We start from the raw sequence: 230686 nt of genomic DNA, 5'->3' as shown, positions 1-230686 counted from the left end.
AGGGGTGAACATTTCCGGCGCAACACTGATACGTGAATCGATGTTTTCTTGCGCTAAAATAGGGTAACCTGCTGCTACTCGACCAATGATGGGCAATGTTCCATTTTCATCGTTTGCACTGACAGGTTCAGGATCGACAAGACGAATGCCTCGCGATGCACCAGAAAGCATTTCAATAGCGCCTTTCTTGCACAGAGCCTTTAAGTGTTCTTCTGCAGCGTTTGGGGATCTAAAGCCTAGGCGCGCAGCAATCTCGGCACGAGTCGGTGGAAACCCCGTTTCGATAATGAATTCGCGTATAGTCTCTAGTACATCAGACTGTCTTTTCGTTAATTTAATCATATGGCATCTGTTTGTTTATACAGTTACTGTTATTATATACAGCTATCAATTAATTGCTCAACTAAATTCAATGCTTTCAGACTCAATTAAACAAAATATTCAAACGGCTTACCGCGCTTACCTTGAAGCAAAAGGCCATAAAGCACGTGTTGGGCAGCGACAAATGATCGCTACCATTGCGCGGACCCTTGGTGCCATTAAACAAGGCGCAGAAGGCGAACGCCTAGGTGAAAAGCACGTTGCTGTGGTAGAGGCGGGGACCGGTACGGGCAAAACCCTATCGTACTGCTTGTCTGCTATTCCGATTGCTAAAGAGAAAGGCGTCAAGCTGGTGATTTCCACGGCTACAGTGGCTCTACAAGAACAAATTCTTCATAAAGAGCTTCCTAGTCTACTAGAGCTAACCGATTACAGTTTTCGCTATACCTTGGCGAAAGGTCGTGGGCGTTATATGTGTCTGAATAACTTGGAAGGTTTTTTAGGTGCTGAAGAACAAGCCACGGATGATATGTTTGCTGGATTATTCGAACAGCACCTTGCTGCCGACGACATCAATACAGCGCTTTATCAAGAAATGGATGAAGCATTAGAAAGTGGCAAATGGGACGGCGATAAAGACAACTGGGAAGGCATCATCCGTGAACAAGATTGGCGTCGACTCACCACTGATCACCAACAGTGTACAAATCGTAACTGTGCTAACTTTTCAGTCTGTCCATTTTTTAAAGCCCGCGCAGAGTTAGAAACCGCCGATGTGATCGTTGCCAATCATGATTTGGTCCTAGCAGATTTATCGTTGGGCGGCGGTGCTATATTGTCTGATCCCAAAGAAACCATATATGTATTCGACGAAGGTCATCACCTACCAGACAAAGCCATCAGCCACTTTCGCCATGAAGTTAGATTACAGCAGAGCATTAGCTGGCTAAAACAGTTAGATAAAAACTTGATCAACTTACGTCAAGAGCTAACCAATGAGGTAAGTTTAACGGGTCAGATCTTATTAAAAATACCACAGCAGATCCAAAGCACTATTAACTTTATTCAATACGTTCAGCAGGGACTGGCTCCATTTATTCAAGAGTTAGGCTTAGATCAAGATTCTCGTCAGCATCGTTTTGAATTTGGTGTCATTCCAGATGAACTACGTCAACTGGCGTACAGTTTGGCTATGTCTTATCAAAAGCTGTTTAAGCAGATTGAAAACATTCAGGATGAATGTAAAAAAGTGAAGCAGAATGAAGGGATGGGCATTAAAGAAGATACCGCAGAAAGCTGGCTGCCTATCTTAGGTGTCATTTTAGGGCGCCTAGAAACCTGCACCGAACTGTGGAAGCTTTATTCAGCGCTGGATGACCAACAATACCCACCTAATGCCCGCTGGTTGCTTGTCGTGGGTCAGGGCATGGATCAAGACATTGAATTGGGTGGTTCACCTATTTTGGCAGCTCATACGCTGCGTATGCAGCTGTGGGACAAATGCTTTGGTGCAGTCGTCACCTCCGCCACATTGACGGCATTAAACGAATTTCACCGCTTTAATATGCGCTCTGGCGTGCCCAGAGAAAGTGAATACCTTCGTGTTATCAGCCCATTTGATTTCGCCAATAAAGGCACCCTTATTGTGCCGGACATGGAGGTTGAACCGAATCAAGCCGATGCACACAGTAAAGAACTGATTCGATATTTGAATGACAAAGTAGATCCATTGTTAGGTTCATTGGTTCTATTTTCATCACGTCGTCAAATGGAAGAAGTCGCCGCAGGCTTAAAAGACACACTTAAAGATATTTTGTTGATACAAGGCGAGCAGTCAAAACGCATTATTTTAGAAACCCACAAAGAGGCGATTGACGCTAAAAAAGGCAGTTTGTTATTTGGCTTGGCCAGTTTTGCAGAAGGTGTCGATTTACCTGGTGACTATCTCACGCGCGTATACATTGCTAAAATTCCATTTGCGGTGCCAGACGATCCGGTTGAAGCGACTTTGGCGGAGTGGATTCAAAGGCGTGGAGGTAACCCTTTTATGGAAATAACGATTCCTGATGCGTCTCTGCGCCTTGTTCAAGCCACTGGACGTTTACTTCGTAGTGAGAATGACAGTGGCGAAATTCACATTCTCGATAAGCGTCTTCGCACCAAACGCTATGGCTCACAGCTGATCAATAGCTTACCGCCTTATAAACAGATTTAACAAACTAAAGGTGATAACTGAGTGCCATTTAGGTACACTCGGAGCCCTGTTAACAAACATTCATTTAAAAGAGATTAAAGACTCTCACATGGAAAAACAGCAAGAAGCCGCGCGCCCAGCCTCTAAAGGGCCAAAGCGCCAGCGCAGACCCCGTCGTAAACACAACAAAAGCAGTGCTAACGCCACGGGAGCTAACGCTCCGGCTGCTGAAAAGGAAACTAATGTGCTTTGGTCTATTGATGACTTTAACGTTCCAGAAGTAGAAGGCAAAACTCGTTTCCACGATCTAAATCTTCCAGATCGCGTACTTCGCGCAATTCAAACCATGGGCTTTGAATACTGCAGCGAAATTCAAGCAGCAACGCTACCCGCTACATTACAAGGTTATGACCTGATCGGCCAAGCTCAAACTGGCACAGGTAAAACTGCCGCCTTTCTGATTGCTATGATCAGTGACTTTTTGGATTACCCTGAAAAGCAAGAACGCCAAAACCATTTTCCACGTGGTCTAATCATTGCGCCGACACGTGAATTGGCTCTTCAAATTGCTGATGAGGCAGAGAAGCTCACTAAGTTTACAAACTTAAATGTTGTGTCTCTAGTCGGCGGCATGGATTACGACAAACAACGTAAACAACTTGAATCTCTGCATGTTGATCTAGTTGTTGCAACACCTGGTCGTTTGCTCGACTTCGCGCGCAACAAGAAAGTGATGCTCAACAAAGTAGAATGCGTCGTGCTGGATGAAGCAGATCGAATGCTATCTATGGGCTTTATCCCAGACGTTAAAAGTATCATTCGTATGACCCCTCATAAAGAGCGTCGTCAGACCATGCTGTTCAGTGCTACGTTCCCAAAAGATGTTCAAGCACTGGCGCGACAGTGGACGTATCATCCGCAAGACGTATCAGTTGTACCGAAAGAGACGACGAACAAGAATATCGATCAGGTGATTTATACGGTTTCGGCTGGTCAAAAATGGCCTATCCTTAAAAAGTTGATCGAAGATAATGGCAACCAACGTACCATTATTTTTGCTAACCGCCGTGACGAAACACGTGAACTTAATGAAAAGCTAAAAAAAGCGAACATTAACTGCGCGATGTTATCGGGAGAAGTGTCTCAAGAAAAACGAGTTAAAACGCTTGAGAAGTTCAAAGACGGTAGTCTTCAAGTCCTTGTTGCGACCGATGTCGCCGGCCGTGGTATTCATGTTGACAACATCGAGCTCGTGGTTAACTACACGTTGCCAGATGATCCTGAAGACTATGTTCACCGTATTGGTCGTACAGGCCGAGGTGGCGAAATGGGTAAATCCGTCAGCTTTGCAACGGAAGATGATTCGTTCATGATTCCTGAAATTGAAGCGACAATCGGCGCCTCTATCCGTTGTGAATACATGCGCGACCAAGACTAAAGAGGGTTCATGAAGCTACACCATCATTTTGCTCAGCTGGGCAATGAGTTTTGTGCTCATACCCGTATTCAACCCTTAGCTGAGCAGCGATTGGTAGAGTATAACAAAACTCTAGCAAGCGAATTAGGTATCGACTTTTCGGATGAAAAGGTTCAAAAGATCTTAAGTGGTCAAGAGCCAATCGATGAGTCCCTTAGTATGGTGTATGCTGGCCACCAGTTTGGAGGTTTCAGTCCTCGACTAGGTGATGGCCGAGGTGTTTTGCTCGGTGAGGTAAAAGATCAGCATGGTGTATTACATGATCTTCATGTTAAAGGTGCAGGGCAAACCCCCTTTAGTCGTCAAGGTGATGGAAGAGCTGTGCTGCGCTCCAGCATTCGAGAATACCTCTCAAGCGAAGCGATGCATGCTCTAGGCATCCCGACCTCTAGAGCACTAGCACTGTACGATAGCAAGCAAGCGGTTTATCGAGAGCGCCCTGAGTCGGGCGCTTTATTAATCCGTACTGCGCAATCACATGTTCGATTTGGTCACTTTGAGTACTTTTTCGCGCATAAAATGTATGACCAACTGCAAGAGCTCATCGATTTCACACTCGACACTTATTTCTCACATCACAAAGACAAACCAGAACCGCTAAAAGCTATGTTAATCGAGGTTGTTCAAAGAACAGCTCGCATGATCGCAAAATGGCAGTCAGTCGGCTTTCAACATGGTGTGATGAATACAGACAACTTTTCAATTCTGGGTGAAACCATCGACTACGGCCCATTCGGCTTCATGGAAAACTTCGATGATAAGTGGGTATGTAATCACTCTGATCATGAAGGACGATATGCCTATTACCGACAACCGGGCATTGGTCTTTGGAACCTGAATTGTTTGATGTTTGCTTTCTCAAAACATTTCTCACGTGATGAATTGATTGAAGTGCTAAAACATTATGAGCCTACACTGCAAACCCATTATGATGAACTAATGATGGCAAAGTTAGGCATAGCAAGTACTTCTGAGTTAGAACCTATGCTGGAAAAGTTGTTTGTTGTGCTCAGAAAAGAGCATTTTGATTTCACGATTTTCTTTCGTTTGTTGAGTCAGGTCGATACAGATCAGCCGGAATTACTCATGGATGAAGTCGTAGATAGAAAAGCAATGGCAGATTGGTTGGATTACTATTGGTCAATTAGAAATGACGGACGAGATCAACAGGCCGTCAGTCAACAGATGCAAAAAGTGAATCCAAAATTTGTTCTAAGAAATTACCTTGCGCATGAAGTTATTGAAGCAGCAGAATCGGGTAATTACTTGCCGTTTAGACAGTTGCTTAACGTACTCAACAGTCCATTTGAAGAGCATGAAGAAAGTAATGCTTTGGCGATGCGAGCCCCTGATTGGGCTCGTCACCTAGAAGTAAGCTGCTCTTCATAACGATAAGGTATTAGTGTAACCATGGATAAACAATCGGTTTGTGTTTTAGGTGGCGGAAGTTTTGGCACCGCTTTGGCGAATATCATGGCCAACAATGGTCATCAGGTTAGCCAGTGGATGCGAAACGAAGAGCAGGTCGAGGAAATCAACCTGACAGGTTTGAACAGTCGTTATCTACCTAACGCACCTTTGCATCGTGAGCTTTTAGCGACTAATAACCTAGAAGAAGCGATTCGTGCGAGTGATACCATTTTTGTATCCATTCCATCAAAGTCCTTCGAACAGGTTGTTGAACGCATTAAGCCGTTGCTGACACCAGAAAAAATTCTAATCAGCACCACGAAGGGTTTTAACCCAAGTCGATTTGAGCTGATGAGCGACATTTTACGTCGCAATGGTATTTCGGATCGAATTGGGGTTCTCAGTGGACCAAACTTGGCGAAGGAAATTGCTGCTGGTCAGCTGACGGGGTCAGTCATTGCCAGTGAAGACGATGACTTGCGTGAAACCGTGATCGAATTATTGAAATCTCGCACGTTTCGAGTTTACGAAAACCATGACAGTAAAGGCGTAGAACTGGCGGGCGCTTTGAAAAATATCTACGCAATTGTCTGTGGTTTAGCAAAAGCTAAAAAGGTCGGTGAAAACACCATGGCCATGATTATGACTCGAAGTTTGGCTGAAATGAGCCGCTTCGCTGTGCACTTCGGAGCAAATCCAATGACATTTCTTGGTTTAGCTGGCATGGGGGATTTGATCGCTACCTGTACGTCGCCTTTAAGCCGCAACTATCGGGTCGGTTTTGCACTGGGCTCTGGAGAAGAGCTAGAAAAAGCAATCGGAGCGATCGGTGAGGTGGCAGAAGGTGTGAATACTTTGCGCATGGTTGTAGAAGAGGCTGATAAACACGGTCTTTACATGCCACTCGCGTCGGGGTTGTACAAATTGATTTTTGACAATGCGAGTTTAGACTCCTTGATTGGAACCCTGATGACAGGTGAACAAAAATGGGATGTTGAGTTCGCGACAGCTGGAGTAAATAGAAATGAATAAACCTGGTTACGCTAATCAAGACTTTTGGATCAGAATGTTGTTTATGCTGATTTATTGGGGGCTTCTAAACATTGCATTAACTGTGTTTGGCTTCCTTGTGATCATTACAACACTGGTTCGCTTTGGCTCTAAAACGGAACTTACTTCGTTGAACTACTGGTTATCTTCAACGGGTGTATTTATTAAGCAAACTATTTCTTTCTTGTCGTTCTCGAAAGAAGAGAAACCTTTCCCGTTCCAGTCTTGGCCTGAAAAAGATAGCCGTGAAGACTAAGCGTCTCTATATATTGCGTCATGGTAACGCTGAGCCTTATTGCTTTGAGCAAGATGCTCAGCGTGCGTTAACCAAGCAAGGGATTGAAGAAGTGCGCAGCACTGCTCAACAATTCTCAGTCCTTGGTGAAAAACTTGATGCTGTGTTTGTGAGCCCGTATCTACGGGCTCAACAAACCGCAAACGAATTTTTAAGAGTATCAGGGTCTCAAGCTACTCCTGAAACCCTAGACTCAATTACCCCCAGTGGTAAAGAACTTGATGTAGCGCTTTGGCTGCATGACCTTCCTTATGAGTCCATCCTGTTAGTGACCCATCAACCCTTTGCATTTGAATTAGTTGAAATGCTTGCTGATGCGCCTTTGCCATACAGTTTTCAAATGACGACAGCGACAATGGCGTCTTTAGAAGGGGAACTATTTGCTACGGCATGCTGTCAATTTAGATGGGCAATTTCACCTAATTACTAAATAAGCAACGTTACAATGTCCAACGACACAGTATTCCAGCTTGGCCATACAACCATTACAGCAACCCAATGGCTCTCTGTTAACCCAGATGCTACGCATATCGTGATGTTACACGGCTGGCTGGATAATGCGGCGTCATTCGCAACTTTAGCGCCTGAACTTTCTAATTTTAGTATCACCGCATTAGATTTAGCCGGACACGGGAAGTCTCAACATCGTCCTGATGGCTGCTTTTATCATTTATGGGACTATGTGCTAGATGTCATTGCGGTGCTTAAAACGTCGACTCAAAACGTTTGGCTTCTTGGACACAGCATGGGAGGAGCAGTCGCCATGTTGGTAGCAGCGATGGTGCCAGACAAAGTCCGTGGTCTTGTTATATTGGATAGCATGGGCCCAGCAACGGCGACTCCAGATCAACGTGTAACGACAATGCAGCGCTCAATGCAAAAAATGCTTAAGAAGAGAACGATTAGATCGTCTCGTTACCAATCAAAAGAAGCTCTTGTTCATGCTCGGATGCATGGATTTACTGAACTTTCCTATGAAGCCGCTAAGCCACTTGTTGAGCGCGGTGCTACCTTTGAAAATGGTGAGTGGAAATGGCGAACAGATCATAAGCTGTCCTTCCCATCCCCCTTTCGTATGGATGAAGCTTCAGTTGAAGCTTACATTCAGGCAATAAAATGCCCAACTTTAGCCCTTGTTGCCAATCAAGGGATCTTTGCACGACAACAAGAACTGGTAGAAAAACGAGCAAAAGCATTTCCTTGGATTAAACTTAAACGATTAGAAGGCAACCACCATTTCCATTTGGAACCTTCAACGTCGGTTTGCGTCGCTCAGGAAATTCATCGATTTATCGACCAAAATTAGATTATTACAATCTAAGGAGTAGTGGTTATGTTTCGAGTTATTGGGGCAATGATGTCTTCCTTGCTATTAACCAGTGCCAGTACGGTATTGTTTGCGCAGGACACAGAAATCCCTGTTTATCGAGGGGCGAACATCGTCAAAAGCAAACCGGTAGAAAAGAGCTACATTGAAATACCTTTAGCAAAAATCTATCGCTCTGGAAGAGGTTGGGAGCCTGAAAAGATCGAATTAGTAGAAGGTACAGCTGTTCAAACCTTGTATAAAATTGGGCGCAATGTACCAATGGAAACCGTAGAACAATTTTATCAAGAGGCCATCCAGAATTTATCTGACGTCGAAATGCTGTTCACTTGTCAAAGTCGATCTTGCGGCAGCTCTAATGCGTGGGCAAATAATTTCTTTAACGATTATCTGTTGTACGGATCCGATTCCAGTCAGTCACTTTGGGTACTTAGAGACCAAAGCATGCACTATTGGGTGGTGTATCTAAACCGCCGAGGTGCAGGCGACATCATGGTTCGAATTGATGAAGTTGTTCCAAGCGGCAACGATCTGGGGATTAATATTCTGGCTCAACTTAACGCGACAGATGTTCCTCGAATTCGCCGCTTTTTATCTGATTTAGAGACATTAGATGGCCTGGTCGCGTTTGTGACCAGTGAAGCGGACAATCGTAGTGCGATTCGCGTAGGTGATGCTTACATTGAAGAAATTCGGCGCACCTTAAACTCTAGTGAACTATCCAGTATCCGGTTTATTAATTTAGCCAACATGGGTGACTCCACTTACGGGTCACATCGTGTTATTTTTGTGCGTGATTCCAACTAGCTAGGAAAGCGTACATACATGTCTCAAAAAACGGTCTCTTTAGTGCTTGGCAGTGGTGCTGCTCGTGGCCATGCTCATATTGGCGTTATTAATGCGATAGAGGAGCAAGGCTTTAAGGTGGTATCTGTGTCCGGCTGTTCAATCGGTGCCATCGTCGGTGGTATATATTTGTGTGGTAAATTAGCAGAATATCAGAAATGGGCCGAGTCATTGGATCGATTTCATGTCTTAAAGCTACTGGATATGGCCGTTTTAATGGGGGGCTATGTCCGGGGAGATCGCTATTTCCAAGTTATTGAAAACCTGATTGGCAATAAAGTCAGTATTGAATCACTCCCTTTACCTTTTACTGCGATAGGCGTCGACATTTTAAGCCAAAAAGAATTTTGGTTTCAAAGGGGCAGTTTGTTACAAGCTATGCGTGCCTCATCCGCTGTACCTTCAGTAGTCAGCCCTGTTCAAGTAGGCAGTCGCGTCTATGTTGATGGCGGCGTGCTTAACCCTCTTCCTATTATACCAACCGTTTCAGCTGGTGCAGACTATATCATTGCCGTGGACCTAAATGGCCCAGCTCAGCATCCTGCAAACCCTCCCTTTGTTGTACCGGAAAAAGAGTCAGAATGGTGGCACAACATCAAAGATTTTTTCAGCAAAGCGAAAGAAGAAAGTGGTGGTGGAGAGGTTATGGAGCCTGAAAAACGCTACGACACCCAAAGTTGGGGCCGCATTCAAACCATTAACATGATGTTTGAAACGATGCAGGAGTCTCTAACCCAATATAAAGTGGCAGGCTACCCACCGGATCTTTTAATTTCCATTCCTAAGGACGCATGTAGTTTCTATGAGTTCTGGCGATCGAAAGAGCTAATCAAACTTGGTTATGATGTTGCCGCAGAGGCGCTATCTCAATTAACCAACCGAGAACGACGACATTACTCTTTTCCGAGTGGTGGCTAACCCACTGGATATTAATGGTAAATAAAGTAAAATACCTATCTATATTTTACTTTATTTAACGGCTCCGAGCGTATACACATGGCAAGAAAAGCAAACATCGCGAAAGAAGAAATCATCGAAGCGTGTTGGCGTTTAATTGAAACCAATACTTTTCCAAATATTCCGCGCTTAAGCGAATACTTTAAAGAGCTTGATGGTCGTGGATGTTCTAACACAACGTTGTTAAATGCCATTAACGACTGGGAAGAAGATTACCGCGAGCATCAAGAAACAGAGTTAAAAGACATTACTGAACAATTGACGCCAACGTTTAAACGTTTTGAACGAGATGTCATTCAGCAGCTGTCGGTTCTCCTTGATGAAAAAATACAAGCTAATGAACATCAGCTGGCGTTAAAAAAAGATGCGATAGAAGGGCGCGATAACTCTTTGGCAGATGCCTATATTCGATCTGAACAACAGTTAGAGGAAACGCAAACACTGCTCGATTCTGTTCAGCAATCAGAACAAGACTTATTACACCAGAATCAACAGATAACGCAGCGTTATGAAGATACACTTTCACGAACGCGCGTTTTGGAGTCGGAACTTGACGACAATAAGCGTCAACTACGTGAGGCAGATACCAAACTCAATCAAGCGCAAGTGGATTTGGCCAAGCAAGATCAGCAGATCAAGATGCTGACTGAAACACTTAAAACCACTCAACAACAGTTAGCGAATTTGGCACATCAGACCCAAAGCCAACACGAACAAATGTTGAGCAATGCATTGGCTGAAATAAAAGAATTAAGCAAATCACTTAAGCCCAATAAACCTGACGCATAGAGTCTCACGGTTATTACCGTTATAATGTGTCACTTTGCTATAAGACTGAGTTTCATGAGCCGACATCAATCCGCAGTACGTGATTTACAATCGATCCAAGACTTTATTCGTTGGACCTATTCACGCTTCCTACAATCTGACATTTTCTTTGGTCATGGTACTGACAATGCTTGGGATGAAGCGATACAGCTTGTCTTAGGCTCTTTGTCGTTGCCACTGGATTTCCCCAAGGAATATTTAGACAGCCGACTCACTGCAAATGAGAAAAAACGTATTTTAAAGTACGTTGATCGTCGAATTAAACAGCGCGAACCCTTGCCTTATATCCTTGGTGAAGCTTGGTTTATGGGTCTACCATTTAAAGTTACTAAAGATACTTTGATCCCAAGATCGCCGATTATGGCATTAATAGAAGGGGAGTTTCAGCCCTGGTTGCAACAGTACCCACTTAACATTTTAGATATGTGCACGGGATCAGGCTGTTTAGGCATAGCGGCGGCATTAACCTTTGAAGATGCAAGCGTAGACATTACGGATATCAGTGAAGCCGCTCTAGACGTTGCTGCAGAAAACATCACTATGCACGATGTGAATGATCGCGTTACCGCCATTCACTCTGATATGTTTACCTCATTGGCTGGTAAGCAATACGATTTAATTATATGTAATCCACCCTATGTGGACGCCAATGATTACGAAACAGCACCTAAAGAATTCCATAATGAGCCGCAGCTGGCGTTAACGTCAGGCGATGATGGTTTAGATTTTACCCGCGCATTTCTTGCGCAAGCAGCGAATTACTTACAAGACAATGGTATTGTTGTTTACGAAGTAGGCAATTCTGAAGTCGCACTCCAAGACGCTTACCCAGACACTCCATTTATGTGGGTAGACCTAGAGCATGGCGGCAATGGCGTTTTTGTCCTGACAAAAGACGAATTAAAGACATTACAACAAGAGTAATCTAACACAATGGCTGGCAATACATTTGGTACATTATTCACAGTCACCACTTTTGGTGAAAGTCACGGCCTAGCATTAGGAGCAATCGTAGACGGTTGTCCGCCAGGGCTTGAATTGACAGAAGCAGACATTCAACGTGATCTGGATTTACGTAAACCAGGTACGTCTAAACATACCACTCAACGCCGCGAACCCGATGAAGTTGAAATTTTATCGGGTGTGTTCGAAGGCAAGACAACAGGCACGCCGATCGGCCTATTGATCCGTAACACTGACCAACGTTCAAAAGATTACGGTAATATCAAAGATACATTCCGTCCGGCGCACGCCGATTACGTTTATGATCAGAAATTTGGTTTCCGTGATTACCGTGGTGGTGGCCGTTCATCAGCACGCGAAACAGCAATGCGTGTGGCTGCCGGTGCGATTGCAAAGAAATGGCTTAAGCAACGATATGGTATTGAAATACAAGGCTTCTTGTCGCAACTTGGCCCTATCAAGCTTGATGTAAAAGATTTAAGTCAAGTGTACGATAATTCCTTTTTCAGCCCAGACCCAGATGCCATTCCGGAGCTAGAAGAATACATGACGAACCTGCGCCGAGAGGGGGATTCAGTCGGTGCTAAGATTACCGTGGTTGCCAAAAATGTCACACCTGGACTTGGCGAACCTGTATTTGATCGTTTAGATGCAGACATTGCTAAAGCAATGATGGGCATTAACGCGGTAAAAGGCGTTGAAATCGGTGATGGTTTTGCGGTTATTGAACAAAAAGGCAGCGAGCATCGCGATGAAATGACCCCCGAAGGTTTCTTAAGTAACCATGCCGGTGGCGTTATTGGTGGCTTGTCTTCCGGCCAAGACATTGTTGTTCATATGGCCCTTAAACCAACATCAAGTATCACGGTGCCAGGCAAGAGTATTGATCGTCAAGGTAGCCAAATTGACGTCATCACAAAAGGTCGTCATGACCCATGTGTTGGTATTCGTGCGACCCCCATTGCTGAAGCAATGTTGGCTTTGACGTTGATTGACCATGTATTGCGTAACCGCGGCCAAAATGCGGATGTACACTGTGAAACCCCAGTGATCAAAGCAAACGCGGAATAATGTAGTTTGTGATTTCAAAAGGTCGCCTTGGCGGCCTTTTTCTGTTTAAAAGGATTACCTATGTCTAATGCTGTCATCCGAGTACTAGTTGGTTCAAACAACCCAGTTAAAAAGGGCGCTGCAATGAAGGCTTTTGCTAAAGCGTTCCCAACTCGCGCTATCCACTGTGAAGAGATATCGGCACCATCTAACGTTGCCGACCAACCCATGAATGAAGCGGATACTAAACTAGGCTCACAAAATAGAGCCACATTCTGTGCTCACAGCGATAGCAAACAACAATTTGATTATTATGTTGCCATGGAAGGTGGCGTGGATTCATTCAGTGAAGGTCCTGCAACATTTGCATACGTCACCATACGTGATCAACAAGGCCGTATTGTCACGGGACGCAGCGCAAATTTACCCTTACCACGTAAGGTGTACAGCAGATTAGAGCAGGGTGAAGAGCTCGCTCATGTAATGGATGATCTATTCAATGATCAAAATATTCGCCAAAAAGGCGGTGCCATTGGCATTTTCACCAATCAGATTGAAACTCGAGAAAGAGTCTACATGCAGGCGTTGATATTGGCATTGGCACCATATTTACATGAAGAGATTTATCAATGATCAATCGTTACAGTCATTTTCTATTTGACGCAGATGAAACACTTTTCAAATTTGATGCGTTTGCAGGGCTGCAACATATGTTTCAGCAATTTGACGTGTACTTTGATATGGCACATTTTGAGGAGTATCAGAAACTTAATAAGCCGCTTTGGGTGCAATATCAGAACGGAGATATCAGCGCAGAAACACTGCAAATTACCAGATTTGAATACTGGGCCAATACGTTAAATGTTTCAGCTAAGCATCTAAATGAGGGTTTCTTGAACAGCATGGCGTTAATCTGTGAGCCATTAGCGGGTGCAAAAGAACTTATTGAGCATTTGTTAGCACAACAGAAATCCTTAACCATTGTGACGAATGGATTTACCGCATTACAACAAAAGCGCCTTAAAGCAACGGGCTTAGAGTCAGCGTTTGAACACATCGTTATTTCTGAGCAGATTGGTTGGGCGAAACCAAACGTAAAAGTATTTGAACATGCGTTAGATTTACTAGGATTAGGCAGCGACGATAAAGCAAAGGTTCTGATGATCGGCGATACGCTCGAGTCAGATATTCAAGGCGGAATTAATGCTGGCATCGATACGTGCTGGCTAAACCATAACAACGCCAGCCATCAGGGCATTAAACCAACATACAGCGTGACAAATCTGAATCAGTTACTAGACATGCTTAAACAAAAAATCCCACAAGATTAGATTAAGACAACACGGAAAGACACCTACTATTTCCGATAAATGTTATTATCGGAAATAGTGTAATATTAGGAAATACGGCCTTTTTGGCTCTAATTACGCTTTTTATTTAAGCTTATGCATAACTTTGATCTAAGCATCATTTTCCTTAGTGACTCAAGAACTGCACTTGTTCAGTCCTAATGCTTGACGCTATCTACGACGGTTATAGCCGTTATCGCACATTTAGACATCAAGCTATGCACCACATCTTTTTTGTTGAAAAGTATGTTCTTGCCAATATGGCGGCTCACCATAAACTTCTGAAAAATAATCAATCACAGCCCGTACATTCGTTGATGGGTGCCGCGTATTGGTACGGCGGTCGCTGTCATTTTCGGACAATTAGCCATGAGCATGTTGGTTGATCACTTTGGTTGGTTAGGAAATGAAGTCATTCCCATTTCAGGAACTAGAATGGCAGCGGTCATTTGTTTAGGCGCAGCACTGTATTTCATTTACTCAAGTAATAAAGCGACAGAATAGTTAAAACTATGACTTACCAGTTATGGTTGATATGCATATTTTTTAAACAATTGACTCATTGACTTAGATCTCTATTTAAACGTTAATAGAACTGTCTTTTAGACAATTTTATTCTATACACATAACGCGAATTTAGGAGGCAGTTATGGAGCATTTTCATTGCGTGGCGTCATCAATTGCTAAACCTAATCTCTATGCCCGAAATGTCATCCGAACATTTGGACTTAGTCGCGTTTAGTGTTTGATTACAACATTGACCGCGGAACTTACGCGGCCAATTAAGTTTTCCTTTCTTCGTAAGTTCTATCGGTCTCATACTTTTGGAGACTTACCATGAGCTTAATCGCCTTAATGAACTACCTTAAAGATTCACTTGAGCAACGTCGTACTAACGCAACGTTCAAACACTTAGACGATCACGTATTGCGTGATATCGGCTTTATTCGTGACCAAGGTAACATTCGCCCTCTTTCTGGCACTCAAAAAGAGCGCAGTAGACCACCCGAAAAAAGGTTAAGTGATAGTTGATGAACAACTTAGGAATTAGCTAATAAGCAGACAATATCCACTATATATTAGCTAATTCCTGATATTTTCGATTTTCTTGTGCTGCTACAGCTGTGCCTAGTAACGAGAAGTATTGTCGAAACATTTCATTAATCATCTGCCTTTGTACACCTTTAGGATATAACCCTCGCTCTGCCTCCTCTGAATAACGGCTACCACGAACTAAAAATCGACTGTTAGGAGCGCAATCTTCTATAAAGGCTTCAAACGCGCGGGCGCACATTTCTTCTGGCCTTGAGTAATACAGTACGCCTAAACGATCATCCGTTTCCTGCGACGCAATAAACATGTCACTGGCTTGCTTGGCATCTTGTGACAATAAGATCACTTCAAAACATTGAGCCAGTAAATCATTTAAAGCATGTGGGCCATATGGGTATTCATGTAACCAAAGTTTAGAGGCAAATTGCATGCGATCGGCGATGGGAAACATCTTTTGTCCCATATAATGATCAAACGCATGAAACCATTCGTGTGCGAGACTCCCTGCACCAGCGTTTTTGGCTAATGAAAGCTTACGTATTGCAGGCACATAATGTGCTGAAACACCTGGCTGCCCTCCTTTGCCGTATTGCAACCCTAACGAATGACGTAGAGAAATCACCGACTCCGGAACACTTAATACGTTCATAAGATCCATTAGAGCATAATAAAAATTGCTCGCAGCTCGATCACGCTCTTTCGGTTTAACCCACTGTCCGATCTCAATACTCTTAAAATTGAATTGCTGGCGAATCGTGACGAAATTGATTTGATGGCTCATGGGATGTCTATAGCAACTAACAGTATTTCGGGAACTTTATCACACCCATGATGAGTCATATACAAACAAGCGACACTAGAAAGCCCTTAAGCGATCTTTCATCGCTGCTAATACATGTTAGATTCTCATTTATGGCTTTATCTTATCGCTATAAAATGAAAAATATACAGGTTCTAATACGCCTAAATAAGCCCTTGGTATTCATATGACACAGCTTGCCCCAGCAGAAAACACACCTCGCCGCATACAATATTTACGCGTATTCGCGCTTGGCTTTTGTGCTTTCATTTTTAATACCTCAGAATTTGTACCTGTAGGGCTACTGTCTGACATCTCTAACGATTTCGGTATTGCACCGTCACAGACAGGCTGGATGCTTACCATTTACGCATGGATTGTGGGCGTTATGTCATTGCCCATGATGCTGATTACCAGCCGAATGGAACGTAAATTACTGCTGCTAGTAACCTGTACGGTTTTCATTATTAGCCATGGATTATCAACCATTGCTTGGGACTTCCAGAGCCTGATGATCAGTCGAATTGGTGTGGCGTTCGCCCATGCTGTGTTTTGGTCCATCACGGCATCTATCGCCATTCGTGTTGCTCCCCCAGGAAAAATGAACTTCGCTTTGAGTGTGCTTGCAACCGGTACCGGCATGGCCATGGTTCTAGGCGTTCCGTTAGGTCGTATGATTGGACAAGCAATGGGTTGGCGGATGGCTTTTGAGGTGATTGGACTCGCTGCATTAGTGATTACATTTCTAGTCTTTCGTTTATTACCTAAGCTTCCGAGTTTGACTCGTGGCGATTTGAAAAACAAAGTCCAGTCTGTGTTTAAGAATAAACCGTTATTTGTGATGTACTTCGCTGTATTTCTCGCCTTTACCGCTCACTACGGCTCATACAGTTACATTGAGCCTTTCTTGATGGATTTTGGCGGTATCTCAAGTAGTTTCACCACGGTTATTCTGCTGACTTTTGGTCTCGCAGGTATCATCGGCAGTACACTATTTAGTTATCTTGGCGAGAAGTTTGGAAAGCAGCTAATGATTGGTAGCGCGGCTGGTATGACCATTTGCATGTTCTTTTTAGCCTATGCTTTGTCTTCCACAACGGCCTTGATGATTATTACAGTGGTTTGGGGAGCGGCATTGTTATTAACGTGTTTAGCTATGCAGGCGCGGGTACTGAGTGTCGATAGCAATGCTTCGGACATCATCATGTCTCTGTTTTCCGGCATCATCAATTTAGGAATTGGTGCTGGGGCGTTAGTTGGCTCTATTTCTATCGAACAATTGGGATTGGGAAGTATTGGTTACGTGGCTTCTGCCATTGCCTTTATTGGTATCTTTGTCGCGATTTACATTGCTCGTATGGGGATTACCCCAGTCGCCACTAACGGCGCAAGCCATTAGGTGGCTTGCCGCAGCAATGCGGTACATGCCTAGCATTTGAGCGAATGTTACGCTCTAGATAATAGACGAAAGCCAGTTTGCAACGCCACCAATAGGAGTCTCGATAAAGACGAATGCCTAATGCATCAAGAACGTCAATAACGATGTCTAATTCGAGCTGAGAAGCATCATATCGAAACGATATGATGCTTTTTTTTGATTCAAAGTGTATTCGATCCACATATTCAAGTTGGCCTAAACACGCCATTACTAGCGATTCATCTACTGACGAAATTTGTTTAAACTTTAGACGAACGGTGTGACAAAAAGCCAAATTCATATACACCTCAAACGGGCTAAACACGCAATGATTAAGCGTCTTTGTTGAACCAAAACCACCAAACAATAAATACAATCGCCGCAAAGCCCAACACATTAATAAACAATGACATTATTTAATTCCTATTTCACAAGTGGCTTAAACAAACGTAACCGATTTGCATTCAATACGACCGTAACGGATGAAAGCGACATCGCGGCCCCAGCAACTACTGGACTCAGTAGCCACCCCGTAAATGGAAACAATAACCCCGCCGCGATTGGAATACCCAAGGCATTGTAGCCAAAAGCTCCCCAAAGATTTTGTTTGATGTTACTGAGGGTCGCTTTACTGATGGCGATCACACTGGCGATATTATTTAAATCATTACCAATCAGCGTGATGTCGGCACTTTCCATCGCCACATCTGTTCCACCTCCCATGGCAAAGCCAACGTCCGCTTGAGCCAGTGCCGGAGCATCATTAATACCATCGCCAATCATGCCAACCACTTCGCCTTTGGCTTGTAATTGTTTCACATAATCCAGCTTATCTTGTGGACGCATGTTCGCTTTGTAATGATCAATCGATACATCCTGAGCGACCGCTTTAGCAGTCGCTTCATTATCACCAGTGAGCATGATCACTGTGATATTCTCTTTGTGCAGATGTGTGATTGCTTCACGAGCCGTTGACTTGATTTCATCTTCTATCAAAAACACAGCCTGAATAGTCTGTTCATTAGCCAAGTAAACTTTAGAACCCACTATTGCATCATTTTTGTCTTCAATAACAAGGTTATGACTTTTCATCAGTGCTTCATTACCGAGAAGATAAAGCTTATTTTCAATCTTTGCTTTGACCCCTTGTCCAGTTACAGACTCAAACTCTGTGACTTGCAAAGAATCCGATTGGTTAGAGTGCTCTGCGTATTCTAGGAGCGCCTGCGCAAGCGGATGATTGGCCCCAGACTCTAAAGCATAAACAATCGCTTTCACTTTATCTTCGTCGTGATGCAGTGTTACGTCCGTGACTTTAGGCTTACCTTCAGTGATGGTGCCCGTTTTGTCCAAAACGATAGTGGTGATTTCACTGGCTTTTTGTAAGGCGTCTCCATTGCGAATCAAGCCCCCATACTCAGCGGCTTTGCCGACTCCGATCATAGTAGAGATAGGCGTTGCCAAACCTAACGCGCATGGACAAGCAATAATCAGTACGGATACAGCGGCAACCAACATGTTAACGGCGACAGGTTGAGGGCCAAAGTTAAACCAAGCCAGCGCTGAACAAATTGCGATAATCATAACGCTTGGCACAAATACCGCCGACACTTTGTCGGCTAAGCGACTAATTGGTGGCTTTGAGTTTTGAGCTTTGCCTACCATGCTGATGATCTGTGCTAATAACGTATCGCCACCCACTTTCGTTGCACGATACACAATGCTCCCATTACCATTTACCGTCCCTGCTGAAACCGCATCTCCCTTAGATTTCTCCACTGGGATAGGTTCTCCAGTGAGCATGGACTCATTAATCGATGAACTTCCCTCAGTGACTAAACCATCTACTGGAATTTTCTCACCGGCTTTGACTCGAATAAAATCGTCTATAGCGATGTCAGATACTCCTATTTCGTAGGTTTTGTCGTTACGAATGACGGTTGCCTTACTTGGACGAAGGTCTAGTAAGCGCTTTAATGCCGCGCTGGTTTTGCCGCGCGCACGTACTTCAAGTGCTTGACCTAAGTTGATCAAACCTAGAATCATCGTACTGGCTTCAAAATATAAATGCCGCGCATTGCTTGGCAGCCATTCAGGGTTCAAGACGACGGCCATTGAATACAGCCATGCAGACCCAGTACCAATAGCGATTAAGGTGTCCATATTGCTATGGCGATGTTTGAAAGCTCGCCAAGCACTGCTGTAATAATGACGCCCTGCGTACACCATTACTAACAAGGAAATAAGACCAACAGCTCCCCATATCATTTGATCGTGCGTGGTTTCAACATGCATGGAGCCACCAAGCAAGCCCCAAAGCATGAGCGGCCCCCCTACAACCAACCCCGCAACAGAGTAGCGAACTTTCCTCAGGTACTCTTTTTTCTCTTGTTGAGCGCGATCATCTTGAGCTTTTGCAGGATCAACAATTTGTTCCGCACCATAACCCGCATCTTGTATCGCTTTAATCAGCTCATCTGTACTGGCATTCCCTGATACCTGAGCAGTTCGACTCGCAAAATTAACATCCGCATGCGTTACAGTTGGTAAAGCGTCGAGCGCTTTTTGAATCGTGTTAACACAACCCGCACAGGTGATTCCTGACAAGGATAATTGTATGCCTTCATCGACGTTTTTATTTGACTGAGCGTGATCATCATCACTAGGTTTGGAACTGAATGCCTCATCCAGATGAGCATTCGATTGTGTGTTGTTATCTAGATGAGCAGGTTCATTAAAAGCCCCTTGATAGTGAAACCCTGAAGACTCAATAACAGTCACAATCTGCTCTGAATCTAATATACTTTCAACAACTAAGCGATTCTCCTTTGGGTACCCTGTCACGTCAGCATGAGGATCATGGTGCTCTATGGCTTTGCGCACCTTACTCACACATCCCTGGCAGGACATACCAGATACATTAAGCTCCAAAGTGCGTGCTGTATTCTTCTCTGTCATGCTCATGCTTGATCTCCTTTCGAACAACATTCAGGGTTTTCCCATTCCTCAATAAGACAACATATAGAGTGCCCATTTGGCACACCGTCGGCCATCTCTTCCCAAGCTGCTAAGGCGGTTTCCATTTTTGCTAGATGAGATTGCAACTGAGCAATCTGCTGTCGAATCTCAGGGACTTTTTGACTCAACAAATCTCTAACAAGAGGACATGGCGAATCACCAGAATCGGCTTGATCTAAAATTTCTTTTATTTGCTTAACGCTAAAACCAAGTTCTCTAGCTTGCTGTATAAAACGCAGTCGTCTACGGGCTTCGATACTGTATTCTTGATAACCATTATTGGGGTTACGACTCGCAATAATGAGACCTTCGCGGGTGTAATAACGAACGGTTTCACTTGTCACATCTGCAAATTTAGCTAATTCACTGACTTTCATAACTGACTCCAATGATTGAATACTTTCAGTTTAAAACCTATGTGTAACACATAGGTCAAATGCATTTTCAAAATTAACTCAATAACGAAGCAGACAGCGGCAAATCGACTGGGTAAAGTAGAGCTCTTTTATCTTCTACCTATTTGACCTTTTATGATGACAGCATTTATCACGGCATTAACACCCGTTATATTATTAGCAAGCCTTGGTTTTTTATTGGCAAAAAGTACACCGTATTTAGACAATCCGCAGCTGAGTAGCCTAGTTTCTAATATCGGCCTGCCGGCTCTTTTACTAACAGCCGTTTTAAAAATGAATATGGATTTTGGAGGAATGCTTTTAATTGTAGCGGCCACCCTTTCCTGTTTAGCCGGCATGGCCGCAGTCTCGTTTGTTTTTTTGAAAACGGTGAGGCTTTCCACTCAATTCTATTTAGCACCGCTGGTTAACCCAAATACAGGCAACCTTGGCATTCCAATCGCTTACGCATTATTTGGTACAGAAGGACTCGCTACAGCCGTGGTCGTCAGCTCCGTAGTCCAAGTTAGTCACTTTACATTAGGTGTAGGCTTTATGTCCGGCGATTACCAACCGAAGCAACTATTAAAGAATGGGCCTGTGGTCGCTTTATTGTTAGGTTTATTGTCACTGGGATTAGGGGTTTCACTGCCAACGCCCCTAATGAGCACGCTAGAAATGTTAAGCGCAATAACTCTACCGATTATGTTGATGCTACTTGGCAAGTCGTTAGCGAACTTAAACTTTAGCGATTCAACCAAACTGTATCGTAGCATTGGATTGGCCTGTTTTAGACCAATCGTTGGGGTTTTGATAGCGTCATTAATAGTACCGTGGTTTGGTTTTAACTCTGCTCAAGAAGCGACCATCATTGCTTTACAAGGCATGTCTGTCGCCGTCATTAGCTATATGCTAGCAACTAAGTTCGCGGGCCCTAAAGATGAAATAGCCTTAATGATCCTGATTTCATTACCTATTTCATTAATCTCAGCTGCAACTGTGTGGTGGCTATACCAATAAAAAACGGCCAGGTGCCATGAAGCACTCTGGCCTATCTGATTAGTATTGGTCTTCAGGCTGATTAATTTCTGCGTACGGTGAAACAGAGCCGTCATCATTTAACAACAATACTGAGTACGACATAAATTGATTGTTGTACTCCATGCCCGGTGAGCCAATTGGCATGGCAGGGACAATCAACCCAAGAGCACCTTCAGGTGGGTTTGCTAAGAACTGAGTGACAAATTTAGCCGGTATATGACCTTCAAAGATAAACCCTTCTTTTGAAATGGCAGTATGACAAGAACGAGCATTGGCTGGTACACCGGACCGATTCTTAAGCTCCGTAAGGTTCGAGGCGTGATGTAATAGGGTTTTATAACCGTTTTCCTTCATATGCTCTACCCAACCGGTACAGCAACCGCATGTTGGGCTTTTGTGTACATCAATAACTTTCTGAACCACGCTGGTATCGCTGGCAGCAATTGCTCCACCGGCGAAAAGAGAGACATTTAAACTCAATAAAGTGGTAAAAATGGACGTTCTGTTTATCATGGTATGACTCCAAAATGCATACGTGTTAAAGCGACTTTAATTACAGTTGAATTTAAGCGTTTGCTTTTTTGGAGGGCGCTCAAATGGCTCAGAAAACCACAGAGGTTTTGCGTTAGGATACCTTTCAGGCTTGATAATATTGGCTCTACGGCCGGTAAGGTTCTGGGGCTGCATTGCGTAAATCGCATGACATATAAAACAGCAGGATACTTTTATACAGTTTTCATCAATGTAATGATGCGATGCTGGCGCGCGCGTCATTACGCCCACAATGCGTGTTGTCTCATAAGTGCTGGCATTAAGTGAACTAGAAAAGCTGAACATGCTCAGTAAAATACAGCTAATCACGAATAGTAATCTCATAGGCGATAAAAATTGATGCACCGTAAAAGTCGGTACTAATCTTATCAGCTCGGACATGAATTAAATCTGACTCAAGTTCTAAATCCCATGATTTACCTTAATTATGCGTCAAGTTTACATGATTTGAATAAAGTACATATCTGTTTACAGAGCTTAGGTATAGGCGAAAAAAAGAGGCTCAAAGCCTCTTTCTTGTACATCGTATACTGTCTTGTACTTTGACTACGCTTTTAATCGCCAGCCAACCGTTTTACCCGCATAAAATGGTACGATCGGCTCATCAGATGGAAGCATAATCGAATCAGGTACCACCCACTCATCACGTACAAGCGTAATGGTATCCGCATTATGAGGCAAACCGTAGAAATCTGCACCATGTAGACTTGCAAAGCCTTCTAATTTATCTAATGCATCCAGTTCATCAAACACTTGCGTGTAGAGCTCTATCGCAGACCACGCACTGTAACAACCGGCACAACCACAGCTTGATTCTTTACGATGTTGGGCATGCGGCGCAGAGTCTGTGCCTAAAAAGAACTTTGATGAGCCTGATTTCACCGCAGCTCGAAGTGCTTCTTGGTGTGTAGAACGCTTCAACACAGGTAGGCAATAGTTATGTGGACGTATACCGCCATCTAGCATGTCATTACGATTTAGCAATAAATGCTGTGGTGTGATCGTTGCGGCAACACCGTCACGTGCAGACATGACAAAATCTGCTGCGTCTTTGGTGGTGATGTGCTCAAACACAACTTTTAATGTTGGAATACGCTCAACGATTTTAATTAAATGCTGATCAATAAACTCTTTTTCACGGTCAAAAATGTCAATATGTTTCTGCGTCACTTCACCATGAACCAGCAATAACATACCTTCATCAGCAAGTGTTTCAAACACAGGATACAAAGAATCCAATGAACTAACACCCGAATCAGAATTTGTCGTTGCACCTGCGGGATACATCTTAGCAGCGACAACACCTGCCGCTTTCGCAGCACGGATATCTTCTACCGACGTTTTATCTGTCAAATAAATAGTCATTAATGGCGTGAAATCTGAACCGACAGGAATGGCTGCTTCAATACGGCTACGATAAGCCACAGCAAGTTCAGCATTTATAACAGGGGGAACAAGGTTTGGCATGACAATCGCACGAGCAAAACAGCGTGCTGTTGCTGCTACAGTTTCCTTAAGCATATCCCCATCACGAAAGTGTAAATGCCAATCATCGGGACGAATAATCGTAATTTGATCCATCACTAAACCTGCCTATCTCTATTTTTTTACCGTTATCGCACGAGTCTATTAAAAACACCATGCGTAAATATTGTTCATTAAAAAGCCGAGCTAGGCTCGGCTTTTTGCAATTAACTGTCGTTCGAACGAGGAGGACGCGGTTTGCGTTCCTTACCACTCGGTGTACCACTACGTGGCGGCTTGCGGTCGTTACTTGGACGACGGCGAGCATTACCTGCAGGACGCTCAGCACGTGGTTCGAAAGCTTTCTCACCAGCATCTTCTAGTGCAGTTAGATCACAGCGTTGACCACAAACACGCGTCTTAGCCAATTTGCTAAGTGCTTGCTTGTCCATTTTCGCTGGAAGATCAACCGTTGCAAAATCTTCAAAGATTTCGATGTGACCGATTAAACGGCTATCTAGATCAGCTTCATTTGCAATCGCACCCACGATGTTGCCTGGCTTAACACCATCACGATAACCGACTTTCAGGATGAAACGTTTCATTTCAACTGATGGGTCATCTTTAAGTGGCATTGCTTCTTTAGTAACATTACGCGGCTTATTGTTACGTGGTGCGCGTTCGCGTTCACCACGATCTGGTCGATCGCCACGCTCAGAACGTTCACGAGGAGCTCTAACTTCAGCCTCTTTCAACACTAATGGCGTTTTCTCTTGAGCCATGAATGCTAGTGCTGCAGCAATTTTGGTTGGGTCAACTTCGTTATCTTTCTGATAGCCTTCCATCAGTTCAATAAAGAAGTCTAGATCGGTATTATCAATTGTATCTGTAATACGGTCTTTAAAACGAGTGATACGCTGCTCATTGATATCGGACGCAGTTGGAAGCTGCATACGCTCAATTACTTGGCGAGTAGCACGTTCAATTTGTTGCAACATACGACGTTCGCGATGACCAACGAATAGAATCGCAGTACCTGAACGACCTGCACGACCAGTACGACCGATACGGTGAACGTAAGACTCAGTATCGTAAGGAATGTCATAGTTTACAACATGGCTTACACGTTCAACGTCAAGACCACGAGCTACAACATCTGTCGCAACCAAGATGTCAATTTGACCTTTCTTGATACGGTCAACAGTACGCTCACGAAGGTTCTGGCTGATATCACCATTCAACGCTTCACACGCATGGCCACGAGCCGTTAGCTTTTCAGCCAGTTCAACGGTTGCTGCTTTGGTACGTACGAAAATGATCATACCGTCGTGTTCATTCATTTCTAGGATACGAGTTAACGCATCTAGCTTATGAAGACCACTTACTTGCCAGTATTTCTGGGTAATCGTCATAGCTGTAGACGTTTTAGTCTGAATCTTAACTTCTTTAGGATTGTTAAGATGCTGGTTAGCTACTTTACGAATAACCGAAGGCATTGTTGCAGAGAACAAAGCAATTTGGCGTGTTTTAGGCGTGTGCTCAAGAATCCACTCAACATCGTCGATGAATCCCATGCGAAGCATTTCATCGGCTTCATCAAGTACTAGCGCTTGTAAGCCATCCAGTACAAGCGTCTTACGACGAATGTGATCCATTACACGGCCAGGTGTGCCGACTACAACTTGCGCACCACGTTTAAGTTGACGTAATTGCGAGTCATATGACATACCACCGTAAATCGGTAATACATGGAAATTAGGAATGTGGCGAGCGTAGCTCTGAAACGCTTCAGAAACTTGAATAGCCAACTCACGAGTTGGCGCCAACACCAATAACTGTGGAAATTTGTTTGCTACATCAATGCGAGATAGCAATGGCAGTGCGAAAGCCGCCGTCTTACCCGTACCTGTCTGCGCTTGTCCTAGAAGGTCATGCCCTTCTAACAAAAATGGGATACTTTGCGCCTGAATGGCAGAGGGTTGTTCGTAACCTAGTTCGTTTACCGCTTTAAGAATTGGGGCGGCCAGACCCAGAGAATCAAAAGTAGGCTGAATATCAGCGTCAGACATGTAGATTGTAACCTTTAAATAGGATAAGAGACGTGCGAGTGTTCGCACCGAAAAAATCAATCGCGTATTCTAATGTAAAAACATAGATTATGCTAGCTCTTATACCTAGCCACTCAAAACATTCTAAATGTTATGTATTTTACGACTGATTAAGGATGTGCTTTTGAATCTAGCAGAATTGCCAACCAACGCATCTTAGGGTTGGTTTCAAAAGCAAACTTTAAAATGATTGTTAATGGGATAGATAATAGCATACCTACGGGACCAAATACCCATCCCCATAGCATTAATGACAAAAATACTACTAATGGTGACAAACCGACACCTTTACCCATAAATCTAGGCTCGATGAAATTCCCCATCACTAAATTGACCAGTATGAACCCTAATCCCGTTAGCAATGCGTCAAACGTGCCCAATTGAACAAAGGCTAGGAACATCGCCGGAATCGCCGCAATAATAGAACCAATGTTGGGTATGAAGTTTAGCAAGAAAGCGCAGACCCCCCACAGGATAGGAAAATCCACACCTAGTACAGACACCCAAATACCGATAAACAATCCCGTCGCGATACTGATCAGTGTTTTAATCATTAAGTATCGATTCACTGTTGTGATAAATCGCTCAATCTTTTCCATTGATGAATCAGCATCATCCAATGCATAACTGAGTTTTTTTGGTATCTCAGCCGCTTCCAGCAAGATAAACACAACGATCATCACTACTAGAAAGACATTGGTTAACACGCTACCCAAGCTTGTTAATGTATTCGTGAATAAATTCATCAGAGACGAAGGATCGACATAGCTTTTGATTTGCTGATAAGAAATGTTAATCCCAACACCATTTAATTGGGTAAACACTGTCGACATTTCTTGTCCAAAGCGTTCACGATAGGTTGGCAATTGTTGCGAGAAATTATCGAGCGAAGCGGCCACTAGTAATCCAATCGACCCTAAACAAGCCAAGATGATCAGCACAATGATGATAATCGATATCCAAATGGGCACATTGTAGCGTCTGAGGGTGTTTTGCAATGGTGAACAAATAATCGCAATAAACACCGATAGCATGAAAGGAACAACAATCTGTGATGCTTCCTTTAACCCTGCAATGATCAAGATAAAAGCCGCTATTGCTAATAGCCATTGTGTTGTACCTCGAGAATCGCTCATTCGCCCTACTCCTTTGTGTCCCATTAAAAGGGATAAATACCTTGGGCGTAATCCGCCAAGTCCTGCAACATAATGCGCTTACTATCCGATATTGACTCATCCATTGCCAGTTCATTTAGCCTTTTAAAATATTGATCCATAGTTAGGCTGCCGGCCCCATCTTCTTGCAACAACTTTACTCGGCGATATTCTTCCCACTCTTCGCGTTGCTCGTGATTGAGCTGATCAGGATAGTTACGTGCAAGATAGCGGGTAAACATTTCAGGCAAACGACGATCATCAAATCTCATTTCAAGTTCACCTAAGATATCACTTGGGGTATTTCTGATTTCTTCCATACGCGTTTTGTCATCACGCGAAAAGAATCCACCACTGTATAGCATCAGATCAGGGTCTTTATCGATTCGCTCAAAAGTTTGCATAAACACTTGCGACAACTTGGCTGCTAATCCGGGGGCGTCGCGCAACAACGCTAGATTTTTACGGCATATATCGCCATTCAAACCAAGCCGAGTAACCACTTGCTGGTCTTTTAGAAACGTCGCTGGCGCCACAGCAGGACACTTATTTAGATGAATGGTTTTCAAAGGTAAGCGCTCAGTATCACCAAGCTCTTCCTTTGTACTAAAGACGCGCTTCTGTATTTCCTCAATAGACAAGTCTATTAGCGGTTGCGCATCCGCCATTAAATCATAAACGATCACACCATTTTTATTGGTCGGGTGTGGGGCTAAAGGCGCCACAAAGGCTGAAAACTTTTTTTCTTGGCCAAACATACCTGAGATGTGTAAAAACGGCTTCATACGAACGGGGTCTACAAACTGCTGTAATGACCCTTTATCACGCATAGAGTAATAGTAATCAAACAACTTTGGTTGCTTGTCTTTAATAAGCTTAGCGATTGCAATCGTTCCGTGCACGTCGGATAGAGCATCGTGCGCCTGTTCATGTGCAATGTCATTTTCTTTGGTTAAGTCTTCTAACTTAAAAGAAAACGTCCCATCTTCTTTTTTAGGCCACTTAATACCCTCTGGGCGCATGGCGTAAGCCATACGTACAAGATCAATGACATCCCATCGAGAGCACGCGTTTTGCCACTCACGAGCGTAAGGATCAATGAAATTGCGATAAAAACCGTACCGAACCACTTCATCATCAAATCGCAGAGTGTTGTAACCTAAAGAACACGTGCCGGGATACGAAAGTTCTTTTTCGATTTGAGCCATAAACTCAGCTTCTGTTAATCCCTCACGGATTGCATCTTGTGGCGTAATACCGGTCAGTAAGCACGCATCTGGATGAGGCAGCACGTCATCAGCGATTTTGCAGTACAGCATAATTGGCTCGCCAATGGGATTAAAATCTAAGTCCGTGCGCAAGCCAGCAAATTGCATTGGTCTGTCTTTTGCCGGGTCGACACCGGTAGTCTCAAAGTCGTACCAAAAAAACGAAGTGGTCGCACTATTACTCACAAATTAGTCCTGTTCGGTTTTATTAAAACGGGTATTATACGCATCTAAACAAGAACTTGGCGATGAAGGATTGGATATGTCTACCCCTGCTCAATGTCCTTGCGGCTCAAAAGCGCACTACGAAATCTGTTGTGGAATGTATCACAACAATCCAGGAACTGCCCCAACTGCAGAAGCTTTGATGCGTTCGCGCTACAGTGCGTTTGCGTTACAGAAGTTTGATTACATTGCTGCAACCCAGAAATTGACTGAAGATCCCGAGCAATCTGCTCAGGATGTTGAAGGCAGTAACGCTGAAACACAATGGGTTACGCTAGCCATATTGGACACTCAAGACGGCGGAGCAGATGATAAAACCGGCATGGTGTCATTCGAGGCCCATTTTAAGGAAGGCAGTAATACGGGTAAGTTAAGCGAGCGATCATTGTTTGAGAAAATTGATGGGGCTTGGTTCTACGTATCAGGTGAGCATGAGGTACAAGGTCATACACCGTATGTTGCGCCCGACGCTGAACGCACCGGGCGTAATGACCCCTGTATTTGCGGCTCTGGTAAAAAATTCAAAAAATGCTGCGGATAATCACTTCCCCGCAGCATGCCACTTTTGCTTAACAGCTTTTATTTCTTCATCCTGAGAAATAAACCGCTCTACTAGTTCTGGGTCGAAGTGTATTCCCGCATTTTCGCGCATGAATTGATAGGCTTCTTCAATCGTCCAGGCTTTCTTGTAAGGACGCTCCATCGTCAGGGCATCAAATACGTCGGCGATGGCGACAATACGAGCAGACAGAGGTATTTCATCCCCTTTTAATTCATTTGGGTAGCCGCTGCCATTCCACTTCTCATGATGACCCAATGATATCTCAGCCGCCAATTGAAATAGTGGGGCTTGGCTTTTACCTAAAATATTAGCGCCGATAATAGGATGCTGTTTCATCAACTCCCACTCTTCCGTCGTTAACTTACGCGGGGCTTTTAAAATGCTGTCCGGTATACCGATTTTGCCTGTATCATGCATAGGCGCAGCAAGCCGAAGCGTTTCCACCTTTTCTTCTGACCAACCAACCGCGCGTGCGAGTACAGCACTGTAATCCGCCATGCGCCACATATGTTCACCCGTGACTTCATCATTGTACGTCCCAGCTTCACTGATCATATTGACGGCTGATATTAACGACTCATTCAACTGAGCAGTTCGTTTCGCTATGATGCGTCGATTTTGCTTATCTTGATTTGCTAATGCTAAGTGATTGGCGACACGCGCAAGTGTGGTCAAAGGGGTGATGGGTTTTGTTATATAATCGACAGCTCCCGCCGCAAAAGCTTTTTGCTCATCTTCAATCGTCGTCATGGCTGTAATGAAAATGACAGGAATATGCTTTGTGACAGAACTCCCTTTGATCTGCTGACAGACTTCGTAACCATTGATATCCGGCATCATAATATCTAACAGCACAATATCTGGCATCTGTGAATCAATAATTTTAAGCGCCATTTTGCCATTTTTAGCGATTAAAACATCATAATGATCTTTTAAAATTTCTTTTAAGATGTCGATATTGTCTACTAAATCATCTACCACCAAAACACGGCTTTTAATTGCTTCCATATGACTTCCTGGCATTTTCTTGCTATGAGGCATGCTTTACTAAAATTTTGTTCTCAATTGTTTTAGTTGATCAATAGCCAAATCATAGTCGTAGTTATTAATCTTATCTTGAACATTTTTCAGGTCTTTTTGGTGTTTCAGATCAGATTGCGCGATCAGACTATCAAGCGTTTCCGAAACATCAGCGACCCCCATATCCAAAACATCAATCAGTTGATCGATACGTTGAAGGCTCTCACTTTTACTTAACGAAGCGCCCTCACCTTCACTCTTCGTAGCGCGTTGAGGTGCTATGTCCTTTTCCATGTAAAGAGCAATTAATTTACTAAGCTCATCAGCCGCTTCTTGCACTCTAACAAGTTGTACCGTGTGCTCTTTATCTCCACTGTTTCCTCCTTGTGATAAATCTAGCTCAAGTTGAGCGACTTCAGCAGCAAAACGTTCACCGCCAATATTGGCGGCACCCCCTTTAATGCTATGAAGCTCATAACTGGTTTTAGGCGTACTGGCTTTTGACTGACTCGTATAAGGAAGCAATAGTGTGACAAAACGCTCAAGCATAAGCCGATAACGTGATTGGTCGCCACCGATGCGATACAAGCCTAATTCAGGGGCAAATACACGCTTTGAGTCTATTGGTCCTTCATTGATGAACTCTGCACTGTTCCCAACCAACCATTCCTCGAGCTTATTCAACAATAACAAAGGGTCTAACGGCTTCGTAAGGAAGTCGCTCATCCCTGCACTGTAAGCATATTCACGATCCGAATCTAACGCACCAGCCGTTAATGCAAGAATGGGTGGGTGTTTATCACCAAGCTTTTGAATGATCTGTTCTGTTGCTTGATAGCCGTCCATGATGGGCATCTGCACATCCATCAACACAAGATCAAATGATTCTTTGCCTGCAGCGTCAACTGCTTCTTGACCGTTCTGTGCAACGACCACTATTACGCCAAGTTTCTCGAGTAACGCACTGGCGATCTCTGCGTTCACGGGATTGTCTTCCGCAAGTAAGATTTTGCGCCCTAAAAGGCTGTCACATTCATGGTATCGGTTTAAAGGCTCAAGATCAGAGTTCGTTTCCTCTGGCTGATGAGAAGAAAGATAGCTGTTCAATTTCGTTTTCGTGATTAGCGATAGTTTGCGCCAAGGGTATAAACTGTCATGGCTAACCGATCGACCGACTATAATCACTCTACCGGTAAAAGAACTTTGAAACAGTCTTTCTTCATCGATACTGAGCTCTGAATACTTGCTATCGCTAATTAGAAGAAATTGATCAGAATGCGGACAATATTTTTCATCAATAACATCATGTGGAATATGAAATGCCCTCAGCTTTTCTAAAGCCAAAGTGTCATACATCAGAGCGCATAACTGAGCTCTTAAGGGCGTTGGTTTTGAATCATTTGCAGGAACTAGAGGAACCTCTACACAAAAACATGAACCCTTTCCGACTTCACTGTCATAAGAAATACTGCCGCCCATAAGCTCAAGAAGGCGTTTAGAAATACCAAGACCTAGCCCAGTACCACCATATAAACGTGTGGTACTGGTATCCGCCTGGCTAAACCCTTCAAAAATATCGTTACCAGAAGCAATCCCAATACCTGTATCGGTAATCGTAAACACAATACACTGACGCCTACGTTCAACGTATAACGTCACCTTCCCTTCATGGGTAAACTTCACCGCATTACCCAGAATATTCACTAATACTTGTTTTAATCGAGTGGCGTCGCCGACTAGACCATCTGGTATGTCAAAATCGCGTGCTACGATGAATTTAAGATCTTTTTCTTCGGCGGTGTTGCGACATACTTGATATACATATTCAAGCACTTCATCTAAAGAATATAGCGTGTCTTCAAGGTGAAGTTTACCTGCTTCTACTTTGGAAAAATCTAAAATATCATTAATGATCAGCAACAGGTTGTTAGCAGAACTTTGAATTTTGGTAACGTAATTACGCTGTTTGGGTTGCAAATCTGAATCAAGCACAAGGTGGGACATACCAAGAATAGCGTTCATCGGAGTCCGTATCTCGTGACTCATTGTGGCTAAAAAGTCTGACTTTGCACGGGTTGCAGCTTGAGCGGCGACTGCTGTTTGCTGCAACTCGTTCGCCAGTTTCTTGGTTTTGTTATAGGACACGATACTCATGCGAACTTGACGGACCAAAATACCAATGATGACTAACATGACAAGCGTTAAGGCACTCACCAATAGGCCGAGATATCGGTAGAGCGTGGCCATACTGTTTCGTTCAGTTACTTTATCAAGTGATCGGCGTTCCAATGCATTAAATACAATGGATTCTGTTGTCTTGAGTAGATCTTCTACCTGCTTAGAAATGTAAGTCTTATCAATTATATTTGGATCATCGACAAACAGTACCCGATCAATTAAATCTAAGCGCTTCCTAAGATCTGCTCGATACCGATCTGCGTTTGGTAACTTGTTAAACAGGATCTTCAACTGTCCAGCTGAAATAATATTTACACGGCTGTATAAGATATCAAACCTAAGTTGCGCTTCATCCAGTCTGTCTAGGCTCTCTGGGGTATTGCGAGAATCAATGAGAAGGCGCACGGCATTGCGGAGCTGAAGAGCCTCTCTATCCAATTGATAGGAAGCCCACAAGGCATCTTCTTCAGCCGCAGACAGTAGCGCCTCTTGTCGTTCTAAAAGTTGCACATAAAGAAGCACAACGACAACTAAAAAAATTGACGCCGTACCGACCAATACTCCGATAAACGTGCCGAATTTGTACTTCAGAACAGACTTCATTAATGTCCCTAAATTACTTTACGGTGATCGCTTTCACTTGCCACACCGAGCGATTATGGATGACCTCATTATTTAAAGATGGATCATCAGCAAATGGGTAAAGTACAAAGATAGGTCCTTTATCACGAACCGACATCTTTTTTCCATTTACATCCATGGCTAACATAATGTTATGGTCATACGCATCTTGGACGGGGAGATTTGCACTGTAATTATTTAACGCAGTGACTGAAAGGCTTTCTCCCTTAGCGCCTACCGTATCAAGCAGCGCCGCTAGACGTGGACCAGAGAACGTATTCACCCCTTCCGTCCACGGCGTGCCTGTGTCCATAGAATCAACCCCCAGTTCAAGCAACATCTCACGGTCAAAGAGTGCACCTTGATCACTGTTTGTTTCTGTAATATTGCCAGATACGGTTAAGATTACTCGCCCCTTTGGTGCTTCTAATGCCATCGCTGTTTGACAAACTAGCATTGAACCGATCGCTAGCGAGCATATTTTTATATTGAGTCGTTGCTTCATGGCCAGTCTCCACTTCATAGCATAAATATGTAGGCCAGTAATAAGTAGGATTCTAGCCCAAGGTGATAAGCCTAAATATTACTCGCATAGCCTAGAAATAGTCTGCGCCTAATTACTAAACGTTACGCAAACCCAACTTATGTAAACGCAGCACTCAACTTAAGCTTACATTTGTAAGGTGTTAAAGCACTTCAGTATGCAAAACTATTGCAGTTAGCTATGAGTAAACGTATCGTACGGATACTTGTAATAAAATAACGAAACTAACGCTTCTTTGCGTGAGTTAGCATACGGAAAAATCCATGAATTCCATTACTTTAGGCCCACTTAACAGCGCCAACGGCGAGATTCAAATTCCAGGATCAAAAAGCTTATCTAATCGTATTTTGCTTTTAGCAACACTTGCCCAAGGCACCACTAAAATCACCAACCTTTTAGACAGTGATGACATCCGTCACATGCTCAATGCTCTTAAGACAATGGGTGTTCGTTATCAACTAGAAGATGAAGGACGTACCTGTATTCTTGAAGGATTAGGCGGCCCTATTAATGTTGACCATGCCGATCTTTTCTTAGGCAACGCTGGCACAGCCATGCGCCCTCTTACAGCAGCATTGTGCTTGGGTACAGGTGAATACCGTCTACACGGTGAGCCGCGCATGCACGAGCGTCCAATTGGCGACCTTGTCGATGCCCTGCAATCGTTAGGCGTAGACGTTCAATACGAAGGCACCAAGGACTACCCACCGCTAACAATTAAAGCGAATGGCATTGCCGGTGGCGAAGTATCAATCAAAGGCAATATTTCAAGTCAGTTCCTAACTGCTTTGTTAATGAGCGCCCCTCTCGCGAAAGGTGACTTAACCATCAAAGTTGACGGTGAACTGGTGTCTAAACCGTACATCGATATTACCTTGCACGTCATGAAGCAATTTGGTGTCGACGTTGACAACCAAGATTACAAAGCATTTGTCATCAAAGGTAACCAGACCTACCAAAGCCCTGGCGAGATTATGGTAGAAGGCGATGCATCATCCGCGTCTTACTTCTTAGCCGCTGCGGCAATTGCCGGTGGTAAAATAAAAGTACACGGTGTTGGTAGCGACAGTGTTCAAGGGGACGTGAAATTTGCGGAAGCACTAAAAGCGATGGGAGCTAACATCACCTATGGTCCGACTTGGATTGAAGCGGAGCGTGGTGAACTCAATGGCATTGATATGGATATGAACCACATTCCCGATGCCGCTATGACGATTGCCACCACAGCATTGTTCGCAACCGGCCCAACGACCATTCGTAATATCTACAACTGGCGGGTGAAAGAGACCGATCGTCTTTATGCCATGGCCACAGAGCTGAAAAAGCTCGGCGCCGATGTGGTTGAAGGCGAGGACTACATTACGGTTCAGCCATTGAAAGACGTGCAACACGCTGCGATTGATACGTACAACGACCATCGTATTGCTATGTGTTTCTCACTCGTAGCTTTCTCCAACTCTGCCGTCACAATCAACGATCCGGGTTGTACCTCTAAAACCTTTCCGACCTATTTTGAGCTGTTCCAACAAGTGACTCAGTAACGTCAAATAACGGTTCGCCAGTATTTCTGGCGAACCGCTTTAAGTGCACTAAGGCTTCTGCTGAGCTAACAGTGACATGGCCTGTTGCAGCAAAGCCTCCGCCGCTATTTTGCTACCTGACTCACAGTAACAGCGTAATTCTGGCGCATTTCCCGACGCTCGAACATGAATAATATCACCATTAGTAAAGGTCATCCGTAAGCCATCAGTGGTATTCACGTGGCACACTTCATCCGTTCGCCCCAGTTGTCGCACCACCTCTTCAAGGTCGTCCTGCCAACGGCGCAGCAGCGTTTGACTAAACGCCCAACTAACGTCAGTGATCCGAGAGCTCGAGGTCACCCGATGGGTTACCTGTTGAACCAGTGCGGACAAACTCACGCGCTGTTTATTAATTTCCTGCAACACCATTAACATTGGCAGCAGCGCATCTCGAGTGGGCAGCGCTGCCAAAAGGGTCTCCTGCACAGGAATCGCAGTCGCCGTCAGAAACCCACCATTGGCCTCAAACCCAACGACTTGAGGATAGGTTTGAGCAAGCGTCGCCATCGCTTCAATGACATAAGGCGACCCAATCTTTGTTCGTACCACAGGAATATTTAGATAAGACTCGATGCCACTGTTACAACTAATGGGGACTACCAACGCCGCCGGTTGCAATAGGCGTGTACACAACATGCCGATCACATCACCCGCTAACCAACGCCCTTCGTCATCAGCCATCATGACTCGGTCACCGTCTCCATCGGTGGTCACAATCGCGTCTAAGTCGTATGCGGTACACCATTGTCGCGCTAAATACTGATCACGCTCACTGATTGCTTCCGTATCCAACGCCACAAACTGGTTGGTTTTCCCTAAGCTTACCACCTCGGCACCGAGCTTCTTTAAGATGGTACATGTAAGGTCACGCCCCGCCGCGGAATGCTCGTACACCCCAACCGTGAGGTTAGACAAAGCATGGCTGGCAAAGGCGTCTAGGTAGCGCGCCTGATAGTCTTCTCGGGCATGATCGGAGGGTAAAGGTAAGTGAGGTGACCAAGTCGGTAGCGCTTGACGCTGGCGAAGGATAGCTGCTTCATCTGGCTTATTGATCTCGCCATCAGGCCGGTAAAACTTAATACCATTGCGCTCAAACGGAATATGGCTGCCAGTCACCATAAGGCTAGGGATAGATTGCGAAAATGATTGTAGCGCTAAGGCTGGGGTCGGCAGGATGCCATAGTACTTCACCTCACACCCCACCGCCTTCAAAGCGGCGTAGATAGACGCAGCGATCGCAGGGCTCGAGGGGCGCCGATCAATCGCCAAGGCGATCACTGAGACGTCGTAGCCTTGATCGGCTAAGGCTTGGCGAAACGCCAACGCAAAGGCTCCCGCCACTGGGTCGCTGAATTGTGACACAAGACCTCGCGCACCACTGGTACCAAAAGCCACCCCACTGTCAGCAATGATTTGGCCGATGCATATATCAGTCATCAACCTGTCCGTTAGCGTTGTTGCCAGCGCACACGAAAGTGCCACACCAACCAAATAAAACACCACAGCAGCACCAAGGACAGCCCGACAAAGGTAGCTATCCGAACGCCATCCTGCTCAATCAAGGGCGCGCGAGTGGCCAACACAAACGCCGTTAGCAGTGACAATGGACGCAATAACCAAAGTGATGGCGCGCGATCGCCAAATTTCAACATAGTAAGCCATTTGGGCATAACACAATTCCTATGAACGTTTATGAGTTAGTTGGGTAAGAAGTTGTCCTAGTGCGGGTTGTGCATCTTTATGAGCGATGAGCAGTGCCTCGTCGGTATTCACAATGATCAAATCTTTCACCCCTACCGCGGCGGTCAGCGCATTAGGGCTATGGATGAAGGTATTGTGCGTATCGAGGAGCTGCACTTGCCCATGTACCTGATTGCCCTGCGCATCCGCTTCCCATAAATTTGCCCAGGCCTGCCAAGTACCGATGTCACGCCACCCCAAGTCACAGGGCACTACACACGATTTATCGGTGTGCTCAAACAGGGCATGGTCAATAGAGATCGAAGGTACCTGGGTAAAGGCGCCAGCATCGAGCTCTAAGCAACTGCCTGTAGCACTGTGGCCACTTTCACCTTGCCGAACAGCACATTGCACAGCTTCGACCAACTCAGGCGCATACCGTTGCATTTCACTGAGCAGCGTACTGGGCGTTAAGCAAAAAATACCGGCATTCCATAAATACTCCCCACTGGCAACGTAAGCTTGTGCGGTAGGTAAATCCGGTTTTTCAACAAAGCGCTCAACGGCACTAAAAGGACTTCCAGTAGCTACAGCCGCTTTAATATAGCCAAACCCAACTTCGGCAGATTTGGGAGGGATGCCAAACGCTACCAATTGGCCTTCAGTCGCCAAATCGTAAGCGATGCGTACGGCCTCAGAAAAAGACGCCTCATGCTCAATCAAGTGATCCGAGGGCATCACCAGCATCACAGCTTGGTCAGAATACAAGGCCTGAACGCGTAAGGCAGAGGCCACGATGGCCGCCGCTGTGTTACGAGCACAGGGCTCTAGCACATAGTGTTGTTGTCCATCTGTGTCAGGCACCACATCAACGACTTTGCGTACCGTATCTTTCGTTTGAAAATACAGCTCACGATTGGTCACATTCATTAAATGCGCATTAGGTTGAATCAATAACGCTCGTTGCAGTGTTTTGACCAACAGCGAGTCGCCATCTGGCAACGTGAGAAACGGTTTAGGGTGTGCAGGACAAGACAGGGGCCAAAGTCGACTACCGACACCACCGCTTAGCAGCACGGGGATTATAGGTTGGTCTGGGGCATTCATTACCGTTGCTCTAGATAGGGTTAACGAGAGGCGACGTATATAGGACGACAAGCCGAGGAGCGAGATGATAACTGAAATCTGCGATTGAACCTAATACTGGATAGGGCTAACCTATGATTTTATTTCACTCTAAGTATCGACTGAATAAGGCGTTTTTGCTGGTTATGAACTCTCCCCTGCCGTTAATTGACAATCTAGAGCACCTTCCCAATCCCTTTACTCAGTTTCATGGGATACTTGAGCCACTCAAAGCTGATATTCCGCAACTCCAAAAAATGGATTATCAAAGGGACTTACAGCTCGCGCTTTGCTTTATCTACAGCTACAACGGTTCTCAAGCGACATTCAACTCTTATCGTCGTGAAGTAGAACGCCTACTGTTATGGTCATGGAGTACACAGGACTCACCAGCTTTATCTTTACGCCGTGATCAGATCGAAGAATTCATTCATTTTTGTAACACCCCTCCTGAAGACTGGATCGGTACAAAAAATGTGGCGCGTTTTAAGAATAAAATGGGCGAACGCGTGCCAAATGAAGAATGGCGCCCGTTTGTTGCGCACGTCTCTAAGATGGAGTTTCGCAACGGACAAGTGCCACTTTCACAACATTACAATTTATCTCAAGCAGCTATTCGCGCTACTTTTTCTATTCTGTCCTCTTATTATGGATTTTTAATGCAAGAAGAAGCAGTTCAACAAAATCCCGTTGCGTTGATTCGTCAAAAAAGTAAATTTGTTAAAAAAGAAGTGACGAGACGCCAAGTGCGTCGTATTTCAAACTTACAGTGGGACTATGTGATCGAAACCGCAGAGTTGCTTGCTGAAGAAGACCCAGCGACCCATGAGCGCACTCTGTTCATCATGAATGCATTACTTGGCATGTACTTGCGAATATCGGAATTGGTCGCTGACGAACGTTCCGCACCCATTATGGGCGACTTTATTAAAGATTCAGACGGTCATTGGTGGTTTAAGGTCTTATCGAAAGGCAATAAAGAACGCCTTGTAAGCGTGTCTGATGAAATGCTAAATGCCCTAGCGCGCTACCGACGCTTTCGACAACTACCAGATTTACCAACCGTTGCAGAGCAAACCGCATTAATCCCCAAAACTCGTGGACAAGGCGCCATGACCAGTTCAAGGCAAGTACGCAATATCGTGCAAAACTGCTTCGACCAAGCCTATTACCGTATGTGCGATGATGGACTAAAAAGCGATGCCGACGACCTACGTGTCGCCACTGTCCACTGGCTACGCCATACGGGTATTTCAGAAGACGTAAAAGTTCGACCTAAAGAACATGTGAGAGAAGACGCAGGCCACGCCAGCATGGCCACCACCGACCGATATATTGATACCGAATACCGTGAACGTCATGCCAGCGGGCGTAAAAAAACATTAAAGCCGCATTAATAAACTTTTAACGCTTGTTAAGCCTATCTTTTAAATGCCATAACAGCCAAATAAAACTCCATAATAGAATGACGGATAGGCCAACATAAGCAATGGTTCGTTGTGTTGAATCTTGCAGTTCAGGCGCTTTCGTTGCGAGTAAAAAAGCAGTGATAAGCGATAAAGGTCGGAGTAACCAAAGCGAAGGTACTCGACCCCGGAGCATTAAAAAACGTAACCAGTTAGGCACCGTAAACCTCAATAATTTTTTTGATTTCAATACGCCATTACTTCCAGCGCTTTAAGCTTGCCTCATCGCTCTGTTTCGCTTCGACCCATTCTTCTTTTTCAGGCGTGATTTCTTTTTTCCAGAATGCGGCGCGGCTTTTTAGGTAATCCATGATGAAATCACATGCAGCGAATGCTTCAGCACGATGTGCGGATGAAACGCCTACAAAGACGATTTGGTCATCGACTGATAGTTTCCCGACACGGTGTACCACTTTTACATCCAAAAGAGTCCAACGCTGCTTCGCTTCTTCAACAATTTTCACTAGATTATGCTCAGTCATGCCTGGGTAATGCTCTAGCATGAAACTCGATTGTGCTGGATCGTCGCTAAAATCACGGACACGGCCAACAAACATCGCAACGGCACCGGTTTTGTGGGCGACACAGAGGGAGTCGTAGAGAGTTTGAACATGAAAGTCGGCTTCTTGAACACTGATCATACTAACCTCCAGTCACTGGCGGAAAGAAAGCCACTTCTTTCACGGTGAGAACATCAATAAGGTCTTCGTCACGGGCGAAATCAAAGTCGATCGCGGCTTTCACTTTTTCCGTCAATAAAGAAGGTTGATTAAGCTCTGACGCCAGTTGCTCCTTTAACTGACGGACCGTTAACGGTGCATCGAAACTTCTTTCTAATTCGTCACACTGCATGTTTTCTCGCAATGAAGCAAAAAATACAATTTTTACATTAGCCATTGTTTGCGCTCCATGAACCGCTTTTGCCACCGTGCTTTTCTAACAAAGCCGTTTCACAAATAACAATGCCTTTGTCAACGGCCTTGCACATATCATAAAGCGTTAAAGCCGCGACGCTCGCGCCAGTCAACGCTTCCATCTCAACACCCGTTTTACCGCTTAGCGAGCACGTACACAGGATCTCGATGTGTTGATCATCGAGTACATTAATGTCTACGTTTACTTTAGTTAGCATCAATGGATGACACAATGGAATTAAGTCTGGGGTCTTTTTCGCTGCTTGAATGCCCGCGATACGCGCTGTCGCCAACACATCCCCTTTCGGCAAACCACCTTCAATGACTTTTTTCAATGTGGTTGGTAGCATTTTAACTACAGAGCGAGCCGTGGCTGTTCTCTTGGTAATTTCTTTGTCACTTACGTCAACCATGTGTGCGTTGCCGTTCGCATCTAGATGGGTCAATGTGTCGCTCATATCACTACTGCCGTCAAAAAATGCCTATAGTGGCAAATCTTCAGGACAAATCAAGCCCTGAACAGACTACGTCTTTGTACTCAGACGTTATTAAGGCATAATGCATGCAAATTGACGTAAGTTGAACCTATGAGCCTAATCGACGATTTTAATCTTCTTGAATTGCCCACCAATGCAACGGAGCAGGAAGCCAAAGCCGCCTACCGTCGCTTAGCGCGTCGCTTTCATCCTGATAAGAACCCAGGACAAGACACAACCGAACACTTCCAACGTATTCATGACGCGTATCAAAATGTTTTATCCGCTATTAAGCGAAGTCAGGGACAAAGTTGGGAGCCTTACTCGTTTACTGAACGTGCAACTCGTTCGAATAAGTCGGATTTTACACGCCATGAATTTGAAAGCGATGTAAAACAAAAGGAATACGTTAAAGAGCAACAACGCGCCTACGAGGAAATGAAACGTGGCAATGCTGGGCAAGAAAGAGCGCGTGAAGAAGCGCTAAAAGCAGCCCGTAGCACCTTGCACCAACGCAGAATGAATGCGCTCTATGAAGAAATGCGTAAAACGGACAATACGCAAACAACTGAGCAAGGCTATGCTGAGTACGAGTCCTCCGCGGATCAACCACAAAGCCAAGCGCATTCAGACCCCTCTTTCACGACTCACCAAGACGCTAATACGCGCTCTAAACCAGTCAAAAAATCCATTCGTCTTAATGCAGCAAAATCCGCTTTTGTTGCATGCACCTACATTGCAACGTTTACAATGGGGCTTTACAGTGCCGCTTTTTTTGATGAATTACTCGACACAGACCAAGATAATACCGGAGCAGCGTACATCAGCGGTTTGTATCCCCAATATCAATTGGGGGAGCACTATACGCTACGAGACACCCGCTTATTTACTGAGCCCAGTGTCGCCTCCTCTATTAAGACGGCAATCCCGAGTATGAAAGATGTAAAAGTTTTAAAAGCAGACAGTGATTGGCTGACCCTGAGCTACAATGGTTCGACTGGGTGGGCGAAAGCCGAAAACTTTGCATTTGGAAGCGCTGCAAATGCGTTGCAAACTGGTTGCATTGGCCATCCAGGTATCGCCCCAAGTCATGGTCAAGTAATAGGTGATGCGTCCGGTAACAGCCGTTTGCGTATCTTGAACCAACTGCCTACTTCTAGCCTACTAACCTTTCAGTCATTAGAGGGACAACCCCCCTTTTCTGTCTACCTACATGCCAATCAACCCTTTGCCGCCAACTTTATACCGAAAGGTAACTACCGGTTGGTGTTGGAGACAGGTTCGCTGTATCATCAGGCTTGCCAGCGTTTTCTCTTTGATGAGCAACAACGTGTCGTGTTGGATCAGGTGACTTTCGCCAGCACTGAACAATCGCTCACACTTAGAAATCTCACTTCGCCGTAATCCGATAACGTAAACGAGTTACCATTTTCATGCTCAGCAATATTCGCATTGTCCTAATCAACACATTCCACCCAGGTAATATTGGCGCTATCGCTCGCGCCATGAAGAACATGGGGCTTTCTAATTTATATTTAGTAGACCCAAATGATTACCCTTCTGAAGAAGCAACGAGCCGTGCAGCCGGTGCCGTCGATTTACTCGAAAATGCAACGGTCGTTAATACGCTTGAAGAAGCCATTTCTGATTGCAGCCTTGTCATCGGAACCAGTGCCCGTCATCGTACTTTCCAGCTGCCAATTATGAATGCGCGCGAGTGTGCAGAAGCGGTTATTCCAGAAGCGAAAGATCATAACATTGCGATTTTGTTTGGCCGCGAGACAATGGGCCTATTAAACGATGAAATTGCTCAGTGTCACCGCCAAGTGTACATTGACGCAAACGATGAATACCCTGTGCTTAATATCTCTCAAGCTGTACAAATCGTCTCCTACGAAATTTGGATGGCACACCAAAATGAAACCATGCACGAGAAGTCTGTTCCTGAGTATCCGCGCAAAAAGGAAATGGACTTATTCTACGAGCACCTAGAAGAAACTCTGTATGGCATTAACTTTGTCGTACGCAATCACCCAGGCAAGGTATTGGATAAGCTCAAGCGCTTCTTCAACCGTTCTCGCCCAGAGAAACAAGAACTGGGGATCTTACGAGGCATGCTAGCTGCCGTCGATCGCGAAGCAGGCTTAAACGAAGGCATGAGCCACGAAGTAAAGAAAGCCAAACAAGAACAAGAACAAGAACAAGAACAAGAACAAGAACAAGAACAAGAATAAACTAAATGTACGACCCGATTCTATCGGGGATCTACAGATTCTAAATCGCCGTCGGGAGACGGCTCGTACGACCTGATTTCATCTGGGATATAACTCCAAATCGCCGTCGGAGAGACGGCTGATAGGCTTATTTTTTATGTTCGTTTTGCACAGCAAGCTTAGCCTGAATAAATTCAGAATGCTGCATAAACAAAAGTTCACTGATTTTACGAATTCGTTGATCTTCGTACGCGTCTAGATTGCCATCTGCGTAGGCCACTCGCCATAAGCATTTTAACAGCTCAAATTTTTGCTCTAGTGTGGCTTGTTCATTAACAACTTTGGTAAATTGATAGGCGTCGTTTGCATCTTCAATGGTACTCTTAACCTCATCAAAAAGACGGTCTACGTCGTCGCCTAGATCACTAACGGCTTTAATGGCGTCCTTTGCTGCCTGCTCTTCATATGGGTGAATTTCATTATCGGCAATTATCACTTCAAGTAGCAACGCCGTCACGGCACGTTGATAGCTTATGGGGTCTTCCGCTTCTTGAGCTGAGCTAAACAGACTTTTAATGGCGTTAATCATAATATTCATCTCGATAAATTTGGTGGCGGAGCGTGTCAATTAGGGCATTGGGAAACTGCCGATAATCCAAATATGGCACCCAATAAGTCGCCCCTTTTTTGATTGCATGATGTTTCTCATCCCCCAAATACGTACCATCAAATGGAATGGCGTACTCTTTCTCAAAAGTTTTACCGACAATAAAAAGATATTGCTCAGTATTTGGTAGGTCGTTAAAACAAAAATACAAACGTACACGCTGCCAAATGTATTGATCTCTAACTATACGCCAATCTTCATCAGGCTTAGCGCTCAATTTTGCAATGATTGTGAGAATTTTGCGCCAATGATTGCCATTGATCGAAATGAGATCAACGGGACTGCAGTGAAGGTAGTTCGCGCAGCCATCCGGTAATATAGGTGGGTTAGGTAATAGGAAATTCATAGACGGATAATAAGCTTATTTTTAACAAAACGACAGATGCTAGCTTCCTTGTCAATTTCCTTAATCGGCACTACACACAATAAATATATTAGATTATACTTATATTAAGTTCACTTTTTGAGACTAAACCTATATGGATGCTTACATTTACCCTCTTATGGGGGGCCTATTAATAGGGCTTTCAACCGCTGCATATTTACTACTCACCGGCAAGGTGGTTGGCATCAGTAGCATATTGGCACAAGCACTTTTTAGTAAAGAGCGTCTGTTACCAGTTTTATTTATCGCTGGGCTTATTATCGGAGGCAGTGCATACGGTGTATTGATCGAACCGTCTGTACCTTTTCCTGAGCTGCGTAACCCCTTGCTATTGATTGTTTCGGGGTTATTGGTCGGTTATGGCACCAGGATGGGCAGTGGCTGCACCAGTGGACACGGTGTGTGCGGCCTATCAAGGCTTTCGCCTCGTTCTCTTGTTGCGACAGTCATCTTTATGGCGACCGCTATTTTGACTGTGTTCCTAACTAAATAGGAGTTTGTGTATGATCGCACTTGTAACGTTTTTAACGGGTCTTTTATTTGGCTTAGGGCTTGCTGTTTCTGAGATGACAAATCCTGCAATTGTACTTGGATTCTTAGACATCTTTGGCAACTGGAACCCATCCTTAGTATTTGTTATGGGGGGGGCTGTAGCAATAGGTATGCTAGGGTATCTCATTCGTAACCGCCGCACGAAACCTTGGTTAGCCGATAAATGGTATGTGCCAACGCGCCGGGATATAGATAAAAACCTGATTATTGGCTCCGCTATGTTTGGTATAGGTTGGGGGTTAAGTGGCTACTGCCCTGGACCAGGCTTAACGGCACTTACCAATAACCCAACCGAAGCGGTTTACTTTGTCGGAGCATTAATTGCAGGGGCTGGATTATTTCACTTTCAAAACCATCGAAAAAATAGTTAGAACACTATACAATCAGAGGCTCTTCGGGGCCTTTTTTATATCTTTAAAAAAGTACAAAAAATTCTTGACGCAGCGCACTTTGCATCATAAATTTCGCCTCGCGTCGTTGCTGAACATTTTCCGCACCGCTTCAACTGCTGCGCTCGTCGCTTAAGGCCAAATTGGCCGGATAAGTAACAGCCAAAAGTAGGATGGAGGGAGGTAAAGGCGTATTTTCGGATTATGTTTTTTCAAGATGAGGAGCAATGCGCCATGTCAATTGACGTTCATTCTTTTTACACACCAGAGCAATTCAACCGTATCAAAGCGGTTGCTGATACCAAAGAAACCCCCTTTGTTGTCATCGACACACAGATGATTGACGAGGCTTATACTGAGCTAACAAAAGGCTTCCCTACAGCCGATGTGTTTTACGCCATCAAAGCTAACCCAGCACCAGAGATTTTACGTCTCCTTCGGGATCGCGGCTCAAACTTTGATGTCGCTTCACGCTACGAATTAGACAAGCTGTTTGCTATTGGCGGTATATCTCCTGACCAAGTCAGTTACGGTAACACGATTAAAAAAGCGGCGGATGTTCGTTACTTTTATGAGCAAGGTGTGCGTATGTTCGCGACTGACTCAGAAGCGGACCTTCGCAACATTGCAAAAGCCGCACCTGGTTCACGCATTTACGTACGCATTTTAACGGAAGGCACTGTATCCGCTGACTGGCCTTTGTCTCGTAAGTTTGGTTGTCGCCCAGACATGGCCATGGATCTGTTGATTCTTGCTAAAGAGCTTGGCTTAGAACCCTACGGTGTGTCATTCCACGTAGGCTCCCAGCAACGTGATATCGGCGCATGGGATGCCGCAATCGCGAGTGTTCGCTTTATCTTCGAACGTCTTAGAAAAGAAGACGGTATCGAATTACAAATGATTAATATGGGTGGCGGTTTCCCTGCTAACTACATTAGTCGAACAAATGACTTAGCAACGTATGCTGAAGAGATCACGCGCTTTCTTGAAGAAGACTTCGGCGCAAAAATGCCACGCATTGTTCTTGAGCCAGGCCGCTCACTGATTTCTAATGCCGGCATTTTGGTCAGTGAAGTGGTCTTGATTTCACGTAAATCGCATACAGCATTGAACCGCTGGATTTTTACCGATGTCGGTAAATTCTCTGGCTTGATTGAAACACTGGATGAATCCATTAAGTACCCTATTCATGTTGAGAAAACGGGGGAACTTGAGGAAGTTATTATCGCAGGGCCCACCTGTGACAGTGCAGACATCATGTACGAACATTACAAGTATGGACTGCCACTAAACCTAGCTATTGGCGATCGGTTGTACTGGCTATCCACAGGCGCTTACACAACCACTTACAGCGCGATTGAATTCAACGGTTTCCCACCATTGAAGTCGTACTGCATCTAATTTAGTGCCCTACTTCACTAAAGTAATACCAAAAGCCCCTCTGGTTTTTACCTGAGGGGCTTTTTTGTCTTCATTCGGTATTTTTATCCTTTTTTGAACGTAGTAATCTAATGACTACCCATTCAATGCAGCAAGGATTCGTCGTGTCCCTTATCGTTTCAGGCCTCTATATTTACCCCGTTAAATCTTGCCAAGCTGCTCCGCTTCAAGCATCTCCAGTCACTCAAAGCGGCTTGCTATTTGACCGACGCTTTATGGTTATCAATAAAGAAGGTCTATTCCTAACCGCACGAGAATACCCACAATTAACGCTGATTGATGCCAAATCGGTGCAACATGGCCTAGTATTAACGCACCCGAGCATGAGCAATCCTCTACCTTTAGAGATTGAGACGTTTACAAATGAATATCGAGAGACCGAAATATGGGAAAAGCCTGTTTCAGCGAACATTACCCATCCTTCAGCAAATGCTTGGTTTAGCGAATTACTGAATCAACCGGTTGAACTTGTGTATTTTGGTGAGCATTCGACACGCTTTACCAGCCGCAGACCTGATCAGCCAGTTGCCTTTGCCGACGGCTATCCGTTTCTGTTGACTACCCAAGCCTCATTAGATGATCTAAATAAAAGCGGCCCCCAAATAAACGAGATGGAACGCTTTCGGCCCAATATTGTTATCTCCGGCAACGAAGCCTTTAACGAAGACACATGGAAACGCATACGTATTGGTGATGTCATTTTTGAAAATGTGAAACCCTGCGTAAGGTGCCTTTTCATAACATTAGATCCTGATACTGCTGAACGTAGCCCAAAAGGTGAACCACTTCGAACTTTAGCAAAATATCGCTTATTTGATAAAGAAGGCGTTACTTTTGGGGTCAATCTTGTGACTGAAAACGAGGGAGTAATCGCGGTTGGTGATGAGGTCGAAATACTTGAATATCAAACACCATACGCTTACACAGATAAGCGTTAATGAGATGTTGCTTACGCAGTTTATACATTTAAATTGAACAATGAATTAGTTTGATTACGGTTTGAAACGAAACTCTATGGAAAGTATATGGTTAATTGCTGGGTTCAAGCATAAGCTTAATTCATAGGGAGGTGATTGTTATGAATACAGTCAACGCTAAAAACTGCCCTTACGATCTCAGCCCAGAGACGTTAAAGACAGGATCAATATTTGGTGCGCTTAGTACTTCTTCTATTGAATATTTAGTTCATAGAGGAGACCTAATAGAGCTTAAAGCTGGGGAGCAGCTTTTCAAAGATGATGACAAAGGCGACAACTTTTACGTCATTATTGAAGGCACCCTCTGCTATTACCGTGATAGCGATGATGCATCATCACTTATTCGTAGAGTATCGTTTGGGCAAGCGCTTGGGTATGTAACAATGATTTCACTGTCATCCCGCAACGGCCATGCCGTCGCAGAAACAGATTCAGTGCTATTGAAAATCGACTACAACGTGTTTGGTGAATTCCACGATCGCTTCGCGTTCGATTTTGGAATTTTGATATTAAATCTTTCACGAGATATGGCTCGCAACGTTCAAGTATTGAGCCGTACACTGGCCGACGCTGGTATTAGCGTTGATTTAAGCAAACATTAAAATAGCTTATTTCTCTGCAGCAACAACAGAGATTTCTACTAACAATTCAGGACGCGCCATTCTAGCTTCAACGCAAGCTCTTGCTGGCGCGTGACCTTCGGGAACCCACGCATCCCAAACAGCATTCATCGCAGCGAAGTCTTTCATGTCTCGTACATAAATGGTTGCTGAAAGCATGTGCTCGCGATCTGAACCTGCTTGCTCAAGTAAAATATCTACTTTATCGAGCATAGTTTGCGTCTGTTCAGTGATATCCGTATTGGCATCAGCCGCCACTTGACCACATAAAAACACTATACCATTATGCTTAACAATACGACTCATGCGCTGGCTGACTTCTTGACGTTCAATGCTTGACACTGGCTTTCTCCATTAAGTTAAAAAGCCTATCTTAACAGGCAAAATACAGTTTATTAAACTGAAATCTATTGGAAAGCAATGCTATAACACTGCAAAGATAAACACTGGAAGCTGAATCGACTATCTCTTGCCAAGTTTTCTGCGGCCTATTAATATTCAAGGCCTTTTTGCGCTTTAATACCACGCTTGAAGGCATGCTTTATTTCTTTGATTTCGCTGACCGTATCAGCTAGCTCAATCAGCTCATCACTCGCACCGCGGCCAGTTACAACTAAATGCTGCATCAATGGGCGATTCATAAGCGCTTTCAGCACATTGTCGGCATCAAGGTATTCGTAATGCAACAAATACGTCAGTTCATCTAATACAACCAGATCGTATTCTTCATCTGCCAATAGAGCTTCTGCTTTCGCCCAAGTTTGAACCGAACTGGTAATATCTTGTTCACGATTCTGACTCTCCCAAGTAAAGCCCGTATCCATTATATGCCACGTTACGCTCGGGTGGGCTTTGAAAAAGTCGATCTCACCGGTGTTCCACTCACCCTTAAGAAACTGCACAACACCTACCTTCATATTGTGGCCTAACGCACGTGCCACCATACCTAATGCCGAGCTAGACTTACCTTTACCGTTACCCGTTAATAGCACAAACGTACCCTTCTCTTCTTGGGCTTTTTCAATGCGCTTATCAACGTGCTGTTTGATTTTTTGCATGCGCTCGGCATGCTTCTCTGGATCATGAATTGCTTTAGCCATAGCTCTACATCCTCTTAGCTTGTTGCTTAATACTTTCTAACCATAAATTTAATATGTTTTTTACGATTAATTTCTTTTCATCCCAAACCCTTGCAGCGAAGGCACCCGATAAACTGTATCGAATTGTTAAGCATACCGCTGAAGACGACTCTTCAATAAACGTAAATGACCAATTCTCATGATGTCTACAAAACAGACATCGAAACGAACTCTCGAAAGTAAGCAATTTACCCGGAGTCGATTCAACCACTTCCGCAACCAATGATAACGGTCCTCGCAATGATTGAAGCGTTAATTGCAACTTTGAGCCGGTATGGAACCCCAAGCTCGCTTCAAACTTCTGAAAAGCGCGGTTCCATTGATATTGAGTAGGAGACGTTAAAAGATCCCAAGCCATAAGGCTTGGGATCGGCAGCAAGACATTTGCTTGCAGAGAGAAAGGGGAATTAGATGCGGTCATCCTCTGGATCATATCCTAAATTAGGTGCTAACCAACGCTCAGCATCGTCTTTGCTCATACCTTTGCGCTCTGCGTAACTATCCACTTGGTCTGGACCAATTTTACCAACACCGAAGTAATTACTTTCTTCGTTACCAAAATACCAGCCACTGACTGCAGCCGTCGGCAACATTGCATAACTTTCCGTGAGGTTGATACCAGTCTTTGCCTCCACATCTAGCAGCTGCCATAACTTGTCTTTCTCAGTATGATCAGGACAAGCTGGGTAGCCCGGTGCAGGTCGAATCCCTTTATAGCGTTCTTTAATCAGCTCTTCGTTTGTCAAAGACTCATCCGACGCGTAACCCCAAAGCTCTTTACGTACTTTAAGGTGAAGGTACTCAGCCGTTGCTTCTGCTAATCGGTCAGCAACCGCTTTAATCATAATCGAATTATAGTCATCATGATCGGCCTCAAAACGGGCGACAATCGGGTCAATCCCAAAACCTGCCGCACATGCGAACGCACCAATGTAATCATTACCCTGCTCTTTTGGTGCTACGAAATCAGACAAACACTGGTTATATTTGCCAGCGGCTGTCAGCTCATTCTGATTACGCAAAAAGTTCAGGCGCATCACTTCACTTTCACGACTTTCATCGGAGTAAATCGCAACATCGTCATCATTGACCTGATTCGCTGGGAACAAGCCAACAATTGCTTTGGCGTCCAACCAACCTTCATTAATAACCGTAGCCAACATTTCTTTAGCGTCTTGAAACAAGCGCGTTGCTTCTTCACCAACAACGTTATCCGTTAGGATTCGAGGGTAAGCCCCCGCCAACTCCCACGTTTGGAAAAATGGCGTCCAATCAATGTAGTTCTGCACTTCATTAAAATCGATGTCAGCCGCGTCGAACACCGTGACACCCAATTTGTTTGGCGTTTTGATGCTTGAGAAATCAATGGGCGTTTTATTTAAGCGCGCTTTATCAAGCGATACGCGACGCCCTGCTTTGGCACGGTCTTTATAACGTATACGTGTTTTTTCATAATCGTCTTGAACTTCGGCAATAAACTTCGCACGACGCTCTTCATCTTTGGTTACCAAGGCGCTGGCAACGCTAACACTGCGCGACGCATTGGTCACATGGACAACTTGGTTGTTTTTATAGTTTTGCTCGATCTTAACGGCGGTATGGGCTTTAGACGTTGTCGCCCCACCGATCATCACAGGGATATGGAAATCTTGTCGTTGCATTTCTTTAGCAACGTGCACCATTTCGTCCAAGGAAGGTGTGATCAAACCAGACAAACCAATAATATCTGCATTTTCTTCTTTCGCAGTACGCAAAATCTTTTCAGAAGACACCATGACACCCAGATCAATCACTTCAAAGTTATTACATTGAAGGACCACACCTACGATGTTTTTACCGATATCGTGCACGTCGCCTTTTACGGTGGCCATGATAACTTTACCAGCACTGGATGACGCCGTTGACTTGTTACGCAGCTTCTCTTCTTCGATAAACGGCATCAAGTAAGCGACCGCTTTTTTCATAACACGTGCGGATTTGACCACCTGAGGCAAGAACATCTTACCGGAACCAAATAGATCCCCCACTACGCTCATGCCATCCATCAATGGCCCTTCAATCACCTGTAGCGGTCGATCAAACAGTTGTCTAGCTTCTTCGGTATCATCATCAATGAATTCCGTGATGCCTTTTACTAAAGCGTGAGTCAGACGCTCACCAACGGGTAAACCTCGCCACTCTTGCGTTTCTTTTTCAACCGCTTCGCCCGTGCCCACAAACTCACCTGCAATGGCCAGCAAGTTATCCGTTGCATCCGGCGTACGGTTCAATACAGCATCTTCTACCGCGTCACGCAGACGCACAGGAATGTCTTCATAAACGGCTAACTGACCAGCGTTAACAATACCCATTGTCATGCCATTTTTAATGGCGTGATACAAGAATACTGCATGAATGGCTTCACGAACTGGATTGTTACCACGGAACGAGAAGGACACGTTCGATACACCACCAGACACTTTGGCATACGGCAGTTCGCGTTTAATATCCGCTGTCGCCTCAATAAAATCCAATGCGTAGCGGTTATGCTCCTCAATACCCGTTGCGATGGCAAAGATATTTGGATCAAAAATAATGTCTTCTGGCGGAAAACCAACTTGGTTCACTAAGATATCGTATGAACGACGACAAATTTCGATTTTACGCTCGCGTGTATCGGCTTGACCTACTTCATCAAAAGCCATCACGATTACCGCGGCGCCATACTTCATCAGCAGCTTGGCTTGTTCAATGAACTTTTCTTCGCCTTCTTTCATACTGATCGAGTTCACAACACCCTTACCTTGGATGTTTTTTAAACCCGTCTCTAAGATTTCCCACTTAGAGGAATCCAGCATAATCGGCACACGAGAGATGTCTGGTTCAGAGGCAATCAACTTCAAGAAGCGTTCCATGGCCGCCTCTGAATCCAACATACCTTCGTCCATGTTGATGTCGATGATCTGAGCACCGTTTTCAACTTGCTGGCGAGCGACATCTAGCGCTGTATCAAAATCGCCTTCTTTAATAAGGCGTTTAAACATCGCTGAGCCGGTTACGTTGGTTCGCTCACCTACGTTCACAAACAAGCTTTGATCACTGATATTAAAGGGTTCAAGACCAGCAAGGCGACATTCTTTAGGAATATCTGGAATTGCACGAGGCGCTGCATTTAAAAATGCATCAGCAAACGCTTTAATGTGGGCAGGCTCAGTACCACAACAGCCACCAATGATATTCAAGAAGCCCGAATCCGCCCAAGACTGAATTTCTTCCAGCATTTCTTCTGGCGACTCATCGTATTCACCAAAGGCATTTGGTAAGCCCGCATTCGGGTGAGCTGAGACGTAGGTATCAGCGATATTGGATAACTCTTCCACGTATTGGCGAAGATCTTTAGGCCCCAAGGCACAGTTAAGACCCACGGATATAGGTCGTGCGTGAGATATAGAGTTCCAGAAGGCTTCGGTTGTTTGCCCCGACAGCGTGCGCCCTGATGCATCGGTAATGGTACCGGAAATCATAATCGGGTAACGCATATTGTGATCTTCAAAGTATTGCAGCGCAGCGAAGATCGCAGCTTTCGCATTCAACGTATCGAAAATGGTTTCGATCAATAATAAATCGGCGCCACCTTTGATTAAACCATCAATCGAAGTGGTATAGGCATTCACCAGCTCATCAAACGTTACGTTACGATAGCCAGGATCATTGACATCTGGCGAGATGGTGCAAGTACGGCTGGTAGGTCCCACTGCACCGGCTACGAAACGAGGTTTATTTGGGTTTTGTGCGGTGAATTCATCCGCTGCTTCACGAGCTAACTTCGCAGCCTCAAAATTAATTTCATAGCTGAGTGATTCCATATGGTAATCAAGCATTGAAATGGAGTTGGCGTTGAACGTATTGGTCTCAATAATATCTGAGCCCGCTTCAAGATACGCTGAATGAATCGCCTTAATGACTTGAGGCTGAGTTAATGACAGTAAGTCATTGTTGCCTTTTAATTCACTATGCCAATCGCTAAAGCGCTCGCCACGATAATCCTGCTCTTCAAATTTATAACTCTGGATCATGGTACCCATACCACCGTCCAGAATTAGGATATTATCTTTTAAACGACTTTCGATAACGTCATACGAATCAGACTTAACCACTGTCACTACCTCTAAAATTTATGCGAGCGTACTATAGCAAACCCGCACCCTTAGTGGTTGAATTTTAGTAATGGCAAGTTGAGTGATTGTGGATCAGTGGCGCGATCAAGCATGGCAATTGCTTAGACGCGTCTTTCAGAACGATTGCTTTGACCTAACTTTCCAACAGCAAAGCCTAACAGCAAGCCACCCAAGATTGCAGCTCCCCAAAAGCCATATTTATTAAGCCAATCAGTAGAAATCAACTCGACACTTTCAGTGTCTCGGTAAATCTTACGCAAGATAATTTCACCGTCATAATTCACTTCTTGTGTAACAGAAACATTCATGGTTGCATTGGGACGCTCATTTAAACCACTTAAACGCCAACGAAAATTCAGCTGACCTTGATTAAGAGTGGACTCGGCTTCAGCGGCACTCATCATATTCAATGCACTGTCGACAAACAGCTCGGCGTAATAAGTTTGGCCTTGCACAGGGCTCGCCACATCGGCTGACAACTGTATTTCAAACGTATCATGAAGATTCGCAGAGGTCGGCAGCGACCAGCGAACATTGGTCAGCTCGCTTTTAAGTTGGTTTTGAAGTGATAAAACTGCTCCTTCAAAGGGAATCAAGTTGTTCACTTGATTCTCAAGCAAGGCTTTTTCTTCGGCCTGCACAGAAGATTGAGCTTGTAGTGTTTTAATTGCTTGGGCAGAGGAATCATTGCGCGCTCTAAGCTCTGCGAGTTGAGCCATCATTTGCTGTTTTTCGGCTGCGCTTGATTGCAGTTCCTGAGCCAAGCTCTCAGCCTTGGTTTCTTGTGATGCCAATTTCTGTTTAAGCTGTGCCAACTCACGTTCAAGCTCACGATTGCGCTGCGCTGCGGTTTGATAGGTAGACTCCAGTGATTGCAGCTGATTACCCAAATCATCCTCTTGACGCTGAAGCGCCGCTTCTAATTTCACGACATCGGATTGGTAGCCTGAAATCAAATTGTTTTGCGCCGACAGTTCAGCCTGCAATCGCGCTACTTTCGCTTCTAATTGCGCGCTATTATCATCCGCCTCGGGGGCTGAATCATCCGCCGCAATAACAAGCCGCCCTTTTCGGTGCAACTCGGCATTTTGATTTTGCAACGTATCAATAACATTGCTTTGTACGCGAATTTTGTCCCACAGTACTTGGTGCTGAGCACGCGCCTCTGACAATGCACCACCAAGCGTCAAATTCTCTTGCCCTAAGGTGTCCAAGGTTTCAGCTAACTGGAGATTTTTGTCTTGCAGCATTTTATACTGACTTTTAAGGTGCGCATGCTCAACAGAAAGATCTCGATAATCTTTTGACAAAGCAAAATGCGCGCTGTCTAACGTTCTGAAGCTTTTATTAAGCTCCATAAAATCGACTTTACGCTCTGATATCGTCTGTTGAGCAATCTGAACGTCATTTTCTAAACGCTCAATTTTAGCTGTGAGTCGATCGTTCTCCAAGCGCAGTTGATTATACTGAATTTCCAAGGCATCACGCTCAGCTTCGATCTGACGCATCTGAAGTAGCAAGCTGGCTTCTTTATCTCCCTGCATTAACTGAGAAAGCTGGCGATCTTTATCATCTAACTTAGCCGTCAAACGAGCCATTTGATCGGCATTCTCAGTTAATTGTTGACGCAATGCTTCCATTTCAGAACGATTATCTGAAGATGAAACATGTTCGGAAGTATTTTCAGAAGCCGCTGGCACAGAATGCAACTTGGTTTGTTGAACAGCGCTGTCTTGATATGTTGTTTGGGTGCTACAGGCAGATAAGGCAACACCTAAAGCGACCGGCACAACATAGCGATATGGCTTTTTCATTATTATTACTCCCACTCCAGCTAATTTTCTTACTTCCGAAAGGTATTCATTTTATTGTAGTGTGCTTACTTGACGTTTACCTTACAAAAAAAAGCGCTGGTATGACCAGCGCTTTTCTATTATTTAAGCAAGGCTTTTAGATACCACCTCATAAACATCTTTGGAGAGATCTTCTCTTGCGATTCGCTCCAATTCTGCTTTCATTTTCTCAGCTAATGCTGGCACCATGCGTTGCCAACGCGTCAATGGTGTACACAAGCGCGATGCAATTTGCGGATTACGCTTATTCATCAGAATAATTTGGTCTGCCAAAAACGCATATCCGCTGCCATCAAGGTTGTGGAACGTCGCCACATTCTGACCAAGACCACCCATCACCGCACGCAGTTTATTTGGATTCTTGATGTCAAAGTTGGGATGAAGCATTAACTGCTTGATTTGCTCAAGGCCGTTATCTTGTTCACGTGCAGCACTCAGCATTAGCCATTTATTAACCACTAATGATTCATGCTTCCATTGCTCGAAGAAGGCGTTTAGCAACTCATCTGCTTCCGCTAGTTCAAAGTGCACAATGCAAATTAATGCTGCAAACTGATCCGTCATATTATCCGCATTGCGGTACTGACGGACCGCCGCACTTTTCGCTTCAGCACTGCCTGATGCCACCCAGTACATCAAGGCGGCATTTTTCAATGAGCGCTTAGCGATTTGCTCAGCACTTGCTTGATAGTCACCAGTTACTGTGTTGCTTTCGTACACCTGTTTGAACTCGGTTTCTAAAGCCTGAGCAGCCAGTTGACGAAGGTGCTCGCGAGCCGCTTTAATGGCTTGCGGATCAATTTTAACGGCTAACTCAGACAAATAGGCTTGGCTTGGTAGTGACAAGATTAATGCCACCATCGCGGGGTCGAGTGTTTCATCTGCAAGCAATGATTTAAACCCGTCGACTAGACGCGTTTCAGTTGATAACGCTTCGCCTTGTTGGAACTGCTCAACAAAACCATTAAGTTCATTGACGGCCAGTTGCTGCGACGCACTCCAGCGGTTAAAACCATCAGGATCGCCAGACATCAATTGCAACAGCTGTTCCGTGCTGTAGGCATAATCCAATTTCACCGGCGCAGAGAAACCGCGCAGCAAAGATGGTACGGGTTTCTCTGATACATTCTCAAACACATAGGTTTGTTCAGTATCATTAACATGTAACACCACTTCGTCGGTACTTTGGCCGTCAAAGGTAAAGCTTAACGCTTGGTTATTCTGACCCACAAGCCCTACTTTCACCGGTACATGCAATGCTAACTTCGTCGGCTGGTTAGGCGTTGGCGGCGTAATTTGGTCAATGGTTAAATGGTATGTCTGGGCTTGCTCATCATAATGATCTGTGACCTGTAAACGAGGTGTGCCTGCTTGAGAATACCAACGCTTAAACTGACTCAAATCAACATCGTTAGCCGCTTCCATCGCATTAACAAAGTCATCACAAGTGACTGCTTGGCCATCATGACGCTCAAAATACAAGTCAGAGCCTTTGCGGAAACCTTCTTCTCCCAATAGCGTATGAATCATACGCACCACTTCCGCGCCTTTTTCATAAATCGTCAATGTGTAGAAGTTTGAAATCTCAATAAACGAAGCGGGGCGAATCGGATGTGCCATCGGACTGGCGTCTTCGGCAAACTGCGCAGTCTTCAAAAAAGACACATCTTCTACACGTTTTACGACGTCTGAATGCGTATCTGCAGAGAACGACTGATCACGGAAAACGGTAAAACCTTCTTTAAGGCTCAGCTGAAACCAATCGCGACATGTAACGCGGTTGCCCGACCAGTTATGAAAGTATTCGTGTGCAACAACGGCTTCAACACGTAAGTAGCCATCATCTGTCGTCGTCTCAGGGCTGGCCAATAAACAACTGGAGTTAAAGATATTAAGGCCTTTGTTCTCCATTGCTCCCATATTGAAATCATCAACAGCAACGATCATAAAAATATCTAAATCGTATTCGCGACCATACACTTCTTCGTCCCATTTCATAGAACGTTTTAAAGAGTCCATGGCAAAATCAACTTTGTCGATATTGTGTTTCTCGGTAAAGATCTGCAACGCAACCTTTCGACCACTCATGGTTGTAAAGCTGTCGTTCAACACTTCTAAATTACCAGCCACCAAGGCAAATAAGTACGCAGGTTTTTTGAACGGGTCATGCCAAGTAACAAACGTTTTACCTTCTTCAGTTTTGCCACGTGCCACTTCATTGCCATTTGACAGCATCACGGGATAACGTGACTCATCGGCAATAATGGTTGTGGTGAACACTGACATGACATCCGGACGATCTAGGTAATAGGTAATATGACGGAAACCCTCGGCTTCACATTGGGTACAAAACATTGAAGAGGAACGGTACAGCCCTTCAAGTTTGGTATTATTCTGTGGCTCGATCAGCGTCTCACAAGTTAGGACAAACTCATCAGGCGTTGCTGTAATTACTAGCTTGTCATTTTTAATTGCGTACTCTGCTTTGGGAAGCGTGTAATCATCAATCGCCACACCAATTAGCTTCACATCCTCACCGCCATTCAATTCAAGCGGCGATGTACGAGCCTTACTCTCAGGGTTACGACGCAGATGCAAACGCGAAGTAACAATCGTTTGTGTTTCATCTAAATCAAACGTCAATTCCGTTTTATCGATTAGAAAATTTGGAACTGTGTAGTCTTTTAAAAAAATTGCTGACGGTTGTTGCTCTGCCATGATTTGGCTCCTATAGCGTAAAGGCCGCTTCGTATCCGGTGTACTTCCGTAAGTTGATAACGCCTGTATCAAGCATCCAATATTGGCCCTTAATACCCATTAAGGTACCTTCCACTAGGGGCGTTTTTTCAGCATTGATACTTGTCACTTTGGTTGGGTATTCTAAAACAGGGTAGCTGAATTCGTGCGTCACGTTGTCGTCACCAAGCTCTTGTACGGCTTGCAATCCGAATTCATTCTGCAAGCTGTCTAAGCCTTCCCATAATCGATTGATCAGTCGCTCCTGCTCGGCAGCTAGATCAATGGTGAGATCACTGCCTTTCAGCATATTGCGCCAATTAGTTTTGTCTGCCACTTCATCTTTAAATAAGGTTTCTACCAAACCAGACGTACGACGGTTATCGACTAAAAACATCGCTCGTGCCTGAGTTGCACCCTGATCCAACCAACGAGTTGGCAATTGATCGCCACGCGTAATGCCAACTTTCAAAGCGGTTGTATTAGACAAATAAACATAGTGGCTCTGCATACAGAACTTTTCAGCCCAGTCCGGCTCACGGCATGTACCTTTGTGGTAATGACACTTTTCTGGACTCATGATGCACGTGTCGCAAGCTGCCAATTTTTTGAAACAAGGATAACAGTAACCTTGGCTAAACGATTTATTACTTGCTCGACCACAGTGGATACAGCTAATCTGACCACTAAACTGAATCGACACTTTTTGCCCAATTGCTTGTTCAAGAGGAAACTGCTCGTCACCCAATCTGAGCTGATAACTGACTTTGCCATTCGAATCAGCGCTGGCCATCATTTTTCTTAGATTACCATGCATCATTTTTTTGCATCCGGGTTGCTAACCCATTTCACCGTATCATGCTCGAGTGTTTCTTTCTTACTACCGCAACTACTGTGGACTTCTCGGTCAATATAGCCGACACGCTGCTCTTCAGGCTTATTCGTGTAGTCATAAGTAATGACAGCTTGCATGCAAAGCTCAGTTTGTTCTGGCGTCAGTTTTACACCATTCGGCCACTTCCCCAACTCCACTGCCTGCTTTAAGCGACCGTAGATTTCTGGGGTCATATTTTCGATCATATCTTTAAAATTCATAAGTCACTCACACCAAATTCATTGGTCACATCAATATTTTTTGAATAACTTCCATATCACGCTATAGAAACCCGCAAAGGCCAACCCTGATACCAAGCCCAATAAATGCGCTTCATTCGCCACAGACCCTAAACCAAATACTGATAGCACATCGGTATAACCGATTAACAACCAAACAATAAAAAAGGCCATCAACGGCTTTGAAATAATCACTGGCCAGCCATGAATCAGGACCGGCATCACCCAAGCGAATCCCACTAGTCCATATACTAATCCCGATAAACCACCGAACAAGGGGTAACCATTAATTAGGTACTGGCCAACATTACTGGCGATCATCACAAATACGGCAAAAATCAACCAGACGAAAGATCCCATCAGTCGTTCAATTTTTCGTCCCACTTCCCACACCCACAGTGCATTGAAAATTAAATGGGCCGCACCAAAGTGAATTAGGGCTGGCGTAATCAGCCGCCAATACTCACCTTTAGCCAATACTTCTGACAGCGGATCGAACTGAATTCGGTTTCCGATAATGTCAAAGGAGGAAATCGTAAACCATTCTAGAGTATCAAGATAATCACCAAGCCCTGTGACGAGGCCAACAACGGACGTTAGAATTAATAACGCCAATGTCATAGGGGATTTGTGCCAATCTTGGAAACTATTGAGGCGGGATTTTTTTACTTTGGGGCTGTCACTTTCTGACAGTGTCACATCTGGATCGTGTTGCCAAAGCTGCAGGATATTTAGCGCTTGCTCACTGTCCGAGGGGTCAAGGATCCATAACTGATCGTGACCGCTGGCTTGAACAATGCGATGACTGATTCGTTGTTGCCAAAGTAATTTACTGACATTCTGAGGGTGTTCATTGGCAGCGAATTCGTAGATTAAAACCATAGTTATAGCCCGCCCCTATTGGCGATAGCTTGATTGCCATCCTAGTTTAGTGCGACAAACATCATAAAAGTCATGATCTTTAGGATGTATCAAACGGATAAAGCCTTTACGACGTGTAATGTGAATTTCGTCACCCGGTGCAGCGGTAATATTGAGTTGCCCATCACAGCTCACACTTGGGTAAGTGAGGTTTGACTCACAGACTACGATGCGTATATTCGCATCGGCGTCAATCACAATCGGACGATTACTTAATGTATGTGGGTGCATCGGCACCAAAACCAGCGCATTAAGCTTTGGCAACATTATTGGACCACCGGCAGATAAAGCATACGCCGTTGAGCCTGTTGGGGTTGCTACGATCAAACCATCAGACTTTTGATTCATTACAAATTGATCGTCAATAAAGAGATCAAAACGAATCATACGAGCAGATTTGCCCGGATGAAGAACCAAATCGTTTAACGCGATGCCTTCGCCACTGGGACGATTTTGACGTTTAATCTTAGCTTCTATCATAAAGCGTTTTTCTTCTAGATACTCACCACGAAGAATCGGCTCTAATTCTTTCTCAAAATCAATTGGGGAAATGTCCGTTAAAAACCCTAAGGTGCCACGGTTCATACCCAGTACAGGAACATCGTAATCAATGATGGCTCTCGCCGCGCCAAGAAAACTACCGTCGCCACCAACGACCATGACTAAATCACAACGGTCACCCAATTCTTTCAGCGGCGCAGCTGAAATGTGAGCACCCGACATCATCGTCGCCAAATCTTCTTCCAGCACAGGCTCAACACCTTGCGCAATTAGAAAATCGGTTAAGCGTTTTACTGTTTCAAGGATTTGTGGCTTATCTAAGCGAGCGATAATACCAATTCGTCTAAAAAGACTCATTTAATCAATCTTTCCTGTCACTGATTTTTGCTCTCACCAGCACTTTTTGTAAGTACCGGCCATCTTTGCAGTTAATTTTGTATTGGTTTCAATTAATTAGAGATAAACCGAATTACGTCAGAATGTAACACGAAGCTACCATCTAAGCTATTATACAACCGATCAGACAATGTGAATTAACACGAAAACCGCACCGGATCACCGTAGGGCTGCTGATCTGTCTTCATTCCTAGCCACCCTTGTAACCCACCAGTATGAACAAATAATGTTCGTTTATGAGGCCAGAGGCCTTTTTTTTCCATTTGATAGACTTGGTACACCATCTTAGAAGTATAAACAGGGTCCAATAGGATGTTGGGATTTAACCTATAGAGTGTTTGCAGAAACACCAACAGCTCTTTGCTCATACGCCCAAAACCGCCATGCAAGCACTCGTCAAACGTCGTTAACTTTGCTGCCACTTGCAAACCAGCTTGCTGACATGACAGTTGGATATCCTCCGCAAGATTGCTCACCCCCTTCAATGCCGAAAAGACACTAAGTGAATCAATACCGCAAGCAGCAAACCCTGACGCCGTTACCGCGGTGCCACTGGCGACACAAAAGTGAGCCCCCTCTGCTTGTTGATCTTGGCTAATAACTCTTGCCCAATCCAAACAGCCTAGGACACCCAAAGCCCCCGCCCCACCTTCTGGCACCCAATACACATCAGAATAGTAAGCATCAACAATCTGTTTCATTTCTGAGGCCAACCCAAGGCGATAATCCTGACGACCACAGGGAAATAAAGTAGCCCCAGCTGCTACAGCAGTCCTAAGTGTAGGCGTCAACTCAGCCCATGTTTCGCCACGCACTACAATCAGAGGCATAACCCCTAACGTCTGACAACGAGCAACAAACGCAGCTATGTGATTTGAGTGCGGGCCACCAAAGGTAGCAACATATTGACAGCCTTCACTTAAGGCCTTTTGCAAATGGTATTTCAGCTTATGCTGTTTATTCCCAGGCGCAATATTACATTCCAAATCACCACGATAAATCAAGAATTCCTTACCAGAATCATCAACCTGATCAGGCATTACCAATGAATCAAAACGCACAGCCTCTCCAAATAAGTCGCTAGACAACAAAAACAAATAAAAATACGTCGCTTTATGAATACAAAGAAGGTTGTTATGCGTATTTTTTCATCTAATGCCCACCAATACACGTACTTTCTTTGTTAGAATGATTTCGCAAAGGTTGCACACATCGGAGAACACTACATGATTCCTAAATTGTCTGAAGTCTCGCCAGTACAAGCTAAATACCTCGCATTTATCGAGCGCTTGAAGACTTCAGGATTCCAAGGGGACACAAATCCAGATTATGCCAATCGAGTCGTACTTTCGACCGACAACTCAATCTACCAAGTCCTACCCCAGGGCGTTATTTATCCCAGCTCAGTTGCAGACATTCAACTGCTAACTCGCCTTTCTAATGAAACAGAATTTCACGGCATTGTTTTAAGCCCTCGCGGCGGCGGTACGGGCACTAATGGACAATCTTTAACAGACGGTCTTGTGGTGGATTTATCCAAACACATGAACAAAATCCTTGAAGTCAATGTCGAGGAAGGCTGGGCCCGAGTCCAAACAGGGGTGGTTAAAGATCAACTCAATAAAGCAGTCGAGGCGGATGGTTTATTCTTTGCGCCAGAATTGTCTACCAGCAACCGAGCGACCATTGGCGGGATGATTAATACTGACGCGAGCGGACAAGGCTCGGTCATGTACGGCAAAACCCGTGACCATGTACTGGAATTAAAGACAGTACTATTAGATGGTGAATTAATCAGTAGTGCTGCTATGGACGAAGATGCTCTCAACAGCATTAAGCAAGGATCAGACTACGCTGCTCACGCGCACCGTGTGATTGATACTATAGCGCAGACCAAACAAACCGCTATTAATGACACCTTCCCAGAACTGAACCGCTGCATGACTGGTTATGATTTGGCACACATACGTGACGATCACGGCCACTTCAACCTTAACAACATCCTTTGTGGTTCAGAAGGAACACTTGGCTTCATCGTAGAAGCAAAAGTTAACTTACTCAAAATTCCAACCTTCGCAACTTTAGTAAACATTCGCTATAACAGCTTTGAAGCCTCCTTACGTCACGCCAAAGAGCTACTTAATGCTCAACCAACATCAATTGAGACGGTTGACTCTAAAGTTTTGGGGCTGGCTAAAGGCGATATCATTTGGAATTCCGTCGCAGAGTTTTTCCCCGAGCAACCAGGTGAAGACGCTCAAGGCGTTAATCTTGTTGAATACACCGGCGACAGCGAAGCTGAAGTGGCCGAGCGTGTAAAAGTTTTGACCGATCGACTGGATGCACTCAGTGCTGATCCGAATGCAAGCACTCTTGGTTATACCGTTGCAAACGGTCACAATAACGTCAATAAAATCTGGGGGATGCGCAAAAAATCCGTTGGTTTACTAGGTAACGCCAAAGGTGAAAAACGCCCCATTGCCTTTGTCGAAGACACGGCCGTGCCACCAGAAAATCTTGCTGATTACATCATGGAGTTCCGTGCTGTGTTAGACAGCTATGGCGTTACCTACGGCATGTTTGGTCATGTAGACGCGGGGGTTTTACACGTTCGACCAGCACTCGATTTAAAAGATGAGTCGCAAGAGCCAATGATTCGTGACATCACTGATAAGGTGGTGGCATTGACTCAAAAGTACAATGGATTGCTTTGGGGTGAACACGGCAAAGGCGTTCGCTCTGAATACGCGCCCGCTTTTTTTGGTGATTTGTATCCGAGCATCCAGCAAATCAAAGGCGCATTTGACCCGCGCAACCAACTCAACCCTGGTAAAATTGCCACTCCCTTTGAGCTCGGCGCAGATTTGCTAAAAATCGATGAAGTTCCTATGCGCGGACAACTGGACCGACAAATCCCATTAACTAATCGCGATCAATTTAAAGAAGGCATGTACTGTAACGGCAACGGTGCCTGCTTTAACTTTGATCCTAACGATGCCATGTGTCCGTCATGGAAAGGTACACGGCAACGCATTCACTCTCCTAAAGGACGCGCTTCATTGATGCGCGAATGGCTGCGAGGCATGAGTGAACAAGGTGTTGATGTTCGTAAAGAAAGCTATAAAACACGCCACACCAGCTTTCTAGCGAGTTTCGTTCCAAGATTGCGTAATACGCTGGCCAAACGAAAAGGCGAATACGACTTTTCCAATGAAGTTCATGAGTCCATGATGGGCTGCTTAGCCTGTAAGTCGTGTGTTGGGCAATGCCCTATTAAAGTTGATGTGCCTGAGTTCCGCGCCAAGTTTTTAGAGCTGTATTACAGCCGCTACCTTCGTCCAGCAAAGGACTATTTTGTAGGTTCATTGGAATACATGATGCCAACAATGGCCATCTTTCCGCAACCATACAACTGGATGGTCGGCAATCGTTTTACCAAAGGCTTAATCAGCAAGATTGTTGGTTTCGAAGACAGCCCTAAGCTATCAAAACATAATTTAAAACGTGAAATGTCTCGTCGTGGTATTCGCTTGGCCACACCTCTGGCCATTGAAGCCTTAAGCCCAAAAGACCGTAAACGGGCGGTAATCGTCGTTCAAGACGCCTTCACAAGTTATTTTGAAACAGAACTGGTGTTAGATGTCATGGAGCTGTTAAGCCGGCTCGGCTTTCAAGCCTACTTAGCGCCGTACCTACCAAACGGCAAGCCTCTGCATGTACACGGCTTTCTACGCCCTTTTGAGAAAGCCGCTAAAAAGAACTTGGACATGCTTCAAAATTTAGCGTTTTATGGGCTCCCCATGATCGGTATCGATCCATCTATGACACTGACGTATCGCTCCGAGTACGCTAAGACATTCGGCACCAGCCGCCCCATCCCTAAAGTTCAATTGATGCAAGAATGGCTGGCAAACCAATCTACCCATTTAGAAAAACAAGCCATTTCTGTGAAAGACGATACATTTCATATGATGGCTCACTGTACCGAGAAAACAAATGCAGCGCCGTCTATTAAAGACTGGCAAAGTGTTTACGAACTATTGGGGCTCAAACTGGCCGTTGAAAATGTCGGCTGCTGTGGTATGGCAGGCACTTATGGCCATGAATCCAGTAACAAGGCCACCTCTGAGACAATTTACAATTTGTCATGGAAAGAGAAAGTGAACGACCCTGCACTGCATAACAAATTGGTTGCAACCGGTTATTCTTGTCGCTGTCAAACTAAGCGAATGGATGACATTAGCATTAAACATCCAGCTCAAATACTGTTAGAACATATAAAAGCTGATTTAGCTTAACGAAAAAAAACCGTATCATGCCACTAAAGACCAGACATCCGTCTGGTCTTTTCTTTTTCAAGAAGAGATTAGCAATGTCCTTAGTATACGAAACGCAGGATGAGCACGGTGTCATTCGCGTATTTGACGATGGTAAATTTCGCACACTGTCATTTGCCGATGGCGACGAACAAAGTCGCGTGCAACTTAAGCAGCCACATGTACTGCAACATGAATATACTCAAGCCATGTTATTGGCGTTAATTGACCGCAAGCCAAAACGTGCCTGCGTATTGGGATTAGGGGGTGGCGCACTAGTCCACGCACTGAGTAAAGCCGTGAGCGGCATACATATTACGGCAGTTGAGCTAAGACCAGAAATTGTGAGCATTGCAGAAGAATTCTTTCGCTTACCCAAAAGTAAACGGATAGAAGTAATTACCGACGATGCTATTGCGTTCGTTGAAAGCAATAAGTCAAAGAAATTTGATATTTTGTTTACAGATTTATACCAACACTTTGGTATGGATAAACGCGTCGCAACGCAGTCTTTTATTGAGCACACAAAGACTCAAATCAAAGACGGCGGCATGCTAGTACTTAACTGCTGGGAAGAGCACCAATATCAGCTCGACTTAAAAGAAACTTTGTTGGAACAGTTTAATACTGTCACAGCATTAGACACAGGCTGTGGCAACTGGGTTGTATTTGCCACCAACGCTCCGCATAGCTTAAATCTAAAGCAGCAGAAAGATGAATGCGCACAATTGAGCCAATCATTGGGTTTTCCACTCACTAAATGGCAAACTCGTTTAGAAGAGGTTGTGTAACCAACCCCCTCTTCTACCTCATTATTACCCAAGTACTGTATTCACAAGCTCAACGGCCTCTTGTTCCAGTTGAGCTAGGTGAGACTCAGAGACAAAGCTTTCTAAATAGATTTTATAAACATTCTCTGTACCAGATGGCCGCGCGGCAAACCAACCATTATCGGTAGAGACCTTTAACCCGCCTATTGCTGCACCATTGCCCGGCGCATGGGTCAACTTACTTACGATCGGGTCACCCGCCAAACTTTGCGCATGCACAGAGCTCGCTTCTAGCTTTGACAGAACCGCTTTTTGTTCAGGTGTTGCGACGACATCAATGCGCTTGTAGTAGGGCTGACCAAATCGTTTAGCCTGCTCCTCAGCTAGCTGAGCTGGGTTTTTACCTGTGACAGCCAATATCTCAGCGGCCAACAAAGCCATAATGAAGCCGTCTTTGTCTGTCGTCCAAACATTGCCATCTCGGCGTAAGAATGAAGCACCCGCACTCTCCTCGCCACCAAAGGCTAAGTTACCGTCGAATAGACCATCAACATACCACTTAAAGCCAACAGGCACTTCACATAACGTTTTACCTAAATCCGCCACTACACGATCAATCATTGCACTGGAAACCAACGTTTTGCCATATTGGATATCAGCAGGCCAATCTCGATGTGTCGCCAGATACTCTATGGCAACCGCAAGGTAGGCATTTGGATTCATTAAGCCGTAACCTGGACACACAATTCCATGGCGATCAAAGTCAGGGTCATTCCCGACTGCCACATCGAATTGATCTTGAATCTTTAGCAGGTTATTCATCGCATATGGCGACGAACAATCCATACGAATGCGCCCATCCTTATCAAGTGGCATAAACGAAAACGTTGGGTCTACACGATCATTTACAACGTCGATGTTTAAACCATAACGCTCAGCAATTGGCTCCCAGAAAGCAATTCCCGAACCACCTAACGGATCCACACCAATACGTACATTGGCCTTTTTAATAGCGGCCATATCAATAACATTATCTAGATCACTAATGTAATGCTCAATGTAATCAAATGGCTCCACAAGATCACTGCTCAACGCCTCATCGACTTCAACCTGCTTGACGCCTTTCATGTCATGCCACATCAGCTCGTTAGCACGCTCCGCTATCCAGTCGGTAATATTCTTATCGGCCGGACCACCTTTAGGTGGATTATACTTAATACCACCGTCTTCTGGGGGGTTATGAGACGGCGTAATGACAATACCATCAGCACGCTCAGATCGTGCCGATACATCGCGATTGTGCGTTAGGATGGCGTGCGAAATAACCGGTGTAGGCGTATAGCCATCATCTTGTTGCACTCGAACGGTTACATCGTTTGCAACAAGCACCTGTAACGCGCTGGTAAAAGCCGCTTCAGACAGTGCATGCGTATCTTTGCCAAGATAAAGCGTCCCTTCTATGCCGTGCAACTGCCTGTATTCACAAATTGCCTGGCAGATCACGAGGATATGCGCTTCATTAAAACTTTTAGTAAAAGCACTACCACGATGCCCAGACGTTCCAAAACTGACTTTCTCAGCATCAAACTGTGCATCAGGATGTAAAGTGTAATAAGCACTAATGAGCTTAGGGATATTAACCAATGACTCATTTGGAGCGAGCTGCCCTGCTTGAGGATGAATTGCCATATGAATAAAGCTCCTTAATTAAAGTGACGATGGTTTTATAGTCGTGAATTACTTTCTTAGTTGCAATGCTAAGCAATAGAAAATCAATAATTTATTGTTTTTACAGTTAAATTCTTACAGTCGTAGGCAGATTTACAAATACTTTTAGCAGCTAAACGTAAAATTACTGAGACACCACAAGATAACACTGCAAACCCAACAGACTCGACTAAGCTAAATTTGTGGACTGAGCAGTATTGGAGAATCTATATGTCATCTAAAGCAGCCCTACTTTTATCCGGGGGTGGTGCGCGTGGCGCCTATCAGATAGGTGTATTACAGGGTATAACAAAACTTGTGCCGCAATATAACGCCCTACCATTCCCAATCCTTTGCGGGACATCGGCAGGTGCCCTGAATGCGGCGTTACTAGCCACTCGAGCAAGCAATTTTAAACGCGGCGTACGACAGCTCGCTTACATTTGGCGCAACTTAACAACAGAACAGGTTTACCAAGTCAGTCGCTGGCCGATTGCTACTTCCATTACACGCAGCATCGCTAATATTTTTCTAAACCAAAGAAACGGCCGCCAACTGTCTCTAATGGTAAATACACCATTGGAATCACTACTGCGAAAACATTTAAACTTAGAGGACGTATCGATCGCGTTAAATCAACGCTTACTAGAAACGCTTGCAATAACGGCCATTAATTACACTAACGGTAACTCCACCACGTTTTACCAGTCATCCAATACGGACATTGAAGATTGGCAAAGTGCACGTAAAACCGGCATAAAACAAGCTATTTCTATCGAGCATTTGCTTGCTTCAAGTGCAATTCCTGGCATCTTTCCATCACAAAAAGTAGGTAACCACTATTACGGTGATGGGGCCGTCCGACTTGGCTCGATTATCCAGCCTGCGATACGCTTAGGAGCCGAGAAACTGTTTATCATTGGCGTTAGCGACAATCGACAAGCAAGAGATTGGAATTACGTAAAAGACAATCAAAACAGTGTGCAGCCCTCGATCGTACAAGTGCTCGGCCAACTCTTTAACAGTGCTTTTTTGGACACTGTCGATGACGACATTACTCATATAGAGACACTTAATCGCCTACTCTCTTTAGTGCCCGAAGATAAGCGTCCGGCCGATTTACCCTTACGTAAAACGTTAGTAATCTCACCATCTAAAGGCCTCAACGTGCTAGCCAATGAACACTTGGGCTCTTTACCCCGACACATCCAAAAACTACTCAGAACAGCAAGTGGCAACCAAAGCGGCAACGCATCATCGGCTGCTAGCTACCTTCTTTTCACACCAGAGTATTGCTCTGCTTTGATCGATTTAGGCTATAAAGATGCGATGTGGCAACAAGATAAGATTCTAGATTTCTTCAGTGATTAAACGCAAAAAAGGCAGCCTTCGGCTGCCTTTTGGACATCATTTAATCGCTCTATTACTATAGCGTTAAACGACGCACATCGCTTAGCAATGCATTTAGATACGTCATAAAGCGACCCGCATCCGCTCCGTTGACAGCACGGTGGTCGTAAGACAAGCACAATGGCAGCATTGTACGTGGCTCAAACTCTTTACCGTTCCAACGAGGCTCAACATCTGCTTTAGATACACCAAGAATGCCCACTTCAGGCGTGTTAACGATTGGTGTAAAGCCTGTTCCACCCATAGCACCAAGACTAGAGATAGTGAAACAGCCGCCTTGCATGTCAGCAGGTTTCAATTGTTTTCCAAGCGCTTTCTTGATCAACTCGCCAGCCTCAGCTGCAATTTGAACAACAGACTTCTTGTCAACATCACGCAGCACAGGAACCACAAGACCCACTGGAGAATCCACTGCAATACCAATGTGCACATATTTCTTCTGCACGACGCTTTCGCCATCAGCATGAAGAGATACGTTGAATGCAGGATTTTTAACCAACGCTTGCGCAACCGCTTTAATCATGAATGGAAGTGGCGTCAATTTAACACCTTGTTTTTCCATTTCAGGTTTTAAGCTCTTGCGGAATTCTTCTAGATCCGTGATATCCGCTTTATCGAACTGTGTTACATGAGGAACATTCAGCCAAGAGCGCGTCATATTGAATGACGTAAGCTTCTGAATCTTGCTCAGTTTCACTACTTCAACTTCACCAAACTGACCAAAATCAATTTCAGGTACGCGAGGAATACCCGCACCTTCAACGGCTGCTGATGCAACAGGTGCAGAAGACGCTTTTTGAACTGCTGCTTTAACATAAGCATGCAAGTCTTCTTTTGTGATACGGCCACGAGGACCAGTAGCACGAACAAGAGACAGATCCACACCTAATTCACGAGCCAAAAGGCGCACAGCAGGTCCAGCGTGAACCTTCTTGTTAGGCGAAGACAATACCGCACCCTGATCAGCAGGAACCGCCGCTTTTGGCGCTTCTTGCTTAGGCGCTGCAGCTTTTGGTGCTTCTTGTTTTTCAGCCGGTGCAGGCGCTGCTGCACCTTCTACTTCAAGCTCAAGAATCAAAGCCCCTTCAGATACTTTATCTCCTTCTTTAATCGATACAGACTTAACCGTGCCTGATTTAGGAGAAGGAATATCCATTGACGCTTTATCCGTCTCAAGAACGATGATTGAATCGCCCTCTTCAACTTTATCACCCGCCGCAACGCTTACTTCAATAACATCAACGTCTGTTGCACCACCAATGTCCGGTACATTGACAGACTCAACACCGCCTGTTTGAGCAGATTGTGGCTCAGCTTCTTTGGCTGGCGCCTCTTCAGCTGGTGCTTGTTGAGGTTCTGACTCCGCTTTCGCCACAGGCTCATCAGCTGCAGCAGAACCTTCAGCCATAAGCACTAGAATTTCATCACCCTCAGAAACGGTGTCACCTTCTTTGATAAGAAGCTTAGCGACTTTACCGCTTGCAGGTGCTGGAATATCCATAGAAGCTTTGTCCGTTTCAAGAACGATAATAGAATCACCCTCTTGAACGTCGTCACCTTCTGCAACGCACACTTCGATAACGTCAACACCTGTTGCGCCACCAATATCTGGCACAGAAACAGTTTGTTCAGAAGCCGCTGAAGCAGGGGCTGCTGACGGAGCTGATTTTTCAGCCGCTGGTGCCGGTGTTTCTTCTTTTGTTTCTTCGACAGGCTCTTCTGTTGCACTAGCGCCTTCAACTTCAATCGTTAAAACTTCGCTGCCTTCAGAAACAGTATCGCCCTCTTTAACAGAGATCGCTGTTACCTTACCTGCCATTGGAGACGGTACGTCCATAGACGCTTTATCTGTCTCTAAAACAATAATTGATTGGTCAACTTCAATAATGTCGCCAACTTGCACGCTAACTTCGATTACATCGACGTCAGTCGCGCCACCAATATCCGGTACTCGAATAATTTCAGTACTCACGGAAATCTCCTTTGTCGTATAGACGCATCAAACTTTAACTCACTGAGCCGATCTTAGATCGACTCAGTCCCGATTAATCCGCTAAATTAGCAGGTAACTGGGTTTGGCTTGTTAGGATCCAAGTCAAATTTGCTGATTGCTTCAGCCACGACTTCAGCTTTCACTTTGCCGTCTTTCGCTAAAGCACTCAACGCAGAAACCACTACCCAGTAACGGTTCACTTCGAAGAAGTGACGTAGTTTGGCACGGGTGTCGCTTCGACCAAAGCCATCAGTACCAAGAACATTGTAGGTTCCATTTACAAATGGACGAATTTGGTCGGCATAAAGTTTGATGTGGTCCGTTGACGCAATCACAGGACCCTTATCACCTAAGCACTGTTCAACATAAGAAAGACGAGCGTCTTCTGTTGGGTGAAGCATATTCCAACGTGTCGCGTCTAAACCTTCACGACGCAATTCGTTGAAAGAGGTCACACTCCATACATCAGAGTTGACGCCAAACTCTTCACTTAGGATCTCTGCTGCAGCTTCTACTTCACGTAGAATTACACCAGCACCTAGAAGCTGAACCGTCTCTTTATTGCCCTTCTTCGTAACAGAATTAAGCTTGTACATACCTTTAAGAATGCCATCTTCGACACCTTCTGGCATATCAGGATGCTCGTAGTTTTCGTTCATTACGGTTAGGTAATAGAAAACACTTTCACGTTCCTGATACATACGACGAATACCGTCTTGGACAATGACCGCAACTTCGTATGAGTAGGTTGGATCGTATGACACACAGTTCGGAATCGTACTAGCAAGGATATGAGAATGACCATCTTCATGCTGCAGACCTTCACCGTTTAGTGTCGTACGACCAGCAGTAGCGCCCAGCAAGAATCCACGCGCCTGAGAGTCACCTGCCGCCCACGCCAAGTCACCAACACGTTGGAAACCAAACATTGAGTAGTAGATGTAAACAGGAATCATTGGGAAATTACTGTTGCTGTAAGATGTAGCCAAAGCTAGCCAAGCAGACATCGCTCCAGGCTCATTAATGCCTTCTTGAAGAATCTGTCCGTTTTCACTCTCTTTATAGAACATGACTTGTTCATGGTCATGCGGCGTGTAGCGCTGACCTTCAGATGAGTAAATACCGAGCTGACGGAACATACCTTCCATACCAAAAGTACGCGCTTCATCGGCAACAATTGGCACAACACGTTTGCCAATGCCTTTGTGCTTAACCATGGTATTCAAACAACGGACAAACGCCATGGTCGAAGAAATCTCACGACCATTTGAGCCTTTCAGCTGCGCTTTAAAGTCTTCCAATGTTGGTACGTCAAGTGCTTCACAATCTTTACGACGAACTGGGAAGTCACCATGCAGTTCCTTACGACGTGCACGCAAGTACTTCATTTCAGGGCTATCTTCAGCAGGACGGTAATAAGGAAGGTCTTTTAACTCTTCATCACTAATCGGAATACCAAACTTGTCACGGAAAAGAGCCAGTGACACTTCATCCAGTTTCTTAGTTTGGTGGGCAGTATTCTGTGCTTCGGCAGCCTTAAACATACCGTAACCTTTAACGGTTTGAGCAAGGATAACCGTTGGCTTACCTTTAGTAGAGGTCGCTTCGGCATAAGCAGCATAAACTTTGTATGGGTCATGACCACCACGGTTAAGATTCATAATGTCATCGTCAGACAAATCTTTAACCATCTCTAACAGTTCTGGGTATTTACCGAAGAAATGCTCACGAGTGTAGGCGCCGCCATTAGCTTTGTAGTTCTGCAGTTCTCCGTCACACACTTCGTCCATACGTTTTTGAAGCAGACCTTTATCATCTTTTTCAAATAGTGGGTCCCAATGGCGACCCCATAGACATTTGACGACATTCCAGCCAGCACCACGGAACACACCTTCAAGCTCTTGAACAATCTTGCTGTTACCGCGAACAGGACCATCAAGACGCTGGAGGTTACAGTTGATAACAAAAATTAAGTTATCAAGTTTTTCACGTCCCGCAAGAGCAATCGCACCTAATGATTCCGGCTCATCACACTCACCATCACCTAAGAATGCCCATACCTTACGATCACCTTGGTTCACTAAACCACGGCTATTCTGGTATTTCATTACGTGAGCTTGATAAATAGCTTGTAGTGGGCCTAGACCCATTGAAACCGTTGGGAACTGCCAGTAGTCAGGCATCAGCCAAGGGTGTGGGTATGAAGAAAGCCCTTTGCCATCCACCTCACGGCGGAAGTTGTTCATTTGATCTTCAGTCAAGCGACCTTCAATAAACGAACGAGCATAAATACCAGGCGAAATATGGCCTTGGAAAAACACCATGTCGGCTTCTTGGGTTTCACTGGCGCCGCGGAAGAAATGGTTGAACGCGATGTCGTACAAAGTGGCTGCAGAAGAGAAACTTGTAATGTGGCCACCCAAAGTAGAATCTACTCGGTTAGCTTTCATTACCATCGCCAATGCGTTCCAGCGAATAATAGAACGAATGCGACGTTCCATGAACAAGTCACCAGGTAAAGGTTTCTCGTTTTGTGGCGCAATAGTATTACGGTAAGGCGTAGTAATTGAAGCAGGCATTGGAGTGCCCGATTTAACAGCTTCTTTACTTAAGCGATCCAGAATATACTGGGCACGTTCAGGACCTTCTTCTCGAAGGACAGACTCGAGAGCATCGACCCACTCTTTTGTTTCAGTTGGATCGATATCTTCAAGGATATGCTGCTCCGTCATAGTGTTTATAACCCCCGCTATTAGAACAGATCTCAAACCCTTAGGCACATTTGGTTGTTTAGTAGCCTAAGAGCAGTTTAAACAGACATTTCGAACTCGCATACTACGCGAGCCCAGCCGATACTTACATTTGATAGAGCTAACCTAATCTATGGTGCTCTATTAAATATACGCTTGATCGTGAACAAACTTTTTTATTCTAGTTAGATGTCTGTCGCAATCATATCGACCACTCATCATCTTGAGTTAGTCTATTTCCGTATGTAAAGTTTGATTAACAAACCTTTTGCCCAGTTCAATTTCTGCATACTGTTGTGTAATGCAGAGGATCAAACTTGGCGTTAACTGATGCCACTTTAACAGCTTCAGCAAAGCTGATGAATACTGAAGTTACCTGCTTCCATTGCCCGATCTGCATGCCTAAGCCTGCGTCGCAGTGGCCGTTATTCCCGTGAGTTGGTACAAAAATCGAAGGTAAGATTATCATCTAATGCCACCAAGGAATAGATACTGATGTAAAGATACCGTCCATACCCCCTTACACGACCGATCAAAGTGATTGTTTTTTGTACAAAAAAGAGGCGTTCACAGCAGCAACAACAAGTATTTAAGAGCCATACAGAGGACTATTTACGCTGCAAATACCAACCATAAACAATATTTATTATGATTGGTATCACTTCATCTTTTAACAAATGTTACAAAACCTATTTCTAAACTGACTAAAGCTTTGATACTCGTTACAATCGTATCAAAATTACAAGCGCACTAACTGGACATTGAAATGGCACCCCTTTCAGAGCAACTTAAAAAACATATCCAACAACACGTAAAAATCGCTTTAGAGGAAGACATTGGCTCAGGCGATATCACAGCACAACTCATTCCTGAAACAAACACTTTAGTCGCGCAAGTACTTACACGTGAGCCGGCTGTACTTTGTGGCCAAGCTTGGGCAAATGAAGTCTTTGAACAACTTGACCCCAGTGTTGAAGTCCAATGGTTGGCCGAAGAAGGCGCTGACCTAGAACCCAATCAAGCCTTCCTTAAGTTGAAAGGCAATGCGCGAAGTATCTTAACCGGTGAACGCACAGCCCTTAATTACATTCAAATGCTGTCTTATACCGCCACAGTCTCTCGTCGCTATGCGCAGTTAGTAGAAAACCAGCCATTGACGATCCTTGATACCCGTAAAACGATCCCTAGTTTTCGATTAGCACAAAAATACGCCATTGCTGTAGGAGGCTCATCTAACCATCGGGTTGGCTTGTATGATGCTTTCTTAATTAAGGAAAACCATATCATGGCCGCTGGCTCTATTACGGCCGCAGTTGAACAAGCCAAGCAAGTTGCACCTGGCAAACCGATTGAGGTTGAAACAGAAAATCTTCAGGAAGTTGAGCAAGCCGTAATCGCTGGGGCTGACATCATCATGCTAGACAACTTCTCTTTACCGGACATGAGAACAGCCGTAGACACTTACTCACCTAAAGTGAAGTTTGAAGCATCTGGCAACATGACTGATCAACACATAAAGGATGTCTCACAGACTGGCGTCGACTATATTTCAGTGGGTGCACTTACCAAGCATATTCAAGCCATTGATTTATCCCTTCGAGTTATTGAGGAAAACATTTAAGCATGCCACAAATATTAGTCGTCAATTGCGGCAGTTCCTCTCTTAAATTCGCCATAATGGACGGCACTGATAACCCGCCTATTTTAGAAGGTATTGCCGAGCGCCTAGGGTCAGAGCACAGCGCGATCACTTTTAAATATGCAGGCAATAAAACGGTGCAGCCGCTACATGACAATGATCATCGAGGCGCAGTCACCGCTATCAAACATTGGATTAATTCGAACAGCACTTTACCTATCAACTTAGTAGGCATTGGTCATCGTGTTGTTCATGGCGGTGAAACCTTCAGCCAATCTGTTGTTATCAATCCTACTGTATTAGAGGGCATTAAAGACTGTGCTCGCTTCGCTCCGTTGCATAACCCTGCTCATGCCAAGGGAATCGAAGTCGCACAAGCACTCTTCGGCGATCTTCCTCATGTGGCTGTGTTCGATACAGCCTTTCACCAAACACTGAATGCTGATCAATATTTATACCCTATTCCAATGCGCCTATACCGTGAGCACAACTTTAGGAAATATGGCTTCCATGGCACCAGCTACCGTTATATAGCACAAAAACTAGCAACTCTTGGCCCGGATTTTGCTTCGCGTAATACGCTGGTTGCGCATCTTGGTAATGGTGCCAGTGTCTGCGCGATCAAAGCAGGTAAATCAGTTGACACAAGCATGGGGATTACGCCTTTGGAAGGCCTTATGATGGGCACCCGAAGTGGCAGCCTAGACCCCAGCCTATTAGCATTTATTAGTGATGCTGAAAACATATCCATGAAGGATGCGCTGGATATTTTAAACAAAGAAAGTGGCCTGAAGGGCATTTCTGAGATTTCAAATGATTGCCGTTCAATTGAGACAGCTCAAGCAGCAGGAGATGATCGAGCGGAATTAGCTCTAAACATGTTTGCGTCAAGAGCAGCGAAACACTTAGCCTCCGTCGCCACCAATCTTGAGTCTGTTGACCATATCGTTTTCACGGGCGGTATCGGAGAAAACTCTCCAGTAATACGCGAAAAGATTTGCCGACGATTAGCTATGATGGGGGTTTGGCTAGATTTACACGCGAACCAAATAAGTCCACGCGGTGAAGTATCGATGATTAGCGACAATCGTTCCAATATAAGTATATGGGTCATTCCTACCAATGAGGAGCTACTCATTGCGCAAGACACTTTATCTTTGATTGCCGACACAGCCCCTGAATAACGCCGAAAAGGAAAACGTACTCATGTCTACCAATGTTTTAATGACTGTACCTACTGGCCCAGGCGTCGGTCTAACATCCGTATCCGTTGGACTCGTCCGAGCACTAGAACAACAAGGACTAAAGGCCAGCTTTTTTAAACCAATCGCTCAGCCACACCCCGGTGACAACGGCCCAGATCGATCAACAGCCATGGTCGCACAAGGATCTTCATTGCGACCTGCTGACCCGATCCCTCTCTATGAAGCGGAACGATACTTATATAACGACGCAATCGATGAGCTAATGGAAGAGGTAGTCGGCCGATTCCAAGCGAGCATTGAACCTGACTCAACAGTGATTGTAGAGGGGCTGGCTCAAATTCCAGGTCATCCTTATGCAACACGTTTAAACAAAGCCATCGCTCGTACTCTTGACGCTGGCATAGTCTTGGTGACAGCGCCAAATGAGATGCGCGTCACGGAACTCGAACACCACGTTGAGATTGCGGCCGGCTCATATGGCGGCATCAAAGCCGATGACGTCATTGGCTGCATCCTAAATAAAACCCAACCCGGATCTTTAGGCATGAAATCGTATGGCGACTCGTTCGCTAAACGCCCTATTTTCAAGCGCAATTTTAGTTTGCTGGGTCAAATCCCTATTTCGGAAGAGCTAACATTACCCCGCGTAAAAGATGTGGCTGACTTTTTGACAGCCAGTGTTATCAACGCGGGTGAAATGGAGTCTCGCCGTATTCACTCATACACCTTATGTGCTCGTGGCGTTGAAAACATGCTAGAAGCGCTTCGCCCTGGCGTTTTGGTTTTTACACCTGGCGACAGAACTGATGTCATTATGGCTACAGCGATCGCGGCGCTGAATGACACAAAAATCGCTGCACTGGTTCTCACCGGCGGCTATCAACCCAGTGATGCACTGATGGCGCTTTGCGGTAAAGCAATGGCGAAAGGGTTACCTATACTGTCAGTGGACAGCAACAGTTGGGAAACGGCGATTAAGATGCAATCCTTTAATCAAGAGATCCCTTTGGATGATAAAGAGCGCATTTTAACAGTAAAAGAGCACATCGCTCGTTGTATTGATCATGACTGGATCAATACCTTTGCCCTGAATGACGAAGAGCGCAAACTTTCTCCTCCTGCTTTCCGCTACCGTTTAATCGAGCAAGCTCGAGCGTTAAATAAACGCATTATATTGCCCGAAGGCGAAGAAATCCGCACGATTCAAGCCGCCTCTATATGTGCTGAACGCGGAATCGCGCGCTGCACTTTGCTGGGCAATCCGGATGAAATTCAACGCATTGCTCAAAACAATGGTATTGACCTTAATTTTGGTGTTGAAATCATTGATCCAGATACGATACGTGACCAATATGTCGTGCCTATGGTCGCCATTCGCAAACATCGTGGTTTAACAGATATCGTGGCTCGCGAGCAACTGGAAGACAATGTAGTGCTAGGCACCATGATGCTGCAGCAGGATGATGTAGATGGGCTGGTATCCGGTGCGGTGCATACAACGGCAAATACAATTCGCCCGTCACTGCAATTGATTAAAACGTCGCCAGACTCCAGTCTCGTCTCTTCTGTTTTCTTTATGTGCTTGCCAGACCAAGTGCTTGTCTACGGTGACTGTGCGATAAACCCTGATCCGAGTGCGGAACAGCTAGCAGAAATCGCGATTGAAAGTGCCATGTCCGCTAAAGCATTTGGTATCACACCACGGGTGGCAATGATCAGTTATAGCACTGGCGGCTCGGGTTCCGGGAATGATGTTGACAAAGTCCGTGAAGCCACACGTATTGCCCAAGAACGTCGTCCTGATATTTTGATTGATGGCCCCCTTCAGTATGATGCCGCGATCATGGAGAAAGTGGCCAGCCAAAAAGCGCCAAATAGTAAAGTGGCAGGTAAAGCCACCGTCTTTATCTTTCCAGACTTGAACACCGGCAACACAACCTATAAAGCGGTTCAACGAAGTGCTGAAGTGGTCAGTATTGGGCCGATGCTACAAGGAATTAGAAAGCCGGTTAATGACCTTTCGCGTGGTGCGCTAGTGGATGACATTGTCTACACCATTGCGATTACCGCGATTCAAGCAGGTCAAAAACAAAATTAATCGGTTTTTATTGATCAGAATCTAGACAAAATAAGGCTGTTTGATTAAATTTAAAGTACTACTCAAATGGTCTTATCATGTCTGGCAGCATTCAACACTCAATTGAGGCTCAACGCTTCACTTCAGAACGCTCGAATTCGAGTGGCAATGTTTACGCCTCCACTGTGCCTACTGAACGTTCTCCGGAATCCGCTTCGCTCGTTCGTGCGAATTCTGATTACACCGTTAATGTTTCAGAAGATGCGCAAGCGCTTTTTGCTCAAGACCAAGAAGACCAATCATCTTCATCCGCTGCTGATGAAACTCAATCAAAAGACGATTCTGACAATACTGATACACCTGCAGACGAAAAGTCAGATGAAACTTTAACAGAGGAAGAGCAACAAGAAGTTGATCGCTTGAAAGCTCGTGATGAAGAAGTCCGTATCCATGAGCAAGCTCATGCATCAACTGGTGGACAATACGCTGGCAGCCCTTCATACAGTTATGAACAAGGCCCTGACGGGAAACGCTATATAACGGATGGTGAAGTCTCTATTGACGTAAGTCCAATAGCAAATGACCCGCAAGCTACCATCGATAAAATGCGTCAAGTATATCGCGCCGCATTAGCGCCAGCTGAACCTTCAAGTGCGGACCGCTCTGTCGCAAATGAAGCACAACAGCAAATGTCTGAAGCCACGGCCGATCTTTCGAAAGAAGCGCGTGGCGACGATGTCGATGCTAGTAACAATAATGCTTCAGCATTTAATCGATCAACACTCGCATCCGCCTATAATGCTACAAAGGAGGTAAATACATCAGGCTCGAACATTGATTTAGTCGCTTAAAAAAGAAAACCAACAACCACTTACAGGATGTAAGTGAACAAAACCATTATTGTTCATGGAGGAACTTTTGATGCAAAACACACACACTTATCGATCTGGATTTACATTAATTGAACTTATGGTCGTGATCGCGATCATTTCGATTTTGGCTTCGTTCGCCGCCCCTTCTTTTGAAAAACATATTGCTAAAGCCAACTTAGTTGATGTTCAGCTTTACGGCAATACTGTCACCAGCAGTGTGGATGAACACTTACTGGTCCATTCTGAATTTCCTGATACTTCTGCATTTAACACATTCAAACCTGATCACTCGTCAGTTGAGCTGATAAAAAGTGTATCCCTGACTAAAGTCGATAATTTACAAGGCACGATAACCATCAGCCTAAATGACGATATTGGCATACAAGAAAACCAGTTCATTCGATTTTCTCGCGCCAATACTGGTCAGTGGTTATGCGACTCCACACTCACTGATAGCTTGATCCCCAGCCAATGCAACGCCTTCTCTCAAGATTAGGGACTAACAATGAATTTAGATCACTTAATGTCTATCTCTATAGAGAAACAAGCTTCGGACGTACATGTATTAATCCAAGATGGCGTTGCCTGCATTCGGTGGCGTTGCTTTGGCTTATTAAGCGAAATGGAGTCATTCATTAATGGTGCGTCACTTGCCAATAGGATCAAGATTGCAGCCGAACTAAATATTGCAGAAACCAGGCGAGTCCAAGAAGGTCAATTTAATCACCTTTACCAAAGTAATGAATACTGCATCCGTGTCAGCATTATGAATTCCGAGCATGGTGAAAAGTTTGCGCTAAGAATCCTAACGCCGTTTGTCAACCGCTCCCTTGATACGCTTGGAATGAATCCGCACTCTCTAAGTGCCTTGAAGCAGAACATTACGCAACCCTATGGTTTGATACTTGTGTGTGGCGCCACAGGATCCGGTAAAACAACCACTTTGTATTCCTGCCTTAGTTATATAAATGATGGTTCACGCACGATATACACAATAGAAGACCCAGTAGAACAACCAATGGCTTCTTTGTATCAATTTGAGCCTGATACGTCTTTAAATATCAGCACGCATGATTTGCTAAAAGCCTTTATGCGACAAGATCCTGACGTTATTATGGTCGGAGAAATACGGGACGCAAAAACAGCGGACTTAGCCATTTCCGCCGCCTTAACAGGTCATCTTGTTATGGCAACACTGCACACCAACAGCGCCCTCAATATAGTCCATCGCTGTAAAAACTGGAATGTAGATTTTTTTGCTTTGGTTAGCACCTTGAAACTCGTCATTCATCAATCTATGCAGTACATACATGGACAACAAATGCCTATTTTTAACTGCTTACAACCTAGGTGGGATGAACGGCTTCCCACATGTTACGAAGCACTTATAGAGCAACCAACTCTATGGGAACATTTAGAGGGTAAAGCACCATGAAATGGTTCTTCATTTCTGAACAATGTATTTTACCGTTCCAGTATAAATCCGAAGCTTACGAATTTGCCGTTGTTAACCAAATCTCTACCAAAGCTATTAGAGAAATCAATCTTAGACCCTTTAAACCATCATCTTGTCTGCATTGGTTAAATCAAGTCATCCGCTTATGTGAGAATGGTCACAGCCTTCAAAGCGCCTTAATGACTCAAGAGCAGTCTCACTTTAATGCAACTTCGCAGCAACAGATTATTGCGATCAGAAGCTTGCTTCAACAGGGGGAAAGTGTCTCTATCGCTCTCAGTTTTTTTCTGCCTAAAAGTATACGACTGATTGCAGCCCATATCCCTAATGAAGGGACGGAAGAAAGCAAATTGGCCGCACTTATTGTTAGTCGAGAGGTTTTAACGAACCAAATCCTACTGAGCCAAAAATTACTGAAATCACTTAACTACCCAGCAGCCATTATCCAAGCAGCACTGATTTTAGCGGTGGTCAATAAACTATTAACCCACGAATCTATTATTCAGATATCAATTGTTTGGGCTGGTATAACGTGTACGATATTAGTATTTTATTACTGGATCGGATTTGGTTACGCTTATCCTTTTTTATGCAAACATATCGCTAGCTTTCGAAAGTACAATACCTTAACCATGTTACTTGCTTTACTAAAAAGCGGTGAACCCTTGCAAAATGCTATTTCGAAGCTGTGCAGTGGAAGTGTTGGGAAAGACCAACTGCAGCTATACAGGTGCATGCTGCTGCTTCGTTCAGGGGCCGCAGCGGATGAAGCCTTACCAAGCTGTTGGTTTATGAAAACAGATTTACTACAGTTAAAACAGCTCGCAAGTAGCGGCGATCTTTATACACCGATTGAGAAAGCGATTCGATCTTGGAAAGATCGCAATGAATCAATTCTCAAACGTCTCTCCCAAGCATTTCCAATCTTAGGTATAGTGATCGCTGCGATATTCGTTACCCATACGCTAATTGCCCTTTACGCCCCTTTAATGGATGTTAATACCCTTGGCTTTTGATATTAATTTATTGCTGTATATCGTAATGATTCTTTGCATAGGCAGCACATTGTCTGCTTTAACATATCGCTGGCAACGCCGCGCAGCGGCAGAGTGGAGAAAAGAAGCCCACGAGTTTCTTGAGCTTCCCTACTATGAACCTGACCCTTTGAAATTCAGTCAAGGCCGCTCTATTTGCTCTAAATGTAAGCGAAAAATTAAATGTATCCATTTAATTCCACTGCTTAGCTATGCATTACTTCGCGGGCGCTGTAGCCATTGCCAGCAAAACATCTCAATTCGTTACCCCCTAATAGAATTGTCTACGGCCGCATTACTATTGCCTTTGTATTGGATGTACCCAATTTCAACTGAATTTGGCGTCACTTTGATATTAGTCTGTGCATTGATCTGTGCTTTGATCATAGATGCTGAAGATTATTGGCTACCTGACGAGTGCAGCTTTGTTGTTCTATGCTGTGCCACTCTCCTTTTTCAATTGAGAGAACACTCAGAAGTATTGCCCAACATCAGTGCAGCTCTATTTGCCTACTTTTTTATTTTTTCCCTGCGCTATGTATTTTTAAAGTTACGAAACGTAGAAGCCATTGGTTTAGGCGATGCCAAGTTGTTGGCCGTTTTGGTATATTGGCTCGGTTTTTCAGCCTTTACTCCCATTCTGCTACTTGCTTCTGTGTTAGGACTGATAAGTGCGTTAGTCATGAGAAAAAGTCTAAGTAGCAAAATTCCATTTGGCCCTTACTTAATTACCGCAGCTCTTGGCTATTTTTATTTAGGATATTTTTTGTGAAAACAACGTTAATTGGCTTAACTGGTGGAATTGGCTCGGGCAAAAGTACTGCAGCTCTCCTATTTGCAGAGCTCGGTATTGAGTTTGTCGATGCTGATAACGTAGCAAGGGAGGTGGTTAAACCAGGTGAGCACTGTCTAAAACAGATACACGATCATTTTGGTTCTCAAATTTTACACAACGACGGCAGTCTAAATCGTAGTGCATTGCGCGATATCATATTTCAAAATCCCGACGAACGAATTTGGTTAGAATCCATTACACACCCAGCCATTCGTAAGCGCCTAATTCACTACATTGACTCAATGAAAGGCACTTACGCGCTCTTAGTTCATCCTCTACTATTTGAAACATCCCAACATACCCTTTGCCAATACACCATCGCACTGAATGTCCCTCGTAGTCTACAATTAGATAGGGTCGTAGCACGTGACAACAACAGCAAAACTCAAGTTGAACGTATTTTAGATACGCAGCTAAGCAACGAAGATCGTTGCAGTAGAGCCGATTTTATCTTGGAAAACACTGGTAACAGCGCAGATTTGAGTGTTAAAGTCAGTATGTTGCACAATAAATTAATCACATTACTAACAAGAACTTAATGGAAACAAAAACACTAATTGCTTGCCCAACATGTGGCAAAAAATCGCCTTGGTCGACTGAGAACAAAGATCGTCCCTTTTGCAGCTCGCGATGCAAACTCATAGACTTAGGTGAATGGGCCAACGAAAGTTACACGATTCCGCAACAGACCTCCGATGAAGATGAAATCTTCTCTGATGACCTAGTTGCTAACCCTAATAAGTCCTTCTTATAAGTAGCAGAGAGATTCAATCGGGATGAGTAAGCCAAACTTTTCAGATAAAACAGCATTACTGATAGAAGATATGGCTGAAGCTAGAATCATGCAGAAAAAAATGCTTAATGATTTTGGCTTTAAATCCATTGAAATAGCAATGAAAGCTGAAAGTGCTATTGAGCTCTTACGCAGTCGATCCTATGACGTGATTCTCTCTGATTACAATTTAGGGAACGGTAAAGACGGTCAGCAACTGCTTGAGGAAGTCCGTCACTCGCATCTTATCCCTAATACCTCTACTTATTTGATGGTGACCGCTGAAACATCTACAGAGATGGTTATGGGCGCCATTGAGTATGCTCCTGATGGCTACATCACGAAGCCTTTCTCTCAAGCTATGCTAGAGCGGCGCCTATTAAAGCTTCTTGAGAACAAAGAGCTGCTTTTAAAGGTTAACAAAGCCTTAGATAAGAGTGACTACGAAACCGCAATAAACGAAGCGAAAGTTGTTTCTGAAAAACACCCTGCGTTAATAAGTCGATGCAACAGAATAGTAGGTGATTCGCTTATTAGCTTAGAGCGGTATAAAGAAGCATTAACCGTTTTTAGAACCTGCCGAAAAGAGTCGCGCATGCCTTGGGCGGCATTTGGCGAAGCCAAATGCCATTACTTTATTGGTAATATAGATAAAGCTGAAAGTAAATTTCGACAACTTACGTTAGACAACAAGTTTTTTGTAAGTGCTTACGACTGGCTTGCAAAAACACTGGTCAAGAAAGGCGAACATGAAGAAGCGCAAGCTATATTAGTCGATGCTGTTGGGCGCTCGCCAAAGAATTTAATGCGTCAAATAGAGCTAGGTAAGCTGAGCCTTGAGGTTCGCGATAATTTAATGGCAGAGATGTCATTTCGACGAGCCGTATTTCTTGCGAAGCACTCCTGCTTTAATGACGCAGAGGTGTACATTCAACATATGGCCTCGATTGTTGCTCTGGCACGTGAGGGCGACATCCCCTCCCGACAAATTGATAACTTTCAAACAACATTAAACAAAGTCCATCAGAATTTTTTCAAATCTCCAGAAGTCCGCACCGAGGCATATTTGCTTGAGATGGAACTCTACTCCGCTCTTGGGGATAACAAAACAATGAATCAAATAGAAGAAGTTTGGAATCATGAGATTGAAGCAGGTCAGGCATCTGCTCCAAGTGCAACTGCACAAAAACGCGTTGACCACCTAAAAAGCTTGAAGTCATAATTCTATGGATAAAATCGATATCAGCACTATTTTAGCCAGCGCCATTCATGAAAGTAAAAATCATCTTGGCACAATCCTGTATCAGCTTGAATCGTTGAAACGCCTAAACCTAGACCAAGAAGGTCAAAAGTCTTTACGTAAAGTCGAAGAAGGTATGAAGCAGCTTAATGACGAGTGGGTCGAATACCTTTATTTATACCGTCTCGCGTCAGATGGATACGAAGTTCTTTATGATTGTCATGCTCTAGAGGAGTTTTTAGACGATCAGGTCTTTGCTCTTACCCCATCCGCTACAGCGAAAAACCTCTTATTGGAGTTTAATGCCGATCAGTCTTTGACTGCTGTCTTCGATGAAAGGCTTATGACTTCGGTTGTCAGCACTGGGGTTTATAACGCCTTACGATTTGCTAAGACTACCATCCAAATTAGCGCGTATCTTGAAAATGATTACTTAGTTATAGCAATCGAAGATGATGGCAAAGGTTTCGCACAAACAGCAGAGAAAGAGGATGAACTGCTGTTTCAAACCAATACGGGGTTAGGTCTGTATTTTGCTGATCTGTCTGCACAGGCCCATAGTGTTGAGGATCGCAAAGGATTTATTAGTAAAGCATCCTCAGCAGCATTAGGTGGCGCTAAGCTGGCCATATACTTGCCACAATAGCGGGGCCTTTGACTATGGAAGCAACAAGTCGATGCGCCCACCACCAGTGTCAGAATCATTACTTAATCGAGTATGGCCTTGAAGAGCGTTGTTCTTATGCAGCAACGCAACTTTCTCACAGTACAACCAGCTAGTGTTTTGGCTGGATACATTTGCAACGGACTCCCCTGCTACCAACGACTGAAAACTATCAAGTACAGACTGCGGATACCCTTTACCATTGTCGATTACTGAAATCAGCAATCCATCTTCGCTTTGATTAAGCACCAATGAAATTTTATTCTCAGTGTAGCGTATCGCATTCAGTAGGATAATCTGCAAAACATTGGCAATTAAATGAGGGTCTACATACCAACTAATGTCATCAGCCTCCAACTCTACCTCTATTTGCTTATGCTTTAGCAATGTTTCAAGCCCCGCTAAAGAATCTTCCACAAGTTCAAGAACATACGTTTCTTGCATTTGAACGGTTAGCGTATCACTTTCAAGTAAATACAAACCATGTAATTGATTGATCACATTTTGCATGCGTACCATTTCATACTGCGCATCAGAAAGCTCTGAAAGCTCCTTGGCGTCGGTTTGCTCGGCCATTAAAGTATCGAGCTTATATTGAACCTGGCCTAGAGAATTGCGCATGTCTTTGACTGATGCGCCTATCACTTTTTTAAATGACAATTGATTTTGTTCGGACACTTCATATCTCCTAAAACGCAACATTATAATGTTTAGCGAGGTACTCTCTTAAAGCCGTCAACCGTTTGTACTGTTTATGGGCCGGTGTCACATGCCTAAGGCGCTGCACAGCTTCGGTGCACTCTGACACCATGTGCGGATTTTTTCCGTTTTCTTCCATAAGCTTTAAGCAGGTCTGTACAAGATTAAGATTCAAACCGGGATGACGCGGAGAATGCTCCAATGCGGTTTTAAATTGTTTAATGGCAATCACATAATCTTTTTTAGAATAACTACTTAAACCTTCTTTATTCAATTCTTTCGCCTGCGCTTTGGCTGAAGAGCTCACTGGCTCATCTAGGAAGTCAGCAGCTTGTTGCTTCAAATGATCACTAATCGTATGGTCATTCACTAAAGAAGCCAACATGATTTCAGCTTGCTCATGTTCGCCTGCACCATAAAGCGTCTTTCCATATTCGACCACAAGATCTTGCGGTAAACCATCAACAAGTTCTGAGGCAATCTGCTTAGCAGACGCCAAAGCTTTTTCAGCCTCACGCTGTTGACCTTGTGAAGCAAGAAATCGACTTTCCGCCAAACTTTTTCGAAATTTAACCGTATCGTCATCGGCAAAGCGCTTGCCAATAACCGTAAGTGCTTGGCTGGCCTCGCTCAAAAATCGCTTGCGGTCTACACTGCTTTCAACAGAATCTACGGACTCCGTCACAATGTCGACCAACTGAATATAATCGTCAGGGTTTTCGTGTATCGAGTTAATACCCAAACGTACGGTTTGCTGGCTAGCTTTTAAAGCGGTCTGGGCATCACCATTTGCCATACTCACTGTGGCCATATGTTTTTGACGCTTGTGAATACGTGGCGATATCTTAATCGCATCCCCTAAAACCGATTGCGCTTCTTCCAGCCGCCCTGATTTCTCAAGACATTCAGCAAGTAAATCGTAAGCACTGATTGTTTGTGGGAACAATCTTAAAAGCTTTTCAAGCATCGCTATCGCGGCTTCGAGGTTGTCTTTTTTAGCTTCCATTTTCGCCAAACCGAGCAGCGCCCAATCTAAGTCACGAACGTTCAACTCAGCCTGACAAAGTTGCTCTAATACGGTAAATTTGCCTGTTTCTAAACAAGCCTCAACCAGCGTCCGCTTACACCACGGAGAGTAACGTCCTTCTTGCTTAATATGGTTAGTACATTCGGGGATCAATTCAACATATCGTTTTTTAGACAGCATGCCTTTCATTTTGGATAACGCTTGCGACTGTTGAAACTGCCTTTCTAGTCGTCGAGCTAAAACCGCTTGAGTAAAGGGCTTTGAAAGATACTCGTCTGGTTGGGACTCCATGATCCCCATGACCACATCTCGGCTGGTTTCAGCCGACACAATGATAAAAATATTGGTTGGCTTTAAAAGCTCTAACTGACGTAATTCTTCGAGTACTTGCTGACCGTTTTTATTACCTGTTAATCGGAAGTCACAAAGGATGATGTCATACGGTCTTGCACGACACGACTCGATAACCCCTTTGCCGCTGGAGGTTTGGTCTACATGTTGAATGCCTAAGCCCTGAAGCATCTGACGAATGGAAACACGTGAATTCTCAAATTCATCAGCAACCAATGCCTGTAATCCACTATAAATAGAGGAATTCTGAGCGGCTTTATTTTGAAAGAGAGCTCTGTCCACTAAACTATATCCTTGATAATACGTTTAACTGGTTGCTTTTAAATACTCAACCAATTGCTGCCCCGCCACTTCAATATGCTGACGAAGTAACCTGATGGCTTGTTCCGGTTGCTCTTGCGTTAAAAGATCCAACAATTCTTCATGTTCATTTTGACTGATCTCGCGATATTGCAATGGCCCATATTGGAACCCCATATACCGCCCAACCTGTTCATTTAGTATAGCCACTACATTGAAAATGGTCGGTCTATTCGCGACTTCGTATAACGTTGCGTGTAGCTTCCAATTTAAACGACCGCGCTCAAGCAATGAAAGATCGCTGCCATTTAAGCTTCGATTAATATCACGTGCTTTCCCTAATGTCTCGTACGTTATATTAGGGAACGCATATTCTAGTAGCTGGCATTCGAGCAGAGACCGCATTTGATATAAATCTTCTGCTTCCATCCAGTTTAATTCAGGTACCATCACCCCCGCTTTACCATGGGCGACAAGCCAACCTTGATTGCGAAGCACTGATATCGCATCCCTAATCGGAATACGACTGACGTTATAACGCTCTGATAGCTCTTGTTGACGCAATGGACGACCTCGTTCTAGGCACCCATTGATAATATCTGCTTTCAATTGATCCAATAATTCAAGCATATGTTTTTTACGACGCTTTCTTGATTGTTTGAATCATTAATACCAACAAACCAAAACAAATCCCCCAAAATGCTGACGCAACACCAAAAAAAGAGACACCTGACACCGTCGTTAAGAAAGTAATCAGTGCCGGCTCTCGGTATCGCTCATCGTCAAACGCTGCTTTTAAATTAGCCCCAATTGTACCTAACAAAGCAATACCTGCTAAAGCCGCGATCATGCTTGCAGGGAATACCGAGAATAACCCGACCACGGTGGCACCAGCAAAGCCAGCAATAGCATAAAAAACACCTGCAGATAAGCCTGCAATATAGCGCTTCGATGGATCCCTATGGCACTCATTACCGCTGCAAATTGCCGCGGTAATGGCCGCTAAATTAAATGCAAACCCGCCAAACGGAGCCAAAAGAACAGTGCTTATACCTGTCCAAGAGATGATATTTGAGACCGGTGTTTCATAATTGCTAGCGCGCATTACAGCAACGCCTGGAATATTTTGAGATGTTAAAGTCACAATAAACAAAGGTACCCCTACCCCTAAAATTAAAGAGGTATTCCATTCAGGTGTCACCCACTCAAGTGCGCCGATGGATAAAGGAATGTCGGCAAAGTTTGTATGAGGCTGAAACAAAACCATTATGACACCCGCCATTAAAACAACGATTACCGCATAGCGAGGTAAGATAACTTTACTAATAAGATAGGCCAGCAACATTACCAACACAACAACAGGACTGGCTTCTAGGGACTTGAAGATGGCAACGCCAAAGTTAAATAAAACGCCTACGAGCATTGCACATGCAATCGGTAAAGGAATCCAACGCATCAATCGGTCAAATAAACCAGACACACCTAATATCAACGCAAGCGCACCTGCAAAGATAAACACAGCGATAGACTCCGCGTAACTTGCACCGTTTAAACTCGTAGCCAGTAGTGCTGCGCCAGGTGTAGACCATGCTGTAATAACGGGTGCTTTGTACCATAAAGATAAAAAGAAACAGGTAGCCCCCATACCAATACCTAGGGCCATAATCCATGAGACTTTCATTGCATCTGTCGCACCAGCAGCATCGGCTGCCTGAAACACAATCGCTACTGAACTGGCGAACCCTATTAAAACCGCCACAAAACCCGCGACGACTGCACTTAAGCTAATGTCAGAAAATACGTTTCTCATGATTTACTCCCTTCTAGAAAAGCAAGCATATCAGAATATATTTTTGTATACATTTTTATTTTTGTATCGCTTTAGTGAAGCAACATGTATCCAACTAAGCCCAACACAAAACCAAGAACCGCACCTAGCGGCGGCGCCCAGTGTTTATCTAAACGAACCTGAGGCGCAATATCCTGGAACACTGCATACAAAATACCGCCGGCAGCAACCAGCATAATGCCCGAGATTACAGAGCTATAACTAGATAACCAGTAGTAAGCTACCAGACCCGCAGCAGGGCCAATAAGCGCCAATATAGTAAAAAGCCACAGTATTTTACGGCTACTGTAATGTCTGGATTCCCTTAACTCTCTAAATGCATTAAACCCTTCGGGGAGGTTTTGCATTGCAATCAAACTGGCGAGCAACAATGACGACCCTTTACCAAGTGCCAAAGAAGCACCTAATGCAATAGATTCAGGAATAAAGTCAGATACCATGGCCACCAGTTGTCCGCCAGAAGTATTATGTCGATACAGCCAAATATCCACCCACATAAAAAGCAAACCACCCACTAAAAACAGTAACGCACTGGTGATTACAGAAAACGATTCAATGCCCTCGGGTACCAAAACCAGTGCAATGGCGGACAAAAGTGCTCCGCCGCCAAATGCTGTAATACTGTGCCGTAGCTCTTCATCCAGCCAGTTGGGGCGAATAGAATCTACCGTCGCCAACAACCCTCCCAGAGGAATCGCAGCGCCGGCCAATAACGTTAACAGCAATATATATATCCACTCCGGCATTCCAATGTTCCTTGTTACAAAATAAAACACCGCCATTTGGCGGTGTTAAGAGAGCGTAAACGCTCGTTGATATTACAACAATAGTTATTGGCTCATATAGGCCTTTAGAAATGCTTTTGTGCGCTCTTCATTAGGATGAATAAACAGCGTTTCAGGCTCACCCTCTTCTACGATTGCGCCCTGATCAAAGAAACATACCCGATCACTAATTTCACGTGCAAAGTACATTTCATGTGTCACTAAAAGCATCGTAAAACTATGTTTCAACGCAAGATTACGAATAACATCAAGAACCTCCTCAACCAGCTCAGGATCAAGCGCTGAAGTAATCTCATCTAACAACAATATAGCGGGCTGCATTGCTAAGGCCCGCGCAATGCCGACACGTTGCTTTTGTCCACCAGACAAAGAATTTGGATACATATCCGCTTTATCCGATAAACCAACGAGCTCCAGCAATTCGTCTGCTATCTTATTTGCTTCTATTTTTGTTTTACCCTGAACGCGCATTGGCGCTTCGGTGATATTACGCTTAACCGTCATATGTGGAAATAAATTGAAGTGCTGAAACACCATCCCTAGATGATTCCGCATTTCATGCAAGTGCTTCTCATCAGCGAGCACCAAGCCCTTATCGGTTTCTTTATGCCACAGCGGTTTGCCTGCCACCCTGACGACACCACCTTCAATGCCCTCAAGCGTCATCAAGATTCTCAGCAAGGTACTTTTACCTGATCCACTTGGTCCTATTATCGAAACAATCTCACCTTCTTCGACAGAGAAATTAAAATCCCTAAATATCACTGTATCGCCAAAACGTTTTTCGACATTTTTAAACTCAATGAGTGGTTGCTTCATCGTAACGTGAACCCTTCTTTTGGAAAGCGTCGCTCAATACAATGAATGCCATATGCAGCGACTAAACTGAACACAAGGTATAAAATACCCACCAGAGTAAATGGCTCTAAATATCGGAAATTTTCTGAGCCAATTATTTTGGCAACTTGCAGCATTTCCAGCAAGGTAATCGCCGAAAGTTGAGGCGTTTCCTTAAACATGGCAATGATGTAATTGCCCGTTGCAGGTATCATCGGACGGATTGCTTGAGGTAAAACAATATCCTTGTAAGTATCGTAAGTTGTTAGATTCAAAGCTCTCGCTGCTTCCCATTGGCCTTTCTCAATACCATCGATACCACTTCGAAAGACTTCGGATAAGTAAGCACCATAATGTAGCCCTAATGCCAAAACCCCTGTTAGCAATGGCGACATACTGATACCGAACTCCGGTAAAACGTAATACAAAAAGAAAATCTGGACCAATAACGGAGTACTGCGCACGAACTCGACGACCCAATAGGTCACCACTCTTAAAAGCACTAGCTTGCTTCGGCGCAGTAGAGCAAAACTTAATCCAACAAGAATTGCCAGAATGCTCCCTAACAACGTTGCCAACAAAGTCACTTTGGCAGCACTCAAGATCATGGGCAATATTTCCAACACAAATGCCCAGTCCCAATCAAAGCTAATCATTAGTCCAGCCCTCCACGCCCAAGCCCACGACTCAAACGTTTCTCGATGCCTTTAAAAGAAAACGCTAACACTTGTGCTATAACAAAATACAGCACCAACACAACGGCGAAGATCTCCGTCACTTGAAGTGTCATATCTGCTAAAGACTTTGCTCGATACGTCAAGTCAGCAATCGTAATCAGAGACACCAAAGAAGTTGCTTTCACTAGTTCTATTGCGAGGTTTCCAAACGGAGGAATCATATTGACCAAGGCTTGTGGCATCAGAATACGCCACAATCGTTGACTGGAGGTAAAGTTCAGCGCGACAGACGCCTCATATTGTCCTTTGGGAACAGACTGCATGGCCCCTCGAACCACTTCTGTTCCGTAAGCCCCAATATTAAGACCTATTGCAAGAACGCCCGCCGTCATGGCATCGATAGACACCCCAAAGAAAGGCAAGACAAAATATATCCAATACAACTGGATTAACGCAGAGGTACCACGAAAAAATTCAATATACGCCACAGACACATACTTAATAGGCTTCGGTGCATACATTCGCAATAAACCAAATGTAAATGCCATAATAGCCGCCAGAGGAAGAGCAAAGGCCACGATTTTAAGCGTGACACAAGTACCCTCAAGTAAGATCGAGACAATTTCGCCAAAAGGCATAAATGCTATCTCCTGATTACTTTAGGGCTGACACAACTGCTCGGCGGTCATATTTCCTGGCAAAGTATGTTGGCCAAAACCATATTCTGTTACCAGATCAATATGCTCTGGTGTGGCTATAAAGCTAGCGAGCTCTTTATTAAAGGCATCGCGAAGGCTCTCGTCACCCTGACGAAACCCATAAGCGCCGTAGCCTTTTACTGACTTGCCATCAATAATTAATTCGTCGAATGGCTGCGCCAAGCTCACTCGATCATCTTTCTGCGCTAAAGTGGCCATTGTCAAAGATGTGCCAGCTAATGCGTCTATACGCCCAGCCTTGAGTGCTGCAACGCCGGAAGGGTAATCCGGTAGAGTTACAATTTTATTCATAGAAATACCAAAATCTTTGGCATAACCGTACTCTACAGCACCAGACATGACCCCTATTTTCACATCATTCGCTTGAACATCGGCATAGCCATGAAGATCTTTTGGGTTACCATTCTTAACCAAAAATCCCTCTCCGATACTGTAAGTAGGATTAGAAAACAATACCTGCTTACAACGCTTGGGAGTGATGTACATGCCTGCAGCAATGACGTCAAACCGACCCGCTTTTAGCCCTGGAATCAACGCACCAAACTCAGTGACAACTACGTTGACATCCTCGACACCTAATTTATTAAGCACATGTAGGGCAATACTCGGTGATTCACCCGCAGGCTCACCACTTGGCGTCGTGTAACCATAAGGCACTTCATTCGCAACACCGATCGTAATATCGCCTGACTTTTTGATATCTGCCAGAGTATCAGCCGATGCCACACTTGAAATAGTCGCAGCAGCGATAGACAGCGCCACCATATTTAACGTTTTAAAACTCATAATTCCTCCGTAATTTATTTAGAGCTCAAACTATAAAACGCTAATTACTTTAGTGAATATCAGAAAAACAATCAAATATATTTGAGCTCTAATGATTTATTTCGATCAATGGAGATGCTCTATTAGGTTTAAATGGCGATAAAAAAAATTAGAGAGGAAATTTAAGCTGCACGATAAGCCCACTAGGCTCGTTTCTCAGAAAGGCCAAGTTGCACGAATAATGCTTTGTTAATGAAGATACAATAGACAAACCAAGGCCTGCGCCTGATACATCGCTACCACGATAAAACCGCTCTGTTAATCTAGACAAGTCAGATTCATTGATACCTGAACCATTATCTTTAAAGATTAAATTTAGACCTGCATCATCCATCGACCAGTCAATAGAAACCAATCCATTTTGAGGTGTAAACTTCGCTGAATTTGATATTAAGTTTTGAAGAATAATTTCAAGATGTGACTCTTCAATTGGATACAATAGAAGGTCTTCGCTGCTATTCGTCTCAATCGCAATGCGTTTTTCCCAGAGCATTGGATAAAGCTCTGCAACGACGCGTCGCGTCACCTTCATTACATCAATGCTCAACAAAGGCGTGTTTTGTTTTATTTGGCTTTCAACGCGTGCATAGGAAAGCAACTGTGCAACGATCCGCGTACTTCTATCAACACCACTCTGTAGCTGCTTTAAGGCGTGCTCACGCTCTTCGGTCGTTAGCGCCGATTCCGCATTTTGAGCATGCAGCCGTAGCACCGCTAAAGGCGTTCTAAGCTCATGCGCCGCGTCTGCAATCCAGCGTTTTTCCCGGCCAATTAATTGCTCAATAGACAACAAAAGACTGTTTATAGCTTGCTGAACTGGCACCAATTCTTGAGGCACATTCTCTAGATTTACTGGCTTCAATTGTGAGGGTTCAATTAATTTGATGCGACTGGTTAATTGCTTCAAAGGCTCTAAGCCGACACCAACGGCCATCCATACAAAAACAGCGATCAAAGGCCAACCAATCAATTCTGGTAACACTGAATTAAGTACTATTTCTGTCACCATTTCATCACGCACATCAGATCGCTCAGCCACCACAATACGTGAGTTTTCACCCTCATTTAGGCTCGTTTTCAATTCAAATGTACGCCACTCAAATGCGCCATTATCGGCATAACCAAAGCCATTTCCATCATCAACTTCTGGCTTAATAGAGAGACTGTCTGACGCAACAACCACTTTTCCATTACGCCATATGCTGAAATGCACCTTACTTTCATAATTATGGCCTGCCTCTGAAACGTCATACTGCTCAAAGTCGCTGATGACACTTGGATAAACGAACGTCGGGGCGTCTTTTCCCGCGTTAATGTCATCATTGGTAAGATGTAACAATAAACGTGCCTGTTGTGCTAATCGCGCATCAAATAACTCCTCAACTTCATGATTAGCGGCAATCACCCCCACAATACCCAACAAAATACTGGTGAAAGCAAACACTGACATAACCAATACTAGGGTTCTTTTTTTAATCGAGTTAGGTAACTTATTCTGAAGCAAGCCTAGTCTCCAACTGGTTTTTCTATTACATACCCGACACCACGAATAGTGCGTATCAGCTCAGAATAGAATTTTTTACGTAAATGATGGATATGGACTTCTAAAGCATTACTTTCTACTTCTTCGCCCCAACCGTAGAGGGACTGCACTAACGCATCGCGGGTAAAGACATGACCAGGCCGAGAAAGCAGTTCAGACAGTAATACATATTCTCTGCGCGTCAGAGTGACGCCCTTTCCTTGATACGTCACTTGCATGCTATCAGGCGAAAGTTCAATGTCATTATGTGTAATTAAGGAAACAGCCCTGCCTTTTGAACGCCGTACAATCGCACGGATGCGCGCCATTATTTCGACCAGATCAAAGGGCTTTACGACATAATCGTCTGCGCCCGCATCGAGACCACCCACTCGATCATCAATGCCATCACGGGCCGTTAACACCAAAACAGGGACGGCGATGGCTTTTTCGCGGATTTTGGTTAAAATCGACATACCATCCATTCTCGGCAAACCAAGGTCAAGAATCACCAAGTCAAAGGTTTCTTGCTCAATCGCCTGCATGGCTTGCAAGCCATCCGTCAGCCAATCCGCTGTAAACCCTTCCCTTTTTAAAGCCACACAAAGCCCGTCACCCAATGACGTATCATCTTCAACCACTAATATTCTCATGCTACGACTGCCTTAACGTATTCAATATTTAATACTCTTAACGCTACATTACTATTCTTAAGCATGCCTTAACACCGGTTTTGTAAGCGCATTTCTGTTTTATTATGGCACTGCAATGCCCCTAGTCTTTTCTGACAAAACAATCAAAAATAATACTTTGAGATTTATCTAATTGGTCTTACTATCGCGTCCTCTTAACTCGCAGGTTGGCTAAATTGAAAATTATTTCTTTTGACGCACTTAGGTCATTACACCTTCCTAATGTCCACTACATTAAGCCTGAAAACATGTATGCGCATCTTGATGCCATTCGTGCAGCAGACTGGATTCTATTTCCAGAGTATTGGCAATTAAATGCGCTTGTTCATGGCCTTAAAAAACAAATTTTCCCAAGTTTGTCTTCTTACATGATAGGTCATGACAAAATAGAAATGACACGGACATTTATGGCGATCATTCCCATGAATCACCCATATACAGAAATTGTTTCGAACACCCCCTACGAAGCCGATCGTATATGGGACATTATGCCAACACCATTTGTGGCAAAAATCCCCCGAAGCAGCATGGGAAATGGTGTGTTTTTAATCGACAACTCTATCCAATGGCGAGAATACACCGAAAAATCTTCGGTTATTTATGCTCAGGAATATCTTCCCATTGACCGTGATTTACGTATCGTCTGGGTTGGCAATAAAGTTGTTGCTGGATATTGGCGGTTACAGGCCGAGCAAGGGTTTTACAATAATATTAGCCAAGGCGGTAAAGTCGAAGTTGCACTGATTCCAAAAGAAGCACTAGAGCTTGTAGAGTATGTTGCCAGTACTTTGGGAATCGATCATGGTGGATTTGACGTTGCCATGGTCGGCGCTACCCCTTATCTGATCGAATACAACCGTATGTTTGGCAACCAAGGTGTAAAAGACTTACAAAAAAGCGTGGATACTGGAATTATGGAGTATTTGCATTCAAATATCCTACCGACAGTCATCACCACAGACCAAGCGGTTTAGCCAGTTCGCCATAACTGAAAAGAGAGCCTAGGCTCTCTTTCTTAAAAGTGTTTTGATTCACTCAACGGCTTAGTAACGCGGCAGTTCAATATGCTCAAAAAGCACTTCGACATCTTGACGCGTTGGCGCCTCCATTGCCTGCATCACAAGGTCCTGAGTTAAATGCGGCGCAAACGACTGAATAAACTTATACATATAGCCACGAATGAAAGTGTTATTTCGGATACCGATTTTAGTCGTGCTGTCCGCAAACAAATGTGACGCATCTAATGCCACTAGATCACTGTCTGCCGCTTCATCGTACGCCATCGTTGCCACGATACCGACACCCAATCCCAAGCGAACATAGGTCTTGATGACATCAGAGTCAGCCGCCGTAAAAACAACATTGGGTTCAAGTTCCGCCGTTTGGAAAGCATCATCAAGCTGCGAGCGCCCCGTAAAACCAAAGACATACGTCACAATAGGATGCTTAGCTAAAGCTTGAAGCGTTAGCTTTTCAACGCTTGCTAAAGGATGATCTTTAGGCACTACAACGGATCTATTCCAAGTATAGCAAGGCAGCATAACAAGATTACCAAACATCTCTAGAGCTTCTGTTGCGATTGCAAAGTCCACAACACCGTCGTTTGCCATTTCGGCAATTTGCATTGGTGTACCTTGATGCATATGCAGTGTCACATCAGGGTAGCCATCAATAAAGTCATGAATAATATTAGGTAAAGCATAACGAGCCTGAGTATGCGTGGTCGCAATATCAAGAGACCCTTTACGCTCGTCACTAAATTCTTTCGCGACTTTTTTTATATTTTGCGTTTGGTTAAGAATCTCACCCGCCAACGCTATAATGCGCTCACCCGCGGGCGTAACATGTGTTAAATGCTTGCCACTGCGAGCAAACACTTCAATGCCTAATTCATCTTCTAATAAGCGAATTTGCTTACTCACGCCAGGCTGAGAAGTAAAAAGACTTTGAGCTGTAGCGGAGACGTTCAAGTCATGTCGAGCGACTTCCCAAATGTACCTTAGCTGTTGTAGCTTCATTCGCCGATTATCCTTATTCTAAAAAGAGTTAAAAACATAAAAAAATATTACTTTATAGAATAGTAAAAAAGCTCTATGGTTGCCAACACTAAATCTGACAAAGATAGAAAACGATGGATTTCATTTGGTACATATTGGCTGGCGTTGGCGTTGGCTTAGCAGTTGGTATTACAGGTGTTGGTGGCGGATCATTGATGACCCCTCTTCTACTCATGTTTGGCTTTCCTCCACACATAGCAATAGGTACAGACTTATTGTATGCCGGTATCGCTAAATGCACGGGAGTTGTCATGCATGCTAAACGCGGCAATGTAAATTGGCGCATTATGGGTGCAATGGCGGCTGGCAGTTTACCTGCTTCACTCCTAACCGTATGGGCCCTATCAAACTTCGAGCATCCTGAACATTATCAACACCTTTTAACCAGCACGTTAGGTGTCATGCTAATCATTACTGCGGCCGTTATCATATTCCGAAAACGCCTAAGTGGGCTCTTTAAACCTAACATGACCGAGAAAGACGGTACGGCTGCTATTTTCGTATGTGGCTTAGTACTTGGGGTGTTTGTAACGCTAACGTCTGTCGGGGCAGGCGCTTTGGGTACCGCCATGATGATGCTGCTGTTCCCAGCAATGCAAGCTCGTAATGTGGTAGGAACCGATTTGGCGCACGCGGTACCGTTAACTTTAGTAGCGGGCCTTGGGCACGTATTGCTTGGCAATGTCGACTATAATCTATTAGCAGGACTGCTAATCGGCTCTATACCCGCTATCTACATTGGTACCAAGGCTGCTTCATTCGTTCCCAATAAGGTCTTGCAGCCCATACTAGCAACAGCGCTGGCTAGCTTTGGCGTGAAATACCTGTTCTTTTAATCTACCCATAGAACGGCAATTTCTAAAAGGCACTCAAATTGAGTGCCTTTTTCATTTCAACGCGAATTTATCGTACTTTTCTTACCAAACAGGCTTCATTCTTAAAAAGAAAAAAGGTACTGTACTTGTCACATAAAAAAACAAGCAATCATATTGCACAAAAAGTTATATTAGGAATTTAGAGATGAGTGATTCACGCCTTGAGGATTTAAACATTGCCTCATTCAGTTCTTTAGTTACCCCTCAAGAACTAAAAAAAGAACTACCGCTAAACAATGACATTCGTGAACAGATTGCCAGCTCACGTGATGTCATTAAAAACATTATGGATGGTAAAGATCATCGCTTGGCGATTGTCATTGGCCCTTGCTCCATCCATGACCCAGAAGCCGCTTTAGATTACGCCCGTCGTCTTAAAGCACTTTCGGAAAAAGTAAGTGATTCTTTGTACATTGTTATGCGTACTTACTTTGAAAAGCCGCGCACGACGGTTGGCTGGAAAGGCCTGATTAACGATCCAAACCTTGATGGTACATTTGACATCAATAAAGGTATGCGTATCGCTCGTAAATTGCTGGTAGACCTTTCTGAAATGGGCTTGCCACTCGCAACCGAAGCGTTGGACCCTATTTCTCCGCAATACTACCAAGACTTGATTAGCTGGTCTGCAATTGGAGCTCGTACTACGGAGTCACAAACACACCGTGAAATGGCATCCGGTCTATCTGGTCCGGTCGGCTTCAAAAATGGCACCGATGGCTCAATGACCGTTGCTGTTAATGCCATGCAGTCTGTATCGCACCCACACTCTTTCTTAGGCATTGATGAAGGTGGCCAAGTCACCATTGTAAACACAAAAGGCAACGAATACGGCCACCTTGTATTACGTGGTGGCAATGGCTTACCGAACTACAGCACTGAACACGTAGCGCAAAGCGAAGCTGAATTGACCAAAGCAAGTCTCAAACACAACATCATGATTGATTGCTCGCACGAAAACTCAGCTAAGAAACCTGAACGCCAACCAGAAGTCGCGTTGGATGCAACGAGTCAAATCGTTAACGGCAACAACTCGATCATGGGCCTAATGATTGAAAGTAACATCGGCTGGGGCAATCAAAAAGTACCTGCAAATTTAGCTGATTTGAATTACGGCGTATCCATTACCGATGCGTGTATCGACTGGGAAGCCACAGAGAAAACTCTGCTAGAAATGGCGGAGACTTTAAAAGACGTGTTGCCTAAGCGCTCTCGTTCGTAACAAGAAACAAAATACAGAAATAAAAATGGAGCCAACTAAAGGCTCCATTTTTTTGTATCTTAAAAGCGAATAACTTACATTACATGAATGCGTTATCTGTCACCGTATGATCGGTTTCGTCTTTCACAGCTTTAAGACCCGGCACTTTTTCGATCAGCGTTTTCTCAACACCTTCTTTCAACGTTAGGTCTACCGCACTACAACCTTGGCAACCACCGCCAAATTGAAGTACTGCCACTTCTCCGTCAATCACTTCTACCAACTTAACTTCGCCGCCATGTGCAGCAAGACCTGGGTTGATATCAGAATAAAGAACGTAATTGATTTGATCTTCAATCGGGCTGTCTGGGCTTACTTTAGGCATTTTAGCATTCGGTGCTTTGATCGTAAGCTGACCGCCCATTTTTTCTGTAGCGTAATCTACAAAGGCCTCGTCTAGGAAAGGAACAGAGTTCACCTCCAAGTAAACACGAAGTTTTGGTAGATCTACAAGTTCATCCGTTTCTACTACTTCATCTGGTCGGCAGTATGCAAGACAAGTCTCAGCATACGGTGTTCCTGGTTGTTGAATAAACATGCGCACAGCCATGCCATCTATACCTTGCTTATCAAGTAGGCCTGATAAGTACTCTTGTGCGCTGTCAGTAATTGTAATGTTCATGCTCACCCTTATTGAAACGTGTGATGTGTCTATGGGGCTATGTTACCGCACTCTCAAGGTAAAACAGAAGACCTAGTAAACAACTAAGGTATTTTTTCCTAATTGAATAAGCTGCATCCAGCTGTTAGTCCATTTATTTTTAAAGATATAGAGAAATATTCATTTTAGGAATAACGGAATTTTGGTAGATTTAGCATACCTAAGAATTTATACAACAACGGTTCAGTCTTTTATGTATCAATACGACGCAATTGACCAGCAGCTAGTGGAAGAGCGTGTTGCGCAGTTTCGCGACCAAACTCGCCGCTATCTGAATAATGAGCTTAAAGAAGAAGAATTTCTTCCTCTACGCTTACAAAATGGCTTATACATCCAACGCTACGCGCCGATGTTACGTATCGCCATTCCTTATGGCATGGTCTCTAGCAAGCAGCTACGCCTTCTTGCGGACATCACTCGTCGCTACGATCGTGGTTACGGCCACTTTAGTACGCGCCAAAATCTGCAATTAAACTGGCCCAAGCTTGAGGATGTGCCAGACATTCTGGAAGAGCTTGCAACAGTTGAAATGCATGCCGTGCAAACGAGCGGCAACTGTATTCGTAATACGACAACAGACCAGTACTCAGGCGTTATTGCTGATGAAGTAGCTGATCCTCGACCATACTGTGAACTGATCCGTCAATGGTCTACGTTCCATCCTGAATTTGCATTCTTACCACGTAAATTCAAGATTGCTGTGTGTGCGACTGAGTCAGCGGACCGTGCGGCAGTACAAGTACATGATATCGGCCTTCAATTGAAGAAAAACGATGCCGGTGAAGTAGGTTTCAAAGTCCTTGTTGGTGGTGGTTTAGGCCGTACACCAATGATTGCGGAAACCATTAGTGACTTTATTCCTCGCACAGATTTGTTGACTTACCTAGATGCGATCATTCGTGTTTACAACCAACAAGGTCGTCGTGACAACAAATACAAAGCGCGTATTAAGATCCTTGTAAAAGCACTGGGTATTGACGAGTTCCGTAAGCGTGTTGATGCGGAATGGGAGCACTTGCGCGGCACAGAAAGCACAGTGCCTATGAGCGAGTTTGACCGCTTAGCGAGCTTTTTTACTGAGCCAGCTTACGAAACACTAGAAGAGCAGCCTTCTATACTGACTGAAAAATTAGCAGACAGCAGCGCTTTTGCTCGTTGGTATGAGCGTAATACCTTTGACCACAAAAAAGCGGGATACCGTATTGTTACGCTATCGCTTAAAAAGCCCGGTCAAGCACCCGGTGATGCGACCGCTGATCAAATGGAAAAAGCCGCGAATCTTGCAGACCAGTACAGCTTTGGTGAGCTACGTGTCAGTCACGAGCAAAACCTTGTATTAGCCGATGTTCGCCAAGATCAGTTGGTGGAACTTTGGGAAGCAGCCAAAGAAAATGGTTTTGCCACGCCTACTCTAGGATTACTAACAGACATGATCTGTTGTCCTGGTGGTGATTACTGCGGTCTTGCTAACGCGAAATCCATTCCGATCGCTGAGCAAATCCAAGAAACGTTTGATAACCTTGATTACTTATACGACATCGGCGAAGTAGACTTAAACATCTCTGGTTGTATGAATGCTTGTGGTCACCACCACGTCGGCAATATCGGTATTCTAGGCGTTGATAAGAAAGGCGCAGAATTCTACCAAGTATCTCTTGGTGGTGCTTCAGGTCATGATGCGTCCATCGGTAAGATTCTTGGCCCATCCTTTGCCCAAGAAGAAGTTGGCGGCGTAATTCAGAAAGTTATTAATGTTTACGTTGATAACCGAACCGAAGAAGAGCGCTTCATCGATACCTTCCGTCGTATCGGTATCAAACCATTCAAAGAGGCCGCTTATGCCAAAGCTAATTAAGAACGGCGAGATCGTCGATAATACTTATGTATGGCAACAAGACGTTGATGCGTCAGCATCCGACACGACCATTGTTCCAATGCAAAAATGGTTAGATAACCAAGACAGCATTGGAAATGTTGCCGGTATCTGGATTGATGCAGGTGAAGGTGTAGAACCTCTTGCCGGTGTTGACCTTAGCCAGTTCGAAGTGATCGGCATTAACTTCCCAAGCTTCATGGATGGACGTGGCTTTAGTTACGCCCGCCTGCTACGCGAACGTTTGAACTACACAGGTGAAATTCGCGCTCTGGGTAGCTTTATGGCCGACCAACAAGGTTATCTAATTCGTTGTGGCTTTAACAGCTTCGAGTTTGCCGAAGACGTTAACCTCGATATCGCCCTAACACTGAACAAACCGTTCAATGTGGCTTACCAAGGCGATGTCGCTGATCCTCGTCCTATTTTCTTACGCCGCGGTTAAACCAAGTTATTCAGAAATTAAAAAGCCGAGCAGTTAGCTCGGCTTTTTTGTGCCATTTTAGAATTATGTATCAACGCTTGTAGGCGATTCATTCGTTACTTTTTTGAACAAACCCTCAAATCCATTATTGTAAGCATCGAAAAAGGCATTGCTCACCGTATTTACAATCGCTTGCCAAGTACTGATATCTGGCTCGTTTAAACTGCCCGAAAAGTTTAACTGAGTCGCCAATCGGTCAGAAACTGAGTTCGTAAAAAGCTCAGCTAAACCACCTGTAATACCCTCCCAAGCTATGCGGAAAGGGTTTTCACTCTGTTCGACGACATCTTGTTCCCAGTCAAATATATCAACATTTTTAAACAACGGCTTAACATAGCCAGTCAACTGACCATCTTTGGCCTCAAGCTCAGACACTAGCTCGCCTGTTCCACCGTTGAAATCAACGCCGGCGTACGCTTTAGCAAGATCGTTCAACATAGGCAGACTGATTTCTTCACAATGCAGCGCCGCTACGAAGTTGGCTTTTGCAAGAGGATCAAATTCGGCATTTATTGTCATAAGTGCATCATTTAATGCATTGGCTTTGACATCTAAACTAGCAACACGACCCGAGCCATTACCCACATTAGTAAGATTGGTAACAGTAGCATCTATATTATTTAGCTGAACATTCACAGGGGGGGTTGATTCAAAATTTCGGAATGCAACAGTGCCCTTCTCTATTTCAACACGGTTAATTGTTATAGGTGAAAGTTCTGCTACCGTTTTGCGCCAATCATTTCCTACACCAGACTGGTCATTTTGATCGCTTTTACTGTCCACAAAGTTCAATTCTGGTTCATGAAACACTAAATCGGCAACAATTTTGCCTTTAAATAAAGCAGACCAACTTAAGCCTATGTCTATCTCTTTTGTTCGAAAGAAAGGCACTTGTTTTGTGCCGTCTACCTTAACCACATCAAGATCGTGTATTTGATAAGCGCCGCGAAATAGAGACAAACTTACATGATCAATACGACCACTGTAGTCTCCGATACGTTCAAGACGATTATTTAAAAAGCTTGTCACCCAATAAGGCAACGTAAGGTGAACAACGATGATTAAGGTTGCCAGCGTTACTAACACCGCAATCCATGTGTATTTAGCTTTATTAGTCATAAGCAGACTTCCTATCTAAGACAACATACTTTAGGCAGCTTTGAGCATGATCAGCAAACCTTTGGACACAAAAGACTGAACAATGATGCATTGTTTACACACTCAGTCCAGATTTTCACACACAAAATCGCTGTCAGGAGACGGCTCGTATGACACATAGCATCTCGTACCAGCGTCAGAGTTCGTTCGCAGCAAGCGGATTGATGTCGACCCTAACCCTCTAAACGGGATAAACCGTTCTTAGAACTCTGCAAACTATTTGTAAGATTCGCACCAAACTATTGGTAATCACTATTATTTAGTTTAGATTCTGCATCGCAATAAGGAATGCACAACACCACGGATGACGATACTGATGAAACTATTAACACACTTGACCACCACGGCCTTTATTTTTACGGCAACAAACTCCTTCGCGCATTCCCTCAATGACTGGACGCTAGAGACTGAAGGCCCGTCCTTTGAAGTGTACTCCAAAGAATCTCAAGACAAACGATACGAAATATTAGCTCGCGCAGATGTTCAGACATCACTTGGTGCATTCTTAGCTCTAATGCAAGATGCCGAACGCGCGCCAGATTGGGTGGCTAATTGCAAGAAGATCATGGTACAGACAAGCTCATCAGGGCTCGATGCCATCGTACATAGCTACTATGATGCGCCTTGGCCTGTCAAAGATCGCGATATGGTTACTAAAACTCACATTCATCTTGATGACGACCAGCAAGGTTACACCGTAAGCGTCTCGGATCTTGGCCAAGACATACCTAAGAGCGTTGGTTATATTCGAATACAGAATATAGAAGGTGCTTGGGACGTGCGTCAGCTAGAGGGTGGCTTTGTCAGAGTTACCTACCAAGGCTCGGGTAACCCCGCGGGTAACCTGCCTCAATGGGTTACAAACGATCTATTAGTACAATCAACCAGCGAAACATTTGAACAGATGACTCAACTGCTTCGCGAAGATCAATACCGCAACGCCTCCACACTCGCCTTATTACAGCACCCCTAAACATGACTCGTACGACCCGATTGCATCGGGGACTCAGCAGCCTAAATCGCCATCGGGAGGTGGCTCGTACGACTCAGTTTTTAGCAGAATTTTAATCGCCTTTCATATGCTCACTATTGATCACATGATAAATCGGATACAAGACGTCGGCACCGAGAATTTTAGAGCGCTCTGGTGACCACCCCACCACATCATCGGGTAGATTTTGATTGTCTTTGAATGGCATTTCCAATGTTAGCGATAAACAACGATAGGTATTACCAACCCACTTTGAAGCAACCGTTAAGGTCTCTTCTCCATAACGTACTTTCTCGTAGCCAATTTCACTTTGGAAATCAGGACTTACTGCCGTAAAAATATCGTCAAAGATGGCTTCCATGTCAGCCATACGCTGATCAAAATTAGGCACACCTTCACAACCGTCGACAAAATTCACCGGCAATGTTTCATCACCATGAATGTCTAAAAACAAATCAACACCCGTTTCAGACATCTTCTTTTGTACGGCTAAGACTTCAGGGCTTCGGTCTTCTGTTGCACGTTTCCATTCTCGGTTAAGATTGACACCTTTACTGTTTACCCGCAGGTTGCCATGCGCAGCACCATCTGGATTCATATTTGGCACGACATAGAAACGACATTGATCCAACAATGCACGAGCCATCGGGTGTGACTCATCAAACAGACGCTCTAACAAACCTTCAATAAACCATTCAGCCATCGTTTCACCGGGATGCTGGCGGGCAATAATCCAGATGTTCTTAGCTAACCCCTGTGTCTTACTTATCTCTAACATAGTGATATCACGACCTTCGGCCGTTTCACCAATATGATGTGTAATACAGTCTTCGTAACTTGCCGCCCAAGCCACCATATCTAAATGTCGCTCATAACTATATGGCGCAAAGTAGGCGTAATAAACACTGTCTTGCTCAGGCGTATGAGTAATTTCTAACACACCATTAATGTACTCAGTTGGCACACGAAACCAGTTCTCGCGATCATACGATGCAACCGCTTGATACCCCTCCCAACCTCCAGCAAAAGCAGCATCAGCGGCATTCTCAAAACGAATGACACATTGCTCACCCATGCCGCCTTGAAGGCGAAAATAGAACCACTGGTAGAAATCAGAGTGTGTATCTTTGGGGATATTTACTCTAATATTGTCCGGCTCCGTGGCGTCGATTACATCAATATTACCGCCATCAAAGAAACTGCTGATTTTGAGTCGGCTAGTCATTCATTCTTCCTTAACGCTAGGCTGTTAAATTACATTATGGCAAGTTTACCGATATTCATAAGCGCTGTCGCTAACTCAACAGACGAACCGCACTTTCCAATACTAATTACTTGGTCGACACACGATGGGCAAGTGAAAGAAGTATTGGTTACACCCGATGACGAATGGCTTCATAGTCACGCCATTGAACCTAATATACAAAATTTAGATGAACAACAACTCTACGAATTCGGCTACGAAGCTCAAGATATTTTGACCGAATGGGCAACCGAACTCGATACAGACACAATGTATGCTGTCGATGCTGAAACCGTTGAAATCTTAATCGAGACCTTATATGACACAAAAGGACTAGAACCTTCCTTTGAAATTAACTCAATTGAGCAATGGTTTAGCGAACGTGACGTCAATATTCATCAAGCACGTGAAGAGCAAGGCGAACATACGCCGCTACAATTACTGAGCCCTGATGAACAAATTATGAGCCTACTGCAAATTGCCGCCAACCATGATCTACTTGATTTGAGCGCATTAGAAACTGACGATTCGTAAAACAGCGCTTAAAATAACGAACATAAACGGGGTGCTATAGCGCCCCGTCGCGTATGTCTCTAGAGTGAAGTCAGTTTTAATTATTCTAGGAATCGTAATGAAAGACATTCTTCCAGACCTATGTGACCTTTACCCTAACCACATTCAAATTGCCGAGCCTATTTTTCAGGATTATGGTGGTCGCGACCATTTCCACGGTGAAGCGGTAACCGTTTATTGTTTTGAAGATAACAGCCGTGTCCGTGAACTTGTGCAAACATCAGGCAAGGGCAAAGTTCTTGTCGTCGATGGTGGCGGAAGTAAGCGTCGCGCCTTGCTTGGAGACATGCTCGCCGAAAAAGCGGCGAGTAATGGTTGGGAAGGTGTTGTAATTCATGGGGCTATTCGCGATGTTGTTGCACAGTCCAAAGTCCCGTTAGGTCTTAAAGCCATTTGCGCCAACCCGATGCCGACCGAGAAAAAAGGCCTTGGAGAAGTAGGCAAAACACTTTCATTCGCGGGTATTACGATTTCCAATGGCGACCACATCTACTGTGATCGCAATGGTATTGTGGTTGCTAAACAACCTCTAGCACTTCCCTAATTGAACTCAAAACACTGTGTAACGGTCGCAATACTTTTTGCGTCGACAAACAACAAAAAAAGGGAAGCATAGGCTTCCCCTTTAACCATCACACTAGGTGAAAAGCTCTGCTGAACAGCAGACTACCCTAAAGATAGTCCAATAGGTAGGGTTTCGCCAACCAACTTAGACAGCTCGAAATCACTAAACTCAGAGGAAGACGCCTCTAGCCGCTGTAGCCATTGAGCTGGGCATTTATCCTTTCTAAGTTTGTCAGACACTTTTTTACGCAAAGCGCTCAGCTCTTGCGACGACGCTTCATCTGCCGTCAGCTGAACCATCAGCACAGCCGCCAATCCAGCTTGCTTACGCTTTTTCCAGTCTTCTTTTAATGCTTCTTGGGTAAGCTTGATTGCCACTTTTTCATCAAGTCGATTCTGCTCATCATGGATCAACAGACGTCGTGAAGCCAAACGACCTACCGACCACCAAGCCGTATCTGGCTCCGATGACTTTTTAAGACGCTTAGACAGCCAATCAATACTTTCAAGCTTACGCTCGGTCGGTAATTTCTCTAGGGCGCCAACCATCCGAATCATGTCATCACTTGATTTTGTTGCTAACGCTTTTTGCTTATCTCGTGATCGCTGACCTGAGGGCGAATAGTATTGCGCAAACTGTTTATAAAGGCTCTCTTGGGTTGCAACAGACAATCCGCCCGCAATACGTCGATAAAGCGTCCAGTGCTGCCCCCAAACAGGAGCTTGATCATGCTTAGGGCCTTGTTTAGTCGCATTAAATGTCTGTTCAACACGTGCCTCGTCCCCCATTGCGCCATAACCTGGACGCAAACAAAACCCGATAAGTTGCAACCACTGGCGCTCATGCTGAGGCGACTTTGTACGACCACCTTTAACCGCCAACAATTTATCCACCAAGCGGCGAGAAGTCGCTAAGCTCCACTCATCACGGTCACCTAACAAGCGATCAAGGTCTTGTTTAAGCGCTTTAACCAAGTCTGGATACTCTTTTTGGCCAGCGGCAGAAAAACACTTCACTAAGTGCTCTTCCGCTTGCCCCATGCTCTGGTGCAGTTGACCTTCTTGATTATTTTCAGATTGCTCTTGTGCGGCCTTAGCAACGCCAAAATGCAACGTCCATTGATCGTTCAACTTTGCCGAGCGCAACGATACCTCAAGCACACCGACTTCAGTCATGGTCGCGGCAAGATTTACTTCGACTGACAACGAATCACTCGAACCGTCAAGCTCAGTCACCAAATTAGAAACAAAGTGCAAACCTGCTTCATCCGATTTTAGCTCACCTACGTCACAACTTAGGTGGTCATCACAGCGATAAAGCGGAAACTGAACCTGTTCCCCCATCTTTACGCTAAATGTTTGATCAAGCTCTATCAACTCTTCTTTCGATGTGCCTTTTGGGAGCAAACCTAAAAATTGCCCATCCGCAAGCTTTAGCAACAAACTGTGCGGCACCCCACTTTCAATGCGCTCTGATTCACCAGCCAGTGCTCGCAAATACTGAGCCGCACCTTTTGCGACCGCATCATTCGGCTCAGAAGCATCGCATATCACTAGCGGCTGCTCTGACCAATTGTTCAATTGTCTCAATACGCGCTGCTTTAACAACGGGCTGTTAAACAAACCGCCATTAAACAACACCACGTCAGGCATTGAAGAACCTGTCGCGTTGCGAATCTCATTTTCATGGGCACGCAAAAAAGCCGCTAAGTGTCGTGTAAAAGCGGCATCATTCTCATAAGGCAAACCTAATGTATGTACGGCATAGTCACTTTTTAGAACCTCTGCAGTGATGGTCTCCATCGGCAAGAAACCTGATTCCACTTGCTCCACTAGCTGAGCGCGCTCAACCATGAATTTCTGAGAACCACCAATCAGTCGACTACCGCCACCCAATACCGTTAAAGTGACCGATTCAGGCGCATCCTCGCTGAGCAGAGACTCTTTGGCTTTACGGGTTTGTTGCACCAATGCCGCTAAACGAGACGCTGACAATGCTGAAATTTGACGAGGATCGAGTTGATAAGCCAACGCTTGATCTAAGTTATCCCCTCCTAACAGCAAATGATTGCCTACCGCAACACGCTTAAGCGTGGTTTTCCCACGACTCGTTTGACCGATACGTACCAAACTAAAATCCGTCGTCCCTCCACCGATATCAACGACAAGCAGCATCTTTCCTCGCGCCAAGACATCTAAGTTGTCCTGATTGCGAATAAAGTGATAACACGCTGCTTGCGGCTCTTCTAACAGATATAAATCACCGTAATTGGCATTTCTAGCAGCTTCTAACGTTAATGCACGAGCGTCCTCATCGAATGACGCTGGCAAGGTCAATGCAACATCTTGATGCTCTAATAAACTTTTCGGAAAAGCGTGATTCCACGCTTTACGGATATGCTCCAGCAACAAAGTGCTTGCTTGCAAAGGACTAATCTGACGAGCAGATTCTGTCCCCCATGGCAAAATCGCTTGACGGCGATCCACTTGTCGGTGACTCAACCAACTTTTAGCACTCTGAATCAACTGTCCAGAGCGTCGTTGACCAAGCTCTAAAGCGCCATGACCCACAATCAAATCAGTGGCTTGGCCCCGCCAAGGCAAAACAGGCTCGATCTTGCCCACTTCGTCTTTGGCGAGTAAGTAAATAGCGCTAGGAAGCCGCGTAGAAGGACGAACTGTACCATCCGCCATAAATTGCGGTATGTCCAAAAGTTTGGGCTCTGTCTCGCCCGCCGCAAGGTAGGAAACCACACAGTTCGTGGTTCCCAAATCAATACCAATACGATATCGAGCGTTTGACATTAAGACTCCCTAACTTGGAATTCGATGGTCCATACCAAATCTGATTTCACATCATGAGCTTGCAGTAATAACAGCCCAAGCTCTGTCACACGAGAAGATAAACAGACACGCACCATATCACCTTCTTGGTAATGACCCGCATCCAACGCAATCGATAACGGACTCAATTCACGCAACGCAGGCACAGAGAACGAAGGCGTCACTTTGCCTAATGTATCGACTTCTGCATTTTGCGATTGGAAGAAGCGAAAGATCACCGACTCACCCACGACTAATGAGAACTCATTAGGCAGCATTTGCTCATCAGAGCCTTCTTCAAGACCAAAAGGTGCAATACATAATGCGTCAACAGGAGGTGCCATGCCTGGAATAGCAGGCATTGGGCTAGCAACGCCAATGTAATAATTGGCCGCTAAACCACTTTTAACTTTAACGCCGCCTTCTTGTTGCACTTTCTCATAGAAAGCAGCACCTTTGGCCACAGCATAGTCAAGGTGTGCAGGCGTGAGCATAGTCAGCTCAGTATGCTCACCTAACATTTCCTGTAAACGCTGCTCCAGCAAATCGCGAATAGGTTTAGCATTAAACACACCACCGTTCAGCAGTATCTTATTAGGAACCACTTCAACCGTTGCTAAAAACTCTGAAATATGACGCGTAATTGCAGGATCGGCTTCGTAATCTAGGTTAATCGCTGCGAAACCTGAGCGCTGACCAGGTTGAGCGCGCTCACCTAAAGTGACCGCAGGAAAAAAGCCCTCAAGCAATTGCTGCTGTACGTCCGCTTGCGTCAGGGTCGCTTTGATACTGTTATTAAACAAACTGCGGCCACGACTCGGAACAACAACGGAGGCTTCAGCAATCTCTTGATTACCGAGCAAGCGTTCCTTGGCTTCACGACAGGCTTGCGTCAAACCAGAGATCTGCCACGGTTCTAATTGAGTGCCTTGCTGCGCTAATTGCCCTGCCAAGTGGTAAGTTAGCGTCATGTCCATGTTGTCACCACCCAACAGGATGTGGCGACCCACGGCAACACGCTCAAGACCTAAACTGCCGTCTTGGTCAACCGCTTGAATCAAAGATAAGTCGGTTGTGCCCCCACCTACGTCCACAACTAAAATGTGATCATCAACGTTTAACGAGTCAGTCCATTTTGGCTGATCCGCTAACCAGGCATAAAACGCGGCCAAAGGCTCTTCGATTAAACGCGCACGCAAGCCTGCATTTTGAGCGGCATTTTCCGTAATAGTTCGAGCCGCAGGATCAAACGATGCAGGCACGGTAATAACCACATCTTGATCTGCCATCGACGCATTCGGGAATGCGTGATTCCAAGCATTTACAAGGTGTTCTATATACCATTGAGTAACTTGCGCTGGAGAGACTTTGTCAACTTCTTCGAGTGCATCCACCGGTAAAACGTGCTCATCCGCGTTCACGCGCGTGTGGCACAACCAGCTTTTCGCACTTTGCGCCATACGTCCCTGAGACTTAGCACCCAATTCACGAGCTAGTGCTCCGATCACCACATCGACATTGCCCCATGGTAACTGTCGATCACTCTCTAAAAATTCTGTTGCATGTGGAAAATAAGCAAAAGATGGCAACAGAGCCAACTCTTCAACACGACCAGCCGCCGTGAGCTGAGGAATATTAAGTTGCTTTAACGTTGTATCATCACCCTGTTCAGCATAGAAAATCGCAGAGTGTGTTGTTCCTAAATCGATACCAATAAAATATTGTGACACTTAAACCTCCACTTCCGCAGGCGCCAAAATGTGTAGGCTCTCGGTATTGGTAACTTTGGGTAAATTGGTTGCAGTGACTTGCCAGCCCGGGTGAATCAATGTTCCTGCGTAAGGGCCATCACCTTGCACTCGTCCTTCTAGCTTGATCGACTTTGGATCATAGTCCGCAGCCACTTCCACTCGACTGTTTTCTGGCGAACCATTAACAACATCGACAGTGAAATATTGACTAACCACTTTTGCGCAACCGGCATGAATTTGACGTGCAGCCGCACCGACGTCTTCATCGCTGTAGCCATCCACACTTTCTTTCACAAAATCGATGAAACGCGCTTCTTGTTGCAACAACTGTAGGAGTTGCAACGCACCGTCTTCATTTACGCTATCAAGTTTAGGCGCCTGCACTTCTACTTCTTTGATGACTTCAACTGTTTTAGTCACCACCTGTGGTTCAACTTCTGAAGCAAACTTATGACCATCACTTACGGCTGAGCATCGTGCAGCGTATTGACCATTACCCATGTACTTAAAAAATTGGCCGAACGCGCCAAAAAAGCGCGTTACAAAGCCTATTGATTTAATTTCATCTGCCATTTTGTTTATCCGTTTTGCATTTCTTCTAACTCGACCCAGCGCTCCATCGCATTTTCGAGTGCTTGTTCTGTTTCGGTCAGCTTAGCAAGCGTCGCTTGAACCTTTTCAGGGTCGCCAGCATAAAAATCTGCAGACGCAGTTGTGTCAGTCAACGTTTCAAGCTGCTGCTCTAATTGCGCAATCTGTTCAGGCATTCCGTCTAATTCACGCTGTAATTTATAACTAAGCTTATTCTTTGGTTTAGCTGGCTCAGGCGCTTTTTTAGGAGTTTCAACTTTCTTCTCAACTTTCACCGGTTTCTCTACTTCAGCACTGGACTCATCAGGGAACTTGCCTCCTTGACGAATCCAATCTTCGTAGCCACCGACGTATTCTTGCACCACACCATCCCCTTCGAAGGCGATCGTACTGGTAACAACGTTATCCAAAAAGGCACGATCATGGCTCACTAACAGCAATGTGCCGTCGTAGCTCATGAGCAATTCTTCTAAAAGCTCAAGCGTTTCAACATCCAAATCGTTGGTCGGCTCATCCATTACCAACAAGTTCGCAGGACGTGTAAACAGCTTGGCTAATAAGACACGATTTCGTTCTCCACCAGACAAGGCCTTAACAGGTGTTCGAGCGCGCTCAGGTGGGAATAAGAAATCTTGAAGGTAACCAATGATGTGTCGATTTTGACCATTGATTTCAATCGTGTCTTTGCCTTCACCGACATTGTCCGCAACTGTTTTCTCTGGGTCTAATTGATCACGAAGTTGATCAAAGTACGCAATATCAAGCTTAGTGCCTTGACGCACCGAACCGGAATCCGGCGATAGCTGACCTAATAAGATTTTTAAGAAGGTACTTTTACCGCAACCATTAGGGCCAATCAGACCAATACGGTCGCCACGGTTCACGATCAGATCCATCGGACGCAAAATAACTTTATCAGCAAAAGAGTGCGCTACCTGAGTAAACTCGGCCACCAATTTACCGGATTTGTCTTTGCTTTCCAGCGCCATTTTAGCCGCACCTTGGCGATTGATACGCTCTTTACGCTCTTCGCGTAAAGCTTTCAAAGCTCGTACGCGCCCTTCATTACGGGTACGACGTGCTTTGATCCCTTGGCGAATCCATGTTTCTTCTTCCGCTAATCGCTTATCAAATAACGCATTCGCACGCTCTTCTTCTTCCAATAGCTTTTCTTTGAAATCCAAAAAGCCGGAAAGCGTGCCAGAAAATGACAACATATTACCGCGGTCTAATTCGATGATGCGGTTAGCCAAATTCTCTAGGAAGCGACGGTCATGGGTAATAAATAAGATCAAACCCCGAAACTGCTTCAGTTGTCCTTCCATCCACTCGATAGTTGGCACATCCAAATGGTTAGTTGGCTCATCCAGCAGCAATACATCCGGATTAGAGAGCAATGCTTGAGCAAGGATAACTCGGCGACGCCAGCCACCCGACAACTCAGACATCAATTTGTCAGCGGGTAACGCTAAGCGCTGGATCATGTGGTTTACACGTTGATCAAGATCCCAACCTTGACGTTTATCCAGTTCGTTTTGAATGTGCGCCATTTCGTCATGGTGCGCATCATCGTAATTCTCCAGCAGTTCGTTGTAACGTTGCATTAGAGCATGCAAATCGCCACCGCCTTCGCTGACAATTTCACGAACCGTTTTATTGTTTGCCGCAGGCAATTCTTGAGGAAGCTGAGCGACACGCATGCCGCCTTCAACGCGAATCACACCTTCATCCGGGATCACTTCACCGGCAATGATTTTTAAAAATGTGGATTTACCAGCGCCATTGCGACCAATAATGGCCACGCGCTCTCCAGCTTCCGCCGAAAAGCTGACTTTATTCAGTAACGGATTGTGGCCAAAAGCCACACTTACTTGGTCGAGTGTTAATAAACTCATAGAATTCCGTAAATACAGGGTCAATTTAGTGGCATCATGTTATCACTGTTCGCCTTGGAGTTTTAACAAAAGCCGCGTTTTTACGTTGATTTTTAATCAATTTCCTAAAATCAAGATGACTAATTTAAACCGCAATATAGGTTCCTTTGACGCCATCTATATTTTTTAGTCATAAAAGTCTGTCAGAATCCCATATAAGCCGCTTATAATTTGCACAATAATAATAGCCATAGCTTATTTGATGGAGTTCAGCATGACGAGCAAACTAAAACAGGGGCCTATTTTAGCGTTAGGTATTGCTGCAATAGCTATTATATGGATGTTTGCAGGGGGTCATGGCATCACACATGCTCAATCAAGCCAAGATAAAGAACCTCAAAAAGTTGAAAAGAGCCCGATCAATGAGTCTAAAAAGTCTGTTACTTCAACCTTATTTAAAGTACAGACAAAAATAAGCCATGCTCAAATGGTACAGGACACATTGCAATTGAGTGGTCAAACAGAAGCAAATCAAACTCTCTCAATTACCGCACAAAGCGCCGGTCGCGTTACCTCAGTAAATGCCAGACAAGGCGACATTATTCAATCAGGCACTACCCTAGTGACCATAGATGACCGAGCTCTTCGTTCTAAAATTCAATATGCTAAGGCATTGATCAAACAAAATACATTAGAGCTTGAAGGTATACGACGCCTGACCTCACAAAAGCTCTCTTCAGACGTCAGCGCTGCTTCTGCTGAAGCAAAGCTAGCGGACGCAAAAGCGAATTTAACCGCACTTCAGGTGGATCTTGAGAATCGTCACATTACAGCGCCATTCTCCGGCTCTATTAATGAAATGTCGATTCAAACAGATCAATGGTTAAATGCAGGCGAGCACGTGGCAGACATCATCGATTTATCACCCTTAAAGGTCACCGCGAACGTACCGCAAATCCATTTAACAGATATCGGGCTAGATCGTGCCGTGACCATTGAAATTAATAGTGATCAACGTGTGCTAGGCAACATTAGCTTTATCAGCAAACTGGCCGATACACGCACACGAACTATCCCCATAGAAGTTGAAATCCCTAATTCTGATGGCCGTATCTCAGCAGGTCTTAGCGCGACCCTACTCATACCATTGTCCGAAACCTTAGCCCATAAACTTTCCCCTGCCTTACTGAGCATAAACAAAGACGGCCAAATGTCCGTTAAAACGGTTTCAGAAAACAACCTTGTTGAATCTCATGAGGTGATTGTGGTTCGCTCCGATCGGGATCATGTTTATGTAAAAGGCCTGCCTAACACCGTGACGCTTATTACGACTGGACAAGGGTTTGTCAGCGCAGGTGATACAGTCGCAACACAACCTGTAGAGGGTAATAAGTAGTCATGAATGCCATCATTAATGCCGCCCTTTCTCGTTCACGAACAGTCTTATTATTGTTCGCTCTGATTATTATATCGGGGACCGTTTCTTACATTGAGATTCCAAAAGAAAGCACACCTGACATCACCATACCTATGGCCTATGTCTCTGTTTCTCTAGAAGGTATCTCACCAGAAGACTCCGATAGCCTTTTAGTTCATCCTCTTGAACAAGAACTGCGCGGCGTAGAAGGCTTAAAAGAGATTCGATCAACGGCTTCTGAAGGCCACGCATCGCTTATTTTAGAATTTCTCTCCGGTGTCGACATCGATCAGGCCATTATAGACACCAAAGACAAAGTAGATCGAGCCAAAAGCGAACTCCCTACCGATGCAGAGGAACCTACCGTTACAGAGATCAATTTATCGACTTTCCCGGTTATTCGGATCAACCTATATGGCAACCTAGAGTTTGCCACCTTAAGCCGTATCGCTAACCGTCTTCAGGACGACATTGAATCCGTTGAAGGTGTATTAGAGGCGAAAATAAGTGGCGATCGTGACCAACAAGCGGAAATCATTATTGATCAGGAAAAGATCGATAGTTATGGATTGTCTTTAAGCGAAGTGGCAACCTTACTTTCTTCGAACAACCGTTTGGTGGCAGCCGGTAATTTGGACACAGGTGCAGGACGATTTCCTATCAAAGTCCCAGGACTACTGAAAACCGAGCAAGATATCATGAATCTGCCGGTTAAAGTTTCTGAGCAACAAATTGTACAATTGAAAGACATCGCCGTTGGTGAGTTGACCTTTGAAGACGCCCACAGCTATGCACGAGCAAATGGTCAACCCAGCATTACACTCGCGGTATCGAAACGTGTAGGCGCCAACATTATCGATACCATTGATGCGGTTAAACACGTTGTGAAGCAGAGCCAATCTAACTGGCCTAGCGAGTTACAATACAGCATCACTCAAGACCAGTCTGAAGAAATCGAAACCTCGCTGAACGATCTGTTTAATAACGTTTTAGCCGCGACTTTATTAGTGATGATTGTCATCGTTTGGGCACTTGGGCTGCGCTCCGCTATTCTTGTTGGCCTCGCTATCCCCGGCGCATTCTTAACAGGAATTCTGTTACTCAACATACAGGGCTTCACTATTAACATGGTGGTTCTGTTTGCGCTTATCCTCAGCGTCGGCATGCTGGTAGACGGTGCCATTGTCGTCATAGAGTATGCTGATAGAAAGTTAGCGGAAGGCCGCACTAAGCAACAAGCGTATGGTGAAGCCGCCAAGCGCATGGCATGGCCTATTATCGCGTCCACAGCTACAACCATCGCGGTCTTTATGCCACTAATGTTTTGGCCCGACATTGTCGGCGAGTTTATGCGTTACCTACCTATCACTGTGATTGCTACATTAGCGGCTTCACTTTTGATGGCGCTTATTCTCCTTCCTACCTTGGGCGCAATTATTGGTAGGAGCAATCCTAACAATCAATCGCTTATGGCCGCTCCCGAGATTCATGAAAGAAGCGACTTAAAAAAGTTGACTGGCCTCGCAGGCATGTACGGCCGCTTGCTAACACGTTTAGTAGAGCACCCCATTTTAGTACTTTTGACCGCGATTATTATGCTCATCGCGGCCGTCTTTCTATATATAAGCTTCGGCAAGGGCGTTGAATTCTTTCCCAACGTTGAACCCGAAGTTGCCAACTTGGAGGTACGTGCCAGAGGTGATTTAGCGTTAGCTGAAAAAGATGCCTTAGTTCGCCAAGTGGAACTTAAAGTACTTCCATTTAAAGAATTAAAAAGCGTCGTCAGTACCACCTACAGCACACCACCAGATAATGGTTCAGCCGATGCCATTGGCACCATTACAATGGAATTCATTGACTGGCACGAACGCCGCCCTGCCAGCGAGATTTTAGAAGATGTACGTCAACAGGCTCAGTCTATAGCAGGTATTAAAGTCACCACAGTAGTTGAGCAAGGCGGCCCACAGTCCGGTTCAGATATTGAGCTGCAGCTATCTTCTAATTTTAGCTCTGTCCTTAATGATTCTGCTGATCAAATCGTATCGGAACTACAGAATCAGCCTGAAATCATTTCGGTTAGCGATGACCGTTCTCTTCCTGGAATAGAGTGGCGTTTAGAAATCGACCGAGCGGAAGCCAGTAAATACAATGTCAGTGTTGATATGCTTGGCAATGTGGTTAAGCTGGTAACCACTGGCATCACTCTTGGAGATTTCCTTCCAGATGGCGCGCAGGACAAAATCGATATCGTACTTCGATTCCCAAAAAATGAGCGAACGCTAGATCAACTTGATCAACTGCACATTACAACTGCGCTTGGGATCGTTCCGATCAGTAATTTTGTCAAACGTGTTGCGGCGCCTAAACAAGGCTACATTCATCGAGTGGATGGTAAACGCGCCATCAAAATATCTGCCGACGTTAAAGATGGACTGGTTGTTGATCAAGTTATCCAAGGCTTTAAACGTAAACTTGAACAGGCCAATTTGCCAGAAGACCTTACTTACGAATTTCGAGGCAATACAGAAGAGCAAGAAAAAGCAGGCGTATTCTTAACTAAGGCCTTTGGGGTAGCATTTTTCATAATGGCCATCATTCTTGTCACCCAGTTTAATAATTTCTTTCAGTGTTTGTTGATTTTAAGTGCCGTAGTATTTTCAACCATGGGTGTTTTTCTAGGGCTATTAATCAAGAGTGAGCCATTTGGTATTGTAATGAGTGGCGTGGGCACCATTGCATTGGCTGGGGTCGTTGTGAACAATAATATCGTTTTAATAGATACGTTTAATGGCCTAAAAGCGTTAGGGCTATCCGCCAAAGAGGCCGCTATTCGTACCGGTGTACAACGCTTAAGGCCAGTATTGTTAACCACCATCACGACTGTACTCGGTCTGCTGCCGATGGTTTTTCAACTAAACATTGATTTCATTCATCAAGAGCTGAGTATCGGCGCACCCTCTTCACAATGGTGGACACAACTTTCAACAGCCATTGCTGGTGGGCTTGCTTTCGCTACGCCGCTAACACTTTTATTAACGCCATGTTTGCTGGTACTTGGTGCACGAAAACTCAATAAGTCTTGATTATGTAAACAATATGTACAAAAAACTTACATTTTACACTTGTGGTGTGTTTATGCCCTATACATAATGGGATTATTCTTTCGTAAAAATTAGGCAGTTACATCGATGGATTTTGCATCATTTATAGGAATAATATCTGGTATTGCTTTAATCGTGTCCGCCATTTTCCTTGGCAGTAGCGATTTCACAATATTCATCAACGTACCAGGCATCATGATTGTTATTGGAGGCACCATAGCGGCCACACTGCTTACCTTCCAATTTAAAGACACAATGGCAGCCCTAAGAGCAATGTTCATTGTCTTTGCTCAAGATAAGCAAGACCCTCAAGCGATGATTCAAACCATGCTGCAGTTGACAAAGGTAGCACGCCGCGAAGGCTTGATTGCCTTAAGTCGTGTCGATGCTGATTCACCCTTTTTAAAACGTGCTCTTGCCATGGCGTCCGATGCCTCAGACGAAGACTACATTCGCAACACCCTTCAAGCAGACATTGATTCACTTAAAATGCGTCATTACGTTGTCCAAGATGTTTTTAAAAAAATGGGCACCTACGCGCCCGCCTTCGGTATGCTCGGTACATTGATCGGCTTGATTCAAATGCTTTCTCAACTGGACAACCCTGAAAGTATCGGCCCCTCTATGGCTGTTGCACTACTTACTACATTTTATGGTTCGCTTTTAGCAACGGTAATTTTTAACCCTATTGCCGGTAAACTTAAGGCCCGGACCATTCTAGAAATTCAAACGCTAGAGATTATTCGTGATGGTACGGTCAGCTTATTAGGCAGTAACAATTACCTTGCCGTATACGAACGACTTTCTTCTTACATTCCAGCGCACCAGCGCAAACCTGCAGGAATGGGCGGAGATTAGCCATGTCTGACCCTTTATTTGAAGATGATGAAACCGCTGGCTGGATATTTACCTTTGCAGATTTAATGTCATTGCTACTGGTGTTTTTCATCTTGCTTTACAGTTTATCAAGAATGACAGAAACCACCCTAGTGGCCGCACTTTCGTCTATTCAGATCGCTCTGAATAGTAATGGCGCTCTCGTTCGCCAAGAACCGCTTAAGTATTCTGGTGGTGGCACTGAAACCATCAAACCGGCTGAACCTCAAATGGCGACCAATGAACAACTCACTTACGCAAAGGACCCTATTGATGAGGAAGTTCGTGAAGAGGTAAACGAAATTGCCAATGACGTTATGAGTAAATTTGTCGCGAACAACCTAGAAAACCAAGTCGCCGTATTCGAAGATGGTGAAAAAATCACCATCCGCATCGATGGACACTCTTTATTTGAATCAGGTGAATCAGACATTCTTTACAGTGCTGAACCTATCTACGAAACACTGCTTGGTATTTTTAATCGGTACCCTGATTACAACATCAATATCAAAGGGCATACTGATAATATCCCTATTCGTACAGCTCGGTTCCCGAGTAACTGGGAATTATCTGCGATTCGAGCCACCACAACCTTACGATACTTTTTGGAGAACGGTATTCCGCCAGAAAGAATGACAGCCACTGGTTATGCTGACAGCATTCCATTAGTTCGCAATGATACCGAAGAACATCGAGCACTGAATCGTCGTGTCGAGTTTGTCTTACAACGTGATAAAGACAAACCCATAAATGGTGATAATTAGAATATGCAAAACTACATCGGTTTAATGAGAGCGCCTAGATGAGTGGCGATCAAAACTTTGAATATCAATCCAGCGAACGTCGCAATGCTGTTAGGGTCATTCCAAAAGGACATACACTAACATTTGATGGTGGTATATATAAGCTTGACTGCGTTGACATCAGCGTGGATGGTGTCGCCCTAGCAAGTGATCTAGATTTAGCCATTGAAGCCGGAGAGCAAATCGCGTTTATTATGGACGAAAATGATCGTGTCATCGGCCAGGTTAAGGCAAAACTTATTTATAAGAAGCCTGGTCGTTCTGGCTGGATGTTTACTGCCATAGAAGAGCAAGTCTCCGAATTTATCGACGAGTTAGTGCTTGAAACTCAAAAATCAGTACTACGTACAGCAGCATCTACAAGGCGAGAAGAACAAGAAAAAATTATTTTAGATCAAGAAGACGAATAACAAACAACTTGATCACAAAAAAGAGCAGACTGAGCTGCTCTTTTTTATTCGCTAAAACCTTTGCTTTATACTTGTGCCAAAGCTTGTTCAACATCAGCAATAATATCGTCTATATCTTCAAGACCAACCGAAAGACGAATTAGCCCCTCTTTGATACCTGCTTTGTCTTTTTCGTCATCCGTCAAACGACCATGTGTTGTGGTCGCTGGATGCGTTACAAGCGTTTTAGTATCACCTAAGTTACCGGTAATTGACATCAACTTAACATTATCGATAAAGGTCCAGGCAGCTTCTCGCCCACCTTCCAACTCAAATGACATAACGCCACCAAAGTCTTTTTGCTGCAATTTGGCCAGCTCATGGTATTTGTGAGAGGGTAAACCACCATAGTTCACTTTAGTTACTTTAGGATGCTTCTCTAGGTGCTCAGCTAACGCCATCGCATTACCTGAATGCGCCTTCATGCGTAAACTCAATGTCTCCAAGCCATTCAGCAATACCCAAGCATTAAACGGGCTCATCGTCGGCCCTGCACTGCGCATGAAAGCAACAAACTGAGCAACAATTTCTTTTGACGCTATCAGTGCTCCACCTAAGCAACGACCCTGTCCATCAATAAACTTCGTCGCCGATTGCATAACGATATCAGCGCCCTGAGTCAGTGGGTTTTGTAACGCTGGAGTCGCCAATACGGTATCAACACAAAGCAGAGCGCCTTTTTCGTGAGCAAGCTCAGATACTTTAGCAACATCGACGACTTCATAAAGAGGGTTAGATGGTGTTTCGAAGTAGCATAGGCGGGTATTTTCGTTGATCTCACGTTCCCAAGCTTCATAATCTGTGGCATCTACATAGGCAATTTCAACGTTGTATTTAGCCATGTAAGCATTAAAAAACTTCACGGTGGAACCAAAGATATTACGCGAGCAAACCACTTTGTCACCAGCTTTCAGTAGCGAGTAACCCAACGTCATTAGTGCCGCCATACCAGATGAAGTCGCAACCGCAGCCTCACCTTTCTCTAGAGCCGCCAAGCGCTTTTCAAACATCTCAACGGTTGGATTAGTAAAGCGTGAATAGACATTACCCTCTAGTTCACCGCAAAACTTTCCTGCCGCTTCCGCCGCACTAGAATACGCAAAGCTAGAGGTCATAAAAATCGCTTCGCTATTTTCTTGCTCTTGGGTTTGACGAATACCCGCTCGAATTGCGAGCGTCGCATCTTTATATTCAGACATGGGTCACTCCAAGTTGACTCTTTATAAACAACTAAGCCAGGTATTATACCTGGCTTAGTATCAGCAAAAACAAACGATCACTAAGCCAATGAATTACATTGGGTGCATTAGATCATTATTTGTCGCATTCTCAGCAGATGATTTGCTTGAATCACTTCGAGCATCTGCAAGATTTTGAAGATACGCGGCATCAATATTGCCAGTAATGTAACGGCCGTCAAATACAGATGTATCGAATTCACGAACATCAGAGTGTTTCTCATCAATACATGCCGCAATCAGATCATCCAAATCTTGGAATATCAAACGGTCTGCACCAATCAATTCACAGATTTCATCGACGTTACGATTATAAGCAATCAATTCTGTAGCAGCGGGCATATCAATACCATAAACATTCGGGTATCGAACTTCTGGCGCTGCAGACGCTAAATACACTTTTTTAGCACCCGCTTCACGAGCCATTTCAATGATTTCTTGGCTGGTTGTACCACGAACAATTGAATCATCAACCAGCAAAACATTTTTGTCTTTGAACTCAAATGGTACTGGATTCAGCTTTTGACGGACGGACTTCTTGCGAATCGTCTGCCCTGGCATAATGAAAGTACGGCCAATGTAACGATTCTTGACCAAGCCCTCACGGAATGGAATATCTAACTCTTGGGCAATCTGCAATGCTGCAGTACGGCTAGTGTCAGGAATTGGAATAACAACATCAATATCATGATCCGCCCATTCACGCTTAATTTTGGCTGCTAGACGATCACCTTGATTAATACGAGCTTTGTAAACCGAAATATTGTCGATCACAGTGTCTGGACGAGCAAAATATACGTACTCAAACAGACATGGACGTGGCACCTTAGCTTCCGTGCACTGACGTTGATGTACTTTATGCTTGATATCAAAGAAAAGCGCTTCGCCTGGGCGAATATCACGTTCAATTTTGAAACCTGCAGCATCCAGCGCAACGCTTTCAGAGGCAACCATATACTCAGTACCGTTTTCAGTTTCTTTTGATCCGTAAATAAGTGGGCGAATACCATCAGGGTCGCGAAACGCAAGAATACCGTATCCAGTGATCAAAGCAACAACGGCATAACCACCTTCAATACGCTTATAGACGCGCTCTAAAGCATTAAAGATATCTTCTGGTGTTGGAACCAGCTTTCCTTCTTCATGTAACTCATGAGCCAAGACATTTACCAGCACTTCTGAATCAGACGTTGTGTTGACATGACGTAGGTCTGACTCAAACACTTCACGCTTAAGTTTAGCGGTGTTGGTCAAGTTACCATTATGAGCAAGAGAAATACCATATGGAGAGTTCACATAAAACGGTTGGGCTTCAGCTGAACTCGACGTACCAGCAGTCGGATAACGTGCGTGGCCAATACCAATATTGCCATGAAGTTTCTTCATGTGTCGTGTGCGAAACACTTCACTTACTGGACCGTTATCTTTGCGCAAGCATAATAATCCATTATGGCTTGTAACCATTCCCGCAGCGTCCTGACCGCGATGCTGAAGAACCGTAAGAGCGTCAAAGATGGCTTGATTAACCATCGACGTGGCTACTACACCAACGATACCACACATGTATATATACCTCGTGATTTGGGGAAACGACTTTGCCGTCTATTTAAAACTTCACACAAACGTGTGATTAACTATTCAAAGCACGATCGATAAGAGAAGAGTCAAATACCTCACTCCCTCTGCCTAACATCTCACGTAGCCAATCTTTTAATACAACGAGCTGCGGAACAAGCTGAGAAGATTTCCACATATCAGACTTCTCGATGGCAGGACTTAAACTCAAAAGAGAGATAAATGCCACTACAATCAACGCACCTCGAACAAAACCAAATAACATACCAATCACACGATCAGTACTGCTTAAACCAGTGGCTTGCACTAGTGAACCTAAAATAAGGCTGACCAATGCACCAATAACTAATGTTGCGATAAATAATCCAATAAACGCGACGATGTAGCGTATTTGATCGTTTTGAACCTGATCAATTAACAAGGTCTGCAAGGGCGTTGTGAACTTTACCGCAACGATAAAGGCTACTACCCAAGTTACCAAAGACATGACTTCTTTAATAAAACCGCGTTTTAAGCTCAGAAGAGACGACAACACCACTACCGCAATGATTAACCAATCAAGCGTTGAGATCGATTGTATATGTTCCACGCTTACCTCTTACTAATGCTGCGCAGTTTACCAAAAGTTCACGTTAATCCAAGCAACCAACGAGCAACTATTACGAATTTGGAGAATATTTGACAACAATTCCGCTGAGCTTAAATTCCTTAAGAACTTTGCTTTTCATTTTCTCTGAAGCTTCACGCTTTAATTCGGGTCCGACAAATACTTTAAATAAAGAATTACTGGTCATGACATAAGCAGGATAACCAGCGTCCTGTAAACGCTTAAGCGTTCGTGATGCATTATCTTTTTTACCAAAGGTTGCTACTTGCAACGTCCACCGCTCGCCAATAGGCGCCACTTCCTTCTTCACCGTCGCAGGCTTCTCCACCGGAGCCACTTGCTTAACTTCAGGAATTGGTTCTGCCTGCTGCACCACCTTGGGAGTCTCTTCAGGCTCAGAGATCAACTGAATAGTATTTGGGTCAGGGAATTCTTCGGTATCATCCGTCAATTCATCAACTGGCTCTACAGGCGCAATCACAACCTCTGGAAATGAAGGCTTCTCTGGCACAGTGATCTCTACGTCCAAAGACGTAGGGCGTTCACCATCAAGCACAAGCGGTAATAACACCGCCGCAGATACCATTAACAGGCCAGCACCGATTAAGCGATATTTTGACTTAGCATCTAGCATCATGAGCTTCCCCTTTGTTTACAGAGTCGATAAATACTCAGAAACGGTGACAAAAGAACCAAATACAATCAAAGTTGCCCCTTGCTGACGCGCTGAGTCTTTTGCCACAGTCAACGCGGACAAAATATCATGGTAACTGTTTGAGTGATTTACATAGGGCGCAAGCTCTGCCGCCTTCGCACCGCGGACTCCAGGCAAATCCAAGAAGTGCCACTCTGAAAAACTGTCCTTTAATGTTCCTAATACACTGCTAATATCTTTATCTTTAAGCATGCCACAAACAGCAATAACAGGCGTGTTCAAACGCGCCACTTGCTGCTTAAGTTGCTGCGCAGCCTCGGGATTATGAGCAACATCGATGTAAAGCGCGGGGCTCGACTCGACTTGCTGAAAACGTCCTAGCAAGCTTGCTTCTGTAAACATTTGAGTAAGTGACTCAACGTCTACGTCAATATCAAGCTGCAGCAAAACAGCAATGACAGTCGCTGCATTTTCAAGCGGCAACTTAGGCAGCGGTAGGCTTTCAAATGAACGACCAAAGCCACTCCAATTCCATACATTATCAAATTGAGTGAACGTAAAGTCTTTGTGCTTTTGAAAAAGAGGCGCGCCAGTTTCTTCTGCCACTGCAGCAATAGATGTTGGTGGATTGACTACACCACTGATAACAGGTTTGCCCGCACGCGCAATTCCGGTCTTTTCACGACCAATAACGTCGATAGAATCACCTAACCAATCAATGTGATCAAGCGCAATAGAGGTAACAACCGCGATATCTGTATCGACCATATTCACCGAGTCAAGACGTCCACCGAGTCCAACCTCGAGCACCCAATAATCTAGCTCTAGGCGATCAAACACCCAAAGAGCAGCGATCGTTGAAAACTCAAAGTAAGTTAAAGGTGTATCACCGCGCGCAGCTTCGATAACAGAAAAGGCTTCACACAAAAGCTCGTCAGGACATTCCTGTTCATTAATTGCTACACGCTCATTGAATCGCAGAAAATGCGGCGATGTGTACGTTCCTACTTTAAAACCGGCATCACATAAATACCGAGTCAACATCGTACAGGTTGAGCCTTTACCATTCGTACCAGCAACGGTGATGACTTTTGCCTTAGGTCGACCTAGTTGTAGTTTATCTAGAACGGACTGGCCTCGGGCAAGGCCAAGTTCGATTTCAGAAGGGTGTTGGCTCTCGATATATGAGAGCCAACCTTCAAGAGATGTTGATGACATTCAGTTAAGCTGCTTTATGAGTCAAAATCGATAGGATGTTATACAAACGATCACGCAAGTCTTCACGCTTTATGATCATATCCAAGGCGCCTTTATCCAAAAGAAATTCAGAGCGCTGGAAGCCTTCCGGCAATTTTTCGCGAACAGTTTGCTCTATTACTCGAGGCCCAGCAAAACCAATTAATGCATTTGGTTCAGCAACATTTAAGTCGCCTAGCATAGCCAATGATGCGGATACACCTCCAAAAACAGGGTCTGTCATTGCAGAAATGTAAGGAATACCTTGTTGCTTCATGCGCTCAAGTGCCGCACTTGTTTTAGCCATTTGCATCAAAGAAATAAGTGCTTCTTGCATACGAGCACCACCCGAGGCAGAGAAACAAACCAACGGTATATTTTTCTCAAGACAAACATTCGCTGCCTGAACAAACTTCTCGCCAACAATCGCACCCATAGAGCCACCTAAGAAGTTAAACTCAAAAGCAACCGCGACAACAGGCATGCCATTCAAAGTACCTTCCATTGCAACTAAGGCATCCTTTTCACCTGTTGCTTTTTGTGCGGCAACTAAACGATCTTTGTAGCGCTTAGAATCTTTAAACTTCAATTTATCTTCAGGTTCAAGCTGAGCAGCGATTTCTGTACGACCTTCTTTATCCAAGAAAATATCTAAACGGCGTCGGGCACTGACACGCATGTGATGTTCACATTTAGGGCAAACATCTAAGTTCTTTTCAAGCTCTGGACGATATAAAACGTTGTCGCACTTTGGGCACTTCTTCCAAAGACCTTCAGGCACACTGCCTTGTTGTGCACGCTTCGTTTCATTACGCATGATCGAAGGAACAAATTTATCTAGCCAACTGCTCATTTAACTCTCCAAAATATTAACAAACTGATGCCTATTGCTTATTTATCCAGTTCCGAACGCATCGGGGAAAAATAGCCTGCAAGGCAACAGCATCCTGATTTTGTGTGCGACGTTTGGCTTTCGCAATAACGCTTACCAAACACTACCGACGATGATACCGTCTAAACATTGACTTAACACACACGCTATTTTCGTATTACGAACATCAACGCCAATATCAATCGGTAGGCCTATATTTTTTTGCAAAGATTAGACATTCATATCTGCGCCGCTTGCATTCAAAGATGCAAACCTAGCATTCCTTTAATGGAGACACTTTAACACTGTCTTTATACCTGTAAGCAAATTCTCGTTGCTCAATAAACGATGTCATAGGCATTAAAGGCAAATCAAATCAATGCAGTTAATTTAAACGCATTCTACTACATCTATCGTCCATTCTGGAGTCATATTGACGAATAAAATGCTATCAAACGCAACCTTCCGGTCATCAATGAATGCTCAATAACAACACCGTCTTTTTTTAAAGCACAGGAAGAAGACCTTTTGCTCGTTTTATAAACAGGACCACTTTATCTGGATCTTTAAGCCCTTTTTCTTTCTCCACACCGCCACTTACATCTACAGCATAGGGACGAACGGCTTGAACCGCTTCTGCAACATTATCAACTGTCAAACCGCCTGCCAAAATAACAGGTTTTGCCAAGTTTTCAGGAATCAAATGCCAATCAAATGTTTCACCAGTGCCGCCTGGAACGCCCGGTTTATAAGCATCCAAAAGTATCGCTAATGCCTCAGAGTAACGCTCAACCTCAACCTGCAAGTCTACCTCAGGCTTCATGCGAATGGCTTTATAGAAAGGTACAGCGTATTTAGCACAACTCTCTGGAGATTCATCACCGTGAAACTGAATAATCCATCGCTTACTGCCTGATATTAACGCATTAACAAGAGATTCATCTGCATTAACGAACAACGCAATTGGCACTACAAAGGGAGGCAGAAGCGCAATAATAGCATTAGCTGCTTCAGGCGAAATATACCTAGGACTCTTGTCATAAAAAACAAAACCTAATGCATCAGCGCCCGCATTCACGGCATGCAGCGCATCCTCTAAACTCGTAATACCACAAATTTTAACGCGGCAATTCATACTCTGGCTCCTCTTTGAACGGTAAAAAATGAGGACCTAATGGTGGTTTAGGGACATTAAAATGACTCGGGTATTCAGCATCAACAAAGTAAAGACCATAAGGCGGCGCTGTCACACCCCCTTTAGAGCGGTCTTTTGCGTCCAATACCTGCTTAGCCCATTCAACCGGCTGCTCACCTGCACCAATCGTCATTAATACGCCGGCAAAATTACGAATCATATGATGCAAAAACGCATTCGCTCTGACATCTAAAACGATGTATTGACCAAACTGATCGACTGAGAAATTCAGGATAGTACGCACTGGACTGTTTGCTTGGCACCCTACCGCTCGATAAGAGGTAAAATCATGCGTACCTTTGAAGTACTCACACGCACGCTGCATAGCAACAACATCTAAGGCTTTATGAGTCCAAGTGACACCTTTACCTATAACTGCTGGGCGGAATTCAGACTGATATATGACATAGCGATAGCGACGGCTTTGCGCACTGAAACGAGCATGAAACTCTGAATCAACAACACGTGCCGCCTTAACTGAAATATCGGGAGGGAGGTTGGTATTAACTCCTAGCGTCCAAGCACGGATAGGTCGCTCGGATTCTGTTTCAAAGTGCACAACCTGCGCACTTGCATGAACACCTGCATCCGTTCTACCCGCACAAATCACGGTAACTGGATGATTTGCTATTTTGCTTAGGGCTTCTTCTAGACATTCCTGAACGGTAGCAACATCAAACTTTTGAGCCTGCCACCCCTTATACACTGCCCCATCGTATTCTACGACAAGGACTACTTTTTGTTTACTCACTTGGGAACATGCGCTCCATCATACTACTGGCTTCGGCAACCTGGCTTTCATTACCAGAATTAATCACATCATCCAGTATAACACGCGCACCCTCTTCATCACCCATATCCATGTAAGCTCGCGCTAAATCAAGCTTTGTTGCCACTTCATCACCGCTAGCGTCGAAGAAATCAATCTCTTCTTCGTCATCATCATCCTCAGACGCAGCATCTTCAGCCGCTTGCTCAGTGCCAAATTCAGGCACATCAAGACCACCAAAGTCGTCTTCTTGCTGAGCTTCAGCCAGCACTTCATCAATACTGTCCGCTAAAGCTGTATCAGGCTCCACATCAAAAACTGCCGACTCATCCACATCGCTCTGCTCATCGTCGGTCAAAAGACTATTGACGAAAGACTCTTCCTCAGAAAAATCTTCTGGAACATCTAAGCTTTCCTCAGCGTCTTCAGCAGGTAAGTCAAGCTCAGCAAGAGTATCTTCTAAATCAAAGCCATTATCTTCAGCATCAAGCACATCATCTTCTACTTCCTCAGTTGACGCGTCTCTCTCGAGCACTTCATCAAATGGGTCATCTTCAGGAGCAATCTCAGCGGTTTCTTCTACCTCAAACTCTGCAAACGGGTCATCAGCGGCAGCATCTTCATCTGCCAGCTCATCCATCTCCGCCCCCAGCGCATCCTCAAAATCATCAACTTCTGCACTATCGTCTAACTCGGGGATATCAAATTCATCAAACGCGTCGGTTTCGTCTTCTGTTTCGGGCATCACTTCTGACGATGCAACGGATTCATCAAAACCATCAAAACTATCTTCTTCAGGAACATCTACTTCAAAATCAAAAGCAAACGGATCTTCCTCTTCGATTGGTTCTTCTGCATCTTCAATCGGATCAGGCGTTGCAGCAGGCGCAACAGCTGCCGCAGCCACAGCAGGCGCAACAGCGGCCACAGGGGCCAAATCAAACTCTTGTGTATCGTCTTTTTTCTCTTTATCCGCTTTATTTCGACCGGATCGTTTCATTAACATACCGATCAACAGACCTATCAACAACAGGACCACACCTGCAATAGACATAATGATAGGATTTCCAAAAATTTTATTCATCCAAGAGGCATCTTCAGCCGCCGCTTGCTCACGACGCAGTTGATCTGCCTCCAGCAGTTGATCAACGGTATTTTTTTGCTCTTGCATAGCCTGCTGAGCGCTGGCGAACTGTCGCTGCAACTCCGCCATTTGCTGGTCTTTCAATGAAATTAGACGTTCCAGTGTCGCTAACTGCTCATTCAATTCACCAAGCTTATCGTTCAATTCAGCTTTTTCACGAGTTTCCTTATCAAGCAACTCATTCGTAGCAGACAACTCGGTTTCTAGTTCACTAATGCGCTGAACATCCGCTTCATTTGAGCTTGCATTTTCTTCCGGCAAAACACTTTGACCAGAGGCAAGCATCAATTTATCTTCAGTTGCTTTAGGCGAAGCTGGTGTAGAGTTCGCTTTTGCCTGAGTATTCATTTGCTCTTTGGACACAATCTCATCAAGGCGCCCAGCTTGCTTTAAAGCCATCCAAGCCGAATGTTGACGCTCAAACTCTTTCTCTGAAGTAGCGCGATTAAATAAGGCTATTTGCTCTTGCGTCGGTAGGCGTAAAACCGCCCCCTCGCGCAATAGATTAATATTATTTGCATAAAAAGCGTCTTGGTTTAACGCCTGGATCGCCATCATTGTCTGATAAATCGTCAACTGATTATTAGGACGATTAGAACCAGCAATGGACCAAAGGGTGTTACCCTTTTCAACGTTCAGCTCACCTTTTGCTGTAAGCGCTTTAGCTTGAGACGTTTCGCGGCGAAATACTTGATCTTTTGAAGAGGGTGCTTGAGGTGTAACAGATTGAACGACTTCAGGCTGGGATTTTTCCACCAGCGCAGGTTGGTTTAGCGGCGTTCGATATTCGCGAACCACTTGGCCGTTTGGCCAGCGCGCCGCCAACACAAAGTTGAGCTGATTAACCGTTAACGGAGCGTCCGTTTGAATCACTACCGCTAACTGACCATTCTCCCGAACCACATTGAAGTCGAGCTGGGATAATGTACTCGTCAGCGCAATACCAGCTTGTCGGAACTCACTTTCGGAGCCGAGACGAACATTAACGTCACTGGGAGTAAGACCATTAACGTCAGTTAACTGTATGCGCCCACGAAAAGGCTCATCCACCTGAGACTGGGAAGTTAGTTCGCCCAGCTCTAACGCATATCCATTGGACATGTATAACGCGCTGGATACAGCCAAACTAATCAGCGTTTTTCTGAGCATAAGCTTCCCTTTCTTGTTAAAAACTGACGACAAGTATCGGTCAAGTATCTAATACAGGTCATGATTTATCAATAGCTTTAGAATCAATGGTTTGGCTAATATCAGACTTTCTTAACATTCTGGCATCTTATTGATAAAGTCAGGGCGATATATAAAGCCCTGAACGCAGTCTACACTGAGCATCCTAGCCATTTCTAAATCTGCTTGAGTCTCAACCCCTTCAAGTATAATCTTTTTATTTGTCGTCCGTGCAAACTCAATCATTTGGCGCACAAACTTCATAAACACCTCATTATGCGCCATTCGTAGCACACAACGATCTAGCTTTACCCATTTAACTAACTGCAAAACCGACACTGAAATCATTGAATGGGGATGACACAGATCATCTAAAGCCGTATCGATACCAAGTGCATCAAATGCTTCGATCATCGATAAGCTCATAATGGCATCATTTATCTCTGAGTTTTCAATTAACTCGACCACCACATTGCCCTCCTCTTGACCGCGAATCAGTTGGACAAACGGATTATTATAGACTTCAACATCGGTCGCAAAAAAAGCATCCTGGTCTAAATTTACGAACAAGGTTTCGGGCGGGCGATACTCAAGTTGCAGCTGCTTTTGCGCATACTCAACTTGAAACAGCGTAATAGGGTTTTCATGCAGAGAAGCGTAAACTAAATCGGGACGTATCGCCTCCCCCTCTGAACTGTAAAAGCGCGATAACGCTTCGTAAGCAATGATGTCATTTGTAGACAGATCTACGATTGGCTGATATTCCACACCAAATCGCTTAGATTGAATAATTTCCAATAATACGGATCGACTAAGCGCCCCCTGATTCAAACTCAATGATTTGGCTCCCTATGCTCACATAAAAGTAAAATATAGTAATGAGAATCAATATCATAATCAATGGAAAAGCATAAAAAAGCCCCGCGAAATGCGAGGCTTTTAGTTCATATAAATACTCTTAAATCAAGAGGTTAATGCATCCTTTCGGATTACATCATCCCTCCCATTCCACCCATGCCACCCATATCAGGCATAGCAGGAGCACCTTCTTGAGGAAGGTCAGCAATCATTGCTTCAGTCGTGATCATTAGACCCGCAACCGATGCAGCCGCTTGAAGAGCAGAACGAGTTACTTTAGCTGGGTCAAGGATACCCATCTCGATCATGTCGCCGTATTCGCCAGTCGCAGCGTTGTAACCGTAGTTACCTTCGCCTTGCTTAACTTTATCTACAACAACAGACGCTTCGTCACCTGCGTTAGATACGATCTGACGCATTGGCGCTTCCATCGCACGTAGTGCTAATGTAATACCAACGTTTTGATCTTCGTTATCGCCACGAAGTTCGCCAAGCTTAGACAATGCGCGAACCAATGCAACACCACCGCCCGCAACAACACCTTCTTCAACCGCTGCACGTGTCGCATGAAGAGCATCGTCTACACGAGCTTTCTTCTCTTTCATTGCCACTTCAGTCGCTGCACCGATCTTGATTACGCCAACACCACCAGCAAGCTTCGCAACGCGCTCTTGTAGCTTTTCTTTGTCGTAATCAGATGTTGAGTTCGCCATTTCAGCGCGGATCTGCTCAACACGAGCATTGATAGAAGCATTGTTACCTGCGCCATCAACGATCGTTGTATTTTCTTTAGTCAAGGTTACACGCTTAGCTGTACCAAGCTGCTCAACTGTTGTGCTCTCCAAAGATAGACCAACTTCTTCAGAAATGACGGTTGCACCAGATAGAATCGCGATGTCTTGTAACATTGCTTTACGACGATCACCGAAACCAGGCGCTTTAGCTGCCGCAACTTTCACAACACCACGCATAGAGTTAACAACAAGTGTTGCCAACGCTTCGCCTTCAACGTCTTCTGCAATAATCAACAGAGGACGAGATGCTTTTGCTGCAGCTTCTAGAGTCGGAAGCAAATCACGGATGTTTGAAATCTTCTTGTCTACCAAAAGGATGAATGGGTTTTCTAGTTCCGCACTCATTGTCTCTTGGTTATTGATGAAGTAAGGAGATAGGTAGCCACGATCAAACTGCATACCTTCAACCACTGCTAGCTCATCTTCAAAACCTGAGCCTTCTTCAACAGTGATAACGCCTTCTTTACCAACACGCTCCATTGCTTCAGCAATGATCTTACCTACTGAATGATCAGAGTTAGCAGAAATAGTACCTACTTGCTCAATCGCACGAGTATCAGAACAAGGCGTAGAAAGCGCAGCGATTTCTTCTACTACGGCATTTGCAGCTTTATCGATACCGCGTTTAAGATCCATTGGGTTACGACCCGCAGCTACCGCTTTAAGACCTTCAGTTACGAAAGCTTGAGCAAGTACTGTCGCTGTTGTCGTACCATCACCTGCAACATCGTTTGCTTGGGAAGAGACTTCTTTAACCATTTGAGCACCCATGTTCTCAAAACGGTCTTCAAGCTCGATCTCTTTGGCTACGGTTACACCATCTTTTGTTACTAGTGGCGCACCGAAAGATTTTTCGATTACAACGTTACGGCCTTTTGGACCTAGCGTTACTTTTACAGCATCAGCAAGGACGTTAACGCCTTTAAGCATTTTTTGGCGAGCGCTGTCTGAGAATTTTACTTCTTTAGCCATTTTCTCTAATCCTAAATTTTATTAATTTTGCTAATCGTTGATTAATCAGAAACAAGACTTAGGCTTCAATTACGCCGTAGATTTCATCTTCTTTCATGATCAGTAACTCTTCTCCGTTTAGCTTAACGGATTGACCTGAATACTGGCCAAACAACACAGTGTCACCAACCTTAACTGCCAATGCTTGCACATCGCCATTAGATTGAATACGACCCGTGCCCACAGCCAAAACTTCACCCTGAGTAGGTTTTTCTGCAGCAGAACCTGGCAGAACGATACCAGACGCAGTTGTTGTTTCTTCTTCTTTACGGCGAACAACGACGCGATCGTGCAAAGGACGAATATTCATTGATCTATATCTCCAAAGTTAATCAATACCAGGACTCCCCTGGCCGGATTAGCCCCACTCTTCTGGTGGGATTCGTTATCGAGTTCGTTAATGTGGTTGCCTAGGAATATTTCAAGGGCCATCAAAAACTATTTTTTCTCGATATGATCGTTTTTTTCTGATCCTGAATCGTTTTTCTCTGACTCTGGCCGGTAATCACCCTCAATAATATTTCCTTGAGTAAAATTACCATTCGCATCACGTTGGCTCCATTGAGCACGCATATTCATACGATTTTTAAGGAAATCTAACGACACTCTAGCAGCAACTGCCTGACGAAACGGCGTAATCAATAGCAATGCACCAAGCGCATCCGTTACAAAGCCTGGAATTAAAAGACAAACACCAGCAAACGCCAACATAATACCTTCGGCCATTTCTGAGGCAGGTAACTCACCACGACGCATCTTCTCTTGAGCCTTCATGGACGTTGCGAAGCCTTGGCGACGGATCAATGTCACACCGATGATGGCGGTTAGAAACACCAAGGCAATCGTTGTAAAACTACCGATTTGAGATCCAACCTGGATCAAAACGCTTAGTTCAACAATAGGAACTAGAATAAACAGCAATAATGCAAAACGCATGTTAACCTTCTTTTCTCTGTTTGTATGATGACTATCTAGGGGTGTTTTTTGGCGAATCAAGAGACCGAAGCATTTAAAGTTCAAGTTCTATTTATTCTTGCACACTTACCCAGCGGAGATGTCATTTCATACGGTGAATTGGCAAAGCAAGCAGGCAATACGCGATACGCGCGCCTTGTAGCTCGAATTTTAAAACACCTCCCTGGCGACACTACCATTCCTTGGCATAGAGTTATTAACAGCAAACAACGCATAAGCTTCAATGAAGGCTCTGATGCATATTTACGTCAAAAGTCTCGTCTTGAAGTTGAAGGCTGGGAGATCTCTGGACAGCGACTCATACAAAAAGAGGCACATTAAGCGCCTCTTTTCTCATTTCGAAACTGTCAAGCTAGTCTCGGAAGTTGTTAAACTGAACTGGCAACTCCAAATCCGCGCCACGCAGTAACTGCATCACTTGCTGCAATTCATCGCGTTTCTTACCCGTTACACGCAATTGCTCGCCTTGAATTTGTGCCTGCACTTTAATTTTGCTGTCTTTGATAATCTTAACGATTTTCTTCGCTTCCGCTTGATCAACACCTTCTTTAAGCTTGATCTCTTGTGTAGCGCGTAAGTTACCTTCAACGATAGGGCCACGTTCTAAGGTTTTTAGATCGATACCACGATTAACCAACTTTTGGCTTAAAATATCCATCATTTGGTTTAACTGCATTTCAGCCTTTGCCTCAAGCACAACAGCTTGCTTATCTTTGATCGTGAAACTTGCATCAACACCCTTAAAGTCGTAGCGTGTTATTACTTCACGATTAGATTGGTCTACGGCATTCGTTACTTCATGCCAATTTAATTCAGAAACAATGTCAAAAGATGGCATAATGGCCTCCTCCATTCGATATTTACTCTTTGGGGCGGCATAATAGCAGGCTTACTATTAAAAAACTTCTAGTACGAGGCTTAAATGACAAAAGATGCGTGGTTAGTTGTCGGTAATGGAGCGATCGGCTTACTTTGGGCGAGCAAGTTACGCCAACATGGAGAACAGGTAACTGTGTTGTGCCGCAGCGACATCCCTAATAGCCCGCTTAACGTCGAGGACATAGATGAACAAGGCAATACTCGCAACACACAAAGCGATATCGAATTTGTCAGCCTTGATCAACTAGAAGGAAAATACACCAAGACTTTGCTTTGCACTAAAGCCTTTGATCTGGTGGCTGCCTACCTTGATGTGCGCAAGCACACAAAAAAACGTGGTTTAATTGCAACGCTTTGCAATGGCTTGGGCGCACAACAGGATTTGATCCCTCATCTTAAGAAGCAACAAAACTTATGGGCAGGTATCACGAGTGAAGGCGCTCTAAAACTCGACAGCAATCGAGTTAAAAAAACAGGCGATGGGGACAGCTTTTTCGGTCTATTAAAAGAACAAGACGACAATATGTTCGGTACAGACTTTCCTTTTCCAGACGTGCAAAGCCGAAACATCGAACGCCGATTGATTGAAAAGCTCGCCGTAAATGCAGTCATTAACCCACTCACTGCTATTTTCTCCATCAGAAACGGAGAAGTACTGGAAGCCCCTATTCGACCCATTTTTGATGCTGCTGTGGATGAGCTAGCAAACGCCATGCACTGTGAAGAGTTTCGTTTCAAGCCGCTGGTTGAAGACATTACTGCTGAACATCTACATAGACGTATCGCAAATGTCGCTCGACTCACATCGATGAATTGCTCCTCAATGTATGAAGACATTCGCAATATTCGCCAAACTGAGAATGAATACATTTCTGGTTTTTTCCATCGTGAGACACCAAGAAGCGCCACTCCGATTCAAGATGCTTTTTACGCTGCTTTAAACGATACCGCTCATTTAGAAGACCACAAAAAAAAGCTCCTAAGTCAATTTTAGGAGCTTTAAATCAAAACTGATTAACGCCGTCTAACTTATTTTTTCAACGTAATTTTATCTTTACCAAGGTTGATCTTCTGCTCTTTGTATAAAGCACCCAGTGCTTTTTTGAAGGTCGCCTTACTTACTTTAAACTCTTTGAAAATCGCATCAGGCGCACTTTTGTCAGTCAAATGCATTTCACCTTCATTTTGCTCTAAGTGCTCGATAATCTGGTCTAAGATGGTAACAACCTTCTTGTAGCCCGTTTGCTGCAAACTTAGATCAATCTTACCATCTTCACGCACGCGTTTAATGTAAGCTTTCATGTGGTCGCCTTTATATACACGACCAACAAGATCTTGAAAGAATAAAACCCCCCAGTAGCGGCTATCCACAATACATTTATAGCCAATATCCGTGCGATCACCCACGATAATATCTACTTGTTCACCAGTACGGTATTCTGGCTCTTGACGATTCAGTAGAGGGTCGACTTTTGTTGTGGCAACGATGCGATTCGTAATTTGGTCCAAGTACACAAACAGTAAATGAACCTGCCCTTCTTCAACTCGGGTTTTCTGCTGACTAAATGGTACTAAAAGATCTTTCGCCAACCCCCAATCAAAGAAAGCCCCCACTTGGTTAACCGCTAAAGCACGCAATGCTGCGAACTCACCGACTTGAACCTTAGGGATTAACGTTGTAGCAATCAGCTCATCCTCAGAATCCAAGTAAATAAAAACATCCACCTCCTCTCCAATACGAAGACCATTAGGTACATAACGTTTTGGCAACAAGATTTCACCTAACTGCTCAGCATCGAGATAGACACCGAAATCTTTCTCTTTAACTACGCGCAAGCGATTCATGCGTCCGATATTGGTTGGCATATTGACTCCAAGGGGTTGAGTAAGGTCGCGCACTATACACGCGCGCTGGTAAAATTTAAATGTCTCTTATGACTGAACCATGCAATGCTGCATTAGCTTCGCCAGTGCTTCACGCCCAGTCTCTTCCATCAGCTTAATATTTCGCTCAGGAATCTCGGCCGTATCACCATAAAACTCGATGGCTTTTTCCAAACTGGCTTCTCTTAGTATATGTAACATCGGATACGGTGAACGATTGGTGTAGTTTGATACATCATCGTCTTCTGCCCCTGCGAAACAATACTTAGGGTGAAAGGTAGCCAATTGATAAACACCTTCACACTCTTGCTCAAACATTAATTGCTCAGAATCATCAACAAAGTCTAAGTAACTCAAGAAATCCGTAAACAGCGATGGAAAGATCATCAATGTTGTTTCTGCTTCAGGATGCTGATCCAGCCAGTCAATTTCGGCCATTAACTCTGCCAAAGCAACATTAGGCTGGCGCGAGCGAATCACAACATATCGCACTGTGCCGCGATCAACCTCACGTTTAGCGAATGGACAAACATTCATACCGACAATGAACGAGCGCACCCAACTTTGAGTTTGCTCAATAACTAATTCTTCGCTTAAGTGCATGGATACAAGCCTCTATAATTTCCGCTATTTTATTTCATTCCCTAAAATCGGTCTAATGACTATCACTATTTAGTGAAATTAAATGAAAGAAACCAACGGATTGAAACAGACAATGGTACAATCACGGCACAATTTACGTTTCATTTGAGAGCATACATGTCCTTTTCAGAATTAGATCTGGATTTTACCATCACGCAAGCCATTGAAGACATGGGGCTGAGTGAGCCAACACCGATACAAGAACACGCCATCCCATTGGCTATGGACGCACAGGATATCCTTGCTTGCGCCGAGACTGGTACAGGTAAAACCATCGCATTCGCTGCACCCGTCGTACAACACATCTTAGATCGTGGCGAAGAGTCAAGCCTTGCACCTAAAGCACTGGTGCTTGCGCCAAGTCGTGAATTAGCGCGACAAATTTTCCAAGTATTTGAGCAATTACTTGTTCATACACGCATCAAACTGCAGTTAATCGTTGGCGGTACGCCTTACGGCATGCAACAGCAGCTACTCAGTGAACCTTGCGACATTCTTGTTGCAACACCAGGCCGTTTGGTTGAGCTTGACGAAAAAGGCTGGATGGATTTTAGCGATACATCAATGCTGGTCATTGATGAAGCGGACCGCATGCTAGACATGGGCTTCATTGATACCGTTCGCCACCTTTCAAAGCAACTGCCCGAGCATCAGACGCTCATGTTCTCTGCCACCATTGACGGTGAGAAAATGGGGCGTTTTGCTAAGTCTTTGTTACGTGAAGAGTCCGAGACAATTCAACTGACTGATTCACCACGTAATGTACCTAGCCAAATCAAACAAGTGGCTTTTCGTGTAGACGATGACGCCCACAAAGAAGCCATGTTGAAGCATCTTGTAAGCCAAGAGCGCGTCCAACAAGCGGTTATTTTTGTATCCAACCGTGACCATGTTGACGTTTGGGTACAACGCATCCGTAAGTGGGGCTTCCGCTGTGATGGCCTACACGGCGAAATGAAGCAAAGCGATCGCAATGACCACTTGAAGCAAATGAAAAAGGGTCGCCTGCAAGTTTTGGTCGCAACCGATGTTGCCGCACGAGGCATTGATCTTCCTGAAATCAATACAGTCATTAACGTACGCTTACCACGTCGAGCGGATTCCTATGTCCATCGTGCTGGCCGCGCGTCACGCGAAGGTAACCCAGGCGAGTGCTATTCATTAGTAGACATTCACGATTTACCGATGATGGAAAAAATCCAGCGTTACATGCAAGCGCCAATTTCTTTCAGCAAGATTGCCGGTATGGAGCCAAAAACCAAAATCCGGTCGCCAAGTTTAACCAAAGGTAAAAAGAAACCGAGCCCTAAAAAAGCACCCGTTTCAAAAAAGGTTAAGAAAAAGAAATAACGTTTTGACCGACTAATAAGCATTAAAAAAGGGAGCCGAGACTCCCTTTTTTAATGCTTAAACCAACCCACTAATTCAATCGAATTTCAATGTATGATGCTTACGACGCGCTTTTGCTTCTAAGTAATTACGGTTGTGCTGATTGACATGTACGGCCGTCGGCACTAACTCCGTCACATTGATTTCATTGTGCGTCAGCTGCTCAGCTTTATCAGGATTATTAGTAAGCAGACGCACTTTTTCCACGCCTAATGCTTGTAGCATACGCGCTGCAATAGAAAAATCCCGTCCGTCATCCGGTAAATGCAACATTTCATTGGCTTCATAAGTATCGTAACCCTGATCTTGTAGCGCATAAGCTTCTAGCTTTGCATACAGACCAATGCCACGTCCTTCTTGACGCAAATACAGAATATAGCCACCTTCGACATTAATGCGATCAATCGCCTCATCCAATTGCTCACCACAGTCACAACGCCCAGAACCGAATACATCACCGGTCAAACATTCTGAGTGGAGGCGCACAAGTGGTATGTCATTTTTCTCTGTCGTTGTGCCTGCAAATGAAATAGCAATGTGCTCTTTACCGCTTTCATCGCCATTAAAAGAAATGAATTCGGCCATGACGTCGCCAGCTCGCACCGGAATCACTACTCGACGTTTAACCGTTAATTGATTCATTGATACTGCTCTCTTACAAAAATTATGCTCTATATGCGAGCATTATAAAGTGTTTTCAATCCCCTGAGTAAGGAAAACTAAATTAAGTGTCCTAATGGTAAAGAGGTATTCTCTTTTACGCTGCGCAACAGGAAGCTTGATTGCACACCGCTCACTCCAGGAATGCGAGTTAACTGCCCTAATAGAAAATCGTGGTAATCCTCCATATCCTCGACCACAACTTCAAGTAAATAATCACAATTTTGGCCAGTTACTAAGTTGCAAGTGCGTACTTCTGGGAAAGAATTAACCTGCTCTTCGAAAACACTGAAGCGATCAGGGGTATGCCGATCCATACTAATCTGAATGTAAGCCGTTAACTTTAGGCCCAGTTCGGAACGTTTTAACAAAGTAACCTTTCGATCTATTATGCCGCTCTCTTCCAGAGCCTTCACTCGACGTAGACAAGGCGAAGGCGAAAGTCCCACTCGATCGGCAAGATCTTGGTTAGTTAAGCTAGAATCTTGCTGCAACTCTTGCAAAATGCGCACATCAATTTTATCTAAATTCAATTTCATAAGCAGCCCCAACCTAAAAAACAACAATTTGAGCAATTTTATTCCAAAAACCCCTTTAATTAATAGTTAAAACGCAATCATTTTCCGATAGAATTTGGTTACACTGTTTGTGTCGAAAGATGCTAACCGCATCTCAATCTACATAGGCTACCCGCCTACTCATTTTATGGAAGGAAAAGAATATGAGTTCTTTTAATCACACTAAATATCGTCCGTTTACACCGGTTGCCTTAGAAAATCGTACTTGGCCAGACCAAGAAATCACCACTGCGCCACTTTGGGCAAGTGTAGACCTGCGTGACGGCAACCAAGCATTGGTTGAGCCGATGACAGTGGAACAAAAGAAAGAATTCTTCAAACTTCTTGTCGATGTAGGCTTTAAAGAAATCGAAGTGGGCTTCCCTGCGGCGTCACAATTAGACTTTGACTTTGTTCGCTGGTTGGTTGAAGAAGATCAAGTGCCTGATGATGTTTACATTCAAGTCTTGACTCAAGCACGCCCTGAGTTGATCGAGCGCACCTACGAATCTTTGAAAGGTGCCAAAAAAGCCGTCGTTCACGTATACAACTCAACATCTACCACTCAGCGTGAACAAGTATTCCGCCTAGACAAAGAAGGCATTAAGCAAATCGCCGTCAAAGGCGCCCAATGTGTTAAAGACCATGCGGAAAAAAACCCAGGTACAGAATGGGTCTTCCAATACTCACCAGAAAGCTTCACCGGCACTGAAACAGACTACGCAGTGGAAGTCTGTGATGCCGTTATTGATGTATGGCAACCGACGCCTGAGCGTAAGTGCATTATTAACTTACCTGCTACTGTTGAAGTGACGACGCCAAACCGCTTTGCAGACCAAATCGAATATTTCTGCCGTAATGTTAAAAACCGCGAAAGCATTATTGTTAGCTTGCACACACACAACGACCGTGGTTGTGGCGTTGCTGCAGCAGAGCTTGGCTTAATGGCCGGTGCTGATCGTATCGAGGGCACCTTGTTAGGCAATGGCGAACGTACCGGAAACATGGACGTTGTAACCATTGCAATGAACATGTATAGCCAAGGCGTTGACCCTAAGTTGTCATTAGGTGACATGGACCGTATTGTCAGTGTAGTTCAGTCATGCACACAGCTTCCTGTTCATCCACGCCACCCTTACGCTGGCGAATTAGTGTTCACAGCCTTCTCAGGTTCTCACCAAGATGCCATTAAAAAGTGCTTGGCCAATCAAACTGACGACAAAGCTTGGGATGTTGCTTACTTGCCAATCGACCCTATGGACGTTGGTCGCAGCTATCAAGAAGTTATCCGCGTAAACAGCCAATCAGGTAAAGGCGGCGTTGCATTTGCTCTAGAACAAGAATACGGCTTAGCATTACCTCGTTGGTTGCAAGTTGAGCTTAGCCCTATTGTTCAACGCTTCTCTGAAGAAGACGGTGGTGTTGTAAAATCTGCTGACATGAAGCGCCTATTTGAAGAAAGCTTCATGACGGCTAACTCGCCTTATGCTTTAGGAAACTACGAGCTAAGCAAAAAGGATCACGACTCCGTGACCGCTGAACTAACCCACAAAGATGGCTCTATCAGCATTGAGGGTGAAGGAAATGGCGCGTTGTCTGCTTTCACAACAGCGCTAAGCAATCACTTTGGCATTCGTGTAGACATCGTACAGTATCAAGAGCACGCACTAACAAATGGCAGTGACTCTCAAGCGATTGCTTACATTCAAGCCAATATTGATGGCGACCGCTTCAATGGCGTTGCAATCGATAACGACATCGTTTCTGCTTCCATTCAAGCCGTGCTAGCAACCGTAAACCAAAAAGTTGCCAGCACCAACGAGCAAGCAAACGTGGCATAATCCCCGCCACGTGAGTTTGAAGCTGGGGGTAGCGACACAATCACTCTCCCAGAAATAAGAAAGCCGAGCATTATCCAGCTCGGCTTTTTTCTAGAAAGTTTTTCTACTCACGAGCCTGCGTGATTTAAAACAACTCGGTCTCTACCCTGATGCTTGGCTTGATATAATGCGAGGTCAGCACATTTAATTAACTCAAGCTGAGTCTCTTCGTTATGATAAGCACTCACACCCACACTTACAGTAAGATTGATCAACTGCGACTCATATGAATATTTATCCGCTGATAACAACATACGATAACGCTCACATGCGGTGACCGCCTCTTGCGCAGTTGTGTAAGGAAGGAACAAACCAAATTCCTCTCCTCCGATGCGGCCAAACACATCGCCCGCACGTTTAAACCGATTAAAACGCTTGGCTATTTCTTTTAAAACGACATCCCCACCTTCATGACCATAGGTATCATTAATCTGCTTAAAATGATCTATATCGAAGACAGCAACGCTTAAGCTTTGACCATAACGAAGAGATTTAGCCATCTCATCTGATAAATTTTTTTCAAACGCTCGTCTATTAGGCAGACCCGTAAGGTAGTCCGTTGTTGATAAAGCCTCTAAGCTTGTATTCGCTAAGACAAGACGTTTACGCATATCAGCTAAGCGCACCATTGCTAAAAGCTTCGCCGCTAATACTTTATGCTGAATCGGCTTGGTCAGATAGTCGTCCGCACCAGCCTCAATACAACGAAAAACATCTTCGTCTGAGTCAGATCCACTCAAGATAATAATAGGCACCCAATTCGCATCGTAGTTGCCCTGAAGGCCCCGAATTTCAACGACCGCCTCAACACCTGTTTTATAAGGCATATTTAAATCAACGACCAACAGGTCTAAGTCATCACCATGACTCTTAAAATAATCAACTAACTCCTCACCATTGCTCGTCTCCACCACATCGTGGCAAAGCTTTTCTAAGTGAAGCTTCAACAACAAACGATCTGATGGCGCATCTTCTGCGATCAGTATCTTCAAGAAAGCCTCCCTATCCTTTTTAGATGGGATTTGACGTTGGAAAGTTCCTGTTTGATTTGATCGACAAACAGAGCTGGCTGAGTTACTGCACCCGCTTTCGCTTGATGCTCAAGCTCCGTGGCTAAACGGCTCAACTCCATCGCTCCAACGTTGGCACTTACAGATTTAAGACTGTGCGCTGGTCGAAACATGTCTTCGACATTGTCATTTGCTAACGCACTTTCTAGTCCTAAAACGACTTCGTCTGCATCTTGCAAAAAAGCCATGACAATATCTTGAACTTGTTCCCCTAAGATTTCTTCAAGAGCGGACAACACACTTTCGTCCAAGGAAACATTATTATTAGGTGTTGCTAAGTCCATTTTTTTACTTCCGAATTCAGCTGACGTTTCATTTTTAACTAACCATGAAGAGATGCTACTGATTAATTCTTGAGCACGAAAAGGCTTAGAAATAAAGCCATCCCCACCAATCTCTTTAACTTCGGCGACTCTCTCCGGTTGGATGTCCGCCGTCAACACTAAAATAGGCACACGCTGACCTGTATCCACCTCTTTTTTTCGTATCTCTTTAATAGCGGTTATTCCGTCCATAACTGGCATGTGAAGATCCATTAAGATTAGATCAGGTTTCTTGTGTTGCCAACATTCAATGGCCTCAACACCATTCTCAGCAATCAAAACGTCTGCATTTATTTGTGAAAGCATACCCTTTACAACGGCTTGGTTAGCTTTCATATCTTCCACAACCAGAATAGAAGCTGACACTTGAACACTAGATTCTAGATTTGTACAAACACCACTGTGATATGAAGATTGCTTAATAAAGGATGAATTAACGCTAGGACTGCTCAAACCATTGAGCCCTCTTTTTAAGTCTTGGATACTTGCCGGCTTATTCAAACAAACGTTAATCCCCGTGCCATCTAAATCCTGATTTTCCAAGTTTCCAGCAGAGGATATCATTAGCACTTTAGGATAATGTTCTTCATCCAGCAGCTCTCGAACACAATGACAAAGTGCCAGACCATCCATATCAGGCATCAAGTAATCCAAAATAAGCACATCGTAAGGCGTATTTTGCTTTGCGGCATCGACAATGCGAGTTAAAGCTTTGCTTGAATTTTGTTCGTAGGATGCATATAAATCGAACTGCTCCAACTGATTTCTTAAAATAGAAAGATTCGTTGCATTATCATCAACGACCAAGATTTTGGCAAACTCTTGAGTGGCCTGGGACTCGCCCGATACGAGTTGATCTGAGACCTCAAGTGGTAAAGTAACGGTAAACGTTGACCCTTTACCTAATTGACTCTCTAAACGGATCTCACCTCCCATCAGTTCTGTTAATTGCTTAGTAATCGCCAGCCCTAGTCCTGTACCGCCGAATTTACGGGTTGTAGAATTATCCGCTTGAGTAAAAGGTTGAAAAAGCTGCTCTTGTGCCTTCTCTGAGATACCAATACCGGTATCTTCAACCTCAAGAACCACCTGAATACCAGATGGCTCTCGTCGTTCTGACCGCACTGAGATCATCACCTGACCAGATTCCGTAAATTTGATCGCATTACCAACAAGGTTCATGAGTATCTGACGTATACGATAAGCATCACCCCGAACCGAGTACATTTCAGAAACATCAAAGTTCACAAGAAAATCAATGTTTTTCGCTTCCGCCTTAATCACTAACAGTTTTGATAAATCATAAACTAGTTGCTCTAAATCAAAATCAATGGACTCAATGGTTAAGTGACCAGCCTCAATTTTTGAGAAGTCTAATATCTCATTAATCAGCTCTAGTAAGCTTTCACCAGAATTACGAATAATATCCAGTTGGTTATGCTGTTGCTTAGTCAGTGCCGTCCCTGACAAGATTTCAGCCATACCAAGTACGCCATTTAAAGGGGTTCGTATTTCGTGGGACATGGTGGCTAAGAAATTACTTTTTGCCTGGCTCGCTCGAATCGCTTCTTCCCGAGCATTTCTTAAAACAGTTTCAGTTTCATACTGTTTTGTAACATCTAAATTTGTGCCAAACAGATGCGACGGCCGACCTTCACTATCAAACGCGGCACGACCATTGGCTTTGATGTATCGAATGGATCCATCTGTCCTAATAATCCTAAATTTGACACTTAAGATTTGGTGAGCCTCAAGTGCTTTACTAGATGCTTGCTGTACATGCAGCAGATCTTCAGGGTGAATCAGTGACACCCAATCATCGTATATTTTTGGTTCATCGGTGTACTCCAATCCATACAACTCGCACATACGTTTATCCAGCCATATGGTCTGGCTATTTACATCACGCTCCCAAACACCAATACCGGCGGCCTCTGTTGCTACGCTTAACCGCTCTTTCGCTCTGACGATGTCTTCTTCAATGGCAAGACGTGCAGTAATATCGCGAGCATGAATAATAAAGCCTTTTAAACGCCCTTCAGAATCAGTAATTTTACTGCGTACATTATCTGCGACAAACTCTGAACCATCTGCACGCTTGTATACCATCCTGTACTCTTCACGATCTGGCGTATTCGGCGAGTCATAAGCCAAACCTATGCGTTCGAACCCACCCTTATCAGCGTACAAAAATTCAGGTGTACGCCCAACCAATTCATCTTCTTGATAATTAAATAACTCTAATGTGTGTGGATTTGCCATGACGATGCGACGATTGGTGTCTGATACCACAATCGCTTCCGGCGCATTCATAAAGAGAGATTTAAAAAGCTCCATCTGAGTACGCAATGCATCCTGTGCGCATTTCTGCTGAGTAATATCTTGAAATGTTAGAACACAACTGATGTCATCACCGAACTCTTGTTCGACAGGCGTACACGAAAACTTAACGGAAAACGCGGTGCCATCTCCGCGGTAAAAGTCGGCATTAATATTCAATAATCTTTCATCATTTTCTGCTGCACGGATAATACTGTTTTCAACCTGTGACGATACAGCAAGTGGCTCTTTGGAGGTACGAAGTAACCGAAGCACAGACTCGCCAATCATGCTACGCGCATCAACACCGATTAAGGTTGAAGTCGCAGCGTTCACAAAAGTAATACAGCCAGTCCGGTCAATTCCTACTATGCCATCGCTGACAGCCCCTAAAATCAACCTTTGTTTTTGCTCTGCCGCGATAATAGATTGCTTAGTCTCTTCTCGCGTCAACTCATTGGCGACCCATTGCCCAAACAACTTAACCAATTCATATTCGTCCTCACTAAAGTCTTCATCTCTTGGCTCTAGTCCAGAGAAATTAAGCGTCCCCCACACCAGATCATTTACTTTTAATGAGACACCTAAATACGCTTCTAATTGAAAGTTTTGATAACAAGGATGAGTTGCTATATCACTTTTACCTGCGTGGTAAAAACCGGTTACTTGATCTCTATTTAAGGTATGCACGCAATAACAGTTGCCTAAATCAAACAGAGTACCGGGTAAAGGCTCACCATTTGGCGACTGACTGTAAGCCACTCTATAGCGTTCACCCTCGACATCGCTCACAATGCCAACCGGTAAATTCAAGATCTCACAACCTAGAGACAATACTTCATTGATTTTTTCGGTAAGCGACAACTCAGTCTTTGAAGTCAGATCATGAAAACGTTTTAATGCTTGTGTAATACGTTTTAAGGGTGTTTGATCTAAGATACTCGCATAAATGCCTACAACTTCGTCATTTTCAAAGCGCGGCTCATAGTGACACACAATGTATCTATGAGCCTTAATACCAAAGCTGGATTCATGCAAAACCGATGTTTGCATCTCGATCGACTCGCCAGATAGAGCCTTACGAAGATAGGGTTCGATGTTACAAAACTGCTCTTCTCCAATAACTGAGCTGACCAGCTTACCAACAATGTTGGATTTTGAGATTTTAAAAGTTTCTTGGTAGCGGTTATTGACATATTGATAACGTAAATCACGATCAATGTAGGACACTAATAAGGGTAAGCTGTCAGCAATATTGACTACTTCCTCGAATAAAGCATCCTGTTTTATCTCATCAGCCGTAGGAATAAGCGCTGTGATAACAGGTAAAGCATCCTGAACAAACTGTGATTCAACGTATAAAGGAACGCCTAAATAGGCAACTTCATTTAACTCATACCATTCAAGAGACATTAAAGATGGTGTTGAAAACGATTGAACGATACCTTCTTCAACGTACAAGCCTTCACCACTATTAAGCACCACAGACCAATGTGAGATAGCGCCGGTTCGTTCAAATAAACTGGCTAGCGAGTGAAGTTTTGAAAAGACACCTGAAAAAGAGTCTGTCCAAGCAATTTGTGCCGAACAAAGAGGTACGTTTTTTAAAGTCATATTTTTACTATGGCCCGATCGTTTAATTCAATACTTCTGTATTAACTTTTTACCGACATAGTACGACAACATCAAGGTTTTACGGCGTTCAAAAAACAAAAGGCACACAAATATGCATGCCTTTTATTTGCCTAACTGATGCTTTATCAGATCTAAAACGACTTCGTATGAGCCAATTTTAGAGAGGACTAAACAACGATAGGCAAGATGTCCTTACAAATAGCCTCGACAACAGATGAACTTCGTCCCGCGACAATGACACCCTCACGAATAGCTGGCTTATAGGTTCGACCATCTAACATGCGCACAATTCCGCCAGCCTCTTGATAAGCCAAAATACCGGCCGCATGATCCCATGCATTGGTTTTTGGACTCACTGAAAAGTCTACATTTCCTTTCAGGAGAGTACGGTATTCATGACAACAGCAACGCAGTGCAATAGTTCGCGCATACTTAGGTTGCAAATCTGCCGCCTGTAAACGCTGCTCGGCGTTTTTAAACAAGAAAGGGGAAAAAAATCCGACTAATTTATTGTCCGTGGGCTGCTCTTCAATGCGGTATGGGCGAGGTGCCTCGCCTGGTCGAACAAACCAAGCGCCTTCTCCTTTCGAGGCTTCGACCCAATCATCGTTTACCACATCGTATAGCACCCCGAAAATCGTCTCGCCTTGATAAACAACCGCGATCAATACACCAAATATTGACAATCCATTAGCAAAGTTCCACGTACCGTCAATTGGGTCAATGATAAACACCAACTCTTGCGAATCAAGAATGTCTAATACACTCTCATCTTCAGCAACTGACTCTTCGCCTACAATCTGAGCATTTGGCAATAAATTTTGGAAACGTTGTGTCATCGCTTTTTCAGCCGCCAAATCGGCGACGGTAACCAAATCATCAAAGCCAGACTTTGTAGAGATGGCATCGTCAGACAATTCACGGAACCGAGGCAGTATTTCTGCTTGTGCCACGTCACGAATAATCTCAATGACAGCATCTTTAGTTTCTCTGGATAACACAACAATCTCCTTATCAGGCTTAAATTAAAATGCGGGTATAAACAATACAGCTCTTTAGTAAAAACTATATTACAGTCAGCGACCCGCGACCAAATAAACCACCATGACTATCATTAGTGCGCTAATTTAAGAACGACAACACCGCTGATAATCAATAAAATACCTAAGTATCGAATAAGCGACGCAGGATCATTAAAAAACATCACACCAATCATAAACGTACCCGCTGCACCAATCCCTGTCCACACAGCGTAAGCCGTCCCCATTGGAATGTCTCTTTGCGCTAGCCATAGCAATACGCCACTGGTGATTAAAAAGAATACAGCCATCAATAGACCCGGCCATTTAGTAGACGATTCTTGCGCGATCTTCATGCCTAATGGCCAACCAATCTCAGTCAATCCAGCCAACAATAAATATATCCATCCCATTATTCACCTCCACTTATAGAGTTGTAGCCAGCAAACATGCCGTATTGCCCTTTATAATATCTGGATATATGATGGTTTAAAGTTAGTTACTATCGATTAAATAGATATGCAAAATTTAGAACACATCCGTATGTTAGTGCTATCCGCCGACTTAGGGTCCTTTTCCGCCTGCGCTAGACGCTTAGGAAAAGCTCAATCAGCAGTCAGTCACGCCATTAGCTCTCTTGAGATCGACCTGGATGTCGAGCTGTTTGATCGTAGCACACGAAAACCCATGCTAACCCCTGCTGGCGAACGCCTTTACCGCAGCGCAAAAGCCTTACTAGCGCAATCGGAAGAGTTTGTACAAATGGCTAAGGCAATCAACCAACAAGAAGAAAGTAATTTACGGATTGTATTAGACGATGCTTTGATGACACCTGCCGTTGCCTCTGTCTTAGCCACTTTTTGTCATAAGTTCCCATATACGCAACTAGACATTCAAACTCACCCCTCACCCGACATCATTCCACTGCTACTTAATAATCAGGCTTCTTTTGGCATTATGGTGTCTGAAATCAGTGCCATCAAAGAAGTGGATTTCTGTTACATTGGCCAGATACCAATGGTTCCCATCTGTCACCCTGATCATGAACTGGCGCGACGAGAAGGTATTAACGAACCCGATTTATACCCCTACCGGCAAATTGCCATACGTGGCAGCCAACAATTGGAATCCCCCATGTTGATGAGTGTGACACCTAACGTATGGTGGTGTTCAAGCACGCTTAACGCACTCACATTAGTCAAACAAGGCATTGGCTGGAGTTATCTTCCGCTTTACTTAGCCCAACCCTATATTGATAAAAAAGAACTAATTAAGCTTGATGTCAGCTTTGATCATCAAACTTGGCAAGCCCCTATTGATATTGTATGGCCCAGAGGTCTTACTAAAGGCCCTGCATTAACTTGGCTACAAAATGAACTAAAACGCGTTATGCCAAAAGACCAATGCTTAAGTTAACCGATCCGATTTCTCACCTTCTTCTATCGCCGTATTTTTCTAATTATCTAACTCGTTAATTTTTATAGATTTCTAGAACGCTCAGAGAAGCAGCGCCCACTCTGACTCATATTTTCTATAGATGCCTGTTGACGAGCAGCAAAAGTTACCGGTAACATTCACCAAAGTTACCGGTAACATACCCTCGTCACTTGTGACTTTATCTTCCTTCAAAACAATAAATAGCGGGAAAACATCATGAGCAAATTTGCTAAGACGTTACTTACTGCCACGATTGCAGGCGCACTTTCAACATCTGCACTGGCTGCTGATTTCACCTTTAAATTCCAATCATCAGACCCATCTGGCGACAAAAATTTCCAAGTTCAGAAAGAGTGGACTGAGCGCGTGGAAGAAATGTCAGGCGGTCGCATCAAAATCAACCTATTACCTGTCGGCAGTGTGTTCAAACACACAGAAACATTAGACGGTATTAAAATGGGCATTCTTGATGGCCAAGTAACGGCAACTGAGTTTTTCTCGGGTAAAGATGCAGCGTTCGGTTTAATTGGCAATACCGTTGGTGCTTGGTCTGATACAAGCCAATTATTGCAATACATTAATTATGGCGGCGGCTACGAACTAATGAACGAACTGTACGCACCCTATGGTGTAAAGTTCATTGGTGGCTCAACGACGGGCGTAGAGTCCTTCGTTTCGCGCGTACCTTTAGACGGTGTTGATGACCTAAAAGGCCTTAAACTTCGCGCTCCTGAAGGTTTGGTGCAAAAAGTATTCGCGGCAGCCGGTGCAACACCCGTTAACTTACCAGGTTCTGAAGTTTTCACAGGTCTTAGCAAAGGCGTTATTGATGCCGCAGATTACACTGTATTTTCGACAAACCAAAAAGCGGGCATGAATGATATTGCTCCCCATCCCGTTCAGCCAGGTTTCCATTCATTACCATTGATTGATATCTCAATGAGTTTGAAAAAATGGAACAAGCTGCCTGAAGATCTGCAAGCCATCATGACCGTTTCAGTACGTGACTTCGCCAACGATATTACAACACAGCTTCGTATTGCGGATCAGAAAGCCGTTAAAGCGGCTCAAGAAGACCCAAATATCACTATTCATGATTGGTCTGCAGAAGAACGTAAAAAATTCCGAGCGATCGCTCGTACGCAATGGGAAGAGTTTGCAAAAGAGTCTCCAAATGCACAAAAAGTGTATGACTCTGTGACAACTTACCTAGAAGAAAACGGCCTTCTTTAACACCTAAGAAGCCTTGATGCCAAACAAAACAGGCGCTGGACAACCGGTCATAAGCCGATTTCCTAGCGCCTGTTTTAAACTGGACCCTACCCCATGAAGAAAAATACTCCTATTCCGCAGACAGAAGATCCAACAGAACAGCCGCGAAACCTATTAGATAAAGCCATCGTACGCCTTGGTAACGCCTTGAGCTTGCTGTTTTTATTTACCGTCGGCATCTCTTTTTACGAAGTTGTCATGCGCTATGTGTTTAATGCCCCGACCATGTGGGTCCACGAATCGGCTTCATTTATCGGTGGCTGTTTATTCGTATTTGGTGGCATCTATGCTCTAGCCACCAACAAACACGTGCGCGTAGTCCTCATTTACGATGCTGTTTCAGACCGCACCCGTCAATATTTGAATGTTTTCCATCATATTATGGGGCTTATTTTTGCAGGGTTACTTGCGTATGCGGCGTATCAAATGACCGAAAGTGCTATTTTTTCCCCTTTTGGTGACATTCATTTTGAAACATCCGGTTCTGCTTGGAACCCGCCATTCCCTGCCTACGTGAAAATCACCATATTCATAACTGTATGTGTGATGTGGGTTCAGTTTGCTCTGCACCTAATCCAAGAAATACTGAACCTAAGGAAGTCATAGCATGTTTGATTTATCCGCTTTGGGCATAGGCTACGGCAGCCTACTAATGCTAGTTTCCATGATCCTTCTGTTGCTTACAGGTATGCAGTTGGCCATGGTAACAGGGCTGGTGGCACTCATTTTTGCCGTCGGCTGGTTTGGAATTGATGCTCTACCGTTGGTCACTAGTCGCTTATACAGCTTTGTTGGCAGCTATGTCTTTTTGGCCGTCCCCATGTTTGTGCTCATGGCCGCCTTACTCGACCGCTCTGGCATTGCCAGAGACTTATTCGATGCCATGAAAGTCGTCGGGCGCAAGGTGCGTGGCGGTGTCGCTGTCCAGACCTTAGTGGTCGCGATCATACTTGCCTCTATGTCAGGGGTAATCGGTGGTGAGACTGTCTTATTGGGCATTCTTGCACTGCCACAAATGCTACGCCTCGGTTACAACCGAAAATTGGCGATCGGTACGACCTGTGCTGGCGGTGCACTCGGCACCATGCTGCCACCCAGTATCGTGCTGATTATCTATGGCCTAACAGCAAGTGTGTCTATTGGCGATTTATTTAAGTCGGCTTTTTTACCCGCCTTGATCCTAGCCTTTTCCTATATGGCTTATGTACTCATCATCAGTCGTATGCACCCAGAATATGCACCTCTTCCGAGTGACGAAGAGCTGGCTCAAGACAAGAACACCAACTATTTCAAAGCGCTATTCTTTCCCATCCTTTCCGTAGCCGTTGTTTTAGGCAGTATCTATACCGGTATCGCATCGGTAACTGAAGCCTCAGCTCTGGGTGTCGTCGGAATTATTTTCAGCGCTTGGGTTCGTGGCGAATTAACATTCGACATGCTTAAGGAAAGTGCTAAAGCGACTATGAGTACCTGCGGCATGATCATCTGGATCGGCATCGGTGCAACAGCACTGGTCGGCGTATATAACCTTATGGGCGGTATTGATTTCGTTGAAGAGACGATTCTATCCCTATCTGGCGGCAGCGTTATGGGCACCGTGCTGATCATGATGGCGATCTTACTGGTACTAGGCATGTTCCTAGATTGGGTAGGCGTGGCACTGTTAACCATGCCAATCTTTGTGCCAATTATTACCAATCTTGGACTAGACCCCGTTTGGTTTGGTGTTGTGTTCTGTCTAAACATGCAGGTGTCTTTCCTATCACCACCGTTTGGTCCGGCAGCCTTCTATCTTAAATCGGTTGCGCCAAAAGACATTAGCTTAGGAGAAATTTTCAGCTCATTGCTGCCTTTCATCGCCCTTCAAGTAACGGTACTGGCCTTGGTAATTTTCTTCCCTCAGCTGGCAATCTGGTGGAAATAGAAACGCTTATATTTTGAACAGAACTACTTAATTGCAACATCTACAGATATCGCGAAGCACGACCAGGTGCTTCGCAGGAGAGGCACTAATATGATAAAGAAAATCATTGTGATGGGCGTTTCTGGGTGCGGTAAGTCCTCTATGGGACAAAAACTCGCGGACCATTACGGTTTTCCTTTTTTCGATGGCGATGATTATCATTGTGAGAACAATGTTAAAAAGATGCGTCAAAGTATTCCGCTCACAGACGAGGATCGTTACGGCTGGTTAAACACGCTTAACCACATTCTACGTGATAACGATTCAGCGGTGGTGGCGTGCTCAAGTTTAAAGCCATCTTATCGTGATATTTTGCGCAACAATATAGACGACCTTGCCATTGTCTATCTACAAGGAGATTTCGACACCATTTGGCAGCGCCACCAGAAACGTGATGGTCACTACTTTAACGGAAAAAGTATGCTGGAAAGTCAGTTTGAAACCTTAGTAGAACCAGAGAACGAACCGGATGTGATTGCAATCGACATTCGCCATTCGCTGGATGATGTTTTTTCTAAAAGCGTCTCAGAGCTGGCATTACGATAACTTGATAGCTGATACTGCGAAACGCAAGTGCCAGCTAACTTCTTATTATTGTTTGTGTTTTTGGTGTCTGGTCGATACGCACCGAACTCTCTATGTGGTAATGTGACCGCTAACAATACTTTAAAAAAGACCTAACAGGATGAAGAAAAAGCGCCCTACACTTCAAGATGTGGCCGAACGAGTCGGCGTCACTAAAATGACCGTGAGCCGTTTTATCCGTAACCCAGATCAAGTATCTGACCCGCTACGCGATAAAATTCAACACGCATTGGACGACTTAGGCTACATCCCTAATCGCGCGCCAGACATTCTCTCTAAATCCAAAAGCCACGCCGTTGGTGTATTGCTACCGTCACTAACAAACCAAGTCTTTGCAGAAGTCATTCGTGGTATCGAAACCGTCCTAGAGCCCGAAGGCTACCAAACCATGCTCGCTCACTTTGGCTACAGCCAAGACCTAGAAGAGCAACGCATTGCAACACTGCTATCTTATAACGTTGATGCCTTAATCATTTCAGAAAGCCAGCACACACCCAAAGCCCAAAAGATGCTTGAGAACGCTGGTATTCCTGTCATTGAAATCATGGACTCCACATCGACAAGTCCGCTGCATATCATTGGCATCAACAACAGCGCAGCGGCTCGAGAGATGACGCAAACCATGATTGATCATGGTCACCGCAATATCGTCTACTTTGCTGCCCGAATGGATGAACGTACCTTGCAAAAAATTGCAGGTTACAAGCAAGCAATGGCGGCTAATAACCTGACCGCTGCGATCAAAGAAACCCGATCAGCCTCTTCATTCACACTAGGCGCAAAATTTCTCGAAGAAGTACTGTCTGAGTATCCCGATATTGATGGCATTTTTTGCACCAATGATGACCTAGCCATCGGCGCGTTGTATGCTTGCCAAAAGAAAGGTTTACGAGTACCCGAAGACATAGGTATTGCGGGGTTTCATGGTCATGACATCGCCAGGGCAATGGTGCCACTGCTAGCAACGGTCGTAACGCCGCGAGAGGAAATGGGACGCTTAGCCGCCCAACAATTACTGAAAAATATTCACGGAGAAGCGCGACACGCCTCGGTGATTGAATTGGCCTACGAAATTGAATGTGGCGAAAGCATCAAGAAAATTTAGATAAAGTGGAGCTAAGAAGGGATAAAAAAAGGGAAGTATGCGGGGTGTTGAAGAGTCGCGCATACTTCCCTTAAAGGGTGACGTTAATCACTTTCGGCATACTCAGTGTAAAAGGACACTTCGTCTGCGGTCACCTAGCAATCCCCCATTTATGAAAGCTAGATAACCATTTGAAAGCGATCGAAATAGATCACCATTCCATAGAGGACTTCGCATACAATATCGGGCAGAGCAAATATATGACGCGATGTCGAGAGTAATAATATGCGCTTGCTGCCCTTATGGTCTTGCTAAATACGCCTCTCTTATCACCATTTACGACATTCAAGGAAATAGCGTCATGAGATGGTTGGTTTAAACCCACGCTATACGCACATGGCTAACTCAATGTAATAATAGCAATAATGCGCTGATGCTAAAGAACGACAACACAGTCGTCACCAACAAGGTGCTTGAACAAAAGCTTCGTTGCCCGTATTCACCGCCTAAAATCGGGAAAATACTGAACATCGGCATAGCCGCAAAAACAAGTACCGAAACTTGAAGCTCCCTAGGCATATCTGGAAAAGCCTGTAAGCTAATAAATACGACCATTGGAAATAGCAACAGCTTAATACTAGCAACAATTCCAGTGCGAACTTTGCTGCCAGCAATAGCAACACCCACCAAAGAACCACCAATCACAACCAGTGCACTTGGCGCCGCAGCCATTGCAAGAAGCTCAAGCCCACTACGCATAAAATGTGGTAATCGCAGATCCAGCAGAGACAGCATAATCCCAGCGAACACGGACAAAATAATAGGATTGCTTGCAATGCGCTTGAGAACTTTCACAAACACCTGCTTTCCAACACCAGGCTGATGGTTGTAAAAGGATTCAATGAGCATCAGCGCTAAAGGCAAAAAGATAATATTCTCCACGACCAATGCCATAGCAAACGCTTGGGCGGGCGCATTCTCTAAATATTGAAGCAGAATTGGAAAACCAATAAAGGAGCTGTTGGGCATCATCGCCCCCATGCTACTAACCGCCGCCACACTCCAGACTTCTTTTAACACGTAACGAACAATGACTAATGTTATGAAAAAAGCCACCAGTCCACCTAGTGCATACACAAACATATACGGCACGTTGACAACCGCCCTTAAATCGAGCGCAGATATCTTGGTAATCATCACCGATGGCAAGGCAAAATAAAGAACAAAACGACTCAACGCTGGCAGAGCTTCTTTAGGCAACAATCCAAACCGCGTGCCAGCGAAGCCTAATAAGATAAGAAAGAAGATAGGAGCGGTAATATTAAGCACAACGTCCAAAGCAGATCCTTACTTTTGAGAGGATGTAAAGATCCTAATATTACCCTAAACAACCATTTAGAAATATAAAGCAGCACTTCATAATTCAACACACTTATTCAAAAATGAAAACGCCCCACAATGAGCTCCTAATAATCAAACAATCAAACTATTGGGTACTAGCTCAGAATGAGGCGTTTAAATCAACAAATCAATTAGCGTTTCTTAAACAATAAATCGATCCAAAAGCGCCTTCTGCGAAGATGTGCTTACTCGCTGAGTCTCCATGGCATGATTTGAAGACTTAGCCAGCTCGGATACTTCGGTAGATAAATCTTTGATCTTCACCGCATTATTATTAATGTCTTCAGCGACATGGCTTTGCTCCTGCGCTGCCGAAGCAATTTGTATATTCATATCACTAATACGCTCAATGGCACGACTAATATTACGCAATGACTCGTCGGCAAAGCGAGCTTTGTCTACCGCCTCGCTAGCCGTTGCTCGACTCTCACTCATCGCAATAGAGACCGCTGCAGAGCCTGATTGAAGCTGCTCAATCATCTCTTTTATCTCAGTAGTGGATTGCTGAGTACGTTGCGCAAGCGTTCGAACTTCGTCCGCAACCACGGCAAAGCCACGTCCACTTTCACCTGCACGCGCCGCCTCAATAGCAGCATTCAGCGCCAACAAATTGGTCTGATCGGCAATATCATTAATAACACTCAAAACGGTCTCAATGTTAGACGTTGCTGATTCTAAATTTTGTACTTGCACAACCGCCTGTTCGATACGTTTAGATAGTGCACCAATAGATGTTGCAGTATCACTCACAACCTTCGAGCCTTCGATGGTATTCTTATCAACATCTTGCGCGGCGGATGAGGCACTTTGAGCGTTCTCCGCCACTTCATTGGCCGTCATCGCCATTTCATGTATCGCTGTTGCCAATAAATCCAACTCTTGCATTTGTTTATGGGTTGCTTGGGTGGACTTGTTAGAATCCAAGACGGTTTCATCCGCACTTTCGACAATCTCGTCACCAAGATGCTTTAGCTGCTGAATTTGAGACTGCAAGTTTTCTGTAAACCGGTTGAACCCTTGCGCTAAGCTAGCAAACTCAGGAGTAGTACTTACTTCAATACGCTTGGTTAAGTCCCCTTTACCGCTTGAAATATCCTGAATGGCAAGATTCAAACTATCCAAAGGACGCAGCAGCGCTTTGATCATAAGCATCAATACAATAATGCTAATTACCAAACCAATGACCACAAATATGATGGAATTATTACGAAGTTTACTTAACGCGGCGTACGCTTTATCCTCATCAACGACAGAAACAATGTACCATCCTTGCTTCTTATCCAGCATCATATTGACCATGAAGGGAACACCTTCAATACTCAACCTTTGAGTGCCTTCTTTAATATTAACATCAGGCAAAAATGTCGATAGTTTTTTACCGTTATTGGAAATATTAGGGTGCGCAATAGTCTTGCCCTCTTTCGTCATTAGAAAAATATACCCTGCATCCAACAAGTTCGCTGAATTCACCAACGTGGCTAACGCATCAAGCTCCATATCGTAATACATGGAACCGATGAATTGGCCGCTCTCATATACTGGTGTTGAAATGGAAACAATGGTGTCACCTGACGATAGATCGATATAAGGTTCTGTAATAACCAATTTACCGGATTGCTTTGGCCCCACAAACCAAGGCCTAGATAACGTGTCATAGCCAGCGTCAGGAGTCCAATTAGGATTATTATCAACAATAGCACCATCTACTTGATAACCGATACCTGCAGATAAAAAGCTTTCTTTGAGAGCCGGTTGCTTCAAAATACTCTTCACCAATGTACGATCATTCGGATTCAACTGAACCGTCTCTGTAATAGACTGCGCTAAGGCCTTTTTATTGCTGATCTGAGCATGAATAGTATTGAGTACTCCCCGCTCAATCTCATTCAGACTTTTCGCCACCATACTCTCAACTTCTGATTTCACCGTGTTCAGCTGCTGAATACTTAAAAGACCAACAGTTAACAGTAGCAATAGAGCAGAAGCCCCAACAATTTTATGATTGAAACGCATTTTATATCCTGTTTTTATTCCCTAATGAATACTATTGGGCTGTAAAAGCCAATCGCTAAACATCATTTTTCCAATACAGTTTTCAATAAAACCCAAGCTTCATTATTAGAAGCAACACTTGGCACCTAAAAAAATCGTAAAGATACCTTACAATGAGGGAAACACAATGACAAAAAAGCATTTAATTAAGTCAAAAAAAAGAAAACTAACGCCAAAAACGATAACATCGACCATCTATAAAGAAACAGAATAAAATATCAAACCCACTATAATAAATAAAATATATCTTAATATTTCTAGGAACAAGTAAACATGCAATCCTAACCTTTTAGTCAAATAAATATTCTCAATCACTTTTTTATTGACTAAGCGTAAAGCATTTATGATGGACATCTAGGATCAACTTGATCACTAAATTAAGCACCAACAAAAATTATTTAATTAATTCGTAAGATCACAACAAAAGCCCCACTTCTTTCGAAGCAGGGCAATTCCTATTTGATAATATTTACTGGTATTTAGGAATGGGTACTATTAATCGTGTTTTTTACCATGACGAGGCTTGTCACTTTTACAGGCCTCTGATGCTTCTTTTTTCAATGCTGTAAATTGCTCTTTTTGCTCAGGCGTTAGCACACCATACATTTCATGCTGCGCCATCATGCGCTGCACCATCACTTTAGCTTGCTGATCCGCCATATTTTGAGCAAACTTCTCAGCCGCTTTTTTATCAAACTTATCGGCCATGACCAACTCATCTGCCTCTTGACGATGCGATGATCGAACACCCTCTTTTGATTCATGATGAGCTTTCATGTTTTCACGAGCCGACAGGCGCAATGCTTTCAATTGATCTTGCTGTTTATCACTTAAATCAAGTTTATGCATAAGGTGAGCATCAGACCCACAACGATCACGTCCTTTTTTATCATGATCTTTACCGCCAGCGAACGCACTGGCCGTACCAAGCATTAGAGGAAGTGCTAAACCTATAACCATTATTTTTTTACGGATATTCATAATCATTTTTCCTTTAATTAGATACTATGTAAGAGGCTGCCTTCACAGCGCTTGAATATAGAATAAGTTCTGCAAGGTAAAGCAACGTCCGCGCAACGTAAAAGATCGTAAAGACATAACGCTTGTTTATATTTATCAGTAAACTAACTAAATCTAAATCGTATTAATGGGTTAACAATAATCGCGCATGGCCAACATTCTTCTTATCGATGACGACACCGAATTAACAGAACTGCTGTCTGAAGTTCTAACGTATGAAAACTTCACCGTTTCAGTCGCCAGCAACGGTGAAGAAGGCTTAGAAATGCTATCCAGTAAAATTGATATCATTTTACTGGATGTCATGATGCCAAAATTAAATGGTATCGATACTCTAAAGCGACTTCGTGAAACTTCAGACACTCCAGTATTGATGTTGACAGCCAAAGGAGAAGAAATTGATCGTGTAGTCGGTCTTGAATTGGGTGCAGATGACTATTTATCTAAGCCTTTTAGTGAACGTGAATTACTTGCCAGAATACGGGCTATCTTAAGGCGCTCACAAACTCATCAACAAGAGCCATCCTCGCCTGCAGCGGTAGAATACTTCGACATCAAGCTTTACCCAGGCAAGGTCGAGGCTTACTGTAACGACACCCTATTGGAGCTAACCAGTACCGAATTCGCACTACTGCATCATTTCATTTTACACCCTGGTCAAATTCTCACCAAAGAAACACTAAGCCTCGATGTACTTGGCAAACGCCTCGCACCTTTTGATCGTGCTGTGGACATGCATGTCTCGAATCTTCGAAAAAAGCTGCCAGATTGGAGCAACGGCAAAACACGCATTAAAACACTTAGAGGTCGAGGCTATCTATTAACAGAAGGCGGCGAATGATGCGCTTACCAAAAATAACCAGTTTGTATGGCCGTATCTTCGCCATCTTTTGGTTCACCATGTTTCTAGTACTAATGGCGGTACTTTCATTACCGCACTTTGATCCAAGAAAAGTAAGCGATATACCTGCCCCCTATTATCAACGTTTACTTCAAGCGCGCGACAACATCCAGCGACACTTTGCCGATCAAAGCTCCATTGAATCTATCGTCTCACAACTTTCAAGCAATCGTCGCAATAACGAACATGATGATCGCCACAATTCTGACAAACGCCGCGATTCCGGTTTTGATTTTTTTATTACCGATGCAGATGGCAACATTTTATCGCTACAAGGCCGGCCGACCCCCGAAGAGCGCGCAGTCCGAAATCTAGTGACGAACATTGAAAACGTAAATATTCCGCAGCAAAAATTGTATGGTCGCTACATGCTATCTGGCCCTATTCCAATTCGACTCGCTCAAACGGATTACTATTTGTATGTAGGCGTCAAATGGAGCCGTCCTCCTAGCTTCTTAATTCAACTGTTCGATCATCCATTTCAACTGTTACTCGCCACCATGCTCATCAGCACGCCTTTACTATTATGGCTGGCGTGGGCATTAAGCCAACCTGCTCGTCGCTTAGAACGTGCCGCGAAACGTGTTGCCCGAGGTGAGTTTGACATCGACCCGAGCCTAGAGAAAGGCACCTCAGAGTTCCGCCAAGCAGGTGCCAGCTTTAATCAAATGGTCAAAGCCGTTAATCAGATGATCTCTCGTCAACAGCGCTTACTGTCAGACATATCTCATGAGCTTCGATCTCCTCTGACTCGTTTACGTATGGCCAACTCGTTAGCACAGCGCAAACAAGGCCAAAGCCCTGAACTCACTCGAATCGATACCGAAACCCAGCGCCTAGAATCCATGATCAACAATCTGCTCGATTTATCTCGGATGCAGATTGACAGCCACATGAATCGCGAGCACCAGCCGTTAGCCAGCCTATGGGAAGCGCTACTCGAAGACACTCAGTACGAAGCCGAACAAATGGAGAAGTCGCTTACTTATAATACTATTCCAGATAGAGCATTATTGTGTCACCCGCAGCTCATGATGAGCGCACTAGAAAACATTGTTAGAAACGCCATCTATTACGGTAAAACAACAATCTTGATCAATATGAAGGTAGATTCGAACCGCTTAACGCTAACGGTTGAAGACGATGGTGACGGCGTACCAAAGGAGGAACGCGAAGCAATTTTCCGTCCTTTCTATCGCGTTTCTACAGCACGGGATGCTCATAGTGGAGGTCGCGGATTAGGGCTTGCTATTACTGAAAATGCCATTCGACAGCATAATGGCTCAATCGAAGCGTCACAAAGCGACTTAGGCGGCCTGAAGGTTACCGTCGAACTGCCAATAGAACAAAAAGATAAATAATATACTTTATTTATCTTTAGTCTATAGATTGGCACGTTTACCTCTGCTCTTGCCAATTCACCAAGTTTTCAAACGCCACACCGAAATAGAGCTCGTAACTGTTATGCTCTACATAACCGATATGCGGTGTGGCCGTCACATTATCCAGCATCAATAGAGGCTCGTTAACTAATCGGACTGGCTCCTCATCAAACACATCAATCGCTGCATGGCGTCTGGGAGAATGTCGCAAAGCATCGAACAGCGCACCTGGCTCAATCAACTCGGCACGACTTGTATTTACCAACAGCGCATCTTGCTTCATCAACGCCAAATCCTCCGCTGTTACACACCCTCTTGAGCACTCACTCAAACGTAAGTGAAGAGAGATAATATCAGCATCAGCAAAGAAGTCTGCTTTCGAAGAAGCGGCTAACAAACCATCCTTTATAGCCTGCTCTCGAGAAGGCTCGCCACCCCAAATCAACACCTGCATATCAAAGGCCTGCGCATAACGCGCAATTTGCTTACCGATTTTTCCGTAACCCCAGATACCCAGCGATAGACCTTTTAAGGTACGACCCAGACCGAGCCCATTAGAGCTTTGCCACAGATCTCTTCGTAAAGCATTGGCATACTGCGGGATATAGCGTGAAGCGGACATTATTAATCCCCAACACAACTCTGCTGGCGCAACAGGTGAACCAACGCCCTCTAATACTTCAACCCCATAACGCTGACATAAAGCCACATCGATATGATTAGACACCTTTCCGGTTTGACTGATCACTTTCAAGCTAGGTAACTTTTTCAACAATGACTCTGTGATGACTGTACGTTCACGAATTAATACAATTGCTTCCACATCCATCAGCTGACTTACTAAATATTCTTCCGAGTAGGACTGGTTCAAAACGATGACATCATGACCACCTAATAACTCAAAAGCATTTAATTCTTTTACAACGTTTTGATAATCATCCAAAACAGCAATTTTCAAGTGACCTTCCCCTAATAAATGAAAACCTTTAAATGACTTAAATACCTCAATCAAGTCTAGCAAGAGTATCAGGTTTCCACCGTTTAGAAGACAGAATGCTGTTTTCGCTAACGTCAATGCACGACAGAGCTCTTCGTCATCAGCTTTCAAATGATCACACAGTCCATCATAGATACCTTAAAAAGCATTCACTAAATGAGTGATAAACTCTCGCCTATCTACTAACAACATAAAAAGTTACCATTCTTAACCATTCTTCAATGGTTCTTTTTTACTGCACAATTATAATAGATAAGTCACTTCATACTGAAAGATACAATCATCACACTTCAAAACAAAAAGAAGTTACTTACATGCTTAGCATCATAAGACAACATAGCCACAAAGCCTTTTTCGTTTTCACGGCTGCCTTTTGGGTTACCTCCGTATTGGTTGTTCAGTTTTATGCAGAGCTAAGTACAAACCGAATTACTCAGGAGGAGCAACAAAATCTACGTCGTGAAGCCGCGTTAATTCGATCGAAAATTGAATCCGCTATCTACGAAGATGTTTATATTGCAGGATCTTTAGCGACTGTACTAAGGGTCAGCACTAGTACCGTGACTGATAATTGGGACAGTGTAGCGTCGGATTTGATCCAGAAATCCACTCATATTCGAAACATAGGGATTGCACCTGACAATGTCATAAGCCACGTATACCCTTTGGAAGGAAATGAAGCCGCCATTGGCTTAGATTTCAGATCAGCGCCCGAACAATACGCAGCAGCAATGAAAGCAAAGGAATCGGGTGATGTATATTTGGACGGCCCTATTGAGCTTGTTCAAGGCGGGCAAGCTCTCATCGCAAGGTACCCTATATTTCTTGATTACCCAATCAACCAAAAGTATTGGGGAAGCACAAGCATTGTACTTAACTTTGCCGACATACTTCAGGAAAGCAATATTAGGGATTTAAAAAATGCCAATTTTGCAATACAGCGAACCACCGTCAGCGGTGCAGTGGATGTATTCTTAGGATCTGAAAAGGTATTCGAGTCACCAGACGAACTGTTACCCGTTTTCTTACCGAATAATCAATGGCTTATTGCAGTCAAAAGTACTGCAGGACTGTCTGATTTAGCCAAACTTGAGCGCAACATCACACAATTCTTTGGCTACACTGGCGCACTCATTCTCTATATCTCAGTATTTTTATTATATCGAGCTTACCAACTGGCTCATAAAGCATCACTCAAAGACGAGCTGACTCACCTCCCAAATAGACGATATTTATTCAATCAACTAGAACAGCGCATGAGGCCATCAAAAAGAAATACTGGCTTTGCCCTGCTAAACATTGATCTCAATGAATTTAAGCAGATAAATGACCAGTTTGGCCATGAAACGGGAGATGCACTGCTAAAGCATATTGCACAGTTAACCAACAATATACTGAAGGGAACAGATTTTATTGCACGTGTAGGCGGCGATGAGTTTTTAATCGTTCTAGACTCATCCTATACAGAACTTGCGGCAAATGAGAGAGCAAAAGCGCTCAAACAACATATTGAGAATAGACCTCTACACAGGAAAGGTAGTGTCATAACGCCTTCAATCAGTATTGGTCTCGTGGTTTACTATCCCGACATACCTACTACACAAGAGGAGCTACTTCATACCGCCGATCATAATATGTACAAACAAAAAGAAGCACACAAAAATAACAGCCAGATACCGCACTATCCTCAAGGTCACATTATTTAAAAAACACTTAATGTGCTAGCTGCCCAGCGATACACTAGCGAACCGGTTTCTTCCTGCTTGCTTTGCTTGATACAGCAGACCATCCGCCTGATGAATCACATCTTCAAGCGGCATGTTTGCATCACGTCCAACAAAAGCGCAGCCTGCGGTCACCGTCACATACTCCGAACACAATGACTGCTCATGAGGAGCTTTGAGATTGACAACACTTTTCAAGATGGATTTTATAACATCTTCGACCTTCTCTTCAGCAAGACCTGTTAGCATCATAACAAACTCCTCGCCCCCATAACGGGCAAGCTGCCCTTTCCCCTTTGGTATCTGCTGTTCCATGGTCGTAGCAACCAGTTTTAGACAATCATCTCCAGCTAAATGGCCATAACAATCGTTAAAACCTTTAAAAAAATCAATATCAAGCATAATAACAGCACAAGACAGGGCGTTATCTAAGCACATTTTAAACAATTCAGGAGACTGTATATCAAATGACCGTCGATTTCCCACACCGGTTAAGCCATCCGTTAGAGCGATACGGCGCAAGGCGTCAGACTGAAATTTAAGCGTCAGATGCGCCTTTACCCGATTGATAAGCGTATAGTTATTTATCGGTTTACGGACAAAGTCTACGCACCCAGCTTTCCAACATTCGATCTCATCGTCTGTATCTTCCAAGCCCGTAATAAAAATGACAGGAATATTCTCGTACAATGGATTTTGCTTTAATAAACGGCACACTTCCAAGCCAGACATTCCAGGCATCTTAACATCGAGCAGAATAATATCTGGAGCCTGCTTCTCAATTACTTCGAGCGCTTCTTCACCTGAGCGAGCCATAAAAATATTGTAATGATCCTTGAGCAACAAGTTCATCAGCTGAATATTCGATAGTTGATCATCGACAACTAAAACATCAGCATTTTTAAGGTTAAAAAAATCCATTAGCACTCACTTATCAAAAACCGCTCTAGACGAGCCTGTGCATTTCTAAAATCAAGATTCTGAACATCCGCGTCAATCTCCGAAAGAACACCATGATATGGCCCTTGATCTTTACGTTTCAGCTCCGAGCAAATATCCAGTACCTTCATATTAGACTGTGCCAACATGTTACATAACTCGATGATCTCAAGACGAGTCACTGATTCCTTTTTTGGAACAACATGCCCTTGCTCTACACTTTTAGCCTGCCCCGAAAGATAGGCCCGTATTGCACTACAAGCACTAACAAGTAGCTCTGAAGTCTCATTTACTTTAGCAGAATAATGTTCGTATTTATGCAGCTTTAAGTCTACCTCTAATTCAGCCAACTTTTCAGCTATGCGCTCTGCGCCGATCGTTAAGGAAGCGCCTTTAAGCGAATGTATCGCACGCATCACGTCAGATACATTATCATCCGTCACAACTGTCGGTATGCTGCCCATCGCGGTCTCAGATTCTGCCAGATAAGACTCGGCTGCAGTACATAAAATCCCCTTGTTGTCACCCAGCCTCAACAGCGCAGCTTCGTGATTAAAATCACTTAGCTCTACTTGAGTTTTGCTGTCAGTATACATGACATCCTTTGATGAAACATTTGGCACAGTAAAAGTACTAATTATTCTAACCAACTGGGCAATATCGAAAGGTTTACTTATATGATCATCCATACCTGCCTGTGCAGCCGCTTTTTTATCTGATAATAAAGCGTTCGCCGTCATTGCAATAATTGGAATATCACTAAAACTCTTTAATGCACGTATTTCTTTTGTCGCGGTATAGCCATCCATAATCGGCATTTGAACATCCATTAATACAACATCGATAACCGCACCACTTTCCTTTACTGCCGCCACTGCTTGCTCGCCATTCTCAGCCGTTAAAATTGTTGTGCCTTCCGCTTCCAGAGACTCTCTTGCTACGAGCCGATTAATTGGATTATCTTCCACTAATAATATCGTTACGTCCTGCAGTCTTTTTTCATACGTTAATACATGATCTGAATCTTGCTGACCCTGAGACGAACAAGATGACTCATCGCAGCCATCAATAAATGGGACATAAAATTTAAACGTTGATCCAGAGCCTTCAATACTTTCAAGGCTAATTTCCCCACCCATTAATTCAACCAGTGTCTTAGAAATAACCAATCCAAGCCCTGTACCACCAAACGCTCTGACGGTTGACGTTTCGGCTTGATTGAATGCCTCAAATACAGAAGCGTGTTTGTCTTTGGCGATACCAATACCCGTATCAACCACTTCAACATGCAAGATATGATCAGAAGTTTTATCAAGACTGAGCTTAATAGCCACATAACCTTTAGTGGTGAACTTAATTGCATTACCGGCAAGATTAATCAGGATTTGTTGTAACCTATATGAGTCCAAAGTCACAAATTTCGGCAACGCCGGATCAACGTCAATCCTCAATTCAAGCTCTTTCTTTTCTATAGACGTGCTCAAGAGTGATGCTACATTGCCGGCCAAATCATGTAAGTTGAATGGATGTGGATCAATGTCTAACTTGCCCGCTTCGATTTTCGATAAATCCAAGATGTCATTTAGAATTCGCAATAAAGAACGTGCTGCCGAATCCGATTTCGAAACGTAATCAATTTGCTTTTCAGTCAATGACGTTTTACGCAATAAGGCGAGCAGACCAATGATGGCATTCATTGGCGTACGAATTTCATGGCTCATATTGGCAACAAACTCTGACTTGGTCCTACTGGCTTGCTCGGAAGCATCTTTCGCTTCCTTCAAAGCATTTTCATACTGCGTCTGCTTTGTTATGTCTTTATTGATACCTATCAGTTTAACCGAATCATCAAACTGGTCACGTTCAATGGTAGCCGAGGCATGAATAGTCTTCCTATTTCCCTTGGCAGTAACAATATCGAATACGATAGATGACTCATCCCCATCCGTCGTAAAACGCTTAAAGTGCTCAATCGCCCTTTCTCTATCATTTTCAGAGACCATGGCCACCCAGTCACTAAAAGGCACTCGCATATTATTATTTTCGATTTCATATACGTCATACATCTTTTGATTCCAAGAAACGTCATTATTACTCGGATCCCAGCTCCAAATACCGATATCAGCAATTTCAGAAGCTTTCGCCAGTTGATCCTTTAGCACCTCCAGTTTCTTACGGCTGGACGATAACTCGGAAATATTAGTTGCCATTCCAAGAAAGCCTGAAACCTCGTCATTTTCATCGTAAAGTGCAGTTATAGATAAATAGACAGGGATTTTATGCCCTGTCTTAGAAACGTAAGTCCACTCTCTTTCATTACGTAACCCAGCTAACGTTTTAGCAACAAACACATCAAAACCGGGCTCAATCTTTTGCCCCAATTCATTTGATAACTCTATAGCGCGCGCTACCACCTCACTTTCAAGATGAAACAGCCCTGGAGTTTGTTTACCTATTAGTTCTTCGGCCGAGTATCCTAAGAGTTTCTCAGCGGCAGGATTGAAAAGCGTAATGTAGCCTTGCGCATTAGTAGCAATGATAGCAATAGCCGCTTTATCCATGATGGCTGCCTGCAAACTGTAGCTTTTGTTCAGTTCAACGGTGCGCTGCTGGACCTCTTTTTCTAAAGAGGCATTTAACAACTCAAGTTCATTCGATACTCGCTTCTGTTCAGTAATATCACGCATGATTTTCGAAAAACCGATGAGTTCGCCATGCTCATCGCAAATAGGAGAGGCCGAAACAGACACATCAAATACTTGACTACGTTTGGTTTGTCGCTTCGTTTCAAAGGGTTTCACCTTGTAGCCTTTGACAAACTGGCTAACTATATACTCATCTTCCGTTTGCACAGAGTCTGTTAAGAAAACATCCCGAGTGAATTCACCAATGACTTCATGACGACTTAACCCAAACATTTTTGTAGCACTATTGTTCCACTCGGTGATAGTACCGTCGATAGACACACCTAAAATTGCATCTTGGCTACTTTCAACAATCATGCTTTTTTCCGTTTTCTCGATTGACAAAGCAGCTTGAGCCTTAAGGCTTTTACGAAACGAAAAGATGACAAATATTAGACCAACAAAGATCACAAAAACCCAACCCACACTAAAAAAGGTAGCACTCATGGCCTTTAAGCGAATGTCATCAACATCTTTCTTCAAGATAATATTAAGCGAATTGAGCCCACTGGTAAGCGGGAGATTAACTTTCGCAATAATTGAGCGACTAGGATTGACCGAAGTGATCTTTGTGCCATCATTCAAAACAAACATTTCTTGAGACTCAGAATAGAGCTCATCCCAGACAGGGACATCAACATGCTCAAAGGCAAAATTCAAAGACTCATCAGGATAATAAAGCACCTCTCCTTTATCATTGGTGATGTACAAAGACGCATTTTTAGGAACCTTCGAAATCAATTCTTTGAAAATTGCATTCGCAGAAACATTAATAACAATAAAACCAAATGGTACTCCGTCACTCGCCATCACCTTTGCAGCGATTCTGACGGTTGGATTGTAGGGTATCGATATGCTATCGAAATCTCGATTTAACGAAATATCTGAAATGTATACGCCCGAAAATTGATTCAATCGAATCTCTGAGAAGTAGTCCCTTCCACTTTTTTCCTGAAGTAGGCGCTCCGGAATTACTTGGGCGACTCCCGCTTCTTTTTTCACGTTCACTATCTCTTTGCCATTCTCATCAAATCCGATATAACGCAACTGAAAAGCCATTTCATTCGCAGTCAAATAACTCTTAAATATGGATTTCAAACGCGACTTCCATATAGTTAAGACCTCAGAGTTTTGCGAATCAGACTTGGCTTGAATAATGGCTTGTACCGGTGGGATTGACTGAAGAATTGTGATGTCGCTAGCGTACTTATCTAATTTAGCCTGGAACAACAATCGCTCAGCTTCTAATGCACTGCTAAGCGCTCTCTGCTCTCGCTCAAGAATTTGTTGATAATTGAAATCATAACTCACCCAAACACCCGCCACTAAGCTCATGACAAACATCGAGCTAGCGATAAACCAGCGATTCATTATCTTCATCTTTAAGTCACTCGTCACAGCTATAGAAAATAGATTAGAAATCTGCTTGCAACCCGTAACAACTAATCCAAAGTTTTAGAATAATTACAAAGCACCTTTAAGAGTAGGCTATAAAGCGTAGAGTTTTGTAAGCTTGTGTGATGAGAAAAAATGAAACTGACAAGATAAGACTAAGCGCAAAAACACACCGTCTTGGGTTAGTCATTAGCTCACCTGTTTGGTTTATGAACTGAATGTATGACATCTAATCAAGTGGCCAAATTCACTACACCACTACAAATGCCGGTGGGTTGAGATTCAAAGGAAACTACTGAAGGGGAAAACTCAAGATGAAAACAAGCGTCAAACTCTAGACCACTTTCACACATGATGGTTGAGCGGTTCTTTCTATTCGCGAATTTGTAGATGTTTTTGTTTGGATTGGGTTGAGTTTGCGGAGATTGCGATTGTACATAACCATTACCTGTAAGTTGTAACTAAATAACAACTTAAAAATAGGTTATGTCAGCATATACTGCAAATTTGACAACTTATGGTTCAAATTTGTCACATTATGCTTCAATTTACAGAGGGGAATTAAGGTGGCATCTCCACCAGCCTCACCTCGGCACACAAGTCAATCGCTGTGGCTGCTTCCTTCCGGACCTGACCAGATTCACGATGTATTGTTGCGAGGGGACCAGCGGAGACACCATAGAGAAGGTGCCGTTGACCTTGGAAGCGAATTATACGCACCCTAATTCAAAGTGCAACCGATCTACTTATATTTTTCAGTCACTTAGCGCAGTTTTTTTCAATTGTGCTTAAATTAACATCTTTTGTATGGGAGCGTTGGTATCCGCAAGCGCATTTAGTACCATACCCGCCAATTAACTTTTGAGGATGTATCGTTGAAGCTGTTTGTTAAAAACTTAACCCACGTCGACCTTTCTTACTTCTGCCCTGTCCGTGGTGTGTTAGGAGAAAGCTGGCAAGCCGATATCGTGCTAACAGGGAAGCTAAACGATGAAAGCATGGTGTGTGACTTTAGCATCGTAAAAAAGATGATCAAGCAGTGGCTTGATACGCACATTGACCACAAACTGGCAGTACCAGCTAACCATGAAAGTAGCGTTATTAAAACTCTGGACGATGGCCGAAGCTCATTTGTATTCGAACATCAAAACGGCCAGCGCTTTGCTTGCACTGCGCCAAAGCAAGCCTTTGCACAACTGCCTGTCGATGAGATCACAGCTGACAATGCTGCCAAATGGGTTGAAGAACAAATCCTAGACCTTTTGCCAGCAGAGTTGGAAGCCGTTTCAGTGCACTTCCACCCTGAACATTCAAACGAAGCTCAGTACCAATATAGCCATGGTCTAAAAAAGCACGATGGTAACTGCCAGCGTATCGTTCATGGTCATCGTTCGGTGATTGAAATCTATCGCAATGGTGAACGTGACCGTACGCTCGATCAGGATTGGTCTGCCCGTTGGAATGATATTTATCTAGGCACTCATGAAGACTTAATTGGCATTATTGATGAAGATGGCCAACGCTATCACCACTTCAGTTATGCGGCCTCTCAAGGGCTCTTTGAACTGATTATCCGCAGCGATCAAGTCTACATGCTCGATTGCGATTCCACCGTCGAGTCATTATCGAGCCATGTGGCGCAACAACTCGCGAAAGAAAACCCAGGCGATACCATTGAAGTACACGCCTTTGAAGGCATCGGTAAAGGCGCCATCTCTGAAGTAAAGGTAGAGAAATGAGTTTAAAAGCATTTGAAATGTCGCCTAAAGGCACAGAGCTAAATTTAGACGACGTATTGGCCAATCTAAAAACGGATCAAGACGGATTGATCGCGGCGATCGCTCAGCAGCATGACACGAAAGAAGTGTTAATGCTGGCTTACATGAACGAAAAATCCATTCGCGAGTCATTAGAAACGGGGCAAGTATGTTACTGGTCTCGTTCTCGCCAAACCTATTGGCGCAAAGGTGAAAGCTCAGGGCATCGTCAACGCCTTGTGTCTATGGCTTTTGACTGTGACGGCGATGCGCTCCTGTTACAGGTGGATCAGCAAGGGCCCGCTTGCCACACGAACCGTCGTGACTGTTTCTTTTTTGAAGTTAAAGATGGAAAAGTGTTAATCGAATCCGATCCGCAGTAATTTTTACCAGAACTGTCCACTTGCTTACCCGTGTAGGAAGTGGACTGTTTACTCCGCCTTAAACGCCTCTCTATCTGTTGCCCTCCATCTCTATTACATACCGACAAAGCAACACAATAGCACTGTCGCTACTTGTCTCTATTTTAAACTCCCCTTTAACTAGAAAAGTAACCACTCGCAACACAACGCGCTAAAAAACAAAACCCAAGATATTGAAAAATAAAGAAAAAGTGGAATTAATCTTGCATTTATGGATAGATAACGTCATCACATTGGAACTGTGATGCCTAACATCAAAAGCATTATTATAAAGGCCTCCCCATGAAAAACTTATCCGTAAGAACAAAGATTTTATCGCTCGTACTGCTTTTTACTATCGCCATTCTCATCACGGCGATTAACTCTGCGCTAACCAGTAAAACCGTTGCACAAGACTTACAGTCAGTTTCCTCGCAAACTTTGACGCTGGTAAAAGACCTAGAAAAAACCCGACAATTGCTGTTAAAGCAAACCGTAGAATTTGAACGCGGGTATTTCCAAGTATCAATCGCGAAAACGATCGGCGGGTACGGAGTAGAACGGATTAAAGAATCGTCTGATAATTTTCAGGCCTATTCAGCAGAATTAAAAAACAGCCTTGAATCAGTTAAAAATTCATTGGCCGCGTTGCCAGCCAACGCGCTGCTGGATTCCCTTAACAGCCAAATTGAGGTGCTCGAATCACAACAAGCGGATTTTTTAAATGCGAGTACTGAAACTTATGAATGGTGGCTACAGCTTAAAACCATGCAAGCGAACAAGGCTCGTCGAAGTGCAGACAACACATTAACCAGCATTAATACCAGTATGGAGAGCATTATCTCCACTATTGACGAGTACAACACGCAAATCGCCACACACCAATCGACGAAACTTGAGCAAGGTCTGTACACCAATATAAGCGTCGCAGCGGTTTTAATTCTTATCGGCCTAGGTTTAAGCTTGATGATCATTAATGGCATTGTTCACCCTCTTAAAAAAGCGGTTAAACGTGCTGAGGAAATGGCATCAGGGACCTTAGTCCGAAACGAGCACCCGAGTGACCGAAATGATGAAATTGGTACTCTCGAAAATGCCTTCGACCAATTAGTCGATAAACTAAGAGACATCATGCAAGATGTTTCAACCTCTAGCCTAGCGCTTACCGATGCAGCAAACGATTTAAACCGAATCACGGATGAATCAACACAAATGGTAGGCACGCAACGAACTGAAACCGCTCATATATCCAATGCTATTCATGAGATTCAAAGCACCGCTGTACATGTATCTGAGTCGACAACAGAAGCAAGCCAAGCCGCCCATAACGCTGAGTCAGCAGCGGATAACAGCATGCGTATTGTTCATTCAACTATCGCTACCATTGAAGCACTGGCACAAGAAATCAGTCACTCATCCGACACCATCACCGACTTAAAACAAAATACAGATGAAATTAACAACATTTTAAATGTCATTCTGGGTATTGCTGAACAGACAAACCTCCTGGCATTAAACGCGGCCATCGAAGCCGCCCGAGCTGGCGAGCAAGGTCGCGGTTTTGCCGTTGTCGCCGATGAAGTACGCCATTTGGCGCAAAACACGCAAAATGCAACCCAGCAAATTGAAGCGATGATACAACAGTTGCAAACAGGTACAGCACAAGCCGTTGAAGCCATGAAACATAGTCATGAGCGCTCAACGAATGCGGTAAGCCAAGTGCGTGAAGAAGGTGCCACCCTCTCTGACATCAGTCAAGCCATCTCGCAAATTCGAACAATGAATGACGCGATATCAGCGACAGCCGAACAGCAAGCTACTGTCACAACGGAAGTACGACGCAATGTTGATACAATTACAGAAATAGCGGAACGTACGAATAATTCGATTAACGCCATCAGTCACAGATCAGACCAGCTAGCGTCTCTTGCCTCACAACTGACTAGCAAGATTGCTTACTTTAAGGTGTAATGAAAGTACATTATTTGGGTAGCTCTAGTGATCTACCCTACTATAATCAACTTTTGACGGAGGTTGTATGTGTCGTTGGATGGCCTATCAGGGCACCCCAATTTATTTAGAAGAGTGGCTGTTTGAGCCAGACCACTCCTTGATCCACCAAAGCTTAAGTGCTCGCAAATCTGAGGTGACTGTTAATGCGGATGGGTTTGGTTTGGGCTGGTACGATGAACGCGAAGAACCTGGCCTTTACCATGAAATTTTGCCTGCTTGGAGTGACTGCAATTTAAAAAGCCTTGCAAGACACATTAAGAGCGGCCTCTTCTTTGCCCACGTACGCGCCTCCACCGGAACCTCCACAGCTCGCTCAAATTGCCATCCTTTTGGTTACAATAACTGGCTGTTTATGCACAACGGTCAAATTGGAATGTACGAGCAAGTTCGTTGGCAAATTGATCGATGGATACCCGAACACCTTTACAATCATCGACGTGGCAGCACCGATTCAGAAGCTATCTTCTTACTGATGATTGCCAACGGTCTTGATAAAGACCCAGTGCAAGCTGTCACCCAAACACTGCAAATGATCCTCACATTAATGAAAGAAAAAGCGATCACTGAGCCACTGCGTTTCACCAGTATGCTGTCCGATGGCCAAAACATGTGGGCCATACGGTTCTCCAGTGATGATTACGCCCCCTCTTTATATTATAAACAGTTTGAAGAACACGTAGTGATTGGCTCAGAGCCATTAGATCTGTCTGGTGATGGTTGGCAACTCGTCCAAAGTGGACACATGGTTAAGGTTGGCATTGATCACTACGAGAGTAAAATACTTAACATTGGACTGTGGTAAGCGCCAATCATAGTAACGTGCGGTGCCCATACATTCGCTCTAGCTTACAATCTCTTAAACAGCTCAACGGAGTAAACTCATGATTCATTACGATCTTATCGGTAAGGTGGCCGTCGTCACTGGCGGCGCTTCTGGCATTGGCTTGGCTTGTGCCAAACTGTTAGCAAGCTCTGGTTCTGCCGTTGCTATCTGGGACTTACACGAAGACGCGCTACAAACCGCTATGGAAGTGCTCTCTGATTACGAAGATCAAGTATTAACTGTTGAAGTCGATATTTCTGAGTCCAGCTCCGTTGAGGCGGCCATGCGTGTTACGGTAGAAGAATTTGGCCGACTGGATATTTTAGTGAATAATGCAGGCATCGGCGGCCCACTAAAACCCAATGGCGACTACACCGACGAAGATTGGCGCAAGGTCATGGCCGTCAACTTAGATGGCGCGATGTTCTGCCAACGCGCTGCACTGAAATACATGACCCAATTAAGTGGCGGCAGTATTATCAACATGTCATCGATCCTTGGCCAAGTGGGCTTCGCCAACGCGTCTGCTTATACCGCCACGAAACACGCGCTAATCGGCCTAACCAAGTCCACCGCGCTGGAGTATGCAGAATCAGGGATTCGCGTAAATGCCGTTGGTCCCGCTTTCATTCATACGCCTATGGTAGATGGCTCTTTAGATCAGAAGATGATTGAAGCACTTGCGTCTCAACATGCGATGAAGCGTCTAGGACAACCCGAAGAAGTTGCGCACATGGTTGCATGGCTAGCGTCAGACGGTGCTTCTTTTGTTACGGGCGGTTATTATCCTGTAGACGGTGGCTACTTAGCTCATTAAGTACTGCGAGTTTGAGCTTCATAAAAAACGCACCTTTCTAATGAAACAGTGCGTTTTTAACTTTATGAATCACTAATTAAGCAGGCTCTTGCTCACGATAAGCGTACGTCGCATCAAAGCGTGATTGAATCCAGTCACCGCTGTAGATTGGATCGTATTTCGCTGGTCGCTCTTTACTTTGGCAAGACGGCACGCAGACAACATTTGTCTCGTAATCTGGTTCAACAAAGAAAGGGAAAGAATAACGATGTATATCCGCCTCTGACGCCCGTACTCTATGAGCCGTCGATGTGTACTCATCATTGGTCCAACGTTGCATCAAGTCACCAATATTTACTACCAGTGAACCTTCCATTGGCGTCGCTTTTATCCACTCGCCGTTACGATGTTTTACTTCCAATCCACCTACTTCATCTTGTAAAAGCAGCGTAATGCACCCGTAGTCAGTGTGAGCGCCAGCACCATTATCATGGGTAACCGATGGACGTGGCGGGTAATGAATCATTCGTAAAACGGTCACGTGATCTTTGAAACAACGTGTAAAAAAGTCTGATTCTAACTTTAAAGCGTCGGCCATGGCCGTTAGAACATGTTGTGCCACACTAAACGCTGTCACGTAATAATCATGCAGTGTTTCTAACACCACTGGGTCATTTGGATTTTGATTTGGACCGTACATTTTTGGGTACTTAAGCGCCAATGGATGATCTGCTGACAAATCCAACGCCATATCAAACGTTTCTTTCCAGTCTGCTTTATTAAGTTCGTCAAGCTGCTCTTCACCAACGGCCCCGTAACCCCGATGATTGGTACTATTTTTGATATCAATCGCCAGTTTCTCATCCAATGGCTTATCAAAAAAGCGTTTCGCGGCTTTCATGATTCGCGACATCAAAGCCGTGTCGATGTCGGTGTTAATAAGGTAGAAGAAACCGATTTCCCGGCATGCTGTATCAAGAGAGCGTATTTCATGGCCACGTACGGCTTTGTCTGGACTGGTTAGTTTCGAGAAATCAATTAATGGAATACCCATGTTCACTCCGGTTATGCTTCATTATTACGACTGGCCAGCCTTACTAGCCGTGTATGCTTGGGATTAAAGCGCTTTAAGCCTTCTTCTGCGAAGTCGACATAGATCATCTTTTTGCCTGTGTCTTCTTGGCGTACGATTACCCCTTGACCGTATTGTTCGTGACGCACTTTATCTCCAGCTTTTAATGCACCTTTTACAGCTGTTTTAGACTGTTTAAATGTCACATTGGGGGCGTCATCACCCAACTCGGCAAGATACGTGTGTAGAACGTCATCTAAGTCAGCCGATAACTCTAATGGCATTTTATCATGCCAATGCAAACTCATTTTTTGTATGGGCACTGGCTGAGCTTCATAAATAAAACGACTCATACTACCAGACCGGGCTGCCCCGCCAATCAAACCACCACTGCTTAAGCGACGAACGTCTTCACCCGCGGGACTTTCTAAAAATACCAATCGTTTGCGCGCGCGCGTCATCGCCACGTAAAATAGACGCCGCTCAGCTTGCATTTCAGCCGCTGCTTGACGATCAATGCTGCTTAAATCGTCGTCATAATAGGGAAATCGGCCTTCCTGCAATCCAGACATCATCACCAGATCAAATTCCAAGCCTTTCGACTTATGTATGGTCATCAGATGTACGCCATGCGTGTGTTGTTGGTCCTGCTCATTAAGCTTGACCAATTGTGCGATAATCGATCCAGCATCGCTAGCCATGCCACGCACATAACTCAGAAAAGACTCGCAGGTAGCGATCTTTTCTTGGGTTTGAATGTCTTTGCTGCTGGTGTGTTCAAAGTAACGATAAATGCCTAACTTATCGATGGTTTGCAATAACCCTTGGGCAGGATCATTTTTGTATAAACTCAAGCTGCGCAGCCAATCCGCTCGGTCGGCGATTTTCTTGCCTTTCCAGCCCTCTGTTTGATCAGCTAAGCGTTCTAAAAGCTCAGGAATTAAGTGAGGACTTTGCCTTGCTTGAGTCAACAATCGGTTTCGGTCCTGAGCCCCACTCGTCGCATTCGGCACGGTCACCAAGTACTCAACATCCGCTTTATCATAAAACAGCGAAGTATCTTGCAAGCCTCCTGCCATCACGGATAAATACGCCATCAGCATCCGAATCTGGCGATTTTCCAGTAATGGGGAATCACCGTGAAGTTGATACGGTACAGCTTTGTGCATCAGTGCTAACTGCACAGGCACCATATCACTATACAGTCGCACCAACACAGCGCAGCTTTCTAAATCACCGCCCTGCGCATGCCAATTTTTCAACTCACCTAATAGCGCTCGTCCAGGCAAATCCGAACGAGCAAAATCCACTTCGGTTTGTGCTCCGTGTCCTAATACGAGCTGTTGTACATTATTCTGTGACACCACACAGGTCGCCATCATGCCGATACTGTGACCAAAACGAAAACTACAAGCTAATGGATAGGTATCAACCGTCACAAAATCAGTGTCAAACTGACGTGCCATAATATCTGGCGAAGCGCCGCGCCATTCGTAAATACATTGCTGTACATCGCCGACAATCATCCACTGAGCGCGGTCTTGATAAAGCGCTTTAAGCAACTCGTACTGACAAGGATTGATGTCTTGAAATTCATCTATCAGAAGGTAGTCATACTCTGGTGCCATGGTCTGAATCAAATGCTGTTGCTCAGAGTCGGCGTACTGAATCAATTGAAATGGGTCCGCCAATAGATCAGCAAAAAAACGTAGATTAGACTGCTTCCTCAGACTCTCCAGTTGATCATAGAGTGCCACAAAATGACGGCACTCTTTTGACCAACTGCCATTTTCAAATACTTCTCGTGCTGTAATACTGGCCGCTTTCACTTGATCAATAAATAGCAGGAAGTCTTCCAACCAATCACGCTCATCATGCAGCTCTAACTCGATGTTTTCGCGCATTAAGCGGTGACGCGCTTCACGAATCAGTTTTACCAAAGAGAACTCATCGGTCACAAGCTTGGCGGCGGGTAATAATTGACGCTGCTCTAAGCGGCGGCTTAAACGCATGCCGAACGCATGGAAGGTCATGACATTGGGAACACGCGCCGAGCCAAATGGTGCGAGCGCTTTGGCCAAGCGTCCATTAAATTCTTCTTGAGCGCTTTTATTAAACATAAACACGCCAATTTTATCGGCGGCAACACCTTGCTCAAGCAAATGCGTAATGCGAGCAATCAAAGTTGTACTTTTTCCGGCGCCTGCCACCGCAATCACTTTGGCATGACGAGTTAAGTCGTGTTGTATGACCGCATTCTGCTCTGCGGTATAGGAATATTCGCTCACGTTCACCTACTACCTGTGACGTTATTTAATCTTCAAACAAATGACCAATTTCGCGGAACGCTAAATGCTCACGTCCGGCGATTTTAGCAATCGATTCACCGCATACGACTAAGCGTCGCTGAAAACGAGCAAAGAACACTCCGTCCGCTCGGGCTATCAATGGATAGGCACTTTGCATCACGTCATCGGCCATCAAATCCACTACTTCACCAATCACTTCGCCAGCCTCAACAGCCTCACCTAACGACTTATTAAAGCACGCGATACCCGCTACTGGCGCCTTGACTAAATCCATCGCATCGAGCGGATAAAACGTGACTTGACGGCTGTCTATCTTAGGCGCTTTCCCCTCAACCACTTGGCGATGAATGAAATACTTCATTAAGGCACTGGCATCTTGTTCAGCAAAGTCGCGAGATATATCGTTTTCACCACGAAGCTCTAGTGTTAATGATCGGCATCCCCAAGGCATTAAATGCGCATAATGCGTTTTTAAATGTCGCCAAACACTGGCATTGGTTTCATCGAAAGAATGCGCGCCGGTCTCAAGCTCTGACAAGGCAACGTCGGCACCCATTAGCCCTAATAAAGGCGTGAAATAGGCTTCAAACTCTTGCGCGACATAAGCATGCATACACGCCTCGCCAGAACAATGCAGATCAATCACTTCATCAGCATCCATGGACAGCGCCAATAAGGTTTTACGCAGCCCTTGTAATTCGCTGTTTTCAGGCAAAGCCATTAGCTCTTGTCGAATTGCTTGACGCACTAAATCAATGTTTTGATCAATATCACCGGTGACTTGCTCGTGAATTCGACGCTCCACCTTGTCACCCAATTGGGGCCAATTACGGTTGAAATTTCCCCCGCCGTCTGAAAAAGCAAAACGTCCGGGGATATAGCCATGAAAATTTTGCCCAAGACCAATTGGATTTGCCACCGGCACAATGATAATTTCCCCTTTAATTAGACCCTTTTCATCGGCTTTTATCAGTTTTTTGATTAAGGTGTTGAGCACTAAAAAGCCTGGCCATTCATCTGCATGAAGTCCCGCTTGAAGATATATTTTCGGACGTGATCCAAGTTCACCAAAGTGATGCGCTTTGACCACTCTCTGAGTGCCCGGCGTCGCACTGGGCAGTGTGTGAGAATACACTTGATGGCTCATACTCTTTCATCCTTTCACCAGGTCTCTGAAAAAAGCAAAATCAGATGATTACTTTTAGGACGTCATGGTACGCTAAAGCGCTATCGAATAAAAAATAAATCCTTGTAAGAAAACACCTTTTTGTACGTCTAAAGGATTAAGATAAACCGTTAAGGAGCCTTAAATGAAGCCACTGAATAGCCTCTATTCGGCCTGTATTTTAGCGATGGGGTTGAGCACATCCCTCTTTTCAATCGCACAAACCGACAACAGTGAGTGGAATAAAACGCTCGAGCAAGCCAAAGGCCAAACTGTTTATTTGAATGCTTGGGGGGGTGCAGAAAACATTAATGCTTACATTGATTGGGTCGCCGATCGCGTTGAAAGTGAGTATCAGGTCGAGCTCAAACATGTTCGTATCCATGATGCGGCCAATTCGGTTAGTCGTGTTTTAGCTGAGAAAACCGCAGGCAAAGATTCCGATGGTTCGGTGGATTTGATCTGGCTCAACGGTGAAAATTTCCGCGCCATGAAAGAAAATGGGCTTCTATATGGACCATTTTCGAACGATTTACCCAATTACGCAGCCTATGTAAACCCAGAGGCCCGCCAGAGCTTATCGCAAGATTTCGGTACGCCAGTGGAAGGAATGGAATCACCTTGGGGCATGGCACAAGTTATTTTCATGTACGATACCGCGACGTTGGACGAGCCGCCGCGATCAATGCGCGAACTCTTGGCTTATGCAGAAAAATACCCTGGTCGCATCACTTACCCAGAGCCCCCACAGTTTTTGGGGTCTACTTTTTTAAAACAAGCACTGCACGAGCTGACAAGCAACCCTGTCTTATTGCTTAAACCGGTTTCTGAAGTGGATTTTGACCAAGTAACGGCCCCTCTTTGGCGTTTTTTAGATAAATTGCATCCTGTGGCATGGCGACGCGGGGCAGCATTCCCTGCCAACAGTCAAGAAATGATGCGTTTACTGGATGACCGTGAAATTGACATAGCATTAAGTTTTGATGTATCCGCTGCATCGGTTCAAATCGACCAAGGTAATTTACCGGACACCGTGCGTTCGTACGTCTTTAAATTTGGCACCATTGGTAATACTCATTTCGTGGCAATACCTTATAACAGCGCTGCTAAAGCGGGCGCACAGGTCGTGGCCAACTTTTTATTGTCGCCTCAAGCACAAGCGCATAAACAAAACCCGACGGTCTGGGGCGACTTAACGGTACTCGATTATCAGAAGCTCGCTCCGGCTCAACAAGCCGCCTTTGATGCGTTACCTAAGGGCGTTGCGACGCTGAGCTTAGATGAGCTTGGCACTACCCTACCTGAGCCGCACAGCTCTTGGATGGAAGCGCTAGAAACGGAGTGGCGTTCACGCTATGCACAGTAATGATGATTGATAGGTCTGTATGGGACATCGTGCGAATCAGTGGCTATATTGGGTGATCATAGGGGGATTGTGTCTCCCTCTTTTACTTGGTCTATTGGGCGTTATACTGCCCAGTTTTGGCATTGACCCAGCACTAGGCTCATCACAATTTAGCCTAGTTCACTGGCATGAGCTTTTAAACCAGCCAGAGTTTTGGTCAGGTTTAAAGCTCAGTGTTTTCACTGGGCTACTGGCAACCGTGCTGTCCTACTGGTTTGCTAGCAGCTTAGTGGTCTGCACTTATCAAACACGATGGTTTCAACGCTTACAAAGCATCATCACCCCCATTTTAGCCATCCCGCACGCCGCCATTACGATTGGCGCTCTGTTTGTTTTGTCGCCATCAGGTTGGTTGGTTCGCATGATCAGCCCTTGGCTGACACAATTTGACAGACCACCAAACTGGCTGACAGTGCAGGACCCAGAAGGCATTGCTCTTATCATTGCCTTGGTCATAAAAGAAACGCCTTATCTGGTGTTTGCTATGGCAGCGGCGCTATCACAACTGCAGCCTAACAAAACCTTACTCACCACACGTTTATTAGGTTACGACCCGATCACCGCGTGGCATTTCACACTGCTGCCACAGCTGTTCAAACTGGTGCGCTTGCCAGTATTTATGGTGTTAGCGTTTAACCTAACCGTCGTTGATGTCGCGACGATTATAGGGCCCAACACACCCTCAACTCTCGCGGTTACTTTGTTGCGCTGGTTTAATGATCCATCGCTAAGTTTACGCGGCCAAGCGAGTGCTGCGGCCATGATCTTGGCATTCAGTGTTGCTGTATGTATTGCAATCTGGTTATTAAGCGCACGGTGCTGTGGTTTGCTCAGAAAACGTTTGAGCTTGTTAGGTCAACGCCGATCATCGTTACGCTGGGCGACACTTGCCGGAATGCTAGGCGCTCTGGTTATTTTATCTTTAACAATACTGGCACTTTTCGTTTTGCCGTTATGGGCCTTCACACGTCGTTGGCGCTTTCCAGACAACTGGCCCAGCAGCTTCACTCTGGATAACGTCTTTCGCGCGGGTCAAAATTTGATTGAATTAAGCACTCAATCTTTCTCTCTAGGCTTTTGCAGCAGTTTAATCAGTCTTGGCTTAGCGCTGGTTTTATTAGAATGTGAACGACTTCGACCAAAGCAAAAGCTCGCAGTCATTATTGTCTTTAGCGCGATTCTGTTGCCACAGATAACGCTGTTGTTTGGCATCCAAGTTGGATTGCTGTATTTGGACTGGAATGGCACGTGGTGGAGCGTGCTTGGGCTGCACACATTATATACCTTGCCCTATGTCTATCTGACATTAAAAGCCCCCTATTTGGCGTTTGATCAAGGCTATTTAGAGCAAGCCAATCGTCTTAGAACAACACCCGTAAGAAATTTCTGGCAAGTTAAACTCGCTTTATTAAAAGCGCCAATTGGGGCAGCGCTCGCCATTGGTTTTTCCGTTAGTATGGCGCAGTATTTACCCACACTGATTGCAGGTGAAGGCCGTATTAATACCCTCACAACGGAAGCGGTAGCAAGAGCCTCGTCAGGCAATCGAAAATGGGTCAGTGTGTTGGCACTGGCGCAAGCGATCTTACCACTACTGTGCTTTTATATGGCCACCCTGTTGCCGCGCTATTGGACCTTGTGGCGCCTTACGTTAAAGAGAGCTCTATGCTGACATTGCAGTCTGTATTCATTGAAAGTCCAAACGGAGTCTTAATAGACGCCTTAACCGAAACCGTCAACCAAGGAGAGTGTTTGGTATTGATGGGACCTAGTGGGATCGGTAAATCCAGCTTACTGGGCTATGTGTCAGGCACTTTGCCTAAAGCGTTAACGGGTCGTGGCGAAGTATGGTTACAAAACAGCCGGATTGATCACCTATCTGCCGAACAACGTCACTTAGGTCTACTCCAACAGAGCCCATTATTGTTTCCACACATGACCGTAGAAGAAAACTTACTGTTTGCATTGGATCAAAAAGTAGCTAAAACAGAGCGCAGACAGATCGTCAAAGCGAAACTGAACGATATTGGCTTGCCTGGTTATGGTCATCGCTTACCTCAGGAATTGTCTGGCGGCCAACAGGCTAGGTTGGCATTACTCAGAACCCTGTTATCCAACCCTAGAGCACTCTTACTCGACGAACCGTTTAGCAAACTTGACCAAACGCTACGCCAAGAAATGCGTTCATTAGTTGACCAATGTATAAAAGAAGCCAACATCCCAGCTATATTAGTTACCCATGACGTGGATGACGCTAACGCGCTTGGAAATAGAATTATTGAGTTAAAGTCGGATTTTTAATAGATGGTAATTCGGCTACATCAAAAACGTAAACGGCTGTACCTTTTACGGCTGCAGGATGAATTGTGATCCCAGTCCCTAATCCAGATGAAAAACCTCGTGAACCACCTGAAATGCCTGTCGAGACTTGCGTGGAAATACCACCGCTGTGATTTGGGAAGTTGCTCACAATAATGCCATTCGCACCTATTTCTGCGGCTTCTTCTTTTAAAGCCTCGATCGCCGAATCCATGCGCCCTTGTTGTGTCATTCCACGAGAGCTAGAAGCTTCAATGCTTCCTACAACCTCGTATTCGGTCTTGGGCGCTTCGGAATAAACCTTTACCACCTCCACATCAATCGCTGCGCGCTGGGTGCCAGTAACAACGTGTGATCCTGACGCACAAGCGGTCAGCAATATCGCCGAGGCACACAGACTTAAGCCTTTTTTCATAAACATACCCGACTCCATTTCTTAAGAGATAAGTTTATACATTAGCAACTAATGTGGGCGAATTGTTGAATAATCCGTGCAAGTTATAGAGACACAATGAAACTAGGCTACTCATGTGCATGGCTATCCTCTATTATCTTAGCGTTTCCCTCTTGCTCAATGAGACCTTATGATTATCCAAACAGACATTGTTGATTTAGACACAGCAACTGGCACCATGCGTTGTCATGTATACCGCCCGCAAGCATCGGGAACCTTTCCTTGTATCCTGTTTTATTCTGAAATTTTTCAAATCACAGCGCCTATTGAACGCTCTGCACGCATTCTAGCAGGGCACGGTTTTGCCGTGGTGGTTCCAGAAGTGTTTCACGAGTTAAACCCTATCGGGACGGTTCTTGCTTATGATGACGTTGGAAAGGATAAAGGGAATAACGATAAATTCACCAAACCTCTTGAACATCACGATAGCGACACAAACGCAATGATTGCTTACTTTGAACAGCAGAGTTATTGCACGGGAACCTTTGCTGCGATGGGGGTTTGCATTGGCGGTCACCTTGCCTTCCGCGCCGCGTTAAACGAACGTATTCTATCGACTTATTGCCTTTACGCTACCGACATCCACTCTAATGCTCTGCCATGCCAAGACGGAAATGACAGTTTTAGCCGCGCTGGTGATATACAAGGAGAATTGACAATGGTGTGGGGTAAACAAGACCCTCATGTGCCTACAGAAGGCAGACAGAAAATATATCAACAGCTTACGGAAACTGAACGACACTTTTCTTGGCATGAATTGAACGCACAACATGCGTTTATGCGCGATGAAGGTGATCGCTATGATGCCGAATTAGCCTTGTATTGTTACAAAATGGCCATCGATCAATTTCGTCGCACTTTATAAAGTGTAAAGAGTATTTTCTAAAAGCCCCTTTAATGGGGCTTTTTATTGCCAAAAACAAAGCGCTATGCCCTGCTACACGGGCACCTTTACATTCAGAGCGCACTGTTTATAAAAGAAGAAAGAAGTACCAAAATAATAATGTTTACAAAAACTTGAATTGATAATACTGCTGTTAAAAATAACAATACAAGCCAGCTACAGGATATAGCATTTAAAAGTTATCAATATTCAAACACTCAATCAGATGTTTGGTTTTTAATTTCAACACTAAAGCGTTTAATTCAGTTATAGGACGTAACTCTATTAAGTACTAATTAATGAACATTCACCTGACGAATAAATAGAGGGAAGCATCATGGATACTATCAAATCAAAATACATCGTAGGCTTATTGGCTGTTGCTGCATTAACAACTGCATGCAGTGAAAAAATGCCTACTGTAAATCAAGAAAACTGTACTCAAGCAAATATTCAAAAAATTGAAGATTCAAAAGTGCGTGAAGATTTTTCTGATCAATGTTTTGATTTCCGTATCGAGCAGGGTAAGGAAAAAGCGTCTAGCTTACTTGAACAAGGTCAAGACAAAGCTGAAGAGCTTTATGATGACAGCGCTGATGCTATTGAAGACGGTGCTGACGCTGTAGGCGATGCATGGGATGACAGTGTTGACGCAGTAGAAGATGGTGCTGATGCTGCAGCAGATGAAATTGACGATGCGACAAAATAAACATCTGTAAAGCAATGTATTTCATATAACTACATTACTGAAAGATGCTTATTCATAAACTATAAAAAAGCCGAAAGATTATAATCTTTCGGCTTTTTTATAGTTTACTGACTTATTCTTTAACATCCATAAATCGACGTGCCCACTCACGACTTTCATCAAGAGTTGAATAACGCGTAGCAAGCTCAGAGGCATTTAATGTCCCCTCCGCAATACCTCGTTGCTCTCTTAAACAATCATATGTTGCTTTGATCGCTGCAAAATACGCAGCATGCCCATTAACAACAATACGTACGCCATTTTTGGCTAAGCGTTTTCGATCGTTTAATTCTGGGTTCCCATATGCAACTAACATAAGTGGGATGTTTACGTTTTTACTGATGGCTTCTAAATGCGCAAAATCTTTTATACCCACCATACAAATACCATCCGCACCGGCTACTTCATACGCTTTTGCTCGCTGAATCGTTTCCTCTACCGATAATTGAGCAGCGTTAGTACGTGCAATGATCGACATTGTTGGATCAATACGTGCTTCTAAAGCCGCTTCAATTTTACCAACCGCTTCATCCAGAGGGATTAAATCAGTCGATTTATGGCCATATTTAGCAGGCAAAAGGGTATCTTCTATCGTTAGCGCCGCAACGCCAGCGCGCTCTAACTCTGTAATCGTTCGCATAACATTTAAAGCGTTGCCATAACCATGATCTGCATCCGCAATAATGGGCAAACGAGCAACTCGCCCTATTCGAGTCGCTTGCTCGACAAATTCACTTAGCGTAATCAATGCAAAATCCGGTGCGGCCAATACTTGTAGGGATGCGACAGAACCACCGAGAATACCCACTTCAAACCCTAAATCTTCAGCGATACGAGCAGACATGGGGTCAAACGTTGAAGCCGTGTAAAAGCAATTGTCACTCTCAAGTAACGCGCGAAAGTCTTTACGCAGATCATGCTGCGAGGGTGTGGCCATGGTTGTACTCCTAGAATGGCCCAATTTCTGGCAGAAGCATCGAAATTAGGCAAGCATACGAAATCCGTTGCATTCTAACCAAATCGATACTTTTCAGTCATCATTTTGAGCTTAATCAAACTTCCAAAAGCCTTATTCTTCAGTTATGTTGGAAATTTACCAGATTGATAATGTTAACTAATTGATCAATATTGACTTAAGTAGTATCAAGTAATGACAGATAGCGTCTGGCAAACTAGTTACTTGGGGGGACTGGAAGGCAATACATGCTCGCAAATGCTTCGATTGAAATAGGACGAGAGAATAAATAGCCTTGCGCTATATCTACATCATATTGCTTAAGCAGTGCCGTTTGAGTCTGCTCTTCTACGCCTTCCGCAACCACCTTCATGGCAAGATTTTGAGCCATTGCCACAATGGTTTTCACCAAAACCTGACTTGATTGGGACTCCAACATATCCATCACAAAGGAACGGTCAATTTTTAAAACATCGATTGGATAGCGTGATAAATAGCTTAACGAAGAATAGCCTGTACCGAAATCATCTAACGCAAATGTGAAGCCCAGTTCCTTAAGCGCTTTAATCTTATTGGCGAGACGCTCACAATGCACCATTAAAACCCCCTCGGTAATCTCAAATTCTAAGAACTGAGTACCACACTGATGTTTCTGAACGATTCCCTCAATAGTTGACACCAAATCTTCACGAGTAAATTGCATCGCAGATAAATTCACTGCAAACCGACTACCTGGAGCTAAATGAGACTGCCATACTTTGACGCAGCGGCATACTTCATCCAATACCAGCATATCAATCTCATTAATAAGCCCCAACTCCTCTGCAACAGGTATAAATGCATCGGGGAACACCAAGCCTCTAGTAGGATGATGCCACCTTACGAGGGCTTCGGCACCTTCCAAGGCATTGGTCTTAAGGTTAATCTTGGGCTGAAAGAAAACGTAGAACTGTTTATTTCTAATACCCGACTGTATTGAATTACGCAGTTCAAGTCGCTCTAGCGCCTTTTCAGTCAAATCGTGAGAATAGAAACGAATGCTTCCTCGCTGTGACGACTTAGCCGCAAATAAAGCGGAGTCGGCATAGCGCACCAAATCTTGGAGGTCTTTGGCATCATCTGGGTATAAGCATGCCCCTATACTTGTCGATAGATGAATTTCCGTACCATCAACCAACATTGGTTTCGCTAAAGCTTTGTTGATTCGTTGCGCTTCTTTATAAAAGCTTTCTCGACTCATGACAGGCGACAAGAAAATACCAAATTCATCACCTGCAATACGAGCAAGATAGGACGTATTTGAAACGACAGACTGAAGTCTTTTACTTAAGGCGCACAGTACGCCATCCCCATGTTCATAACCATAACTGTCATTGAGGGTCTTAAAATGATCAACACCAAGCACCAAAAGACCCAGTTTAAAACGGCTAGGAGGAAATTGTATCAGTTGAGAAACTTTACTTAGCAAGCTGCTTCTGTTTGGTAAGCCCGTCAATGGGTCATACTTTGACAAATAGTGTACCTGCTCTTGGTACTCTTTTAATTCCGTAATGTCTCGCCCGATCACAAGTACAGAATTAAGCTCGCCCAACGAGTCGAATTCAGGTGTTAGGCTTACAAAGACATGCGCTTGCCCATTGGCAGTCGGACCCGATACTTCGCATTCTTTGCTGGTTTGTGTTGCAATAACTTGCTGTAACTGCCGATGCAAGTTTGTTTCGTTTCTTGGCACATAGCTTTCAAAGCAACTGTACAGATAAGCATTTAACTCTGTCGGAGTTAGCCCATAAAATCGCTCAACACTGGTTCCAAATAAGCCCTTCATGGCGGGATTCGCATAAAGCAAATGACAATCTAAGTCATAACGACAAATGTAATCTGGAGAGTTTTCAACCAATGTTCTGAATTGTTTTTCACTGACTTGAGTACGCTGCTTTGCCAGCTCTTGCTGTGTCATGTCTCGGGCGATCAACAGCGCTCCCGAAACCGAACCATGTTTATCAAATTCGGGTAAGCATCGGACTTCATGAATCACGCTTTCGGCATCTAGAACCTCAACATTCAAAATCTCAATTGCAGGTTGCCTTGTATTAATGGCTCTAAAAATCAACTCCTGAATTTTTTCTGCACTGCGCCCAGTGCTGGGAACTTCGGTAGGTGTCTTCCCTACTACCTTCTCTCGCGAAAGACCGGTTACATGTTCAAAGGTTTGATTGACGTAAGTGCGTCGACCTAAAGCATCATAGCGAACAATCATATCGGGAGAATTTTCGACTAAATTGAAAAAGTCTTGTTTATGCTGGGTCTCAACTATTTCTCGCTGAAAGTACTTAGTCACATTATACCAATTTGCAATGAACTGCTGCTTTTTGCTGGAGCCAAAGTTAACGGGATGGAAATAGATTTCGCAAGCTTGCTGATTAAATTCATCACCTAATAGCATACTGCAAGCAACAACGTCACAGGCACCTAACAACGATCGCTCAAGCTCTACCCAGCTAGATTTTATACTGTCTGGCATAAAGTTTACGGCCAACTGCCCAGCTACGTTTGTATGGGGTGCAACATATCGCTTTGCTCGCTCGTTTAACCAGACAACTCGTAATTTACTGTGCTCATTTAGCTCGAAAAAACCAATAGATTCGTGAAGATTATTCAGAATTGAATGGTAAAACTCACCAAGTTCAAACGTACCTTTTACGGCCCTTAAGTCAGCTGCGCCATAAGTCACATGCTGACAATTTAGGAGCATCCCCGCGATAAAAGCTTGCCCATTATGATCGAATGACGTGAAACAAATCTCTTCGAAAAGGATGTCATGCTCATGAGGCACCTCTGGCATTGACATTTGTAGCGTATGTGCTTGCCGAATCTCTTTGACGAATTCATCTCGCCACCCTTTATCCTCTGCGTTGGGCCAAGTATGCTGGAACCATTGCCGAGGAACATCACCCATAACATTAAAGTAACGTTGCGCAGCAGCATTGAAGGATACAACAATGAGATCACGGTTAGGGTCGATGATAAAAAAAGGGGCTGATGAGGTAGAGGCAAAAAATGACTCTGACAAATCATTAAAAGAAGGGTAAACCGATTTATTTATACCACGCTCTAACAACATGCTCGACAGCTCCCAAATACAGGCAGCGCAACAATACACGTGCTACCCAACTTTCATAAAGTGTACTGTCTGCTAAATCGATGAAGATTACATTGCAAATCCTGTTATCAATTGTATACACGTGTAACACGATGAAATTAATGTATATTGATAAGAGATTAGCGCCACTTAGAAAGTGGCGACGCTACTGCTGCAACAATTTTAGAATGGATTAAGCAATTACATCACGTACGACATATTTTTCGTACATGTTAGCTAAAGACAATATTTCGTCACAATAAGCCGTAGGCTCGCTAACCACTATTTCTTTGCTATGATGCTCGTTAAGACTTTTCTGTAACATAGCAATCATGCCTAAAGCAGCAGAATCTAAAAACTTAACTCGATCACACACTAGCTCTATTTTTCGAGCATACCTCAAAGCTTGCTTACACTCATCACGAAACCATTCATGGTGTTCAAATGAAAAGGTTTCCGGCAGAGTAATTCGTTTGATATCCATAATCGACTTATCCTCATTGCTGTATTATCGGGCTAGAAGACTAAAACAAACCTTGTTTGCTTGCTTGCTTGCTTGCTTTCATCTTGGCTCAAAACGTAATGATCACAAGTTAATTACGTTGAGATAGGGCTACTGGATTACATTAGGGGATAAATAGCTTTAAAGGCGCCTGCGGATGAAACACGACTCAACCGCAAACTAGGTTTGTCATCTTACTTGAGGCTAATTGAGCCGTGATGATAGTAGATATAGCAAATTTTCAATTTTTTGGGCAATACAGCACCTCTCAGCACTTTCTAATTCCCTCTATACAGTTCATAATCCGTACAAAATATTGACACTAGAAGGATCTAGAATGCGCCCCATCGTTACTCTTGCATTATCACTCTTTTGCTCGCTAATAATTGGAGTCAATGCTTACGCAGGCAACACCAACTCTCTAAGTTGCCAAGGTGACATTAATATTGGCAATTATCACTGTAATGACGTTTCAACCGGAAGCAATGCACTGGCTGAAAAAAACCAATATGCGTATGACTCAGACGTACTTCAAGTACAGCAAATGTTAAGTAAATTAGGCTACAATTCTGGGCACGCCGACGGAATTTATGGGCCAAAGACTAAAAAAGCAATTGAGAAATTTCAATTTGAAAATGGTTTTATGATAAACGACCAAATAACACTTCTTTTGATCTATCGCCTGAAGTTAAAACTTTCTGAGCAATAAAAAAGCTTATCTCAAAGTATCTGCCAAGAATACTTGGAAAACCTTAGTAAAAACAGTGCCTTTCAGATAAGCACCTTAAGGTAATTCGCCCTTTTACGTAACCTCTCAAAGGAAATAGGTGATCCAAGTACGTAAAAAGAATGCGCACTCAATGCTCGCATCACGGGCAATTGAGACTTTGTCACTTCAAATACTCTTGCCACCAACCTTTTTGTACTAATCCGTGCCAGTCATGATACTGAACCCTCTTTGTTGATAGGCCACCTAAAAGTAGCCATATCGCATTCCTGTAATTTTATGACATAATGGCATCATTAACGCTTCCGCTGGTTACAAAATCGGAAGTACTACCAAATAAAACGTGGCTTTTGTGTGTCACTGTGCCACCAAAAACACCCATACAACCAGAAATCACCCTATACATGACACAAAAAAAGACACTAGAAACTGACCATAGCCCAGTCGAATCAGCCTTTAAACTTGATCGCCGCTTTTCCATCGCGCCCATGATGGAATGGACAACCAGCGATTACCGAGTCTTTGCAAGATGCCTGACCAAAAACACGCTTTTGTATACAGAGATGGTGACAACAGGTGCTTTGTTACAAGGTAAAAACCCTGAGCGCTTCCTAAAGTATGACGCGTGCGAGCACCCTATTGCACTACAGCTCGGCGGCTCAGACGCCTCGGCGCTTGCTAAGTGCGCAAAAATGGCGGAAGAGTTTGGTTATGACGAGGTAAACCTAAATGCAGGCTGTCCAAGTGATCGGGTTCAAAACAGTCTGATTGGTGCCATATTAATGGCGCATCCAGATAAAGTTATTGACGCAATGAAAGCCATGCAGGACGCGACCTCTATCCCTGTAACACTGAAACATCGAATTGGTTTAGACGATCAACAAGATTACTCTATTGTGCGTGATTTCGTTGGCGCAGTAGCTGATGCAGGGGTGGAAACCTTTATCGTGCATGCGCGTAATGCTATTTTGCAGGGTTTGAGCCCAAAGGAAAACCGTGAAATTCCGCCGTTAAAATACGATTTTGTGTACCAATTGAAGAAAGATTTCCCTGACCTTGAAATCCTGATCAATGGTGGCATTAAAACAATTGAAGAAACACAAACACATTTACAGCATGTAGATGGTGTGATGATGGGGCGAGAGGCCTACAACAACCCTTGGGTGCTGAGCCAAGTGGATTCAGCTATTTACGGTAATACCCCATTGGTTGAGACACGCTTTGAAGCATTAGAGCGCTTCCTCCCATATGCAGAGCAACAATTAGCAAATGGAGAGCGCCTCATGCATTTAACCCGCCATTTACTGGGCATTTTTCAAGGGATTCCAGGCGGAAAGCAATTTAGACGCTACCTTTCAGAAAACGGTCATCAAAGTGACGCTAAAATTAATGTGTTACTGGACGCTATCGAATTGGTAAAACAACAGCAAGACAAAGCAAAGGATAAGAGCAATGAGCACTAAGTTATCTCAATTAAAAGAGTTCACAACGATTGTTGCCGACACAGGTGATATCACTGCAATCAAAGATTACCTTCCAGAAGACGCAACAACTAACCCTTCTTTGATGCTTAAAGCGGCCCAAATTCCTGAGTATGCCCCATTTATTGATCAAGCGGTTGCTTGGGCAAAAGAACAAAGTAGCGATAAAGCACAGCAAATCATCGATGCCAATGACAAGCTAGCCGTGATTGTTGGTTCTGAGATTCTAAAATACGTGCCAGGCCGCATTTCAACGGAAGTGGATGCGCGCTTATCTTACGACAAAGAAGCGACTATCGAAAAGGCTCGTCGTTTAATCAAACTGTACGAAGAAGCCGGCATCTCTAAAGATCGCGTGTTGATCAAAACCGCTTCAACTTGGGAAGGCATTAAAGCCGCTGAAGAACTTGAGAAAGAAGGCATCAACTGTAACCTAACGTTGTTGTTCTCATTCACGCAAGCACAAGCTTGTGCCGAAGCTGGCGTGTTCCTAATTTCTCCATTTGTTGGCCGTATTCTTGACTGGTACAAAAAGTCAACAGGCGAAGAATACACCGCTGAAACGGACCCAGGTGTTGTATCTGTTACAGAGATTTACAACTACTACAAACAACACGGTTACAAAACAATCGTGATGGGTGCAAGTTTCCGTAACATCGGCGAAATCGAACAACTTGCAGGCTGTGACCGCTTAACAATCAGCCCTAACCTACTAGAAGAGCTTAAAAAAGACGAAGGAAAACTAGAGCGTAAACTCGTTCCTACCTCTGACGTCTCTACGGCTGGCGAACCGGTCACTGAGCAAGCTTTCCGTTGGGCTTTAAGCGAAGATGCTATGGCAACAGAAAAGCTGGCGGAAGGTATCCGTAACTTCGCAGTCGATCAACGCAAATTAGAAGCCTTGCTCGAAGCTAAACTGTAAACTCCTTCTTTCCTAAAAGATCACACCAAAACGCGACTTTATGTCGCGTTTTGTTTGTTTACGTGCTGCTTTTATAGTCACTGGGCAAGCTTTCCGTAATGAATATGAATAACGAGTAACGGCCATACCACTTTTGTTTTTAAAATCTATACTGATAGTTCTTGAATGAATTAGGTATAAATTTCATGCTTCAACTTATAAAGAAAATGAGTGTTAGCCTACTGATGACCGTCAGTATATTGGGCCACGCAATGGAAGCAGAACCTCAATTCCAGATAGAGAAAATCAGTCAGCTTCAAGGCATTCCTTGGGGTATGGCGCAACTAAACGCTGACACTTTGCTAGTCACTATTTTGGATGGTCAATTACTCAAAGTAGATATGTTGACGGGAGAAACCGTCGAACTTTCAGGCCTACCTAAGATAGCAAGGTTTGGTCAAGGAGGCTTGCTAGACGTCGCTATCTCCCCTGACTTTAAAGACACCGGCTGGGTATATTTTACCTATGCTCATCCAACAACATCCGATGAAGCAACCACGGCATTGGCCCGGGCTAAGTTATTAGACAACGCACTTGTGGAGTGGACCGATCTTGTTATTGCCGATGCAAGCTCTTCAAAAGGTCAGCACTTTGGCAGTCGAATTGCTTTTGACGGTCAGGGGCATGTCTTTTTCTCGGTTGGTGATCGCGGTAAACGAGCCAATGCACAAGATCTATCCAATCATGCGGGTAGCATACTCCGCGTCAATATGGACGGCACTGTGCCAGCTGATAACCCCTACGTTAGACATGGGCAAATACGCCCAGAAATATGGAGTTTTGGCCACAGGAATCCCCAAGGGCTGTACTTTGACAAAAAGACTCAACACTTATGGTCTAATGAGCATGGTCCACGTGGTGGTGACGAAATAAACTTGATCCGTGTTGGCGCCAATTATGGCTGGCCAATCGCATCATACGGAAAAGAATATTGGGCACCAATACAAGTGGGTGAATCAACCAGTAAAGAAGGCGTTGAAGAGCCTAAGAAAGTATTCATTCCTTCCATTGCGCCAAGCTCTTTGCTGATTTACCGTGGCGACCTATTCAAAGGGTGGAACGGGGATTTTCTTTCAACCGCTTTAGCATTACGCCATCTGAACAACGTTAAACTGGAAAGCGGCAAGGTCTATGAAACAAGGTTTCTAGAAAACCTCAACGAACGCTTACGAGATGTTATTGAAGCCAGTGACGGTAGTTTGTTAATCAGTACAGACTCTGGGCAAATACTGCAAGTTTTCCCAGCGCATTAATAAAGAGGCTAATGCCTCTTTATTAATGCTGATTCATTTATATCTTATCAGATAGCTGGTACCGTCTATGCCACTGACGTAATTCTGAAAATGTCATCGGCTGTGCAATCGAATACCCTTGGAAATAGTCACACCCTGCATCTTTTAATAGGTCAAACTTAGCCATGGTTTCAATGCCTTCAGCGGTTACTTTGATGTTCTGAAGATGACATAGCTCAACGGTTGGTTCCATAAGCTTATGATAAGCATCATTAGTTAAACGATCGACTAACTCTTTATCAAACTTCACCTTATCAACTGGGTAATCAATCATCTGAAGCAACGGCGTATACCCAATACCAAAGTCGTCTATCGATATATTAAACCCAGCATCACGCAATTCTCTTAATACAGAAAGCACTTGCTCGACTGCGAAATAACCAAATGTTTCAGTGATCTCAAGCTCAACTGAACGATCAGGTACATTAAATTCTTTCTTAAGGTTAATGATTCGATCGGCAAAAGCTGTTTGCCCAAGCTCTCCCGCGGAGATATTAATGGCGATAACAATCTCTTCACCTAACAACTCTCGAAGATTTGATAATTCACTAAACGCGTTTCTAAACACCCAATCGTCAATTTTAGTATAACTACCCGTTTGCTCGGCTATGGGCACGAACTCATCGGGCGTAATTTGCCCTAGATCCGGCGAAAACCAACGCAGTAATATTTCTAATCCTTTAATCGTATGATTTTGATCCACAAACGGCATAAAAACGAGAGAAAACTCTTCATCACAGTTTACAAACTTCAAGGCATCTTCAATCAACTTTACACGACGTGCTGCGCGAGCAATCGTGTGCGAGTACGCCGAAAATCGATTTTTACCCGTACGTTTGGCGTGATACATAGCCATGTCAGCGTTTGCAATCAGCTCTCTTAGATCCTCACCATCACTTGGGTAACTTGCTATACCAACACTTGCTGATACTGGAGTAATATAACGTTCCGTCTTAAATCCGCCTTCAAATAAACTGACTAAACTTGAGGCCAGCACCAAACGATCATCTAAATGCTCATGGGCTAAGACAATCGCAAACTCATCACCCGCTAAACGAGATACAAGTGAACTTTGGTTTCGATGCTCGTCGTTTTGCAATAACGCCTGAAAAGTCAATGCAGTATGTTGTAACAATTCATCGCCCGCTTCATGCCCTAATCGGTCGTTAACAAACTTAAAATTATCTAAGTCGATATAAATTAAAGAAACATAGCTATGACGATTCCACGCTCTTATCAATGCTCGTTTTGCAAACTCTTGGAATCGGGTTCGATTGGGTAGCTTTGTTAACGAGTCAGTTACAGAAAGAACTCGTGACTGTCTCAAATTTTCATTAAGCTGATCATATAAGTCGTAAAACTTGATACCTAGACGACTCACCTCGTCTTTACCGAAAGGTTTTTGAATATTACTTTGATGCTCGTCCATCACTAAGGTTAATTGTCGATCTAACGACTCAATGGGATGAATAATAAAACGTTTTATTAAAAGTAATAATAACGCCGTTATAGCAACACCTAGAATCACCGAAACAGCCAGCATCCAACCAATTAAATAGGAACGTGATTGACTTAAATACTGCTCTGTCAGTTGCATTTCCAAATCGAAGTCAGGGAATAAGGTAATTGACCGAAAAGTATCTGACACGTCAGGCTTCACATTTGTACTGCGATTCACTATTGAAGGCTTTACACCATATCGCTCGCTTAAATTGTTGTATAACTGATCAAACTTGGTTAAATAAACCGTTGCAACAATCGCAATGGAATCCTCCATTGATGGCTTTAAAGGATGTGTAAATGTAGAGGCGTTAACGGTTTTGCCATACAAATAGGCGTGATGCTCACGCTTAAGAAACATGAGTTTTTGTGCTCGTAAATCATTTTTCAGAATCAATGATCTAGCAAACATCGGCAAGAAACTGGGCATATCTGAAAACGGATCATCGCTACGCTCGTAATGATACAACGGCTCGCCTTTATTATTAAAAACCGTCAATAATACACGCGCTTTTTCATCTTCAAGAACTTCATTAATTAAGTAATCTAGGCGTTGCGTGACAAAGTATTCATTTACATCCCTGCCAATATAGTGTGTGAAATCTGCAAGGGTTTCGCCTTCTAAGAGAAGCGAAATGATATTTTCACTTATGCTTGCCTCACGCTCAAACTCGATTTTTGCTTGCAAAAGTTTTAGGTCGAGTCTGTTCTGCTCGACCTCTGTCAGCGTAGCGGTTTGGATTTGATACACTCCAATCGTAGCCGCCAATACTCCGACAAGAAGAATTGGTAGAACGAGGAGGACGAGCCGTTTAGTTAGAGTCATAGTAGCGAATTAAAGCGTCCTTGATGCGTGTCCTTTTTAATATATCAACACCTTTAAGCTCCTTAAACAATGTCGAATTTTGAATAGCTTCCGCATCTAAATAAATCGACGTATCATTTAATATCTCGCTATCAATATAAGGTATGGCGTCTTTATAGGGAGAAGCGACCCAAAGTCGATCCGTGTTTCTTGCACTTATTTCGGCACGAGATAAAAAGTTTATAAATGCTTGAGCCTCTTCTTTTCGTTTAGACTCCATAGGAATAGCTAAGCAATCCACCCACACAATAGCCCCCTCATCCGCTATGGTGTACTGCCAAAGCGCATCGCCACCTTGAAGCTCATTCAGACCTTCTTGGTCACCCGAGTAAGCAGGTGCGATCCAGATATCTTCTTGATCGGGGGAGTTAGACACATAACTGTATATATAATCATAGGTCTCTACAAAGTGCGATTGGTGCTTGAGCAATTGGAATGCTTCTTTGAGATGAGTTTCACTATGTGTGTCAATTGGATAACCTAAAGCGGCCAAGGCCGTTGTTAAAAGTTCATCCGCTTGCCCTAGCATACCGACATGACCGCGAAGCTCCTCCACAGGGTCCAAAAGATCCATCCAACTACTAACCTGTCTGTCAATTTTGTCACTTCGGTAAACGATTCCATACGTCCCCCAAAGATAGTGACGACCATAACGACCACAGGCTTCAGGCCAAAATTTTTCTCGGCGAACCTCTTGTTCGACTGGGTAGAGATGACCTGCTTGAGACATGACGCGAATTGTAGAGTTATCCACCACTACCACATCAATATTTTCAGCATTATGGCCTGATAAAATTAAATTTCTTTGTGCTTCATCATCATACAATACTAAATGAATGGGGATACCTGTCTGCTTTTCCCATTCTTCAATAACGCTTTCACCGACAAAATCTTCCCATGTAAATAGAGTAAGCGGCGAGTTATCAGATTGCACTGAAGCTGATAACATAGCTGAAAAAAGAACAGCACTATAAGCCATGGTTTTTTGTGGCATTCGCTTCCCCTAAATAGAAAGATCTCATTTATTAAAGCTCTTCACCCCAAGAATCTGTTTCAGCTTCACCCCAGGAGTCTGTTTCATCGCCCCAAGAATCACTACCTTCAACACCCCAAGAGTCGGAAGAAATACCCTCTTGCGTTTGCAAACCATCACTTTGTCTTAGGCTAGAAGTACCTTTTATCTCACCCTGACGGTTTTGAATGTAGACATCTCGTAAAAAAGAGTAACGATCACCAAACACCATGCGCTCAGCGGACAGATATTTAGCACGAATCTGAATGACATTAACGCCGCGAGCAATCCACTTGTGATCATCCGTGAAGTCGTACAAATCCATACCATCATACAAAGAATAGTCTACAACCATGCCACTGGCATCACGTACAGTAGAAGGCCCAAAGAATGGCAATACTAAATATGGGCCTGAATCGACTCCCCAGTACCCCAATGTTTGGCCAAAGTCTTCTTCGTAGTGTTGCAAACCCATTGCCCCTGCAACATCAAAAAGACCAAAAATACCGATGGTGCTATTGATAATAAAACGAAACGTTGACGAGGCGGTTTCATCCCATTTCGCCTGCAGTAAATTATTAAAGGCATTAGGCACTTCCCCTAAATTTGAAAAAAAGTTACCCACCCCTTTTTGCATGAAATTCGGCGTTATCGCATCATAGCCCTGAGCGAGGGGTTTCAATCCATATTCGTCTACCGTTTCATTGAAACCAAACATTGAGCGATTAAACCCTTCCCAAGGATCTTCAGGGGTCGTCTCTGCGACAGCAAACAAAGACGCTAACAAAAGACCTAAGCTGGCCACTATTTTTTTCATCTCGTATTCACTCCCTTGCCTTAAACAAGCTTCTTCACTTCTTGCCATTGTTTTGCTAAACGCTTTTCAGAAATTGGTTCTAGGGTGCCAACCGTTTGCGCAAACAATGATATACGATATTCTTCCAACAACCAGCGATAGCGCGTCAGGTTGGGATCATAGATCCCCTTTTCATCATGCGCTTTTTTCTGGCGTACATATTGTGCCCACAACGTTTCCAGCTCGCCTACCGCGGCATTTTCTTTATTCAAATGATTCTGAAAACGCTCTAAACGTACTTCCACCCCTTTGAAATAACGCGGCAACTGGCCAAGCCAATACAGCGGTGTAGCGCCAATAAACCCAGGATAGACTAAGTTTTCTAGCTGTTTTTTAATATCACCATAAACTATCGTCCAAGGTAGGGGCATAGAGCCTTTCATTTGTTTAGCAACTTTCTGATAAGCTGACAGAACCGAATGCAGTTGCACGCCCATCTCATTAGCGACAGAGATCAATTGACTCTTACGTGACGTCAGTCGCTGCTCAAACTCATCTTTTGTTCTTGGTAACGATTGCTCTTCCAAAAACACTTTTTCAACGATGGCATCCAGTAAATCATGGAGTAGCACTTCTTTCTTGCCAATCGGCGCAAATAACAACATGGATTCACGCAATTTAGGTACATTTCTTTCAAGGTACTTCATGTCCTTGTGGAGTGCTATTTTTAATAATGCGATCACCCCTTTCCGATGAGCTTCTGCTGCAGTGCTCGGGTCATCGTACATTTTTAGTGAGACCGAATGCTCGTTGGCTACGAGTGCAGGAAAAGCGGTAACTTTAATTCCCGCTTGTTTCAGCTCCTGACGCTCAGGCACATCTTGATCAGGCCACTGGGTTAACTCTGCTTGCTCATGTTTTTTGGTGCCAAATTTCGCAAAGCTTTTCTCAACCATTTCGGCAAAACGAGATTGCAACTCCGATAAATCCTTGCCGCTGCCGAGCACTTTGCCACGTTCATCAATCACATCAATGCTCAGCGTCAAATGCCCTTCTAACCGCTCTGCGTTCCACTCCGTAAGTGGTATTTCCACCAAGGTTTCACGCTTAATTTGGAGTGATAATTGCTCCAACAAATCGCCTTTATCCTTGGATAAGTTAGGATAAATACGATCCACAAACTGAGGAATTGGTACAAATCGACGACGTAAAGCCTTTGGTAAGGCTCGAATGAGTGATTCACAGCGCTCCTTCACATAACCCGGCACTGCCCAACCCAGCTCATCTAACGTCAACTGGCGCAACAGTCCGACAGGCACTTTTAATGTGGCACCATCTTTTTGTTGGCCGGGAGCAAACTCATAATCAATCGGCAGCGCGACACCGTTCAATGAATAGTTATCAGGAAACGCAAATTCATCAACGTTAATGTCCTGATTCACTAAGTCATCACGCGTCATCAATAAGAGATCGGGGTTCTGCTTAGCAAAATACTCAACACTTTTCTGATTTCGTACGTCTTCTGGCAGTCGTGTATTATAGAAATGATACACCGCTTCATCATCAACAAGAATATCGCGGGTCCGCAATTTTGCTTCTTGAGTCTCTACCGCTTTAATGAGGTCTTGATTGTATTGAAAAAATTTAGCTTTTGATTTTAAGCCGTGTTCTACCAGCGCCTGGCGAATGAAGACATCGCGGGCATCTGCTGGATTCACGTGCCCGTAGTCAATACGGCGTTTCGCAATCAAGATCAGACCATAAAGCGACACTTGTTCGTTGGCAACAACTCGACCTTGATTACGCTCAAAATGCGGATCGAAATACTGACGTTTAACAAACGGTGCGGCGTATTCTTCCACCCACTGTGGGTCAATCTTCGCCACAATACGCGCATACAATTTAGACGTTTCCACCAATTCTGCGGCCATCATCCATTGTGGCGGACGTTTAAACAGCATAGAGCCTGGGAAAATGGCTAACTTACGTGATCGACAACCGAGCATTTCTCGAGAGTCATCAATTTTATTCGCCACCTGTGTAAACAAGCCCGCTAGAAGCGCTTTATGAATAGCATCGTACTGCCGTTCTTCATGATCAACTTCTTTGAAGCCCAGTTGCTTACAAGCAATCAAGATCTGACGATGAATATCACGCCATTCGCGTAGGCGCATAAAGTTTAAAAACTGTTTGCGACAATACTGACGCAGCTGATTTTGGGACAGCTCTAAGCGTTGCTCTTCAAAGCGCTGCCAAAGGTTAAGCAATACCATGAAATCCGAGTTTTCGTCTTTATCGACGGCATGACATTGATCAGACTGCGTCTTTTTGTCTTGCGGACGTTCACGAGGATCCTGCACTGATAACGCGCTAACAATGATTGCTACTTCTTTTAAAACGTGATGCTCGTTCGCAGCAATCAGCATACGCCCTAATTTAGGGTCAATCGGAAGCTTAGCAAGCTGACGACCTATGGTGGTCAGACGCTCATTCTTCAGAGCTCCTAATTCGGTTAACGCTCGGTAACCATCATTGATCATGCGTTTTTCAGGCATTTCAACAAATGGAAACTTTTCTACCGCACCCAAACGCAAATTGGCCATTTGCAAAATAACGGACGCTAAGTTGGTACGAAAAATTTCAGGATCCGTAAACTCTGAGCGATTTTGGTAATCTTCTTCGTCATATAAACGTATACAGATGCCATCCGCTACACGACCACATCGCCCCGCACGCTGATTGGCACTGGCCTGACTGATCTTTTCGATCGGTAACTGCTGCACTTTGGAACGCACACTATAACGACTGATACGCGCCAAACCTGGATCGATCACATAACGAATGCCAGGAACCGTTAGCGAAGTCTCCGCCACGTTAGTCGATAACACAATGCGTCGACCGCCGTGCGATTTAAAAATGCGTTGCTGCTCACTGCTGCTTAATCGGGCATACAAGGGTAAAACTTCCACCCCTTGCAGTTGTTCTTGTCGCAATAACTCAGCCGTCTCGCGAATTTCACGCTCACCGGGTAAGAAAACCAGTATATCGCCTGCTCCACGGTAACCAGAAGCACGTTCTTCTGCGATCAAAAGCGTCACCGCATCTAATACGCCCTGCTCCATCGACTGATCTTCGTCGAGCTCTTCCGAATCACCTTTGCTCAGTAGTGGCTGGTAACGAATTTCAACGGGATAAGTACGTCCTGAGACTTCAATAATGGGGGCATTATTAAAGTGACGAGAGAATCGCTCAACATCAATGGTGGCTGAGGTGACGATCACCTTCATATCAGGGCGGTTATCCAATACCCGCTTTAAATAGCCTAACAAGAAGTCGATATTCAGGCTGCGTTCGTGGGCCTCATCGATAATAATCGTGTCGTATTTCTGCAGATACTTATCCTGCTGTATTTCAGCCAGCAAGATACCGTCCGTCATCAATTTGATGAGCGTTTCTTCTTGACTTTCATCTGTAAAACGGACTTGGAAGCCTACCGCCTCGCCCAGTTTCACATTCAATTCGTCACTGATACGATCGGCAACGCTGCGCGCAGCGATACGACGTGGTTGCGTGTGACCGATTTGACCAGCAATGCCGCGACCCGCTTGCAAACACATTTTAGGTAACTGAGTGGTTTTACCCGACCCCGTTTCACCCGCAATGATCACCACTTGGTTTTCTTGGATGGCTTTAACGATTTCATCGCGTCGCCCTGAAACTGGCAACGATTCATCAAACGTGATGTTAGGCATGCGTGCTTGACGCGCCTGATAGAGTGTTTTCGAGGATTCAATTAATCGCGCCACTTCGGTTTCTAACTTTGAAGTAGGCAGACCTTCCCTTCGACGTTTTTCAAGCATCTCTAGCTTTCGAGTAATCGCGTGACGATCTCGTGCCATAAGCTCAGCAGACTGATGCCCTAGCAAATTGGTTTCTTGGTTATCTCGCATGTAGTACTACGGACCTTACAAATACGGCGTCAATACAGACGACTGACGAATGGTAACTGTTTAATATGGATCAGATTCTATCATTAAATGCGGCAATTGGCGTTGACTGTATCGACCACTCAATAAGGATGCACACATCTAACCTTATAGTTCAAAATTCTTACATCGTTTCAGTGGATACGGTTATAGTGGACGACTACAATTGAACTCAATGAATACACTCCCTAAACAATAGATAAGGATGGCCAATGTCTGAACAAGTATTTAACGATAACTCCTTAACCATCGGTAACACACCACTGGTACGTCTTAACCGCATTGGAAATGGAAATATCTGGGCCAAAATCGAAGCGCGCAACCCAGCTTTTTCTGTTAAATGTCGCATTGGCGCTAACATGGTTTGGGACGCGGAAAAACGTGGTGTTCTAACAGAAGGCAAAGCCATTGTTGAGCCGTCAAGTGGTAACACTGGTATTGCTTTATGTTTCGTTGCTGCGGCGCGAGGTTACGACATTACCATCACTATGCCATCCAGCATGAGTCTTGAACGCCGCCAAGTTATGAAGGCATTAGGTGCCACGATTGTGTTAACTGAGCCGGCGAAAGGCATGAAAGGCGCGATCGAAAAAGCGCAAGAAATTGCTCAAGACCCTAACTTTGTTCTGCTACAACAATTTGACAATCCCGCTAACCCAGAAATACACGAACAAACAACTGGGCCTGAAATTTGGAACGATACCAATGGTGAAGTTGATGTCTTTGTCGCAGGTGTGGGTACTGGCGGTACCATCACAGGCGTAAGTCGTTATATCAAAAACACGCAAGGCAAAGCGATCACCAGTGTCGCCGTTGAACCAACCGCCTCTCCGGTGATCACGCAAACCATCAATGGAGAAACACCAACCCCTGCACCTCACAAAATTCAGGGCATTGGCGCAGGCTTCGTACCTAAAAACCTTGATCTGTCTGTTGTTGATCGCGTTGAGCAAGTATCAAACGAAGACGCAATTGCCATGGCAAAACGTCTAATGCGCGAAGAAGGCATTTTGTGTGGTATCTCATGTGGTGCAGCCGTGGTTGCAGCAGAGCGATTGAGCCAAGAAGCAGAGTTTGCAGACAAGAAAATCGTAGTGGTGTTGCCGGATTCCGGTGAGCGCTATCTGTCTACAGCATTGTTTGAAGGTGAATTCAGCGACAACGAACTTGTTCAGTAATCACTAGCTAAGCTTACCGCTGTAATATGAAAACAGGCCCTCAAATTGTGGCCTGTTTTTTTTCACATAAACTGTTGTTTGCTTTAAGCAATTAAACAGTACGAAACAAACTCTGTATATCATCTAGATTACCGACGTACTCTGTACCATAAAACACTTGCGGCGTTCGAGTGGCGTCGTTGGCAAATAAACCCACCAAGTCAGAAGATGCGTTGGCAATGTTCACGCTAATTGTTTCAAATGCAATGTTGTTCTGCGCTAAGGTGTTCTCAGCAGCGCTGCAAAACCCATTATCAGACGCACAGTATAACGTGTAATGTTTCATCAAATATTCCTCTTAACGTTAGATCGCCTTGAATGGCGTTTTTAAGAGCGATTGGCGCCCTTTTAGTAGGGCTAACTATAAAAAGAATATTGATATCCATGAAATCAATTAAAAATATAGATCCAATAGTTTTTTTAAACCCTAATTACGCATCAAGCATTTCTACCTCAGGCTTAATATGAACAACTAGCTCCCCCGCATCAAACACGCACATCTCACCCGCCCGCATTTGATGCCATGTTTCATTTTCCGTTAATGGCTGCGTCGCGATCACTGTCACCACATCTTTATCAGTTGTCACTTCTTTAAAATCAACGGTCATGTCTTCATCTGACAGAGTGGCTGGCTTAAACGGTGCTCGACGAGTGATCCAATGAAGCTTAGTGGTGCAATAAGAAAACAAATATTGCCCATTAGATAGCATCATATTAAAAACACCTTTCTCTCGCAGTCGGTCGCATAGCTCGGTAAGTGTTTCTGAAAGCGCTTGTACATCGGGCATGGTATCGCCAAAACGTGCCATCAGCTGCTCTATGATCCAACAAAACGCTCGTTCAGAATCCGTTGTCCCTAGAGGGAAATGGGTTAATAGCGACAAACTTTGAGGCGTATCCAACTGGCCATTATGGGCATAACTCCAAGTTGTATCCCACAACAATCGGCTAAATGGATGCGTATTAGGCAAACACACATTGCCTACATTCGCTTGGCGAATATGGCTGATAACAATGTGACACTTCAACGAGGTTTTACTCATCACATCGGCCATGTCTGAATCTGCACTTGGCCGCGGATCGTGTATTGACCAAACGTGGCTGTCTCGATACATCGCCATACCCCAACCATCTTTATGGGGACCGGTTCGACCGCCTCGGGCACGTAGGCCCGAGAAACTAAAGCAAATGTCCGTTGGCACATTTGCGCTCATTCCAAGCAACTCACACATTAAATTAATCTACTTTTAGCTGTTTACGTTTTTTACGGATGCGACGAAAGATTAAATAGCCGCCCACGAGTAAAATCACACCGGCACCATTTAGCGCGCCGTATAGTATCCATTCACTATTGGAAAGTCCCGCGGGCTCTTCTTTCGCTTTAGTGTCATCTATCGACTCATTAATAGCAGCATCGACAGCCTCATCTTGCTGACTGGCTGGATCGATTTCCTCCATTTCTTCTTGGGATACCAGCGCAATTTGTGGCGTCACAACAACCGGCATTAAGTCACGATTTATCGCCGCAACCGCCGCCATTTCAGCCCCACCTTCATCCCGTGATTGACTCAGTTTAACGACATCAGCGCCATTACGATTTAGGTACCATGAAGGCGTAGAATACTCGAAACGAACACCAGTTTGAGTAATGCCGATTAAACGTATGTGAGCACTCAACGCACTGTTTGGCGCAACTGGGTAAATTTTTTGCCAATACCCCTCACCAATTAAGGGCATTTCAAGGGACTCTTCGCTACCATCACCACTTGTGATAATTAAACGTGCATTACTGCGAAGCAAATTTAAGCGCAAGTTCGTTGGCTTAGCAGAAAAAGCCACTAAGTTTTCACTCTGGCGCTCTGCTTCCAATGAAATCGGTGCTGTCACTGCAAAAAATTGGCTAAGTTTGCGAACAAAAGTTTTTCCGTCTACTTCTGAAATCAACTCATAGTTGCCTTCACCCGTAATTTGCTCAATTTTATTCTTGAATTGATTATTAGTGATGGGTAATGGACGATTAAGGAGTTGTTTCGTACTCTCACCACTCAGCAGATTCAGTTTTTGCTTGGTCTCAACTAATGATAGTACCTCGGGATCTTCAATCAGAGTGTTATCTTGGAAAAGTCCGACGGTCGAATAAATAGGTTCATTCACAAACAAAACCGGAGCGACTTTGGTGGCCTGAGCACTGAGTTTGGTGATCACACGAATGTTACTGCGCTCTAAATCGACATCCTCTACTCTCCATGTCCCCACACTTGGCTTAGTAATGGTAACCAACAAATAATGATCCGCATCGACATAAGAGACATTCTGCGCCTCCATTTTCAACCGTTGGCCGCTTGGCAAAAATACTTTTGGTGAGACGCCTTGCTCATGAAATATGAGTAAGGTGGCTTCTTCAATAGCGTCATCAATAAAGAATGTATTACCTTCAAAAGGTACTTCTTCTGACGGTGCCGCTTGTGAAAAGACTCGATCAAAGGTATCTAACAAGTCATTTGGCGTAGCAACTTCTGTATGTGTCGCATCTGTTAACGTCGAGACTGATGACAGCAGCTCTTTATCGGTATATCCCGTCATGGAAACTGTATGCAAATGGATATTACGTTCAGCCAACTGACTGGCCAAATCGTTCATAATCCGAGAACGAGAAGCTTCATTCACCGCTTCATCCAAGCTTACATCCACCATACCATCGGTGACCAAGATCCAATGGCGATCAAAGCCTGGCTCTAAATCCCCAGCATCAGGTGTTTGCAGCAACATTCTAATGATCGATTCTAAATCCGTCTTCAAATCACCTGGCGTGTAATTACTAACAGCTTGGCTTAATGCCTGTTTCGTTTCTTGATTGACACGTGCTTCTGGTAGCAACACTCGGGCACGCTCTCCAAATAGCCAGACACCCAGAGTAGCTTGTTCTTCAGGTGCTAAATCGGAAATGAGTTTTAAAGACTCGGCGGTTAATTTGTCAGGATCACTGATCAACATACTGCCAGAGGCGTCTACAATGAGACGAAATTGTGTGTCAGCAGCAGCCCAGGGGGCTAATGTAAGAAGTATCATCACCAAACAACTGTTGACGTGCTTTCGTATAACCATCTTCTTACTCCTGAGCAACTGCTTTATAGGCTAATTCGAAGGATTGCCCTAATAAGTAGGATCATAGGGCTCGGGCATTCCGTGTACCCATTTGATTATATGTTCTTCCCAACGCTCTTCGTCAACGGTGTTTTCGTTAACGGCGTAATGGCTAACATTTAGGCCTTGAGTTTTCATTTCTCGATCACTGCCCACCACAAGTGGATGCCAGTTCGGTAAATCGCCCGTTTGATGCAGTACTCGATAGCTACAAGTGTCGGGCAGCCAATCAAACGCTGCGACATCTTCCGGCCTAAGAGACAAGCAGCCTTCGACCTTTTCAAGGCGCTGATCATAGACTTTACAACGGCAAGCATTAATATCTAATTGGTGACACGACAGGTTGGTGTAATACACCTCTTCTGTCTCATCATCTACCATTTTCTGTAAACAGCACTTGCCACAGCCATCACAAATAGACTCCCATTCACTGGGGGCCATTTGCTCCATCGGCGTGGTCTTCCAAAAAGGTTCGTAACGCTTTGCAATCATCAGTAACGAGCTTCCGTCGGCGCTTTATACATATCCAATAAATACTCTTCCCGAGCGGGTGGCATTTGCAAATAAAAACCTTTCTCTTTAATCGATTCCATAACGTCTGTAGCGTTCGCTCGAGCCAATTTTTGATCTGGTTTAATCAGCATTGTCATTGCACTAATGCCCGCGCCAAAGCGAGACATTAATGCTTCTGGAATGTTCTTTAACCCTTTGTTTTTCTCAACATAAAGGTACATTTCGTCCACTTTTGATGAGCGGAAAATTTCAATAATCATGTGACTCATGATAGTTACTCAGTAAGTAATAGTATTAGTTTGCGAATTTTTCTAACAAAGGTGCAACCACCTTATCTTTGCGCCAGCCATTAAACGCTGGATTCGACCAATCCATCGGTGAGCCTTCATAAACATGTCGCATCAAGGGATCCAACAATTTACGTTTTAACACCACTTCCGGTGCCAGCTCCAGTTGCTGAGCAAGTTGCTTTGAATACGCTCGCATCGCCTTTGATAAATCACCGGCTTCGGAAGGCAGTGGAGCAGGCAATGGTTTCTGGTATTCATCGGCACTCAACTCATTCACCAATGCAATTTTTTCAAGCACTGTATCGGAATATAAGCGCACTTGCTTAGGCGTAATTTCTTCTGTCTTGCCTATATCACGCGCGTTATCCGGCATAAACTTAGCCAGCGCCCATAATGTACGGTCTTTCAGCACTTGGCCACGGGGCGTATCGTTTGCGCGAGCTCGCTCATCACGCCACAAGTACAGTAAACGCAACAACGTCAGGCCTTTCGGACTTAAACGCCAAGCCGCTTTCACACCATCCCAATTCTGCTCAGCATCATTATTTTGCAAATATTGCCATTTAAGACTTTCGCAATCCTCTAGCACCCAATCGAGCATGTTTTTCGCGATTAAACGCTCTACCTGCATTGGGTATACTTCAGCAAGATATATAACATCTAAGGCTGCATAACGTTTTTGCGCGTCCGTTAAAGGGCGAAGAGTCCAATCAGATCGCGTCTCATCTTTGGCAACATCGATATCAAGGTAGGCTTTCACTAACTTAACATAGCTTAACGACCATTGTGCACTGGCAAACGCTTCACCGATTTGAGTGTCATAAAAAGGTGTCGGCAACACGCCTAAAAGGTGATCAAAGACATCTAAGTCTTCAGAGCAGGCATGAAAGACTTTCATAACGTCTTCATTAACCAATAGGGCGCGCAATGGTGACCAATCTGCGATGGTTTGTGGATCAATTAAGACCGCTTGCTTGCCTTCAGAAATTTGAATCAAACCTGTCACTGGGTAAAAAGTCGTGCGACGCACAAACTCAGTATCCACTGCAACAAAAGACAATGTGGACCAGTATTCACACCACTTCGCCAGAGCTGCATCGTTATCCACCCAAACAATATCGAGATTTTGGTTTTGTGTATCCATGTTATAGTCTTTTCCGGCCTTCTAATGCTAACGCTAACGTATTACCGTCAACATATTCTAATTCGCCGCCCATGGGTACACCCTGAGCTATACGACTGACGTCTACTCCGTGAGGTTTCAGCATTTGCGCAATGTAATGGCTAGTCGCTTCACCTTCTACGGTACTGTTTGTAGCAATGATAACTTCTTCAACGCCGACTTCTTTAGCCAGTGTCTCTAAGCGATCTAAGCCAAGCTCTTCTGGTCCAATGCCATCAATCGGGGAAAGATGCCCAAGCAGAACGAAATACAATCCATCAAACTGCTTAGTACTTTCAATGGCAATCACATCGGCTGGCGTTTCAACAATGCATAAACTACTGCTGTTACGCTGATCGTCAGCGCATATAGGACAGAGCGTATCCTCGGTCAAAGTGCGGCACTGATGACAGCGCCCCACTTTATCCAATGCTTGACGAAGAGACTGAGCGAGTCGATCAGCCCCTTGGGAATCGCGTTCTAATAAATAGAGCGCCATTTTTTGCGCGGACTTAGGCCCAACACCCGGTAAACAGCGCAGGGACTCAATCAGCTCTTTAATTAATGGGCTGAACAAGTGTCCACTCCTATCTTAGAAAGGCATTTTGAAACCAGGAGGAATCGGCATGCCTTCTGTCGCAGCCGCCATTTTCTCTTTAGAAGCCGATTCAATGTTACGCACGGCATCATTAATGGCCGCCGCTACTAGATCTTCTAGCATTTCTTTGTCGTCTTCAAACAGAGAGTCATCGATTGAAACACGTTTCACATCATGACGACCTGTCATTGTGATTTTCACAAGGCCTGCACCCGCTTGGCCCTCAACTTCCATATTGCCCACTTCTTCTTGGGCTTTTTGCATGTTTTCTTGCATTTTTTGCGCTTGGCGCATCATGTTGCCCATACCACCTTTAAACATAACTCTCTCCAAATATAGTAATTAAGCTTTCACTTTAACTGTGTCATAAAGAACTTGGCCACCCAACGTTTCCGCTAACGCTTGAACTACTGGGTGCGCATTTAAATGATTAATCGCAGCTTGCAGAGCTTCGGCACGCTTGCTTGCCGCAAACTCTTCGGCCGTCACACCTTCAACCTCAGCCAGCGTATCGATAATAAGTGGCACTGGAGCAGCGAAAAATTCCGATAACTGGTTTTGTATTTGCTCATAACGAGCTTGATTTAACATATGCCCGTATTCAAGTGGAACTTGTAATTTCACCCCTTGCTCTGAAGCATCCATCAAACAAGAGTTCATAATTATATTTTGGACCAATCCAGTTAATTTCAAGCGTGGCGCCACCAACCACCATAGATTCATGGTCATATCTTTAAAATGCGCAATGTCTGGCAACGGAATCGCCAATGCTGGCTGAGCAACTGTATCGGGCTGCTTTTCAATTAAAGCCGGTTTATATGATACAGTCTCCACCAGATTTGCCGACATCGCGTATGGGTCTGAGGTTTCTGCAATGGCTCGCTCATCGGCCTCATCGTCCGTTTCTTCTTCTGCTGCATTGGAGTCATTCAGCATTTTAGAGAGACGAGCGCTAGGATCGACCGACGCTTTTGGCTGAGACGTCGTAGCCGGTACCGCTTCTGTAACAACCGGCTCAGGTGGCAATGATTCAGGCACAGCATAATCCGCTACCGACGCTTGGTACTCATTGTCTTCGTCGTCAGGTAATGACTCATCCCATGGCGGAGTTTGCTCATTCGTCAACGACGGTTCAGCAGGTGCTACTGGAACTGGCGTTTCTGCTAGCGTCTCAACCGGTGTCGCTGTAACCGCATCCCCTTGGTCATACTCAGTTTTAGCAGGTGTTACTTCTGCATCACTCGCAGGCAAAACCGTAGCGGCTATATTCGGCTCAGCTGTTTTTTTTTGCTCGACTGTCGGTTCAGGTTCACAATAAGGAGCAACGGACTCAGAAGGCGCTTCGTAACGTACAGTCATCTGAGTGGCTGGTCGAAATGCGATTAGGCGCAACATCAACATTTCAAAGCCGGATTTAATCGAGTGAGACAAAGGAAGATCGCGTCGGCCAATTAACAAACTTTGGTACATCACCTGTATTTCTTCAGGCGAGACATTGTGTGCCAATTGCTGAATACGCGCTAAATCCCCCATCTGATCTTGCAGCACACCAGGTACTTGTTGCTCAACTGCCACGCGGTGCAATGCATCCAACAAGGCACCACAGATTGAAATGAAGTCCGGCTGATAATCTGCCAACGCTTCGATTTTTATCAATGTTTGAGCCGCGTCTTTTGCCGCAACGGATTCTAATAAAGACAAAATCTGAGTCTGGTTGACCAATCCCAGCATAGATGTCACACCGGTTTCGGTAATTTTACCATCACCAAAGGCGATCGCTTGATCCGTCAAACTCAACGCGTCTCGCATACTGCCATTAGCTGCTTGACCAATTTGCCATAAGGCAGGTTGGTCATAGCTGACTTGCTCGGAGCCAAGAACGGTTTGTAAATAATCAACCACTCGCTGTGCCGACATATTCTTAAGATTAAACTGCAAACAGCGAGAAAGAATCGTCACCGGTAGTTTTTGCGGATCCGTCGTCGCTAGTAAAAACTTAACATGCTCAGGCGGTTCTTCTAGGGTTTTTAGCAGCGCGTTAAATGAATGACTCGACAACATGTGCACCTCGTCTATTAGGTACACCTTGAAACGCCCTCGTGTGGGTGCGTATTGGACGTTCTCCAATAGCTCTCGGGTGTCTTCGACTTTAGTACGCGACGCCGCATCCACTTCAATTAGGTCAACGAAACGTCCTTCCGTGATTTCACGACAGCTGTCGCATTCGCCGCACGGCTCAGGAGAAATACCATTCACCTCACAGTTTAGACATTTTGCGAAAATTCGTGCGATGGTGGTTTTACCTACCCCGCGCGTCCCCGTAAACAAATAGGCGTGATGTAGACGCTGCTGCCGCAACGCATTCACTAATGCTTGTAATACGTGGTCTTGGCCTGCCATTTCAAGGAAGGTTTGCGGACGCCATTTTCGTGCGAGTACTTGATAGCTCATGCAATCTAATCTGGTGATAAATGGGGTTGCTTAATCACAACTTTGAGCCGCAATCTTATACTTTAAAAGCTTGAATAACGACTTGATAATGTACTGAATTTTAAGCTTTTTCAGCCTAAAAAGGAATGAGCAGAAGGGAAATCTCTTTTGTTTCAAGGAAACACCCGTTAGACAGGGCTGTCTAACGGGTTGTAGCGCTTATTTACGATCGATCAATTTAAAGCCATCTGGAACCTCAAATCGGCTAGTGTGCTCGCCAGACATTTGAGCAGATTTCACTTCGCGCAAGTATGTCAATACTGGCTCGCCTTCTTTAAGCCCCATCCAAGACTTAACACCTTTCTCTGCTTGCTTAGACAAGAAACCGGTCGCCATCCCTTGCAAAGAGCCAAGTGGGTCATTGGCATCAAAGCCAGCACCTTGTTCTTGTTCCGCTTTTGCAGGCTCCTGACAGGTGTTTATATCTGCGTACCATTCCATTTTAACGGAAATGGGCTCTCCCCCAACAGACGTCAGTTTTTTCAGCTCTTTTTCTTTACCGGCACTGAAAATGGTCATGATCTCTGCGATATTTTCGTTCGCTAGCTGAGCCAGCGGTGTTGGCGCAATGGCGATATCGTAATACTTTTTATCAAATGCATGAGCCGCTTGTAATGCTTGGTTAGAAGCCGTATTCGCCATCCAATAGTCCATCGTAACAACATGACTGTCTTGTTTACCGTATTCATCTTCGCTAACTAAATCCCAGCGAGCAACATATTGGTCTGCCATGAAACCGTTCACATCACGTTGACGAGCTTTTGGTGTAACAGTGAAGTCATATTTCTTTACGGTCACCTCACAAGAGTCTGTGCCATTAGGATCATAATCGACCTCGGCTTCCTCAGAGTCGTCTTCACCTAATTGTTCCAACTTTTCAAATGGACTCAAAGACGTACAACCGGTTAATGGGCACTCTTGATAATTTTCAAGGTCAAAATTAACGTCCCAAATTAGGTTTTTATCTAAACGAGTAATCAACGCCTGATTACCACCACCCAACATTTTGTTGACGATCCAGGAATCGTACTCAACTTCTGACTTAACAACACTTTTATCTGCAACGGTATAGCGCGTTTGCTTTGTCGTCACCTCAGGCAGCAAAACACCACCTATATGCATATTAACGTTCAGAACACTGGTATCAACAACAGGCGTATTGTCTGCTACTTGCCCAGCACAGCCAGTCAAAAATAGCGTAACACCCGACAAGGCAATCAAAGATTTAGAATAATGCACTTAAAAATCCTTCTAGATTCGTACATAAAAGATCAGAGCACGACTCACTCGCACTCTTTGCTAACGCCAGATAGTAATCGTTACTTTTTGTAACTTCAAGCACACAAAAAAGGCCAACACATGTTGACCTTTAAAAAATGGACTAATCAGTCAAAAAAGACTAGTTGGACACCTGACCCGCCAAACGCTGACGTTCACGCTCTAACTCTTTCTCACGGCGGTGCTTTTCAACCGCATCTAGTACTTCTGCACCAATGTGAGCTTCGCCACGCTCTTTCGCTAACTGCACTTGACGCTCACGCTCAATGAATCGGCGGCGCTGCTCATCCGTGTATTTGTCAAAGCAGTGAGGACAGCTGACACCTTGCTCAAAGCGCTCATCTTGCTTCTCTTCTTCTGTGATCGGCATACGACACGCATGACATTGTCCGTATTCACCCTTTTCAAGCTTATGATTCACAGAAACACGATTATCAAACACAAAACATTCGCCCTGCCACATAGTGTCTTCTTCTGGCACTTCTTCCAAGTACTTCAGAATACCGCCTTCTAAGTGATAAACCTCATCAAACCCTTGCTCTTTCAAATAAGCCGTCGATTTCTCACAGCGGATACCGCCAGTACAGAACATCGCAACCTTTTTGTTCTTCTGAGGATCAAGGTTCTCTTTGACGTAATCAGGAAATTCACGGAAGGTATCGGTCTTAGGATTTACCGCATTTTCAAAAGTACCGATTTGGAATTCGTAGTCATTACGGGTATCAATCAACACAACATCTGGATCAGAAATTAGGGCATTCCAATCTTTTGGCTTAACGTACGTACCGACAACTTTACGAGGGTCGACACCTTCAACACCCATCGTAACGATTTCTTTCTTCAGCTTAACTTTGGTGCGGTAGAACGGCATGTCTTCATCAAAGGATTCTTTGTAGACGATATTATCCAAACCCGGTTGTTGAGCCAACCACGCCAGCATGGCATCGATGCCTTCACGAGTACCGGCAACCGTGCCATTAATACCTTCACTTGCTAGCAGCAAAGTACCACGCACACCATTGTCTTCTAACACTTGACGAAGCGGTTCACGCAACGCTTCGTAGTTATCTAACTGAACAAATTTATATAAAGCACATACCACAACTTTTGACACGTCTATCTCTCCTAATGCGTTCTGGAACGTAAAACCAGAGCCTTTAATTGAAGGCGCGCATTATAGAGAAAAGAGGAGTTGATTGCGAATTTTATTGACCCGGGTCAACATTGTTTTGAATGCTATTGTTAACGCGAAACCAGCCAGCGATGCTGTGACGTGTTCGCTTAGCCGTAAGTACTTCATGAGGAAAATCTTCACTCAGAAACACGGCTAAACGCCCTTTGATTGGGGCATAGCGACCCACTTCTTTGTTTTCATCCTGCTCATCAAACAAAACAAAATCACCGCCATCTTGATCACCCCATGCTTCATTGAGATACAGCACCGTTGACAGTACACGATTACTTTTACCCTTGAACGCATCCACATGCTTTTCGTAAAAAGCACCTTCTTCATAACGTGCAAAATGCGCCTCGTAATCCCAAAGCCCCATGAACAATCGACGATTAAACGCTAAACGCAACTCTGACATGGCATCCAAAAAAGCCGCACGAGCGGACGTCACTGGATCAATCCAACGAATATAATCACTGCGCCGATTCAAAACGACCTGATGATCGCTCGAGCGCCCCACCCCGGCCTGCTTCATATAGGCGTTATCAAGCTCCGAAATATCCGCTAGAAGCGCTTCAATCAATTCCTCTGAAAAGAACCCATCTGTTACGCTCCACCCCTTTTCACAAATATCCGCAACCACTTGATCAAACGGCGTGTGGGAAGTGAACGGCTGGATAACACTCATAAAGGAAACCTATTATCTATGAAGATTGTAAAGCGGCGAATGATACTGTAGCGTGCCCGCGAGAACACTCATTATTAGACGATTTCTTTGCAAATGTATCAACTACGTGACTATCAGCAAGAGGCCGTAGACGCCACTTTGAATCATTTTCGCAGCACCGACGATTCGGCTGTGATTGTCCTACCGACGGGCGCTGGGAAAAGTCTCGTCATAGCCGAGCTGTGCCGCTTAGCTCGGCAAAAAGTTATCTGCTTGACCCACGTAAAAGAACTGGTAGAACAAAACCATCAAAAGCTCACAGCACTTGGCGTCGATGCAGGGATTTATTCTGCAGGACTGGGCCGAAAAGACACCCAAAACAAAGTGTCCTTTGCCAGCATTCAGAGCATTGCTCGTGGCCTTGAGCAGCATAATGAGCCACTATCATTACTCATTATTGATGAATGCCACCGCATTCCTAAATCCGAACAAGGCCAGTATCATGCGGTTATTCAGCATTTCAAAAAACTCAATCCAGCCTTAAAAATCTTAGGGCTAACGGCCACTCCTTACCGCCTAGACAGCGGCTGGATCTATCAAAACCATTATTGGGGCTTTGCGCGAGAAACAGACAACCCGTTTTTCAAAAAATGCATTTATGAATTACCACTGCGACGCCTAGTAAAATCGGGGTACTTAACAGAGCCTAAAGTCTTTGATGCCGCAGTTGCTCACTACGACTTTAGTCAGCTCCTCAGCAATGAATACAACGAAGACCAGACCCCCGTTGAACAACAACTCAACGAACTGGTTAGCAAACATCCTCGCGTCACCAAAGCCATCTGTGAACAGATAGAAGAGCTAGCAAAAAACAGACTGGGGGTGATGATTTTCGCCAGCACCGTTGAACACGCCAAAGAAATAATGGGGTACTTACCGGCTGAACACTCTCAAATCGTTACTGGCGACACAGTGATCACTAAGCGGGACCAAATCATTCATGACTTTAAGCAGCAAAAAATCAAATATCTAGTGAATGTTTCGGTGCTCACTACTGGGTTTGATGCACCACACGTGGATGTAATCGCTTTATTACGCCCCACAGAATCGGTTAGTTTATTCCAACAGATGGTTGGTCGAGGTCTACGCTTACACCCCAATAAACAGGACTGCCTAATCTTAGATTACACCAACAGCGGCTATGATGTTTTCCAGCCCGAGATAGGTTCGCAAAAACCCAACAGCAAGTCTCAATTGGTTCAAGTGGAATGCCCGCAATGCGATCATCAGAATATATTCTGGGGCATAAAAGCCGCGGACGGCACACTTGTTGAACACTATGGTCGCCGATGCCAAGGGCTAGTAGAGACATTAGACGGTGAATTTCAATGCGATTATCGCTTTGTGTTCAAGCGCTGCCCATACTGCAATGAAGAGAATGACATAGCCGCACGCCATTGCCAGCACTGTCATGAACGACTCATCGACCCAGACGACATTCTAAAAAAAGCGTTAAATTTAAAAGGCCATAAAGTCATACGTTGCCAAGCCATTTCCGCTTCTATAAACGGCAACAAACTAACCGTTCGTTATCATGATGAAGATGGTGAAGAGCTTAAACAAACCTATAATTTTGACTTTACAAAAGGGCGCGATAGCTTCAATCAAGAATTTGCCCGCCGCCTTGGCGGTGGCACTACACCAGTAGAATTTGATAAAGCAGAGCAAGTCGCCCCTTTTATCGAACACTTACCTCATCCAGACTTTGTTGTCGCCGAACAGACCAAACGTTATTGGCAAGTCACCCAATTACTTTTTGACTACCAAGGCCCCTATAGAAAAGCAAACGAGGTACGCTAGGCCTAGCGCTATTTGACTGCGTTTTCATAAGACACTTTAAAAGGTAGATTTAGACTTTCCAAGCGCTGCATTGCTCGCTTGGAAAGAAACGCGTTACCGGGTATTGACTCAATAAAAACCAACCAATAATTAGCAAGCATATTCTCAGAAAAAATACGTGCTGTTTTCTGATCAATACCAACCGCTTCAAATCGCTTACTAATTCCTTCACTAATAGACAGCATCTGTTGCGTGTGAAATCCGCCATTAAGCACGCTGTCGGTCATTATATTTTTAGTAAACTCTAAGTGACTGGCATAGAAAGGAAAAAGGGTTTGGGCAATTTGCAGAAGATATTCGGTGGGAGATAACGTTGGCTTAAAAGCCCCTATCGCTGCGTTTAAAGCTGCATCCATTTCATCAAAATAGATTTCTTTCACTAAATCTAATTTATCAGGAAAATGTACAAAAAACGTCCCTACTGCCACACCAGCCAAGCGGCTGATTTCACGCGTGGTCGTGGCATCTATACCATGATCAGAAAATGATTGTTTTGCCGCGTCTTTGATTTTGGCTCGAGTAGTGGCTTTTTGTTGAGTACGACGATTCACAGTAACTTACTCCACGTGTCAGACTCAGTGAGTCTAACCAAAAGCAAGCAGCGGGTGAACATCAAAACATCAGATTCTGGAAGCAAGCCCTATCGGCGCAGGTTTCAAACGACTACCAAGCTCACCTAAGAAGCCTATAATTCGCTCTGCATTGTTACCATGATCAGACTCGCCAGACCGCGAACAAGAACGCATGTCCACCACTACAAACTCATCCTGACGAGTAAGACGAATAACTATGTCGTTACGCATACCAAAAATAGGGGTTCGAGCCGTAGCTTCAATCACGCCAGCATTAGGGTATTGAGAGACCACATCCCAACCACGCTCTTTTACCAATTGAATCGCTTCAATGTAGGCTTGCTTAAACGGTGTTTCGAGTATCAAAGGTTTAACATTAGGATAATGCTTTTGCTGCAGTGATGCCCAGGCTTCATCGTAGACAAGATCATGCTCAGAGCCCTTACGCAGAAAAGCAATGTTGATAAAAATAGGGGGATTTTCAAAATCAGTCGTGATGTCATACAGGTCTGGCAAAGCTGACTTTTGCGTATACAAACCAACCCACATTACACTGTATATAAAAGAGACAACCGCTACTAATATGAAGAACCTTCGACCACCTGCACTGCACTCGCGTCGACAGACCAACAAAGACGCTAACGTGAGCACGGTAAGCGCTATAGCTGCAAACACCGTTTTGCGTAACAAACCAAAAGCGGTATGGGGGTCAATGAAGCCCACTCGAACACCGGCAATTGAGAAGAACGCTGCGCACCCAATTAACATCAGTAAAACGTACAACACGGGCGAAATGTAACGACTCATAATCCACTCATAAAAACATCACTTGGCTAACCTTAGCGTGACATGGAGCCAGTAGATAGTAAGCATCTCAGAGTTCTGCAGTGATTCCATTAAATTTGCATATTTTGCGTAAAGCCCACTGATTTTTAATAGAAAATTATAATTAAACACGTCACACTAGCCAGCTCTAGAATAACCCTGCCAAACATGAACACTATGACACGTAATCGTACCCACCTAAGCCCTCGAAAACATCCGCTGCATTGCGTTGATCAGCTAAGAGAAGCCGCCAAACAAAACAGTCAGCGAGCATTTATAGCTCGAGGCGCCAACACAGAACGTTGCCCGTGCTGCTTAATGGCATCGTTCGCGTGCTTTTGCGATCAAAGAACACCTCATACCAGCCCAATAAACTTCACACTGCTATTTCATTACACAGAAATACACAAACCAACGAATAGCGGGCGCTTAATTGCAGACTTATTTCCAGAACAAACAAAAGCATTCATCTGGTCGCGAACAACCCCTGATCAAGAACTACTCGACCATTTGGATCACTTTAGAGGAAAAAGCATCATCCTATTCCCCGATACCGAAAAAAGGACCGCGTTAAATAAAGACCTAGAACGCCCGACTTCGCTTGAGACACCTATAAACGTCATTATTCTTGATGCCACCTGGCGACTGGCCAGCAAGATGCTTCACCAAAGCCGATGGCTTGATGACATACCCACCTTCGCTGTCAGTGATGACGCTCAACGTTCCTTTAAAGTACGACACGCTAAACACGATAATCAGTTTGCCACTGCAGAAGTCGTTGCCATGCTACTTGCTCAAGCCAATGCAGAAACACAAAGCACTGCCCTAGCCAACTATTATCGAGTATTTAATGATCACAGCATGTGGAGCCGCAGAAGACACAACAGCCCAATATAACATTCACCCTAAGACCCCCCCCCACTAAAGTCGTCCCAGCATCTTGCAATAAAATCACCTAAGAATAATCAGCAAAAGCTCTAGAATCGCCTAAAATACAAACTAACGATTCCCGTCACGGTCAAGAAACGCAGGGCCCAACTATGATGAAGGCACTCATTGAATTCCACTTATATCTTGCATTAATCACGCTCATGCCTACTTGGTATCAGCGTGATTGCATCGAAGAAGAAAGACTCAGCAAGCACGCTCACTATCGCCGTCAATCCGAGCACTACCAAGCTAAACGCAAGCTTGTTAAAGCGCTTTGGACTGGCACAGGCACACTTATGCTCATTTTTCCAACACCACCCTTAGTAGTCGGCGGTTTGTTGTTCAGCACTTGCTTATCCTTCGCCATTTTGGATGAAGGCAAGTAACCTCAGAAACTAAGCGCTATTAACGCACCAGCAATGCCACATCACCGTTTTCGCAAAACTGTAATGCCTGTTTCTTCTTACGACCCACAAGAATCGCATCACTGTCCAAGAACAAGAACGCTTTCCAAGTACGCAAAAAGACCCCCCACGTGGTCTCAATCACAAAGTCAGCATGGCAGCAGAAATAAATCTTGGTGTCGTCTCCCCAATTATCACAATGCTCTAGAGCTTCGACTGGAAACCCTGACTCATCAGACTCCCATAACGCCTCCCAATCTGAACCGCCTACACGATTGGCTTTCACCCACACATCATCAGCAAACAAATCAGGAAATAAGCACGCATCAGAGACATAGTCTCGCCATATATTGGCACCAGCAACAGGATTCAAAAGCAAAATTTGAGCTCGATCTTGTTCCGACACAAACGGCTCTTCTCGACGAAAAACCCATTCTTTACCGCTGTCTGATAACGGTCGATATTGAGACATACACCACCCAATTGATGAAAAAAATTAACCTATTTAGTGAAAAAGCATCGTTTGAAGTACACACAACAAACAACTAACCTAAAAATGTAGTAATAAAACTACATTTTAAACATTAACACCCACGGAGATACATTATGTACACATCAGAAGACGTAAACACTGCAGCGCTTTACAACCTTCACTACACTGGCGCAGCGAAGAAAACACAGGACTCTCAAGAGCAATACGAAGCACTGCTAAACAGCTGGGGCTTTAACCCTACAAAACCCAGCACTAGCGGGGTAATTATTAAAACCGCATCAACATTTTTTCGTGCCGTTCGCAAAGCACTTAAATCCAGCTTTAACATGGTCTCTGCCACCGCACTTATATCAAAAAAGCACAGCGCTAGCGCACACATTCCGAGCCACTAACACAACTTTCAAACTGGATTAATCTGAAAGAAATTCACAACAAACAAGTATTTGGGGAGAAAAAAAATAACACCCCCTCCCTTTCTTCTACTTCCCTCGCTACACTCTGTTCGCTCAACCACTCAATTATTAGGAGTTGTTATGCGTTTCCCTTACCAAGCCATTCTATTTGATTGTGACGGCGTAATTGTCGACACTGAGATTCTGTCTTCCAATATCCTTAAGCGTATGTTGAACGAATTAGGACTTGAGTTAGACGACCACACTATGCACACGCAATTTGCAGGCTTTACTACCCATAAGAATCTCATTCTCGCAGAAAGCATGCTAGGCAAGCCTCTTCCAGATAACTTCCTGAACCATTATCGGGAAGAATTCAATTGCGCCATTAAAACGGACCTTCACCCAATCGAAGGTGTTCGAGAATTACTTGACGCCATCACTTGCCCTGTTGCCATGGCGACCAATGCGCAACGGGCTGAGATGGAACTTAAGCTTGAACTAATCGGCCTAACACACAAGTTCAAAACACGCTTTGCCGTTGATGACGTCGACCAAGGTAAACCGGCTCCTGATCTCTATCTAGCCGCAGCCAATGCTTTGCAAGTATCGCCTGAACATTGCATCGTTATTGAAGACTCTCTAGCTGGCATTCGAGCTGGCAAAGCGGCTGGCGCGACCGTACTGGCTTACAGTGACGTTCTACCCGCAGATGCCCAAATCGAAGCAGGCGCATCTGCCACCTTCGACTCGATGGCAGAGCTTATGGTTTTACTTGGACTCAAGTGACATCAACTGCTTCAATAAACTACGAGGCAGCTCTTTAATCGTAAGCGCGCCCGTATCCGCATTGAACTCAATACTTTCTCCCAATAAATCCGTATCAAAACTTAGCGTTAGGGCACGATTTGACCCTGACGCTCGCGTCAGCTTCTTCAGCGCCGCCTTTTCAACAAAAATCTCCTTCTCTACCTGAAAGGCATCAGACTCAGCCATTTCAAGAAACTGATTGGCTTGATCAGTCGAAAAGCGAGACTCTATTTGTTTTGCGACATCACTCAACTCAAGTGGCTCACGCTCAGCCGCTTTTTCAAGACATTGTTCAGCCACTGCACGTTTAAACTCGTTGGCTGTTTTACTAGACATGGATTGGCTTTGACAAAACGCAGACGCCGCCTCCACTAACTTACGCGTTTCTTTTGCAGCAACTTTTGGTTCATCACAACCAATGAACTGAGTAAAGTATTCACTTTCCCATTTAGGCGCTTTGCCGAAACGAAAAGCGATGTAACGAGTGTCATCTCGGTCATGATACGCAGACAAATTCACTCGCATCGCCATGTGTAATTTATCTGTTTCAAGTTGGTTTACTTGAGCAAAGCTCAAATCTTCACCAAGAGTAATACCGGCTTTACGCTTCAATAACACAATAAATAAGAAATGAGCACCGCCCAGTTCATAATGATTAAACCAAAGCAGCCCACCTTCAGCTTCACTGACTGGCTCTAAAAAGCGAACATATTCTGCAGCGCAAGCCTTTGTAAACGTGGCAAAATCATCAAAACCTTGACGATTAAAGTGATTATGCAAAAGAGCAGGTAGTTTACTGCCTTCTTCACTGCCTTCAGGGTTGGAGAACTGCCCAGTGTTCATGCCAGAGCGATTAAATAGGTTAGTCACCTTTGCCGCCAATTGCTCAGCGTCCGCATCAATTGGGTTTTCTGTTGGACGAGCCACCAACAGTGCTTTTGACTCACCTTCTGCTTTCTGAACTTCATGGACGATTAAATTGGCAATAGACACTAGCAACCTCTTACTATTAGTATGATTGGTTTGTAATTCTTCTTTAAGCCGAATGAGGCAAAGCTCGAAACAGACGTTATGACAAAATCAACGAAGACAAAGGCGCAAACTCGACAAGAAATCGAATCTCAGATCGAAAACTTTATCCGCGAACAAGGCGAGATAGAACAAGTCGAAATGGGCGCTTCTGGATTACAAGACGGCAAGTATAACACGAGCAACATGGGGTTTATCGAGCCTAAAAAAGAACGCACCCCACTAAATCATATTGTCGCAGCCATTCAACAACGTAAATCCGACAAAAAGCCCGCGCCGATTCCATCAGTCAAACCAAGAAAACCGCAAAAGAAAGTCATTTACGATGACTTTGGTGAACCTATTCGCTACGTCTGGGAAGATTAAGGAAAGTCCTCGTAAGATCTTTTGATGCTTTGCCCATGCTGCTAGCTTCCACTAACATAAAAGAAATTTTATTTATTGGGAGAGAAAATTAGATGAGTATCAAATACCTACACGCAATGATCCGTACAGCGGCCCCTGAAGCAAGTCATGAGTTTTACACAAAAGGTCTAGGTCTCATACAAACACGCCGCCATGATAGCGAACAAGGTCAGTTTTCTCTAATTTACTACGCAACAGAGAAAGGTGCTCCGGAAGTAGAGCTAACTCACAACTGGGACGACCGCACTTATTCGGGTGGCGATCAATTTGGTCACCTAGCATTTGAAGTCGACAATATTTACGCGGTTTGTGAAAACTTGCAGAACATGGGAATCACCATTTTACGTCCACCTCGTGACGGACATATGGCGTTTGTCAAAGATCCCAATGGCGTTTCAATTGAATTATTACAAAAAAATGGCTCCCTTGAGCAGCAAGAGCCTTGGGCTTCTATGCAAAACACAGGGTCTTGGTAACACTAAATTACATATTGTTACATTTTTTTAGCGTTAACGTCCCTCGATAACATTTTAGGTCTAGAGACATTCATGGTTCTAGACCTATAGTTAATCACAACTATTAGTGGACCATGGGAAACCGCAATGACTCTAACAAAAATGGCCAAAAACGCATTTGTCATCTCTGGCATTATTTTAGCTCCTTTCAGTATTGCCAGTGAGCCACTGTATGATGGTTCGACTCTTCCACCAAATATCGCCGATAACGATAAAGATGGCGTGATCAATATCCGTGATTTTTGTCCTGAAACTACGCTTGGTGCAAAAGTAGACAATGATGGGTGCCCTGCAACGGCCACACACTTAGAGTCTATTAACCTTGAAGTGCTTTTTGAGACAGGCAAGTTTGATGTGAAGCCCATCTACTATCCTGAAATCCAAAAATTAGCAGACTTCATGTACGCCAACCCTAGCTCGACGGTCATTATTGAAGGCCATACCGATAACGTGGGTGGTGAAGAGTACAATGTTGAACTGTCACGTAATCGAGCCAATGCCATTGCACTGGTTGTCATACGCCAATTTGGTATCGATCGTAACAGAGTCCGAGGTATTGGTTATGGTGAAAGCCGCCCTATTGCCTCGAACGATACAGCGATGGGAAGAGAACAGAATCGTCGCGTTGTCGCTGAGCTTTACAGCGAACAAACGGTGCAAGCAAAACGTTGGAGCATTTATAGCGTGGATAAGAATTCACCTAACGCCAATGCACTGCCCGCTGCACTACAGTTTGATTAATTAACACCAAAAAAAAAGGGGGAGACAAGCAATTGTCTCCCCTTTTTTTTTAAACAACCAACTACTTTTTATGGTGTAGCAATTCTTCTACAACATCTTGCTCTTCATGCAGATCGTTGGTTTCATCCGCCTTAGGCAGAATCAAATTCAACGTAATCGCCACTAAGCCACACAAACTAACACCTTGTAAATGCCAGTCAGACGAGCCAAGCGTCATGCCGCCGATGCCAAATACCAGCGTAACAGCCACTATCACAAGGTTACGTTGTGCCCCTAAGTCCACGCGCGCTTTGATCAGAATGTTCATCCCAACACCAGCAATCGAGCCAAACAGCAAAATCATAATCCCTCCCATTACAGGGGTTGGAATCGTTTGTAGGATAGAACCGAACTTACCAATAAAAGCCAGACTGATCGCAAATATCGCCGCCCACGTCATTACGACAGGATTAAAGGCTTTCGTCAGCATGACGGCCCCCGTCACTTCTGAGTAAGTCGTATTAGGTGGCCCGCCAAACAAAGAGGCTGCAGACGTCGCAAGACCATCCCCCAGTAACGTACGATGCAAACCCGGCTTACGAACGTAGTCTTTACCCGTAATCGAGCCGATCGCCAATACGTCACCGACGTGCTCAATCGCTGGTGCAATCGCAACAGGCAACATAAACAAGATCGCTGCTAACTGAAACTCAGGCATGATAAAGCCAGGCACGCTTAGCCAGCCCGTTTGTTGAACAGGCGTAAAGTCCACAATCCCCATTAATAGCGAAACGATGTAACCCACTAACACACCCGCAATAATCGGGACTAGACGGAAAACTCCTTTTGCATACGTCGCCACGAGCAACGTTGTCAAAAGTGCTGGCATGGACACCAGAATCGCATCGATATATGGAAACAATTGTGCCGCACCATCACCCGTTTTTCCCAAGGCCATGTTAACCGCTACTGGCGCTAAGCCGAGACCAATTACCATAATAATTGGACCTGTCACCACGGGTGGCAACAAACGATGTAAGAAGCCAGGTCCGCGCAGTGCAACCAAAATAGAGAGCAGCACGTAAACTAAACCAGCACAGAAAAGTGCCCCCATCGTCGCGGCTTGCCCCCACGTTTCCACAGCGAAAATAATTGGCGCAATAAACGCAAAGGAAGAGCCAAGAAATACAGGCATACTACGCTTTGTGCACAGCTGGAAAATCAATGTGCCTAGGCCCGCGGTGAACAATGCCACACTTGGATTAAGTCCAGTGATCAACGGCACAAGCACCAATGAGCCAAATGCCACAAACAGCATCTGCGCACCGGCCAAGATAACGCGCCAACCGCTTAGTAAATTATCAGATTGAGTTGTCATGTGAAGGGAACCGTTCTCTTATTTAGTGCCAAAGATTTTATCGCCAGCGTCGCCTAACCCTGGAACAATGTACCCCTGCTCATTCAGATGGCTATCGATCGAGGCCGTATAAATATCCACATCTGGATGCGCTTCTTGAACTTTCTTAATACCTTCAGGGGCTGCCACAAGCACCAACGCTCGAATGGTGTCACAGCCATTTTTCTTAAGCAGGTCAATGGTCGCTATCAAAGAGCCACCTGTTGCCAACATAGGATCCACAACTAACGACATACGCTGATCAATATCGCTGGCAAGCTTATCGAAGTAGCTCACAGGCTCAAGTGTTTCTTCGTCACGGTAAATGCCTACCACGCTAATTTTTGCGCTTGGGATCAATTCCAGCACACCGTCTAACATGCCTAAGCCAGCACGCAGAATCGGCACGACCGTAATTTTCTTGCCCCGAATACGCTGACACGTAGTTGGACCACACCAACCATCTTGCTCGTAGTCTTCAAGCTCTAGATCTTTTGTTGCTTCATAGGTCAACAAATTACCCACTTCAGATGCAAGTAAACGAAAGCCACGTGTGCTCATCTTCTGATTACGCATCAAGCCAATTTTATGTTGAACTAGGGGGTGACGAATTTCATGAACGCTCATGGAAACCTCTTTTCGGCAGGAACTTGACTAAATGGTCATTTTCGCACATTACCCCGTATGAGGCGATACGATATGGCCCAGTTTTTGCCTAAAGACATGAAAGAATTGTGCCAAAATAGAGTTGCAGGCCAATAACTGAGTGCAGACTCTTAAGCCGTCAATCAGTCACAAAAAAAAGCGCATACTGCTATGCGCTTTTAGCTGCTGCTTTAACATTACAGAATCAGTGTAACTCGACCATTCCGCTATGGCATAAATGCGGCGCCCAAAGCTGCATTGCATTAAGTAAATTTTCTTTTTCCACACCGACTAATTTTGACGCCTCTAGAATATCCAGATATTGACACTCCGTTTCTTGACCCGGCGCCTTTCCTGCAACACGTAACAAATCGGCTTTATTAAAGTAACGCCCAGTTTGTAATTCCGCGACTCGAATATCCGCTCCTTCAAACTCAATAGACTGTACTGACATAGCAACACGCTCCAAATAAAAGTATTCGTAAATGGGTTATTTACCTCGCTACCTTTATAGCGCACCAAATCATCACTTTATGTTACAACTGCACAATTTTTGATCCATCACTAGAAATACTGCGCAAGCACCATCAGCCCTAAAAGCTGGCATAAATTATATTTATCAACCTGATGCCGGACTAATTTTTTGCACAATGTACAAAGATTACACTATATGAATATCTAACCCCTTAGGCCTTTGCGATAGTAGATCTACCTTTAACAATGATAATAACGAAGGCTGTAAAGTATGATGATTAAAACAAAAGTAGCGTTAGCGGTATTAGCAGCGGGTCTTTCGTCACAAGTATTAGCGGTTGAACTGGGTGAGTTTAACGGCACAAAATTCAATGTTGGCGGCTATTTAAAAGCTGAAACCGTATTCGATCGACCTGATGATGGCAAAAATACTGTAGAAGGTAGCGTACGTCAGTCGCGCTTTAACTTAGGCACATCTAGCATGGTTGAAGGCCATAAAGTGCGAGGCTTTATCGAAGGCGATTTTTGGGATAACAATACCTCTAGCGATAGCAGCTACGCTTGGCGATTACGCCACGCTTACATCAACATTGACAACCTAACCGTTGGTCAAACTTGGAATGGACAGTTCTTTGCAACTGCGCCATTTGATACCGAAATGATCAACTTTTGGGGTGTAGGTATAGGGACAATTGCAGGTAATGGTGCACCTATTCGTCCTGATTTAGTAGTGCATTACACAACCAATGGCTGGCGCTTCACACTTCAAGATCCCGTGTACTCCAATGCCGATGTGCCAGATGCTGTCGTTGCCTATACACGAAGAACTCAAAGTGGTCATGCTTTTAACGTAGCCGTAACGGGTCGTGAAGTGGATACCACACCTACCGTTGATTCGGACGATCAATCAGATTATGGGGTAGCTATTTCATTAGCCTCGAAGCTAAAGTTTGGTGATACGTCTTTCAGCTTAAGTGCTTTTACTGGTGAAGGTGCAGGTGTGTATGCAGGTTGGGGCTACTTAGGTAGCACAGGTTATTCTGGTGTAACTGAAGTTGATGGTAACGGTGACATGGTCACACTAACAGGCTTCAGCGCAGGCATTGGCCACAAGTTCTCTGACAAGCTGCGCGCTAACCTTCGTTATGGCCAAGTGCATTCTGACAAATCAGCTTTATCAGAAGATACTATTCAACAAACGACGCTTAACATGATTTATACCTATCTCCCTCAAGTTGAGCTCGGTATTGAACTGCGTGACCAAAATGCAGCCAATCGCCCACCAAGCTCACAAGGAACCTCGGCACGCCCAGCGGGTTCACAAGTTGAGCTAATGGCGATGTATAAATTCTAAGTTAAAATGTACGAAGATAACCCGAGCTTCCCCTTGCTAGGGTTATCTTTTTGCTCTGCTAACCAACAATTTTAACACGCGACGCTGCGAAGCGTATGGGAAGGAAGCTCACCAATATGATCACGATATTGTGCAGAGAAACGCCCCAAATTGGTAAAGCCATACTTAAGCGCCACTTCCGTTACATTGCGAATACTCTGATTTTGACTCAGCTCAGAATGAACACTTTCAAGTTTCAAACAACGTACGTAGGTAGACGGTGTTAACCCCGTTTCCCGCTCAAACAAATTGTATAGAGACTTGCGACTTATTTGACACAGTTCAGCCAGCTCATCCACGGATATGTCACTGGTGATATGACTCAACACATAATCTCGCACACGCTCAATGTAACGATGCTGAGATAGCTGAGCGCTTTGGCTTGGGCAAAGATTGCATTCGAATGTGCCCAAAATAGCATTACACAACAGTTTGCTGTAATACATCAGCCCCCGCTCGCACAACTGCCCTTGTGGCTGTTGCAAAATATCGTCCAATAAACTTATAAAAGAACCCGATGTTGGCAAAGGCTGTTTTTGAAAACAAAAATGAATCCGGTCGTGGTTCATGTGATAACCAAATTCCCGGGCCGTTTGCATCATAAACTCTGCAGGAATACGGATGATCAGCTTGCGACAATCTTCAGAGTAGTCGCTAATTAAAGAAGCGCGCGGCGGTACGATCAACGCATCCCCAGTATTTAGATGCTGTGTCGTACCGTTACAATGTACTTTACTTTGACCACTTAACATTACTTGCAGGTGATACGTATCTGACATCATTGGCGTATGCATTTGTACCGCACAACCGAATGTATGCTCTGAAATCGACAGTTCGCCAAAGCCTTTAAACTTGATGTCTGCCTGCGAAGAGGAAGACGCACCTAGAATTAGCTGATGTTCGCCAAAGCGTTTACTGATTAAGTAGCTCGACACGGACTGGGCAGAAATACCACTGGCTTTATGGTCACATACTGTTAGACAAATTGTCATATCCAACCCCTAATGTAATTATTTTTATTGATCCTAGGATTGAGAATCTATTCTCAAAGATATTTGTTTATTCGCTAAACAATTTAAGTCTAATGCTTACTAGCCCATGTTAAGCATCCAAAATTGTGAAATTGCTATCCATTATTGGCATAAGCGAATAGCGCGGGGGCGCTAATGACGTTTTCGATTCATTCTAGCCAGCCATGCTTTACGAGGTATTTTGTTGTCAACGCTTTGAACATAAAGCGCCATTAGCAGTAATAGTGCTATCAAAATCATAATGGCAACACTGACGTTCATGCCTAATTCTGATAGCCAGAGAACCAGAAACAAGAATGGGTAATGCAGCAAAAATAAAGGGAAGGACAAATCACTTAAGACGCCAATAGGACGCTTAAGCCAGTGAGGTAAGCCATTAAAAACAGCCCACGCCCTAGGTGTTAACGTTAGCGCTAACCAAACCCCGAGCCCAAACT

The 230686-nt window shown here is 44.3% G+C and carries 207 protein-coding genes and 1 other RNA gene (2 of these 208 running past the window's edge); 93 read left to right on the top strand and 115 right to left on the bottom strand.

The genetic code is table 11. The features are described 5' to 3' along the window. Positions 1–342, bottom strand: partial view of a transcriptional repressor LexA gene (lexA, locus tag ACPUEK_RS12200; RefSeq protein ID WP_067038054.1) — the 5' portion only. It extends 282 nt beyond the left edge of the window; the window shows 342 of its 624 coding nt (coding positions 1–342); it begins with the start codon at positions 340–342; the stop codon falls past the left edge of the window. A 70-nt stretch (positions 343–412) separates the two neighbouring features. Between lexA and dinG the strand changes: the two genes are divergently transcribed. The 16 genes from dinG to ACPUEK_RS12120 all read left to right on the top strand — a co-directional run bounded on the left by dinG (position 413) and on the right by ACPUEK_RS12120 (position 15099). After that, positions 413–2536: an ATP-dependent DNA helicase DinG gene (dinG, locus tag ACPUEK_RS12195; protein ID WP_425640926.1), complete on the top strand. Its 2124-nt coding sequence runs from the start codon at positions 413–415 to the stop codon at positions 2534–2536. 88 nt (positions 2537–2624) lie between these two features. After that, on the top strand, positions 2625–3953 hold the full coding sequence (locus ACPUEK_RS12190) for a DEAD/DEAH box helicase (protein ID WP_067038058.1): 1329 nt from the start codon (positions 2625–2627) through the stop codon (positions 3951–3953). Positions 3954–3962: 9 nt separating this feature from the next. Next, positions 3963–5381: a protein adenylyltransferase SelO gene (locus ACPUEK_RS12185; protein ID WP_425640925.1), complete on the top strand. Its 1419-nt coding sequence runs from the start codon at positions 3963–3965 to the stop codon at positions 5379–5381. A gap of 21 nt (positions 5382–5402) precedes the next feature. Further along, entirely contained in the window at positions 5403–6434 is a 1032-nt protein-coding gene (locus ACPUEK_RS12180; protein ID WP_067219881.1) for an NAD(P)H-dependent glycerol-3-phosphate dehydrogenase, read from the top strand. Further along, a complete protein-coding gene (locus ACPUEK_RS12175; RefSeq protein WP_067219885.1) occupies positions 6427–6708 on the top strand; it encodes a DUF4389 domain-containing protein in 282 nt (93 codons plus the stop codon). The genes ACPUEK_RS12180 and ACPUEK_RS12175 overlap by 8 nt, the downstream gene beginning before the upstream one ends. Beyond that, on the top strand, positions 6698–7177 hold the full coding sequence (sixA, locus tag ACPUEK_RS12170; protein ID WP_425640924.1) for a phosphohistidine phosphatase SixA: 480 nt from the start codon (positions 6698–6700) through the stop codon (positions 7175–7177). Before ACPUEK_RS12175 ends, sixA begins: the two co-directional genes overlap by 11 nt. Positions 7178–7192: 15 nt before the next feature. Next, on the top strand, positions 7193–8053 hold the full coding sequence (locus ACPUEK_RS12165) for an alpha/beta hydrolase (protein WP_425640923.1): 861 nt from the start codon (positions 7193–7195) through the stop codon (positions 8051–8053). Positions 8054–8080: 27 nt separating this feature from the next. Beyond that, entirely contained in the window at positions 8081–8881 is an 801-nt protein-coding gene (locus tag ACPUEK_RS12160; protein WP_425640922.1) for a DUF4892 domain-containing protein, read from the top strand. 18 nt (positions 8882–8899) lie between these two features. After that, entirely contained in the window at positions 8900–9838 is a 939-nt protein-coding gene (locus tag ACPUEK_RS12155) for a patatin-like phospholipase family protein (RefSeq protein WP_425640921.1), read from the top strand. A 78-nt stretch (positions 9839–9916) separates the two neighbouring features. Next, on the top strand, positions 9917–10666 hold the full coding sequence (locus ACPUEK_RS12150; RefSeq protein WP_417506273.1) for a hypothetical protein: 750 nt from the start codon (positions 9917–9919) through the stop codon (positions 10664–10666). A 54-nt stretch (positions 10667–10720) separates the two neighbouring features. After that, complete coding sequence (gene prmB / locus ACPUEK_RS12145; protein ID WP_425640920.1) at positions 10721–11629, top strand: 50S ribosomal protein L3 N(5)-glutamine methyltransferase; 909 nt, start codon at positions 10721–10723, stop codon at positions 11627–11629. A 9-nt stretch (positions 11630–11638) separates the two neighbouring features. Continuing rightward, positions 11639–12739 (top strand): chorismate synthase, encoded by a 1101-nt coding sequence (aroC, locus tag ACPUEK_RS12140; protein WP_067038077.1) that lies wholly within the window; start codon positions 11639–11641, stop codon positions 12737–12739. A gap of 60 nt (positions 12740–12799) precedes the next feature. Further along, positions 12800–13351 carry an inosine/xanthosine triphosphatase gene (gene yjjX / locus ACPUEK_RS12135; protein WP_425640919.1) on the top strand — a complete coding sequence of 184 codons (552 nt, stop codon included), beginning with the start codon at positions 12800–12802 and terminating at the stop codon, positions 13349–13351. Continuing rightward, positions 13348–14049, top strand: coding sequence for a pyrimidine 5'-nucleotidase (yjjG, locus tag ACPUEK_RS12130; protein ID WP_425640918.1), 702 nt, complete (start codon positions 13348–13350; stop codon positions 14047–14049). The genes yjjX and yjjG overlap by 4 nt, the downstream gene beginning before the upstream one ends. Positions 14050–14388: 339 nt before the next feature. Beyond that, positions 14389–14571: a DMT family transporter gene (locus ACPUEK_RS12125; protein WP_425640917.1), complete on the top strand. Its 183-nt coding sequence runs from the start codon at positions 14389–14391 to the stop codon at positions 14569–14571. A gap of 333 nt (positions 14572–14904) precedes the next feature. Then, positions 14905–15099 (top strand): hypothetical protein, encoded by a 195-nt coding sequence (locus ACPUEK_RS12120; RefSeq protein ID WP_067038091.1) that lies wholly within the window; start codon positions 14905–14907, stop codon positions 15097–15099. A 40-nt stretch (positions 15100–15139) separates the two neighbouring features. Here the strand turns inward: ACPUEK_RS12120 and ACPUEK_RS12115 are convergent, their stop codons facing one another. Continuing rightward, complete coding sequence (locus ACPUEK_RS12115) at positions 15140–15901, bottom strand: CLCA_X family protein (RefSeq protein ID WP_425640916.1); 762 nt, start codon at positions 15899–15901, stop codon at positions 15140–15142. A gap of 205 nt (positions 15902–16106) precedes the next feature. Between ACPUEK_RS12115 and ACPUEK_RS12110 the strand changes: the two genes are divergently transcribed. After that, positions 16107–17318, top strand: a complete 1212-nt coding sequence (locus ACPUEK_RS12110) for a sugar transporter (protein ID WP_425640915.1) — start codon at positions 16107–16109, stop codon at positions 17316–17318. Here ACPUEK_RS12110 and ACPUEK_RS12105 read toward each other — a convergent pair. From ACPUEK_RS12105 to ACPUEK_RS12095, 3 genes are all read right to left on the bottom strand, one after another. Next, positions 17299–17637: a hypothetical protein gene (locus tag ACPUEK_RS12105; protein WP_067038097.1), complete on the bottom strand. Its 339-nt coding sequence runs from the start codon at positions 17635–17637 to the stop codon at positions 17299–17301. The genes ACPUEK_RS12110 and ACPUEK_RS12105 overlap by 20 nt on opposite strands. 122 nt (positions 17638–17759) lie before the next feature. Beyond that, positions 17760–20300, bottom strand: coding sequence for a heavy metal translocating P-type ATPase (locus ACPUEK_RS12100; RefSeq protein ID WP_425640914.1), 2541 nt, complete (start codon positions 20298–20300; stop codon positions 17760–17762). Continuing rightward, a complete protein-coding gene (locus ACPUEK_RS12095; protein ID WP_067099432.1) occupies positions 20297–20731 on the bottom strand; it encodes a MerR family DNA-binding protein in 435 nt (144 codons plus the stop codon). The genes ACPUEK_RS12100 and ACPUEK_RS12095 overlap by 4 nt, the downstream gene beginning before the upstream one ends. Before the next feature lie 153 nt (positions 20732–20884). Between ACPUEK_RS12095 and ACPUEK_RS12090 the strand changes: the two genes are divergently transcribed. After that, positions 20885–21769 carry an AEC family transporter gene (locus ACPUEK_RS12090; protein ID WP_425640913.1) on the top strand — a complete coding sequence of 295 codons (885 nt, stop codon included), beginning with the start codon at positions 20885–20887 and terminating at the stop codon, positions 21767–21769. A gap of 39 nt (positions 21770–21808) precedes the next feature. On the opposite strand, the gene ACPUEK_RS12085 is transcribed toward ACPUEK_RS12090, so the two are convergent. The 5 genes from ACPUEK_RS12085 to sbcB all read right to left on the bottom strand — a co-directional run bounded on the left by ACPUEK_RS12085 (position 21809) and on the right by sbcB (position 28522). Further along, a complete protein-coding gene (locus ACPUEK_RS12085) occupies positions 21809–22303 on the bottom strand; it encodes a DUF411 domain-containing protein (protein ID WP_425640912.1) in 495 nt (164 codons plus the stop codon). Positions 22304–22888: 585 nt separating this feature from the next. Then, positions 22889–23923 carry a dihydroorotase gene (gene pyrC, locus ACPUEK_RS12080; protein WP_425643036.1) on the bottom strand — a complete coding sequence of 345 codons (1035 nt, stop codon included), beginning with the start codon at positions 23921–23923 and terminating at the stop codon, positions 22889–22891. A 110-nt stretch (positions 23924–24033) separates the two neighbouring features. Then, positions 24034–25875, bottom strand: coding sequence for a DEAD/DEAH box helicase (locus ACPUEK_RS12075; RefSeq protein ID WP_425640911.1), 1842 nt, complete (start codon positions 25873–25875; stop codon positions 24034–24036). A gap of 149 nt (positions 25876–26024) precedes the next feature. Further along, entirely contained in the window at positions 26025–27050 is a 1026-nt protein-coding gene (locus tag ACPUEK_RS12070; RefSeq protein ID WP_067219926.1) for an AI-2E family transporter, read from the bottom strand. A 23-nt stretch (positions 27051–27073) separates the two neighbouring features. Next, positions 27074–28522 (bottom strand): exodeoxyribonuclease I, encoded by a 1449-nt coding sequence (sbcB, locus tag ACPUEK_RS12065; protein ID WP_425640910.1) that lies wholly within the window; start codon positions 28520–28522, stop codon positions 27074–27076. A 76-nt stretch (positions 28523–28598) separates the two neighbouring features. On the opposite strand from sbcB, the gene ACPUEK_RS12060 reads away from it, so the two are divergent. Beyond that, on the top strand, positions 28599–29102 hold the full coding sequence (locus tag ACPUEK_RS12060) for a YchJ family protein (RefSeq protein WP_425640909.1): 504 nt from the start codon (positions 28599–28601) through the stop codon (positions 29100–29102). Here the strand turns inward: ACPUEK_RS12060 and ACPUEK_RS12055 are convergent, their stop codons facing one another. Genes ACPUEK_RS12055 through ACPUEK_RS12045 form a run of 3 tightly spaced genes read right to left on the bottom strand, consistent with a single transcriptional unit; the run spans position 29103 to position 33447 of the window. Further along, the gene (locus ACPUEK_RS12055; RefSeq protein ID WP_425640908.1) at positions 29103–30131 is read right to left on the bottom strand and encodes an HD domain-containing phosphohydrolase; all 1029 of its coding nucleotides are present in this window, start codon (positions 30129–30131) and stop codon (positions 29103–29105) included. A gap of 39 nt (positions 30132–30170) precedes the next feature. Then, entirely contained in the window at positions 30171–32924 is a 2754-nt protein-coding gene (locus ACPUEK_RS12050; RefSeq protein ID WP_425640907.1) for an ATP-binding protein, read from the bottom strand. Positions 32925–32937: 13 nt separating this feature from the next. Then, positions 32938–33447, bottom strand: coding sequence for a molybdopterin-dependent oxidoreductase (locus ACPUEK_RS12045; protein ID WP_425640906.1), 510 nt, complete (start codon positions 33445–33447; stop codon positions 32938–32940). A gap of 302 nt (positions 33448–33749) precedes the next feature. Here ACPUEK_RS12045 and aroA point away from each other — a divergent pair, with 302 nt between their 5' ends. After that, complete coding sequence (gene aroA, locus ACPUEK_RS12040) at positions 33750–35027, top strand: 3-phosphoshikimate 1-carboxyvinyltransferase (protein WP_425640905.1); 1278 nt, start codon at positions 33750–33752, stop codon at positions 35025–35027. A gap of 48 nt (positions 35028–35075) precedes the next feature. Here the strand turns inward: aroA and ACPUEK_RS12035 are convergent, their stop codons facing one another. The 3 genes from ACPUEK_RS12035 to ACPUEK_RS12025 are packed head-to-tail and all read right to left on the bottom strand — an operon-like array spanning position 35076 to position 37856. Beyond that, positions 35076–36506 carry a phosphomannomutase gene (locus ACPUEK_RS12035; RefSeq protein WP_425640904.1) on the bottom strand — a complete coding sequence of 477 codons (1431 nt, stop codon included), beginning with the start codon at positions 36504–36506 and terminating at the stop codon, positions 35076–35078. Positions 36507–36517: 11 nt separating this feature from the next. Next, complete coding sequence (locus ACPUEK_RS12030; RefSeq protein ID WP_067219952.1) at positions 36518–36739, bottom strand: hypothetical protein; 222 nt, start codon at positions 36737–36739, stop codon at positions 36518–36520. Positions 36740–36749: 10 nt separating this feature from the next. Further along, complete coding sequence (locus tag ACPUEK_RS12025; RefSeq protein WP_425640903.1) at positions 36750–37856, bottom strand: mannose-1-phosphate guanylyltransferase; 1107 nt, start codon at positions 37854–37856, stop codon at positions 36750–36752. 113 nt (positions 37857–37969) lie between these two features. Between ACPUEK_RS12025 and ACPUEK_RS12020 the strand changes: the two genes are divergently transcribed. Further along, positions 37970–39271, top strand: coding sequence for a tyrosine-type recombinase/integrase (locus tag ACPUEK_RS12020; RefSeq protein ID WP_231872600.1), 1302 nt, complete (start codon positions 37970–37972; stop codon positions 39269–39271). A 266-nt stretch (positions 39272–39537) separates the two neighbouring features. On the opposite strand, the gene moaE is transcribed toward ACPUEK_RS12020, so the two are convergent. From moaE to moaC, 3 genes are read right to left on the bottom strand one after another with little or no spacing between them, the layout of a single operon-like run. Next, on the bottom strand, positions 39538–39981 hold the full coding sequence (gene moaE, locus ACPUEK_RS12015; protein ID WP_425640902.1) for a molybdopterin synthase catalytic subunit MoaE: 444 nt from the start codon (positions 39979–39981) through the stop codon (positions 39538–39540). Between the two features lies 1 nt (position 39982). Beyond that, a complete protein-coding gene (locus ACPUEK_RS12010) occupies positions 39983–40237 on the bottom strand; it encodes a MoaD/ThiS family protein (RefSeq protein ID WP_067038194.1) in 255 nt (84 codons plus the stop codon). Continuing rightward, on the bottom strand, positions 40230–40712 hold the full coding sequence (gene moaC / locus ACPUEK_RS12005) for a cyclic pyranopterin monophosphate synthase MoaC (protein WP_067038196.1): 483 nt from the start codon (positions 40710–40712) through the stop codon (positions 40230–40232). The genes ACPUEK_RS12010 and moaC overlap by 8 nt, the downstream gene beginning before the upstream one ends. Positions 40713–40841: 129 nt before the next feature. Between moaC and ACPUEK_RS12000 the strand changes: the two genes are divergently transcribed. Together ACPUEK_RS12000 and trmJ are read left to right on the top strand one after the other, a co-directional pair. Then, the gene (locus tag ACPUEK_RS12000) at positions 40842–42134 is read left to right on the top strand and encodes a J domain-containing protein (RefSeq protein WP_425640901.1); all 1293 of its coding nucleotides are present in this window, start codon (positions 40842–40844) and stop codon (positions 42132–42134) included. Positions 42135–42163: 29 nt separating this feature from the next. After that, the gene (gene trmJ / locus ACPUEK_RS11995) at positions 42164–42964 is read left to right on the top strand and encodes a tRNA (cytosine(32)/uridine(32)-2'-O)-methyltransferase TrmJ (protein WP_425640900.1); all 801 of its coding nucleotides are present in this window, start codon (positions 42164–42166) and stop codon (positions 42962–42964) included. Between the two features lie 127 nt (positions 42965–43091). Here trmJ and ACPUEK_RS11990 read toward each other — a convergent pair whose 3' ends face one another. Together ACPUEK_RS11990 and ACPUEK_RS11985 are read right to left on the bottom strand one after the other, a co-directional pair. Further along, positions 43092–43532: a TerB family tellurite resistance protein gene (locus ACPUEK_RS11990; RefSeq protein WP_417506230.1), complete on the bottom strand. Its 441-nt coding sequence runs from the start codon at positions 43530–43532 to the stop codon at positions 43092–43094. Beyond that, positions 43525–43956, bottom strand: coding sequence for a DUF6942 family protein (locus ACPUEK_RS11985; protein ID WP_425640899.1), 432 nt, complete (start codon positions 43954–43956; stop codon positions 43525–43527). Before ACPUEK_RS11985 ends, ACPUEK_RS11990 begins: the two co-directional genes overlap by 8 nt. 133 nt (positions 43957–44089) lie before the next feature. On the opposite strand from ACPUEK_RS11985, the gene ACPUEK_RS11980 reads away from it, so the two are divergent. The 5 genes from ACPUEK_RS11980 (at position 44090) to ACPUEK_RS11960 (ending at position 47955) form a co-directional block, all read left to right on the top strand. Then, positions 44090–44488: a YeeE/YedE family protein gene (locus ACPUEK_RS11980; RefSeq protein WP_425640898.1), complete on the top strand. Its 399-nt coding sequence runs from the start codon at positions 44090–44092 to the stop codon at positions 44486–44488. Between the two features lie 10 nt (positions 44489–44498). Next, on the top strand, positions 44499–44918 hold the full coding sequence (locus ACPUEK_RS11975) for a DUF6691 family protein (RefSeq protein ID WP_425640897.1): 420 nt from the start codon (positions 44499–44501) through the stop codon (positions 44916–44918). 252 nt (positions 44919–45170) lie between these two features. Continuing rightward, complete coding sequence (locus ACPUEK_RS11970; RefSeq protein WP_067220059.1) at positions 45171–46337, top strand: type III PLP-dependent enzyme; 1167 nt, start codon at positions 45171–45173, stop codon at positions 46335–46337. Between the two features lie 143 nt (positions 46338–46480). Beyond that, on the top strand, positions 46481–47314 hold the full coding sequence (locus ACPUEK_RS11965; protein WP_425640896.1) for an MOSC domain-containing protein: 834 nt from the start codon (positions 46481–46483) through the stop codon (positions 47312–47314). A 140-nt stretch (positions 47315–47454) separates the two neighbouring features. Beyond that, positions 47455–47955 (top strand): Crp/Fnr family transcriptional regulator, encoded by a 501-nt coding sequence (locus tag ACPUEK_RS11960; protein WP_425640895.1) that lies wholly within the window; start codon positions 47455–47457, stop codon positions 47953–47955. Between the two features lie 6 nt (positions 47956–47961). On the opposite strand, the gene ACPUEK_RS11955 is transcribed toward ACPUEK_RS11960, so the two are convergent. From ACPUEK_RS11955 to ACPUEK_RS11905, 11 genes are all read right to left on the bottom strand, one after another. Next, entirely contained in the window at positions 47962–48279 is a 318-nt protein-coding gene (locus ACPUEK_RS11955) for a RidA family protein (protein WP_425643035.1), read from the bottom strand. Between the two features lie 185 nt (positions 48280–48464). After that, on the bottom strand, positions 48465–49073 hold the full coding sequence (cobO, locus tag ACPUEK_RS11950; protein ID WP_067038213.1) for a cob(I)yrinic acid a,c-diamide adenosyltransferase: 609 nt from the start codon (positions 49071–49073) through the stop codon (positions 48465–48467). A 4-nt stretch (positions 49074–49077) separates the two neighbouring features. Further along, positions 49078–49533, bottom strand: a complete 456-nt coding sequence (locus ACPUEK_RS11945) for a hypothetical protein (RefSeq protein ID WP_425640894.1) — start codon at positions 49531–49533, stop codon at positions 49078–49080. Further along, positions 49520–53248, bottom strand: coding sequence for a methionine synthase (metH, locus tag ACPUEK_RS11940; RefSeq protein WP_425640893.1), 3729 nt, complete (start codon positions 53246–53248; stop codon positions 49520–49522). The genes ACPUEK_RS11945 and metH overlap by 14 nt, the downstream gene beginning before the upstream one ends. Positions 53249–53370: 122 nt before the next feature. Further along, positions 53371–55083: a hypothetical protein gene (locus tag ACPUEK_RS11935; protein ID WP_425640892.1), complete on the bottom strand. Its 1713-nt coding sequence runs from the start codon at positions 55081–55083 to the stop codon at positions 53371–53373. 123 nt (positions 55084–55206) lie between these two features. Then, the gene (gene pepN / locus ACPUEK_RS11930) at positions 55207–57840 is read right to left on the bottom strand and encodes an aminopeptidase N (RefSeq protein ID WP_425640891.1); all 2634 of its coding nucleotides are present in this window, start codon (positions 57838–57840) and stop codon (positions 55207–55209) included. Positions 57841–57850: 10 nt separating this feature from the next. Next, positions 57851–58678: a DUF2797 domain-containing protein gene (locus tag ACPUEK_RS11925; RefSeq protein WP_425640890.1), complete on the bottom strand. Its 828-nt coding sequence runs from the start codon at positions 58676–58678 to the stop codon at positions 57851–57853. Then, positions 58675–58953, bottom strand: coding sequence for a YeaC family protein (locus ACPUEK_RS11920; RefSeq protein ID WP_067038219.1), 279 nt, complete (start codon positions 58951–58953; stop codon positions 58675–58677). The genes ACPUEK_RS11925 and ACPUEK_RS11920 overlap by 4 nt, the downstream gene beginning before the upstream one ends. A gap of 30 nt (positions 58954–58983) precedes the next feature. Continuing rightward, positions 58984–59853, bottom strand: coding sequence for a rhomboid family intramembrane serine protease (locus tag ACPUEK_RS11915; RefSeq protein WP_425640889.1), 870 nt, complete (start codon positions 59851–59853; stop codon positions 58984–58986). Positions 59854–59868: 15 nt separating this feature from the next. Next, positions 59869–60750, bottom strand: coding sequence for an NAD(+) kinase (locus ACPUEK_RS11910; protein WP_067220014.1), 882 nt, complete (start codon positions 60748–60750; stop codon positions 59869–59871). A 176-nt stretch (positions 60751–60926) separates the two neighbouring features. Next, the gene (locus ACPUEK_RS11905) at positions 60927–61850 is read right to left on the bottom strand and encodes a 1-aminocyclopropane-1-carboxylate deaminase/D-cysteine desulfhydrase (RefSeq protein WP_425640888.1); all 924 of its coding nucleotides are present in this window, start codon (positions 61848–61850) and stop codon (positions 60927–60929) included. 165 nt (positions 61851–62015) lie between these two features. On the opposite strand from ACPUEK_RS11905, the gene ydiJ reads away from it, so the two are divergent. Continuing rightward, positions 62016–65087, top strand: coding sequence for a D-2-hydroxyglutarate dehydrogenase YdiJ (gene ydiJ / locus ACPUEK_RS11900; RefSeq protein WP_425640887.1), 3072 nt, complete (start codon positions 62016–62018; stop codon positions 65085–65087). A gap of 74 nt (positions 65088–65161) precedes the next feature. Continuing rightward, positions 65162–65896, top strand: a complete 735-nt coding sequence (locus ACPUEK_RS11895; protein WP_425640886.1) for a spermidine synthase — start codon at positions 65162–65164, stop codon at positions 65894–65896. A gap of 24 nt (positions 65897–65920) precedes the next feature. Here the strand turns inward: ACPUEK_RS11895 and pgm are convergent, their stop codons facing one another. After that, positions 65921–67564, bottom strand: a complete 1644-nt coding sequence (gene pgm / locus ACPUEK_RS11890) for a phosphoglucomutase (alpha-D-glucose-1,6-bisphosphate-dependent) (protein ID WP_425640885.1) — start codon at positions 67562–67564, stop codon at positions 65921–65923. Between the two features lie 249 nt (positions 67565–67813). Here pgm and ACPUEK_RS11885 point away from each other — a divergent pair, with 249 nt between their 5' ends. Continuing rightward, positions 67814–68953, top strand: a complete 1140-nt coding sequence (locus ACPUEK_RS11885) for a patatin-like phospholipase family protein (RefSeq protein WP_425640884.1) — start codon at positions 67814–67816, stop codon at positions 68951–68953. A gap of 55 nt (positions 68954–69008) precedes the next feature. Here the strand turns inward: ACPUEK_RS11885 and aceF are convergent, their stop codons facing one another. After that, on the bottom strand, positions 69009–70964 hold the full coding sequence (gene aceF / locus ACPUEK_RS11880; protein ID WP_425640883.1) for a dihydrolipoyllysine-residue acetyltransferase: 1956 nt from the start codon (positions 70962–70964) through the stop codon (positions 69009–69011). Between the two features lie 86 nt (positions 70965–71050). Beyond that, the gene (aceE, locus tag ACPUEK_RS11875; protein ID WP_067038228.1) at positions 71051–73717 is read right to left on the bottom strand and encodes a pyruvate dehydrogenase (acetyl-transferring), homodimeric type; all 2667 of its coding nucleotides are present in this window, start codon (positions 73715–73717) and stop codon (positions 71051–71053) included. 784 nt (positions 73718–74501) lie between these two features. On the opposite strand from aceE, the gene nadC reads away from it, so the two are divergent. From nadC to ACPUEK_RS11815, 12 genes are all read left to right on the top strand, one after another. Further along, on the top strand, positions 74502–75356 hold the full coding sequence (nadC, locus tag ACPUEK_RS11870) for a carboxylating nicotinate-nucleotide diphosphorylase (RefSeq protein WP_425640882.1): 855 nt from the start codon (positions 74502–74504) through the stop codon (positions 75354–75356). A 2-nt stretch (positions 75357–75358) separates the two neighbouring features. Beyond that, on the top strand, positions 75359–76558 hold the full coding sequence (locus tag ACPUEK_RS11865) for an acetate/propionate family kinase (RefSeq protein WP_425640881.1): 1200 nt from the start codon (positions 75359–75361) through the stop codon (positions 76556–76558). Positions 76559–76580: 22 nt separating this feature from the next. Further along, positions 76581–78677: a phosphate acetyltransferase gene (gene pta / locus ACPUEK_RS11860; RefSeq protein WP_425640880.1), complete on the top strand. Its 2097-nt coding sequence runs from the start codon at positions 76581–76583 to the stop codon at positions 78675–78677. Between the two features lie 77 nt (positions 78678–78754). Continuing rightward, positions 78755–79507 carry a putative metalloprotease CJM1_0395 family protein gene (locus ACPUEK_RS11855; RefSeq protein WP_425640879.1) on the top strand — a complete coding sequence of 251 codons (753 nt, stop codon included), beginning with the start codon at positions 78755–78757 and terminating at the stop codon, positions 79505–79507. A gap of 70 nt (positions 79508–79577) precedes the next feature. Next, entirely contained in the window at positions 79578–80024 is a 447-nt protein-coding gene (locus ACPUEK_RS11850) for a pilin (RefSeq protein WP_425640878.1), read from the top strand. 9 nt (positions 80025–80033) lie between these two features. Then, positions 80034–80963: a GspE/PulE family protein gene (locus tag ACPUEK_RS11845; protein ID WP_425640877.1), complete on the top strand. Its 930-nt coding sequence runs from the start codon at positions 80034–80036 to the stop codon at positions 80961–80963. Further along, a complete protein-coding gene (locus ACPUEK_RS11840; RefSeq protein WP_425640876.1) occupies positions 80960–82000 on the top strand; it encodes a type II secretion system F family protein in 1041 nt (346 codons plus the stop codon). Before ACPUEK_RS11845 ends, ACPUEK_RS11840 begins: the two co-directional genes overlap by 4 nt. Further along, on the top strand, positions 81978–82790 hold the full coding sequence (locus tag ACPUEK_RS11835; RefSeq protein WP_082866173.1) for a prepilin peptidase: 813 nt from the start codon (positions 81978–81980) through the stop codon (positions 82788–82790). Before ACPUEK_RS11840 ends, ACPUEK_RS11835 begins: the two co-directional genes overlap by 23 nt. Continuing rightward, the gene (coaE, locus tag ACPUEK_RS11830) at positions 82787–83392 is read left to right on the top strand and encodes a dephospho-CoA kinase (RefSeq protein ID WP_067218786.1); all 606 of its coding nucleotides are present in this window, start codon (positions 82787–82789) and stop codon (positions 83390–83392) included. Before ACPUEK_RS11835 ends, coaE begins: the two co-directional genes overlap by 4 nt. Further along, complete coding sequence (gene yacG / locus ACPUEK_RS11825) at positions 83392–83607, top strand: DNA gyrase inhibitor YacG (RefSeq protein ID WP_067038238.1); 216 nt, start codon at positions 83392–83394, stop codon at positions 83605–83607. Before coaE ends, yacG begins: the two co-directional genes overlap by 1 nt. A gap of 22 nt (positions 83608–83629) precedes the next feature. Beyond that, positions 83630–84847 carry a response regulator gene (locus tag ACPUEK_RS11820; protein ID WP_425640875.1) on the top strand — a complete coding sequence of 406 codons (1218 nt, stop codon included), beginning with the start codon at positions 83630–83632 and terminating at the stop codon, positions 84845–84847. 4 nt (positions 84848–84851) lie between these two features. Then, positions 84852–85511: a sensor histidine kinase gene (locus tag ACPUEK_RS11815; protein WP_425640874.1), complete on the top strand. Its 660-nt coding sequence runs from the start codon at positions 84852–84854 to the stop codon at positions 85509–85511. Between the two features lie 12 nt (positions 85512–85523). On the opposite strand, the gene ACPUEK_RS11810 is transcribed toward ACPUEK_RS11815, so the two are convergent. From ACPUEK_RS11810 to ACPUEK_RS11760, 11 genes are all read right to left on the bottom strand, one after another. Continuing rightward, a complete protein-coding gene (locus ACPUEK_RS11810; RefSeq protein ID WP_425640873.1) occupies positions 85524–86207 on the bottom strand; it encodes an ATP-binding protein in 684 nt (227 codons plus the stop codon). A 10-nt stretch (positions 86208–86217) separates the two neighbouring features. Further along, positions 86218–87888 carry a tetratricopeptide repeat protein gene (locus tag ACPUEK_RS11805; RefSeq protein ID WP_425640872.1) on the bottom strand — a complete coding sequence of 557 codons (1671 nt, stop codon included), beginning with the start codon at positions 87886–87888 and terminating at the stop codon, positions 86218–86220. Positions 87889–87912: 24 nt separating this feature from the next. After that, positions 87913–88536 carry a GntR family transcriptional regulator gene (locus ACPUEK_RS11800; protein WP_067218769.1) on the bottom strand — a complete coding sequence of 208 codons (624 nt, stop codon included), beginning with the start codon at positions 88534–88536 and terminating at the stop codon, positions 87913–87915. A 7-nt stretch (positions 88537–88543) separates the two neighbouring features. Then, positions 88544–89716 (bottom strand): benzoate/H(+) symporter BenE family transporter, encoded by a 1173-nt coding sequence (locus ACPUEK_RS11795; protein WP_425640871.1) that lies wholly within the window; start codon positions 89714–89716, stop codon positions 88544–88546. 71 nt (positions 89717–89787) lie between these two features. Next, positions 89788–90501 (bottom strand): ZIP family metal transporter, encoded by a 714-nt coding sequence (locus tag ACPUEK_RS11790; protein ID WP_067218763.1) that lies wholly within the window; start codon positions 90499–90501, stop codon positions 89788–89790. Between the two features lie 84 nt (positions 90502–90585). After that, complete coding sequence (gene ehuA / locus ACPUEK_RS11785) at positions 90586–91359, bottom strand: ectoine/hydroxyectoine ABC transporter ATP-binding protein EhuA (RefSeq protein WP_425640870.1); 774 nt, start codon at positions 91357–91359, stop codon at positions 90586–90588. Further along, positions 91356–92033 carry an ectoine/hydroxyectoine ABC transporter permease subunit EhuD gene (gene ehuD, locus ACPUEK_RS11780; RefSeq protein ID WP_425640869.1) on the bottom strand — a complete coding sequence of 226 codons (678 nt, stop codon included), beginning with the start codon at positions 92031–92033 and terminating at the stop codon, positions 91356–91358. The genes ehuA and ehuD overlap by 4 nt, the downstream gene beginning before the upstream one ends. Then, positions 92033–92692 (bottom strand): ectoine/hydroxyectoine ABC transporter permease subunit EhuC, encoded by a 660-nt coding sequence (gene ehuC / locus ACPUEK_RS11775; protein WP_425640868.1) that lies wholly within the window; start codon positions 92690–92692, stop codon positions 92033–92035. Before ehuC ends, ehuD begins: the two co-directional genes overlap by 1 nt. A 21-nt stretch (positions 92693–92713) precedes the next feature. After that, the gene (gene ehuB, locus ACPUEK_RS11770) at positions 92714–93559 is read right to left on the bottom strand and encodes an ectoine/hydroxyectoine ABC transporter substrate-binding protein EhuB (RefSeq protein ID WP_425640867.1); all 846 of its coding nucleotides are present in this window, start codon (positions 93557–93559) and stop codon (positions 92714–92716) included. Between the two features lie 148 nt (positions 93560–93707). Next, on the bottom strand, positions 93708–95102 hold the full coding sequence (locus ACPUEK_RS11765; RefSeq protein ID WP_425640866.1) for an ATP-binding protein: 1395 nt from the start codon (positions 95100–95102) through the stop codon (positions 93708–93710). Between the two features lie 2 nt (positions 95103–95104). After that, positions 95105–95773 (bottom strand): response regulator, encoded by a 669-nt coding sequence (locus ACPUEK_RS11760; RefSeq protein WP_425640865.1) that lies wholly within the window; start codon positions 95771–95773, stop codon positions 95105–95107. 215 nt (positions 95774–95988) lie between these two features. Between ACPUEK_RS11760 and ACPUEK_RS11755 the strand changes: the two genes are divergently transcribed. Then, entirely contained in the window at positions 95989–96786 is a 798-nt protein-coding gene (locus ACPUEK_RS11755; protein ID WP_425640864.1) for an ATP-grasp domain-containing protein, read from the top strand. A 69-nt stretch (positions 96787–96855) separates the two neighbouring features. On the opposite strand, the gene cysB is transcribed toward ACPUEK_RS11755, so the two are convergent. Further along, entirely contained in the window at positions 96856–97830 is a 975-nt protein-coding gene (cysB, locus tag ACPUEK_RS11750; protein ID WP_067038251.1) for an HTH-type transcriptional regulator CysB, read from the bottom strand. 113 nt (positions 97831–97943) lie between these two features. Here cysB and ACPUEK_RS11745 point away from each other — a divergent pair, with 113 nt between their 5' ends. Both ACPUEK_RS11745 and ACPUEK_RS11740 read left to right on the top strand, forming a co-directional pair. Then, positions 97944–98705: a sulfite exporter TauE/SafE family protein gene (locus ACPUEK_RS11745; protein ID WP_067038252.1), complete on the top strand. Its 762-nt coding sequence runs from the start codon at positions 97944–97946 to the stop codon at positions 98703–98705. A gap of 184 nt (positions 98706–98889) precedes the next feature. Continuing rightward, a complete protein-coding gene (locus ACPUEK_RS11740; protein WP_425640863.1) occupies positions 98890–99966 on the top strand; it encodes a 3-deoxy-7-phosphoheptulonate synthase in 1077 nt (358 codons plus the stop codon). A 79-nt stretch (positions 99967–100045) separates the two neighbouring features. On the opposite strand, the gene nfuA is transcribed toward ACPUEK_RS11740, so the two are convergent. After that, positions 100046–100627 carry a Fe-S biogenesis protein NfuA gene (nfuA, locus tag ACPUEK_RS11735; RefSeq protein WP_067038254.1) on the bottom strand — a complete coding sequence of 194 codons (582 nt, stop codon included), beginning with the start codon at positions 100625–100627 and terminating at the stop codon, positions 100046–100048. Between the two features lie 232 nt (positions 100628–100859). Between nfuA and ACPUEK_RS11730 the strand changes: the two genes are divergently transcribed. Both ACPUEK_RS11730 and ACPUEK_RS11725 read left to right on the top strand, forming a co-directional pair. Then, on the top strand, positions 100860–102521 hold the full coding sequence (locus ACPUEK_RS11730) for a nitrite/sulfite reductase (protein WP_067218747.1): 1662 nt from the start codon (positions 100860–100862) through the stop codon (positions 102519–102521). Continuing rightward, positions 102505–102984, top strand: a complete 480-nt coding sequence (locus ACPUEK_RS11725; protein ID WP_067218745.1) for a DUF934 domain-containing protein — start codon at positions 102505–102507, stop codon at positions 102982–102984. The genes ACPUEK_RS11730 and ACPUEK_RS11725 overlap by 17 nt, the downstream gene beginning before the upstream one ends. 63 nt (positions 102985–103047) lie before the next feature. Here the strand turns inward: ACPUEK_RS11725 and ACPUEK_RS11720 are convergent, their stop codons facing one another. Beyond that, on the bottom strand, positions 103048–104142 hold the full coding sequence (locus ACPUEK_RS11720; RefSeq protein WP_425640862.1) for a DUF748 domain-containing protein: 1095 nt from the start codon (positions 104140–104142) through the stop codon (positions 103048–103050). Positions 104143–104497: 355 nt separating this feature from the next. On the opposite strand from ACPUEK_RS11720, the gene ACPUEK_RS11715 reads away from it, so the two are divergent. Continuing rightward, positions 104498–105154: an START domain-containing protein gene (locus ACPUEK_RS11715; RefSeq protein WP_425640861.1), complete on the top strand. Its 657-nt coding sequence runs from the start codon at positions 104498–104500 to the stop codon at positions 105152–105154. Between the two features lie 91 nt (positions 105155–105245). Here the strand turns inward: ACPUEK_RS11715 and ACPUEK_RS11710 are convergent, their stop codons facing one another. After that, a complete protein-coding gene (locus tag ACPUEK_RS11710) occupies positions 105246–106397 on the bottom strand; it encodes a M14 family metallopeptidase (protein WP_067038259.1) in 1152 nt (383 codons plus the stop codon). A 36-nt stretch (positions 106398–106433) separates the two neighbouring features. On the opposite strand from ACPUEK_RS11710, the gene ACPUEK_RS11705 reads away from it, so the two are divergent. After that, positions 106434–106949, top strand: coding sequence for a hypothetical protein (locus ACPUEK_RS11705; protein ID WP_067038260.1), 516 nt, complete (start codon positions 106434–106436; stop codon positions 106947–106949). A 97-nt stretch (positions 106950–107046) separates the two neighbouring features. Continuing rightward, entirely contained in the window at positions 107047–107532 is a 486-nt protein-coding gene (locus ACPUEK_RS11700; protein WP_425640860.1) for a putative 4-hydroxy-4-methyl-2-oxoglutarate aldolase, read from the top strand. Between the two features lie 122 nt (positions 107533–107654). Here ACPUEK_RS11700 and ACPUEK_RS11695 read toward each other — a convergent pair whose 3' ends face one another. The 4 genes from ACPUEK_RS11695 to ACPUEK_RS11680 are packed head-to-tail and all read right to left on the bottom strand — an operon-like array spanning position 107655 to position 114612. Next, positions 107655–110357, bottom strand: a complete 2703-nt coding sequence (locus ACPUEK_RS11695; RefSeq protein ID WP_425640859.1) for an Hsp70 family protein — start codon at positions 110355–110357, stop codon at positions 107655–107657. Continuing rightward, positions 110357–112105, bottom strand: a complete 1749-nt coding sequence (locus ACPUEK_RS11690; RefSeq protein ID WP_425640858.1) for an Hsp70 family protein — start codon at positions 112103–112105, stop codon at positions 110357–110359. The genes ACPUEK_RS11695 and ACPUEK_RS11690 overlap by 1 nt, the downstream gene beginning before the upstream one ends. Then, entirely contained in the window at positions 112106–112699 is a 594-nt protein-coding gene (locus tag ACPUEK_RS11685) for a DUF2760 domain-containing protein (RefSeq protein WP_425640857.1), read from the bottom strand. Between the two features lie 5 nt (positions 112700–112704). Then, positions 112705–114612 carry an ATP-binding cassette domain-containing protein gene (locus ACPUEK_RS11680; protein ID WP_425640856.1) on the bottom strand — a complete coding sequence of 636 codons (1908 nt, stop codon included), beginning with the start codon at positions 114610–114612 and terminating at the stop codon, positions 112705–112707. A 253-nt stretch (positions 114613–114865) separates the two neighbouring features. Here ACPUEK_RS11680 and ACPUEK_RS11675 point away from each other — a divergent pair, with 253 nt between their 5' ends. The 5 genes from ACPUEK_RS11675 to ACPUEK_RS11655 all read left to right on the top strand — a co-directional run bounded on the left by ACPUEK_RS11675 (position 114866) and on the right by ACPUEK_RS11655 (position 121198). Then, entirely contained in the window at positions 114866–115987 is a 1122-nt protein-coding gene (locus tag ACPUEK_RS11675; RefSeq protein ID WP_425640855.1) for an efflux RND transporter periplasmic adaptor subunit, read from the top strand. Positions 115988–115989: 2 nt separating this feature from the next. Further along, positions 115990–119091, top strand: coding sequence for an efflux RND transporter permease subunit (locus ACPUEK_RS11670; RefSeq protein WP_425640854.1), 3102 nt, complete (start codon positions 115990–115992; stop codon positions 119089–119091). A 105-nt stretch (positions 119092–119196) separates the two neighbouring features. After that, positions 119197–119967, top strand: coding sequence for a motility protein A (locus ACPUEK_RS11665; protein WP_067038268.1), 771 nt, complete (start codon positions 119197–119199; stop codon positions 119965–119967). 2 nt (positions 119968–119969) lie between these two features. Further along, positions 119970–120749: an OmpA/MotB family protein gene (locus ACPUEK_RS11660; RefSeq protein ID WP_067038269.1), complete on the top strand. Its 780-nt coding sequence runs from the start codon at positions 119970–119972 to the stop codon at positions 120747–120749. A gap of 38 nt (positions 120750–120787) precedes the next feature. Continuing rightward, positions 120788–121198: a PilZ domain-containing protein gene (locus tag ACPUEK_RS11655; RefSeq protein ID WP_067218706.1), complete on the top strand. Its 411-nt coding sequence runs from the start codon at positions 120788–120790 to the stop codon at positions 121196–121198. A gap of 65 nt (positions 121199–121263) precedes the next feature. Here ACPUEK_RS11655 and ACPUEK_RS11650 read toward each other — a convergent pair whose 3' ends face one another. The 13 genes from ACPUEK_RS11650 to ACPUEK_RS11590 form a co-directional block, all read right to left on the bottom strand. After that, the gene (locus tag ACPUEK_RS11650) at positions 121264–122436 is read right to left on the bottom strand and encodes an O-succinylhomoserine sulfhydrylase (RefSeq protein WP_425640853.1); all 1173 of its coding nucleotides are present in this window, start codon (positions 122434–122436) and stop codon (positions 121264–121266) included. 93 nt (positions 122437–122529) lie between these two features. After that, entirely contained in the window at positions 122530–124038 is a 1509-nt protein-coding gene (purF, locus tag ACPUEK_RS11645; protein ID WP_067218699.1) for an amidophosphoribosyltransferase, read from the bottom strand. A 67-nt stretch (positions 124039–124105) separates the two neighbouring features. Continuing rightward, positions 124106–124639, bottom strand: coding sequence for a CvpA family protein (locus tag ACPUEK_RS11640; RefSeq protein WP_067218696.1), 534 nt, complete (start codon positions 124637–124639; stop codon positions 124106–124108). Positions 124640–124709: 70 nt separating this feature from the next. Continuing rightward, positions 124710–125294 carry an SPOR domain-containing protein gene (locus tag ACPUEK_RS11635; RefSeq protein ID WP_425640852.1) on the bottom strand — a complete coding sequence of 195 codons (585 nt, stop codon included), beginning with the start codon at positions 125292–125294 and terminating at the stop codon, positions 124710–124712. Between the two features lie 15 nt (positions 125295–125309). Then, complete coding sequence (folC, locus tag ACPUEK_RS11630) at positions 125310–126530, bottom strand: bifunctional tetrahydrofolate synthase/dihydrofolate synthase (RefSeq protein ID WP_425640851.1); 1221 nt, start codon at positions 126528–126530, stop codon at positions 125310–125312. A 4-nt stretch (positions 126531–126534) separates the two neighbouring features. After that, positions 126535–127401, bottom strand: a complete 867-nt coding sequence (accD, locus tag ACPUEK_RS11625) for an acetyl-CoA carboxylase, carboxyltransferase subunit beta (RefSeq protein WP_067038275.1) — start codon at positions 127399–127401, stop codon at positions 126535–126537. A 523-nt stretch (positions 127402–127924) separates the two neighbouring features. After that, a complete protein-coding gene (locus tag ACPUEK_RS11620) occupies positions 127925–128554 on the bottom strand; it encodes a phosphoribosylanthranilate isomerase (protein ID WP_067218690.1) in 630 nt (209 codons plus the stop codon). After that, entirely contained in the window at positions 128538–129365 is an 828-nt protein-coding gene (gene truA / locus ACPUEK_RS11615; RefSeq protein ID WP_067038277.1) for a tRNA pseudouridine(38-40) synthase TruA, read from the bottom strand. The genes ACPUEK_RS11620 and truA overlap by 17 nt, the downstream gene beginning before the upstream one ends. Further along, a complete protein-coding gene (locus tag ACPUEK_RS11610; RefSeq protein WP_067218688.1) occupies positions 129358–131676 on the bottom strand; it encodes a FimV/HubP family polar landmark protein in 2319 nt (772 codons plus the stop codon). The genes truA and ACPUEK_RS11610 overlap by 8 nt, the downstream gene beginning before the upstream one ends. A gap of 111 nt (positions 131677–131787) precedes the next feature. After that, the gene (locus tag ACPUEK_RS11605) at positions 131788–132531 is read right to left on the bottom strand and encodes an EAL domain-containing protein (RefSeq protein ID WP_231872579.1); all 744 of its coding nucleotides are present in this window, start codon (positions 132529–132531) and stop codon (positions 131788–131790) included. 152 nt (positions 132532–132683) lie between these two features. After that, positions 132684–134318 carry a chaperonin GroEL gene (groL, locus tag ACPUEK_RS11600; RefSeq protein ID WP_067038280.1) on the bottom strand — a complete coding sequence of 545 codons (1635 nt, stop codon included), beginning with the start codon at positions 134316–134318 and terminating at the stop codon, positions 132684–132686. Between the two features lie 58 nt (positions 134319–134376). Beyond that, complete coding sequence (locus tag ACPUEK_RS11595) at positions 134377–134667, bottom strand: co-chaperone GroES (protein WP_067038281.1); 291 nt, start codon at positions 134665–134667, stop codon at positions 134377–134379. 128 nt (positions 134668–134795) lie between these two features. Continuing rightward, the gene (locus ACPUEK_RS11590) at positions 134796–135293 is read right to left on the bottom strand and encodes an FxsA family protein (protein ID WP_425640850.1); all 498 of its coding nucleotides are present in this window, start codon (positions 135291–135293) and stop codon (positions 134796–134798) included. Between the two features lie 48 nt (positions 135294–135341). On the opposite strand from ACPUEK_RS11590, the gene ACPUEK_RS11585 reads away from it, so the two are divergent. Beyond that, positions 135342–135653, top strand: a complete 312-nt coding sequence (locus ACPUEK_RS11585) for an MGMT family protein (protein WP_425640849.1) — start codon at positions 135342–135344, stop codon at positions 135651–135653. A gap of 31 nt (positions 135654–135684) precedes the next feature. Here the strand turns inward: ACPUEK_RS11585 and ACPUEK_RS11580 are convergent, their stop codons facing one another. Next, positions 135685–136170, bottom strand: coding sequence for a YajQ family cyclic di-GMP-binding protein (locus tag ACPUEK_RS11580; RefSeq protein ID WP_425640848.1), 486 nt, complete (start codon positions 136168–136170; stop codon positions 135685–135687). An 84-nt stretch (positions 136171–136254) separates the two neighbouring features. Between ACPUEK_RS11580 and ACPUEK_RS11575 the strand changes: the two genes are divergently transcribed. Then, positions 136255–137205: a ketopantoate reductase family protein gene (locus ACPUEK_RS11575; protein ID WP_425640847.1), complete on the top strand. Its 951-nt coding sequence runs from the start codon at positions 136255–136257 to the stop codon at positions 137203–137205. 35 nt (positions 137206–137240) lie between these two features. Here the strand turns inward: ACPUEK_RS11575 and ACPUEK_RS11570 are convergent, their stop codons facing one another. Then, on the bottom strand, positions 137241–138077 hold the full coding sequence (locus ACPUEK_RS11570) for a CvfB family protein (RefSeq protein ID WP_067218674.1): 837 nt from the start codon (positions 138075–138077) through the stop codon (positions 137241–137243). 66 nt (positions 138078–138143) lie between these two features. Beyond that, complete coding sequence (locus tag ACPUEK_RS11565) at positions 138144–138698, bottom strand: DUF1415 domain-containing protein (RefSeq protein ID WP_425640846.1); 555 nt, start codon at positions 138696–138698, stop codon at positions 138144–138146. 156 nt (positions 138699–138854) lie between these two features. On the opposite strand from ACPUEK_RS11565, the gene ACPUEK_RS11560 reads away from it, so the two are divergent. Then, positions 138855–140087 (top strand): DEAD/DEAH box helicase, encoded by a 1233-nt coding sequence (locus ACPUEK_RS11560; protein ID WP_425640845.1) that lies wholly within the window; start codon positions 138855–138857, stop codon positions 140085–140087. Positions 140088–140162: 75 nt separating this feature from the next. On the opposite strand, the gene ribA is transcribed toward ACPUEK_RS11560, so the two are convergent. Next, on the bottom strand, positions 140163–140768 hold the full coding sequence (ribA, locus tag ACPUEK_RS11555) for a GTP cyclohydrolase II (protein ID WP_067038288.1): 606 nt from the start codon (positions 140766–140768) through the stop codon (positions 140163–140165). Positions 140769–140845: 77 nt separating this feature from the next. After that, positions 140846–141319 (bottom strand): Lrp/AsnC family transcriptional regulator, encoded by a 474-nt coding sequence (locus ACPUEK_RS11550; protein WP_197467796.1) that lies wholly within the window; start codon positions 141317–141319, stop codon positions 140846–140848. Positions 141320–141507: 188 nt separating this feature from the next. Between ACPUEK_RS11550 and leuA the strand changes: the two genes are divergently transcribed. Further along, positions 141508–143184 (top strand): 2-isopropylmalate synthase, encoded by a 1677-nt coding sequence (gene leuA, locus ACPUEK_RS11545; RefSeq protein WP_425640844.1) that lies wholly within the window; start codon positions 141508–141510, stop codon positions 143182–143184. A gap of 107 nt (positions 143185–143291) precedes the next feature. Here leuA and ACPUEK_RS11540 read toward each other — a convergent pair whose 3' ends face one another. The 4 genes from ACPUEK_RS11540 to ACPUEK_RS11525 all read right to left on the bottom strand — a co-directional run bounded on the left by ACPUEK_RS11540 (position 143292) and on the right by ACPUEK_RS11525 (position 150002). Beyond that, complete coding sequence (locus tag ACPUEK_RS11540; protein ID WP_425640843.1) at positions 143292–144215, bottom strand: GGDEF domain-containing response regulator; 924 nt, start codon at positions 144213–144215, stop codon at positions 143292–143294. Beyond that, positions 144212–148549, bottom strand: a complete 4338-nt coding sequence (locus tag ACPUEK_RS11535) for a PAS domain S-box protein (RefSeq protein ID WP_425640842.1) — start codon at positions 148547–148549, stop codon at positions 144212–144214. Before ACPUEK_RS11535 ends, ACPUEK_RS11540 begins: the two co-directional genes overlap by 4 nt. A gap of 188 nt (positions 148550–148737) precedes the next feature. After that, the gene (locus tag ACPUEK_RS11530; RefSeq protein ID WP_425640841.1) at positions 148738–149571 is read right to left on the bottom strand and encodes an inositol monophosphatase family protein; all 834 of its coding nucleotides are present in this window, start codon (positions 149569–149571) and stop codon (positions 148738–148740) included. A 113-nt stretch (positions 149572–149684) separates the two neighbouring features. Beyond that, a complete protein-coding gene (locus ACPUEK_RS11525; protein WP_067038294.1) occupies positions 149685–150002 on the bottom strand; it encodes a DMT family transporter in 318 nt (105 codons plus the stop codon). 106 nt (positions 150003–150108) lie between these two features. On the opposite strand from ACPUEK_RS11525, the gene ACPUEK_RS11520 reads away from it, so the two are divergent. The 6 genes from ACPUEK_RS11520 (at position 150109) to gntR (ending at position 155951) form a co-directional block, all read left to right on the top strand. After that, positions 150109–151005, top strand: coding sequence for a LysR family transcriptional regulator (locus ACPUEK_RS11520; protein ID WP_425640840.1), 897 nt, complete (start codon positions 150109–150111; stop codon positions 151003–151005). Positions 151006–151242: 237 nt separating this feature from the next. Beyond that, on the top strand, positions 151243–152259 hold the full coding sequence (locus ACPUEK_RS11515) for a TRAP transporter substrate-binding protein (RefSeq protein ID WP_067099254.1): 1017 nt from the start codon (positions 151243–151245) through the stop codon (positions 152257–152259). A gap of 93 nt (positions 152260–152352) precedes the next feature. Continuing rightward, positions 152353–152904 (top strand): TRAP transporter small permease subunit, encoded by a 552-nt coding sequence (locus ACPUEK_RS11510; protein ID WP_067033836.1) that lies wholly within the window; start codon positions 152353–152355, stop codon positions 152902–152904. A 1-nt stretch (position 152905) separates the two neighbouring features. Beyond that, entirely contained in the window at positions 152906–154222 is a 1317-nt protein-coding gene (locus ACPUEK_RS11505; protein WP_067218642.1) for a TRAP transporter large permease, read from the top strand. Positions 154223–154312: 90 nt separating this feature from the next. Continuing rightward, positions 154313–154807, top strand: a complete 495-nt coding sequence (locus ACPUEK_RS11500) for a gluconokinase (protein ID WP_067033831.1) — start codon at positions 154313–154315, stop codon at positions 154805–154807. Positions 154808–154946: 139 nt separating this feature from the next. After that, a complete protein-coding gene (gntR, locus tag ACPUEK_RS11495) occupies positions 154947–155951 on the top strand; it encodes a gluconate operon transcriptional repressor GntR (RefSeq protein WP_067218639.1) in 1005 nt (334 codons plus the stop codon). Positions 155952–156335: 384 nt separating this feature from the next. Here gntR and ACPUEK_RS11490 read toward each other — a convergent pair whose 3' ends face one another. The 3 genes from ACPUEK_RS11490 to ACPUEK_RS11480 all read right to left on the bottom strand — a co-directional run bounded on the left by ACPUEK_RS11490 (position 156336) and on the right by ACPUEK_RS11480 (position 160364). Next, positions 156336–157259, bottom strand: coding sequence for an AEC family transporter (locus ACPUEK_RS11490; RefSeq protein WP_425643034.1), 924 nt, complete (start codon positions 157257–157259; stop codon positions 156336–156338). 213 nt (positions 157260–157472) lie between these two features. Beyond that, complete coding sequence (locus tag ACPUEK_RS11485) at positions 157473–159344, bottom strand: methyl-accepting chemotaxis protein (protein ID WP_425640839.1); 1872 nt, start codon at positions 159342–159344, stop codon at positions 157473–157475. 534 nt (positions 159345–159878) lie between these two features. Continuing rightward, positions 159879–160364, bottom strand: coding sequence for a Spy/CpxP family protein refolding chaperone (locus tag ACPUEK_RS11480; protein ID WP_425640838.1), 486 nt, complete (start codon positions 160362–160364; stop codon positions 159879–159881). A gap of 187 nt (positions 160365–160551) precedes the next feature. On the opposite strand from ACPUEK_RS11480, the gene ACPUEK_RS11475 reads away from it, so the two are divergent. Together ACPUEK_RS11475 and cpxA are read left to right on the top strand one after the other, a co-directional pair. Further along, the gene (locus ACPUEK_RS11475) at positions 160552–161244 is read left to right on the top strand and encodes a response regulator (RefSeq protein ID WP_425640837.1); all 693 of its coding nucleotides are present in this window, start codon (positions 160552–160554) and stop codon (positions 161242–161244) included. Beyond that, entirely contained in the window at positions 161241–162665 is a 1425-nt protein-coding gene (gene cpxA, locus ACPUEK_RS11470) for an envelope stress sensor histidine kinase CpxA (protein ID WP_425640836.1), read from the top strand. Before ACPUEK_RS11475 ends, cpxA begins: the two co-directional genes overlap by 4 nt. Before the next feature lie 37 nt (positions 162666–162702). On the opposite strand, the gene ACPUEK_RS11465 is transcribed toward cpxA, so the two are convergent. Further along, complete coding sequence (locus ACPUEK_RS11465) at positions 162703–163794, bottom strand: D-2-hydroxyacid dehydrogenase family protein (protein WP_425640835.1); 1092 nt, start codon at positions 163792–163794, stop codon at positions 162703–162705. 203 nt (positions 163795–163997) lie between these two features. On the opposite strand from ACPUEK_RS11465, the gene ACPUEK_RS11460 reads away from it, so the two are divergent. After that, positions 163998–165389 (top strand): diguanylate cyclase domain-containing protein, encoded by a 1392-nt coding sequence (locus tag ACPUEK_RS11460; RefSeq protein ID WP_425640834.1) that lies wholly within the window; start codon positions 163998–164000, stop codon positions 165387–165389. 15 nt (positions 165390–165404) lie between these two features. On the opposite strand, the gene ACPUEK_RS11455 is transcribed toward ACPUEK_RS11460, so the two are convergent. The 3 genes from ACPUEK_RS11455 to ffs form a co-directional block, all read right to left on the bottom strand. Then, positions 165405–166328 (bottom strand): diguanylate cyclase domain-containing protein, encoded by a 924-nt coding sequence (locus ACPUEK_RS11455; RefSeq protein ID WP_425640833.1) that lies wholly within the window; start codon positions 166326–166328, stop codon positions 165405–165407. After that, the gene (locus ACPUEK_RS11450; RefSeq protein ID WP_425640832.1) at positions 166328–170401 is read right to left on the bottom strand and encodes a PAS domain S-box protein; all 4074 of its coding nucleotides are present in this window, start codon (positions 170399–170401) and stop codon (positions 166328–166330) included. The genes ACPUEK_RS11455 and ACPUEK_RS11450 overlap by 1 nt, the downstream gene beginning before the upstream one ends. A 597-nt stretch (positions 170402–170998) precedes the next feature. Next, positions 170999–171095: signal recognition particle sRNA small type (gene ffs / locus ACPUEK_RS11445), an RNA gene on the bottom strand. 205 nt (positions 171096–171300) lie between these two features. Here ffs and ACPUEK_RS11440 point away from each other — a divergent pair. The 5 genes from ACPUEK_RS11440 (at position 171301) to ACPUEK_RS11420 (ending at position 176236) form a co-directional block, all read left to right on the top strand. Next, on the top strand, positions 171301–172164 hold the full coding sequence (locus ACPUEK_RS11440) for a 6-carboxytetrahydropterin synthase (protein WP_425640831.1): 864 nt from the start codon (positions 171301–171303) through the stop codon (positions 172162–172164). Beyond that, on the top strand, positions 172161–172565 hold the full coding sequence (gene hisI / locus ACPUEK_RS11435) for a phosphoribosyl-AMP cyclohydrolase (RefSeq protein ID WP_067033802.1): 405 nt from the start codon (positions 172161–172163) through the stop codon (positions 172563–172565). The genes ACPUEK_RS11440 and hisI overlap by 4 nt, the downstream gene beginning before the upstream one ends. 321 nt (positions 172566–172886) lie before the next feature. Then, positions 172887–174554, top strand: a complete 1668-nt coding sequence (locus tag ACPUEK_RS11430; RefSeq protein WP_067218609.1) for a methyl-accepting chemotaxis protein — start codon at positions 172887–172889, stop codon at positions 174552–174554. 67 nt (positions 174555–174621) lie between these two features. Then, positions 174622–175398 carry a class II glutamine amidotransferase gene (locus ACPUEK_RS11425; protein WP_067218604.1) on the top strand — a complete coding sequence of 259 codons (777 nt, stop codon included), beginning with the start codon at positions 174622–174624 and terminating at the stop codon, positions 175396–175398. A 79-nt stretch (positions 175399–175477) separates the two neighbouring features. Next, positions 175478–176236: an SDR family NAD(P)-dependent oxidoreductase gene (locus ACPUEK_RS11420; protein WP_067218600.1), complete on the top strand. Its 759-nt coding sequence runs from the start codon at positions 175478–175480 to the stop codon at positions 176234–176236. A 76-nt stretch (positions 176237–176312) separates the two neighbouring features. Here ACPUEK_RS11420 and ACPUEK_RS11415 read toward each other — a convergent pair whose 3' ends face one another. The 3 genes from ACPUEK_RS11415 to ACPUEK_RS11405 are packed head-to-tail and all read right to left on the bottom strand — an operon-like array spanning position 176313 to position 180743. Beyond that, positions 176313–177269 carry an isopenicillin N synthase family dioxygenase gene (locus tag ACPUEK_RS11415; RefSeq protein WP_067218596.1) on the bottom strand — a complete coding sequence of 319 codons (957 nt, stop codon included), beginning with the start codon at positions 177267–177269 and terminating at the stop codon, positions 176313–176315. Positions 177270–177280: 11 nt separating this feature from the next. Further along, on the bottom strand, positions 177281–179575 hold the full coding sequence (locus ACPUEK_RS11410; RefSeq protein WP_425640830.1) for an ATP-dependent helicase: 2295 nt from the start codon (positions 179573–179575) through the stop codon (positions 177281–177283). A 25-nt stretch (positions 179576–179600) separates the two neighbouring features. Then, the gene (locus tag ACPUEK_RS11405) at positions 179601–180743 is read right to left on the bottom strand and encodes a succinylglutamate desuccinylase/aspartoacylase family protein (protein WP_425640829.1); all 1143 of its coding nucleotides are present in this window, start codon (positions 180741–180743) and stop codon (positions 179601–179603) included. A 163-nt stretch (positions 180744–180906) separates the two neighbouring features. Here ACPUEK_RS11405 and ACPUEK_RS11400 point away from each other — a divergent pair, with 163 nt between their 5' ends. Genes ACPUEK_RS11400 through ACPUEK_RS11390 form a run of 3 tightly spaced genes read left to right on the top strand, consistent with a single transcriptional unit; the run spans position 180907 to position 184467 of the window. Beyond that, positions 180907–182127: an ABC transporter substrate-binding protein gene (locus ACPUEK_RS11400; protein WP_425640828.1), complete on the top strand. Its 1221-nt coding sequence runs from the start codon at positions 180907–180909 to the stop codon at positions 182125–182127. A gap of 19 nt (positions 182128–182146) precedes the next feature. Continuing rightward, the gene (locus ACPUEK_RS11395; protein WP_425640827.1) at positions 182147–183838 is read left to right on the top strand and encodes an ABC transporter permease; all 1692 of its coding nucleotides are present in this window, start codon (positions 182147–182149) and stop codon (positions 183836–183838) included. After that, the gene (locus ACPUEK_RS11390) at positions 183832–184467 is read left to right on the top strand and encodes an ATP-binding cassette domain-containing protein (protein ID WP_425640826.1); all 636 of its coding nucleotides are present in this window, start codon (positions 183832–183834) and stop codon (positions 184465–184467) included. The genes ACPUEK_RS11395 and ACPUEK_RS11390 overlap by 7 nt, the downstream gene beginning before the upstream one ends. Here ACPUEK_RS11390 and ACPUEK_RS11385 read toward each other — a convergent pair. Continuing rightward, positions 184442–184906, bottom strand: coding sequence for a hypothetical protein (locus ACPUEK_RS11385; RefSeq protein WP_067218574.1), 465 nt, complete (start codon positions 184904–184906; stop codon positions 184442–184444). The genes ACPUEK_RS11390 and ACPUEK_RS11385 overlap by 26 nt on opposite strands. 163 nt (positions 184907–185069) lie before the next feature. On the opposite strand from ACPUEK_RS11385, the gene ACPUEK_RS11380 reads away from it, so the two are divergent. Both ACPUEK_RS11380 and trbK read left to right on the top strand, forming a co-directional pair. Further along, complete coding sequence (locus ACPUEK_RS11380) at positions 185070–185804, top strand: dienelactone hydrolase family protein (protein WP_067218570.1); 735 nt, start codon at positions 185070–185072, stop codon at positions 185802–185804. Between the two features lie 355 nt (positions 185805–186159). Continuing rightward, a complete protein-coding gene (trbK, locus tag ACPUEK_RS11375; RefSeq protein ID WP_156489048.1) occupies positions 186160–186531 on the top strand; it encodes an entry exclusion lipoprotein TrbK in 372 nt (123 codons plus the stop codon). Positions 186532–186643: 112 nt separating this feature from the next. Here the strand turns inward: trbK and ACPUEK_RS11370 are convergent, their stop codons facing one another. The 3 genes from ACPUEK_RS11370 to ACPUEK_RS11360 all read right to left on the bottom strand — a co-directional run bounded on the left by ACPUEK_RS11370 (position 186644) and on the right by ACPUEK_RS11360 (position 191148). Continuing rightward, complete coding sequence (locus ACPUEK_RS11370; protein ID WP_067218566.1) at positions 186644–187507, bottom strand: isocitrate lyase/PEP mutase family protein; 864 nt, start codon at positions 187505–187507, stop codon at positions 186644–186646. A gap of 235 nt (positions 187508–187742) precedes the next feature. Beyond that, positions 187743–190646 (bottom strand): sensor domain-containing protein, encoded by a 2904-nt coding sequence (locus tag ACPUEK_RS11365; RefSeq protein WP_425640825.1) that lies wholly within the window; start codon positions 190644–190646, stop codon positions 187743–187745. Between the two features lie 211 nt (positions 190647–190857). Further along, entirely contained in the window at positions 190858–191148 is a 291-nt protein-coding gene (locus ACPUEK_RS11360) for an STAS domain-containing protein (RefSeq protein WP_067038367.1), read from the bottom strand. Positions 191149–191503: 355 nt separating this feature from the next. Between ACPUEK_RS11360 and ACPUEK_RS11355 the strand changes: the two genes are divergently transcribed. The 4 genes from ACPUEK_RS11355 (at position 191504) to ACPUEK_RS11340 (ending at position 195588) form a co-directional block, all read left to right on the top strand. Further along, positions 191504–191875 (top strand): peptidoglycan-binding domain-containing protein, encoded by a 372-nt coding sequence (locus tag ACPUEK_RS11355; RefSeq protein ID WP_425640824.1) that lies wholly within the window; start codon positions 191504–191506, stop codon positions 191873–191875. Between the two features lie 422 nt (positions 191876–192297). After that, on the top strand, positions 192298–193356 hold the full coding sequence (dusA, locus tag ACPUEK_RS11350) for a tRNA dihydrouridine(20/20a) synthase DusA (RefSeq protein WP_067218838.1): 1059 nt from the start codon (positions 192298–192300) through the stop codon (positions 193354–193356). Beyond that, positions 193346–194296, top strand: a complete 951-nt coding sequence (tal, locus tag ACPUEK_RS11345) for a transaldolase (protein ID WP_067218560.1) — start codon at positions 193346–193348, stop codon at positions 194294–194296. Before dusA ends, tal begins: the two co-directional genes overlap by 11 nt. Positions 194297–194481: 185 nt before the next feature. Continuing rightward, entirely contained in the window at positions 194482–195588 is a 1107-nt protein-coding gene (locus ACPUEK_RS11340) for a PQQ-dependent sugar dehydrogenase (protein WP_425640823.1), read from the top strand. A gap of 37 nt (positions 195589–195625) precedes the next feature. Here the strand turns inward: ACPUEK_RS11340 and ACPUEK_RS11335 are convergent, their stop codons facing one another. The 4 genes from ACPUEK_RS11335 to hrpA are packed head-to-tail and all read right to left on the bottom strand — an operon-like array spanning position 195626 to position 203750. After that, positions 195626–197896 (bottom strand): putative bifunctional diguanylate cyclase/phosphodiesterase, encoded by a 2271-nt coding sequence (locus tag ACPUEK_RS11335; protein WP_425640822.1) that lies wholly within the window; start codon positions 197894–197896, stop codon positions 195626–195628. Positions 197897–197939: 43 nt separating this feature from the next. Continuing rightward, positions 197940–198986, bottom strand: coding sequence for a polyamine ABC transporter substrate-binding protein (locus ACPUEK_RS11330; RefSeq protein ID WP_425640821.1), 1047 nt, complete (start codon positions 198984–198986; stop codon positions 197940–197942). 31 nt (positions 198987–199017) lie between these two features. Continuing rightward, positions 199018–199821 (bottom strand): MlaA family lipoprotein, encoded by an 804-nt coding sequence (locus tag ACPUEK_RS11325; RefSeq protein ID WP_425640820.1) that lies wholly within the window; start codon positions 199819–199821, stop codon positions 199018–199020. A 20-nt stretch (positions 199822–199841) separates the two neighbouring features. Beyond that, positions 199842–203750 carry an ATP-dependent RNA helicase HrpA gene (hrpA, locus tag ACPUEK_RS11320; RefSeq protein WP_425640819.1) on the bottom strand — a complete coding sequence of 1303 codons (3909 nt, stop codon included), beginning with the start codon at positions 203748–203750 and terminating at the stop codon, positions 199842–199844. Positions 203751–203998: 248 nt separating this feature from the next. On the opposite strand from hrpA, the gene cysK reads away from it, so the two are divergent. After that, positions 203999–204964, top strand: coding sequence for a cysteine synthase A (cysK, locus tag ACPUEK_RS11315; RefSeq protein WP_067099169.1), 966 nt, complete (start codon positions 203999–204001; stop codon positions 204962–204964). A 91-nt stretch (positions 204965–205055) separates the two neighbouring features. Here the strand turns inward: cysK and ACPUEK_RS11310 are convergent, their stop codons facing one another. The 12 genes from ACPUEK_RS11310 to ACPUEK_RS11255 form a co-directional block, all read right to left on the bottom strand. Next, positions 205056–205289: a glutaredoxin gene (locus ACPUEK_RS11310; RefSeq protein ID WP_067038360.1), complete on the bottom strand. Its 234-nt coding sequence runs from the start codon at positions 205287–205289 to the stop codon at positions 205056–205058. Between the two features lie 145 nt (positions 205290–205434). Then, positions 205435–206235 (bottom strand): class II glutamine amidotransferase, encoded by an 801-nt coding sequence (locus ACPUEK_RS11305; protein WP_067038359.1) that lies wholly within the window; start codon positions 206233–206235, stop codon positions 205435–205437. 4 nt (positions 206236–206239) lie between these two features. Then, a complete protein-coding gene (locus ACPUEK_RS11300) occupies positions 206240–208108 on the bottom strand; it encodes a vWA domain-containing protein (RefSeq protein WP_425640818.1) in 1869 nt (622 codons plus the stop codon). A 48-nt stretch (positions 208109–208156) separates the two neighbouring features. Beyond that, on the bottom strand, positions 208157–208639 hold the full coding sequence (locus ACPUEK_RS11295) for a YcgN family cysteine cluster protein (protein WP_425640817.1): 483 nt from the start codon (positions 208637–208639) through the stop codon (positions 208157–208159). Then, entirely contained in the window at positions 208639–208929 is a 291-nt protein-coding gene (locus ACPUEK_RS11290; protein WP_067038356.1) for a YcgL domain-containing protein, read from the bottom strand. Before ACPUEK_RS11290 ends, ACPUEK_RS11295 begins: the two co-directional genes overlap by 1 nt. 25 nt (positions 208930–208954) lie before the next feature. Further along, positions 208955–210094: a ribonuclease D gene (rnd, locus tag ACPUEK_RS11285; protein ID WP_067038355.1), complete on the bottom strand. Its 1140-nt coding sequence runs from the start codon at positions 210092–210094 to the stop codon at positions 208955–208957. Position 210095: 1 nt separating this feature from the next. Continuing rightward, a complete protein-coding gene (gene recR, locus ACPUEK_RS11280; RefSeq protein ID WP_425640816.1) occupies positions 210096–210689 on the bottom strand; it encodes a recombination mediator RecR in 594 nt (197 codons plus the stop codon). A 15-nt stretch (positions 210690–210704) separates the two neighbouring features. Further along, positions 210705–211031, bottom strand: a complete 327-nt coding sequence (locus ACPUEK_RS11275) for a YbaB/EbfC family nucleoid-associated protein (protein ID WP_067038353.1) — start codon at positions 211029–211031, stop codon at positions 210705–210707. 21 nt (positions 211032–211052) lie between these two features. Continuing rightward, the gene (gene dnaX / locus ACPUEK_RS11270) at positions 211053–213161 is read right to left on the bottom strand and encodes a DNA polymerase III subunit gamma/tau (RefSeq protein ID WP_425640815.1); all 2109 of its coding nucleotides are present in this window, start codon (positions 213159–213161) and stop codon (positions 211053–211055) included. 198 nt (positions 213162–213359) lie between these two features. Beyond that, positions 213360–214439 carry a hypothetical protein gene (locus ACPUEK_RS11265; protein WP_425640814.1) on the bottom strand — a complete coding sequence of 360 codons (1080 nt, stop codon included), beginning with the start codon at positions 214437–214439 and terminating at the stop codon, positions 213360–213362. A gap of 160 nt (positions 214440–214599) precedes the next feature. Beyond that, on the bottom strand, positions 214600–215592 hold the full coding sequence (locus ACPUEK_RS11260; RefSeq protein WP_425640813.1) for a rhodanese-related sulfurtransferase: 993 nt from the start codon (positions 215590–215592) through the stop codon (positions 214600–214602). A gap of 91 nt (positions 215593–215683) precedes the next feature. Further along, entirely contained in the window at positions 215684–216337 is a 654-nt protein-coding gene (locus tag ACPUEK_RS11255) for a 2OG-Fe(II) oxygenase (RefSeq protein ID WP_067218522.1), read from the bottom strand. Between the two features lie 93 nt (positions 216338–216430). Here ACPUEK_RS11255 and ACPUEK_RS11250 point away from each other — a divergent pair, with 93 nt between their 5' ends. After that, positions 216431–218176, top strand: a complete 1746-nt coding sequence (locus ACPUEK_RS11250; protein WP_425643033.1) for a DEAD/DEAH box helicase family protein — start codon at positions 216431–216433, stop codon at positions 218174–218176. A gap of 8 nt (positions 218177–218184) precedes the next feature. Here the strand turns inward: ACPUEK_RS11250 and ACPUEK_RS11245 are convergent, their stop codons facing one another. Both ACPUEK_RS11245 and ACPUEK_RS11240 read right to left on the bottom strand, forming a co-directional pair. Continuing rightward, complete coding sequence (locus tag ACPUEK_RS11245; RefSeq protein WP_425640812.1) at positions 218185–218766, bottom strand: TetR/AcrR family transcriptional regulator; 582 nt, start codon at positions 218764–218766, stop codon at positions 218185–218187. Positions 218767–218835: 69 nt separating this feature from the next. After that, on the bottom strand, positions 218836–219594 hold the full coding sequence (locus tag ACPUEK_RS11240) for a DUF1499 domain-containing protein (RefSeq protein WP_067218511.1): 759 nt from the start codon (positions 219592–219594) through the stop codon (positions 218836–218838). Between the two features lie 195 nt (positions 219595–219789). Here ACPUEK_RS11240 and ACPUEK_RS11235 point away from each other — a divergent pair, with 195 nt between their 5' ends. After that, entirely contained in the window at positions 219790–220509 is a 720-nt protein-coding gene (locus ACPUEK_RS11235; protein ID WP_425640811.1) for a tRNA-uridine aminocarboxypropyltransferase, read from the top strand. A 143-nt stretch (positions 220510–220652) separates the two neighbouring features. Further along, on the top strand, positions 220653–220928 hold the full coding sequence (locus ACPUEK_RS11230; RefSeq protein WP_425640810.1) for a hypothetical protein: 276 nt from the start codon (positions 220653–220655) through the stop codon (positions 220926–220928). Between the two features lie 19 nt (positions 220929–220947). Here the strand turns inward: ACPUEK_RS11230 and ACPUEK_RS11225 are convergent, their stop codons facing one another. After that, on the bottom strand, positions 220948–221418 hold the full coding sequence (locus ACPUEK_RS11225) for a DUF2947 family protein (RefSeq protein WP_425640809.1): 471 nt from the start codon (positions 221416–221418) through the stop codon (positions 220948–220950). Positions 221419–221552: 134 nt separating this feature from the next. Here ACPUEK_RS11225 and ACPUEK_RS11220 point away from each other — a divergent pair, with 134 nt between their 5' ends. Together ACPUEK_RS11220 and ACPUEK_RS11215 are read left to right on the top strand one after the other, a co-directional pair. Next, positions 221553–221831: a hypothetical protein gene (locus ACPUEK_RS11220; RefSeq protein ID WP_067038343.1), complete on the top strand. Its 279-nt coding sequence runs from the start codon at positions 221553–221555 to the stop codon at positions 221829–221831. A 141-nt stretch (positions 221832–221972) separates the two neighbouring features. After that, positions 221973–222620 carry an HAD family hydrolase gene (locus ACPUEK_RS11215; protein ID WP_425640808.1) on the top strand — a complete coding sequence of 216 codons (648 nt, stop codon included), beginning with the start codon at positions 221973–221975 and terminating at the stop codon, positions 222618–222620. Here ACPUEK_RS11215 and ACPUEK_RS11210 read toward each other — a convergent pair. Then, entirely contained in the window at positions 222603–223634 is a 1032-nt protein-coding gene (locus ACPUEK_RS11210; protein ID WP_425640807.1) for a nucleoid-associated protein, read from the bottom strand. The two genes, ACPUEK_RS11215 and ACPUEK_RS11210, sit on opposite strands and share 18 nt — an antisense overlap. Positions 223635–223712: 78 nt before the next feature. Here ACPUEK_RS11210 and ACPUEK_RS11205 point away from each other — a divergent pair, with 78 nt between their 5' ends. From ACPUEK_RS11205 to ACPUEK_RS11195, 3 genes are all read left to right on the top strand, one after another. Beyond that, on the top strand, positions 223713–224036 hold the full coding sequence (locus tag ACPUEK_RS11205) for a hypothetical protein (RefSeq protein WP_067038340.1): 324 nt from the start codon (positions 223713–223715) through the stop codon (positions 224034–224036). A 92-nt stretch (positions 224037–224128) separates the two neighbouring features. Beyond that, positions 224129–224551 (top strand): VOC family protein, encoded by a 423-nt coding sequence (locus tag ACPUEK_RS11200; RefSeq protein WP_425640806.1) that lies wholly within the window; start codon positions 224129–224131, stop codon positions 224549–224551. Positions 224552–224677: 126 nt separating this feature from the next. After that, positions 224678–225331 (top strand): OmpA family protein, encoded by a 654-nt coding sequence (locus tag ACPUEK_RS11195; RefSeq protein WP_425640805.1) that lies wholly within the window; start codon positions 224678–224680, stop codon positions 225329–225331. Positions 225332–225392: 61 nt separating this feature from the next. Here ACPUEK_RS11195 and ACPUEK_RS11190 read toward each other — a convergent pair whose 3' ends face one another. From ACPUEK_RS11190 to ACPUEK_RS11180, 3 genes are all read right to left on the bottom strand, one after another. Then, on the bottom strand, positions 225393–226688 hold the full coding sequence (locus ACPUEK_RS11190; RefSeq protein ID WP_067218494.1) for a uracil-xanthine permease family protein: 1296 nt from the start codon (positions 226686–226688) through the stop codon (positions 225393–225395). A gap of 18 nt (positions 226689–226706) precedes the next feature. Next, a complete protein-coding gene (gene upp / locus ACPUEK_RS11185; protein WP_067038337.1) occupies positions 226707–227333 on the bottom strand; it encodes a uracil phosphoribosyltransferase in 627 nt (208 codons plus the stop codon). Positions 227334–227556: 223 nt separating this feature from the next. Beyond that, positions 227557–227805 carry a hypothetical protein gene (locus ACPUEK_RS11180; RefSeq protein ID WP_067218491.1) on the bottom strand — a complete coding sequence of 83 codons (249 nt, stop codon included), beginning with the start codon at positions 227803–227805 and terminating at the stop codon, positions 227557–227559. A 291-nt stretch (positions 227806–228096) separates the two neighbouring features. Between ACPUEK_RS11180 and ACPUEK_RS11175 the strand changes: the two genes are divergently transcribed. Further along, entirely contained in the window at positions 228097–229179 is a 1083-nt protein-coding gene (locus ACPUEK_RS11175; RefSeq protein WP_425640804.1) for a hypothetical protein, read from the top strand. Positions 229180–229250: 71 nt separating this feature from the next. Here ACPUEK_RS11175 and ACPUEK_RS11170 read toward each other — a convergent pair whose 3' ends face one another. Continuing rightward, on the bottom strand, positions 229251–230210 hold the full coding sequence (locus tag ACPUEK_RS11170) for an AraC family transcriptional regulator (protein ID WP_425640803.1): 960 nt from the start codon (positions 230208–230210) through the stop codon (positions 229251–229253). Positions 230211–230381: 171 nt separating this feature from the next. After that, positions 230382–230686: the 3' end of an acyltransferase family protein gene (locus tag ACPUEK_RS11165; RefSeq protein WP_425640802.1), read on the bottom strand. 460 nt of this gene lie beyond the right edge of the window; only the last 305 of its 765 coding nucleotides appear in the window; its start codon lies beyond the right edge, outside the window; its stop codon occupies positions 230382–230384.

The sequence above is a fragment of the Marinomonas gallaica genome (assembly GCF_049821165.1).
Lineage (GTDB): Bacteria > Pseudomonadota > Gammaproteobacteria > Pseudomonadales > Marinomonadaceae > Marinomonas > Marinomonas gallaica.
The sequence above is the reverse complement of the archived record's forward strand: the minus strand, read 5'-3'. Positions and strand labels throughout refer to the sequence as shown.

Coding starts and splice junctions, on each gene's coding strand:
- ACPUEK_RS12070 (WP_067219926.1), bottom strand. CDS start 27,050: ATGAGCGATTCTCGAGGTACAACACAATGGCTATTAGCAATAGCGGCT.
- ACPUEK_RS12165 (WP_425640923.1), top strand. CDS start 7,193: ATGTCCAACGACACAGTATTCCAGCTTGGCCATACAACCATTACAGCA.
- ACPUEK_RS11380 (WP_067218570.1), top strand. CDS start 185,070: ATGATTATCCAAACAGACATTGTTGATTTAGACACAGCAACTGGCACC.
- ACPUEK_RS12155 (WP_425640921.1), top strand. CDS start 8,900: ATGTCTCAAAAAACGGTCTCTTTAGTGCTTGGCAGTGGTGCTGCTCGT.
- nfuA (WP_067038254.1), bottom strand. CDS start 100,627: ATGAACATTACAATTACTGACAGCGCACAAGAGTACTTATCAGGCCTA.
- ACPUEK_RS11415 (WP_067218596.1), bottom strand. CDS start 177,269: ATGGGTATTCCATTAATTGATTTCTCGAAACTAACCAGTCCAGACAAA.
- pepN (WP_425640891.1), bottom strand. CDS start 57,840: ATGGCAGAGCAACAACCGTCAGCAATTTTTTTAAAAGACTACACAGTT.
- ACPUEK_RS11310 (WP_067038360.1), bottom strand. CDS start 205,289: ATGAAACATTACACGTTATACTGTGCGTCTGATAATGGGTTTTGCAGC.
- folC (WP_425640851.1), bottom strand. CDS start 126,530: ATGTCATCAACATCTCTTGAAGGTTGGCTCTCATATATCGAGAGCCAA.
- leuA (WP_425640844.1), top strand. CDS start 141,508: ATGAGTTCTTTTAATCACACTAAATATCGTCCGTTTACACCGGTTGCC.
- ACPUEK_RS11790 (WP_067218763.1), bottom strand. CDS start 90,501: ATGCCGGAGTGGATATATATATTGCTGTTAACGTTATTGGCCGGCGCT.
- ACPUEK_RS12175 (WP_067219885.1), top strand. CDS start 6,427: ATGAATAAACCTGGTTACGCTAATCAAGACTTTTGGATCAGAATGTTG.
- cobO (WP_067038213.1), bottom strand. CDS start 49,073: ATGGCTAAAGCAATTCATGATCCAGAGAAGCATGCCGAGCGCATGCAA.
- ACPUEK_RS11420 (WP_067218600.1), top strand. CDS start 175,478: ATGATTCATTACGATCTTATCGGTAAGGTGGCCGTCGTCACTGGCGGC.
- ACPUEK_RS11525 (WP_067038294.1), bottom strand. CDS start 150,002: ATGGGATGGATATATTTATTGTTGGCTGGATTGACTGAGATTGGTTGG.
- ACPUEK_RS11180 (WP_067218491.1), bottom strand. CDS start 227,805: ATGTCAGTACAGTCTATTGAGTTTGAAGGAGCGGATATTCGAGTCGCG.
- ACPUEK_RS11560 (WP_425640845.1), top strand. CDS start 138,855: ATGTCCTTTTCAGAATTAGATCTGGATTTTACCATCACGCAAGCCATT.
- ACPUEK_RS11665 (WP_067038268.1), top strand. CDS start 119,197: ATGGATTTTGCATCATTTATAGGAATAATATCTGGTATTGCTTTAATC.
- ACPUEK_RS12030 (WP_067219952.1), bottom strand. CDS start 36,739: ATGCCCAAATGGCTTACTATGTTGAAATTTGGCGATCGCGCGCCATCA.
- pgm (WP_425640885.1), bottom strand. CDS start 67,564: ATGGCAATTCATCCTCAAGCAGGGCAGCTCGCTCCAAATGAGTCATTG.
- ACPUEK_RS11820 (WP_425640875.1), top strand. CDS start 83,630: ATGAGTAAGCCAAACTTTTCAGATAAAACAGCATTACTGATAGAAGAT.
- purF (WP_067218699.1), bottom strand. CDS start 124,038: ATGTGTGGTATCGTTGGTGTAGTAGCCACGTCGATGGTTAATCAAGCC.
- ACPUEK_RS11195 (WP_425640805.1), top strand. CDS start 224,678: ATGACTCTAACAAAAATGGCCAAAAACGCATTTGTCATCTCTGGCATT.
- ACPUEK_RS11975 (WP_425640897.1), top strand. CDS start 44,499: ATGATCGCACTTGTAACGTTTTTAACGGGTCTTTTATTTGGCTTAGGG.
- ACPUEK_RS11655 (WP_067218706.1), top strand. CDS start 120,788: ATGAGTGGCGATCAAAACTTTGAATATCAATCCAGCGAACGTCGCAAT.
- ACPUEK_RS12020 (WP_231872600.1), top strand. CDS start 37,970: ATGATTTTATTTCACTCTAAGTATCGACTGAATAAGGCGTTTTTGCTG.
- ACPUEK_RS11800 (WP_067218769.1), bottom strand. CDS start 88,536: ATGCTTGAATTATTGGATCAATTGAAAGCAGATATTATCAATGGGTGC.
- ACPUEK_RS11300 (WP_425640818.1), bottom strand. CDS start 208,108: ATGGTTATACGAAAGCACGTCAACAGTTGTTTGGTGATGATACTTCTT.
- ACPUEK_RS11595 (WP_067038281.1), bottom strand. CDS start 134,667: ATGAATATTCGTCCTTTGCACGATCGCGTCGTTGTTCGCCGTAAAGAA.
- ACPUEK_RS11650 (WP_425640853.1), bottom strand. CDS start 122,436: ATGTCTGAATATAAAGATGCGACGCTCGCAATTCGAGCGGGTATTCGT.
- ACPUEK_RS11360 (WP_067038367.1), bottom strand. CDS start 191,148: ATGGATATCAAACGAATTACTCTGCCGGAAACCTTTTCATTTGAACAC.
- ACPUEK_RS11710 (WP_067038259.1), bottom strand. CDS start 106,397: ATGACTAGCCGACTCAAAATCAGCAGTTTCTTTGATGGCGGTAATATT.
- ACPUEK_RS11225 (WP_425640809.1), bottom strand. CDS start 221,418: ATGTCTCAATATCGACCGTTATCAGACAGCGGTAAAGAATGGGTTTTT.
- cysK (WP_067099169.1), top strand. CDS start 203,999: ATGTCTGAACAAGTATTTAACGATAACTCCTTAACCATCGGTAACACA.
- ACPUEK_RS11815 (WP_425640874.1), top strand. CDS start 84,852: ATGGATAAAATCGATATCAGCACTATTTTAGCCAGCGCCATTCATGAA.
- ACPUEK_RS11515 (WP_067099254.1), top strand. CDS start 151,243: ATGAGCAAATTTGCTAAGACGTTACTTACTGCCACGATTGCAGGCGCA.
- ACPUEK_RS12115 (WP_425640916.1), bottom strand. CDS start 15,901: ATGAGCCATCAAATCAATTTCGTCACGATTCGCCAGCAATTCAATTTT.
- ACPUEK_RS11985 (WP_425640899.1), bottom strand. CDS start 43,956: ATGAATTTCCTATTACCTAACCCACCTATATTACCGGATGGCTGCGCG.
- ehuD (WP_425640869.1), bottom strand. CDS start 92,033: ATGATTAGCTTTGATTGGGACTGGGCATTTGTGTTGGAAATATTGCCC.
- ACPUEK_RS12045 (WP_425640906.1), bottom strand. CDS start 33,447: ATGAAGCAACGACTCAATATAAAAATATGCTCGCTAGCGATCGGTTCA.
- ACPUEK_RS11505 (WP_067218642.1), top strand. CDS start 152,906: ATGTTTGATTTATCCGCTTTGGGCATAGGCTACGGCAGCCTACTAATG.
- ACPUEK_RS11200 (WP_425640806.1), top strand. CDS start 224,129: ATGAGTATCAAATACCTACACGCAATGATCCGTACAGCGGCCCCTGAA.
- ACPUEK_RS12050 (WP_425640907.1), bottom strand. CDS start 32,924: ATGAAGTCTGTTCTGAAGTACAAATTCGGCACGTTTATCGGAGTATTG.
- ACPUEK_RS11535 (WP_425640842.1), bottom strand. CDS start 148,549: ATGACTTTAAAAAACGTACCTCTTTGTTCGGCACAAATTGCTTGGACA.
- moaC (WP_067038196.1), bottom strand. CDS start 40,712: ATGAGCGACACATTGACCCATCTAGATGCGAACGGCAACGCACACATG.
- ACPUEK_RS11305 (WP_067038359.1), bottom strand. CDS start 206,235: ATGTGTGAGTTGCTTGGAATGAGCGCAAATGTGCCAACGGACATTTGC.
- ACPUEK_RS11885 (WP_425640884.1), top strand. CDS start 67,814: ATGTCATCTAAAGCAGCCCTACTTTTATCCGGGGGTGGTGCGCGTGGC.
- ACPUEK_RS11745 (WP_067038252.1), top strand. CDS start 97,944: ATGGATTTCATTTGGTACATATTGGCTGGCGTTGGCGTTGGCTTAGCA.
- ACPUEK_RS12010 (WP_067038194.1), bottom strand. CDS start 40,237: ATGGCTAATGTAAAAATTGTATTTTTTGCTTCATTGCGAGAAAACATG.
- ACPUEK_RS11170 (WP_425640803.1), bottom strand. CDS start 230,210: ATGACAATTTGTCTAACAGTATGTGACCATAAAGCCAGTGGTATTTCT.
- ACPUEK_RS11850 (WP_425640878.1), top strand. CDS start 79,578: ATGCAAAACACACACACTTATCGATCTGGATTTACATTAATTGAACTT.
- ACPUEK_RS12110 (WP_425640915.1), top strand. CDS start 16,107: ATGACACAGCTTGCCCCAGCAGAAAACACACCTCGCCGCATACAATAT.
- ACPUEK_RS11990 (WP_417506230.1), bottom strand. CDS start 43,532: ATGATTAACGCCATTAAAAGTCTGTTTAGCTCAGCTCAAGAAGCGGAA.
- ACPUEK_RS11240 (WP_067218511.1), bottom strand. CDS start 219,594: ATGAGTCGTTACATTTCGCCCGTGTTGTACGTTTTACTGATGTTAATT.
- ehuC (WP_425640868.1), bottom strand. CDS start 92,692: ATGCCTTTTGGCGAAATTGTCTCGATCTTACTTGAGGGTACTTGTGTC.
- ACPUEK_RS11610 (WP_067218688.1), bottom strand. CDS start 131,676: ATGCTCAGAAAAACGCTGATTAGTTTGGCTGTATCCAGCGCGTTATAC.
- cysB (WP_067038251.1), bottom strand. CDS start 97,830: ATGAAGCTACAACAGCTAAGGTACATTTGGGAAGTCGCTCGACATGAC.
- aroC (WP_067038077.1), top strand. CDS start 11,639: ATGGCTGGCAATACATTTGGTACATTATTCACAGTCACCACTTTTGGT.
- ehuB (WP_425640867.1), bottom strand. CDS start 93,559: ATGAGTTTTAAAACGTTAAATATGGTGGCGCTGTCTATCGCTGCTGCG.
- ACPUEK_RS11840 (WP_425640876.1), top strand. CDS start 80,960: ATGAAATGGTTCTTCATTTCTGAACAATGTATTTTACCGTTCCAGTAT.
- ACPUEK_RS11760 (WP_425640865.1), bottom strand. CDS start 95,773: ATGAGAATATTAGTGGTTGAAGATGATACGTCATTGGGTGACGGGCTT.
- nadC (WP_425640882.1), top strand. CDS start 74,502: ATGGCACCCCTTTCAGAGCAACTTAAAAAACATATCCAACAACACGTA.
- ACPUEK_RS11685 (WP_425640857.1), bottom strand. CDS start 112,699: ATGGCAGATGAAATTAAATCAATAGGCTTTGTAACGCGCTTTTTTGGC.
- pta (WP_425640880.1), top strand. CDS start 76,581: ATGTCTACCAATGTTTTAATGACTGTACCTACTGGCCCAGGCGTCGGT.
- ACPUEK_RS11405 (WP_425640829.1), bottom strand. CDS start 180,743: ATGAGCCATCAAGTGTATTCTCACACACTGCCCAGTGCGACGCCGGGC.
- ACPUEK_RS11565 (WP_425640846.1), bottom strand. CDS start 138,698: ATGCACTTAAGCGAAGAATTAGTTATTGAGCAAACTCAAAGTTGGGTG.
- ACPUEK_RS12160 (WP_425640922.1), top strand. CDS start 8,081: ATGTTTCGAGTTATTGGGGCAATGATGTCTTCCTTGCTATTAACCAGT.
- ACPUEK_RS11340 (WP_425640823.1), top strand. CDS start 194,482: ATGCTTCAACTTATAAAGAAAATGAGTGTTAGCCTACTGATGACCGTC.
- ACPUEK_RS11510 (WP_067033836.1), top strand. CDS start 152,353: ATGAAGAAAAATACTCCTATTCCGCAGACAGAAGATCCAACAGAACAG.
- ACPUEK_RS12060 (WP_425640909.1), top strand. CDS start 28,599: ATGTCTACCCCTGCTCAATGTCCTTGCGGCTCAAAAGCGCACTACGAA.
- ACPUEK_RS11955 (WP_425643035.1), bottom strand. CDS start 48,279: ATGAGTCGTATTGTTAAGCATAATGGTATAGTGTTTTTATGTGGTCAA.
- ACPUEK_RS11220 (WP_067038343.1), top strand. CDS start 221,553: ATGTACACATCAGAAGACGTAAACACTGCAGCGCTTTACAACCTTCAC.
- ACPUEK_RS11575 (WP_425640847.1), top strand. CDS start 136,255: ATGACAAAAGATGCGTGGTTAGTTGTCGGTAATGGAGCGATCGGCTTA.
- aceE (WP_067038228.1), bottom strand. CDS start 73,717: ATGACGGAGCAGCATATCCTTGAAGATATCGATCCAACTGAAACAAAA.
- ACPUEK_RS11365 (WP_425640825.1), bottom strand. CDS start 190,646: ATGTTGTTAGAGCGTGGTATAAATAAATCGGTTTACCCTTCTTTTAAT.
- ACPUEK_RS11700 (WP_425640860.1), top strand. CDS start 107,047: ATGAAAGACATTCTTCCAGACCTATGTGACCTTTACCCTAACCACATT.
- ACPUEK_RS11290 (WP_067038356.1), bottom strand. CDS start 208,929: ATGAGTCACATGATTATTGAAATTTTCCGCTCATCAAAAGTGGACGAA.
- ACPUEK_RS12085 (WP_425640912.1), bottom strand. CDS start 22,303: ATGATAAACAGAACGTCCATTTTTACCACTTTATTGAGTTTAAATGTC.
- ACPUEK_RS11675 (WP_425640855.1), top strand. CDS start 114,866: ATGACGAGCAAACTAAAACAGGGGCCTATTTTAGCGTTAGGTATTGCT.
- ACPUEK_RS12000 (WP_425640901.1), top strand. CDS start 40,842: ATGAGCCTAATCGACGATTTTAATCTTCTTGAATTGCCCACCAATGCA.
- ACPUEK_RS11695 (WP_425640859.1), bottom strand. CDS start 110,357: ATGTCAAACGCTCGATATCGTATTGGTATTGATTTGGGAACCACGAAC.
- ACPUEK_RS11275 (WP_067038353.1), bottom strand. CDS start 211,031: ATGTTTAAAGGTGGTATGGGCAACATGATGCGCCAAGCGCAAAAAATG.
- ACPUEK_RS11670 (WP_425640854.1), top strand. CDS start 115,990: ATGAATGCCATCATTAATGCCGCCCTTTCTCGTTCACGAACAGTCTTA.
- ACPUEK_RS11855 (WP_425640879.1), top strand. CDS start 78,755: ATGTCTGGCAGCATTCAACACTCAATTGAGGCTCAACGCTTCACTTCA.
- hrpA (WP_425640819.1), bottom strand. CDS start 203,750: ATGCGAGATAACCAAGAAACCAATTTGCTAGGGCATCAGTCTGCTGAG.
- ACPUEK_RS11680 (WP_425640856.1), bottom strand. CDS start 114,612: ATGAGTTTATTAACACTCGACCAAGTAAGTGTGGCTTTTGGCCACAAT.
- prmB (WP_425640920.1), top strand. CDS start 10,721: ATGAGCCGACATCAATCCGCAGTACGTGATTTACAATCGATCCAAGAC.
- ACPUEK_RS11925 (WP_425640890.1), bottom strand. CDS start 58,678: ATGATGCATGGTAATCTAAGAAAAATGATGGCCAGCGCTGATTCGAAT.
- trmJ (WP_425640900.1), top strand. CDS start 42,164: ATGCTCAGCAATATTCGCATTGTCCTAATCAACACATTCCACCCAGGT.
- ACPUEK_RS11325 (WP_425640820.1), bottom strand. CDS start 199,821: ATGAAAAAAATAGTGGCCAGCTTAGGTCTTTTGTTAGCGTCTTTGTTT.
- ydiJ (WP_425640887.1), top strand. CDS start 62,016: ATGATTCCTAAATTGTCTGAAGTCTCGCCAGTACAAGCTAAATACCTC.
- ACPUEK_RS12095 (WP_067099432.1), bottom strand. CDS start 20,731: ATGAAAGTCAGTGAATTAGCTAAATTTGCAGATGTGACAAGTGAAACC.
- ACPUEK_RS11895 (WP_425640886.1), top strand. CDS start 65,162: ATGTCCTTAGTATACGAAACGCAGGATGAGCACGGTGTCATTCGCGTA.
- tal (WP_067218560.1), top strand. CDS start 193,346: ATGAGCACTAAGTTATCTCAATTAAAAGAGTTCACAACGATTGTTGCC.
- ACPUEK_RS11475 (WP_425640837.1), top strand. CDS start 160,552: ATGGCCAACATTCTTCTTATCGATGACGACACCGAATTAACAGAACTG.
- ACPUEK_RS12075 (WP_425640911.1), bottom strand. CDS start 25,875: ATGTCTGACGCTGATATTCAGCCTACTTTTGATTCTCTGGGTCTGGCC.
- ACPUEK_RS11235 (WP_425640811.1), top strand. CDS start 219,790: ATGACACGTAATCGTACCCACCTAAGCCCTCGAAAACATCCGCTGCAT.
- ACPUEK_RS12190 (WP_067038058.1), top strand. CDS start 2,625: ATGGAAAAACAGCAAGAAGCCGCGCGCCCAGCCTCTAAAGGGCCAAAG.
- ACPUEK_RS11450 (WP_425640832.1), bottom strand. CDS start 170,401: ATGAATCGCTGGTTTATCGCTAGCTCGATGTTTGTCATGAGCTTAGTG.
- ACPUEK_RS12025 (WP_425640903.1), bottom strand. CDS start 37,856: ATGAATGCCCCAGACCAACCTATAATCCCCGTGCTGCTAAGCGGTGGT.
- ACPUEK_RS11485 (WP_425640839.1), bottom strand. CDS start 159,344: ATGCGTTTCAATCATAAAATTGTTGGGGCTTCTGCTCTATTGCTACTG.
- ACPUEK_RS12055 (WP_425640908.1), bottom strand. CDS start 30,131: ATGGAAGCAATTAAAAGCCGTGTTTTGGTGGTAGATGATTTAGTAGAC.
- ACPUEK_RS11580 (WP_425640848.1), bottom strand. CDS start 136,170: ATGCCATCTTTTGACATTGTTTCTGAATTAAATTGGCATGAAGTAACG.
- ACPUEK_RS11980 (WP_425640898.1), top strand. CDS start 44,090: ATGGATGCTTACATTTACCCTCTTATGGGGGGCCTATTAATAGGGCTT.
- ACPUEK_RS11570 (WP_067218674.1), bottom strand. CDS start 138,077: ATGCCAACCAATATCGGACGCATGAATCGCTTGCGCGTAGTTAAAGAG.
- ACPUEK_RS12035 (WP_425640904.1), bottom strand. CDS start 36,506: ATGACTGATATATGCATCGGCCAAATCATTGCTGACAGTGGGGTGGCT.
- ACPUEK_RS11425 (WP_067218604.1), top strand. CDS start 174,622: ATGTGTCGTTGGATGGCCTATCAGGGCACCCCAATTTATTTAGAAGAG.
- ACPUEK_RS11520 (WP_425640840.1), top strand. CDS start 150,109: ATGCAAAATTTAGAACACATCCGTATGTTAGTGCTATCCGCCGACTTA.
- ACPUEK_RS11970 (WP_067220059.1), top strand. CDS start 45,171: ATGTCAATTGACGTTCATTCTTTTTACACACCAGAGCAATTCAACCGT.
- dnaX (WP_425640815.1), bottom strand. CDS start 213,161: ATGAGCTATCAAGTACTCGCACGAAAATGGCGTCCGCAAACCTTCCTT.
- gntR (WP_067218639.1), top strand. CDS start 154,947: ATGAAGAAAAAGCGCCCTACACTTCAAGATGTGGCCGAACGAGTCGGC.
- ACPUEK_RS11390 (WP_425640826.1), top strand. CDS start 183,832: ATGCTGACATTGCAGTCTGTATTCATTGAAAGTCCAAACGGAGTCTTA.
- ACPUEK_RS11730 (WP_067218747.1), top strand. CDS start 100,860: ATGTATCAATACGACGCAATTGACCAGCAGCTAGTGGAAGAGCGTGTT.
- ACPUEK_RS12180 (WP_067219881.1), top strand. CDS start 5,403: ATGGATAAACAATCGGTTTGTGTTTTAGGTGGCGGAAGTTTTGGCACC.
- ribA (WP_067038288.1), bottom strand. CDS start 140,768: ATGAATCAATTAACGGTTAAACGTCGAGTAGTGATTCCGGTGCGAGCT.
- ACPUEK_RS11865 (WP_425640881.1), top strand. CDS start 75,359: ATGCCACAAATATTAGTCGTCAATTGCGGCAGTTCCTCTCTTAAATTC.
- ACPUEK_RS11945 (WP_425640894.1), bottom strand. CDS start 49,533: ATGACCGCATCTAATTCCCCTTTCTCTCTGCAAGCAAATGTCTTGCTG.
- ACPUEK_RS11385 (WP_067218574.1), bottom strand. CDS start 184,906: ATGTTTATGAAAAAAGGCTTAAGTCTGTGTGCCTCGGCGATATTGCTG.
- ACPUEK_RS11935 (WP_425640892.1), bottom strand. CDS start 55,083: ATGAAAAAGCCATATCGCTATGTTGTGCCGGTCGCTTTAGGTGTTGCC.
- ACPUEK_RS11620 (WP_067218690.1), bottom strand. CDS start 128,554: ATGAATTGCCGCGTTAAAATTTGTGGTATTACGAGTTTAGAGGATGCG.
- ACPUEK_RS12120 (WP_067038091.1), top strand. CDS start 14,905: ATGAGCTTAATCGCCTTAATGAACTACCTTAAAGATTCACTTGAGCAA.
- ACPUEK_RS11725 (WP_067218745.1), top strand. CDS start 102,505: ATGCCAAAGCTAATTAAGAACGGCGAGATCGTCGATAATACTTATGTA.
- ACPUEK_RS12150 (WP_417506273.1), top strand. CDS start 9,917: ATGGCAAGAAAAGCAAACATCGCGAAAGAAGAAATCATCGAAGCGTGT.
- ACPUEK_RS11250 (WP_425643033.1), top strand. CDS start 216,431: ATGTATCAACTACGTGACTATCAGCAAGAGGCCGTAGACGCCACTTTG.
- aroA (WP_425640905.1), top strand. CDS start 33,750: ATGAATTCCATTACTTTAGGCCCACTTAACAGCGCCAACGGCGAGATT.
- ACPUEK_RS11430 (WP_067218609.1), top strand. CDS start 172,887: ATGAAAAACTTATCCGTAAGAACAAAGATTTTATCGCTCGTACTGCTT.
- moaE (WP_425640902.1), bottom strand. CDS start 39,981: ATGATCAGTGTTCAAGAAGCCGACTTTCATGTTCAAACTCTCTACGAC.
- ACPUEK_RS11455 (WP_425640833.1), bottom strand. CDS start 166,328: ATGGATTTTTTTAACCTTAAAAATGCTGATGTTTTAGTTGTCGATGAT.
- yjjX (WP_425640919.1), top strand. CDS start 12,800: ATGTCTAATGCTGTCATCCGAGTACTAGTTGGTTCAAACAACCCAGTT.
- ACPUEK_RS11370 (WP_067218566.1), bottom strand. CDS start 187,507: ATGGCCACACCCTCGCAGCATGATCTGCGTAAAGACTTTCGCGCGTTA.
- ACPUEK_RS11400 (WP_425640828.1), top strand. CDS start 180,907: ATGAAGCCACTGAATAGCCTCTATTCGGCCTGTATTTTAGCGATGGGG.
- ACPUEK_RS11355 (WP_425640824.1), top strand. CDS start 191,504: ATGCGCCCCATCGTTACTCTTGCATTATCACTCTTTTGCTCGCTAATA.
- ACPUEK_RS11190 (WP_067218494.1), bottom strand. CDS start 226,688: ATGACAACTCAATCTGATAATTTACTAAGCGGTTGGCGCGTTATCTTG.
- ACPUEK_RS11705 (WP_067038260.1), top strand. CDS start 106,434: ATGGCAAGTTTACCGATATTCATAAGCGCTGTCGCTAACTCAACAGAC.
- ACPUEK_RS11845 (WP_425640877.1), top strand. CDS start 80,034: ATGAATTTAGATCACTTAATGTCTATCTCTATAGAGAAACAAGCTTCG.
- dinG (WP_425640926.1), top strand. CDS start 413: ATGCTTTCAGACTCAATTAAACAAAATATTCAAACGGCTTACCGCGCT.
- ACPUEK_RS12100 (WP_425640914.1), bottom strand. CDS start 20,300: ATGAGCATGACAGAGAAGAATACAGCACGCACTTTGGAGCTTAATGTA.
- ACPUEK_RS11480 (WP_425640838.1), bottom strand. CDS start 160,364: ATGAATATCCGTAAAAAAATAATGGTTATAGGTTTAGCACTTCCTCTA.
- rnd (WP_067038355.1), bottom strand. CDS start 210,094: ATGGATACACAAAACCAAAATCTCGATATTGTTTGGGTGGATAACGAT.
- pyrC (WP_425643036.1), bottom strand. CDS start 23,923: ATGGATCAAATTACGATTATTCGTCCCGATGATTGGCATTTACACTTT.
- trbK (WP_156489048.1), top strand. CDS start 186,160: ATGGATACTATCAAATCAAAATACATCGTAGGCTTATTGGCTGTTGCT.
- ACPUEK_RS12105 (WP_067038097.1), bottom strand. CDS start 17,637: ATGAATTTGGCTTTTTGTCACACCGTTCGTCTAAAGTTTAAACAAATT.
- ACPUEK_RS11500 (WP_067033831.1), top strand. CDS start 154,313: ATGATAAAGAAAATCATTGTGATGGGCGTTTCTGGGTGCGGTAAGTCC.
- ACPUEK_RS11960 (WP_425640895.1), top strand. CDS start 47,455: ATGAATACAGTCAACGCTAAAAACTGCCCTTACGATCTCAGCCCAGAG.
- dusA (WP_067218838.1), top strand. CDS start 192,298: ATGACACAAAAAAAGACACTAGAAACTGACCATAGCCCAGTCGAATCA.
- yacG (WP_067038238.1), top strand. CDS start 83,392: ATGGAAACAAAAACACTAATTGCTTGCCCAACATGTGGCAAAAAATCG.
- accD (WP_067038275.1), bottom strand. CDS start 127,401: ATGAGCAGTTGGCTAGATAAATTTGTTCCTTCGATCATGCGTAATGAA.
- ACPUEK_RS11395 (WP_425640827.1), top strand. CDS start 182,147: ATGGGACATCGTGCGAATCAGTGGCTATATTGGGTGATCATAGGGGGA.
- ACPUEK_RS11205 (WP_067038340.1), top strand. CDS start 223,713: ATGACAAAATCAACGAAGACAAAGGCGCAAACTCGACAAGAAATCGAA.
- ACPUEK_RS11660 (WP_067038269.1), top strand. CDS start 119,970: ATGTCTGACCCTTTATTTGAAGATGATGAAACCGCTGGCTGGATATTT.
- ACPUEK_RS11230 (WP_425640810.1), top strand. CDS start 220,653: ATGATGAAGGCACTCATTGAATTCCACTTATATCTTGCATTAATCACG.
- ACPUEK_RS11590 (WP_425640850.1), bottom strand. CDS start 135,293: ATGCGTTTTGCATTATTGCTGTTTATTCTAGTTCCTATTGTTGAACTA.
- ACPUEK_RS11215 (WP_425640808.1), top strand. CDS start 221,973: ATGCGTTTCCCTTACCAAGCCATTCTATTTGATTGTGACGGCGTAATT.
- ACPUEK_RS11330 (WP_425640821.1), bottom strand. CDS start 198,986: ATGCCACAAAAAACCATGGCTTATAGTGCTGTTCTTTTTTCAGCTATG.
- ACPUEK_RS11915 (WP_425640889.1), bottom strand. CDS start 59,853: ATGGTTTTAATCTACGAATTCGCTGCCAATGAACACCCTCAGAATGTC.
- ACPUEK_RS11920 (WP_067038219.1), bottom strand. CDS start 58,953: ATGAATTTTAAAGATATGATCGAAAATATGACCCCAGAAATCTACGGT.
- ACPUEK_RS11255 (WP_067218522.1), bottom strand. CDS start 216,337: ATGAGTGTTATCCAGCCGTTCACTTCCCACACGCCGTTTGATCAAGTG.
- upp (WP_067038337.1), bottom strand. CDS start 227,333: ATGAGCGTTCATGAAATTCGTCACCCCCTAGTTCAACATAAAATTGGC.
- ACPUEK_RS11910 (WP_067220014.1), bottom strand. CDS start 60,750: ATGAGTCTTTTTAGACGAATTGGTATTATCGCTCGCTTAGATAAGCCA.
- ACPUEK_RS12090 (WP_425640913.1), top strand. CDS start 20,885: ATGATGACAGCATTTATCACGGCATTAACACCCGTTATATTATTAGCA.
- ACPUEK_RS12185 (WP_425640925.1), top strand. CDS start 3,963: ATGAAGCTACACCATCATTTTGCTCAGCTGGGCAATGAGTTTTGTGCT.
- ACPUEK_RS11720 (WP_425640862.1), bottom strand. CDS start 104,142: ATGACTAATAAAGCTAAATACACATGGATTGCGGTGTTAGTAACGCTG.
- ACPUEK_RS11795 (WP_425640871.1), bottom strand. CDS start 89,716: ATGAGAAACGTATTTTCTGACATTAGCTTAAGTGCAGTCGTCGCGGGT.
- ACPUEK_RS11740 (WP_425640863.1), top strand. CDS start 98,890: ATGAGTGATTCACGCCTTGAGGATTTAAACATTGCCTCATTCAGTTCT.
- ehuA (WP_425640870.1), bottom strand. CDS start 91,359: ATGAAGCAACCACTCATTGAGTTTAAAAATGTCGAAAAACGTTTTGGC.
- ACPUEK_RS11175 (WP_425640804.1), top strand. CDS start 228,097: ATGATGATTAAAACAAAAGTAGCGTTAGCGGTATTAGCAGCGGGTCTT.
- ACPUEK_RS11460 (WP_425640834.1), top strand. CDS start 163,998: ATGCTTAGCATCATAAGACAACATAGCCACAAAGCCTTTTTCGTTTTC.
- ACPUEK_RS11635 (WP_425640852.1), bottom strand. CDS start 125,294: ATGATGCTAGATGCTAAGTCAAAATATCGCTTAATCGGTGCTGGCCTG.
- ACPUEK_RS11295 (WP_425640817.1), bottom strand. CDS start 208,639: ATGATTGCAAAGCGTTACGAACCTTTTTGGAAGACCACGCCGATGGAG.
- hisI (WP_067033802.1), top strand. CDS start 172,161: ATGAGTTTAAAAGCATTTGAAATGTCGCCTAAAGGCACAGAGCTAAAT.
- cpxA (WP_425640836.1), top strand. CDS start 161,241: ATGATGCGCTTACCAAAAATAACCAGTTTGTATGGCCGTATCTTCGCC.
- yjjG (WP_425640918.1), top strand. CDS start 13,348: ATGATCAATCGTTACAGTCATTTTCTATTTGACGCAGATGAAACACTT.
- ACPUEK_RS11715 (WP_425640861.1), top strand. CDS start 104,498: ATGAAACTATTAACACACTTGACCACCACGGCCTTTATTTTTACGGCA.
- ACPUEK_RS11835 (WP_082866173.1), top strand. CDS start 81,978: ATGTTAATACCCTTGGCTTTTGATATTAATTTATTGCTGTATATCGTA.
- groL (WP_067038280.1), bottom strand. CDS start 134,318: ATGGCTAAAGAAGTAAAATTCTCAGACAGCGCTCGCCAAAAAATGCTT.